198 protein-coding genes, 6 tRNA genes, 1 pseudogene and 1 CRISPR repeat array (2 of these 206 running past the window's edge) are annotated in these 230,686 nt (G+C 38.9%); of the genes and pseudogenes, 95 read left to right on the top strand and 110 right to left on the bottom strand.

The genetic code is table 11. The annotated features are described in order from the left end of the window. Together DS737_RS10560 and dnaQ are read right to left on the bottom strand one after the other, a co-directional pair. On the bottom strand, positions 1-1,493 hold the 5' portion of the coding sequence (locus tag DS737_RS10560; protein ID WP_113997486.1) for a chemotaxis protein. Its footprint begins 154 nt before the window's first position; the window shows 1,493 of its 1,647 coding nt (coding positions 1-1,493); the start codon lies at positions 1,491-1,493; its stop codon lies beyond the left edge, outside the window. 126 nt (positions 1,494-1,619) lie between these two features. Continuing rightward, positions 1,620-2,978 carry a DNA polymerase III subunit epsilon gene (gene dnaQ, locus DS737_RS10555; protein WP_113997485.1) on the bottom strand — a complete coding sequence of 453 codons (1,359 nt, stop codon included), beginning with the start codon at positions 2,976-2,978 and terminating at the stop codon, positions 1,620-1,622. Between the two features lie 267 nt (positions 2,979-3,245). On the opposite strand from dnaQ, the gene DS737_RS10550 reads away from it, so the two are divergent. The 6 genes from DS737_RS10550 to DS737_RS10525 all read left to right on the top strand — a co-directional run bounded on the left by DS737_RS10550 (position 3,246) and on the right by DS737_RS10525 (position 13,195). Next, a complete protein-coding gene (locus DS737_RS10550; protein ID WP_113997484.1) occupies positions 3,246-6,308 on the top strand; it encodes a lytic transglycosylase in 3,063 nt (1,020 codons plus the stop codon). Between the two features lie 8 nt (positions 6,309-6,316). Next, positions 6,317-8,161: an extracellular solute-binding protein gene (locus tag DS737_RS10545; RefSeq protein ID WP_113997483.1), complete on the top strand. Its 1,845-nt coding sequence runs from the start codon at positions 6,317-6,319 to the stop codon at positions 8,159-8,161. 27 nt (positions 8,162-8,188) lie between these two features. Further along, the gene (locus DS737_RS10540) at positions 8,189-9,256 is read left to right on the top strand and encodes a microcin C ABC transporter permease YejB (protein WP_004638439.1); all 1,068 of its coding nucleotides are present in this window, start codon (positions 8,189-8,191) and stop codon (positions 9,254-9,256) included. After that, positions 9,256-10,266: an ABC transporter permease gene (locus tag DS737_RS10535; RefSeq protein WP_113997482.1), complete on the top strand. Its 1,011-nt coding sequence runs from the start codon at positions 9,256-9,258 to the stop codon at positions 10,264-10,266. The genes DS737_RS10540 and DS737_RS10535 overlap by 1 nt, the downstream gene beginning before the upstream one ends. Next, entirely contained in the window at positions 10,244-11,836 is a 1,593-nt protein-coding gene (locus DS737_RS10530; protein WP_113997481.1) for an ABC transporter ATP-binding protein, read from the top strand. Before DS737_RS10535 ends, DS737_RS10530 begins: the two co-directional genes overlap by 23 nt. Before the next feature lie 114 nt (positions 11,837-11,950). Continuing rightward, positions 11,951-13,195 carry an NADH:flavin oxidoreductase/NADH oxidase family protein gene (locus DS737_RS10525; RefSeq protein ID WP_113997988.1) on the top strand — a complete coding sequence of 415 codons (1,245 nt, stop codon included), beginning with the start codon at positions 11,951-11,953 and terminating at the stop codon, positions 13,193-13,195. Between the two features lie 83 nt (positions 13,196-13,278). Here DS737_RS10525 and DS737_RS10520 read toward each other — a convergent pair. The 3 genes from DS737_RS10520 to pyrC form a co-directional block, all read right to left on the bottom strand. Beyond that, a tRNA-Glu gene (locus tag DS737_RS10520) sits at positions 13,279-13,354 on the bottom strand. A 19-nt stretch (positions 13,355-13,373) separates the two neighbouring features. Next, positions 13,374-14,036 (bottom strand): ribonuclease T, encoded by a 663-nt coding sequence (gene rnt, locus DS737_RS10515; protein WP_004638443.1) that lies wholly within the window; start codon positions 14,034-14,036, stop codon positions 13,374-13,376. Further along, the gene (gene pyrC / locus DS737_RS10510; RefSeq protein WP_004638444.1) at positions 14,021-15,055 is read right to left on the bottom strand and encodes a dihydroorotase; all 1,035 of its coding nucleotides are present in this window, start codon (positions 15,053-15,055) and stop codon (positions 14,021-14,023) included. The genes rnt and pyrC overlap by 16 nt, the downstream gene beginning before the upstream one ends. A 162-nt stretch (positions 15,056-15,217) precedes the next feature. On the opposite strand from pyrC, the gene DS737_RS10505 reads away from it, so the two are divergent. Continuing rightward, positions 15,218-16,495, top strand: coding sequence for a GGDEF domain-containing protein (locus DS737_RS10505; protein ID WP_005081993.1), 1,278 nt, complete (start codon positions 15,218-15,220; stop codon positions 16,493-16,495). 56 nt (positions 16,496-16,551) lie between these two features. Here DS737_RS10505 and DS737_RS10500 read toward each other — a convergent pair whose 3' ends face one another. After that, entirely contained in the window at positions 16,552-17,790 is a 1,239-nt protein-coding gene (locus tag DS737_RS10500; protein ID WP_113997480.1) for a L,D-transpeptidase family protein, read from the bottom strand. A 197-nt stretch (positions 17,791-17,987) separates the two neighbouring features. On the opposite strand from DS737_RS10500, the gene hemE reads away from it, so the two are divergent. From hemE to DS737_RS10480, 4 genes are all read left to right on the top strand, one after another. After that, positions 17,988-19,061, top strand: coding sequence for a uroporphyrinogen decarboxylase (gene hemE / locus DS737_RS10495; protein WP_004638447.1), 1,074 nt, complete (start codon positions 17,988-17,990; stop codon positions 19,059-19,061). An 85-nt stretch (positions 19,062-19,146) separates the two neighbouring features. After that, positions 19,147-19,911, top strand: a complete 765-nt coding sequence (locus DS737_RS10490) for a DUF817 family protein (protein ID WP_017394509.1) — start codon at positions 19,147-19,149, stop codon at positions 19,909-19,911. Between the two features lie 189 nt (positions 19,912-20,100). After that, positions 20,101-20,571, top strand: coding sequence for a DUF3015 family protein (locus tag DS737_RS10485; protein ID WP_004638449.1), 471 nt, complete (start codon positions 20,101-20,103; stop codon positions 20,569-20,571). A gap of 82 nt (positions 20,572-20,653) precedes the next feature. Then, complete coding sequence (locus DS737_RS10480; RefSeq protein WP_113997479.1) at positions 20,654-22,534, top strand: Lnb N-terminal periplasmic domain-containing protein; 1,881 nt, start codon at positions 20,654-20,656, stop codon at positions 22,532-22,534. 35 nt (positions 22,535-22,569) lie between these two features. Here DS737_RS10480 and DS737_RS10475 read toward each other — a convergent pair whose 3' ends face one another. The 6 genes from DS737_RS10475 to trpD form a co-directional block, all read right to left on the bottom strand. Further along, complete coding sequence (locus tag DS737_RS10475) at positions 22,570-22,932, bottom strand: cupin domain-containing protein (protein WP_004638451.1); 363 nt, start codon at positions 22,930-22,932, stop codon at positions 22,570-22,572. 14 nt (positions 22,933-22,946) lie between these two features. Continuing rightward, entirely contained in the window at positions 22,947-23,495 is a 549-nt protein-coding gene (folE, locus tag DS737_RS10470; RefSeq protein WP_017394508.1) for a GTP cyclohydrolase I FolE, read from the bottom strand. A 90-nt stretch (positions 23,496-23,585) separates the two neighbouring features. Further along, positions 23,586-24,275 carry a Smr/MutS family protein gene (locus tag DS737_RS10465; protein WP_026056331.1) on the bottom strand — a complete coding sequence of 230 codons (690 nt, stop codon included), beginning with the start codon at positions 24,273-24,275 and terminating at the stop codon, positions 23,586-23,588. Positions 24,276-24,435: 160 nt separating this feature from the next. Further along, complete coding sequence (locus DS737_RS10460; protein ID WP_005082003.1) at positions 24,436-24,909, bottom strand: GNAT family N-acetyltransferase; 474 nt, start codon at positions 24,907-24,909, stop codon at positions 24,436-24,438. 192 nt (positions 24,910-25,101) lie between these two features. Beyond that, the gene (trpC, locus tag DS737_RS10455; RefSeq protein WP_113997478.1) at positions 25,102-25,908 is read right to left on the bottom strand and encodes an indole-3-glycerol phosphate synthase TrpC; all 807 of its coding nucleotides are present in this window, start codon (positions 25,906-25,908) and stop codon (positions 25,102-25,104) included. 9 nt (positions 25,909-25,917) lie between these two features. Beyond that, complete coding sequence (trpD, locus tag DS737_RS10450) at positions 25,918-26,967, bottom strand: anthranilate phosphoribosyltransferase (protein ID WP_113997477.1); 1,050 nt, start codon at positions 26,965-26,967, stop codon at positions 25,918-25,920. 280 nt (positions 26,968-27,247) lie between these two features. Here trpD and DS737_RS10445 point away from each other — a divergent pair, with 280 nt between their 5' ends. Beyond that, the gene (locus DS737_RS10445; RefSeq protein ID WP_113997476.1) at positions 27,248-28,042 is read left to right on the top strand and encodes an MOSC domain-containing protein; all 795 of its coding nucleotides are present in this window, start codon (positions 27,248-27,250) and stop codon (positions 28,040-28,042) included. 92 nt (positions 28,043-28,134) lie between these two features. Here DS737_RS10445 and DS737_RS10440 read toward each other — a convergent pair whose 3' ends face one another. Both DS737_RS10440 and DS737_RS10435 read right to left on the bottom strand, forming a co-directional pair. Further along, positions 28,135-29,496 carry an L-cystine transporter gene (locus DS737_RS10440; RefSeq protein ID WP_113997475.1) on the bottom strand — a complete coding sequence of 454 codons (1,362 nt, stop codon included), beginning with the start codon at positions 29,494-29,496 and terminating at the stop codon, positions 28,135-28,137. 361 nt (positions 29,497-29,857) lie between these two features. After that, positions 29,858-30,442 carry an anthranilate synthase component II gene (locus tag DS737_RS10435; protein WP_075315868.1) on the bottom strand — a complete coding sequence of 195 codons (585 nt, stop codon included), beginning with the start codon at positions 30,440-30,442 and terminating at the stop codon, positions 29,858-29,860. Positions 30,443-31,064: 622 nt separating this feature from the next. Between DS737_RS10435 and glnA the strand changes: the two genes are divergently transcribed. The 12 genes from glnA (at position 31,065) to DS737_RS10375 (ending at position 45,038) form a co-directional block, all read left to right on the top strand. Next, positions 31,065-32,480, top strand: a complete 1,416-nt coding sequence (gene glnA / locus DS737_RS10430) for a type I glutamate--ammonia ligase (RefSeq protein WP_171055742.1) — start codon at positions 31,065-31,067, stop codon at positions 32,478-32,480. Between the two features lie 158 nt (positions 32,481-32,638). Continuing rightward, a complete protein-coding gene (locus DS737_RS10425) occupies positions 32,639-34,207 on the top strand; it encodes a type I restriction-modification system subunit M (protein WP_113997474.1) in 1,569 nt (522 codons plus the stop codon). Next, positions 34,207-35,466, top strand: coding sequence for a restriction endonuclease subunit S (locus DS737_RS10420; RefSeq protein WP_113997473.1), 1,260 nt, complete (start codon positions 34,207-34,209; stop codon positions 35,464-35,466). Before DS737_RS10425 ends, DS737_RS10420 begins: the two co-directional genes overlap by 1 nt. Before the next feature lie 72 nt (positions 35,467-35,538). Then, positions 35,539-35,997, top strand: a complete 459-nt coding sequence (locus DS737_RS10415; RefSeq protein ID WP_113997472.1) for a hypothetical protein — start codon at positions 35,539-35,541, stop codon at positions 35,995-35,997. Between the two features lie 125 nt (positions 35,998-36,122). Continuing rightward, positions 36,123-37,244, top strand: coding sequence for a PD-(D/E)XK nuclease family protein (locus tag DS737_RS10410; protein WP_113997471.1), 1,122 nt, complete (start codon positions 36,123-36,125; stop codon positions 37,242-37,244). A gap of 103 nt (positions 37,245-37,347) precedes the next feature. Continuing rightward, on the top strand, positions 37,348-38,256 hold the full coding sequence (locus DS737_RS10405) for a GIY-YIG nuclease family protein (protein WP_113997470.1): 909 nt from the start codon (positions 37,348-37,350) through the stop codon (positions 38,254-38,256). A gap of 35 nt (positions 38,257-38,291) precedes the next feature. Continuing rightward, positions 38,292-38,759: a GIY-YIG nuclease family protein gene (locus DS737_RS10400; protein WP_113997469.1), complete on the top strand. Its 468-nt coding sequence runs from the start codon at positions 38,292-38,294 to the stop codon at positions 38,757-38,759. A 26-nt stretch (positions 38,760-38,785) separates the two neighbouring features. After that, entirely contained in the window at positions 38,786-41,662 is a 2,877-nt protein-coding gene (locus DS737_RS10395; protein ID WP_113997468.1) for a type I restriction endonuclease subunit R, read from the top strand. An 86-nt stretch (positions 41,663-41,748) separates the two neighbouring features. Next, positions 41,749-42,240, top strand: coding sequence for a chorismate--pyruvate lyase family protein (locus tag DS737_RS10390; RefSeq protein ID WP_113997467.1), 492 nt, complete (start codon positions 41,749-41,751; stop codon positions 42,238-42,240). Between the two features lie 14 nt (positions 42,241-42,254). Then, positions 42,255-43,136 carry a 4-hydroxybenzoate octaprenyltransferase gene (ubiA, locus tag DS737_RS10385; RefSeq protein ID WP_113997466.1) on the top strand — a complete coding sequence of 294 codons (882 nt, stop codon included), beginning with the start codon at positions 42,255-42,257 and terminating at the stop codon, positions 43,134-43,136. 110 nt (positions 43,137-43,246) lie between these two features. Then, the gene (locus tag DS737_RS10380) at positions 43,247-44,722 is read left to right on the top strand and encodes an alpha/beta hydrolase (protein ID WP_113997465.1); all 1,476 of its coding nucleotides are present in this window, start codon (positions 43,247-43,249) and stop codon (positions 44,720-44,722) included. 103 nt (positions 44,723-44,825) lie between these two features. Next, the gene (locus DS737_RS10375; RefSeq protein WP_004638464.1) at positions 44,826-45,038 is read left to right on the top strand and encodes a hypothetical protein; all 213 of its coding nucleotides are present in this window, start codon (positions 44,826-44,828) and stop codon (positions 45,036-45,038) included. Between the two features lie 17 nt (positions 45,039-45,055). Here DS737_RS10375 and DS737_RS10370 read toward each other — a convergent pair whose 3' ends face one another. The 8 genes from DS737_RS10370 to DS737_RS10335 form a co-directional block, all read right to left on the bottom strand. After that, a complete protein-coding gene (locus DS737_RS10370; protein ID WP_005082012.1) occupies positions 45,056-45,496 on the bottom strand; it encodes a DUF2726 domain-containing protein in 441 nt (146 codons plus the stop codon). A 55-nt stretch (positions 45,497-45,551) separates the two neighbouring features. Then, positions 45,552-45,627: transfer RNA gene (locus tag DS737_RS10365), tRNA-Asn, on the bottom strand. Between the two features lie 59 nt (positions 45,628-45,686). Then, positions 45,687-45,762 (bottom strand) — tRNA-Asn (locus DS737_RS10360). Positions 45,763-45,821: 59 nt separating this feature from the next. Further along, a tRNA-Asn gene (locus DS737_RS10355) sits at positions 45,822-45,897 on the bottom strand. Positions 45,898-45,903: 6 nt separating this feature from the next. After that, positions 45,904-45,979, bottom strand: a tRNA-Asn gene (locus tag DS737_RS10350). Positions 45,980-46,126: 147 nt separating this feature from the next. After that, a complete protein-coding gene (locus DS737_RS10345; RefSeq protein ID WP_004638474.1) occupies positions 46,127-46,753 on the bottom strand; it encodes a superoxide dismutase in 627 nt (208 codons plus the stop codon). A 225-nt stretch (positions 46,754-46,978) separates the two neighbouring features. After that, positions 46,979-47,602, bottom strand: coding sequence for a superoxide dismutase (locus tag DS737_RS10340; protein WP_113997464.1), 624 nt, complete (start codon positions 47,600-47,602; stop codon positions 46,979-46,981). Positions 47,603-47,938: 336 nt separating this feature from the next. Continuing rightward, the gene (locus DS737_RS10335) at positions 47,939-48,697 is read right to left on the bottom strand and encodes a Nif3-like dinuclear metal center hexameric protein (RefSeq protein WP_113997463.1); all 759 of its coding nucleotides are present in this window, start codon (positions 48,695-48,697) and stop codon (positions 47,939-47,941) included. Between the two features lie 194 nt (positions 48,698-48,891). Between DS737_RS10335 and DS737_RS10330 the strand changes: the two genes are divergently transcribed. Continuing rightward, positions 48,892-50,073 carry a trypsin-like peptidase domain-containing protein gene (locus tag DS737_RS10330; RefSeq protein ID WP_113997462.1) on the top strand — a complete coding sequence of 394 codons (1,182 nt, stop codon included), beginning with the start codon at positions 48,892-48,894 and terminating at the stop codon, positions 50,071-50,073. Between the two features lie 195 nt (positions 50,074-50,268). On the opposite strand, the gene DS737_RS10325 is transcribed toward DS737_RS10330, so the two are convergent. The 4 genes from DS737_RS10325 to map form a co-directional block, all read right to left on the bottom strand. Next, entirely contained in the window at positions 50,269-51,483 is a 1,215-nt protein-coding gene (locus DS737_RS10325; RefSeq protein WP_113997461.1) for an alginate export family protein, read from the bottom strand. Positions 51,484-51,562: 79 nt separating this feature from the next. Beyond that, positions 51,563-52,909 carry an MFS transporter gene (locus DS737_RS10320; protein WP_113997460.1) on the bottom strand — a complete coding sequence of 449 codons (1,347 nt, stop codon included), beginning with the start codon at positions 52,907-52,909 and terminating at the stop codon, positions 51,563-51,565. Positions 52,910-53,299: 390 nt separating this feature from the next. Next, a complete protein-coding gene (locus DS737_RS10315) occupies positions 53,300-54,424 on the bottom strand; it encodes an OmpW/AlkL family protein (protein WP_113997459.1) in 1,125 nt (374 codons plus the stop codon). A gap of 192 nt (positions 54,425-54,616) precedes the next feature. After that, a complete protein-coding gene (gene map, locus DS737_RS10310) occupies positions 54,617-55,441 on the bottom strand; it encodes a type I methionyl aminopeptidase (protein ID WP_004638482.1) in 825 nt (274 codons plus the stop codon). A 236-nt stretch (positions 55,442-55,677) separates the two neighbouring features. Here map and rpsB point away from each other — a divergent pair, with 236 nt between their 5' ends. Both rpsB and tsf read left to right on the top strand, forming a co-directional pair. Next, positions 55,678-56,430, top strand: a complete 753-nt coding sequence (gene rpsB, locus DS737_RS10305) for a 30S ribosomal protein S2 (protein WP_005082020.1) — start codon at positions 55,678-55,680, stop codon at positions 56,428-56,430. Between the two features lie 139 nt (positions 56,431-56,569). Then, positions 56,570-57,445, top strand: a complete 876-nt coding sequence (gene tsf, locus DS737_RS10300) for a translation elongation factor Ts (RefSeq protein ID WP_005082022.1) — start codon at positions 56,570-56,572, stop codon at positions 57,443-57,445. 55 nt (positions 57,446-57,500) lie between these two features. Here tsf and DS737_RS10295 read toward each other — a convergent pair whose 3' ends face one another. The 8 genes from DS737_RS10295 to gloB form a co-directional block, all read right to left on the bottom strand. Continuing rightward, the gene (locus DS737_RS10295; RefSeq protein ID WP_113997458.1) at positions 57,501-58,730 is read right to left on the bottom strand and encodes a multifunctional CCA addition/repair protein; all 1,230 of its coding nucleotides are present in this window, start codon (positions 58,728-58,730) and stop codon (positions 57,501-57,503) included. A gap of 93 nt (positions 58,731-58,823) precedes the next feature. Further along, positions 58,824-61,094 (bottom strand): NADP-dependent malic enzyme, encoded by a 2,271-nt coding sequence (locus tag DS737_RS10290; protein ID WP_113997987.1) that lies wholly within the window; start codon positions 61,092-61,094, stop codon positions 58,824-58,826. 218 nt (positions 61,095-61,312) lie between these two features. Then, the gene (locus tag DS737_RS10285; protein ID WP_005082026.1) at positions 61,313-64,162 is read right to left on the bottom strand and encodes a bifunctional diguanylate cyclase/phosphodiesterase; all 2,850 of its coding nucleotides are present in this window, start codon (positions 64,160-64,162) and stop codon (positions 61,313-61,315) included. 112 nt (positions 64,163-64,274) lie between these two features. Next, the gene (locus DS737_RS10280; RefSeq protein ID WP_017396052.1) at positions 64,275-64,994 is read right to left on the bottom strand and encodes a 16S rRNA (uracil(1498)-N(3))-methyltransferase; all 720 of its coding nucleotides are present in this window, start codon (positions 64,992-64,994) and stop codon (positions 64,275-64,277) included. A 22-nt stretch (positions 64,995-65,016) separates the two neighbouring features. After that, entirely contained in the window at positions 65,017-65,853 is an 837-nt protein-coding gene (gene metF, locus DS737_RS10275) for a methylenetetrahydrofolate reductase [NAD(P)H] (protein WP_005082028.1), read from the bottom strand. Between the two features lie 75 nt (positions 65,854-65,928). Beyond that, positions 65,929-67,311, bottom strand: a complete 1,383-nt coding sequence (ahcY, locus tag DS737_RS10270) for an adenosylhomocysteinase (RefSeq protein WP_004638491.1) — start codon at positions 67,309-67,311, stop codon at positions 65,929-65,931. Positions 67,312-67,626: 315 nt separating this feature from the next. Further along, positions 67,627-67,833, bottom strand: coding sequence for a hypothetical protein (locus DS737_RS10265; protein WP_004638493.1), 207 nt, complete (start codon positions 67,831-67,833; stop codon positions 67,627-67,629). A gap of 298 nt (positions 67,834-68,131) precedes the next feature. Next, the gene (gene gloB / locus DS737_RS10260) at positions 68,132-68,863 is read right to left on the bottom strand and encodes a hydroxyacylglutathione hydrolase (RefSeq protein WP_113997457.1); all 732 of its coding nucleotides are present in this window, start codon (positions 68,861-68,863) and stop codon (positions 68,132-68,134) included. A 369-nt stretch (positions 68,864-69,232) separates the two neighbouring features. Here gloB and DS737_RS10255 point away from each other — a divergent pair, with 369 nt between their 5' ends. After that, positions 69,233-70,219, top strand: a complete 987-nt coding sequence (locus tag DS737_RS10255; RefSeq protein WP_113997456.1) for a hypothetical protein — start codon at positions 69,233-69,235, stop codon at positions 70,217-70,219. Then, on the top strand, positions 70,213-71,085 hold the full coding sequence (locus tag DS737_RS10250) for an arginase family protein (protein WP_113997455.1): 873 nt from the start codon (positions 70,213-70,215) through the stop codon (positions 71,083-71,085). Before DS737_RS10255 ends, DS737_RS10250 begins: the two co-directional genes overlap by 7 nt. Positions 71,086-71,133: 48 nt before the next feature. Here the strand turns inward: DS737_RS10250 and DS737_RS10245 are convergent, their stop codons facing one another. The 9 genes from DS737_RS10245 to DS737_RS10205 form a co-directional block, all read right to left on the bottom strand. Beyond that, positions 71,134-71,829: a methionine ABC transporter permease gene (locus DS737_RS10245; protein WP_004638497.1), complete on the bottom strand. Its 696-nt coding sequence runs from the start codon at positions 71,827-71,829 to the stop codon at positions 71,134-71,136. Then, positions 71,826-72,851, bottom strand: coding sequence for a methionine ABC transporter ATP-binding protein (locus tag DS737_RS10240; protein WP_004638498.1), 1,026 nt, complete (start codon positions 72,849-72,851; stop codon positions 71,826-71,828). The genes DS737_RS10245 and DS737_RS10240 overlap by 4 nt, the downstream gene beginning before the upstream one ends. A gap of 68 nt (positions 72,852-72,919) precedes the next feature. Continuing rightward, complete coding sequence (locus tag DS737_RS10235; protein ID WP_005082033.1) at positions 72,920-73,792, bottom strand: MetQ/NlpA family ABC transporter substrate-binding protein; 873 nt, start codon at positions 73,790-73,792, stop codon at positions 72,920-72,922. Positions 73,793-74,394: 602 nt separating this feature from the next. After that, positions 74,395-75,681, bottom strand: a complete 1,287-nt coding sequence (purD, locus tag DS737_RS10230; RefSeq protein ID WP_004638502.1) for a phosphoribosylamine--glycine ligase — start codon at positions 75,679-75,681, stop codon at positions 74,395-74,397. A gap of 105 nt (positions 75,682-75,786) precedes the next feature. Then, positions 75,787-77,361 (bottom strand): bifunctional phosphoribosylaminoimidazolecarboxamide formyltransferase/IMP cyclohydrolase, encoded by a 1,575-nt coding sequence (gene purH, locus DS737_RS10225; RefSeq protein WP_113997454.1) that lies wholly within the window; start codon positions 77,359-77,361, stop codon positions 75,787-75,789. A gap of 82 nt (positions 77,362-77,443) precedes the next feature. Continuing rightward, positions 77,444-77,713, bottom strand: coding sequence for a DNA-binding transcriptional regulator Fis (gene fis, locus DS737_RS10220; protein ID WP_001086304.1), 270 nt, complete (start codon positions 77,711-77,713; stop codon positions 77,444-77,446). Between the two features lie 375 nt (positions 77,714-78,088). After that, on the bottom strand, positions 78,089-78,955 hold the full coding sequence (locus DS737_RS10215) for a DUF3426 domain-containing protein (protein WP_113997453.1): 867 nt from the start codon (positions 78,953-78,955) through the stop codon (positions 78,089-78,091). 14 nt (positions 78,956-78,969) lie between these two features. Next, positions 78,970-79,875 carry a 50S ribosomal protein L11 methyltransferase gene (gene prmA / locus DS737_RS10210; RefSeq protein ID WP_113997452.1) on the bottom strand — a complete coding sequence of 302 codons (906 nt, stop codon included), beginning with the start codon at positions 79,873-79,875 and terminating at the stop codon, positions 78,970-78,972. A 198-nt stretch (positions 79,876-80,073) separates the two neighbouring features. After that, positions 80,074-80,481, bottom strand: coding sequence for a hypothetical protein (locus DS737_RS10205; protein ID WP_075315794.1), 408 nt, complete (start codon positions 80,479-80,481; stop codon positions 80,074-80,076). A 251-nt stretch (positions 80,482-80,732) separates the two neighbouring features. Between DS737_RS10205 and mnmG the strand changes: the two genes are divergently transcribed. Further along, complete coding sequence (mnmG, locus tag DS737_RS10200; protein WP_017394626.1) at positions 80,733-82,613, top strand: tRNA uridine-5-carboxymethylaminomethyl(34) synthesis enzyme MnmG; 1,881 nt, start codon at positions 80,733-80,735, stop codon at positions 82,611-82,613. 101 nt (positions 82,614-82,714) lie between these two features. Beyond that, positions 82,715-83,047, top strand: a complete 333-nt coding sequence (locus DS737_RS10195; RefSeq protein ID WP_113997451.1) for a DMT family transporter — start codon at positions 82,715-82,717, stop codon at positions 83,045-83,047. A 188-nt stretch (positions 83,048-83,235) separates the two neighbouring features. Here the strand turns inward: DS737_RS10195 and DS737_RS10190 are convergent, their stop codons facing one another. Next, complete coding sequence (locus DS737_RS10190; protein ID WP_113997450.1) at positions 83,236-84,120, bottom strand: DUF4198 domain-containing protein; 885 nt, start codon at positions 84,118-84,120, stop codon at positions 83,236-83,238. Between the two features lie 100 nt (positions 84,121-84,220). Here DS737_RS10190 and DS737_RS10185 point away from each other — a divergent pair, with 100 nt between their 5' ends. The 3 genes from DS737_RS10185 to DS737_RS10175 are packed head-to-tail and all read left to right on the top strand — an operon-like array spanning position 84,221 to position 87,899. Beyond that, complete coding sequence (locus tag DS737_RS10185; protein WP_113997449.1) at positions 84,221-85,795, top strand: DUF2271 domain-containing protein; 1,575 nt, start codon at positions 84,221-84,223, stop codon at positions 85,793-85,795. A 34-nt stretch (positions 85,796-85,829) separates the two neighbouring features. After that, positions 85,830-86,420 carry a PepSY-associated TM helix domain-containing protein gene (locus DS737_RS10180; RefSeq protein ID WP_113997448.1) on the top strand — a complete coding sequence of 197 codons (591 nt, stop codon included), beginning with the start codon at positions 85,830-85,832 and terminating at the stop codon, positions 86,418-86,420. Positions 86,421-86,429: 9 nt separating this feature from the next. After that, the gene (locus DS737_RS10175) at positions 86,430-87,899 is read left to right on the top strand and encodes a sulfite reductase subunit alpha (protein WP_113997447.1); all 1,470 of its coding nucleotides are present in this window, start codon (positions 86,430-86,432) and stop codon (positions 87,897-87,899) included. A 17-nt stretch (positions 87,900-87,916) separates the two neighbouring features. Here the strand turns inward: DS737_RS10175 and DS737_RS10170 are convergent, their stop codons facing one another. Both DS737_RS10170 and DS737_RS10165 read right to left on the bottom strand, forming a co-directional pair. Continuing rightward, positions 87,917-88,138, bottom strand: a complete 222-nt coding sequence (locus tag DS737_RS10170) for a DUF6500 family protein (RefSeq protein ID WP_113997446.1) — start codon at positions 88,136-88,138, stop codon at positions 87,917-87,919. A 206-nt stretch (positions 88,139-88,344) separates the two neighbouring features. Further along, the gene (locus tag DS737_RS10165) at positions 88,345-90,408 is read right to left on the bottom strand and encodes a TonB-dependent receptor plug domain-containing protein (protein ID WP_113997445.1); all 2,064 of its coding nucleotides are present in this window, start codon (positions 90,406-90,408) and stop codon (positions 88,345-88,347) included. A 277-nt stretch (positions 90,409-90,685) separates the two neighbouring features. Here DS737_RS10165 and DS737_RS10160 point away from each other — a divergent pair, with 277 nt between their 5' ends. From DS737_RS10160 to DS737_RS10145, 4 genes are all read left to right on the top strand, one after another. After that, the gene (locus tag DS737_RS10160) at positions 90,686-92,866 is read left to right on the top strand and encodes a TonB-dependent receptor (RefSeq protein ID WP_113997444.1); all 2,181 of its coding nucleotides are present in this window, start codon (positions 90,686-90,688) and stop codon (positions 92,864-92,866) included. A gap of 187 nt (positions 92,867-93,053) precedes the next feature. Further along, positions 93,054-93,239 carry a hypothetical protein gene (locus DS737_RS10155; RefSeq protein ID WP_004638515.1) on the top strand — a complete coding sequence of 62 codons (186 nt, stop codon included), beginning with the start codon at positions 93,054-93,056 and terminating at the stop codon, positions 93,237-93,239. Between the two features lie 325 nt (positions 93,240-93,564). Continuing rightward, complete coding sequence (locus DS737_RS10150) at positions 93,565-94,884, top strand: NCS2 family permease (RefSeq protein WP_004638516.1); 1,320 nt, start codon at positions 93,565-93,567, stop codon at positions 94,882-94,884. 78 nt (positions 94,885-94,962) lie between these two features. Beyond that, a complete protein-coding gene (locus DS737_RS10145; protein ID WP_113997443.1) occupies positions 94,963-95,961 on the top strand; it encodes an adenosine deaminase in 999 nt (332 codons plus the stop codon). Between the two features lie 42 nt (positions 95,962-96,003). On the opposite strand, the gene DS737_RS10140 is transcribed toward DS737_RS10145, so the two are convergent. Continuing rightward, positions 96,004-96,558 carry a cytochrome b gene (locus DS737_RS10140; protein ID WP_004638518.1) on the bottom strand — a complete coding sequence of 185 codons (555 nt, stop codon included), beginning with the start codon at positions 96,556-96,558 and terminating at the stop codon, positions 96,004-96,006. Between the two features lie 216 nt (positions 96,559-96,774). Here DS737_RS10140 and DS737_RS10135 point away from each other — a divergent pair, with 216 nt between their 5' ends. Together DS737_RS10135 and rnhB are read left to right on the top strand one after the other, a co-directional pair. Beyond that, positions 96,775-97,155, top strand: a complete 381-nt coding sequence (locus DS737_RS10135; RefSeq protein WP_004642122.1) for a hypothetical protein — start codon at positions 96,775-96,777, stop codon at positions 97,153-97,155. A gap of 39 nt (positions 97,156-97,194) precedes the next feature. Next, positions 97,195-97,761, top strand: coding sequence for a ribonuclease HII (rnhB, locus tag DS737_RS10130; protein WP_017396200.1), 567 nt, complete (start codon positions 97,195-97,197; stop codon positions 97,759-97,761). A 51-nt stretch (positions 97,762-97,812) separates the two neighbouring features. Here the strand turns inward: rnhB and csrA are convergent, their stop codons facing one another. The 3 genes from csrA to alaS form a co-directional block, all read right to left on the bottom strand. After that, positions 97,813-98,076 (bottom strand): carbon storage regulator CsrA, encoded by a 264-nt coding sequence (gene csrA / locus DS737_RS10125; RefSeq protein WP_005082058.1) that lies wholly within the window; start codon positions 98,074-98,076, stop codon positions 97,813-97,815. A 232-nt stretch (positions 98,077-98,308) separates the two neighbouring features. Next, positions 98,309-99,589 (bottom strand): aspartate kinase, encoded by a 1,281-nt coding sequence (locus DS737_RS10120; protein ID WP_004638520.1) that lies wholly within the window; start codon positions 99,587-99,589, stop codon positions 98,309-98,311. Between the two features lie 63 nt (positions 99,590-99,652). Next, positions 99,653-102,301: an alanine--tRNA ligase gene (gene alaS, locus DS737_RS10115; RefSeq protein ID WP_171287585.1), complete on the bottom strand. Its 2,649-nt coding sequence runs from the start codon at positions 102,299-102,301 to the stop codon at positions 99,653-99,655. 255 nt (positions 102,302-102,556) lie between these two features. Here alaS and DS737_RS10110 point away from each other — a divergent pair, with 255 nt between their 5' ends. The 4 genes from DS737_RS10110 (at position 102,557) to DS737_RS10095 (ending at position 106,964) form a co-directional block, all read left to right on the top strand. Beyond that, positions 102,557-103,582, top strand: coding sequence for a type I glyceraldehyde-3-phosphate dehydrogenase (locus tag DS737_RS10110; RefSeq protein ID WP_005082062.1), 1,026 nt, complete (start codon positions 102,557-102,559; stop codon positions 103,580-103,582). Positions 103,583-103,615: 33 nt separating this feature from the next. Further along, a complete protein-coding gene (locus DS737_RS10105) occupies positions 103,616-103,930 on the top strand; it encodes a hypothetical protein (RefSeq protein ID WP_113997441.1) in 315 nt (104 codons plus the stop codon). 487 nt (positions 103,931-104,417) lie between these two features. Beyond that, the gene (locus DS737_RS10100; protein WP_017396205.1) at positions 104,418-105,584 is read left to right on the top strand and encodes an ATP phosphoribosyltransferase regulatory subunit; all 1,167 of its coding nucleotides are present in this window, start codon (positions 104,418-104,420) and stop codon (positions 105,582-105,584) included. A gap of 60 nt (positions 105,585-105,644) precedes the next feature. Further along, positions 105,645-106,964 carry an adenylosuccinate synthase gene (locus DS737_RS10095; protein ID WP_005082071.1) on the top strand — a complete coding sequence of 440 codons (1,320 nt, stop codon included), beginning with the start codon at positions 105,645-105,647 and terminating at the stop codon, positions 106,962-106,964. A 372-nt stretch (positions 106,965-107,336) separates the two neighbouring features. Here DS737_RS10095 and DS737_RS16230 read toward each other — a convergent pair whose 3' ends face one another. Beyond that, complete coding sequence (locus DS737_RS16230) at positions 107,337-108,341, bottom strand: helix-turn-helix transcriptional regulator (RefSeq protein WP_113997440.1); 1,005 nt, start codon at positions 108,339-108,341, stop codon at positions 107,337-107,339. A gap of 210 nt (positions 108,342-108,551) precedes the next feature. Between DS737_RS16230 and DS737_RS10085 the strand changes: the two genes are divergently transcribed. The 5 genes from DS737_RS10085 to DS737_RS10065 all read left to right on the top strand — a co-directional run bounded on the left by DS737_RS10085 (position 108,552) and on the right by DS737_RS10065 (position 112,776). Beyond that, complete coding sequence (locus DS737_RS10085) at positions 108,552-110,102, top strand: circularly permuted type 2 ATP-grasp protein (protein ID WP_113997439.1); 1,551 nt, start codon at positions 108,552-108,554, stop codon at positions 110,100-110,102. Positions 110,103-110,174: 72 nt separating this feature from the next. Then, positions 110,175-110,777: an alpha-E domain-containing protein gene (locus DS737_RS10080; RefSeq protein ID WP_113997438.1), complete on the top strand. Its 603-nt coding sequence runs from the start codon at positions 110,175-110,177 to the stop codon at positions 110,775-110,777. After that, positions 110,774-111,553, top strand: coding sequence for a transglutaminase family protein (locus DS737_RS10075; RefSeq protein WP_113997437.1), 780 nt, complete (start codon positions 110,774-110,776; stop codon positions 111,551-111,553). The genes DS737_RS10080 and DS737_RS10075 overlap by 4 nt, the downstream gene beginning before the upstream one ends. Before the next feature lie 16 nt (positions 111,554-111,569). Beyond that, positions 111,570-112,304 carry a proteasome-type protease gene (locus tag DS737_RS10070; RefSeq protein ID WP_004638533.1) on the top strand — a complete coding sequence of 245 codons (735 nt, stop codon included), beginning with the start codon at positions 111,570-111,572 and terminating at the stop codon, positions 112,302-112,304. A gap of 46 nt (positions 112,305-112,350) precedes the next feature. Then, positions 112,351-112,776: a BLUF domain-containing protein gene (locus tag DS737_RS10065; protein ID WP_075315780.1), complete on the top strand. Its 426-nt coding sequence runs from the start codon at positions 112,351-112,353 to the stop codon at positions 112,774-112,776. A gap of 37 nt (positions 112,777-112,813) precedes the next feature. On the opposite strand, the gene alr is transcribed toward DS737_RS10065, so the two are convergent. The 3 genes from alr to DS737_RS10050 all read right to left on the bottom strand — a co-directional run bounded on the left by alr (position 112,814) and on the right by DS737_RS10050 (position 115,849). Further along, complete coding sequence (alr, locus tag DS737_RS10060) at positions 112,814-113,884, bottom strand: alanine racemase (RefSeq protein WP_113997436.1); 1,071 nt, start codon at positions 113,882-113,884, stop codon at positions 112,814-112,816. A 64-nt stretch (positions 113,885-113,948) separates the two neighbouring features. Further along, positions 113,949-115,394, bottom strand: coding sequence for a replicative DNA helicase (gene dnaB, locus DS737_RS10055; RefSeq protein WP_004638536.1), 1,446 nt, complete (start codon positions 115,392-115,394; stop codon positions 113,949-113,951). A gap of 119 nt (positions 115,395-115,513) precedes the next feature. Further along, complete coding sequence (locus tag DS737_RS10050) at positions 115,514-115,849, bottom strand: winged helix-turn-helix transcriptional regulator (protein ID WP_004682497.1); 336 nt, start codon at positions 115,847-115,849, stop codon at positions 115,514-115,516. A gap of 134 nt (positions 115,850-115,983) precedes the next feature. On the opposite strand from DS737_RS10050, the gene DS737_RS10045 reads away from it, so the two are divergent. Beyond that, positions 115,984-116,538 (top strand): NAD(P)H-dependent oxidoreductase, encoded by a 555-nt coding sequence (locus DS737_RS10045; protein ID WP_113997435.1) that lies wholly within the window; start codon positions 115,984-115,986, stop codon positions 116,536-116,538. 85 nt (positions 116,539-116,623) lie between these two features. On the opposite strand, the gene rplI is transcribed toward DS737_RS10045, so the two are convergent. From rplI to ppsA, 10 genes are all read right to left on the bottom strand, one after another. Beyond that, entirely contained in the window at positions 116,624-117,070 is a 447-nt protein-coding gene (gene rplI / locus DS737_RS10040; RefSeq protein ID WP_004638539.1) for a 50S ribosomal protein L9, read from the bottom strand. Between the two features lie 12 nt (positions 117,071-117,082). Next, positions 117,083-117,310 (bottom strand): 30S ribosomal protein S18, encoded by a 228-nt coding sequence (gene rpsR / locus DS737_RS10035; protein ID WP_000090661.1) that lies wholly within the window; start codon positions 117,308-117,310, stop codon positions 117,083-117,085. 11 nt (positions 117,311-117,321) lie between these two features. Then, positions 117,322-117,705, bottom strand: a complete 384-nt coding sequence (rpsF, locus tag DS737_RS10030) for a 30S ribosomal protein S6 (RefSeq protein WP_004638540.1) — start codon at positions 117,703-117,705, stop codon at positions 117,322-117,324. A gap of 189 nt (positions 117,706-117,894) precedes the next feature. Beyond that, positions 117,895-118,773, bottom strand: coding sequence for a heme o synthase (gene cyoE / locus DS737_RS10025; protein WP_075315778.1), 879 nt, complete (start codon positions 118,771-118,773; stop codon positions 117,895-117,897). 10 nt (positions 118,774-118,783) lie between these two features. After that, the gene (locus tag DS737_RS10020; RefSeq protein WP_004638542.1) at positions 118,784-119,113 is read right to left on the bottom strand and encodes a cytochrome o ubiquinol oxidase subunit IV; all 330 of its coding nucleotides are present in this window, start codon (positions 119,111-119,113) and stop codon (positions 118,784-118,786) included. Continuing rightward, complete coding sequence (gene cyoC / locus DS737_RS10015) at positions 119,113-119,733, bottom strand: cytochrome o ubiquinol oxidase subunit III (RefSeq protein WP_004638543.1); 621 nt, start codon at positions 119,731-119,733, stop codon at positions 119,113-119,115. Before cyoC ends, DS737_RS10020 begins: the two co-directional genes overlap by 1 nt. Positions 119,734-119,737: 4 nt before the next feature. Continuing rightward, entirely contained in the window at positions 119,738-121,720 is a 1,983-nt protein-coding gene (gene cyoB, locus DS737_RS10010) for a cytochrome o ubiquinol oxidase subunit I (RefSeq protein WP_004638544.1), read from the bottom strand. Between the two features lie 3 nt (positions 121,721-121,723). Then, complete coding sequence (gene cyoA, locus DS737_RS10005; protein ID WP_004638545.1) at positions 121,724-122,794, bottom strand: ubiquinol oxidase subunit II; 1,071 nt, start codon at positions 122,792-122,794, stop codon at positions 121,724-121,726. Positions 122,795-123,091: 297 nt separating this feature from the next. Next, the gene (locus DS737_RS10000) at positions 123,092-123,871 is read right to left on the bottom strand and encodes an RDD family protein (protein WP_005090970.1); all 780 of its coding nucleotides are present in this window, start codon (positions 123,869-123,871) and stop codon (positions 123,092-123,094) included. Positions 123,872-123,937: 66 nt separating this feature from the next. Then, positions 123,938-126,316 carry a phosphoenolpyruvate synthase gene (gene ppsA / locus DS737_RS09995; protein WP_004638548.1) on the bottom strand — a complete coding sequence of 793 codons (2,379 nt, stop codon included), beginning with the start codon at positions 126,314-126,316 and terminating at the stop codon, positions 123,938-123,940. 158 nt (positions 126,317-126,474) lie between these two features. On the opposite strand from ppsA, the gene ppsR reads away from it, so the two are divergent. Together ppsR and DS737_RS09985 are read left to right on the top strand one after the other, a co-directional pair. Continuing rightward, a complete protein-coding gene (gene ppsR, locus DS737_RS09990; RefSeq protein ID WP_004638549.1) occupies positions 126,475-127,311 on the top strand; it encodes a posphoenolpyruvate synthetase regulatory kinase/phosphorylase PpsR in 837 nt (278 codons plus the stop codon). A 298-nt stretch (positions 127,312-127,609) separates the two neighbouring features. Continuing rightward, complete coding sequence (locus DS737_RS09985) at positions 127,610-129,697, top strand: sensor domain-containing protein (RefSeq protein ID WP_430383836.1); 2,088 nt, start codon at positions 127,610-127,612, stop codon at positions 129,695-129,697. 143 nt (positions 129,698-129,840) lie between these two features. Here the strand turns inward: DS737_RS09985 and DS737_RS09980 are convergent, their stop codons facing one another. Both DS737_RS09980 and DS737_RS09975 read right to left on the bottom strand, forming a co-directional pair. Then, entirely contained in the window at positions 129,841-130,842 is a 1,002-nt protein-coding gene (locus DS737_RS09980; protein ID WP_113997434.1) for an LLM class flavin-dependent oxidoreductase, read from the bottom strand. A 139-nt stretch (positions 130,843-130,981) separates the two neighbouring features. Next, entirely contained in the window at positions 130,982-131,479 is a 498-nt protein-coding gene (locus DS737_RS09975) for a hypothetical protein (RefSeq protein ID WP_113997433.1), read from the bottom strand. Between the two features lie 237 nt (positions 131,480-131,716). Here DS737_RS09975 and DS737_RS09970 point away from each other — a divergent pair, with 237 nt between their 5' ends. After that, complete coding sequence (locus tag DS737_RS09970) at positions 131,717-132,433, top strand: pseudouridine synthase (protein WP_113997432.1); 717 nt, start codon at positions 131,717-131,719, stop codon at positions 132,431-132,433. A gap of 32 nt (positions 132,434-132,465) precedes the next feature. On the opposite strand, the gene DS737_RS09965 is transcribed toward DS737_RS09970, so the two are convergent. The 3 genes from DS737_RS09965 to DS737_RS09955 all read right to left on the bottom strand — a co-directional run bounded on the left by DS737_RS09965 (position 132,466) and on the right by DS737_RS09955 (position 134,334). Next, positions 132,466-132,909 (bottom strand): GNAT family N-acetyltransferase, encoded by a 444-nt coding sequence (locus DS737_RS09965; RefSeq protein ID WP_005082104.1) that lies wholly within the window; start codon positions 132,907-132,909, stop codon positions 132,466-132,468. Between the two features lie 98 nt (positions 132,910-133,007). After that, positions 133,008-133,316, bottom strand: a complete 309-nt coding sequence (locus tag DS737_RS09960) for a type II toxin-antitoxin system RelB/DinJ family antitoxin (RefSeq protein ID WP_004638556.1) — start codon at positions 133,314-133,316, stop codon at positions 133,008-133,010. 109 nt (positions 133,317-133,425) lie between these two features. Then, complete coding sequence (locus tag DS737_RS09955) at positions 133,426-134,334, bottom strand: pseudouridine synthase (protein ID WP_113997431.1); 909 nt, start codon at positions 134,332-134,334, stop codon at positions 133,426-133,428. Between the two features lie 117 nt (positions 134,335-134,451). Between DS737_RS09955 and tsaE the strand changes: the two genes are divergently transcribed. From tsaE to DS737_RS09920, 7 genes are all read left to right on the top strand, one after another. After that, complete coding sequence (tsaE, locus tag DS737_RS09950; RefSeq protein ID WP_100833542.1) at positions 134,452-134,928, top strand: tRNA (adenosine(37)-N6)-threonylcarbamoyltransferase complex ATPase subunit type 1 TsaE; 477 nt, start codon at positions 134,452-134,454, stop codon at positions 134,926-134,928. After that, positions 134,918-136,891 carry a DNA mismatch repair endonuclease MutL gene (mutL, locus tag DS737_RS09945; protein WP_113997430.1) on the top strand — a complete coding sequence of 658 codons (1,974 nt, stop codon included), beginning with the start codon at positions 134,918-134,920 and terminating at the stop codon, positions 136,889-136,891. Before tsaE ends, mutL begins: the two co-directional genes overlap by 11 nt. Before the next feature lie 6 nt (positions 136,892-136,897). Then, positions 136,898-137,842 carry a tRNA (adenosine(37)-N6)-dimethylallyltransferase MiaA gene (miaA, locus tag DS737_RS09940; protein ID WP_113997429.1) on the top strand — a complete coding sequence of 315 codons (945 nt, stop codon included), beginning with the start codon at positions 136,898-136,900 and terminating at the stop codon, positions 137,840-137,842. 90 nt (positions 137,843-137,932) lie between these two features. Continuing rightward, the gene (hfq, locus tag DS737_RS09935; RefSeq protein ID WP_005090961.1) at positions 137,933-138,445 is read left to right on the top strand and encodes an RNA chaperone Hfq; all 513 of its coding nucleotides are present in this window, start codon (positions 137,933-137,935) and stop codon (positions 138,443-138,445) included. A gap of 78 nt (positions 138,446-138,523) precedes the next feature. Further along, a complete protein-coding gene (locus tag DS737_RS09930; protein ID WP_005082115.1) occupies positions 138,524-139,381 on the top strand; it encodes a DMT family transporter in 858 nt (285 codons plus the stop codon). 34 nt (positions 139,382-139,415) lie between these two features. Then, on the top strand, positions 139,416-140,012 hold the full coding sequence (locus DS737_RS09925) for a TetR/AcrR family transcriptional regulator (RefSeq protein WP_113997428.1): 597 nt from the start codon (positions 139,416-139,418) through the stop codon (positions 140,010-140,012). Between the two features lie 68 nt (positions 140,013-140,080). Continuing rightward, the gene (locus DS737_RS09920; protein WP_113997427.1) at positions 140,081-140,704 is read left to right on the top strand and encodes an NAD(P)H-dependent oxidoreductase; all 624 of its coding nucleotides are present in this window, start codon (positions 140,081-140,083) and stop codon (positions 140,702-140,704) included. Positions 140,705-140,762: 58 nt separating this feature from the next. Here the strand turns inward: DS737_RS09920 and nfsB are convergent, their stop codons facing one another. The 3 genes from nfsB to DS737_RS09905 form a co-directional block, all read right to left on the bottom strand. Further along, positions 140,763-141,416, bottom strand: coding sequence for an oxygen-insensitive NAD(P)H nitroreductase (gene nfsB / locus DS737_RS09915; protein ID WP_005082121.1), 654 nt, complete (start codon positions 141,414-141,416; stop codon positions 140,763-140,765). Between the two features lie 206 nt (positions 141,417-141,622). Next, positions 141,623-142,339 carry a UDP-2,3-diacylglucosamine diphosphatase gene (locus DS737_RS09910; RefSeq protein WP_005082123.1) on the bottom strand — a complete coding sequence of 239 codons (717 nt, stop codon included), beginning with the start codon at positions 142,337-142,339 and terminating at the stop codon, positions 141,623-141,625. Positions 142,340-142,360: 21 nt separating this feature from the next. Then, complete coding sequence (locus tag DS737_RS09905; RefSeq protein ID WP_004638567.1) at positions 142,361-142,870, bottom strand: peptidylprolyl isomerase; 510 nt, start codon at positions 142,868-142,870, stop codon at positions 142,361-142,363. A 167-nt stretch (positions 142,871-143,037) separates the two neighbouring features. Here DS737_RS09905 and DS737_RS09900 point away from each other — a divergent pair, with 167 nt between their 5' ends. Beyond that, positions 143,038-144,765, top strand: coding sequence for a glutamine--tRNA ligase/YqeY domain fusion protein (locus DS737_RS09900; RefSeq protein ID WP_005082125.1), 1,728 nt, complete (start codon positions 143,038-143,040; stop codon positions 144,763-144,765). A 427-nt stretch (positions 144,766-145,192) separates the two neighbouring features. Here DS737_RS09900 and DS737_RS09895 read toward each other — a convergent pair whose 3' ends face one another. The 5 genes from DS737_RS09895 to DS737_RS09875 all read right to left on the bottom strand — a co-directional run bounded on the left by DS737_RS09895 (position 145,193) and on the right by DS737_RS09875 (position 150,981). After that, positions 145,193-145,909, bottom strand: coding sequence for a glutamine amidotransferase (locus DS737_RS09895; protein WP_004638569.1), 717 nt, complete (start codon positions 145,907-145,909; stop codon positions 145,193-145,195). A 167-nt stretch (positions 145,910-146,076) separates the two neighbouring features. Next, positions 146,077-146,889, bottom strand: coding sequence for an ethanolamine ammonia-lyase subunit EutC (gene eutC, locus DS737_RS09890; protein ID WP_113997426.1), 813 nt, complete (start codon positions 146,887-146,889; stop codon positions 146,077-146,079). A 10-nt stretch (positions 146,890-146,899) separates the two neighbouring features. Continuing rightward, entirely contained in the window at positions 146,900-148,285 is a 1,386-nt protein-coding gene (locus tag DS737_RS09885) for an ethanolamine ammonia-lyase subunit EutB (RefSeq protein WP_113997425.1), read from the bottom strand. 17 nt (positions 148,286-148,302) lie between these two features. Beyond that, positions 148,303-149,739 carry an ethanolamine permease gene (eat, locus tag DS737_RS09880; RefSeq protein ID WP_113997424.1) on the bottom strand — a complete coding sequence of 479 codons (1,437 nt, stop codon included), beginning with the start codon at positions 149,737-149,739 and terminating at the stop codon, positions 148,303-148,305. A 276-nt stretch (positions 149,740-150,015) separates the two neighbouring features. Next, on the bottom strand, positions 150,016-150,981 hold the full coding sequence (locus DS737_RS09875) for an alpha/beta hydrolase (RefSeq protein ID WP_005090955.1): 966 nt from the start codon (positions 150,979-150,981) through the stop codon (positions 150,016-150,018). A 228-nt stretch (positions 150,982-151,209) separates the two neighbouring features. On the opposite strand from DS737_RS09875, the gene DS737_RS09870 reads away from it, so the two are divergent. Next, complete coding sequence (locus tag DS737_RS09870; protein ID WP_005082137.1) at positions 151,210-152,925, top strand: AAA family ATPase; 1,716 nt, start codon at positions 151,210-151,212, stop codon at positions 152,923-152,925. Between the two features lie 11 nt (positions 152,926-152,936). Continuing rightward, a complete protein-coding gene (locus tag DS737_RS09865; RefSeq protein WP_113997423.1) occupies positions 152,937-153,299 on the top strand; it encodes a 5-carboxymethyl-2-hydroxymuconate Delta-isomerase in 363 nt (120 codons plus the stop codon). Between the two features lie 64 nt (positions 153,300-153,363). On the opposite strand, the gene DS737_RS09860 is transcribed toward DS737_RS09865, so the two are convergent. Continuing rightward, positions 153,364-153,723 carry a hypothetical protein gene (locus tag DS737_RS09860; protein WP_005090952.1) on the bottom strand — a complete coding sequence of 120 codons (360 nt, stop codon included), beginning with the start codon at positions 153,721-153,723 and terminating at the stop codon, positions 153,364-153,366. Positions 153,724-154,060: 337 nt separating this feature from the next. Further along, the gene (gene trmB / locus DS737_RS09855) at positions 154,061-154,777 is read right to left on the bottom strand and encodes a tRNA (guanosine(46)-N7)-methyltransferase TrmB (RefSeq protein ID WP_005082143.1); all 717 of its coding nucleotides are present in this window, start codon (positions 154,775-154,777) and stop codon (positions 154,061-154,063) included. 183 nt (positions 154,778-154,960) lie between these two features. On the opposite strand from trmB, the gene DS737_RS09850 reads away from it, so the two are divergent. Further along, complete coding sequence (locus DS737_RS09850) at positions 154,961-157,426, top strand: ExeM/NucH family extracellular endonuclease (RefSeq protein WP_113997985.1); 2,466 nt, start codon at positions 154,961-154,963, stop codon at positions 157,424-157,426. Between the two features lie 239 nt (positions 157,427-157,665). Next, positions 157,666-158,277 carry a glutathione binding-like protein gene (locus DS737_RS09845; protein WP_005082151.1) on the top strand — a complete coding sequence of 204 codons (612 nt, stop codon included), beginning with the start codon at positions 157,666-157,668 and terminating at the stop codon, positions 158,275-158,277. Between the two features lie 65 nt (positions 158,278-158,342). On the opposite strand, the gene DS737_RS09840 is transcribed toward DS737_RS09845, so the two are convergent. Beyond that, positions 158,343-158,654 (bottom strand): hypothetical protein, encoded by a 312-nt coding sequence (locus tag DS737_RS09840; protein ID WP_005082153.1) that lies wholly within the window; start codon positions 158,652-158,654, stop codon positions 158,343-158,345. A gap of 157 nt (positions 158,655-158,811) precedes the next feature. Next, positions 158,812-160,377, bottom strand: coding sequence for an alkyl hydroperoxide reductase subunit F (gene ahpF, locus DS737_RS09835; RefSeq protein ID WP_113997422.1), 1,566 nt, complete (start codon positions 160,375-160,377; stop codon positions 158,812-158,814). A 234-nt stretch (positions 160,378-160,611) separates the two neighbouring features. Here ahpF and DS737_RS09830 point away from each other — a divergent pair, with 234 nt between their 5' ends. Continuing rightward, positions 160,612-160,830: a DUF1653 domain-containing protein gene (locus DS737_RS09830; protein ID WP_113997421.1), complete on the top strand. Its 219-nt coding sequence runs from the start codon at positions 160,612-160,614 to the stop codon at positions 160,828-160,830. 45 nt (positions 160,831-160,875) lie between these two features. Further along, positions 160,876-161,463, top strand: coding sequence for an O-methyltransferase (locus DS737_RS09825; RefSeq protein ID WP_113997420.1), 588 nt, complete (start codon positions 160,876-160,878; stop codon positions 161,461-161,463). Between the two features lie 3 nt (positions 161,464-161,466). On the opposite strand, the gene DS737_RS09820 is transcribed toward DS737_RS09825, so the two are convergent. After that, on the bottom strand, positions 161,467-162,486 hold the full coding sequence (locus DS737_RS09820; RefSeq protein ID WP_004638588.1) for an AraC family transcriptional regulator: 1,020 nt from the start codon (positions 162,484-162,486) through the stop codon (positions 161,467-161,469). A gap of 119 nt (positions 162,487-162,605) precedes the next feature. Here DS737_RS09820 and DS737_RS09815 point away from each other — a divergent pair, with 119 nt between their 5' ends. Beyond that, on the top strand, positions 162,606-163,784 hold the full coding sequence (locus DS737_RS09815; protein ID WP_004638589.1) for an alkane 1-monooxygenase: 1,179 nt from the start codon (positions 162,606-162,608) through the stop codon (positions 163,782-163,784). A gap of 56 nt (positions 163,785-163,840) precedes the next feature. Here DS737_RS09815 and DS737_RS09810 read toward each other — a convergent pair whose 3' ends face one another. Both DS737_RS09810 and ahpC read right to left on the bottom strand, forming a co-directional pair. After that, on the bottom strand, positions 163,841-164,056 hold the full coding sequence (locus tag DS737_RS09810) for a KTSC domain-containing protein (RefSeq protein ID WP_005090936.1): 216 nt from the start codon (positions 164,054-164,056) through the stop codon (positions 163,841-163,843). Between the two features lie 220 nt (positions 164,057-164,276). Further along, positions 164,277-164,840 carry an alkyl hydroperoxide reductase subunit C gene (gene ahpC, locus DS737_RS09805; protein WP_005090931.1) on the bottom strand — a complete coding sequence of 188 codons (564 nt, stop codon included), beginning with the start codon at positions 164,838-164,840 and terminating at the stop codon, positions 164,277-164,279. A 521-nt stretch (positions 164,841-165,361) separates the two neighbouring features. Here ahpC and hrpA point away from each other — a divergent pair. Together hrpA and DS737_RS09795 are read left to right on the top strand one after the other, a co-directional pair. Then, positions 165,362-169,216 (top strand): ATP-dependent RNA helicase HrpA, encoded by a 3,855-nt coding sequence (gene hrpA / locus DS737_RS09800; protein WP_113997419.1) that lies wholly within the window; start codon positions 165,362-165,364, stop codon positions 169,214-169,216. A 46-nt stretch (positions 169,217-169,262) separates the two neighbouring features. After that, entirely contained in the window at positions 169,263-170,369 is a 1,107-nt protein-coding gene (locus DS737_RS09795; RefSeq protein ID WP_004638594.1) for a beta-ketoacyl-ACP synthase III, read from the top strand. 63 nt (positions 170,370-170,432) lie between these two features. On the opposite strand, the gene DS737_RS09790 is transcribed toward DS737_RS09795, so the two are convergent. Then, positions 170,433-172,139, bottom strand: a complete 1,707-nt coding sequence (locus DS737_RS09790; RefSeq protein ID WP_113997418.1) for a DUF4394 domain-containing protein — start codon at positions 172,137-172,139, stop codon at positions 170,433-170,435. Positions 172,140-172,501: 362 nt separating this feature from the next. Continuing rightward, positions 172,502-173,515 carry a lipoyl synthase gene (lipA, locus tag DS737_RS09785; protein ID WP_004638597.1) on the bottom strand — a complete coding sequence of 338 codons (1,014 nt, stop codon included), beginning with the start codon at positions 173,513-173,515 and terminating at the stop codon, positions 172,502-172,504. Between the two features lie 189 nt (positions 173,516-173,704). Here lipA and sthA point away from each other — a divergent pair, with 189 nt between their 5' ends. Together sthA and DS737_RS09775 are read left to right on the top strand one after the other, a co-directional pair. Next, complete coding sequence (sthA, locus tag DS737_RS09780; RefSeq protein ID WP_004638598.1) at positions 173,705-175,120, top strand: Si-specific NAD(P)(+) transhydrogenase; 1,416 nt, start codon at positions 173,705-173,707, stop codon at positions 175,118-175,120. An 81-nt stretch (positions 175,121-175,201) separates the two neighbouring features. Next, positions 175,202-175,672, top strand: coding sequence for a DUF3465 domain-containing protein (locus DS737_RS09775; protein ID WP_113997417.1), 471 nt, complete (start codon positions 175,202-175,204; stop codon positions 175,670-175,672). Between the two features lie 63 nt (positions 175,673-175,735). On the opposite strand, the gene DS737_RS09770 is transcribed toward DS737_RS09775, so the two are convergent. From DS737_RS09770 to DS737_RS09730, 9 genes are all read right to left on the bottom strand, one after another. Next, positions 175,736-176,188, bottom strand: coding sequence for an Mpo1 family 2-hydroxy fatty acid dioxygenase (locus DS737_RS09770; RefSeq protein ID WP_113997416.1), 453 nt, complete (start codon positions 176,186-176,188; stop codon positions 175,736-175,738). Between the two features lie 151 nt (positions 176,189-176,339). After that, entirely contained in the window at positions 176,340-176,951 is a 612-nt protein-coding gene (locus DS737_RS09765) for a septal ring lytic transglycosylase RlpA family protein (protein ID WP_109440275.1), read from the bottom strand. A gap of 333 nt (positions 176,952-177,284) precedes the next feature. Continuing rightward, complete coding sequence (mltB, locus tag DS737_RS09760) at positions 177,285-178,286, bottom strand: lytic murein transglycosylase B (RefSeq protein ID WP_004638602.1); 1,002 nt, start codon at positions 178,284-178,286, stop codon at positions 177,285-177,287. 19 nt (positions 178,287-178,305) lie between these two features. Then, a complete protein-coding gene (gene rodA, locus DS737_RS09755) occupies positions 178,306-179,448 on the bottom strand; it encodes a rod shape-determining protein RodA (RefSeq protein ID WP_113997415.1) in 1,143 nt (380 codons plus the stop codon). Between the two features lie 153 nt (positions 179,449-179,601). Next, positions 179,602-180,261 (bottom strand): hypothetical protein, encoded by a 660-nt coding sequence (locus DS737_RS09750; RefSeq protein ID WP_004638605.1) that lies wholly within the window; start codon positions 180,259-180,261, stop codon positions 179,602-179,604. Positions 180,262-180,294: 33 nt separating this feature from the next. Further along, complete coding sequence (gene queF / locus DS737_RS09745) at positions 180,295-181,110, bottom strand: NADPH-dependent 7-cyano-7-deazaguanine reductase QueF (RefSeq protein ID WP_113997414.1); 816 nt, start codon at positions 181,108-181,110, stop codon at positions 180,295-180,297. Continuing rightward, positions 181,107-181,880 (bottom strand): ABC transporter permease, encoded by a 774-nt coding sequence (locus DS737_RS09740; protein ID WP_004638607.1) that lies wholly within the window; start codon positions 181,878-181,880, stop codon positions 181,107-181,109. The genes queF and DS737_RS09740 overlap by 4 nt, the downstream gene beginning before the upstream one ends. Further along, positions 181,877-182,812 carry an ABC transporter ATP-binding protein gene (locus DS737_RS09735; protein ID WP_005081178.1) on the bottom strand — a complete coding sequence of 312 codons (936 nt, stop codon included), beginning with the start codon at positions 182,810-182,812 and terminating at the stop codon, positions 181,877-181,879. The genes DS737_RS09740 and DS737_RS09735 overlap by 4 nt, the downstream gene beginning before the upstream one ends. Before the next feature lie 137 nt (positions 182,813-182,949). Further along, on the bottom strand, positions 182,950-183,843 hold the full coding sequence (locus DS737_RS09730; protein ID WP_113997413.1) for a LysR family transcriptional regulator: 894 nt from the start codon (positions 183,841-183,843) through the stop codon (positions 182,950-182,952). Between the two features lie 179 nt (positions 183,844-184,022). Here DS737_RS09730 and DS737_RS09725 point away from each other — a divergent pair, with 179 nt between their 5' ends. The 7 genes from DS737_RS09725 to DS737_RS09695 all read left to right on the top strand — a co-directional run bounded on the left by DS737_RS09725 (position 184,023) and on the right by DS737_RS09695 (position 191,577). Next, positions 184,023-184,709, top strand: a complete 687-nt coding sequence (locus tag DS737_RS09725) for a hydrolase (RefSeq protein WP_005081173.1) — start codon at positions 184,023-184,025, stop codon at positions 184,707-184,709. A 66-nt stretch (positions 184,710-184,775) separates the two neighbouring features. Then, positions 184,776-186,644 carry an amidohydrolase gene (locus DS737_RS09720; protein ID WP_113997412.1) on the top strand — a complete coding sequence of 623 codons (1,869 nt, stop codon included), beginning with the start codon at positions 184,776-184,778 and terminating at the stop codon, positions 186,642-186,644. Positions 186,645-186,698: 54 nt separating this feature from the next. Continuing rightward, positions 186,699-186,866: a DUF1427 family protein gene (locus DS737_RS09715; RefSeq protein WP_017394405.1), complete on the top strand. Its 168-nt coding sequence runs from the start codon at positions 186,699-186,701 to the stop codon at positions 186,864-186,866. A 103-nt stretch (positions 186,867-186,969) separates the two neighbouring features. Beyond that, positions 186,970-188,319 carry a carbohydrate porin gene (locus tag DS737_RS09710; protein ID WP_113997411.1) on the top strand — a complete coding sequence of 450 codons (1,350 nt, stop codon included), beginning with the start codon at positions 186,970-186,972 and terminating at the stop codon, positions 188,317-188,319. Between the two features lie 25 nt (positions 188,320-188,344). Next, positions 188,345-189,052: a YoaK family protein gene (locus DS737_RS09705; RefSeq protein WP_005081163.1), complete on the top strand. Its 708-nt coding sequence runs from the start codon at positions 188,345-188,347 to the stop codon at positions 189,050-189,052. An 8-nt stretch (positions 189,053-189,060) separates the two neighbouring features. Continuing rightward, entirely contained in the window at positions 189,061-189,645 is a 585-nt protein-coding gene (locus tag DS737_RS09700; RefSeq protein WP_005081161.1) for a TMEM175 family protein, read from the top strand. A gap of 36 nt (positions 189,646-189,681) precedes the next feature. After that, positions 189,682-191,577 (top strand): lipase family alpha/beta hydrolase, encoded by a 1,896-nt coding sequence (locus tag DS737_RS09695; RefSeq protein WP_113997410.1) that lies wholly within the window; start codon positions 189,682-189,684, stop codon positions 191,575-191,577. A 41-nt stretch (positions 191,578-191,618) separates the two neighbouring features. Here the strand turns inward: DS737_RS09695 and DS737_RS09690 are convergent, their stop codons facing one another. The 4 genes from DS737_RS09690 to DS737_RS09675 form a co-directional block, all read right to left on the bottom strand. Continuing rightward, positions 191,619-193,187 carry an MFS transporter gene (locus DS737_RS09690; protein WP_080591906.1) on the bottom strand — a complete coding sequence of 523 codons (1,569 nt, stop codon included), beginning with the start codon at positions 193,185-193,187 and terminating at the stop codon, positions 191,619-191,621. 108 nt (positions 193,188-193,295) lie between these two features. Further along, positions 193,296-193,371, bottom strand: a tRNA-Arg gene (locus DS737_RS09685). A 122-nt stretch (positions 193,372-193,493) separates the two neighbouring features. Then, positions 193,494-194,051 carry a hypothetical protein gene (locus DS737_RS09680; protein WP_113997409.1) on the bottom strand — a complete coding sequence of 186 codons (558 nt, stop codon included), beginning with the start codon at positions 194,049-194,051 and terminating at the stop codon, positions 193,494-193,496. A 128-nt stretch (positions 194,052-194,179) separates the two neighbouring features. Continuing rightward, the gene (locus tag DS737_RS09675) at positions 194,180-194,872 is read right to left on the bottom strand and encodes a 3'-5' exonuclease (protein WP_113997408.1); all 693 of its coding nucleotides are present in this window, start codon (positions 194,870-194,872) and stop codon (positions 194,180-194,182) included. Positions 194,873-195,111: 239 nt separating this feature from the next. Between DS737_RS09675 and DS737_RS09670 the strand changes: the two genes are divergently transcribed. Continuing rightward, positions 195,112-196,347 carry an alpha/beta hydrolase gene (locus DS737_RS09670; protein ID WP_113997407.1) on the top strand — a complete coding sequence of 412 codons (1,236 nt, stop codon included), beginning with the start codon at positions 195,112-195,114 and terminating at the stop codon, positions 196,345-196,347. Positions 196,348-196,400: 53 nt separating this feature from the next. Here the strand turns inward: DS737_RS09670 and DS737_RS09665 are convergent. Further along, positions 196,401-197,227 (bottom strand): annotated as a pseudogene (locus DS737_RS09665) (DUF695 domain-containing protein). Between the two features lie 161 nt (positions 197,228-197,388). Between DS737_RS09665 and glyA the strand changes: the two are divergent. Beyond that, positions 197,389-198,642: a serine hydroxymethyltransferase gene (gene glyA / locus DS737_RS09660; RefSeq protein ID WP_113997406.1), complete on the top strand. Its 1,254-nt coding sequence runs from the start codon at positions 197,389-197,391 to the stop codon at positions 198,640-198,642. Positions 198,643-198,764: 122 nt separating this feature from the next. Here the strand turns inward: glyA and DS737_RS09655 are convergent, their stop codons facing one another. The 5 genes from DS737_RS09655 to DS737_RS09635 all read right to left on the bottom strand — a co-directional run bounded on the left by DS737_RS09655 (position 198,765) and on the right by DS737_RS09635 (position 206,070). Beyond that, positions 198,765-200,549 carry a dynamin family protein gene (locus tag DS737_RS09655; protein ID WP_113997405.1) on the bottom strand — a complete coding sequence of 595 codons (1,785 nt, stop codon included), beginning with the start codon at positions 200,547-200,549 and terminating at the stop codon, positions 198,765-198,767. Positions 200,550-200,561: 12 nt separating this feature from the next. Then, entirely contained in the window at positions 200,562-202,586 is a 2,025-nt protein-coding gene (locus DS737_RS09650; protein WP_113997404.1) for a dynamin family protein, read from the bottom strand. Beyond that, a complete protein-coding gene (locus DS737_RS09645) occupies positions 202,583-203,044 on the bottom strand; it encodes a hypothetical protein (RefSeq protein WP_113997403.1) in 462 nt (153 codons plus the stop codon). Before DS737_RS09645 ends, DS737_RS09650 begins: the two co-directional genes overlap by 4 nt. A gap of 98 nt (positions 203,045-203,142) precedes the next feature. After that, on the bottom strand, positions 203,143-205,296 hold the full coding sequence (locus tag DS737_RS09640; protein WP_113997402.1) for a hypothetical protein: 2,154 nt from the start codon (positions 205,294-205,296) through the stop codon (positions 203,143-203,145). A gap of 342 nt (positions 205,297-205,638) precedes the next feature. Next, complete coding sequence (locus tag DS737_RS09635; RefSeq protein WP_042874246.1) at positions 205,639-206,070, bottom strand: hypothetical protein; 432 nt, start codon at positions 206,068-206,070, stop codon at positions 205,639-205,641. Positions 206,071-206,450: 380 nt separating this feature from the next. Here DS737_RS09635 and prfA point away from each other — a divergent pair, with 380 nt between their 5' ends. Both prfA and prmC read left to right on the top strand, forming a co-directional pair. Continuing rightward, the gene (prfA, locus tag DS737_RS09630; RefSeq protein WP_109440294.1) at positions 206,451-207,539 is read left to right on the top strand and encodes a peptide chain release factor 1; all 1,089 of its coding nucleotides are present in this window, start codon (positions 206,451-206,453) and stop codon (positions 207,537-207,539) included. Further along, positions 207,539-208,360 carry a peptide chain release factor N(5)-glutamine methyltransferase gene (prmC, locus tag DS737_RS09625; RefSeq protein WP_113997401.1) on the top strand — a complete coding sequence of 274 codons (822 nt, stop codon included), beginning with the start codon at positions 207,539-207,541 and terminating at the stop codon, positions 208,358-208,360. The genes prfA and prmC overlap by 1 nt, the downstream gene beginning before the upstream one ends. On the opposite strand, the gene DS737_RS09620 is transcribed toward prmC, so the two are convergent. Then, on the bottom strand, positions 208,357-208,992 hold the full coding sequence (locus DS737_RS09620; protein WP_113997400.1) for an FMN-binding negative transcriptional regulator: 636 nt from the start codon (positions 208,990-208,992) through the stop codon (positions 208,357-208,359). The genes prmC and DS737_RS09620 overlap by 4 nt on opposite strands. Before the next feature lie 16 nt (positions 208,993-209,008). Further along, positions 209,009-210,067, bottom strand: coding sequence for an AraC family transcriptional regulator (locus DS737_RS09615; RefSeq protein WP_113997399.1), 1,059 nt, complete (start codon positions 210,065-210,067; stop codon positions 209,009-209,011). A 142-nt stretch (positions 210,068-210,209) separates the two neighbouring features. Between DS737_RS09615 and DS737_RS09610 the strand changes: the two genes are divergently transcribed. Both DS737_RS09610 and DS737_RS09605 read left to right on the top strand, forming a co-directional pair. Next, positions 210,210-210,980: a 3-hydroxyacyl-CoA dehydrogenase gene (locus tag DS737_RS09610; RefSeq protein ID WP_113997398.1), complete on the top strand. Its 771-nt coding sequence runs from the start codon at positions 210,210-210,212 to the stop codon at positions 210,978-210,980. A 134-nt stretch (positions 210,981-211,114) separates the two neighbouring features. After that, a complete protein-coding gene (locus DS737_RS09605) occupies positions 211,115-211,798 on the top strand; it encodes a superoxide dismutase (RefSeq protein WP_113997397.1) in 684 nt (227 codons plus the stop codon). Between the two features lie 68 nt (positions 211,799-211,866). Here the strand turns inward: DS737_RS09605 and DS737_RS09600 are convergent, their stop codons facing one another. After that, on the bottom strand, positions 211,867-212,886 hold the full coding sequence (locus DS737_RS09600; protein WP_113997396.1) for a helix-turn-helix transcriptional regulator: 1,020 nt from the start codon (positions 212,884-212,886) through the stop codon (positions 211,867-211,869). 277 nt (positions 212,887-213,163) lie between these two features. Between DS737_RS09600 and DS737_RS09595 the strand changes: the two genes are divergently transcribed. The 7 genes from DS737_RS09595 to DS737_RS09565 all read left to right on the top strand — a co-directional run bounded on the left by DS737_RS09595 (position 213,164) and on the right by DS737_RS09565 (position 221,090). Then, complete coding sequence (locus tag DS737_RS09595; protein WP_005081133.1) at positions 213,164-214,183, top strand: lipase family alpha/beta hydrolase; 1,020 nt, start codon at positions 213,164-213,166, stop codon at positions 214,181-214,183. Between the two features lie 79 nt (positions 214,184-214,262). Continuing rightward, positions 214,263-215,300, top strand: coding sequence for a lipase secretion chaperone (locus tag DS737_RS09590; RefSeq protein ID WP_113997395.1), 1,038 nt, complete (start codon positions 214,263-214,265; stop codon positions 215,298-215,300). Beyond that, positions 215,301-217,248: a CRISPR direct-repeat array (repeat unit 28 nt; unit sequence TTTCTAAGCTGCCTATGCGGCAGTGAAC). 290 nt (positions 217,249-217,538) lie between these two features. After that, entirely contained in the window at positions 217,539-218,279 is a 741-nt protein-coding gene (locus DS737_RS09585) for a HesA/MoeB/ThiF family protein (RefSeq protein WP_407641410.1), read from the top strand. Positions 218,280-218,324: 45 nt separating this feature from the next. Beyond that, complete coding sequence (locus DS737_RS09580) at positions 218,325-219,623, top strand: ABC1 kinase family protein (protein ID WP_005081125.1); 1,299 nt, start codon at positions 218,325-218,327, stop codon at positions 219,621-219,623. Between the two features lie 105 nt (positions 219,624-219,728). Next, a complete protein-coding gene (gene folB, locus DS737_RS09575; protein WP_004638638.1) occupies positions 219,729-220,109 on the top strand; it encodes a dihydroneopterin aldolase in 381 nt (126 codons plus the stop codon). Continuing rightward, positions 220,066-220,500 (top strand): 2-amino-4-hydroxy-6-hydroxymethyldihydropteridine diphosphokinase, encoded by a 435-nt coding sequence (locus DS737_RS09570; RefSeq protein ID WP_004638639.1) that lies wholly within the window; start codon positions 220,066-220,068, stop codon positions 220,498-220,500. The genes folB and DS737_RS09570 overlap by 44 nt, the downstream gene beginning before the upstream one ends. 38 nt (positions 220,501-220,538) lie before the next feature. Next, a complete protein-coding gene (locus DS737_RS09565) occupies positions 220,539-221,090 on the top strand; it encodes a DUF2799 domain-containing protein (RefSeq protein WP_113997394.1) in 552 nt (183 codons plus the stop codon). A 41-nt stretch (positions 221,091-221,131) separates the two neighbouring features. Here DS737_RS09565 and coq7 read toward each other — a convergent pair whose 3' ends face one another. After that, complete coding sequence (coq7, locus tag DS737_RS09560; protein WP_004638641.1) at positions 221,132-221,767, bottom strand: 2-polyprenyl-3-methyl-6-methoxy-1,4-benzoquinone monooxygenase; 636 nt, start codon at positions 221,765-221,767, stop codon at positions 221,132-221,134. A gap of 3 nt (positions 221,768-221,770) precedes the next feature. Next, positions 221,771-223,093, bottom strand: coding sequence for an MFS transporter (locus tag DS737_RS09555; protein WP_005081122.1), 1,323 nt, complete (start codon positions 223,091-223,093; stop codon positions 221,771-221,773). Between the two features lie 163 nt (positions 223,094-223,256). Here DS737_RS09555 and DS737_RS09550 point away from each other — a divergent pair, with 163 nt between their 5' ends. The 3 genes from DS737_RS09550 to DS737_RS09540 form a co-directional block, all read left to right on the top strand. Continuing rightward, positions 223,257-225,962, top strand: a complete 2,706-nt coding sequence (locus DS737_RS09550; protein WP_042874248.1) for an autotransporter assembly complex protein TamA — start codon at positions 223,257-223,259, stop codon at positions 225,960-225,962. Between the two features lie 46 nt (positions 225,963-226,008). Beyond that, positions 226,009-230,517, top strand: a complete 4,509-nt coding sequence (locus tag DS737_RS09545) for a translocation/assembly module TamB domain-containing protein (protein WP_113997393.1) — start codon at positions 226,009-226,011, stop codon at positions 230,515-230,517. A gap of 166 nt (positions 230,518-230,683) precedes the next feature. Next, positions 230,684-230,686, top strand: partial view of a hypothetical protein gene (locus DS737_RS09540; RefSeq protein WP_004638645.1) — the 5' end (the start) only. Its footprint extends 384 nt past the window's final position; 3 of the gene's 387 nt are visible here — the first part of the coding sequence; it begins with the start codon at positions 230,684-230,686; its stop codon lies off the right edge, out of view.

The following is a 230,686-nucleotide window of genomic DNA, read 5'->3' as shown; positions in this document are numbered from 1 at the left end:
TGGTTCTGAGCAAGACGGTGTTGAGCAAAATCTGCTGCACCTAATAATGCAGTTTGTTGTGCGGTACTACCTAAGAATTGGGCTGCACCTGACAGTTCTTTGAGATAGTCAGGCAAAGCTTCAATGCTATGTGAGGTCGGATCTTGGGCATATAAGCTGAGAGTCTGCGTAAGCGTCTCGATTAATGTTTTCGTTTCAGTCAATAAAGCTTTATGTGCTTCATCTAAACGATCAAGTGAGATTTGTAGATTATTCACACGAAGCTGTAGACGGCTAGAGGTATAATTGCGCTCTAAAATACCAATTGAATTCATTGAAGCTAAAATACCATTCATTAATTGTTGAACTGAACTAGCGTCGGTCAGGAAATCAGAATGGCTTAGTTTTTCAGCTTGTTGTGTGATCTCTTTTGCAGCTTCATTTAAATTGAGAACTTTGAAAACATTAGCAAGTTGATTGAGCTTTTGCTGAATCTCTTGAGTTTTCTCTGTGGACATGTTTTGGTAGTTGTACTCAATTTCATTACGAATTTGGGCCATTTCATCCGTCATCAATCGGCTAACGGTATGAATGGTTTCATAGTCTGGACCATAAAGATGACGACTCAATACTTGAAGCTGGGTGTCACTCAGTAACTCGTCACCAATATTGAGTTGATCACGAATGTGATGCGAAATATTGTTTTCTTGGCTGATACAAATCGATAATACATCCGCAAGATCACTGAGTTCAGCTGCATATGTAGACGGCTGGTTTAAAAACTTAGCAATATTGGTTTCGATTTGAATAAGCGTTCGTAACCGAGCTTCGGTAATAGAAAGCTCATCAATTAAACCTAAAGCAACGTTGACTAATTGCCAATATTGTTGACTTGGTAGCTCGGTAGATAATCCAGTTAGATAAACACCAACAAGTTTGATGCCTTGTAAATCAAGAGGAGTTTCTGTCTGTTTAATCAGTTTATGCAAACATAACTTATAAAGCTGATGAATGTATTGAGATTTCTCTAGTGTTGGGGCAAGTGGCAGATTAAAACGAGGACTAATCAGACTTAGTAGAGGCTGAATTGTTTGACCTTCTTTCGTTAATGGCTTGCCCAAAGCTAGCTCTAAACGATTCAAGGTATCGAGTAAGAACTGAGGAACTTTAACTTCGCGTAAACAAATAAACTCAATATAGCGTTTCAGCATCGTCGTACCTTCACTCAACGCAACCACATCACTGGTTTTAATTTGTTGAGGTTGGGCCATGATCTTACGCATAAGTTCACTTGAGTATTGGGTAATTTGCGATAAATGTGGCATATCAATCAGTGCAAGTACCTGAGTGCATTGCTCAAACTGATTGAGTGCATCATCAATTCCGAAGGGTAAAGCTTGTTCTTCGGCAAGGGTATTGACCGCTGTTTCTACCAATTTAATCGAATTGTCGATTTCATTTTTTATTATTAATAATGCCGTTGGGTCGAAATGAATCGAGGTTTGGTAAGACATATGACCTACACCTTTCCTGAGTTGTTATATCCATGGACCTCCTTTTGAGGAGGTCTAAATCACTTACAGTTAATATAACTTAACTTTGAAGGCTTGAAATATAAAAAGCGACATTGATTCAAAAATTTATTTTGCGAAAAGGCAAGGTTCTCCGTGTTTTTCTTCAAATTGTTTGACCCACGTCTCATGTTCATTTAACTCATGTTCAGATGGACGAATCACAGCTAAGTCAATTTGGACATGTTGACGTGTGGTTTTATTTTGATTTTGTTCATGTTGAGATAATGCATCGATGTCAAATGAAACCTGTCCACCTGTCATCGCAAGGTAAACATCGGCTAAAATTTCAGCATCGAGTAATGCGCCATGGAAGGTACGATCTCGTGCTGGGATCTCATAACGTCTAACCAATGCATCCAAAGAATTTTTTTGTCCAGGATGCTTATTCTTTGCGAGTGCTAAGGTATCTGTAACTTCACATACCTCTGAAAGTAAAGGTAAACCAACACGTTTAAACTCCATATCGAGGAAGTTCATATCGAATGTTGCGTTATGTGCAATGATTTCAGCACCTTTTAAATAAGCAAACAGGGCATCTGCAATTTCAGCATACTTTGGTTTGTCTTGTAGAAATTCATCAGTGATACCGTGCACATCAACCGAGTCGCCTACAGGTTTTTCTGGATTAATATAAATATGAATCGAACTACCTGTGAGTTTACGATTGATCATCTCAATCGCTCCGACCTCGATGATACGATCACCATCTTGATAATAGAAACCCGTGGTTTCAGTATCGAGGATTAGTTGACGTGGGCCTTGCAACTTTAATTTAGCTTCGGTCACAACAATGTGTGGATGTTGATTCGTTACCACTGATTCCATAGTTTGAACTGGATTTTGTGCTTCAGCTTCATCTAGCAGAGTCACTGACTCATTTTCAGTATCTAACTCATCATTCATTTCATCTGTATCGAGGTCTAAACCCAAAGGATCATTCAAAAGCCAATCGGCTTCAGACTTTTTTATATCAGCGTTAGCCTGTGTTGATGCTTTGAGTTGTTGAGCAGTTTGTTCAGCCCCTAAGTTTGCGAGTTGATCCGCCATTTCATTGCCGGCATGACCAGCATGACCTTTGATCCAATTCCATTCGATATCACGATTGGCACAAACAGCATCTAATTTTTTCCAAAGATCTGGGTTTTTTACATCCTTCCAGTTTTTCTTTTTCCACCCATGAATCCATTCGGTAATCCCTTGTTTTACATAATTAGAATCTGTCCAAATGATAAGGTGTGCATCGATTGGGCAAAAAGAAATACCTTCAATTGCAGCTTGTAGCTCCATACGGTTGTTGGTTGTTTCTGCTTCACCACCGAACAGTTTATGTTCTTCTTGTTCTGTAATGATATATGCACCCCAACCACCTAAGCCTGGATTGCCTTTACATGCGCCATCAACATAAAGAGTGATTGTTTGTGACATATTTGAACCTGAACAATATATGAGTAAAAAACTTGATCTATTTTGCAATAAAGTCTGCAAAAATAGCCGAAGAGAATAGTAGCACTCCCTCGAATATCATGCATTGTAAAGCTAAAATCAGATGTTGTGAGTTACAAAACTCATGTTTTTTAATTTCTTGTAACATTTCCATGCAAATCACGTTAAATTATTGCCTTGTCTATGTAGCAGGCTTTACTACAATGGCTATCAAAGTAATAAACTAGCGTAAGTTGACTGGAAGATTTTATGTCTAAATCGAGCACATTGGTGTCGCGTACATCTGCAACATCATTATTCAAAATCACTGTACTCACTTCTGCTTTAGCTGCGCTGGGAATTACAACGGGCTGTTCTTCGACACCTCATTCTGCAAAAACCTCATCTTCTAAGCAACTTGGATCGGGTTATTTAGATGCGAGTAGCTTAGACTCGCTTGAAGATCTGTTATCTGCCACAGATATGCGTGCAGTAGAAGGTGATCGTCTACTCGTGTTGAAACATGGTGATGTGTGGAAGCGCATGACTGTGGGTTTCAAAATGGATTTGAATCGTTGGGACTCGCGTATTGAAGCTCAGCGTGGTTGGTTTATTTCGCGACAACCGTATTTGGATCGATTGAGTGCACGTGCTAGTCGCTATTTGTACCATACTGTTAAAGAAGCTGAACGTCGTGGCATGCCAACTGAATTAGCTTTGTTACCTGTCATTGAAAGCTCTTATGATCCAGCGGCAACAAGTAGTGCGGCTGCGGCAGGTCTATGGCAGTTTATCCCGAGTACGGGACGTATTTATGGTTTACAGCAAACGAGTCTTTATGATGGCCGCCGTGATGTGGTGGAGTCTACACGCGCTGCCTACGAGTTCCTTGGGAGTTTATACAACCAGTTTGGTTCTTGGGAGTTAGCTTTAGCTGCTTATAACGCTGGTCCTGGTCGTGTACAACAAGCGATTAATCGAAATCGTGCTGCAGGTCTGCCGACTGATTATTGGTCATTAAAATTACCACAAGAAACCATGAACTATGTGCCACGTTTCTTGGCAGTTGCACAAATTATTAAAAATCCAAGTGCGTACGGGGTGTCATTGCCTCCAATTGCAAATCGTCCACACTTTCGTGAGGTGTCATTATCTGGACCTATGGCATTGAGTGAAATTTCTACAATCACGGGTCTAAGTCGTGCTGAGTTATATGCATTGAACCCTGCACATCGTGGTGAAGTGATGGACCCAACGAGCCCGATGCGTATTTTGATCCCAGCAGATTTAAGCCCATCTATTGATGCTCGACTTCGTTCAAATAAATCATCTGGTGGTTTCTGGGCGAGTAAAACGCCACCACCAGCGATGAATACTTCAACAAATACAAGTACAACAGTTCGTACAACGACAAGTACGACTGCACCATCAAGTAACACCACAGTAAAAACAACACCAACGATGACGGCGAGTAGTACCACTACTCGTCCAAGTTCAACGACGACGAATACTAGAATCTCTACACCAAGAGGGTCTGATGCATTGGCTTCTTTTGCAGCAGCGGCAGATGTTCCAAGCGCACCACGTATTCCAGTAGCGGTTACACCAGCAGCCAATGTAAAACCAGTAAGCACCGAGCCACCGATTTCGGGCAAAGAACGTGAGCAAATTCTTGCAGCCATGAAAGCCGAAGGCCAGCAGAAATCAGTTACTCAAGTTTTAGAGCCGCAAGCCACACAAGCTGAAAAAGATCAGGTCGTTGCTGAAATCAAGGCAATTGCACCAAAGGGTACGGAGATCGTCGATCCGTTTGATGGAAAAATTAAGTTAACAGCGATTCAGACTAGCCAATCTGTAGCAGATGAAAAAGGACAAGAAGTAAGCAAAGGCTTTGCTTATCCAAGAAATCTAGTTGAAGATAAAGTTACTGCCAATAGCGAAGATGCAAAACGTAACCAAGGCAAACCTTATATTAGTACAGATACAGAAGTAGTTGTCGTCGCACCAAAAGGTAAGCGCAGTACTTATGTGGTACAACCAGGTGACACGTTGGCTGTTATTGCCCAAAAAAATAGTGTGAACTGGCGTGATATCGCAAAGTGGAATCAAATTGATCCTGCTGGTACTTTATTTGTGGGTACGAGCTTATATTTATATGATGCAAAGCCACAAGCTGAGACTACAAAAGCGACAGAAACTAAACCAGAAAGTTATGTGGTACAGTCTGGTGATAGTCTCACTAGTTTAGCCAGTCGTTTTGATTTAACGATCAAACAGTTGGCGGACTATAATAATTTATCTATTACGGATGGATTGTTGGTCGGTCAACGATTAACTTTAAAAGAACCAAAGAATAATCCCCGTACATCACAGCAAACTGCTCGTGCAACTGAAGCAAAAGCTGCGACCTCACAAAAAGTTGCGACTAAATCATATACGGTTAAACGTGGTGAGTATTTGAAACTCATTGCAGATCGTTATGCGTTGTCAAATCAAGAACTGGCAGATTTGACTGAAGGATTGTCGGCAACAAGTAGCTTGATGGTTGGACAGCGAATCAATGTCCCATTACAAGAAGTGAGTCAAACCGAAGAAACAACCAATACCAAGAATACTGTAAAACATGAAAATGTTACGGCATCAACCAGTTACAAGACAGAAAATTATACGGTGCAGCGTGGTGATACCTTGTCGAGTATTGCTACTCGATCAAAGATCACACTGAATGAGTTGGCGGAGTTAAACAATTTAAAAGCCAATAGTGGTATTCGCCTTGGACAAAGTTTGAAGATTCCTGCTGGCTCAACGGTGCCAGATCAGTATGTGGTTCAGTCAGGAGATAGCTTGAATGCGATTGCCAGCCGATATAATTTACAGGTAAGTTACTTGGCTGACTTGAATGGTTTAAAACCGACTTCAGGTGTGCGTATTGGACAGCGTCTGAAATTAACAGGTGAAGTCGCAAGTGTTGAAGCGCCAGCACCTGCGGAGCCAACGAGAAATAATTCTGCTGCTACAAGCAGTCGCAATACAAATACTGAGCAATATACCGTGAAAGCAGGTGAGTCTTTAAATAGTATTGCGAACCGTTTGGGAATGACAGGCCGTGAACTTGCTGACTTAAACCAGCTGCGTGCCAATACAGGTTTACAGCGCGGTCAAACCATCTTGATCCCGAAAACAGTAACTGAATATCGTGTTAAACGTGGTGATACTTTAATTGGGTTGGCAAGTCGCTATGGGATGCAAACCACAGCATTGGCTGAAATGAATGACTTGGCTCCGAATACACAGTTACGTATTGGTGACGTGATTAAAGTTCCAAATCTATAAGGATATATATGCACTTGTCTCATGGAAGAGCACAAACTCTCATCCTTTTATTTGGTCTAGGGCTGGGTAGTCAATTTAGTTTGGCTGCTCAACAAACGACGCCTTTTTTGGCAGTACATGCAACGCCTCAGTACACCCATTTAAAAGTGATGCCTTATGCAAATGTTGATGCACCTAAAGGCGGAATCTTAAGCCAATCAAGTAATGGAACCTTTGATAACCTGAACAGTATGAATGGCAAAGGCAGTTCAACGGATGGAGTCAATTATCTGTTTGATACCTTGATGGATTCTTCGTTAGACGAACCGAATGTCATGTATCCATTGCTGGCAGAAAAGGCAACCTACGATCCACATAAGCCTAAATTTGTTATTTTCTATCTGAATCCTAAGGCTCGGTTTAGTAACGGTGATGTGCTGACTGCTGAAGATGTTAAATTTACTTTTGATACCTATCAGCAAAAAGCCAATCCTGGACTAAAGATGTATTTGTCTGATTTGGAAAAGACAGAAGTTTTATCTAAGCATCAAGTCAAATTTACCTTTCGATCTGATGATAATGCAGAAATGCCGCTCATCGTGGCAAGTTTACCGATTTACTCTAAAAAAGACTGGCAGAATAAAGATTTTACCCGTGTAACGATGCAACCAATTTTAGGGTCAGGTCCTTATTTGATTGATCGGATTGATGCTGGGCGGAGTATCACCTATAAACGAAATCCAAATTATTGGGGTAAAGACCTTCCTGTCAATCGTGGACGTTATAATTTTGATCGCCTTAGATATGTGTACTATCGTAATTTAGATATAACCTTTGAGGGGTTTAAATCTGGACAATTCACGCTGCATGAAGAGAATACGTCTCGTCGCTGGGTGACCGAATATAAATTTCCTGCTGTCCAAGCGGGACTTATCAAAAAATATAATGCAAATTTAGCCAAGCCTCTAGATTTTCAGAGCTTTGTATTTAATACAAGGCGAAAACCCTTAGATGATATCTATTTGCGTAAAGCTTTGAGTTATGCCTACGATTTTGAGTGGCAAAATAAGGCTTTGTTTTATGGACAATACCAACGTTTACAGAGTTATTTTGCAAATAGTGAATTAGCCGCAGTTGGGCGACCATCATCTGCTGAGCTTTCGGTCATTGATCCTTATTTATCAAAATTAAACCCATTGATGCAAAAGGGTTTTTTGGCTGATTGGAAATTTCCTGCATCAGATGCTAGTGGTTTCAACCGGAAGAATCTACTATCAGCTCGCCAAATCCTACAAGATGCGGGGTATTCGGTTCGCAATGGTCGTTTACTTGATCGTCAGGGTAAACCCATTGAAATAGAACTGCTAATTCATCAAGATGGTTTACAACGTACTTTGATGCCTTTTGTTCGCAATTTGAAGCGTTTAGGTATAACGGTAAATATTCGACATGTTGATGTGCCACAGTATATAGAAAGAATGCGCCGTGGTGATTTTGATATGACCACGATGCGTTTACCGCAAACCATTACACCAGGGAAAGAACAAGCTCAGTTTTGGGGAAGTAAAGCGGCTGATGAAGAAGGGAATTATAATTTTGCAGGTATTAAAAATCCTGCCATTGATCAAGTAATCCAAAAAATTATTGCTGCTGAAAGTCGTGAACAAGTGATACTGCATACACGGGTATTAGATCGTTTATTGCGGGCGGGTTATTATCATATTCCAACTTATGGAAAGCCTGAAATATGGTTGGCATATTGGGATATGTACCACCAACCGAAGCAAAAACCAAAATTATCTATTGGTTTGGATTACTGGTGGGTAGATGCTGAAAAAGCGAAGAAAGTAGATCAATATTTACGTAGGAAATAATCAGTCTGGATAATAGGGATAAGATTGATGAGAACATATATATTAAAACGGCTATTACTGATTATTCCAACTTTGTTTTTTATTTTGTTGATTAATTTTGCAGTGATCCAAATTGCACCCGGTGGACCTGTCGAACAAGCAATCCAACAGGCACAAAGTTTTCAGGGAGTGGGTTTATCTGGAGGGGAAACTGCACAAAGTTCTCAGACACAGTATCAAGGTGCGCGTGGCTTAAGTGCAGAAATGGTTGAGCAGATTAAAGCTCAGTATGGCTTTGATAAGTCTGCACCAGAACGCTTCTGGTTGATGCTTAAGGGCTATCTTTCTTTTGATTTTGGGACAAGTTTCTTTAAAGATAAACCTGTTACTCAATTGCTCTATGAAAAAATGCCTGTGACGATTTCGTTGGGTTTATGGAGTACGCTGTTAATTTATCTAGTGTCTATACCTCTTGGCATACGCAAGGCCAAACAGCATGGCTTAATCTTTGATAAATCGACCTCGTTGTTATTGGCAGTGGGGTATGCTGTTCCATCTTTTGTCTTTGCGGTATTGCTCATTGTATTCTTTGCGGGTGGGAGTTATTTTCAATGGTTCCCACTACAAGGGCTGGTATCTGAAAACTTCGCTCAACTGAGCATGCTCGATAAAATTAAAGATTACTTCTGGCACATGAGCTTGCCGCTATTGAGTATCGTATTAGGTGGATTCGCAGGTTTAACCTACCTTACAAAATATTCCTTTATGGAAGAATTAAATAAGCAATACGTACTGGCAGCACGTTCAAAAGGGTTAACTGAAAATCGTGTGTTATATGGGCATGTGTTCCGTAATGCCATGCTGATTGTAATTGCAGGATTGCCTGAAGCATTGGTTGGAATATTCTTCGTGGGTAATTTATTCATCGAGATTATTTTTAACTTGGATGGGCTTGGTCTATTGGGGTTTGAGGCTATTGTCCAGCGTGATTACCCTGTGATTTTTGGTACTTTATTTTTGTTTACCTTGCTTGGTTTAATTTTACGTTTGATTAGTGATGTGTTGTATCAAGTGATTGATCCTCGAATTAACTTTGATTCGCGAGGAGTAAAATAATGTCACCAGTGATGAAAACCCGTTTAACGCGTTTTAAAAAAAATAAATTGGGTTTCCGATGTTTTATTCTTTTTACCATTATTTTTATATTATCTCTGGCCGCAGAGTTTATTGCCAATGACAAGCCGTTATTGGTGAAATATCAAGATAGCTTTTATTTCCCTGTTTTCAAAGACTATCCAGAAACGACTTATGGTGGTGTGTTTGAGACTGCAACGGATTATCAAGACCCTGCTGTACGTGAGTTAATCTCTGCACATGGCTGGATGATTTCACCGATTGTTCCATTTTCATATCAGACCCCAAATTTGGAATTAACCGTTCCTGTGCCTTCTAAACCCACAGCACAAAACTGGTTGGGTACGGATGATCAAGGGCGCGATGTGTTGGCGCGAGTGCTGTATGGTTTGAGGGTGTCGTTGTTATTTGGTTTTGCCTTGACAATTTGTGCCGCAGTTTTAGGCATCATTGTGGGAGCGGTTCAGGGCTATTATGGTGGTTGGGTTGACTTGCTTGGACAGCGTATTCTTGAGGTATGGGGTGGATTGCCAATGTTATTTATGGTGATGATCCTCGTGAGTATGTTTACACCCAATGTATATTGGCTGTTTCTGATTATGCTGTTATTCGGCTGGACAGCTTTGGTTGGGTTAGTTCGTGCAGAGTTTTTACGCGCGCGAAATTTTGATTATGTGCGTGCTGCTCGAGCATTGGGCGTTAGGGATCGTACAATTATTTTTCGACATATTTTACCGAATGCCATGAGTTCAAGCCTGTCGCAATTACCATTTATGTTGACAGCGAATATTACAGCATTAACTGCACTGGATTTTTTAGGTTATGGTTTACCACCAGATGCAGCTTCACTTGGTGAGTTATTACTACAAGGGAAAAATAATTTAAATGCACCTTGGTTGGCATTGTCGGGTTTTTTTACACTCGCAATTGTGTTGTCATTATTGATTTATATTGGGGAGGCAACACGTGATGCATTCGATCCAAGACAATGATTTAAAAAAAGATCATGTACTCAGTGTTAAACAATTAACTGTTACGACAGAGACAGGCCAAGTTTTAGTGGATCAATTGAGTTTCGATTTAGCTGCGGGTGAAACAGTCGCAATCGTTGGTGAGAGTGGTTCAGGGAAATCAGTTAGCAGTTTGGCCTTGCTCGGATTGTTACCGAGCCATTTAAATATTCAGGGTCAAGCATATCTGAACGATCAGGACTTATTGGCTTTAGATTCAATCGCATTACGTCAAATTCGTGGGCAAAAAATTGCCATGATTTTCCAAGAACCAATGACTGCTTTAAATCCTTTACATCGTGTTGAGAAAATCATTGGTGAAACATTATTGTTACAGGGGTGGCCAAAAACAAAAGTAAGAGAAAAGGTCATTGCCTTATTAAATGATGTGGGCATACCCGAACCTGAACAAAAATTACGTCGTTATCCCCATGAGTTGTCTGGTGGGCAAAGACAGCGCGTGATGATTGCTATGGCATTGGCACTTGAGCCAGACATTCTGATCGCCGATGAGCCGACAACAGCACTGGATGTAACTTTACAAACACAGATTTTAAACTTGCTTAAACAGTTACAGCAACAACGTAATATGGCAATGATTCTGATCAGTCACGACTTGAATCTTGTTAAGCGCTATGCAGATCATGTCATTGTCATGAATAAGGGAAAAGTAGAAGAGCAGGGTGCGATCACGGAAATTTTTACCCGACCTCAAGCGAGTTATACACAACATTTATTGGATCATGATTTTGGCCAAGCCATCCCATATGTAGAGGGACAGGTTATTCTTCAATTAGAACAATTAGCCGTAAGATTTCCAATTAAACAAGGGCTGCTGAATCGCGTAAAAGATTATTTTACCGCAGTTGAGCCATTGAGTTTGAGCTTAGAGCAAGGAGAGTCTCTAGGCGTCGTAGGGGAAAGTGGATCAGGGAAATCGACTTTGGCCTTAGCAATTACCCGTTTGATTGAAAGTGATGGGAAGATTGTTTTCTTGGGGCAGGATTTGAATCAACTGAATGAAAAAAGATTGCGCCCTTTGCGAGCAGATTTTCAGATTGTGTTTCAAGATCCATTTAGCAGTTTGAACCCACGTATGACGATCGGGCAGATTATTGGTGAAGGATTGGCACTGAAAGTATTGGATCAAGCACTGGTAGATCAACAGATTGAAAAGACGTTGGAAAAAGTGGAATTGCCGATAGACTTTAAAAGTCGATATCCGCATGAGCTTTCTGGAGGGCAACGGCAACGCGTTGCTTTGGCACGCGCTCTAGTTTTACAGCCGAAATTGATGATCTTGGATGAGCCGACTTCAGCATTGGATCGCACGACACAGCGGGCGATTGTAAAGTTGTTGAGACGACTGCAACAACAAGAGCAAATTAGTTATATTTTTATCAGTCATGACTTACAAGTCATCAAAGCGATTTGCCAAAAGGTGATGGTGCTAAGACACGCAAAACTTTTGGAATATCAAACTACTGAGCTACTTTTTTCACAACCTCAAACTGAATATACCCGTCAGTTGATTGCCGCAAGTCAGTACTAGTCTTGTAATTAAATTGACATATGGTATTGTCAAATTATAGGAAGGTTATTTGACCACATGAATAATTAGATGAAGTTAGGGTATAAGCCCTAATTGGGATAGCAGAGGATGACCATGAGTCAGATTGCAGACAGTATTAAGATTCGTAATACGACATTTAAAAATCGCATCATCAAAGGGGCGATGAGTGAAGCATTAGCCAACCATGATGGACAGCCGAATGAGTTGCATATTGGTTTGTATGAGGCATGGGCAAAAGGTGGTTTGGGTTGTGCGATTACGGGCAATGTCATGGTCAACATTGCTGCAAAGAATGAACCTGGTGTTGTTGCTATTGAAACCGAACGCGATTTGGCTAAATTACAGCAATGGGCTGCGGTAGGTAAAAAATACGGTATGGTGCAATTGATCCAATTGTCACATCCAGGTCGTCAATGTCCTAAGGGATTAAACAAAGAAACTGTTGCGCCCTCAGCTGTTCCTTTTAGTCCAATGTTAGCCACAATGTTTGGTACGCCTCGTGAACTCAGACATGACGAAATCTTAGATATTATTCAACGCTTTGCAACAGCTGCTGCAATCTGTGAGAAAGCTGGTTTTGAAGGCGTGCAGTTACATGGTGCTCATGGCTATTTGATCAGTCAATTTTTATCACCACTGACCAACAAGCGTACTGACGAGTGGGGTGGTTCTATCGAGAATCGTATGCGTTTCTTGTTAGAGATTTATAAAGCTGTTCGTGCAGCGACATCTGATGATTTTATTATTTCTGTAAAACTCAACTCTGCCGATTTCCAGCGTGGAGGAATCACCGAAGAAGATGTGATCAATGTATTTAAGTCTATTGATGCTGCTGGCATTGATATCATTGAAATTTCAGGTGGTACTTATGAAGCACCAGCGATGGCAGGTGCGAAAGCAGAGAAACGTAAAGCAAGCACGATTGCTCGTGAAGCTTATTTCTTGGAGTTTGCTGAGAAAATACGTCAGCACGTGTCTTGTAAGTTGATGGTTACAGGTGGTTTCCGCACCGTGGAAGGGATGAACGCCGCGCTTGAAAGCGGTGCATGCGAATTTATTGGTATTGCTCGTCCATTGGCCGTTGAAACAGATTTAACAGATCGTTTGATCGCAGGGCGTGACGTGCGCTACGCCGTAAATCAAATTAAAACAGGTATTCCTTTTGTCGACAAAATGGCAATTATGGAAATCATTTGGTATGCAGCACAGTTCAAAGCGATCGGACAGGGCAAAAAACCAAATCCTAAATTATCACCATTGTTGGTATTTTTGAATTATGCAAAAGGAAATATTAAAGCGGTGGTCAAAGGACGCGTAAACTCTCGAAAATCAGCATAGTATTTGGGACTCTTCGGAGTCCTTTTTAATTTTTTATAAATAAAAAAGCCACTGTCGGTATGATGCAGTGGCTTTTTTGAATTTGGCGTCCCTACGGGGATTCGAACCCCGGTTACCGCCGTGAAAGGGCGATGTCCTAGGCCTCTAGACGATAGGGACTTCTTGAGGTGGGTGTATATTAGGGTTCTGTCACCAAACTGTCAAGAAGGTGAGGAGACAGTTTGTTCAAAATATAGCAAAACAGTTCAGCCGTCTTTTGAGTATCGTACAAAGCAGAGTGTGCTTCTTTACCATCAAACTCAATACCGGCTTGGATACATGCTCTTGCTAAAACTGTTTGACCAAACATGACCGCACTCAGTGTCACCGTATCAAAGACTGAAAAGCTATGAAATGGATTCTGATTTTTAGTGCCAGAACGCGCAATCGCGGCTTGTAGGAAACCAAGATCAAAGTGAGCATTATGACCAACCAATACCGCATGTGTGCAATGTTGCGCTTTTCGTATTTCATTGAGTGATTTGAAAATACGGCGTAATGCTGAACGTTCATCTTCAGCCATTGCAACGCGCATAGGGTTAAATGGGTCAATACCAATAAAGTCGAGTGAGCGACGGTCTAGATTAGCCCCTTCAAAAGGGTTGATATGCGCCTGAAATGAGGGACCCGGTACAAATTGTCCATGTTCATCATAGACAATTGGAATACAGGCGATTTCAAGTAGGGCATCAGTTTGGCAGTTGAAACCTGCTGTTTCTACATCAACAACAACAGGTAAAAAACCACGAAAACGCTGACCAATTACGGGAGCTTTGTTTTCTTCTGTCACACTTTTCTCCATTGCAGTGTTTTGCCTGCATGAAGTGGAATAATTTTTTGGTCTTCTAGGTAATCAAAAGACTCAGCGACGGTATGTTCTTCTTTGACCAAGGTAATGGTTGACGTATTACGTGGTAAACCGTAGAAGTCAGCACCGAATATGCTGGCGAAACCTTCTAAACGTTCTAACTTGCCTACTTGATCAAAAGCTTGAGCATATAGTTCAATCGCATTTGGTGCGCTATAGCAACCTGCACAGCCACATGCATTCTCTTTAGCATTTTGTGCATGTGGTGCACTATCTGTACCTAAGAAGAATTTCGGACTGCCGCTCGTTGCCACTTCCAATAAAGTTGTTTGGTGTGTTTGACGTTTTAAAATTGGTAAGCAATAAAAATGCGGTTTCACGCCTCCTACCAACATATCATTACGGTTAAACAATAGATGTTGGGGAGTAATCGTTGCGGCAACATTACGATCTTGTTCAAGAACAAAATTTGCTGCATCGCTGGTTGTGATATGTTCAAGTACGATTTTAAGTTTTGGAAATTGTTTAAGTAGTGGTGAGAGAATTTCGTCTAAAAATCTTTTTTCACGATCAAAGATATCAACATGGTTGTGAGTTACTTCACCATGTAATAACAATGGAACTTGATGTTCTTCAAGTTGTTCAATCACCGCATAAACTTTGCGAATGTCACTTACACCACTATCGGAGTTTGTTGTTGCCCCAGCAGGATAAAGTTTGATGGCATTGACATGATCAGATGCTTTGATTTTTCGAACTTCATCAGGAGAGGTGTGATCAGTAAAATACAGCACCATACGTGGATCAAAATGAAGGCCTTCTGGAACATGGGCAAGAATACGCTCACGATACGCTAAAGCTTCATCCACAGTTTTGACAGGTGGAACCAAATTTGGCATACAAATTACGCGGGCAAATTGTTTTGCTAAATCAGGAACTGTACGTTTTAAAGCTAAACCATCACGCAGGTGTGCGTGCCAATCATCGGGTTGTAAAAGAGTAAGTGTATTCAAGGTGCACTTCAAACTTAAAAATAATACAAATAATAATGCATAAAGTGTGAAAATGGTAACTACAATTACGGATAAGTGGTTAAGTAAAGTTCATGACAAAATGAGAATTTGTGTTATTTTTATGCGGCATAAGGATGCCGAATTATAAGAAGAGTAAAAAGGATGGAAAATCAATATGATCTTGAGCAGTTAAGGAGGTCCAAAGAAGCACTTGAACAGCTTGTTGCTCAGCATTTTAAATCAGGACGGACACATCATGCTTTACCTCCAAAATTAGAACATGATTTTTGGAAGTTTAATCTTGAGCGGACACGTATCAACGCCATTCAGTTTTTTGGTCAGGGCGTAATTACTTATACGATTTTTGTTCTGCTGATTTTACCGTCTAACTATATCGTCATCCAAGGCACTGAAGATTTTCTCTCAGACTTTGTATATAGCATACTCAGTTTGATTGTCGTTGGTTTGGCTTTATTTCTATTTTGGGCATTCGCTCGATTCAGAAAGTTTAGCCGCCTATTTTATCCAGCAGTCTGCACACTGGTTTTTTGTACAATTGTTTTTACATCTATTTTGATGATGAGTGTATCCAATGTCGTACTTCAAAATCAGGCAATGGTGTTGATTGCTTTTCTGTATATGCTTGGTTTTATTCTTAGCGGTATTAAACCATTACATATGCTGATCATAGGAACTTGTGCGGCAATCGTTATTCTATTTTTCCTCTATTTATTTGATGTTTCTTATGATTTATTGATGATTGGTCGAACCTTTATTGGCAGTATTTTGTTGGGGTTTTCGATTAGCGTGATGTTGACTTCGAAAGAGCGTCGGATTTTTATAAAATCAAAAATTTCTGAGATTGATGAGAAAATATTACGCTTGCAGGCTTCAGAACTTTTACATTTAAGCCAACATGACGATCTAACCAATGTTTCCAATCGCCGTACTTTTGAAGAGATGTGTACATATTATTATGACTTAGCATGCCAAGAACAAAAACCACTGGCTGTGTTATTTATTGATATTGATTATTTTAAAAACTATAACGATTTTTATGGACATCAAATGGGCGATCATGCGATCTCTGAGATTGCTAAGACAATCAAAGGTTCCATTCGACATATGGATTTTATTGCACGTTATGGTGGGGAGGAGTTTGTGGTACTTTTACCTGAAACACCTGCACAAGGTGCATATGCTGTAGCTACAAATATTTATCGTGCAATTGATCGGTTGATGATTCCACATGCAAAGTCCTTGGTATCTAATCATGTGACGATCAGTTTAGGTATCACCGTATTCAACGGTAATCGAGCGATTAGCCAAGAGCTGCTCATTGATACGGCAGATAAAGCACTCTATAGAGCAAAGCAATTGGGACGTAATCAGATTTATTATCAGCCTTTACCTAATCTTCAAGAGCATCTACAAAAATAAAAAACCGAATATCAGTGTTGATATTCGGTTTTTTTAATATTTTGGGATGATACAAATTATTCTAAGAAGCGAACTGTTACACCAGCACGTACTTTATTACCAAGATCATTTGCGTCCCAGTTGGTTAGACGAATACAACCATGTGAAGCATTTTTAGAGATCATTGATGGGTTTGGAGTACCGTGGATGCCGAATGATTTTTTGCTCAGACCAATCCAAATGTTACCTACAGGGCCATTTGGACCCGGTGGCAGTGACAATGGTTTAAGGTTTTTACCTTGGACAAAGTTAGATGGTGAGTAACTATACCATGGGTTTTTAGCAACACCAGTTACTTTGTAAGTACCTGTTGGAGAAGGCGTGCTTGTACTGCCAATTGTTGCAGGAAACGAAGCGATCATTTGATTGCGACTGTTAAATAAATACAGTTGTTTTGCACCTTTGTGTGCAACGATTAAATGAATATCTTCAGGTAAATCATTACGGACATTGGCTACAACAATTTTTTCACCCACCTTGTTAAAGTTTGCTCTAGGATTAAGCTGTCTTAGAAAACGCTCATCCATATGGAACTTTTCACCTAACATTTCAGTTACGCGGGTGTAATACAATCCTTTCATTTTTGCTTGTAAGGCATAGTCTGTTGGAATTGATTCAGCATAGGGACCTTTGAGGTCCGCTTCTGTAATTGTATATTCAATATAAGCAGGTTTAGTTTGTTTCGCTACTAAGGCATCCCACGTTTCTTTGGTGAGTTGTCCTGTAGGTGTTAAACCATTCATCTGTTGAAATGATGCAATTGCTTTTAACGTGTTTTGACCATTCGAACCATCGATTGCACCTGGTGAAGCATGTGCGTTATTCAACATAACATGAGCACGCGCATACACAGGTAACTGGCGTCTAGGCATGTCTTCATACCATTCAGCCGAATTAATTGCATCCATAGTCCAAGATGCAGGAACTTCAGGCGCTTGAGATGGTGTTTTAGTCGCTGTTGTCGCTGTGTCTAGCGTAGCTTCGCGTGCTGGTGCAGCTGTTACAGGTACTTCAGGCGTGTTTTCTATTGTTTGAGCAACATTGGCTGCTGGATTTGGGCTAAGCTGTGGCTCAGATGCAGCAGAAGAAACAGCACTACTGCTTGATGCGGTATAATCAATTGCCAAAGGATCAATCGGATCTTGGACTGCGGAAATTTTTTGCGGTTTTAATGGTTGCTCAGTTGTTGGCGCAGCAAAAGCAACATTAGCAAGAATACAACTTAAACTCATAGCGAGTAATGAGCGAACAAACATGTAATTCAACCTTAAGAATTATTCATATTGAGATATAAGACTTTGCAAGTATTACAGAAAATACTCAAGCTTGCAGTAGCAATTTTGTGACCAGACAATTTTTTCGTCATCAAAATGGATCAACGGTATACGTGGTTATATATCTTAGGTGATTTTTGTTATGATGCTTTCCACATGAAAGATTATAGAGATTGGTAATGACAACGTTGAAAAATGATCGTTTCTTACGAGCTTTGCTACGTGAACCTGTAGACACCACGCCAGTATGGATGATGCGTCAAGCAGGGCGTTATTTGCCAGAATATCGAGAAACTCGTGCAGAGGCAGGGGATTTTCTTTCTTTATGTAAAAATACGGATTTTGCTTGTGAAGTGACATTACAGCCTTTACGCCGTTATGCACTTGATGCTGCAATTTTATTTTCAGATATTTTAACTGTACCAGATGCTTTGGGTTTAGGCTTATATTTTGAAACAGGTGAAGGTCCGAAGTTTCATAAAACAGTGCGTACTGAACAAGATGTCGCGAATTTACCTAAATTAAATGCAAAGTCTGATCTTGCTTATGTAATGAATGCTGTTTCAACAATTCGATCTGCTTTAAATGGACAAGTGCCATTGATTGGTTTTTCTGGTAGTCCATGGACTTTGGCAACCTACATGATTGAAGGTGGATCGAGTAAAGAATTTCGTTTTACCAAGCAAATGATGTACGCACAACCTGAAGTGCTACATGCATTGCTTGATCACCTTGCAGATTCAGTCATTGATTATTTAAATGCACAAATTGATGCGGGTGCTCAGGCAATCCAAATTTTTGATAGTTGGGGTGGCGCACTTGCGCATCGTGAGTATGTTGAATTTTCATTGAATTATATGACCAAGATTATTGCTGGGCTTCAACGTGAAAAAGACGGAAAGCGTATCCCGATTATAGTTTTCACCAAAGGTGGTGGGCAGTGGTTAGAAACCATGTTGACGACGGGTGCGGATGCTTTTGGTCTTGATTGGACAACACCGTTATATACGGCACGTGATGTAGTTGCTGGTCGTGCTGCGCTACAAGGGAACTTAGATCCAGCTGTACTTTATGGTTCTGCTGCTTCTATTGAGAAATCTGTTAAAGCGATGCTTGATGATGCATATCAAAATGGTGAAAAGACAGGCTATATTGCAAATCTAGGTCATGGAATCACACAGTGGGTTGATCCTGCTCAACCCAAGATTTTTGTTGATACAGTGCATGAATACAGTGCGAAATATTTGGGTTAAATGATTAGAGGCTGAAATGCCATCAAATCCTAATCATTTTTGAAAGGTTTATTTTGTGCCGTTATTTTTAATCTCACTCGATTTCATGACTAAGGCAGCTTCTGCTGCCTTATTTGGTATATTGCTTTTAATTGCTTTCGCAGTCACAGCACCGATGGGAAGCCATGAATATTATGGCTTTTTTCGTTATGACTATTTGTTATTTTATGCATTGATTATCCAAGTTTGTTTGATCTATTTAAAGTTGGAATCATGGGCTGAAGCAAAAGTGATTGCTTTATTCCATATCCTTGCAATGGGGATGGAAATATTTCTTACGCACCCTGCAATTGCTTCTTGGCAGTATCCACAGCCTGCAGTATTTAAATTACTGACAGTCCCTTTATTTGCTGGCTTTATGTATTCAGCCGTGGGAAGTTTCTTTGCACGTTCTTTGCGACTTTATCAAGTTTCTTTTGAAAACCTGCCCACTTTTAGCAATATGTTGTTATTGGCAGTATTGTCTTATCTCAACTTTATGACAAAATTTTTCATTCCAGATATTCGTATAGGGCTGTTTATTTGGAGTGTGATGATTTTTTGGAAAACGAAAATATATTTCCAACTAAAGCAACACCGTTTCAATGTCCCGATGTTGCCAATTTTATTATTGCTCGCATTTATCATTTGGGTTGCTGAAAATATCAGTACCTTTTACAAAATTTGGCTATATCCAAGTCAAGTCGATGCTTGGCATATGGTTGGATGGGGTAAATTAGGCTCTTGGTATCTATTATTGTTATTGAGTTTAGTACTTGTACTTAAAATATTAGGTGTTCGTGATCGAAAAGGAGTTTGGAAATTACATTAATACATTTTTTCAGTTTGTATAATGGATAATATAGATATTCAAACGGTGATTTATTAATATTTCAGTAATATTAAAAATTTTATTTGCTAAAAAACCTGAACCTCGCTATTTTAATCTGTGTCTGTGAGATGTCACAGCACATTAGTAATAACAAATACTAAAGAATAATTGATACTGGAGACTTTTCCGATGTTAAAAAAAATTGCATTAGCTGCATTACTCGCTGCTGGTTCAACTGTCGCAATGGCTGATAATGATGTAGGTTGTGGTGTTGGTACACAAGTATGGGCAGGTAAAAAAGGTGTGGGTCCTAAAATTCTTGCTGCAACGACCAACGGTATTTTTACTAACCAATTACTCGGTATTACTTTTGGTACATTGGGCTGCCGTCAAGGTGGAACAGTGACTGCACAAGTGGTTCAGTTCACCAATGAAAACTCTGAATCTTTGGCGCGTGATATGGCAGTTGGTCAAGGCGAAAGCTTAAATGTCCTTGCTGAACTTATGCAAATTAAATCTGAAGACAAAGCACGTTTCTTTGCAGTTTCTAAAGCAAACTTTGCTGAGATTTATTCAAGCAAAAACCAAAACACACTCCAAGTTTTGGATTCTTTACAAAACGTAATGTCAAATGATGATGTATTAAAAGCTTACGTTTAATCTATCGCATTTAAAAACCCTGTCCCTGTGACAGGGTTTTCTTATACCTAATCTGAATTATATTTAAAATATTTGTTGCTGAATGAAATTTTTAACTTTTGCGATTACTGTTTTTTTATCTCATATTGCACATGCCGCGATTGAGCCAAATATCAATAATTACCAGCAACTTGCTGAACAGAAAAAATTAGACCAACATATTACGTGGCAGCGTTTAATGTATGCTGAGCAGGCCAAAAAAAGCGAAGTCACATATACAGGATATTTTTATGCCAATGATGGGCAGACAAATTTACTCAATGAATTAAAAGCAGATATTCAAGCCTTATTTATTGCATCTAATGATAATCAATCGATTCGTTGTAAATTTCCTGCACGAAGTCGTTGGTTGATGCAACAGTTAAACATCGACTTAAAACAGCTTCCAGCGGTGAATTGTCCTGAATTCGATGAATGGATCAATCAAATTAATCCTCATAAAGCAACCTTGATCTATGCAACTGATTTTATGGGGAATCCGAGCTCTATGTTTGGACACACCTTATTGCGTTTAGATCCCAAAGATCAACAACAATTAAACTTAGTCTCTTATGCAATTAATTATGCAGCAACGGTAAATAATCAAGACAATTGGTCTTATGCATGGAAGGGTCTAACTGGTCAATATCCCGGCGAATATTCTTTGATGCCATATTACCGTAAAGTAAAAGAATATGGTGATTTTGAAAGTCGTGATTTATGGGAATATGAGCTCAATTTGACTCCAGAAGAAACACGATTCTTAGTTGAGCATATTTGGGAAATGCAACATGTAAGTTTCCCTTACTATTTTGTGAGTGATAACTGTGCATATCGTTTACTCGGGTTAATTGATTTAGTTCGTCCAAATCTCAATCTAAAGGCTCAATTTAATTATGCAGCGATTCCAATTGAGACACTTAAAGCGGTCGATCAGCAGAAATTAGTAAAAGAAGTTGTTTATCGTCCAGCATTAGAAACACAGTTACTATCTCAAGCAAAACAACATGGAAACAGTTTGGCAAAAGTTGCTCACAAAGTTGCATTCACACCGATAGAGCAAGTGTCTGAAATTTTGCAACCTTATGAAATGCGCGATCAAGCCAAAATTCTTGAAATGGCTTATGATGATTTATATCTAAAATATATTAGTCATAAAGCCGATGCTGATTTTGCATCTATACATTTGCGCCAGTTACTCGCAAAGCGTAGTCAGATTCAGATAGATAAACAACGTCAAGAACCACAAAGACCTTCGATCCAGCCTGTTGAAGGACATCATGCTCGAAATATTTCTGTGAACGTTGGAGAGGTGCAGGGCAAAACCTTTATTGAGCTCGGTCATCGTCAAGCTTATCACGACTTAATTGATCCATCGGGTGGTTATCGTTTAGGAACTCAATTACTTTTTCTAAATGGTGCGCTGCAATATCGAGAGGATAAACTTAAACTTGAGCATTTAGATTTGCTCGCTGTTAATTCATATAATCCAATTCAACCCTTTAAAGCGCCTTTAACTTGGGGGTTTAACTTAGGTTGGAAACAAGAGGCGATTGAGCAAGGTGATTTTACAGATCAATCCCAACATGGTGTCATGAATTTAAATATGCAAGTGGGCTACAGTTTAGCGGATGATGATCGTAAACATTTGTGTTATGCACAAGTACAAGGACATTTACAAGGTGGCAGAGCACTTGAAAAAGGTTGGCGGATAGGGGCTGGCCCAACACTTGGGTGTATGAATCAGTGGACCAATCAAGTCAATAGCCTATTGCAAGTCGAGCTACCGTACTGGGAAGATCAAAATCAATGGGGACTGAGGGTAGGAACGCAAGTTCAGTACAGTTTAAATGCCAATAACGCCGTCCGCTTAAATTGGAAATATGAACAACAAGATCATAAAGACTGGAATAAATTGGGTTTGGCTTTTATTCGTTTCTTTTAAAAAGATAATTGTTGAAGTGTGATCCTTAGGGACGCTTACACTTCAACAATTACATAGTATTTTTTAACTGTTTCAACCACTTCAAATGTACCTACAAATGCAGGAGGAATAATGCCTGCATTTCCAGCGGTCACTTCAACAAATGAAGCTGTTTTGGCATCGTGGATTCGCACGACACCTTCAATGACTTGAAAGAACTCTTGTTTATTGTCCGCAAACTGGATATTCCAAGCTCCCACCTCACACTGCCAAATTCCACAGTCCATATGAGGATGTTCATATAGACTATAAGTCAGGCGTTTTGGATTTCCCGTGACCAGACGATCGGGACGTGGGTAATCAATACTCGCTTCAGGTTGAGATAATTCACCAAAACCTGCTAAGTGAAGAGATGACATGGTTAATGCTCAGTTTAATAACTTTCTGGAACGGCACTTAAAAATTCACGACGTGCATCTTTGTCTGTTTTAAAATCACCGACAAAAGAAACGGTACGTGTGGTTGACTCTTGTTTGCCAACACCACGCATCATCATGCACATATGCGCTGAGTCGATAACTACAGCTACACCACGTGCCTGTGTGACTTCTGCAACCGCTTCTGCGATTTGCTGAGTCAAATTCTCCTGAATCTGTAAACGACGTGCAAACATTTCAGTAATACGTGCAAATTTTGATAATCCGAGAACCTGACCTTCAGGCAAGTAGGCAATATGCACACGCCCATAAAATGGAAGCAGGTGATGCTCACAAAGTGAATAAAATTCGATATTTTTAACCAATACCATTTCATGGTTATCGGATGGAAAGACAGCACTATTTGTTACTTCAGCAAGCGTTTTGCTATAGCCAGAAGTTAAAAATGAGAAAGCTTTAGCCGCACGCATAGGTGTATCTTGTAGACCTGGGCGAGTAAGATCTTCACCAACGGCAGTTAAGATATTTGCGTACGATTGCTGCATAGACATAACAATGTTCACTTAGGTGGGTTGAACAAAACGGGAATTGTATCAGAAAACCGCTAGAAAAATTAACTTTGATCTAAGTACCGATTATTGTTTGTACTTTGGGTTCTTTTCTGCACGTTTTAATAGTACTAAAACTGCGCCAGTACCACCTTGGTTTTCAGGGGCGCTGACAAATGCCAGTACATCACGGTGTTGTCTGAGCCAACCGTTTACATAGGTTTTTAAAATCGCTTCCGGGCCTTTTCCATGTACGATTTTGATGACATTTTGATTTTCGTCTTTAGCCATCTGAATGATTTGCAAAACTGCTGCGCGTGCTTGTTCAACGGTACAACCGTGTAAATCCACCGCTTCAAACCAGCGAATTTTACCTGCTTTTAAATCTTCAAATACTTTGTGCTGTAGTGTCGCAATGCGATAACTAAGAGCAGCTTGGCTTGCCACAGGATTTAAAATCGCTTGAGTATCCGAAATCTCAGTAAGTTCTTGCTCAGCACCACCTTCTGCTGCTGCGCGCTTTGCCAAAATTTGGGCATCTACTTTCTTTGAAGGTTTAGTCCGAAGCTGTGCGATATTGCCATTATCAATCGGTTTTACACCCGACAGTGCTTTTTTAAAAAGCTCGGTATCTTCCAATTCTTCTTCAACCGCCTGAGCTTTTTTTGACTCAGCTTGTTGACTAAGTTTGCTGGATTGAGGATTTGAGATCTGCTTTTTAAAGGCTTTCAGTAAATTAAACTGATCTTTAGAAAGCGATGAATCATGTTTACTCATAATTTTATGGAAATATGCAAGATACGAGAGAGGTGTAAAATTATAGTCCGAATCTACTGGAATTTGAACTAAATACATTCATGGAGGTTAATATTACATTTGAGAGAAAATCAAAAATCTAAGTTAAAATATTGACTTAATTGTATATAGTCTACTTTATTCAGTTGGGCTTATATAATCTATATCGGATAAAAAGTTGATTATCTATTGTGACTTCACCATCAAATTTGAACCCTAATAAATAAATCGCTTTTAGTTTATTTCTTGAAGGTGGGAGCAAAATCGTGATGGAATTAAATTTATATTCATTAAAAGCTATATTAACAATTTGCTTGAAAATTTTCTTGCCTAGCCCCCAATATCGCGGATGCAGAACTAAAGCTAAATCTGGATCACCATTTTCAAACTGTAGTCCTCCCCAACCAACAAAATTATCGCCAAGCAAGAATGCCCAAATACCATAACCGTATTCATCCCAATGCTTTTCTTTAGCCTTCACCCAAGCAATGCATTGTTGGTGGTCGAAAACAATATCTTGTGCTAAAGGCATTTGTTCAAGCACACGTTCATTCGTATTTATTTCAATAATATCTTTAATGTCAATATGGCTTAAACGTTCAAAATGGATACTCAAAATTTTCTCCTATAGATATTAAATTTAAAAGATATTATGAGGTGTTAGAAATAAAAGATAGCTTATTATTTATTTGGATCATCACTTAATGTTAAATATTATTTATTATGAGTGTTTATCTTTACTGCTATTCATTGTGTTGTGTAATGTTTAAGGATCAGGGCAAGAATCTTTACCCTGAACCATTAAAACTTAAACTTGCTCAGGCTTACCAAACAATTCACCAAACGCCACATCAGGACGAGGCTGTTTCATAAAACTTTCACCAACAAGGAAAGTATAAATATCATTAGCTTGCATCATTTCAACATCAGCAGGCGTGGCAATTCCACTTTCAGTGACCAAAACACGAGAAGTAGGTAGTAATTTCTTCAAACGTAATGATGTATTTAAATCTACATCAAAAGTTTTTAAATTACGGTTATTCACACCCAAAATACATTGCTCAGAAAGCTTTAATGCACGTTCGAGTTCAGCTTCATCATGCACTTCAACCAATACATCTAGTTGATGTTCAAATGCAGTTTTTGACATTTCCTCAAGCTGTTGATCCGATAAACATGCCACGATTAATAAAATACAATCGGCATGTAAAGCTCTTGCTTCAACGACATTATAGGGATCAATCAAGAAATCTTTGCGTAATGCAGGCAGGGCACAGTGGTTGCGTGCAATCGCAATATTTTCATCTGCACCTTGGAAAAAATCCACATCCGTTAATACGGATAAGCAAGCAGCACCTGCCTGCTCGTACTGTTGGGCAATCTCAGCAGGATTGAAATCTGCACGAATGATGCCTTTAGATGGAGAGGCTTTTTTAATTTCAGCAATCACAGCAGGACGTTTATGCTGCAAAGCATTCGCAAAACCACGAACAGGTGTTGCTTCTTTTGCCCATTGTTCAACATCATGCAAGCTACGTTGTTTTAAGCGTGCAGCAAGTTCCTCATGTTTGCGGTCAACAATTTTACCGAGAATGGTATTTTGAATATCGATCATGAGAAATCCTTAGTCTGCCTGATATTGTTTCAATGTTTTGGTAAATTCAGCCAAAATACTCATTTTTTCTAGGGCTTGACCACCGTAAAGAATATCTTGAGCCAGTTCAACTGCTTGTTTATAGGTGTTGGTAAGACCAGCAACATATATGCCTGCGGCTGCATTCAGTGCGATCATATTTGCGGCTTTTTCACCGATTTCAGATTTATCACGACCCAAAGCATCTTTAATCAATTTTAAGCTTTCTTCAGAACTGTTGACCACTAAACCTGTCAGTGTTTGTGATGGAATGCCAACATCATCAGGGGTGAGTGTCCACTCTGTGATTTCGCCATCTTTTAATTCAGCTATGGCTGTAGGCGCAGCGAGACTGATTTCATCTAGGCCATCTCTTGAATGTACAACCAATACATGTACTGCACCGAGTTGTTTTAAAACTTCCGCAATAGGGCGACAAAGCTCATCTGAAAATACGCCAATCACAAATCGATTCACGCCTGCAGGGTTGGTTAACGGACCGAGTAAATTGAAAATGCTTCGAATCCCAAGCTCACGACGTGGTGCAACAGCATACTTCATGGCTTTATGGTGATTCGGTGCAAACAGAAAACCCACACCCATTTCACGGATGCAGCGTTCAGTTTGTTGCATGTCTAAATCAAGTTGAATGCCCATTTTTTCAAGTACATCTGATGATCCAGATTTACTTGAAACACCGCGATTACCATGCTTTGCAATCGTTGCGCCAGCGGCGGCAATCACAAAGCTTGAGGCTGTAGAAACATTAAATAAATTTTGTCCGTCTCCACCTGTTCCCACAATATCCACAAGATGGGGGATATCACTCACATCAATCTTGATTGCAAACTCTCGCATGATCCGTGCTGCTGCGGTGATCTCGTCAATGCTTTCACCTTTCATACGTAGGCCCATCATCAATGCGCCAATCTGAGCATCGGTTGCTTCGCCTTGCATGATACTTCGCATGACATCTTCCATTTGTGTTTGAGTCAAATGGATATTTTTTGTAATGTGATTAAGTGCCTGTTGAATATTCATAATTTGGATATAGCATTCATGCTCTAATGTTTTGAAGGAATGTGGTGAATGACGGTATTCATGACTACTGACTTACATACGTCAGGCGTTATGTTATCAGAAAATAGTTTAGATTTTACAGACTACGTTGATATTTCACTTACATGTTCGGACCTAAAACGGCATGGCTGCTAAACTTTAGTTTAGTTGTTATAATTTTGAATCATTATAAAAAGATATTTGTCATAACCCAGCTTCATTGTTTTTTAATTATTCTAACTGTTCTTAAAGGTATTTCATCGTGCATGTGAGTCAACTTTTTCATTATCCAGTCAAGTCATTACGTGGTAACGCACTAACTGAGATGGAAATCGATTCTTTCGGACCAAAATGGGATCGTAGGTGGATGCTAGTGGATCATGAAGGACGTTTTATAACTCAGCGTCAGTGCGCGATTATGGGACAGATCAGTGTCGAGGTATTTGCGGAGACAGTACGTTTTGAATTCCAAGGCGATGAGGTAACTTTAAGTCTTGAGGAAGCACAAGGACGGGTTGATGATCGTCTGATCACAGTATGGCAAGATCAATTGCAAGGCAACCGTATAGATCATCCTGTAAATCAATGGTTCAGTCAGATATTAGGACGGGAAGCGTGTTTGGTCTTTATGCCACAGAGAACCTTGCGACAAGTCGATTTGGAATATGCACAGCAAGGTGATCGCGTTGGTTTTGCTGATGGTTTTCCTTTTCTAATTATTGGTGAGGCTTCGGTAGAATTTCTTGCTGAAAAGGTTGGATTTCCATTAGGTGTGCAACGGTTTAGACCTAATATTGTGATTTCAGATTGTGAAGCATTTGCTGAGGATCACTGGAAACAGATTCAGATTGGTGAGATTAAATTTGATTTGGTTAAGCCATGTTCTCGTTGTGTTATTCCGACGATTGATTTAAAAACCAGCCAAAAACAACCTGAAGTTATGCAAGCCATGCTGGCGTATCGGAAGCAAGGTAATAAAGTCATGATGGGACAAAATGCATTGCATCGAGGGATCGGAGCGATTTCACTTGGACAAGAAATTCAAATTTTAAAATAACGATATCTTAAACCTATCTTTTATTGATCTTCAAAATGAAAAATGCCAATCGATGTCGATTGGCATTTTTACTAGAATTAGAGTTGATGACGTTATTGCTGATCGTCTACTGGTTCTCTCACGCCAAGCAGTTGACTGGTGGCGGTACCAGCAGTCATTGAACCGTTTACATTTAATGCAGTACGTCCCATATCAATCAGTGGTTCAATCGAAATGAGCAGGGCAACCAGTGTTACTGGAAGTCCCATAATCGGTAGAACAATCAATGCTGCAAATGTTGCACCACCACCCACACCAGCTACGCCAATAGAGCTGAGTGTCACAATAATCACCAATTGTGCAATCCATAAAGGGTCGAGTGGGTTAATACCGACAGTGGGAGCAACCATTACCGCCAACATGGCTGGATATAAGCCTGCACAACCATTTTGCCCAATGGTCGCACCAAACGAAGCTGAAAAACTGGCAATACCTTCAGGTACACCAAGTTGCTTTGTTTGTGTTTCTATATTTAAGGGAATACTTGCTGCACTAGAACGACTGATAAACGCAAAGCTTAAAACAGGGAATGCTTTTTTGAAAAAGTCGATTGGGTTAACGCGTACAAACAATAGAATCAGTGCATGTACCAGAAGCATGATGATCAGCCCCAAATAAGAAGCGATGACAAATTCACCGAGTTTGATGATGTCGGCGAGGTTTGCCGTTACCACCATTTTGGTCATCAATGCAAGTACACCATAAGGCGTGAATTGCATAACTAAGCGAACTAGACTGATAATTAATGCTTGTAATGCGTCGATCCCGTGTCGAATTCGCTCCCCATTAATTTTGTCTTTCTCCATGAGCTTTAAGGCTGCAACACCTAAGAACGCAGAAAAAATAACCACACTAATGATTGCGGTAGGGCGAACACCTGTTAAATCCGCAAATGGATTCTGCGGAAACAATGAAAGCAGCAGCTTCGGAATATCGAGATTGGCAACTTGTCCAATATACTGGCTTTCAATCGCCGCTAAACGTTCTGTTTCACGAACGCCTTGGACCAAACCTTCTGCTGTTAAACCAAAGAGATTGGTAACGCTGATTCCTACAAAGGCAGCGATCGCTGTGGTGAAGAGTAAAATACCAATCACTAAAATGCTGATTTTTCCCAATGAGGTGGTCTGATGTAATTTAACAACAGCACTTAAAATCGAGATGAAAATAAGTGGCATAACCACCATCTGTAACAGTTGTACATAACCATTACCAACGATGTTGAACCATGCCACCGATTGATCGAGTACAGTGCCTTCACCGTAAATGGTTTTGAGACCTAAACCGAAAATGATACCAATCAGCATTCCGATCAATACTTTTTTGGCTAGACTCCAGTCATGGCGATTGGTAAAAAATAATCCAGCCAAAAGCAAGATAAAAACAAGAATATTCAATAAAACGAGTGTGTTCACAAGAGGTGTCCTGATAGATGATTCAGGGAGCCAGAAGCTATAAATAATGATTTTAATTTTAGCATCGTGTTACCCTGAAAGCTTAATCATTCCTATGACTATAGTTAATCGAAAAAATTAAAAAGCACTTTTTAGACGCTTGGCGATGGCTTTAATTAATTTTCTTTTTTAATGTGAAAAATACATTAATTATTGAAATAGAATGATTTGTTCTAAGTTAATACAGGCAGTATGTTAATTTTAAAATATAAAAAATTATTGATAGAGAGTAGTTATTTATTGTTTTTAGATGTTTAAAATTAAAACAGCCTATTCAAGATGAATAGGCTGTCAGACTTATGCACGAAATTCTTTTACAGTTTTAAGCATAGATATCTAAGAAATTTTTGAAAATTTGATGCCCGTGTTGACTCAAGATAGATTCAGGATGGAACTGAACACCTTCAACAGGGAGGGTTTTGTGCTTAACACCCATAATCTCTTCAATCGTGCCATCGGCTTGATTGGTCCAACACGTCACTTCTAGACAATCAGGCAATGTTTCTTGCTCGATCACAAGAGAGTGATAACGTGTTGCTGCAAATGGAGAAGGAAGGTGGCTAAAAATTCCTTTATCACTATGGTACATATCAGACAAACGACCATGCATCACTGTTTTGGCACGTATGATGTTACCGCCAAATGCTTGACCAATCGCTTGATGACCTAAACATACACCGAGTAAAGGTATTTTTCCTGCAAAGTGGTTGATTGCAGGAATTGAAATTCCTGCTTCACTTGGTGAGCATGGACCAGGACCAATAACGAGGTATTTTGGCTGCCATCGCTCAATATCCTCTAATGTGACTTGATCATTACGAACAACTTTTACTTCTTGATTCAATTCACCAAAGTATTGAACGATGTTGTAAGTAAAGCTGTCATAGTTGTCAATCATTAGAAGCATGATTATAACCTTTTTGAAAATAAGCACTTTTGTGCGATTGAATTCTAAAAAATAATCTCGGTATCAATGTTCAGCCACCAACAATGTCTAAGTATGGAGGGTGATCAAGATAGTGGGAAATCATCATACCAAAAACCGATGGCCAATGCTGAATATTTCAGGCAGATAGGAAAATCAAAAAATTAATTAATTAATTAAAAAAAACTCTTAAAAAACCACAAGAATTATTTCAAATTGAATACTTTGTCAAAATAAGCAACAAGTGAATCAAAAGTCTAAATGAATTGATTGGATTGATGTTGAAAAGAATGATATAAAAAGTCAATTTTATGCAAACGATACGTGGCATAAATAGCACTACAATAGTTCTTTGTTACATGTATTGCACCATTTTGGTTCAATAAGCCTTTTTTAGGGACGGCTTAAAATATAAATGTGTGAATATGGTGCATTTGCGATTGCAGACATGCGAATAGACATAGGACATGGAGCTTAAAATATTTTTTCTACAAAGAATTTCAATGTTTTAAGTATGCTTTAAAATTGTTGGTATGGTAATTGCTTATTATAAACCAACAGCTAACACGCACTTAACAAGTGCATATAAATTTCATTGGAGCAAATGAGCATGGCGAACAAGGTCCTTCAACTCATCAAAGAAAGTGGCGCAAAATGGGTCGATTTTCGCTTTACTGATACTAAGGGTAAAGAGCAACATGTAACTTACCCAGCAGATACAATTGATGAAGATACATTTGAAGACGGTAAAATGTTTGATGGTTCTTCAATCTCTGGTTGGAAAGGCATTGAAGCTTCGGACATGATCTTACGTCCAGACGCTGAAACAGGTTTCCTTGACCCGTTCTTTGCTGAGCCTACAGTTGTTGTGACTTGTGACGTAATTGAGCCATCTACTGGCCAAGGTTACGAGCGTGACCCACGTTCGATTGCTCGTCGTGCAGAAGAATACTTAAAATCTACTGGTATCGGTGATACTGCATTCTTTGGTCCAGAACCAGAATTCTTTGTTTTTGACGAAGTGAAGTGGGACATCGACATGTCTGGCGCTCGTCATACGCTGATCGCTGAAGAAGCAGCTTGGTCTACTGGCAAAGATTTCGAAGCTGGTAACTCAGGTCACCGTCCTCGTGTTAAGGGTGGTTACTTCCCAGTTCCTCCAGTTGATTCTCATCAAGACATGCGTGCTGAAATGTGTGCACGTATCGAAGACATCATGGGACCTGGTCGTGTAGAAGTACATCACCACGAAGTTGCATCTTGCCAATTAGAAATTGGTGTGAGCTTCAATACAATGGTTCGTAAAGCAGACGAAGTTCAACAGTTCAAATATGCTGTTTGGAACGTTGCTCACCAATATGGCAAAACAGCAACTTTCATGCCTAAGCCAATGGTAGGTGATAACGGTTCTGGCATGCACGTTCACATGTCTATCTCTAAAGATGGCAAGAACTTGTTTGCTGGTGATGAATATGCTGGTTTATCTGAAATGGCATTGTTCTTCATTGGTGGTGTAATCAAGCACGCGCGTGCATTGAATGCGATTACCAACCCATCTACAAACTCTTATAAGCGTTTGGTTCCTCACTACGAAGCACCAATCATGCTTGCTTACTCAGCACGTAACCGTTCTGCATCTATCCGTATTCCATACGTTTCAAGCCCTAAAGGTAAGCGTATCGAAGCTCGTTTCCCTGATCCAATGATGAACCCATACTTAGGTTTTGCAGCATTGTTGATGGCTGGTCTTGATGGTATTCAAAACAAGATCCACCCAGGTGAAGCTGCTGATAAGAACTTATATGATCTTCCTCCTGAAGAAGAAGCAAAAATCCCAACAGTTGCTCATAGCTTAGATATGGCTCTTGAAGCGCTTAAAGCTGATCACGAGTTCTTGTTGAAAGGCGGTGTGTTCACTAAAGAAATGCTTGATGCATATATCGAACTTAAAACTGAAGATGTACGTCGTCTTAACACGACTACTCACCCAGTTGAATTTGATATGTACTACAGCTTGTAATACATCCCAAATAAAAAAAACTCGCTTCGGCGAGTTTTTTTATGCTGTTGATTTTTATAACGACACTTGTTGACGTATTCAGTAAAGAATCCAACTAAAAAGCTTCAAAATTTTGTACACTCACTTTATTAAGAGATATGCGAAGAAACAGGCTTACAATGACCCAAGTACAACTGCAACAACTACAAAAACAACTATGGAATATTGCCAATACCTTACGTGGCAAAATGGGTGCAGATGAGTTTCGTGACTATATTCTTGGGTTTATTTTCTTCAAATATTTATCTGAAAAAGCGGTTAATTTTGCCAATGAATTGTTGGATGGTGAAGACATTGGCTTTTTAGAGCTTGATGAAAACAATGCAGAACATTTGCCGTACATTGAAGAAATTAAAAAGAATGCCATTGAAGAAGTCGGCTATGCGCTGACACCAAAGCAACTATTCCATACGCTTGCTGAACGTGGTCGTAAAGGCGAATTTATTTTAGATGATTTGGCTGCAACGCTAAAAGCCATTGAACAAAGTACGCTGGGTTCAGACTCTGCCGATGACTTTGCCAATCTGTTTGAAGACCTTGATCTAAATTCGACCAAGCTCGGAAATACGGCGAGTGATCGTAATGAGCTTGTGGCAAAGGTTCTCAGTCATTTAGACGATATTGATTTTGATATTTCCAATACTGAATCGGATGTATTGGGTGATGCTTATGAATACCTGATTGGTGAGTTTGCATCAGGTGCAGGTAAAAAAGCAGGGGAATTCTATACGCCTCAAACGGTATCGACTTTACTGGCGAAGATCGTGACGCAAGGAAAAACCCGTTTACGTTCTGTTTATGACCCGACTTGTGGTTCTGGTTCGTTGTTGTTACGTGTAAAGCGTGAAGTGCAAGATGTCGATATGATTTACGGTCAGGAAATGAACCGTACTACCTACAACTTGGCTCGTATGAACATGATTTTGCATGATGTGCATTTTGCCAAATTCGATATTAAGCAAGAAGATACCTTGATTCGTCCCCAGCATTTGGACAAGCGTTTTGATGCGGTGGTTGCCAATCCGCCATTTTCAGCAAAATGGTCTGCTGATCCGTTATTTTTACAAGATGAACGTTTTGCGGCTTATGGCAAACTTGCGCCAAGCTCTAAAGCGGATATGGCATTTGTTCAGCACATGCTGCATCAACTGGATGAGCACGGCACGATGGCAGTTGTGCTGCCACACGGTGTTTTATTCCGTGGTTCGAGTGAGGGTGTAATTCGTCAATACTTGATTGAACAGCTCAATGTGATTGATACCATCATTGGTTTACCTGCCAATATTTTCTATGGTACGTCGATTCCGACTTGTATTTTGGTGTTGAAGAAAAACCGTGAGCATAAAGACAATATTTTGTTTATTGATGCCAGCAATGAGTTTGAGAAGCAGAAAAATCAAAACAAGTTATTGCCTGAGCATTTAGATAATATTATTGGCGCATTTGAAAACCGTCAGAATATTGAAAAGTATGCGCATGTGGCGACTTTAAAAGAAGTGAAAGAAAACGACTTTAACCTGAATATTCCGCGTTATGTCGATACCTTTGAAGCTGAGGATGAGATTGATCTTGATGCGATTGCTCAAGCGTTACAGGTTTTGGAAGTTGAAAGCCAAAAGACTGATGCCGTAATTAGCGAGTTTTGTAAAGAGCTTGGGATTGCTTCGCCGTTTGCGGAGGTGAAGTAATGTCTGTACCTAAGTTACGGTTTAAAGAGTTTGATGGGGATTGGAGTATTAAATCACTGTCAGAGTTAGCTAATCTCACTTCAAGTAAAAGAGTCCATTTAGCAGACTATGTTCCTGATGGAATTCCATTTTTTAGGGGTAAAGAAATTACAGAATTAAAATCTGGAGTTTTTCCTTCAGATATTTTGTATATTTCTCATAACCAATTTAATGAGTTTAAAGAAAAATATGGTGCCCCAAAAAATAATGAAATTTTAATAACGGCAGTAGGTACTTTAGCTAATACCTATCTAGTTAATACAAATTATGATTTTTACTTTAAAGATGGGAATCTAATTTGGTTGAAAGATATTAAAGCCGATCCTAAATTCATGATGATTCTTTTAGATTCAAAGAAAAATGATGTATTAGCTAGCGCAATTGGGTCAACACAAAAAGCATTAACCATTGCTAATCTAAATAAACTTATATTCAACTTTCCTTGTAATTTAGAACAAACCCAAATCGCCTTTTTCCTTTCAGCAGTCGATGAAAAAATTAACCAACTCACGCAAAAACATAAGCTACTCAGCCAATATAAACAAGGTATGATGCAGAAGTTGTTTAGTCAACAGATTCGGTTTGAAGCGGGTGATGGTAGTGAGTTTGGGGAGTGGGAACTTTTAACTATTCAAGATTTAGTTGATAGAGAAGTAATTGAAAAGCCTATGGATGGTAATCATGGGGAAATTCATCCTACTTCTAAAGATTATGTAAATGAAGGTATTCCATTTATTATGGCTACTGATGTTATAAATGGAAAAGTTCATCTTCAAAATTCGAAAAAGATTACAAAACAACAAGCAGATAGTTTGAGAAAAGGTTTTTCAATAGCAGGTGATATCCTACTTACGCATAAAGCTACAATTGGTAATATCGCTATTGTTCCTAGTTTGGAAGTGGAATACATCATGCTTACACCACAAGTAACTTATTATCGTGTAATTAACTCTAAAAAACTCAGTAATCAATTTTTAAAAGTTTATTTTGAAGCCCCTCAGTTTCAAAAAAGTTTATTGGATTTATGCACAGGAGCAACAAGATTATACATTGGTATTTCAGAGCAAAGAAAACTACCAATTTATCTTCCTAGCCTAGAAGAACAAACCAAAATTGCCAATTTCCTATCGAGCATTGACCAGAAAATTGAAGTTGTTGCACAGCAAATAGAACACGCCAAACAGTGGAAAAAAGGTTTGTTGCAGCAGATGTTTGTTTAATATTTTATATCAGCAAAGTGAAAAAGGTCACTTTGCTTTTTAATTCTTTATAAAACTTAAAATAGGATCATGATGAAAAAACTTATACTCGTTGCATTTATGGCATTGCCAATGTTGGCGCAGGCTCAGACTTTTAAATATCAAAAAGATATTTCTGGTTTTAAGCACTATAAAGGAAACGTGACCTTAACAGGAACTTACTCACGTACTTTAGACCCTGAATATTTAGAGTATATGGGCGATGGAATTTGCTTTGAACCAGATCAAAAATCCTCTGCTCTTGTTCCTCGCCCAAAAGGTGATGAGCGAACTGCATGGTTCTGCTTTAGCAATTTTGAACAAGCCAAAAAAACATTTAAATTGCCAGATAGTATTAAAAAAGACTTTTGCAAGTATGAGGGTAAGGCAACCATTACCATTAAAGATTACAACTTGTTTGTTGAAGAAACAGAAGGATCAGACTTAACCCAACTTGTTTCAGCAAAAAATATTACACCTGCGAAAGCAGTTAAATGTGAAACCAATAATTAAATTTCATTGCCTATATTGGCGAAAGCAAAACTAAATTTTAGGGGAATATTTTGAACTGATACTAAAATGATCAGTTCAAAATATATAAAAATCTGTGATAGCAGATAGGAACATAGAGCAAAAAAATGCAGGAAATAGAAGACCAACTGATTAAAAAATATGAGAATTTATTACTTAAAGCTCAGCAATATAAAAAACCTGAACGGGAAATGACGATTTTTGATACAGCATTAAACAATCACCATGAAAACCCAATTACTGAACTATTGGCTTTCTTTCTCAATCCAAATGGAAAGCATCAACTAGGGGATAGTTTTTATCAAGGTTTTATTACTGCTCTAAAACAGTATGAGCAATATCAAGACGTTGAGTTTGGCGAGTTTAAGCAACTGTCTACTCAGCAGGTAACTGATCAAGGTAAATTTATTGATCTATGGGTGGAAACTGATAAGGCTTTAATCATTGTAGAAGTGAAAGTGTATCATCATCAAAATAATCCTTTTAAAGAATACGAAGCTTGGGCAAATAAGAAAATTGAGTATCAAAATCGACAAGATCAGGAAAAACGTCTCATCAGCATTGTGTTATGCCCGAATGGTAAATGTACGATAGCGAATTGGTTAGGTTTGTCTTATACCCAACTGACGACATCGATTAAACCGCATGTATCACAATATGCATTTAATCAAACTTTAAACAAATGGGCTGTTTTTGCCCGCGATTTTTTATTACACCTAGATAGCTTTAATCATTTATTGGACATAGATATGAGTCGTTTAAATTTTATCGTCGATAATATGTATAAAATTCAAGAATTGATTGATTTAAAGCAAAGCGTTTTTCAAGATATTATTAGGCATATTAATACACAACTACAGATCACATTAGGTGAAAATTATCTACCTGAAGTCAATGAAAAAACTTGGAGAGGTGGTCCAGCTTTTTATTTTAGAGGGAAAAATTGGAAGGATGCTTCAAGTTCAATTTTATATTTACGCTTAAATGATAAGCCAATGAGTTGTTCTGTCCGTATGTACGTTCATAAACCGACGAGCGAATTACGAGAGCAGATTAAAGTATTGTTAGATGATTCTAAATACTTACTTGTTAGTGAATGGGATGAACAAAATGGAAAATGGTGGTGCCTGAAGTGGGATTTTTCAGAATTCGATTTGGATACAGTCACAAACCACATCATCTTTACACATAAAATTTTGAATCGGGTTGAGCTTGAGTGGAAACAGTAGATTTTCTAGGATGATATTTATTTCAAAAATTTAGTAAGTTTGACTTAGCAGAAATAGAAAAGCTTTTTCATTTATAGAATTTAAGAGTTGAGAAGGAAGAATAATGGCACACGGGAAAAGTATAAAAATGTTTTTGGCAGACGGGTCTCCAAATGGGATTCTTACAGCCGAAATCATTAATTGGACGGGTCATGTACTTTCAGCACCGCGTACAAAGCTGTCAGAACTCATTCAACGTGAAGAATGTTCACGGACAGGTGTATATTTCCTAGTAAGTTATGATCCTGAAAATCCACTTTATCCTAAAGTGTATATTGGTGAATCAGATGATGTCGCAAATCGATTGAAACAGCATAATCGTACTGAAGAAGCAGGTGGTAAAGATTTTTGGGAAAAAGTTTGTTTGGTTACAGGCAAAGATCAAAATATTACTAAGACGCATATAAAGTATTTGGAAAGTCGTTTAATTGAGATTGCACGCAGGAATGGTCAATGTCAGTTAATGAACGGAACATCTCATGATTACAGTAAATTACCTGAATCTGATACCGCTGATATGGAATATTTTCTTGAACAAATTCAAGTAATATTGCCAGTTTTAGGCTATGAGTTTTTAAAAGAAATTAAACGTCCAAGTTTTAATTCTTTAATTCCGAATATAATCCCTGTAGATGTAGGGGCTGATTTTTATCTAGCCATCAAAGATGTAAATGCAAAAGCAAAAATAGTTGATGGAGAGTTTTATGTTCTTCAAGGGTCTCAAGTGCGTCGAGAGGTAAGTCAACCGACCCATAACTATATGAAAAATCTAAGACCTCGACTTTTTGAAAATAATATAATTTCTTCAGATACCTACACATTTAATCAAGATCATTTGTTTTCAAGTCCTTCAGCGGCAGCAGCAGTGATACTTGGTCGCTCAAGTAATGGACGAAGACGTTGGAAGCAGTTAGGGACAGATTTAACTTATGAGGAATGGCAACAGAAACAAGTAGATGACATTCAAATTTAACTATTAATCATCACCATAATATCAAGGGGAACTTTATGAAAATTGAACTGAATTGGATGGAGCCAATCGAATTAGGTAGTTCTAGTACCTTACGAGAAAACATTAAAAATTTAGACCTAAAATGTATTCCAGATATTGCTGGAGTTTATATTTTTTATCGAGAATATGGTGGAAAACAATACGCACTGTATGTAGGTAAGTCTGAGAATATCCGTACTAGAATGAAATCTCATTTTAACAGCTTAAGTTTGATAGAAGGTTTAGAAAATACACCTCAAGGCGCAAAAAAGTTAATTTTTGCTGAAGTAAAAACACGTTCAGATTTAGGGCGTGCATTGAATCAAGCAGAAAAGGGATTAATTCAACATTATATTGAAAATGATCACCCCTTATTAAATCAGAAACTTATGGCAGATCATTTCGATGAAATTATGCCTAAAGGAGAGGTGATTGATTTGGTTAATGAAGAGATTTTGGTTTATTCAACTCAAAGTACACGCTAATAATTGATTCAAATATGAGAGAAAAAATGACAGTACAAAGCGAATATCAACTTGAAAATGAACTGATTGCACAACTGCAAGGACTGGGCTATGCAACCGTTACCATCAAGGATGAACGCCAACTACTGTCTAATCTCAAAACACAAATTGAACGTGCCAATGGACTTCCACCATTATCAGAAACTGAGTGGAAGCAGGTGATTAGCTTTCTTAATACAGGCACTGTATTTGAACGCGCTAAAAACTTACGTGACCAGTTTCCTGTTAAATTTGATGATGGTTCAAGCAAGCACATTTTCTTTTTATCGAATGACCCAAGCAAAAACGTATACCAAGTCACCAATCAAATCACGGTAGATCATCGTGATTTTAATGGTCGAACCAGCCGTTTTGATGTCACGCTCTTGGTCAATGGTTTGCCTTTAGTTCAAATTGAGTTGAAAAAACGAGGCATGGAAATTGCCGAAGCTTTCAATCAAACGCAACGCTATATTCGTGAAGCATATTGGGCAGGGCAAGGGCTGTTTGGTTTTATCCAGCTTTTTGTCATTAGTAACGGTGCAAATACTCGCTATTATTCTAATGGTACAACTGGGATTGAGTTTGCCTTTCCTTGGGCAGATGTTGCCAATAAACATATCAATGAAATTGTCGACTTTTCTGATGCATTTTTAAATCATCAGCATCTTACAGACATGCTGACTCAATACATGGTAATGCTGGAAACCAGTAAAAGTTTGATGGTGCTACGCCCATATCAAATCTACGCCGTGCAAAAGATTATTGCCCATGTACAAAATTCAGAACAAAATGGCTATATCTGGCATACCACAGGTTCAGGTAAAACACTGACATCATTTAAAGCCAGTCAGCTCATCATGAAGATGCCTGATGTAGAAAAGGTCTTGTTTGTGGTGGATCGTAATGACCTTGATACCCAGACTTCACGCGAGTTTAATGCTTTTAAAGCCGAGAGTGTGGACAGCACCGACAGCACGTATACTTTGGTAAAGCAACTCGATCAACGCCACGACAAGCTGATCGTGACCACCATTCAAAAGTTAAATCGTGCGATTAGTACAGACCGATATTTAGAACAGATCGATTATCTAAAAGACAAAAAAGTCGTATTCATTTTTGATGAATGTCATCGTAGCCAATTTGGTGATACCCATCAAAACATTAAAAAGTTTTTTAGTAATGCGCAGATGTTTGGATTCACGGGAACACCGATCTTTGAGGAAAATAGTCAATCTAAAGCAGGTTTGAAACTCACCACAGATTATTTATTCAATCAGTGTTTGCATCAATATGTCATTGTGGATGCGATTCGAGACCGCAATGTATTGCAGTTCCAAATAGATTATCGTGGCAAATATACTGCTAAAGGTATGCAGAATAACCTCGATGATGACGAAGATGTTGAGGGAATAGATACCAAAGAGCTTTATGACAATCCGCAGCGAATAGAAATGATTGCTCGTTATATCGTTGATACGCACGATACCAAAACCAAAAACCGTGAATTTACGGCGATGTTCTGTGTCAGTTCAGTGGATACCTTAACGCAGTATTATGAACTGTTTGAAAAGGTACAAGCTGAGAAGCAACAACAAGATGAAGCGGAAGGTCGATTATTTAAACCTCTCACCATTGCGACTATTTTCTCCTACGGTGCGAATGAAGCTGTTGAGAACAATGACCAAAATGGATTGATTCAAGAAGAATCAACGGATACTCCGCACCAAATAAATCAGTCTAGTCGTGATAAATTGGATCGCTATATTGCCAATTATAATGCTCAGTTCGGCACTAACTATAACTCTGGTGATGGATTCTATGCTTATTACCGTGATATTGCAGATCGGGTAAAGAAAAAGCAGATTGATATTTTACTGGTCGTAAATATGTTCCTTACAGGTTTTGACTCAAAGCCCTTGAATACATTATATGTCGATAAAAACCTTAAATATCATGGTCTAATTCAGGCTTTTTCACGTACAAACCGTGTCTACAATGATAAAAAACCATTTGGGAACATCATTAGCTTCCGTAACCTTAAACGTGCAACAGATGAAGCATTGGCATTATTCTCAAATAAAGAAGCCAGAAAAACGGTTCTTGTCCCAAGTTTTGATGAAATCAAACAAGATTATGAACAAGCGGTAGAAAAGCTGTTTGCCATTACTGCTGATTGTCAAGCCGTGGATGACTTGCTGACTGAGGATGAGCAACTAGAGTTCATCAAGGCATTCCGTGAAGTGATGCGTTACAACGCCCAGCTACAAACCTTCATTGAGTATGATCAAGACGACACTAAGCTTGATAAACAGCACTTTGCAAATTTTGCATCTAAATATGCTGATCTCTGTCGTGCGATTCGTAAAACGACCAAGAAAGAAAAAGTCTCTGTGTTGGATGATGTCGACTTCCAATTAGATTTATTGCACAGTGACCGTATCAATGTGGGGTATATCCTTACGCTTTTACAGATGGCAGTGAATGCTGAAACAGATGAGCAGCGTAAGAAATATGAAGCTCAAGTACAAGATCTGATCGGTAGTGATATTAGCTTGCATGATAAGCAAGACTTGATACAAAAATTTATTGAAGAAAACATGCCAAAAATGATTAATGGGCAAAGTGTACAAGTAGCTTTTGCTCAGTTTTGGGAGGCGGAAAAAGAGCAAGCTTATCAGCACTTTTGTGAACAAGAAAATCTAAAACCCGAAGTAATGAAACATGTTTTAGATAATTATGAATTCAATAAACGCTTACCAAGAAAAGAAGAAATGAAAGAGTTGCCCAACTATAAAGTAAAGCTATTTGATCGGGACAGTGTATTAACCAATTTGTTGGTGAAAACACGACAGTTGATTGAAAGGTTTTATATAGGTATGTAGGTTCGTGCTGAGTAAGTTGATTGGATTTGAAATATTTTTTTTAAAAATTCATGTAAACTAGTCGCGATGTTTTTAGTGAGTTAAGCATGCGAAATTTACAACCTAGTAGAATAAAAGGAAAAGATATTCCTACTGCATTAAAAAAATGGTTGTACGCATCAGGCTCCCTTACTCAGCAACTTACAGATCTCGGTGGTGGTGAGTTTCATGTTGAGCGTATTAGAGAGCATTATCAGCGTTTAGCATTTGATGATAGCAAATGGATGAATATGCCTGCACATCATATTGCATGGGTGAGAGAAACATATCTTTATGGCTCTGAGTCACAAGCTTGGGTGAAAGCAAAGAGTATTTTTCCGATTCTTAGCCTACAAAAAAAAGCCAGAATATTTAAATACATCCGAAATAAGCCAATTGGTTGGTTTCTATTTCAACGTACGAATCCTGCCTGTGAAAGACGAATTATTTATACCGAAGAAGGTTGGGCGCGGCAAAGTTGTTATACTTGGCATGGGTGTAAATTTATCGTACAGGAAACTTTCCTGCCTAGATTTGAACAGTTTATTGAACAGCATTGACTCTAAGGATTCGCATGGATACGGTGCAACAAACTACATGGCGACAGCGTTTAGAAGCCTATTATTATTTATGTCGTTTTGATAAACCCATTGGTACAGAATTAGTGTTTTGGCCAACGATGTGGGCCTTGTGGGTTGCATCCAAAGGAATTCCTGATTTAAAAATACTGCTCGTGATGTTGCTAGGGGTTTTGTTTATGCGGGCTGCAGGCTGTGCGATAAATGATTTTGCAGACCGTAAAGTGGATGCTCATGTTGAGCGTACAAAAACTCGACCGCTAGCGACCGGTGTGATTCGAGCGAGAGAGGCTGTATTTGTTTTTTTAGCTTTAGTTGCCGCTAGCGCCTGTTTGTTATTTTTCTTACCAATTGAAACGTTTTATTGGTCATTTGGAGCGTTATTTCTCGCTTTCATCTATCCTTTTATGAAACGCTATACTCACTTGCCTCAAGTGTTTTTAGGTGCTGCTTTCTCGTGGTCTATTCCCATGGCTTATACGGCTGTCGGACAAACACCGGATTTAATATGTTGGTTATTATATTTTGGTAATTTGGCATGGACGGTAGCCTATGACACGCAATATGCCATAACTGATCGTGAATATGATTTGAAAATTGGTGTGAAATCTACCGCAATTTTATTCGGTCGTTATGATATCCAAATCATTGGTTTACTTCAGGCCCTAAGCTTGGTTTTGATAGGCGCAGCGCTATATTTAGAAAACTTACTTATACCTTTTGGTCTGCTTGCATTGTTTGTTGTCGCAATAGATTTTGTGTATCAAGCATTAAAAACTAAAGATCGTGACCCTCAGATTTGCTTTTGGGCATTCCGTCACAATCGTTGGGTTGGAATGATAATTTTTATTGGAATTTTTTTAAGCTTCGTATTTTAAAATGACTTATTAGTTGAAAAGTGTCCTATGCAGGGCACTTTTTTTATGCCTTAATAGAACCGCATGTAGTTTCATGCACAAAAAAATGACAAAGACTAAAAGGATATTTTATGAAACGGTCAAATATTGCTTTGGCGGTAACGTTCTCTATTTCAGCATTATTTTTATCAGCATGTGGTGGAGATAGTAAAAATCAATTTGATACTTCTGTGCCAACTTACTTATCTGAAACTCCTTATGATGCAAATAAAACTCAGCTTCCAGTGGAAGCGGCTGAGAGTATTGGTGCAAAATCAATCAATGTAATGACTTATAATATGGTTGATGTGCAGGGGAAAATTGCAAAAGCCACAGCAATGGTGATGTTCCCAAAAGTTGCTCCGCCAACTGATGGTTATCGTACGGTTGTTTGGGCGCATGGAACGGTTGGTGTGGGTGATGGTTGTGCACCAAGTCAAAATGTATTGAATCCTCGCTTTTCTATCTTGGCACAAACCCTGTTAAAAGCAGGATATGTGATTATTGCACCTGATTATGAAGGATTAGGTACAAAAGGTATTCATCCTTATTTAAATTTAAAGAGTGAATCGGTGTCTGCAATTGCGGCAGTAAAAGCCTTGAAAGACCGTTATGGCTCTCAACTTCAAGGTAGTTGGATGTCAATAGGGCAATCACAGGGTGGGCATGCTTCATTGGGGATTGCTGAATTTGCAAATAAAGATAATAGTTATAAAGGGGCTGTTGCTGGTGCACCTGCATCTAGTTTAGGACAAATTATTCAAATTTATATTGATCCACAGTTCAATCTTGATGATGAGGGTAAACCTAAAGCTCATGGTTTGAATCGATTGGATGAAAACTTACAGCAAGTACGGTATGCGGTTGCAAATAAAATTTTGACTGAGGAACAGGGCCAAGAAAAAATAAATGAAATCGCTTATGGTTATGCAGAGTTATTAGCTTATGCAGCATTTGCTAGCGTTGGAGTCAAAGCAAAGCATACAAATTATGATTACAAGAATATTTTTACTGCTAATGCTGCTGAAATTGCGGAGTTAGCTTATGGTCGTACTGGTGATGATGGAGCATGTTTAAGTTATCCTGCTCCTAATAGCGAAAATGGTTTGCAAGAGAAATTTAGAGTTGGGATTGTGGATTATTTAAGTGATCCGACACACAAACTTGCAGACTATGGTATTGATTTGGAAAAATTCAAAAAAGATTCTGTTGTTCAAGCATTTTTAGTGGAAACTCAACCTGCAACGAATGCTACTGAATCACAAGTCATAAAAACACCAGTGTTTATTATTCAAGGGGAAAAAGATCAAGCAGTATTGCCAGTTGTTACGCAAGGTTTATTTGCAAACATGAAAAAGAATGCTTTGAAATTTTTCCCTCAAGCAGACTATGCTGATCGTTATAAATTAACAATTGTACCGAATGCGACGCATACGCAGGCTATTGTGTGTGAAAATGCGAACGCGGTAGATTTTATTCAGGAACATATGTCGGCTGCGACGGGTATTGTTTTGACTGATGCAGATAAGGATGCAAGTCAAAATTCTCATTGTACAGGCAAGAACTAATGTCTCGTTTGATTTGATTTTAATCGACAAAAGAGCCTCTTTATTGAGGCTCTTTTTTGTTATAGTGTCGCCTCGTTTGAAATATTACTTTTTGGAATCGGCTATGAGTCAAAATGCTGTTGAAAAAAGATCTGTACCATGGGTTTTGATGGGGTTGGGGTTGTTGATTCCAATTTTTATCGTTGGCATGGCTTTTCTAGCGGCGAAAAGTGATGCTAAAACTAAAAGAGAATATGAGCAGCAACGTGCTGAAATAGCAAAAAGATTTGAGCAACAAAAAAATGCAGAGCAAGAAGCTGCGACTTTGGAAAAATAATTCTCAATCAGTTTAGTTTAGCGAATATCCATCTGTAACTGCTTTATAGATGGAATTTGCGTATAACGTTGTACTAAATAACCTGCTTGTTGCAACATGTGATCACGCTTTTTGTCTTCTAATTCTTTACCTATATGGCTAGGATCATCTAACTCTATAATTGCAATCACTTGCATATCTTTGTCTAAAATTACAAAGTCTGTGACTTTACGATTAAAGCGGCTTCGAATTTTGTAATGATCACTGGTAATCAAGGCGCTAAAAGCAACCTGCGCCAAAATATGATGTTGTGGAAAAGCCTGCTGTAACCTTAAAAACATTTGTGATTCAAAGTTGGTGATGACAGGGCGAGCAAAAAACTGTTGTTTAAAAAAGTATGGGCGTAAGCAACTGACCAATAATAGTAGGGCACTAATACTTCCAATAATTAAAAATATGAGCTGACTGGATTCAAACATTTTAGATTAGGTGTCAATAAAAAACCCACTCGAAAGGAGTGGGTTTTTAGAATCTTGGCTCTCCCACCTGGGCTCGAACCAGGGACCTGCGGATTAACAGTCCGTCGCTCTACCGACTGAGCTATGGGAGAATCTGGATATGCATTTTATGCATGTCACTTTTAACGGTCAAGCTATTCACTTAAGAATTTGGCTCTCCCACCTGGGCTCGAACCAGGGACCTGCGGATTAACAGTCCGTCGCTCTACCGACTGAGCTATGGGAGAATCTGGATATGCATTTTATGCATGTCACTTTTAACGGTCAAGCTATTCACTTAAGAATTTGGCTCTCCCACCTGGGCTCGAACCAGGGACCTGCGGATTAACAGTCCGTCGCTCTACCGACTGAGCTATGGGAGATTAGCTTGGCTCTCCAACCTGGGCTCGAACCAGGGACCTGCGGATTAACAGTCCGTCGCTCTACCGACTGAGCTATTGGAGAATCTGATGCGCATTTTAGGCATGAAATATTCATGCGTCAACAAGAATAGTAAATAAAATGAATCGTTTGCTTGATAAATATTCTTTTCGGATTTTATTTATAAAAAAACTGCCCGAGGTGGGCAGTTTTTATGCAAGAAATAAAAGATTATTTCTCAACGCCTGCTGGTTGACCTGCAAGTTTTGCATTTGCATAGTCCCAGTTCACTAAGCTTTCTAAGAAAGTTGCGATGTATTTAGGACGTAAGTTACGGAAATCGATGTAGTAAGCATGTTCCCAAACATCAATCGTCAATACTGCAATTTGACCATGAGCAAGTGGTGTGTCTGCATTGGCAGTTTTAGTAATTGATAATTTACCATTTACTTCATCAGCTACTAACCAAGCCCAACCTGAACCAAATTGAGTTGTTGCAGCAGCAGTAAATTCTTCTGCAAATTTTTCGTAGCTACCAAAAGCTTCATCGATTTTAGCTGCAATCGCGCCAGTTGGTTTACCACCACCATTTGGCTTCATGCTGTTCCAGTAGAACGTGTGGTTCCATACTTGTGCAGCATTGTTGAAGATACCAGCTTTAGAAGCATCACCAGCAGACGCTTTGATGATTTCCTCTAAAGTTTTACCTTCAAGGTCAGTCCCTTTGATCAAGTTGTTCAAGTTAACAACATATGTATTATGATGCTTATCGTGATGATATTCTAAAGTTTCGCGAGTGATGTGTGGCGCTAAATCATCATAGCCATATGGAAGTGCAGGTAAAGTAATGGTTGTCATGTTTCATTCCTTGCAAATTTGCTGGGTTTTACATCAAGTGCCTTTATTGTAAATGATTCTATGGACAATAGGGCAGTCTTTTAATACACAAAATATGCAAAAAATTTCTTTATGAGACATATACGATACAACAATGATTAGAGTCTTTAGCTCGTTTAGTGAACGTTCTAAAAGGCTCTAACCCGTTTTTTAGAGGTGTAGATTTAAGTTAATTGACCAAGAAAATTACTGAGCTTTAGTTTGTAATGCATCATGATAACGACGATTCACTTCATCCCAATCTACAACATTGTAAAACGCAGCAATATATTCAGGACGGCGGTTTTGGTATTTTAAATAATATGCATGTTCCCATACATCTAAGCCCAGAATAGGCGTATTGCCATACATCAATGGTGAGTCTTGATTCGCGCTACTTTCTACAATCAGTTTATGCTCAGGGGTAACGCTGAGCCATGCCCAGCCACTACCAAAACGACTAATTGCAGCCTTGGTAAAAGCATCTTTAAAAGCATCAAAACCACCAAGTTGTTGATCAATTGCGTCTGCAACAGGCCCTGTGGGTTTGCCGCCACCTTGTGGACTCATGACTGTCCAAAATAGTGAGTGATTGGCATGGCCTCCTGCATTGTTGATTACCATGTTTTTAAGGTTGGCAGGGACGTCATTCACTTTTGCAACCAATTCTTCTACTGGGAGTTTTTCCCATTCTGTACCTTCAATTGCACCATTAATATTATTGATGTAGGTCTGATGATGTTTACTGTGGTGAATTTCCATTGTTTTGGTATCAATATTGGGTTCAAGTGCATCGTAAGCATAAGGTAGTGCTGGTAGAGAATAAGCCATGTGTTTGATTCCTTTTAATCAAAATGATTTTATTGGTATAAAGTGAAGCGCTTTCATTATTCATTTAAAAGTAAATGAGAATCAATATCTTTTAATTTGCTTTTATCTATAGATGAAGAGATAAAAAATAAATTTTATTTATGATTGGTTATATTGAGGATTAAGTTGGTGTAGCAAAGTGAAGACGTATTCGATTCTTAGCGTATATGAAAGAGCTAGAAGGGTTGTCAATAGAAGTCCTTATGACTTCAATAACTCAACATGAATAGATACAGTTATAAGAAGACGAGGGAAAGGAGTGAAAAGCATTTCACTCCACTCAGAAGATGGATTGGGTTAAATCGGATTGTTGAGTTCAAAATACTCAGTTTTAATCGAAAATTGATTTGCAATCGCTTGAGCTAAACGCTGTACACCGTAACGTTCTGTGGCATGGTGTCCACATGCAAAATAATGGACATCCAGTTCTTTAGCTTGATAAAAAGTGCGCTCACTTACTTCACCAGAGATATAAGCATCACAATCTTCCAACGCAGCTTTTTCGATAAAGTCTTGAGCCCCGCCTGTACAGAAACCTACTTTTTGGATAGCAGATTTACTACAAGGCAGATGAAGAATAGAAAAGTCAAAAATTGTTTGTAGCTTTTCTTTGAACTGTTCAGGACTTATCGCATGTTCTAAATAACCAATATTTCCGATTGGATGTCTTTCTGTTGGATCTAAAGCTTCTATGTTTTGTAAACCAATCAAATCGGCAATTGCTGCATTATTCCCTAAGGTCGGGTGAGCGTCTAAAGGTAGATGATAGGCTATCAGTGAAATATTGTTTTGAATGAGTTTTTTGATACGATTGCCACGCATTCCTGTGATTGGATAGGGCTCGCCTTTCCAAAAATAGCCATGATGAACCAATAAAGCATCGGCTTGTAGTGCAATTGCAGCATCAATAGCACTTTCAGATGCAGTCACAGCACATACAATTTTATTGACTTCGGGCTTGCCTTCGATTTGTAAGCCATTTGGTGCGTAGTCTTTAAATTCATTCGACTTTAAAGTTTGATTACACCATTGCACTATGTCATGCAAATTTGCCATAGAATTCCTCAAATGATTTACATTTTATAGCTGTCAATAAAAACATACTTTTTAATGTAACTAAAGCTAGACAAAACTTTTTTAACTTTTGCATTGTTTTTAAGTAATTTACATTACAATGATGGAAATTTCCTGTTCTTAAAACAGATTTAATAATTTGTTCATAACATAATTTCGCCTAGAGGATAATAAACGTGCGCCGTGCATTTACATGGTTACCTTGGGTATTACTCATTGTCGTTATATTCAGCTTTCTCGCTTGGCAAAAATCACATCAGCCGAAACCAACAATAGCGTCTGATGGTGTGAAAATGCCAGCAGAAAAGGTCGAGCCCTTAGTCGATACAAATCGCATGGGTGGGGTGGTTTCTTACAATGCCGCGGTTAAAGTGGCAGCACCTGCCGTGGTCAATATTTTTACCACTCAAAAAATCAAACAACCAAATCATCCGCTTTTAAATGATCCCGTATTCCGTGAATTTTTTGGTAATCAGATTCCGCAGCAACCTAAAAATGAAAACAGTTTAGGTTCAGGCGTAATCGTGCGTGCAGATGGTTATATTTTGACAAATAACCATGTGATTGCACAAGCAGAGCAAATTGTTGTCGCGTTATATGATGGCCGTCGCGCAGAAGCGAAAGTCATTGGTACAGATCCAGATACAGATTTAGCGGTGATCAAAATTGAGTTGGATAAACTTCCTGTATTACCGTTTAAACTTAGTGGTAATGAGGTTGGTGATGTTGTATTAGCGATTGGTAATCCATTTGGTGTAGGGCAAACTGTTACGCAAGGGATTATTTCTGCAACAGGACGATCAGACTTAGGTATCAACACCTATGAAGATTTTATTCAAACTGACGCAGCCATAAATCCAGGTAACTCGGGTGGGGCGTTGATTGATGTTGCAGGTAATTTAATTGGCGTAAATACTGCAATTTTCTCACAGTCAGGTGGTTCACTTGGAATTGGTTTTGCTATCCCTGCGAAGGTTTGCCAGCAAGTCTTAAACTCTATCCTAAAAGATGGGCGTGTTGTCCGTGGTTGGTTGGGAATTAGTTTAATTCCAAACAATTTAGATGAAAATGTACTGACTGCAAAACCGGTTGGTGTTCTAGTTGCAGATGTTTTACGTGGTGGTCCAGCTGATCAAGCCGGCGTCAAACGTGGTGATACCATTGTTCAAGTCAATGATGAGCAGATTTCGTCAGCTTCTCATTTAATTAATTATGTTGCATTGCAAGCACCTGAGAGCATGATTAATGTTGTTGTTGAACGCGACGGCAAGCAACAGAAGTTGGAAGTGAAGGTTGGGGAACGAAAAGTTCAACAAAATACTCAATCTCAATATATTCCGCTACCGAAAGGGCAGTAGCGCTTTAAATTAGGACTGGTTGATTAATTCATCCTTAAGAAAAAAGCCTGTTGATCTTATCGATCAGCAGGCTTTTTGCGCTTTTATAGGCTTTTTATTTTTTATTAAATCATCCAAATTTGATAATTTGATGACAACTGTCAAAGTTTTGATGTAATCCAATTCAATCCATTGAATCAGCAATAAAAATTTTTTTTAAAATTTATAATCTAACTGTAACCAAAGCTTTTCGGTATCGACAGCAAAATCTTCAGCCTGATAACTTGAAAATTTTGCTAATCCAGACAAGCCCATGATTGGTAATGCTTGACCATAGGAAAGAGAAAATTCTTGGCCATAGTTTAATCCTTTTATATCGCTTCGGTAATGATGTAGCTCGGTTGTTAATTTACCTTTACTGAATATATTAAAACTTGAGCTGATATAAAGATCACGTAGACCATTGGCTGGTGTATTTAAAAACAGGTCACTCCAACCATTGAAGCGATGTTTAGTTGCAAGTGGAGTTTGAAAAGCAATTTTACCGTTATCACTACCTAGAACTTCGTAACCAATTTCAACTTCACCAAGAGGTGCTTGTCCAGAAACTTGGTAGCCAAGTTCTAATGCATAATAATCCGTATCGTAAGTTAATGGCTGATCCGCATAGTCCTGTTGTTTTGCATATTCAGCACTATAACGAAAGTTTTTGTGCTTCCCTGTTAAACGAAGACCATAGCTTTGATTTGACCAAGCATTGAGGTCTTCAAAGTCAAGAAAATAGCCATAAACTACAGCATTAAGCTGAGGGCTATAACTGTATTTAATTTGCGCTAAATGGATTTGACTATCCTGTTTGCCGTCTTGCGCTTTTAATGCAACGGGTTTAGCTGTTTCACTACCAAAGATTGTGTTTACCTGTTCAATATAAGCATAGTAGAGCTGGAGTTTTGGATCAGCTTTAAAATTGAAGCTAATTGCATCGTAACTTTGTTCATTTTGACGCCAACCAACGGAGCCAATAAAACGTTGATTATCTAGATTGATAACTTGCCGACCTAATCGAGCATCAAACTTGGAACTGTTATAATTTAAATATAACTGATTAATATCTAAGTTTTTGGGATCAGGAACGGTGCTATAGGTGGTTTCGCTGTTTCGAGTACTATTAAAGCGATCATTGAGTTCGATGTTTGCTTCACCCTGTGCATATAGGCTCAAGCCTTGCCATGAGCCTGTTTGTAGTGCAGGGCGTATCCGCAAAGTAGCAGCTTCAGCTTTCTTTAATGGGTTGTCTTGATCAACCATTTCGAAACGTAAGCGGCTATCGAGTGAAAGCTTGGTGTTTGTCAAAAAATCGCTATTGGCAAGTAGATGTGTTGTAGAAAAACAGCCGAGTGCGATCAAAGAAATTGGAATGATTTTCATCATATTCCCCCTAGAGTTAAAATTAGATATAAGTGGTTAGGAGGGATGTGTGAATAAGCACATCCCTTAGAGCAGCGTTGAATTAAGCAGTTGAGTTACGTTCAAGCAAAGCTTGCTCAAACAGTTGTTGTTCTTTTTCTTTATGTTCGACTGAGAAGCGAATCAGAATGACACTGAATGCGGCAACAGTGACGAGGCAGCCTAAGATCATGAGACAAGTTTGGATGTCAAGTAAACCTTTGAGAAGGAATCCTGCGGCGACAGCACCAACATTACCGCCTGCACCAATAATGCCAGCCACACCTCCAAGCGCGTCACGATCAATAAATGGTACGAGTGCATAAGTCGCACCGCAGGCCATATGGGTAAACAGAGCAAAAATTGTCATTGCAAGTACGGCGAGCATGACAGTATTCATTTGGGAGAAAATGATGAGGAATAACCCTTCACCCAAGATCAGTAAGAATAATATCCGCGTACGTCCATCCAACCCTTTATTGGCAGCTACTTTATCAGAAACGATACCACCCAATGCGCGAGCAAATAGTGCGAGTAGGCCGAAAATTCCAGCAGTAAGTCCAGCTTCTTTCAAGCCCATATTAAAATGGTCCACATAGTACATTGCGGCAATATTATGAATGAAGATCTCGATGCCAAAACATGCTGCATAAGCGGTAAATAAAACCCAAACACGGTAATTACGAGCGGCCTGCATTAAAATAGCTGTACCACCTTTTTTAATATTACCAGCTTCTATACCTTGTTCTCTTAATTCTTTGAAGTTGCCTTGAGGACTATCTTGTGTCAGTTTCCAGTAAAGTATACCCACGATTACCATCATGATTCCTGGAACAAGTAGTGCGATACGCCAGCCCATTGCTTGTTCAACACCAAACATGATGATGGCACCTAGAATGAGTGGCATGATCGCTTGCGTTGCACCACCACCAGCATTTCCCCAACCTGCCGCAGCGGCATTAGCAGTACCAACAACATTTGGTGCGAACATGACGCTGGTATGGTATTGGGTAATTACGAAACTTGCCCCAATCGCCCCAATTAAAAGACGGAAAAATAAAAAGGATTCATAGGTATTGGCAGCAGCAACACCAAACACAGGAATACTGCCGAGAATCAATAGGGCGGTATAGGTCTTGCGTGGTCCATATTTGTCACAGAGCGGACCGACAATGAGGCGGATAACGATGGTGATTGCAACAGCTGCAATATTGATGTTTGCAATTTGGGCTTTGGTTAAATTAAATTCACCCGCAATTACAGGCATCAGCGGAGCGCAGGCAAACCATGCGAAAAAGCAAACAAAGAATGCCAACCATGTCATATGGAATGCACGCATTGCAGGTGTTGCGAAGCTAAATAAGTTTATTTCAGTTGCTTTCTTTGCATCTAGACTCATTTTTGAAGACATAGCCTTCCCCTGAACTGAACGAAATATTACTCTGTAAGCCAAACGTTTATGCTTACAAACCGAACAGAACGGACATCATTGGCCGCCAACAAATTTTTTTGAATCGACATTGATTCTGTATGTTATGAAGTATGCAAGGGATGTGCCAATAAAAATATTTAACCAAAAGAACAATTTAAAATTCTAATTTAAATCATGAAAATTAATTATTCTATTGTTAAAGATTCCGAGTGGGCAGTTTCTTAAATTTTAAAAACAGGAAATGTGATAGCAACTGTAAGGCAATATTGAATGAGTTGTTTTTAAATGGTGCATCATTTTTATACAGTTTGATTAAAAACATAGCGATCGAAAAAAAGCAGCCGAAGCTGCTTTGATAAAAAGAAAAGATTAGAAACGGTAGCCGATACCAACATAAGTGATGAGTGGATCAATGTCGATTTTAGTATTTGCACGAATCAACTCTTTACCTGTATTTCGGTCAGTCACATAAATTTTTGCCTCATTATTCATTTTTGAATAAGAAACGGAGCCAACAGCAAACCAATTCGGTTTGAAATCATAAGTTGCACCTAAAGTTACGATTGGTGCAAAAGTATCCGTCGCTTTCAGCTTAACAACGGGATCTGCCGATGATGTTTTGCGGTCTAATGCTGCACCAGCTTGATTATCATGGATATTTTGAATCATATGACCTGCTGCAATAAGATCTGATTCAATTGCAGGATTGATTTTTAATGAGTTAAAGTATGCGTACATCACACCAGCTCCGACATAAGGGCGGAATTTGTTGACACCAGTTTTACCAAATTGGTAGTGGAGTTCGACTGCGGGTAACCAAGCACGTGCTGTTGCAGCTTTGCCACCTTGTGAGAGATCGGTAATATGAATATCCTGTTTTAATGGGATATCAGCACCAATCTGTCCTATAAGACTACCTACTAGTTTGCCTAGTATTGAATCATCTTTTATAGGAACAGCATTTCCAGAGAGAGGTGCATTGACACTTCCTTTTCCATTGATATCTACTTTTGGAGGGATTCCTCCCTTAATTTCCAACGAAAGATTATCTGTGAAGTTGTAATTAAACATAAGTCCTATGGTATCAACATTAGCAGCTTCTAAACCTGAACCCTGTTGCTCCCATTGGGATAGACCATTGATTGTCGCTGTGCCAGAAAGAGCTCCTGGCAGCTCCTTTCCTCCAAGACTTTTATAAGTGTTAAAAAGGTTGTACCAGAGCTCTCCTTTGGGATTGTCACGATTAATTGCATTCATAACTGCATCGGTGGATACATCTCCAACTTTGGATTTAGTCCCTTCAGCAACACTGGTATTGATATTAATTGGATTTGCCGACCCTTGCGGCATAGCATGTAACCAACCTGCTGAAACAGAGAAGCGCTTAAATCCATCTCCATCTTTAAGGCTAAAATATGGTGAATCTGCAAAAGAAAGTGTAGGAAGGGCACATAAACCTGTCGCAATCATGCATGCAAATGATTTCTTCATCATCTTGGGACTCCATGTCCTAAAGTTTGTAAGGATTTTTCTAGCGCTCACCATAACGCTTTTTTATGCAGACTTTGTTTAGATAGAATTTATAATTGTTATAACTATGAAAAAAAATGTAGTAATTGAATTAAAATTGGGTGATTTTTAATCTAAAAAAGGGCGAGTACATAGGTACTCACCCTCAAAAACGAATTATTGAAAACGTGAAAGATCTTCTTCTGGACGGGCGGTTAATACCTCAATTCCTGTTTTTGTCACTAAGATCGTGTGTTCATATTGAGCTGACAACTTATGGTCTTTGGTGACAACTGTCCATTTGTCACCCAAAAGTTTAGTTTGCCATACACCTGCATTGACCATTGGTTCAATAGTAAAGGTCATTCCTGCTTCAAGACGCATTCCTGTGCCTTTTTGCCCATAGTGTAAAACTTGAGGCTCATCATGGAAAACATTACCAATTCCATGACCGCAGTATTCACGTACTACACTGAAGCGTTCAGACTCAACATATTGTTGAATGGCGTGTCCAACATCACCAAGATATGAACCATCTTTCACGGTCGCCATTCCACGATACATTGCTTCTTGTGCGACTGAGCACAGGCGATTTGCTAAAATAGAAGTCTCGCCACCAACGATGTACATCATATTGGTATCGCCGTGGTATCCATCTTTAATGACAGTGACATCAATATTTAGAATGTCGCCGTTTTTTAAAATTTTATTCTCAGATGGAATACCATGACAAACAACATGGTTAACAGAGGTACAAATCGAGTGTTGGAACGCAGGTCGACCTGGTGCTGCACCGTACCCAACACAAGCGGGAATAGCATCTTGTACATTTTCAATATGATTGCGACAGATTGTATCGAGTTCTAGTGTACTCACACCCGCTTTAATATGCGGTTTAATCATGTCTAAAACTTCAGCAGCCAATTTCCCTGCAACACGCATCTTTTCAATTTCTTCAGGTGTTTTAATTAATCGACGAGGAGCTGTATAAGTTGTATTCATGATCTCTAAAAACTTTTGGTAATTTGCAAGTGTCTATGGTATAAATAGCCGCCTATTTTATCAAATGCTTTTCGTGACAAATCTTCTTTATTTTTATTGGAGGCTTTTGCGGAATTGTTTGATAATAAATAGTCGTAAAAAATCCGCACATATATCGTCACATTACTCTGGGTGCCTAGCAATAGGTGGAGAATGCGGATATATGGAGGCCTAACCCAAACTTTAAGGTAAAGAAAATGGCAGATTACAACGTAAGCATGCGCGACCTTCTTCAAGCAGGCGCACACTTTGGTCACCAAACTCGTTTCTGGAACCCAAAAATGCGTCAATACATTTTTGGCGCGCGTAACAAAATTCACATCATCAACCTTGAGCACACTGTTCCTGCGTTAAATGATGCTTTGAACTTTGTTAACAACTTGGCGAGCAAAAAGAACAAAGTATTATTCGTTGGTACAAAACGAGCTGCTTCTAACATCATCCGTGAACAAGCTCAACGTGCTGGTCAACCATATGTAGATCACCGTTGGTTAGGTGGTATGTTGACGAACTGGAAAACACTTCGCCAATCTATCAACCGTTTAAAAGATCTTCAAACTCAATCTCAAGACGGTACTTTTGCTAAGCTTACTAAACGTGAAGCTTTAGAGCGTACTCGTGAGATGGAAAAACTTGAACGTGCTTTAGGCGGCGTTAAAAACATGGGTGGTTTACCTGACGCATTATTTGTAATCGACGTTGATCACGAAGCGATTGCAATTAAAGAAGCTAAAAACTTAGGTATTCCTGTAATCGGTATCGTTGATACTAACTCTAACCCAGATAACGTAGATTACGTTATTCCTGGTAACGACGATGCGATCCGTGCAGTTACTTTGTATGCTTCAGCTATGGCTGATGCGATTCTTGCTGGTAAAGAATACGCTCAATCACAAGCGAATGCACAAGCGAAAGGCGAAGAAGCTGCTAAAGAAGCTCCTGAGGCTTAATGCGTTTTGACGCAAGCTTGTCATTTTTGTGATTTAAAATGATGACAAATTGAGCGTCGAGAAAGCAAAACGGCCCAGAGAAACCTTTGGGCCGTTTTTGTTGAACAGATTTATATTCTACCGATTTTAGGAGATCAACATGACTGCAATTACTGCAAGCATGGTAAAAGAATTACGTGACCGTACTGGTCTTGCAATGATGGAATGCAAAAAAGCATTAACAGAAGCAGGCGGTGACATCGAACTTGCGATTGATAACCTTCGTAAATCAGGTCAAGCAAAAGCTGCTAAAAAAGCAGGCAACATTGCTGCTGATGGTGCGATCACGATCGTTCAAAACGGTAATAAAGCGATTCTTGTTGAAGTTAACTGTCAAACAGACTTCGTTGCTAAAGACGAAAACTTCAAAAACTTCTCTGATAAAGTAGCGACAGCTGCACTTGCTGCAAATGAAACTGATGCTGCGAAAATTGCTGAACTTAAACTTGAAGATGGTTCTACTGTTGAAGAAGCGCGTGTTGCACTTGTTCAAAAAATCGGTGAAAACATCCAAGTACGTCGTGCTCAAATCGTTGAAGGCGAAAACTTGGCTATTTACAAGCACGGTTTAAAAATCGGTGTTGTTGTTTCTTACACAGGTGATGCTGATACTGGTAAAGGTATTGCAATGCACGTTGCTGCGTTCAACCCAGTTGCAGTAAATGCTGAAGCTGTTCCAGCTGACTTGATCGCTAAAGAGAAAGAAATTGCTGAAGCAAAAGCTTTAGAATCTGGTAAGCCTGCAAACATCGTTGAGAAAATGGTTACTGGTTCAGTTGAGAAATACTTGAACGAAGTTGCGCTTGATCGTCAAATGTATGTTATCGACAACGATAAGAAAGTTGCTGATGTATTAAAAGCGACTGGTACAGTTGTTGCTCAATTCACTCGCTTTGAAGTAGGTGAAGGTATTGAGAAGAAAGCTGAAATGAGCTTTGCTGAAGAAGTTGCTGCTGCACAAGCTGCTGCGAAGTAATTCGTATCTTTTAAAAAACCCAGTCATTATGACTGGGTTTTTTTATAGCTTAAGTTTATTGTTTCTCAAGTTGTGCTTTGAAATCTGCTAAAGCTTCAATTCTATATTGAATTAACATTTCACCGATTTCAGGACCTTTAACGTGTTCTGGTAGGTCTTGAGCACGGATATTTCTCACTATATCCATGGCATTGAGTATAAATTGTGCTTGAGGATATGGGCGGTCTTCCATACCTAAACGGCCTCGTGCATCACATTCACACGCTTGCACAAATGCTCTAACTTTTTCAGGGCGACGTAATACATCTAAACGTTGTAGAAAACGCCAAAGCGTGCCTGGCTTTAAGATTTGTACTTGATGGCACTTTAAATGTTCTTTACATACGGTTAATGCTAGATTTTTGAGTTGTGTTGGCACTTTCAAGCGGTCACATAGGGTTGTGACAGGTTGTATACCGCGTTCCTCATGCATCACATGTCTAGGAAGTTCCTCAGGTGGTGTGAGTGCTTTACCTAAGTCATGTACAAGGACGGCAAATCGCACATCTAAAGCATACTCTGCTTTACAAGCTTGCTGAAGCGCCATTAATGTATGAATACCACAATCGATTTCTGGATGGTATTCAGGTCGTTGCGGAACGCCAAAAAGAGCATCAATTTCCGGAAATAAGATTTTTAAAGCGTTACAGTCTCTAAGAATCTGGAAGTATACATCTGCATGGTCTTCCATTAATGCTCGCGCTGTTTCTTTCCAGACACGTTCAGGCGTTAACTCATTTAACTCACCAGATTCTGCAATCTTACGCATTAACGCTAATGTTTCTTCTGCAACGACAAATCCATAAGATGCATAACGGGCAGCAAATCGGGCAACACGCAGTACACGTAAAGGATCTTCGGTAAATGCATCCGAAACATGGCGAAGAGTTTTTTGCTCTAAGTCTTTTTGACCACCATAGGGGTCATAGACTTGACCATCTGCATCCATCGCCATGGCATTAATTGTTAGGTCACGACGAATTAAATCTTCTTCTAGGCGAACGTTTGTATCAGTAAAAAATTGAAAGCCGTGATAGCCAACGCCTGATTTTCTTTCGGTGCGGGCAAGTGCATATTCTTCTTTTGTTTTAGGGTGTAGAAATACAGGGAAGTCTTTGCCAACGGGCTGATAACCCTCAGCGAGCAATTGATCGGGTGTTGCACCGACCACAACATAATCTTTTTCGTGATAGGGATGCCCAAGTAACTGATCTCGAACAGCACCGCCTACTAAATAAACTTGCATGAAAAAACCTCTATTCTTCACACAATCATGCTACAGAACAGAGGTTTTCTCAAGTCTCATGAGGAGCTTTTGTAGGCAAGCTCGTTCTAAACTTTAGTTTTGACTTTGTTGGATCTCTGCAACAGTTAATGCTGTCATATTGATCAAACGACGTGTTGTTGCCGTTGGTGTCAAAATATGAACTGGTTTAGCAGCACCTAACAAAATTGGCCCAATAGTTACATTATTGCCAGAAGTTGCTTTTAACAAATTAAATGAAATGTTTGCTGCATCTAGATTCGGCATAATTAACAAGTTTGCTGAGCCTTTGTAGCGCGAATTTGGGAATGCAAAATGACGGATATTTTCGTCAAGCGCTGCATCACCGTGCATTTCACCTTCAACTTCTAAATCAGGCGCTTGCTCTGTGAGTAAACGATAAACTTCACGCATTTTCTGAGCGCTTGCATCATGCTGGTCACTACCAAAACTTGAATGAGAAAGTAGAGCAACACGAGGTGTAATACCAAAACGGCGTACTTCTTCTGCAGCTAAAATTGTCATTTCAGCTAACTGTGCCGCTGTTGGATTGGTATTGACATATGTATCAGCAATAAACAAATTGCGATCTTCAAGCATCAATGCATTCAGGGTAAAGAATGTGCTGCGACCTTCTTTTAGACCAATCACATTACGCACAAAATCTAAATGAATATCATAGCTGCTGTAAGTACCGCAAAGCATACCGTCTGCTTTACCAAACTTCACAAGTAACGCTGCAATCAATGTTGAGCGACGACGAGTTTCACGTTGCGCATATTCAACCGTTACACCTTTACGTTGCATCGTTTGGTAGTAATCTTTCCAAAACTCTTCGTACAATGGATTTTGTTCTTGATCAACGATTTCAATATTTAAGCCATGCTGTAAGCGTAAGCCTAATTTTTTGATATTTGCCTCGATTACAGTTGTACGACCAACTAAAATTGGTTTTGCCAAGCCTTCATCTACTGCGATTTGAACTGCACGTAATACACGTTCATCTTCGCCTTCAGCATATGCAATACGTTTAGGATCAGTTTTTGCTTGAGCAAAAATTGGTTTCATCAAGAATGCTGAGTTATACACAAACTCAGAAAGTCGTTGACGGTATGCTGAGAAATCTTCGATCGGGCGAGTAGCAACACCAGAATCCATTGCCGCTTTTGCAACTGCTGGTGCAATTTCTAAAATTAAACGTTGATCAAGCGGGCGTGGGATTAAGTAATCACGACCAAATGAGGCTGACTTTTCACCATAGGTAGCCGCATCTGCTTCTACATGTGCCATACGCGCGATAGCATGTACACAGGCAATTTTCATTTCTTCGTTAATGGTGGTTGCACCCACATCTAACGCGCCACGGAAAATATATGGGAAGCAAAGTGCATTATTTACTTGGTTTGGATAATCTGAACGACCTGTTGCCATAATGACATCTGGACGTACTTCATGTGCATGTTCAGGTAGAATCTCAGGATCAGGGTTCGCAAGAGCAAAAATGATCGGATTCTCAGCCATTTCTTTAACCATTTCTTTGGTTAAAATGCCTGCCGCAGAAAGACCTAAGAACATGTCTGCGCCAGCAATTACTTCATTTAATTGCGTTGCTTTAATGTCTTGAACATAGCGCTTTTTCGAATCATCCAATCCATCACGTGAAGTGGTAAGGAGGCCGCGAGAGTCAGCAACAATGATATTTTCTTTGTTTACACCTAGAGCACACAACAAATCTAGGCATGACAGTGCAGCAGCACCTGCACCTGAAGCGACGATTTTGATTTCATCGATTTTCTTATTTACGATTTGGAGCGCGTTGAGTAATGCTGAACCTACGATAATACTTGTGCCATGTTGATCATCATGGAACACAGGAATTTTCATGCGTTCGCGTAGTTTTTTCTCGATATAGAAACATTCTGGTGCCTTAATATCTTCAAGGTTAATACCACCAAAAGTTGGTTCTAATGCAGCAACGATATCAACGATTTTATCTGGATCATTTTCCGCGATTTCAATATCAAAGACATCAACGCCTGCAAATTTTTTGAAAAGTACGCCTTTACCTTCCATAACAGGCTTGGATGCTAAAGGACCAATGTTCCCTAAACCAAGAACTGCTGTACCATTACTCACGACGGCAACCAAGTTACCACGCGCTGTATATTTCGCAGCGGCAGAAGGGTCACGTTCGATTTCTAAACATGGAGCTGCAACACCAGGGGAATATGCAAGCGCTAAATCTCGTTGGTTAACGAGCTGCTTGCTAGGTGTCACACTGATTTTTCCAGGAGTAGGAAATTCATGGTAATACAAAGCGGCTTGTTTTAAAGATTGATCGTCCATCTGAGTCTCGATTGTTCCGATAATAATCATGCATATATATGACTGATTATTATATTAAGATAAGTGCACAAGAATATAGCACTAGTTCATGCTTTCGCCCAGTCAAAATAGCTTATTTTCACTGAATGATACGACTTATTGACAAATTATTTTCAACTAAAAATGAAGGGTTAAAGTCGTAAATTATCGCTGTAAATGTAAGATCTTGCGGTTGACAGTTAGCTATGCTGCTGTAGAAATTTGGTTGCGTCTAAAGCGGTCAATGGCTTGGCAAATAGATAACCCTGCAAGATGTCACAATTTTGTTTTTGCAAGTAGTCTCTTTGCGCTTCAGTTTCCACACCTTCCGCTACAACTTTTAAGCCAATGGTTTTGCCCATGGCGATCATGGCATTTACGATCGCATCTTGTTTAGAGTTACCAATCTTAGAAATAAAAGCTCGGTCAATTTTTAAGGTATCTATAGGATATTCAGTTAAATAGGCGAGGGATGAATATCCAGTTCCAAAATCATCTAATGCGATTGAGATATGGCGATCTTTTAATGCTTCTAATACCGTTTTCACCGTTTCGGTATTCTCTAAGAAAGCAGACTCTGTGATTTCTAATTCTAGATTATGACCAGAGATTTTATATTGCGATAAAATCGTATCCACATCATGTAATAATTGCCCACGGAGAACTTGTTGTACAACGATGTTGACCGCAATATGGACTTGGGGATAACCCAGCTCAATCCATCTCTGTAATTGTTTTGCTGCCTGATGTAATACAAATTGTCCGATATCAGAAATTAAGCTGGTGCTTTCTGCCAATGGAATAAAGATATCAGGCATGATCAGCCCTTTACTTGGGTGCTCCCAGCGTATAAGTGCTTCGAAACCATTCACCAGATTATCGTGTGTAGTCATTTTGGGTTGATAGTAAACGACAAGCTCATTGTTTTGGATTGCTTTTCTTAAATCAAGTTCTAAATCAGAATACTGTGCCGCTAAGTTAGCTCTTTCATTTGAATAGTAACGAATAGTGTTGCCGCCTAAACGCTTAGCCTCATTCAATGCTTGTTCTGCATGAGTATTTAAATTATCGACTTGACGACCATGCTCAGGAAACATCGCTACACCGATGGAAACACTCACAAAGTACTCTTGGTCAGCAATATAAAATGGTTGGCTAAAGTTCTCGACAATATTGTTACACAATTGATGAATAGGTGGGTGTAAAGGGGACATTTCATAAATAATCGCAAAATCATCAGCACTTAAATGCGCAACCAATAATGCATCGATATTGCTAATACGTAATCGCTGCGCGACTTGTTTAAGCAATTCATTGCCAGCTTGATTACTGACCAGTTCATTGAGTGTCCGAAAGCGATCTATATTCAAACGAATGACAGCGAGATGTTGTATGGCTGCTTCATTCACTAGATATTGATGCAGTTGCTGCTGATAATAGAACCGATTTGGCAAGTCCGTTAGTGTGTCGTAGTTGGTAAGATAAGATAATCTTTGTTCCTGATGCTTTCGTTCAGTTTGATCAGAAACGATACCGATATAATTGATTACTCGATCTTGTTCATCTTTAACTGCATTAATATGCATCCACAAGAAACATGATTTTTCTGAATGATAGGTTTCTTGGAACTCTCCTTCATATTCGTGTTCATGAGCTAAAGTGTCTAAAATCGAAAGTTGGAAGTTTTGGTGGTGAAGCTTATTTTGTTTTGTAATTTCAAAAAGTTGCTTGCCTAAAATGACTTGTTTATCAAGTTCGGTAATTTGTTCATATTTAGGGTTCACCTCAATGTAATTAAAATTTTCATCGAGTATGAAAATTCCTTCAGAAGCTTGTTCAAATACGCTTGCAGAAAGTTTAAGTCGTTCTTGGTCTTTACGCTCTTGGTTAATATCTCGATGAATGCCAACCATTCGTAAAGGTGTTTGATCTTCAGGATGACGTTGGATCACTTGTCCTACATCGTGAATCCAAGACCATTCACCATTTGGACGTTTAATACGGTAAGTTTCTTCATAGCGTAAGGTTTCACCACATATATGATGGTATAAGGCATTTTTTACGCGTTCGATATCATCAGGATGAACAATCTTATGCAGTAGCGTGTAGTGATTTTCAGAATCTCTTTTGACTGCTTGGCTATGGGTATTGGTGACACCAACAGTTTGGTTTTCTAAGTTCCATTCCCAAGGGCGGATACCGGCTGTCTCATGTGCAAAAGCTAAGTTTTGACGATGTTCTTCTAAACTTTCATTCATTTGAGTGAGATCATAAGTACGATCACGTACTTTTTGTTCTAACAAATGGTTATTGAATTGTAGTTGAGCTTCGATGTCCTTGGATTTATTTACTTCATGTTGTAACTGTTGACACAGCTCCTCAGTCCATTGATTGTGCTGCTCTGCAACATCGACTAATTGCTTATTTTTCTCAAGCACTTGAGATAGATGCTTATGAATCTTGAAAGTGGCATGTGCGCATAATAAAGTTGCAAAAAAGGTGAAGTAATATGCGAGGTAAAACAAGGTGTGTTGATGATCCCGAGATAACAAATGTGAAATAATCAGGGGCAGAACGCTTGGAAGAAAAAACAGAAAGAAATAACGAATATGCTGAGTAAGAAATGTTAGCGCGATGATATGTGAGGTTGTTAGTAATAGCGCAGTTAATGTCAGAATATGTGATCCAGTTAGTTGTGGAACCTCATGTATCAGGTAATACGTAATAATGATGGAGTTGATACCGAGCAACAAACCAGTGCTAAAACAAACAATTTGGAATAAAACATGACTTCTTTTAATAAAGGCTGGAGATGAATAACACTTCAAGGAAAAACGGCACAAAAAAAAGAAAATTAGAAGAAAAACGGCAGTGATGCTAATCCAAGCGGTAAAGATATTTGGAGTAAAAGAATAGAAAAGACCAAATAATGCATAGTCTAAAACACATATACCCAATACGCTAAGAACAAAGGATCTGATATGACTAGAGTAATTAATTTGATCCGTATAGATAAATGGCGCTAAACCTTGTTTCTGAACCCCAGACATACAAGAATAATCCTTTTCTTTTATCAGTACCTACAGTCTTTATTCTTTGTAAACTATAGCGTTGAGTTTATTTAAATTAACGTTAAACCCATTGAAAAGCAATGTAAATGCATCATTTGCTTGAAAAGTGATAGTTTAAAATAGATAGAGCAACAACGGGGGCCGTTTCCGTTCTCAAAACGCGATCACCGATACACCAGTTTTTAAATTGGTATTGGTTTGCTGTTTCGATTTCTGTTTCACTAAGTCCACCTTCTGGACCAATTAATAATGCAATATCAGGCGTACTATTCAGTAGTATATTTGTTTGATCTTTATTAGGGGCAAGTACAAAACGAGATGTCGGTAATTCAGATTTAACCCAGTCATTAAGAGAAATAGGCGCTAGAATTTCAGGCACACGGTTCATTCCGCATTGTTCACAGGCAGCGATTGCAACAGATTGCCAATGATCCAGTTTTTTTTGGTCACGATCGTACTTTAATCGCATTTCACAGCGATCGCTGGTTAATAATTGAATTGTGGTCACGCCCAGTTCGGTGGCTTTTTGAATCGCATAATCCATACGATCACCTTTACTCATCACTTGACCCAAAACAACATTAAAAGGCGCAGTACGATCTAATTTATTAAATTGATCAATCGACACCAAAGCATTTTTTTTGTTGATTTCTGTCAGAGTGACAAGATACTCGCCACCTTTCCCATTGAAGAAGATGGCTTGTTCTTGTTCTTTTGCGCGAAGCACACGTACCCAATGATGAAACACTGATTCTGTTAGTTCGATGGTGTTGCCAGTATTTAATTCAGTTTCGATATAAAAACGATTCATGCTTGGGTAGAGCTCTTACAAATTAGTTGAGACCAAGATCGACAACGAGTTGTCGGGTTGGTTCGGTTTGGTTCATTGAATAGAAGTGAAGAGTTGGTGCGCCGCCAGCAATTAAACGCTCACAGAGTTTTAAAATCACTTCATGACCAAAAGCTTTAATGCTTGCACTGTCATCACCGTAAGCAGAAAGCTGTTTACGAATCCAGCGTGGGATTTCAGCGCCTGTACCATCAGCAAATCGAATTAAGTTGCTTGCATTGGTAATTGGCATGATTCCAGGTGCAATTGGGATATTTACCCCAGCTTTCTCAAGTCGTTCAATGAAATAGAAATAAGCATCTGGATTAAAGAAGAATTGAGTGATTCCTGCATTTGCACCAGCTTGAACTTTCTCTATAAAACGCTTGATATCAGCGTCGAAGCTGTCCGCTTGTGGATGCATTTCGGGATAAGCTGCAACTTCAATATGGAAGTGATCACCTGAATGTTCACGAATAAAGCGAACCAAGTCCTGTGCATAAGGCAACTCGCCTAAACCCACCTGACCTGAAGGTAAGTCACCACGTAGTGCTACGATGCGATCAATGCCCTGAGATTTGTATAAATCTAATAGCTCGGCAATACGCACTTTATCATCACCAATACACGAAAGGTGAGGTGCAACAGGCGTACCTTTACCATTGAAATCATCAATTGCAGCTAAAGTACGTTCACGGGTAGAACCACCAGCACCATAAGTGATGGAAAAGAACTCTGGATTCAGCAGTTGAAGTTCTTGGTGAACAACTTTTAACTTTTCTGCACCAGCATCAGTTTTTGGTGGGAAAAACTCAAAAGAAATAGGAACACGTTTCGTCATTTCAAATCCTTTTTAAAATCGCTTGGAAATTTTTAGAAAAAAAGGGCAGTCCGTATAACGTCTGCCCTAAGATTCTTAGTATTTGTAAGCGTCAGATTTGAATGGACCTTCAACAGGCACACCGAGGTAATCAGCTTGTACTTGAGTTAATTGTGTCAACACACCACCAAAGCCAACAACCATTGCCGCAGCAACTTCTTCGTCTAGTTTCTTAGGAAGTACTTCTACACGGATTGCAGCTTGCTTTTGATCAGCAGGAAGATCAGCAAATTTTTCAGCAAATAAATGCATTTGACCTAATACTTGGTTGGCGAAAGAACCATCCATAACACGTGATGGGTGACCAGTTGCATTACCAAGATTGACTAAACGACCTTCTGAAAGAAGAATTAAGTAATTGCTTTCATCTTCTGAACGATAAACTTGGTGTACTTGTGGCTTCACTTCAACCCATTTATAACCACGTAAATAAGCTGTGTCGATTTCAGTATCAAAGTGACCGATGTTACAAACTACTGCACCAGCTTTTAAGCTATCTAACATTGCAGCATCACATACATGGTAGTTACCAGTCGTTGTCACAACAAGATCAGTATTACCTAATAGATCATGGTTGATGTCTTCTTTCTTACCAGTTTGTACGCCATTTTTATATGGAGAAACAACTTCGTAACCATCCATACAAGCTTGCATTGCACAAATTGGATCAACTTCAGTTACACGAACGATCATGCCTTCTTGACGTAAAGATTGTGCAGAACCTTTACCGACATCACCGTAACCAATCACAAGTGCACGACGACCAGAAAGTAGCATGTCAGTTGCACGTTTGATTGCATCATTTAATGAGTGACGGCAACCGTATTTGTTATCATTCTTCGATTTGGTAATTGAATCGTTCACGTTAATTGCAGGAACTTTAAGTGAACCGTCTTTCCACATTTCTAATAGGCGTTGTACGCCTGTTGTGGTCTCTTCAGTAATGCCGTGAATACGTTCTAAAAGAGCAGGGTATTTGTCATGAACAAGTGCTGTTAAGTCACCACCATCGTCCAAAATCATGTTGGCATCCCAAGGCTTGCCATTTACATTGATTTGTTGTTCTAAGCACCATACGTATTCTTCTTCAGTTTCGCCTTTCCAAGCGAATACTGGAATACCACGAGCAGCAATTGCCGCTGCAGCATGATCTTGTGTAGAGAAAATATTGCATGAAGTCCAACGAACTTCAGCACCGAGTTCAATCAACGTCTCAATAAGAACAGCTGTTTGGATTGTCATGTGAATACAACCCAAAATTTTTGCGCCAGCAAGAGGTTTAGCTGCTGCATAACGCTTACGTAAACCCATCAAAGCTGGCATTTCTGCTTCAGCGAGTTTGATTTCTTTACGACCGTAGTCAGCAAGGGAAATATCAGCAACTTTATAATCTGTAAATGAAGCATTCACCGCGTTCATCAGGATCTCCTAGAAAAAAATAGTATGGATCGTTCTGTTCGCGGATGCCGTTGTTGGTTAAATCGAATGTTCAACCGATCGTCGAGCCTGGCAAGTTGATTTATAATACAAATCAAATGTCGCAGCATCCCTCGACTAGGACATTATAATACTTGGAAAATAGTTTTGTTCCAATGATATTTTTTAGGAGATGGCTAGAAAATGAAGCTTTGATCTTGGGTGTTATTGAAGTTGTAAATTATTTTTATATACATCAATCAAGGATTCCAAATCCCTTTGAAATCCTAAGATTGTTATAAAGCTGTAAATAAGTCATTATGCTTTTAGGTGGTCTTCAAATTCTTCACCGAGTTGCATTGCTAAAGCATTGCCAGATAGATCGCCAGTGACTAAGCCATATTCTTTTTTAAAGCTAAAGGTAAAACCACGATTATCTGTCAGATTTTTAACTGAATATCCTAATTTTTCTAACCAAATACGAAACGCCAATAAATTTTTTGCTTTAACAACTCTGTTTTTCATACGAGAACTCCTTGTGAACCTGTAATTATTAATAAGGGTAGGTTAAAAATTTTTAAAGGGGCATTAGATAGATTTATTTTTCCGCGTGTAAGTAATGTAAAAATAGAGTAATTTCCACCTGCAGGAATTTATCTATAATTTTTATAAGTTACTGTAAATTTAGAGAAAAATAAATATTTTTTTTGGATTTTTTGAATATTAAATTAATAAAAATTTTATCTTTAAATGTAAAAAAAGATTTCACTTTCCACTTTGGTTATATCGTAAAAAGTGAAATCTCTGTGATTTGGTGAGATCTTTAGAACTGGTCTTTTAGATGACGGATTCGTGCAAACTCTTCAGCGCTTTCTGTCCTCAAGAAGGGATTCGTTGCGAGTTCTAATTCTATGGTACTCGGGAGCGTAATTTGATTGGTTTCTCGTAATGCCCTAACTTGTTTCATCCTTTCTTGTAATGCGACGTTATGCGGTTCTATAGTGATCGCAAATTCAGCATTAGCAAGCGTGTATTCATGTGTACAGTATACTTTGGTTTGGATAGGCAGGGCTGATAACCTATTTAATGAATGGTACATTTGTTCAGCCGTACCTTCAAACAGACGTCCACATCCCATTGCAAACAATGTATCACCACAAAAAAGTGCATCAATGGCTTCAATGAAGTAAACGATATGCCCCAATGTATGGCCAGGCGTTGCAATGATTTCAACTTTTAAATCATTAAAATGAAAATGATCATCTTGTTGCAGTGGGTTGGAGATAAAAGAAATTTTGCTCAGCTCATCTCTAGGGCCGTACACTGCAATATTTTCATTAGCGGATAAATCCTCTACTCCACCCGTATGATCGGGGTGCCAATGCGTGAGCCAAATTTGTTGTAGCTGCAAATGATGTTGTTCACAAAAATCTTTGACTAAACTTGCTTCTGTTGGATCAATCGCCACAACTTGTTTTGTCGTTGTATCTTCCAATAACCATATATAGTTTTTTAAGGCATTTTGTACGTCAATCGCATGGATTTTATAATGCATAGCCAATTCCTAAATCATTGTTTCATGTGGTTATTGCCAGTAAGATGATAGAGCGTCATCAACTTTTGCTAGTGTAAGTGTAAATTTCTTATCATGCAAAGTGAGCATCAAAAAGCGTATGGATGATGACTGTTTTGGACACATAGTGACGACATGAATAAGTGAAAATCTTTATAATTGACAAGGGGACGGTTTTCGATAAATATGAAATAAAAGTTTTATAAGTTAATGATTTATATTCATCTTTAGATTTATATTTTATTTAAAAATGCTAAATGATTTTCGTGATTAGATTTAACAATATAAATACATAGGATTGATTAAAGGACGATGAGTTTATAAATCATAAAGAACAAGCGAGGGGGTGCTATGTCGGATTTAAAAGACCATGAAGTGGTCAGTATTTTTAAGCAATATTTATATCCGCTATCTGCCAAACTCACCGAAATGTTGAATGAACATTTTAGCCATCAAACTGAACGTCGAGGTTGTGGATATACGCAGGCAACACGGGTAATCGCTGAGTTTGTATCACAGCCGCGTGATGCGTTGGGGTTTCAGGATTTACGTATTTTTGATGATTACGATACGAAAGGATTAAGAAATATTTTAAGTCAAGCAGCCTCATACGGGCTTGAGTTAACAACATGGCGGAATCTTGATATTCATGTTGATGTTCAGCAAAGCCTAAAACGTTTAAATCCAGATGATGGCTATACGCAGAACTTACAGCAGGAAGTTGATTTTCAAGCCAAACTTAGAACACTTTATCAATATGCTGAGCGAGAAGAAAGTAGACTCATTTGTCAGTTACTTGCAGATATTATCCTTCCTCAAGATGTTCAACATATTGAAATAATTGAATGCCAAGCTTTAGAGGAAAAACCTAAGGTTGGCTCGTGTCCGATGGCAGAAAAATTCTTCTTGAGAATTGCACATCATCGTCTATTGAGACAAGGTGAAATTAATATTTTCGTCGATGAGCATGATCAGCCAGTCATGATGGAAAAGATGAATATGGGGGACAATCATTCCTGTATCAGTCTGGTTCCTTTACTTATGAATGGTGTGTGCTTACCAGCGGGGAGCCTTTTCTCTACAAACTATGAGATTGAGCCGCTAGAAAAGAATAAAAACAAACAATATAAAGGTTATGTGATCCCCATTTCTTCAATGAAAGGTTTTTGGTTTCTACGACTGACGACACTGGCGGTTTCTCCTGAAAATCGAGCGCGTGCATTCGGATATCATTTTAAACAACAAGTTGATAATGGATTATTTCGACCCGATACGACTGAATTGAGTCAATTGATGGAAATTGCTCAAGATCAAATCTATGTAGGAAATCCATGCTAAAAGCTTGCTACTCGCCACGCTATTATGCGCAAACGCATACCAATAGTATGGAGAAACTGACTGCAGTTGCTGAAGTGCTACAGCAGCAACAGTTGGTTGAATTGATAGATCCTGGACTTATAGACATTGAGATCTTGAAAAAACTACATAACCCGCAATATGTAGATGCCTTTTTTGCAGGTGATTCAAGTTTCGCGACTGTACAAGGATTTAAACCTTGGAATCCACAACTACGTGATGCCATTTTGTCGGTACAAGCTGGGCAATTGGTCGGTGCTGAGATCGCATTGAAAGAAGGAATCGCCGCCAATATTGCACAAGGTTTTCATCATGCGAGTTATGATTCTGGGGCCGCTTACTGTACCTTTAATGGTTTGGCATTAATAGCAAAACAATTTCCGGACAAACGAATTTTTATTTTAGATTGTGATCAACATGGTGGGGATGGTACTGCGATTTTCACCAATCGTATGCCGAATTTGATTAATTTTGGCATTTTTGGTATCCGCTTTGGTTGCAAGGCGGGGGAGCGTAGTTTGACTCGCTATATTCATCCAAAGCAAGGTAACTTTGATTTGTATCGAGAAGCGATTTTAGAAGCTTTCCAATATGCATCACGTTGGGACGCTGATCTTATCGTTTATCAAGCGGGCATGGATTGCCATCAACATGATAAATATGGATCAAAATGGTTTACAACAGCGCTCTTATTTGAACGTGATCGGATTGTGTTTGAGATGGCGAAGAAAATGAAAATTCCTTTGCTTTTCGTTCTGGCTGGTGGCTATCAACCTTTGGAGGATTTGGTCCCTTTGCATGTCAATACATTCAAAGCAGCGCATCAAATTTATTTTGCTGAGGTTTAGCCTAGCTATAAAAAAATGCTCTCGCGAGGAGAGCATTGAATTGGGCGTTTAGCGTAATTTTGCTAACCATTCTCCAAATGATTGTACAAACTGAACCAATAATAAAAGTACGATAACGGTCAGGATGACCACACTACTATCGAAACGCTGATAGCCATAGGAAATAGCAAGATCACCGATTCCACCTGCACCTACAGCACCTGCCATCGCTGTTGCACCAATCAATGAAATGGTACCTGTGGTGAGATTGAGAATAAGAGAGCTACGTGCTTCAGGCACGATAAATTTGAATACAATTTGCCAAGGACTCGCACCCATTGCTTGTGCAGACTCAATAATACCTTCATTTACTTCAAGTAAAGAAGTTTCGATGAGTCGACCAAGATAAGGACCGACATAAATGGTTAATGGTACGATAGCAGCCCATGTCCCGATTGATGTACCAACCAAAAACTTTGTAAATGGAATGACGGCGATTAATAAAATGATAAATGGGATTGAACGTAGGGCATTCACGATTGGATTGAGTGCATAGTAAATCGCACGGTTTTGTAAAATCCCACCGTTACGTGTGACTACCAAAGTAATACCTTGAATAAATCCCCAAATGCATCCAAATAGCAATGCAAAGAATACCATCTGTAAGGTTTCTTCCAGTGCCGTTACAAATTGATCAATGGATAAAGAACTTTGCCAAAATGGAGCTGTGATTTCAGTCAGCCATTGCACAATTAAATCTCTCATTGGCTTACTCCTGACTGTTCAACTTTGACACCCTGACTTTCTAAGAATTGAATCGCTTCCTGAATAATCGTTGGGTCGCCTAAAAGTTGGATAAACATTTGACCGATCACAGTGCCATTAATCTCAGTCATATTGGCAAATAAAATATTTAAACTAATATCAAATTGCTTAATTACGGATTGAATAACGGTTTCTTGGGCTGATGTTCCTAAGAATTGCAGGTTATAGATACTGTTATGATGTTTGTGTTCAAGATTATTCAAGATATTGATCGGCAATTGTTGCTGCAATACTGTTTGGATAAATGTCTTGGTTGTTGGGTGTTGTGGTTGACTGAATATATCTAAGGTGCGACCTGTCTCAATGACTTTGCCAGCTTCCATGACTGCGACATAGTCACAGATAGATTCAATCACATCCATTTCATGAGTAACCATCACAATGGTGATGTTCTGTTCTTGATTAATTTTCTTTAATAATGCTAAAACGGATTGTGTGGTTTGAGGGTCCAGTGCAGACGTTGCCTCATCACATAGCAAAATCTTAGGATGATTCGCAAGCGCACGCGCAATACCTACACGTTGCTTTTGACCGCCTGAAAGCTCATCTGGGTAAGCATCTTTTTTATGTTTTAGATCGATAAAATCCAGCAACTCTGCAAGGCGTTTTTCACGTTCGGCTTTGCTATGGCCTAACAGTTTAAGTGGCATTTCAATGTTTTCAGCCACTGTTTTGGTTTGCAATAAATTAAAGTGCTGAAAAATCATGCCAATATTTGCACGTTCTCGACGAAGTGTACGCGCATCCATTGCAGTAAAGTCTTTTTGATTAATCATCACTTGTCCGTGGGTCGGACGCTCCAGTAAATTAATCAAACGGATTAAGGTACTTTTACCTGCACCACTATAACCGATAATGCCAAAAATGCTGCCATCAGGGATCTCTAAGTTGATTTGATCCAGCGCAGTGATCGTTTGACCTTTGAGCTGATAGTGTTTGGAAATATTTTTAAATTGGATCATATCGTCAATACTAAGCAGAAAAGAAAAACAGGCAAAATCACTTTGCCTGTTTTGTTGAGAAAAGTATATTACGGATTCTCTTCAGTGAGATAGCTGATTGGTTTATTTACATCAACTTTTGTACCAGCAAAATGATCTTGTACATATTGTTTTACTGCATCAGTGTGATAAAGCGCACCGACTTTTTGTAAAACAGGATCATCTTTGCGAGATTCAGCCGTTGCTAGAACATTGACGTTTAACTTGGTACTTTGATCAATTGGTTCGTAGAAGATTGCATCTTTAAGAACGTTTAGACCACCTTCCATTGCAAGGGTATTACCCAATAAAATCGCATCAACCTCATCTTTAACACGTACAGCTGTTGCCATTTGAATTGGTTTGATCACAATGTTCTTTGGATTTTCAATCACATCAGCTGGCGTTCCTTTTACAGGATCAAAGTCAGCTTTTAATTTAATTAAACCCGCGCTTTGTAAAAGTAATAAAGCACGAGATTCATTTGCCCCATCGTTAGGGATTGCAATCGTTGCACCATTGGCAAACTCTTCAACTTTTTTTACCTTGCTTGAGTAGATTCCCATTGGTTCTAAATAAGTTGTAGAGACTGGCGCAATTTTGTCTTTATTTGCTGCATTGAATGCAACGAGATATGCATAGGATTGAAATGCATTCAAATCGACTTCTTTATTTGCAACAGCGGTGTTCATTGCAACATAGTCAGTAAAATTTTTAATTTGAAGTTTTAGTCCAGCAGCTTGGGTTTCAGGCAAGCTTGCAATGTGACGCCAAATATCAGCATCAGAACCTGTAGAAGCAATAACGACAGTTTGTAATGCACCTGCATCTTTGTTCTGTTCAGCAGTGTTATCTGGCTGTTTGCTGCATGCCGCAAGCAACAACACTGATACACTTAAAAAAAGGCTAATCAGCTTTTTCATGTGGAAATCCTAACCAAAATAATGCTGAGAAAGTAATGTTATTCTCGCATTGATGTAATCGCTTTGAGGATGCAAATTGGCTTTATACAAAAAATAATCACATGAATTATTTCTTGGGTATTTGCCATTATGATTCCATGATTTTAAGAAAAATAAGTGAATATTCATGTGCTTATTTGGAACCAATAAATAATGCAGACATCCATTCACATCTTTTCAAACCAAATATTGGTCTAGCTGTTGGTTTTCTGTTGATTGGATAAAATAGCTTAATCATTTGATAATCATGAAAAAGCATATTTTTTAACATAAAAACAACATCTAAAATTGTGCCAATCATAGCAATATTTTGGTAAGGGTTATAGTGGTCTGCATGATACTCAAGAGTATAAGCATCTGATTATCTAAAGGAATTATGTGCATAGTAAATGTAAATTAATGATAGTTTTATAGATTTTTGCAAATGTTTGATTGGTGATTTTGGTGAAATAAATAATATATATTTTTCTGAACTCTATATATGCAAATTGAATAAAGAATGTAAATTGATAGCGTTTCAGGAATAAAAAAGCCTTCCGAAGAAGGCCTTATTCACAATAAAATTATTCAGCTTTTTCGCGAGCAATTGCACGATAACCAATATCACTACGATATTGCATACCTGTGAATGTCACTTGGCCACATACTTCTAATGCATTGATCTGAGCTTCCAGTACAGTGTCACCTAAGGCTGTTACGCAAAGGACGCGGCCACCAGCAGTAACAATATGACCATCATCAGTCATAGCTGTGCCAGCATGAAAGATTTTGGTGTCTTCAGGCGATTGACCGATACCCGAAATGACATCACCTTTACGAACAGTTTCAGGATAGCCTTCGGCAGCAAGAACGATACCAATAGATTTGCGGTCATCCCATTCAGCTTCGCTTGGTAAGTTACCTTCAATACCAGCCTCAACCAGATCAACTAGAGATGATTTCAAACGCATCATAATAGGCTGTGTTTCTGGATCACCAAAACGACAGTTGAATTCGATCACACGTGGTTGACCTTGATCATCAATCATCAAACCAGCATATAAGAAGCCCGTGTAGACATGACCATCTGCTGCCATACCATCAACTGTCGGACGCATCACTTCATTCATGACACGTTCAAAAACTTCTGCTGTAACGACGGGAGCAGGAGAGTAAGCACCCATACCGCCAGTATTCGGTCCTTGGTCGCCCTCAAAGATGCGCTTGTGGTCTTGAGAAGTTGCCATTGGTAAAATATTTTTACCATCAATCATGCAAATAAAGCTTGCTTCTTCGCCAGCTAAGAATTGCTCAATCACAACACGTGACCCAGCATCACCGAACTTGTTGCCCGCCAACATGTCATCAATCGCATCAAAAGCTTCTTGGTTGGTCATCGCAACGATAACGCCTTTACCCGCTGCTAAGCCGTCAGCTTTAATTACAATCGGAGCGCCATTTTTCTCAACATAAGCTTTTGCAGCATCAACTTCAGTAAATACGTCATAGAAAGCTGTAGGAATGTTATGGCGTTTTAAGAAATGCTTAGCGAATGCTTTTGAACCTTCAAGTTGAGCCGCATATTGAGTTGGTCCCCAGATTTTTAGACCTGCTTCACGTGCAGCATCAACGACACCATTGACTAATGGTGCTTCTGGCCCAACGATAACAAGCGCAACATCATTTGCTTTTGCAAATGCAATAATTGCAGGGTTGTCTAAAATATCGAGGTCAATATTTTCACATTTGTCTTCAGTTGCTGTACCCGCATTGCCAGGTGCGACAAAGACTTTAGCAACTTTTTCATCTTGTGCGATTTTCCATGCAAGTGCATGTTCACGGCCACCGCTACCTAATACTAAAATATTCATTATTAAGTTATTTCCTTTTTAAGTATCTCTAGTACATCCACTAAAAATAGAAAATTCCCCCTTGAGATGCAACTAAAACATCGCAAGAGGGATTTTTAAAATCTATTAGTGACGGAAATGACGCATACCCGTGAAGACCATTGCAATACCAGCTTCATCCGCTGCTGCAATTGTTTCTTCGTCGCGCATAGAACCACCCGGTTGAATGATACATTTGATACCAGCTTTAGCAGCGTTATCAATACCATCACGGAATGGGAAGAACGCATCAGATGCCATCACTGCACCTTCAACAACTAAACCAGCATGTTCAGCTTTGATCGCCGCAATACGAGCAGAGTTCACACGACTCATCTGACCTGCGCCTACACCAATGGTTTGACGGTTTTTTGCATACACAATCGCATTTGATTTTACGTATTTTGCAACTTTCCAAGCAAAGATCATGTCATCAATTTCTTGTTCAGTTGGTGCACGCTTGGTCACAACCTTTAGGTCATCTTTAGTGATCATGCCCAAATCTTGATCTTGAACAAGTAGGCCGCCGTTAACGCGTTTATAGTCAAGTTGAGGCGCACGTGCATCAATTGCAGGTAATTCACCGCACACCATGACGCGTACATTTTTCTTTGCGCCTGTAACTTCAAGTACACCATCAGCAATGCTTGGTGCAATGATTACCTCAACGAATTGACGATCGACAATTGCTTGAGCAGTTTCTACATCTAACTCACGGTTAAATGCAATGATGCCGCCAAATGCAGACTCTGGATCAGTTGCATAAGCAAGATCATAAGCAGCTTTAATGCCATCTAAAGAAACGGCAACACCACAAGGATTCGCATGTTTAACGATAACGCATGCAGGTTTTGCAAATGATTTAACACACTCAAGTGCAGCATCAGTATCGGCGATGTTGTTATAAGAAAGCTCTTTACCTTGTAATTGTTTCGCAGTAGAAACTGACGCTTCTTTAGCATTTGCTTCTACATAAAATGCAGCATTTTGGTGTGGGTTTTCACCGTAACGTAAATCTTGTGCTTTATTTAACTGCGTATTGAATGTACGAGGGAATAAATCTGCTTCGCCTTCAGCTTTACCTACACGTGCACCTAAATAAGAAGCGATCATGCCATCATACTGAGCTGTGTGTTCAAATGCTTTTACTGCTAAATCGAAACGAGTCTCGTAAGAGAGTGAACCATTTTGCTTTAATTCAGCAACAACAGTGTCATAGTCAGATGCATTGACAATAATACCCACAGAAGCATGGTTTTTTGCTGCTGCACGAACCATGGTTGGGCCACCGATATCGATATTTTCAATCGCATCAGCAAGAGAGCAATTTGGCTTCGCTACAGTTTCAGCAAATGGATAAAGGTTCACAATCACCAGATCAATTGGATCAATATTGTGTTCTTGCATAACAGCTTCGTCCAGACCACGACGAGCTAAGATGCCACCATGAATTTTTGGATGAAGTGTTTTTACACGACCATCCATCATTTCAGGAAAACCTGTATGTTCAGAAACTTCTACAACAGCGATATTGTTGTCTTTAAGCAACTTATAAGTACCGCCTGTAGATAAAATTTCTACCCCGAGAGCTGCAAGATTTTGAGCAAATTCAACGATTCCAGTTTTGTCTGAAACAGAGATTAACGCACGTTTGATAGTCATGATTTAAGTCAACAGTTTGAAGTCTACAGATTAAAACAAATAGGCATAAAAAATGCCCACGAGAACGTGAGCATTTTATCAATTATTCACTCATTAAACCGTGAGCTTTTAACTTTTTACGTAAAGTTCCACGGTTAAGACCTAGAATCTCAGCAGCACGCGTTTGGTTGCCACGAGTATATTCTAAGACCACAGACAAAAGAGGTTTCTCCATTTCTGCTAGAACCATGTCATACACTTGAGATGGTTGCTCACCTTGCAATTGTGCAAAATAATGACGAACTGCGCGATCTACGTGGATGCGAAGAGCGACATCAGATTGAGCCGTAAAAATAGGAGATTTGCTATTCATGCGTGTTAATCCGAAAAATCAAATATCACTTGGGTAAAGTGATATATAAATGTGGTCTAAATTATTGAGTCCTGTTTTAGATCCTAAAACAGTGACTCTAAAACAAAGGGACTATTAGCTTGCCACAAATCCTCGAATTGTGTAAAAAATAAGCGTAACAATAGTTAAATATTTGTTACAGCCTACTTTCAAAAACAAAAAAACCAACTATGCGCTTATAGAGTAGAAGCACAGTTCGTTTAACGATTTTTTGTCTGTGAAATACGAGGAGTAAGTGGGTTAAAGCTTTCGTGGCGCGTATCATACCACTGTCTGCGAAAAAGTGAGCAAATTAACTGCACTTTTTTTTATTTTTTTTGTCATTTTTTTTAATTTTTAGGGTTGTACAATTTCTAAACTATAATTTGTAAAACTATTTCTGCTTTTTGGGACGGTAAAATCGAATTTAAAAGGACTGTTTGAAGGGATGCGTTGAATTGTTTTTAAGCTATCCACAAGATATTCGTCTGGTTTGAGTGTGGTATTCGAAATCACAACATCATTATTGTCTTTTAGTACAACTTGTATAGAGGGTAGTAAAATACTGTGCTTATTCTGATTGATTAGGATACCTGAGAAACGTGTGCTATTTTGTTCAGCACGTCTTAACGTTATTTTTTCAAAATTCAAATTTTTGTATTGCCTATCTCGCATTTTACATGTGACAACAGTACATGCAGTATTAAAGATCTTGTTTAAGACAGGGCTATCATGCATCAATTTTGGATTGAACCATAGAATTTGAAATGCAAAAACAAGAATTAGAACTATGTTCCCTATACCCCAAAGGGTGTAATAGAGCCAGCCATGTTGTTTATCTGCAGCCTCTTCATCAATGAGTAGAGCATCCTCTGATAGATTTAGATTGGGTAATGCTGTTACAGGCTCTGTATTAAAGTAATTTAGATTGTTGAGATAGGTGAGTAGATCAATATTTGAGTTTTCAATTTTTTGATCAAAAATACTTAAGATTTGCATTTGCTTTTCTGCAAATGTGCTGTCAGGTTGAATTGAAGAAAATAAAGAGCGATTCGTTGTTGCAGGAATCGTTTCATTTGATGGAGATTCTAATAAATTGGTGAGTGCATTAAAGTTAATGACACATTTGGGGCAACAAACCATGCCCTGTGCAACACTAAGTTGTGAAAGGGTCACTTTATACACGGTTGAACATTTTGGGCAGCGGGTTTGTTTTTCACTCATAAGTTATAGAAATCTCAAATTGTTGTTTTGCGTTTTCCTGAGATACGACACCAGTTTTCTTCACGCTTGTCGACTTCTAATATATCAAAAAATTCAGTGTAAACACTAGAAACATCAGCAACTTGCTCTTCAATCACACCTGCAAGTGCGAACTCTCCCTCATTTTTTATCAAAGTTGAGAATTCTTGCGCGAGTGCCATCAAGGGGGCTGCTAATATATTGGCGACCAATATATCTGCTTGTTGAGGTTTAAATTCTTGATCAAATTCTTCTGGCAAACCAACATAAAGACGATCAAGTACCCCATTCAATTCAGCATTTTGTTTGGTTGCTAATACAGCTTGTGGGTCAATATCAGTGGCATAGACTTTTTTTGCACCCAATAACAATGCAGCAACACCTAAAATGCCTGAACCACAACCATAATCAATCACAATTTTATCTTTTACGTCGGTTTTACCTAACCATTGTAAGCACAAAAAGGTACTAGCATGATTACCTGTGCCAAAAGCAAGACCAGGATCTAGTTTAATATTGGTTGCATCTGCTTCAGGCGGTTCCAACCATTCTGGAACGATCCAATATTTTTCACCAATTTGAATCGGTTCATAATAATCCATCCATGCACGTTCCCAAACTTGGTTTTCTAAAGTTTCATGGCGCATAGGTACATCAGGGAGTTGAGCCTTTAAAAAAGCTTCTAAGCGATCAACATCAATTGGATCATCTTCTTCTTGTTGGTAAATACCTGTAACGATAACTTTATTCCAAAGTGGTGTTTCACCAGGAAGTGGTTCGAGTAAGGCCTGATCTTCAGCATCATCTAAAGTTACGCTGACTGCACCCAGAGATAAAAGTAGGGTTTCACACAGTTCAACTTGATTTTGATCAACAGTAATATGAATTTGTAGCCAGTTCACAGGACAACCTAAGTAAATATATTTGTGCTTATTGTAAAGGATTCGTGTTGTATAAAGGGAGTCTATAATGAGTAGTTTACAATTTTAAGATGAATTATTTCGCGGTTTACTTTCAATATGCTGAAATAAATAAAGGATATAGTTCATAACTATATCCTTTATAGGTTATTTATAAGGAATTAAAAATACTTGGACAACTTAAGGTGCAGCTTGTTCATTTTGCATCATTGGTTGTTCAGTATTTTCAATTGGCGCCGCTAATTCATTAGGTGATTGAATTTGGGTTGGTGCAGATTCAACTGGAGCGCCACTAACTGGACGAGGTTCTGATTGAGTTTCAGAAATTCTGCTTTGAGTCTCTGGTGGTGTGTCAGATGTAGGCATTGGCGGTTGGAAAATGAGTTTATCATTTTCATCATTTTGACAAGCACCATTATAAACAACACCTTTATAGGCAAATGAAACTGCATCGCCTTGTTTTTTACCTTTACAGACCTGTTGATATTTCTGAGTGAGTTGATCTGCGGCAGTTTTTGCATTTGCTTGAGCTGTCACAGTAAAACATAATCCACAGATCAGTGATGATAATAAAAGCTTCGAGTTCATATCATTTTCCTAAGTATTTGTTATGCATGTATTAGGATAGGAAATTTTTTCAGAAAAACAGTGTTGTTCAAGTTAACGATTCTAGGGCACTTTGTTAAAAATACATGAAAAGTGCAACATAAAGTTTCTTTTTGTGTCATTTCTAATTGAATCAGTCTTTTGCTCAGTGTGAGATTTTGATTGGTTTTTTTCATACTATGGCAAAATTCCTGTATAATGCTCTGTCATTTTTTGAATACACATTTACCACTATGCACTATCCTAAAGTTTACGACGTTATCGTAATTGGTGGCGGTCACGCTGGTACGGAAGCGGCGCTTGCAGCTGCACGTATGGGAAGACAAACATTATTGTTGACGCATAATATTGAGACTTTGGGGCAGATGAGCTGTAACCCAGCGATTGGTGGTATTGGTAAATCACATTTAGTTCGTGAAATCGACGCACTAGGTGGTGCAATGGCACTTGCTGCGGATAAAGGCGGTATTCAATTCCGTATCCTCAATTCCCGTAAAGGCGCTGCTGTACGTGCAACGCGTGCGCAAGCTGATCGTGTGCGTTTTAAAGCCGCGATTCGTCATACCCTAGAAAACCAAGCAAACTTGGATATTTTCCAACAAGCTGCTGATGATTTAATTGTTGAAGGGGATACTGTAAAGGGTGTTGTTACCCAAATGGGTATTCGTTTTGATACTAAAACAGTGGTGTTGACGACAGGTACCTTTTTAGGTGGAGTTATCCATATTGGTTTACAAAATTCAAGCGGTGGTCGTGCCGGTGATCCTCCTTCAATTGCTTTAGCACATCGGTTACGCGAGTTAAAACTCCCTGTCGGACGTTTAAAAACAGGTACGCCACCGCGTATTGATGCGCGTACCGTTGATTTCTCTGTGATGACACCTCAGCCGGGTGATTTCCCATCTCCAGTGATGTCATTTATGGGCGATGCATCGATGCACCCTGAACAAGTGAACTGTTACATCACACATACTAGTGAAAAAACCCATGAGATTATTCGTGGTGGTTTAGATCGTTCACCAATGTATACCGGTGTGATTGAAGGGGTGGGACCTCGTTACTGTCCTTCGATTGAAGACAAAATTCATCGTTTTGCGGATAAAGATTCGCACCAAGTATTCCTTGAGCCTGAAGGCTTAGATACACATGAACTTTATCCAAATGGTATCTCAACCTCTTTGCCATTTGATGTTCAGTTCAATCTGGTTCGTTCGATTCGCGGTATGGAAAATGCGCATATTCTGCGTCCAGGTTACGCAATCGAATATGACTATTTTAATCCGCAAGCGTTGAAATTCACACTTGAAACCAAAGCGATTCAGAACTTGTATTTTGCTGGTCAGATTAATGGTACTACAGGTTATGAAGAAGCAGGTGCGCAAGGCTTACTTGCAGGCCTGAATGCTGCACGCCGTGCGTGGGAACAAGAAGAGTGGACACCAAAACGTGACCAAGCCTATATGGGCGTCTTGGTTGATGATCTCATTACATTAGGGACTAAAGAACCGTACCGTATGTTTACCTCGCGTGCAGAATACCGTTTGATGTTACGTGAAGACAATGCAGATCAGCGTTTGACAGAGATTGGTCGTGAACTTGGTTTGGTTGATGATGAACGTTGGGCTGCGTATAGCGAAAAAATGGAAGCTGTTGAACGTGAAACTTCTCGTTTGCAACATTTATGGGCTGCGCCGAATAACCCAATGGGCAAAAAGTTCGTTGAAATGACAGGTGCAGATCTAAGCAAAGAATGTAGTGCAATTGATTTGTTGAAACGTCCAAACATTAATTTTGCTCAAATTGCTGAATTAACAGGTTCAGAGGTTTCGCAACAAGTTGGTGAGCAAATCGAAATTGCAGTGAAATACGAAGGTTATATTAACCGTCAGCATGAAGACGTTGCTCAGTTAAAGCGCCTTGAAGAAACTAAGATTCCTGCCGATTTTGAGTTTGATGGTATTTCTGGTTTATCTCGTGAAATTACATTGAAGTTGAAAACAGTTCGACCAGAAACATTGGCTCAAGCCAGTCGTATTCCGGGAGTAACTCCAGCGGCGGTACAATTGCTTATGATTACGATTCGTAAAAGTCATATGGCAAAAAAATCAGCATAAGTCTGATTAAGAGAAAATGATAAAAACACTCTTTAAAAGGGTGTTTTTTTCTGTTTGTTTTGTATGTACTTTTGAATGCATTCGATAAGGTATAAAAATTAATGAAAAATTGGATGTTTTTATTCATAGCTATAGTTGCAGAAGTAATTGCTACCTCTGCCTTAAAAAGTAGTGAGGGTTTTACTAGGCCAATCGCTTCATTTGTGGTGGTTGTGGGTTATGTCATTGCATTTTATTTTTTGTCTTTAACCTTAAAAGCAATTCCTGTTGGGGTTGCTTATGCGATATGGTCTGGCGTTGGTATTGTTTTAATTACCACGGTTGCTTGGTTCATGTTTGGTCAAAAACTAGATCTGTGGGGAATTGTGGGAATTGCACTGATTATGAGTGGTGTATTGATTTTAAACTTATTGTCCAAAACGAGTGGGCATTAACTTAAGTATTGAAGCAAATAAACAGCTTTTATTGCTGGAAAGGCTATATTTTTTAGATATAAATTGCTGTTACAGTTACTGTTAATAATGACTGAATCATTATTCTTATTTCTAATAAAAATGGATTAAGTTTAAATCTTAGGTGGGCGAAGGTACCTATGCTGAGATAAGTACCTTATTGACCATGTTTATTCAGTCACTTCTACAGTCACGCTATAAGTATAGCTTTCCGCGATTGGTGGTTTGGTATGATCACTATTTGCTTCAGGATAAACACCAGTAATTAAATAAATGCCTGCATGTTCAAATTTAACGTCTAATTCGCCTTTTGTATTGGTTTTGACATGTGGAAGTTCACGTCTTTCATTTGCGGTGTAATTGCTCGCACCTTTGAAAATATCAAATTCAACATTCGGTACAGGTTTACCATTCATTAACACGACTGCTTTTAATGCTTCACCTGCATAAAGTTCATTTGGATGAGAAATAAATTTAAGCTCAAAGCCTTTGTTGCTTACAGTAGGAATAGGACTTGGTTTGCCCTTGGTCACGAAACTTTCAGCAATATAATGATTGATTGTTTGTGCTGTTTTAGCTTTTGCTGGAACTTTGTCTTCAGTAATGAAACGAGGTGGTTGTTGAGTCGCAGGCGCTGCTGTTTTTTGCTCATTAGTGGCAGTTGTTGGTGTTGGCATATTATTCATAGGGCGTGACGGACGTACACGTAACCAACGACCATCAACCAATGCATATTTGCTTGGAGTCCCTACGGCATCTAAGGTGCGGATACGATATGTACCCTCATCTTCAAGATTGAATTCTGCGATATTAAAGCTTTTTAATTCTGCTGCCGCATTCACTTGCTGAACTTTGCCGCTAGGTGTTGTGATTTGATAGCTTGTTTTAAAATTTCGACTAGGCACAAAGAATTTTTCGACAGTGATACCACTTTGGAAGCTGACCGTATTTGATTTGCTGTCAAATATTTCTGGTAATACAAATGGGCTAGCTGTATGCGCATGAGTTAAAACAGGTAACACAGATAATAGTGAAATGGTCAGCAAATGACGCATTATATACCTCAGCTTACAAAAGGATAAAAGATTTTAACAATCTACTTGATAACGAGTATCAGTTGCAATATTATTTTGCTAAATTTTTGGAGTTCACGCTATGTCATCAAGTGTTGTTTCACTTCGCCCAATCAATTTGGTTTTCCGTTTATCTCCACTGATGGCAGCGATGACATTGTTTATTACACCCGTATATGCAGCTAGTGAAACAATACTGAATGAACAGACTGTATCAACTGTTCTTAGAGCAGATGTTGATATACAACATTATCGTTTTCACCAAGACTATATATTAGGCACTTCACTGGATGTCGTAATCACGACACCTAATCGTCAGGACGCAGAAAAAGCATTACAAGCGATTCAGACCGAAATTGCTCGACTCGATCAGATTTTGTCAGTCTGGCGTGAGGATAGTGAGATTAGCCAGTTGAATCGTGAGCAAAGTATTTCGGCCTCGCCAGAACTATATGAGGTTATTGCTGCTTGTGAACAATGGCGTAGTGCGACTTGCGGTGGTTTTGATGCACGCTTAGGACAGTTGATTGAACTGTGGGAGCAAGGAAATGATGTTCAACGCCTTGACCTGAATACACAAGAGACTTTACTGCAACAATTAAAAAAGCAGAGCATTGAATTAAATTCACAAACCAAGCAAATCACAACAAGTTCAGCAATCAAAATCGTCCCAGATGCTTATGCCAAAGGTTATGTGATCGACCGTGCTTTAATTGAGGCGAAGAAAGCAGTGCCACATTTACAAGGTATCTTGATTGATATTGGTGGTGATATGCGCGTTTGGGGACAATCACCAAGTCAAACTGCATGGAAGGTGGGATTACAAGATCCTATGCAGCATTTTGATAATGCCGCACCAAGCCAAGTACTTAAGTTAAAAGACCAAGCGATAGCATTTAGTGGCCAAGGCTATCGTCAGCTAGCAGGGCAGTCACATTTATTAAATCCGAAAACGGGTTTGCCTGTACAACAGGTTGAGCAATGTGTGGTCGTTGGACAATGCGCTGCAGATGCAGATGCGTTAGCAACAGCTTTAACAGCCATGACACCTGATGAAGGCATGCAATTGATAGAACAACTTGTGGGGTATGAAGCACAATTAGTCACTCGTGATGGTCAACATTATCAAAGCTCAGGTTGGTCTTCACTTTTAGATGCTAACCAGCCTGCAATTATGCGCCACATCGCAGCCAATACCAGTGCGACTACTTGGCCTAAAGGTTATCAAGCACAATTGGAAGTGAATATCCCAAAACTTGCTGTAGAAAAATATCGAGCACCGTATGTATCGATTTGGGTAACGGATACAGATAAAAAATTGGTACGCACTCTTGCGGTTTGGGGTAATGACGAAAAATGGATTAATTCAAACTATGTATGGTGGCGTCGTTATGGGCGTCAGATGCAAAACTTAGATGCAGTCGCTAAACCTTCACGTCAACCGGGACAATATAAATTGGCTTGGGATGGGAAGGATGAGCAAGGAAAAATGGTAAATGCGGGACAATACGTGATTCATATTGAAACCTCACGTGAGCATGGGGATCGCTCTTATCAAACTTTTGAGCTTGAAGTCGCACCTAAAGCAGTCAACAAAACATTACCTGCTCAAGCTGAAATTGGGGTTTTGAAACTTAATTTCCAACGTGGTGTTTAGAACTTTTCACATTTAAATCAACGAGGCTTGTCTCTTGTATCAACGCCGTGATTTTTATCGCCATGCACGTTATGTGCATGGCTGGCTCTCTGCCTTCGCTTTCATTGCTTTATTATTTTTTTCCGTGACAGGATTATTACTAAATCATCCAGAATGGTTCAAACCATCACAACAGGAGCAAACTGATACCATCGTTTTGCCTGAGTCTTTGATGGAAACAATAGCAAAGCAAGAAAACCCAACCCAGACAATCTTAGAATATTTACGTCAGCAGCAGTCTTTGGTTGGACGTTTTCAAAGTAGTGAAATATTAGATGGTGAAGTGATGATTCGCCTAGATAGTCCAGCCGGGTCAACAGATGTTTGGGTATTACTCGATACGGCAGAAGTTGAAATTACCACTAAACCAGCAACCACGGTGTCACTGCTCAATGATTTACATCGTGGTAAAAATGTGAGTGCAGGATGGAGCTGGTTAATCGATATTGGTGCAGTGATTATCGTGATTTTGTCGTTGGCAGGCTATATTTTATTTTTGACTTTGAGAACACGATTATTGACACACCTCGGTTTAACGGCAGTGAGTTTGGCACTGATCATTCTTTTGATTTGGTCAGCAGTTTAAGGATAAGTAATGACTCAACCATTATTTTGGGTGATTTGCGCGTTATTTTTTTTACTGCTGTTGCATATCTTGGTGATTATTTATCTAGTCAGACGTCAGTACTTTACTCGTCATGTATTGTCTAGCCCATCAGTAGCATCTTATCTGGTGGTGTATGCCAGTCAAACTGGTCAAGCGGAAATGTGGGCGAAGCATACTGCTGAGCAACTACAAGTAGCAGGGAAGAATGTTTCATTGGTTGATATCCAACAACTGACAAAGCATCATTTACAGCAGTCTAATACGATATTGTGGGTTGTAAGTACCTATGGACAAGGTGATGCACCTGATACCGCACAAGACTTTGTTCATAAAATTCTGGTTGAGAATTTAGATTTATCACAATTATCCTTTGCTATTTTGGCTTTGGGAGATAAACGTTATCCTAATTTTTGCCAATTTGGACAAACAATTGAGCAATGGTTATTGCAGCAAAATGCACAATCATTATTTCCCACGATCAACGTTGATCAGCTCAATAGTCGGGATTTAGAACAATGGTTAAATGCATTAGAACAACTGACTTTAACTGAATTTACTCGGCTTAATAAACAGTGGATTGAATTAGAGCTTGCTTATCGCCAACAGATCAATGTAGGAAGTTGTGGTGAGGGGATCTATAAGATACAACTGGTTGGTAATGAGGATTTGAACTGGTCTTCTGGAGATATTTTAGAAATTCAATGCGAGAATAATCGAGTGGAAATCCAACAGTTTATTGAAACCCACTCACAGTATGACTTGTCTAATTATATTTCAAAGTTAGCAATACTTAATTTACGAAAACAGCCAATCAATAAAAATAACTCGTTTGCGGAATGGATAGATCAGTTTGAAGTATTACCAAAACGGGAGTACTCAATTGCAAGCCTGCCAGAAAATGGTTTGATTGAATTGGTCGTGCGGCAACAGCATACTGAAGCTGGTTTAGGTGTAGGTTCAGGTTGGTTAACTGTTGGGTTAGAGCAAGGTCAGATACTTAGTGCTGTGATTCGTGTTAATCCAAGTTTTCATCTATCTAAAGATCAGCGACCAATTATTTTTATTGGTAATGGTACGGGTATTGCTGGCTTGCTTGCACATCTGAGGCAAAGAGAACATTGGGGTTTTAAACGAAATTGGCTCATTTTCGGTGAGCGACAACGACAGTTTGATCACCTATACCAAGCTGAAATTGACTACTGGCAGCAACATGGTTACTTGGAGCATGTTGATTATGCTTTTTCGCGTGATCAGATGGAAAAGGTATATGTACAAGATTGTTTAAAAATACATGCTGATCGTTTAATCGCTTGGGTGGAACAAGATGCCGCAATTTATGTGTGCGGCAGTTTAAAGGGGATGGCAAGCGGTGTAGATCAAGTGCTTGAAGAGCTTCTGGGTATTGAGCAGTTGCAACAACTTAAACGGGAACAGCGTTATTTGCGTGATGTTTATTAAAGATTATCCTTTAGACTTTAAGGAGATTGCTCAGAGATCAGAGCTTTGATTTTTGTGGCTTTCTCAAAATGATCTAATTTATGTTCCATAATCCACCAATGCGCTGCTTCCATCAAGCGTTCAGGGTCATCATTTTTATTGGCGAAAAAAGCATAGAAAGATAGCCCAACATTACTGCCTTTTTTCTCAATTTTTTCATCACAAATTTGCAGGATCCTTGTTTTAAGTTCAGCTCTCATTTTTTCTCTTTGATCTATTAATGCATTAAATTTCTACTGTATTTGTACATGATAACAGTCATGTTGCAAACGATCATTGAGATCTTGTTTATTTTTCATAAGATAAACATAAATCTCAATATAAGTAGCAAGAAAAAAGCCAACGACGAAGGTCATTGGCTTTTTGTGAAACGGTGTTCGGTTTACATCAATAGATTTTATGAAGATTAAAACTTCTTTTCGAGTGTAAATTGAAAGTTAGGAATACTTTCATTGCTTCGTGCTTGATACAAACGACCATCAGATTGATAAGTCAGGCGCTCTTTATAATCGGTGCTGAGGATATTGTTTAAGTTCAAGCTTGCAGCCCAACCATCTGCAAAACGTTTGGTTGTACTTAAATTTAAACTAAAACGTTCATTGGTTGTACGGTCATAAGGTTGACCATCCAACGCACGTTTAAATTCTGGGGTATAGCTCATGTTTATGCTGTTGGAAAGCTGCCACGGCTTATAACTATAAGATAGACCTGTACTGATATTGTATGGTGCAACATCGCTGACAAGACGTTCATGTTGTTGCTGATTTTTAATGGTTGCACGCACAGTAGATATTTGTCCATTAAGCATAAAGGCATGACCTGCTTCAGTTTGTTTTAAAGCATAACGACCAGAAATTTCGACTCCATAAGTAGTTGCCTCATCTTGGTTTTGTGGACGTTCAACATAACGATTTCCTTCCAAACTGACGACTTTTTCGATGTAATCTTTAATTTCTCGATGATAGGCAGTCAAGCTGATACCTCCACTCGCTGAGTCATAAGCAAGCGTTGACTCAATTGCATGAATTTTTTCAGCTTTCAGATTTGGATTGCCACCACGATCTGGATTGTTTAATGAGCCAGCATCATTATCTGTTGAAACGGTGACGGTAGGAATTAAACGATCTGATTTAGGGCTACGAAAGGCTTGGCTTAAATTAGTTTGCAATGACCATTGATCGGTGAGGTTAAAACGGTAAGCAAGTACTGGACTGAGATGTTGATCTTGGTAGTCAACCAAGCCAGAACGATCGATCCACTCTTGACGTGCACCTAAGGTCATCGTTTGGCGATCGGTAAAACGCCAACTTCCTTCTCCGTACACTGCATAGCGTTGTTCATTTAGGCTTTTGCTAACATTACTATCGAGCTCATTAAAACGACTGTCTAGACCAAATTTAAGTTGACGATTTGAATCCAACTTTCTCGTTCCATCATAAGCCAAACCATATTCATTGATGGTTTCATCTGTGTAGATTCGTTGCTCTGGTGAGCGAGTTAGTTGGCTTTCAGTCTGTCGTTCAATTGAAAAACGAATTTTATCACTGAGATTTTTGTCTTTTCGTTCATAACGTGTGTTTAATCGGATACTGTCATTTTTATCATCTTGTATTTGATTGGCTGAGTGACCCTCCATTTTTATGTTGCGGTAAAACAACTCTGCAATGAGTTTTTGCTGATCATCCAGATCGTATTGTAGACGTGGAGAAAACATCTGCATGTTTCGATTTACAGTACGAACATTTTCACGTGTACCTGTTTCAGATTCGGTTTTTGAAATAGAGGTATTATCGATCCACATTTGATTGGCGGATAGACTATAAGACCATTGATTTTCACGACCATCTGCTTGGACATTGATCTGCTTTCTTTCCATTTCTTGTTGCCCGCTTTCACGTAAGCCATAACCTAACTTAACTGTGCCATTTATACGGGTGTTGATTGGTTCTTTTAAAATAATATTAATGACCGCTGATGAAGCAACTGAAGATTGTGCCACACTCGGTTGTTTAATGACTTCTATACGTTCAATCATTTCTGGAGTGATGGTGTCAATAATTGACATGCCACCACGCGGACCACCTTGTATTGGTTCACCATTAATCAAAAAAGTCGGCGCACCACCACCGCGAAAACGCATACCTGAAGCACCTCCGCCTCCGCGTGGTCCTTGACCAAAGCTAGGTAATTGAAAACCTGCTGCACGGCGTAAAGCATCCATTACAGATTGATCGCCATATTCAAGCATTTCTTCACGGCTAATAATCGTCTTGGGTACCGCGCTGATATCATCATCTTGTTGCTTTTGGGGTTCAGCGGATGCATTAAATGTCAATGTAGGAAGCACTTGAGTGGCAGTGTCTACTTGCGGGGAATAAGAACTATAATCTTCAGCAAAAACGAAGCTACTCATTGTGAATAGGGCAGAGCTTAGCAGACTCAACTTCCCATGGTAGAGCGATGGTTTCATTATAGTTACCCCAAAAAATATCAAATTATTTTGTGTGTAGCCTAATGTAAAATTGTGTAGAAAAGTGGAATTTGATCAGCAAAATCGCGGGAATTTTTATAAAAAATAGCATTTAGTATATTCGTTGAGGTTTGCTTGGATAGTATGCATAAGAAATAATCGAAAGCATGAAGAAAAAATATAAATATGATGAAAATGAGAATTATTTTTATTAAAATTGTAACGCATTTTATTATTTTATTTTTTGAAATTTAGTCTGAGTTTTTTTGGAATTTTTATGAAGTCTGCTGCGTTAGGGTTGTTCGAACAGCCCATTTTTAAATTTAGTGTATTGAGCTTGATGTTGTTGCAAGCTCAGCATGCAATCGCAAATGAACAAACCGCTGTCATGCCTACAATTAAAATTGAGGCGATGAGTGAGCTTGATCCGATCAAAAGTTATATTGATTATGATCAAGCGAGTGTGACGCGTAATGGATTAAAGAAAAAAGATATTCCGCAAACCATTGATACGATTGATGTGCAGAAATATAAAATTTATGGCTCAAATGATTTAAGTGTGATGTTGCAAGGTACGCCAGGCGTATCAACGAGTTATGATATGCGTGGTGATGGTATCAGCATACGGGGTTTTAATGCTGATACTGGTGATATTTATCGAGATGGTATTCGTGAAAGTGGTCAAATACGTCGGAGTACAGCAAATGTTGAACGTATCGAAATTTTAAAAGGTCCAGCATCTGTACTTTATGGTCGTAGTTCAGGTGGCGGTGTGATCAATATGGTGAGTAAATTTGCCAATTTTGACTCTAAAAGTTCGGTAGGGATTTATGGTGGATCATATGATAACTATGGAACAACGTTGGATTTCAACCAAGTTCTAAATGATAACTTTGCTGTCCGTTTGACAGGAGAATATGGCGAGTCGAACAGTTTCCGTTCAGGTATCGAAAACAAAATCGAGATGCTTTCCCCAAGTTTTACATATAAAAATGATGATGGCTTAACTTGGACAATGCAGTATACCTACGATAAATTACATCGTGTTCCAGATCGTGGCCCTTCATTTACTGCTCTACCTAAAGGTACATCAATCAAAACAGGTTTTGCACAAGAGGGTGACTATGTAAATGACATTTTACAAGTTGCACGATCTGACCTGAATTATGAGTTTGCACCAAATTGGAACTTTCATTGGGCTGTTAGCTATCGAGAAACTGAGCAGAATTTTGATCATTTTTACTTGGGTAGTCTTTGTTTAACAGATGTAGGAGCTTGTAATGGACATGTCGGTGATATTTCACAGCTCTACTATTGGCAGCAAACAAGTAACAAAACTACAAGTAATACCTTTGATATTCAGGGTGAGTTCAATACTGGAAGCATAAAACATAATTTATTGCTGGGTGCTGATTGGACCTATGAACAACGCGAACCTTTGCTTGCAAATCAAAATGAAAATGGTACGGCTATTTATGGTTATGTAAATCCGTTAACTGGGGAACGTAGTCATTCAAGAGGTACAGGTGCTCTAAAAATACGAACACATAACTATAACCAAGGGGAAGGCTATGGTGTATTCATTCAAGACCTGATTAGTTTTAATGACTATTTCAAAATGATGTTGGGTGGGCGCTATGATTACTTCCACTCGCAAACAACTAATCGTTTGAAGACAAGTGAAGAGAAGGATTACCAACGTAGTATTGATGGAGAAAGCTTTAGTCCAAACATCGGTTTTATTTGGCAGCCTGTAGAAAGTCAAAGTTTCTATGCTTCTTATAGTAAAAGTTTTGCTCCATTTGGTGGTCGAGTGGGAGTGAGTGTCGTATCTGCGGATACAAATGTTAATGCGTTTGATGCCGATCCTCAATACAACGAGCAATACGAAGTTGGTGTAAAAAGTGATTGGTTAAATGATCGTTTGAATACTCAATTTTCTGTTTTCGATATTCGTAAGAATAATATCCGCTATAAACCAGATCCTGAGAATAAACCAGAAGAATGGGCAGTTGGCGGACAGCATCGTTCTCGAGGAATGGAGTTTAGCTTTATTGGTCGTGCACTCGATAATGTTTTTGTACGAGGTGGATACAGCTATATAGATGCAGAAGTTACTAAAGATAAAGAAAAACCAAAAAATGTTGGAAAAGAACTGAATAATGTACCAAAACATATAGGTAATTTATTTGTTCGTTATCTACCTACAGATAAAATCTATGGAGAAATTGGTGCAACTTATGTAGGAGATGCGAAGGTATATCTAAATGGTAATTTAGATAGAGAACCGACCGATTTTAAGGGGTTTACACGTCTCGATGCTGCGATTGGTTATAGCGCTGCCCCTTGGAACCTGACGATTGCTGTCAATAACTTGACCAATAAAGAATATTGGCGTTCAGACTCGATGCCAGGCACACCACGTAATTTCTTGGTACGTTTAAACTATCAATTCTAATGGCTTGAACAAGTCACATATAAAAAAGCACTTTTGATCAACAAAAGTGCTTTTTTCTTTCTTATAAACGTAGGACGCCATACGCAAACTATAAAATGCTGTCAGAAAGGAATTAATTTAGAAAAATAACTACAAAGTCACAAAATTTGTTAGAATCAGAGAAAACACTAACAAAGAGATAATAATAATGAAGATCGCACTTGTACTCCTATTCTTATTTTCTATTCTCGTTTTGGGTTATACCAGTTATGAAGATGCACAGACGAAAAAACGTCAAGAACTTATGAAAGTTGTTCATGAAGCTGAGCATAGTTTGAATGAAATTCAACATAACCCACATACACATTTGAGCAGTCTAAAACAAACTAAATAGGTAACAAGATCTGCTATAAGATTTTGAGCTAATTTGATGCATTTGTCGCGATCAGTAAGTCATCTTTTTTTGATTGAAGGTACGCAAGTTCCTATTAGAATCTGCTAAAATATTTACCATTAAATAAAAAGCTGCATATTGTTATGCGGCTTTTTATATTTTGATAGCGGAATTAGATTTATACATGTTTTGATGTGACGCATATCGAGCTGGCATATAGATTGCTTTCAGCTTTGTATACCTTTTGGTGAAAAATTCAAAAAAGTTTGAAACACAAAGGTATAGATTTTATCTCCTACGATCTTAGATTTTGACAGGTGCTATTATGGCAACGCCTAATGCTTCGGCAGGTTTGTTAGAACGCTTATTTAAATTAAGCGATAACAAAACGAGTTTTAGAACAGAAGTTCTTGCAGGTGTAACTACATTTTTGACCATGTGTTACATCATTATTGTAAATCCATTGATTCTTTCAGAAACAGGAATGGATCATGGTGCTGTATTTGTAGCAACCTGCTTAGCTGCGGCGATTGGCTGTTTGGTGATGGGGTTAATTGCGAATTATCCAATTGCTTTAGCCCCAGGTATGGGCTTGAATGCTTACTTTACATACTCAGTATGCTTGGGTATGGGAGTGCCTTGGGAAACCGCTTTAGCAGCAGTATTTATTTCTGGTTTGGTTTTCCTTGCGATTAGCTTTATGAAGATTCGTGAAGCGATTGTCAATGCTATTCCGATGTCGTTGAAACTGGCGATTGGTGGTGGTATTGGATTATTTCTTGCTTTGATTGCATTAAAAAATGCTGGGATTATTGTTGATAATCCTGCAACTTTAGTCGGTTTAGGGGATATCAAACAACCAACAGTGTTACTCGCTTTATTTGGCTTTTTAATGATCGTGGTTTTGCATCAGTTCAAAATACGTGGTGCAATCATTATTAGTATTTTAGTGATTACCGCAATTGCAACAGCTTTAGGTTTAAATGAGTTTAAGGGTGTAGTTGGTCATATTCCATCAATTGCTCCAACATTTATGAAAATGGACTTTGAGGGTCTATTCACTGCCAGCATGATCGGCGTTATCTTCGTATTCTTCATTGTTGATTTATTTGACAGTACAGGAACCTTGGTTGGTGTTTCACACCGTGCGGGTTTGTTGAAAGATGGTAAATTACCGCGCCTGAAAAAGGCATTGTTTGCTGATTCATCAGCAATCGTTGCAGGTGCTGCATTAGGTACATCATCAACAACTCCGTACATTGAATCGGCTTCTGGGGTTGCTGCAGGTGGACGTACAGGTTTAACGGCGGTAGTAGTTGCTGTGTTATTTGTTGGCTGTTTATTTTTAGCACCACTTGCTCAATCTGTACCAGGTTTTGCTACAGCACCTGCATTGTTGTTTATTGGAGTATTGATGATTCAAGGAATCACCCATATTGATTGGGATGATATCACTGAAGCAGTACCTGCCTTTTTAACGATCGTATTCATGCCATTTACCTATTCGATTGCGGATGGTATCGCAATGGGCTTTATTAGCTATGCATTGGTTAAACTACTTACGGGCAAAGCAAAGACAGTACCTTATATGGTCTGGATCATTGCAGCACTGTGGGTATTTAAGTTTGTTGCATTTGGCGGTTAAGTCGCTTAAAAATTAGAAACCTTTTAAAGGGTGTACCTGATTAGGCAACACCCTTTTTTATTTAGACGCGGAGTTAATATGAATCAAGTCGAGCTGATTCGTGCTTTACCCAAAGCCGAGTTGCATGTGCATATTGAGGGTACTTTTGAACCAGAACTGATGTTTGCAATTGCACAGCGTAATCAGATTCAGATTCCTTACCAATCTGTCGAAGAAGTGAAGCAAGCGTATAACTTCCATAATCTTCAATCTTTTTTAGATATTTACTATGCAGGCGCAAATGTGCTGGTGTATGAACAAGATTTCTATGATCTGGCTTGGGCGTATTTTGAAAAATGCGCTGAAGATCGAGTCGTGCATACAGAAATGTTCTTTGATCCTCAAACACATACTGAGCGTGGTGTGGAGTTTGCTACCGTCATTGCTGGCTTAAAGCGTGCTTGTAACGATGCCAAAGAGAAGCTTGGAATTAGTTCACAGTTAATCATGTGTTTCTTGCGTCATTTAAGTGAAGAGAAAGCCTTTGAGACACTTGAGCAAGCATTGCCCTTTAAAGATGACATTATTGCAATTGGACTTGATTCAAGTGAAGTCGGGCATCCGCCAGCAAAATTTGAACGTGTTTTTGCCAAAGCGCGTGAAGCAGGTTTCTTAATCGTTGCACATGCAGGTGAAGAAGGCCCTCCAGCATATATTTGGGAAGCTCTGGACTTACTCAAAGTCAATCGTATTGATCATGGTGTTCGTTCAGAAGAAGATGAACAACTTATGGCGCGCTTGATTGCAGAAAAGATGCCATTAACTGTGTGTCCTTTAAGTAATCTAAAGTTATGTGTAGTAAATGATATGGCAGAGCATAATATCCGCCGTTTACTGCAAAAAGGTGTGCATGTCACAGTAAACTCTGATGATCCTTCATATTTCGGTGGTTATATGAATGATAACTTTGTTGCGATTCAGCAGGCCTTAGAGTTATCCAATGATGAGCTAAAACAACTTGCGATTAATTCATTTGAAGCGTCATTTATATCAGATGAAGAAAAGCAAAAGTGGATTGATGAAGTAAAGAAAATTTAAACGGAAAAAACCGCATGATGCGGTTTTTTTATATTCAAGGGTTTATTTAGGTTGTTTTAACATGCTTCGTAAGACATTATCTTTATCGATAAAATGATGTTTAACTGCCGCTAAAGCATGTCCAACGATCAGTAACCCTGCAAACCATGACAAATAAATATGAAGTGGTTTTACAATTGCTAGAAGCTCTGGATTATCTTGAACTAATCTTGGAATTTCGAAAAGATATAACACAGGCGCAGGATGACCAGCACTCCAACTAAATAAACAACCAGTGATTGGTAATGCCAAGAGCATTAAATAAAGTAGGAAATGTCCAACATGCGCCAAGGTTTTCATCATTGGTGACATTGTGTCGGGAAGTTTGGGAGCGGGATGGGTATAACGCCAAAATATTCGAATAAGGACCAAGAAAATAATCGTCGTTGCAATATTCTTATGTAAGGTAATGACACTGCCTTTGAAGCTACCATCAACTTCGTAGCTTAGAAAATTTCCACTATAAAAACCAATAAGCCATGCAACAATAAAAATCGCTGCCATGAGCCAATGCAATACTTGTGCTGTACGGGTGTAGTATTGTGCTGAGGTTGACATCGCAACATCCTAGCTGTGATATGAGTCATTTGATTCTAAATATGGAAATAAACGTCTCATACTATGTATATGTAACAGAGCGTTTTATCCTTAGGACGTTTAATTAGAATGCAATAATTCAAATTGTTATATTCTGTAAAATTGAATTTAGGTCATATCATAAATGCTCGCGTTTAGGCACAATACGCCTGCCAAAATTTAGGTAGGTAAAAAAATATGAAAAAATTAGTATTGACTGTTGCTCCATTGGTTTTAGCGGTTGCAGGATGTGCTGCGACAGATACAAATAACCCTACAGCAACCTCACAGCAATTGGGTATGGCTGCTTTAAAAGTTGCTGTAAATGCAAAGTGCTTAAATGAAATCAACAATATTCCAGCATGGAAAACTGCTACACGTCTTATGAGCACAGAGCAAAGAAACGAGATTCAAACCAATGTGTGTGGTTGTGTCAGTGATAAAGCACCTGAAAGTGTGACTGCCTTTGATCTTGCAACGGCAGCAGTTGATCCTGCTGCACGCGCTATGATTGTAAATAAGGTAGTTACGGAAACTGTAAATACCTGTGTGAATGAAGCGTTAAACAAAGCGAAGTAGTAAATGAGGCTGTATCAGCCTCTTGTTGAGAGATGTAATATGACGATTGCTGGTGTCGATGAGGCAGGGAGAGGGCCTTTAGTAGGTTCTGTGGTTGCTGCGGCAGTAATTTTGGACCCAAATAATCCAATTGAAGGTCTAAATGACTCAAAAAAGTTGACCGAAAAGAAACGTGAAAAATTATTTGCAGAGATTCAAGAAAAAGCACTCGCTTGGTCTATTGCTGAAGCAAGCCACGTGGAAATCGATGAATTTAATATATTACAAGCCACCTTCCTTGCGATGCGTCGAGCAGTAGAAGCATTAGCAACTCAACCAGCAAAAGTGATTGTGGATGGTAACCAAATCCCTAAAGGAATCAATATTCCTTGTGAAGCAATTGTTGGTGGTGATGCAACGCATGCTGAGATCAGTGCGGCCAGCATTCTGGCTAAAGTTACGCGAGATCGCCAAATGAAAGCTTTAGATTTGGAATATCCGAATTATGGTTTTGCTAAGCACAAAGGTTATCCTACTAAGGCTCATTTTGAGGCGATAGCAATACATGGGGTAATTGATGAGCATCGACGTAGTTATGGACCAGTCAAGAAAGCACTAGGCTTATAAGCAATTAAAGCGACTATTGTAGTCGCTTTAATTATTGAAGAATTCGGTATATTAACGATTAAAGTTATTATGTTGAGAGAAATCATTACTCTCTTCTTCATACGTATGTTGATAATCTTGATCAAGATGTTGTAAATGCTCATGCATGGCACGTTCATGTTGGATACGTTGGTAAATTTCCTCACGATGCACAGAAACTTCTTTTGGAGCATTTACACCAATACGCACCTGATTGCCTTTTACGCCAAGCACAGTAACACTGACTTGATCCCCAATCATTAATGTTTCTCCGACACGACGGGTCAGAATCAGCATGTTTATCTCCTTGCTAAACGCTTAAACTTGCGACAGGGAATTCATTGTTCGAAAGCACAGCCTAATATACAGAAAATTCTAACAAAATTATGTAAAAAATTTTTTTTCGTAAATTTTGTGAGAACTTTCTTAAAACCTCTGCGCTAATATAACAGAGCCACTATTAAAAAAACTATAGTGGCTCTGTTTTTTTTATTATTTACTTGAAAGTAAATATTTAACTAGCTACAAATTAAGCACGTGCGCTGCTTTCACCATGCTCGCGGTCTAGACCAAAAGCTGTGTGTAAACAACGAACTGCTAATTCTAAATAGTTTTCTTCGATTAACACAGAAATTTTAATTTCTGATGTAGAAATCATGAGAATATTAATGCTTTCTTCAGCTAAAGCTGTGAACATTTTACTAGCAACGCCAGCGTGTGAGCGCATGCCTACACCAACGATAGAGACTTTTACAATATCATCACGCGTAACAACTTCACATCCTTCAATGCTACTCGCTGTTTGCTCTAAAATTGCTTTTGCTTTAGCAAGATCAGTACGATTTACTGTAAAAGTGAAATCAGTTGTACCATCTTCTTCTACATTTTGGATAATCATATCCACTTCGATGTTGGCATTACTAATCGGCGACAAGATTTTTGATGCAATACCAGGCTCATCAGGCACGCCTAGAATCGTTAATTTTGCTTCGTCACGGTTAAATGCAATACCTGCGATGATTGGTTGTTCCATATCGTCTTCCGCCTCAGTGGTAATTAGTGTGCCTACATTTTGTTTAAATTCTTCGTCAAATGCGCCGTCATTGTCATTATCGAAACTAGATAATACGCGTAATGGGACTTGGTATTTACCAGCGAACTCAACAGAGCGAATTTGTAAAACTTTTGAACCCAAAGATGCCATTTCTAGCATCTCTTCGAAAGAAATACGATCAACTTTCTTTGCTTTGGGAGCAACACGAGGGTCAGTGGTGTAAACGCCATCAACATCAGTGTAAATCTGACATTCATCTGCTTTCAATGCAGCTGCGATGGCTACACCAGATGTATCAGAACCACCACGACCTAAAGTTGTTGTATTGCCATCAGCATCAAAGCCTTGGAAACCAGCAACCACGAGAACACGACCTGCATCTAAATCTTTGGTCATCACATCGGTATCAATAGACTCTATACGTGCTTTGGTAAAAGCACTGTCAGTTTTGATACCAACTTGACGACCAGTATATGATTTAGCTTCTACACCAATAGAATTAAGTGCCATAGCTAACATGGAAATCGTTACTTGTTCACCCGTTGACACCATTTGATCAAGTTCACGTGGGTCAGGGGTGCTGGTAATGGCTTTAGCAAGCGCAAGTAAGCGGTTGGTTTCACCACTCATAGCAGACACGACCACGACCACCTTGTGACCATGATCATGCCAACGCTTGACACGACGAGCAACATTTAAAATGCGCTCAGGAGTACCCATAGAGGTACCGCCATATTTTTGAACGATTAATGCCATAGTTGTTCCATATAAGCCATGACCCTGAGAGGCATCAGGGTCAGTTACACAAAAGTGAAGTTCTTATTGCTCAAGCCAAGCAGGCAATGCCGCAATGACTTGGTCGAACTTCTCGTTTAGTGGCGCGCCACCTTGTGCTAAGTCAGGTTTACCACCACCTTTACCACCAAGTTCTTGAGCTAAGTGTTTGATGATGTCACCTGCCTTTAGATTTGCAGTATATTGTTTAGCGACAGATGCGATTAAACTCACTTTATCGCCTTCAATGCCAGCTAAAATAATGACTGCATCTTCCAATTTTGATTTTACGCTGTCATGTAAATTGCGTAATGATTTGGCATCTAAACCTTTCACTGTTGTAATGAGTGTTTGACGTCCAGCAATGTCTTTCACCTGATCCAATAATTCAGCCGCTTGGAAGCTTGCTAATTTTTGATTCAGTTGTTCGATTTGCTTTTGTAAGCTTGAAGCTGTTTCAACAACTGCTTCAACTTTTTCTACAGTTTGGTCTTTCTGAGCTTTTAATAAGCTGTTAATGGTTTGAATGTCATGATCTACTTTTTGCACGACTTCAAGTGCTTGAGTACCAGTAACGGCTTCGATACGACGAACGCCAGCAGCGACACCGCCCTCAGATGTGATTTTGAACAGACCAATATCACCAGTACGCTTAACGTGAATACCACCACAGAGTTCGATAGAGAAGTTCTTCTCTTCAATCACGGAGCCCATAGATAACACACGAACTTCGTCACCGTACTTTTCACCGAACAACATCATTGCACCTTTGGCTTTGGCTGTTTCGATATCAAGTAATTCGGTTGTCACTGGGGTGTTTGCTATAATTTCTGCATTAACCAAACGTTCGATTAGTTGAAGCTGTTCAAATGTCACCGGTTGGTCGTTTGCAAAGTCAAAACGTAAAATGTCGCTAGCAACGAGAGAACCTTTTTGCTGAACATGATCACCTAAAATTTGACGTAAAGCTGCATGTAATAGGTGTGTTGCAGAGTGATTACGTGCAGTTGCTGCACGAATGTCTGCTTTGACGGTTGCTTCAACACTTTGAGTCGCTTTTAGGCTACCCACGGTTACGATACCTTGGTGAACAAAAGCGCCACCAGATTTCTTGGTATCTTGTACTTCAAAGATACCTGTATCGTTTTTGAAGATACCTGTGTCACCGATTTGACCACCGCTTTCTGCGTAGAAAGGTGTTTGATTCAACACAATTAGGGCTTCATCACCTTCATTGATCTCGTCAACCTGAATACCATCTTTATAGATCGCAACAATTTGACCTTGGCCATGAGTTGCTTCATAACCGTCGAATTGGGTTTCACCTTCAACTTTCACAATGCTGTTATAGTCTACTGCGAATTTTCCTGCATCACGTGCACGTTGACGCTGTGCCGCCATTTCGACCTCAAAACCAGCTTCATCGATTGTTAGATCACGTTCACGTGCAATATCTGCGGTTAAATCTGTTGGGAAACCATAAGTATCATAAAGTTTAAATACCGTTTCACCTGCAATCACATTACCTTTGAGTTGTGCGAGTTCACCCTCAAGTAATTTCAAACCTTGTTCAAGTGTTTTAGCAAACTGTTCTTCTTCACGGATTAACGTTGCTTCGATGACATCTTTGCGAGCAGCAAGTTCAGGATATGCTTCGCCCATAACCTCAATTAAAGGTTGCAACATTTTGTAGAAGAATGTACCAGTAGCCCCAAGCTTGTTACCATGGCGTACTGCACGACGAATAATACGACGTAATACATAACCACGACCTTCATTTGAAGGGTTTACGCCATCGGCAATTAAGAAGCAGCAAGAACGTGCATGATCAGCAACTACACGGAGTGATGGTTGACCTTCATCCTCTATACCAATGATGTTGGCTGCCGCTTTTAGTAAGTGTTGGAATAGGTCAATTTCATAGTTTGAGTTGACATGTTGAAGTACAGCAGAAATACGTTCTAAGCCCATCCCGGTATCAACAGAAGGTGCTGGAAGAGGGTGCATCACGCCATCCGCAGTACGGTTGAACTGCATGAAAACGTTATTCCAGATTTCAATGAAACGATCGCCATCTTCTTCTGGCGTACCCGGTAAACCACCCCAAATGTGGTCGCCATGATCGTAGAAAATTTCTGAGCAAGGACCACAAGGCCCTGTATCACCCATTGCCCAGAAGTTATCCGAAGCGTATTGACCACCTTTATTGTCGCCAATACGGATGATACGTTCAGCATCTACACCGATTTCTTTATTCCAGATATCAAATGCTTCGTCATCAGTATGATAAACCGTGACATATAAACGATCTTTCGGTAAGCCTAACCACTGTTCGCTAGTTAAAAATTCCCAAGCAAATTTCAAGGCATTTTGTTTGAAATAATCACCAAAAGAGAAGTTGCCCAACATTTCAAAGAAAGTGTGATGGCGTGCTGTATAACCTACGTTGTCGAGGTCGTTGTGCTTACCGCCAGCACGGACACATTTTTGTGATGAAACAGCACGGACATAGTCGCGCTTTTCTAAACCTAAGAAACAATCTTTAAACTGGTTCATACCAGCATTGGTAAACAGCAAAGTTGGGTCGTTGGCGGGAACGAGTGAGCTCGAAGCGACACGTGTATGCCCTTGCGATTCAAAGTAACGCAAAAATGCTTCACGAATTTCAGCTGATGTCATAAAACGAGTACTCACAACCAAGACACTCCATAATTTTGAATTTGGCTATATGCAATTAAGGTGATTGTTAAAGGTTCTACAATCGAGCCTATCGCATGGCATGGATTTTAAAAGTGCTAAATTATAACGGAAAATACCTATCCGACCAACGATTTTACAAGCAATATCATATAAAACTGTGTTTAAGCTAAAAATCTATATTCAACAGCGCGCTTCATGTTTTACCATATAGCACATAAATGATGATGTTTTGATGAACAAGGGCTCTGCATGCAACGTATCGCTATCAATGGATTTGGTCGAATTGGCCGGAATGTATTACGTGCATGGTTTGAAAATCCTAAACAGTTCCAATTTGAGATTGTTGCAATTAATGACGTCGCTGACGTACAAACATTGGTACATCTATTTAAATACGACACAACACATGGGCGCTTTGCTGGACAAGTTGAAATTCAGATTGAAAACCAACATATTTTTTTAAATATTCAGTCCCATCAGCGTCAGCTTAAACTGCAGGTATTTAAACAAGAGCAGCCTGAGTTGCTTCCTTGGAAAGATTTAGAGATCGATGTGGTGCTGGAGTGTACAGGGTTATTCCGTTCGCGAGCGGATGCAACTCGTCATATTGAGGCAGGGGCGAAACGCGTCATTATTGGTGCGGCGCCATTTGATAGTGTGGATGCTGCAATTGTTTATGGTGTAAACCATGCCGATGTAAAAGCAACTGATCAAATCATCTCTGGCGTTTCATGTACCACGCAAGCTTTAGTCCCTTTAGTGAAGATTATTGATGATGCTTTTGGTATTGATACAGCCTTAATGACTGAAATTCACGCAGTGACTGCTGATCAATCTGTTTTGGATCATGCGCATCGTGATTTACGCCGAGCACGGGCTTCAGGTCAGAATATTATTCCAACGACGTCAAGTGCTTTAGGCGCATTGAAACGCGTTATGCCGAAAATGGAAAATCGAATAGATGGTTATTCCATCCGAGTGCCAACGATTAATGTTGCAGCAATTGATTTAACCTTTGTATCGCATTCACCAATTACGGTGCATAAAGTAAATGAAATATTAGTCAAGGCTGCACAGTCTGATTATGCACAGATTATGCAAGTGACCGATGAAGATCTGGTCTCTAGCGATTTTAATCATTCGCCATATTCCTTAATTGTAGATTTGACTCAGACCATGGTTGTCGGTCATCAAGCCAAAGTTTTTGCGTGGTATGATAATGAATGGGGATACGCAAATCGTTTACTCGATTTGTGTGAGTCGTTTGACTCATAAATTTTATAACTAAAAAATAATTTGGAGATTTAAATGATATTTATGTTGATGTGGGGATTTATTGCTATTTTATTATTGGCGGTTGTATTTTTATTTTGGTTTCAATTTAAAACGAAGTCAGAAGCAACGTATGATGCTCAGGTGTTACAAGTTGAAGAAAAAGTTTTGCATTTGGAATTACATTTAAAAAAAGGCTTAGAAATTATGCAAGATATGGCCAAAAAAATGCATGTGCAACAAGAGGTTTTAGATAAAACCATTGCGAATGTTGCCGCTTTGGAAAAACAGAATGCTGAGTTAGTTAGTGTTTTAGAAATGATGATTAAAACTGGGAATAAGAATTCTTGATATTAATTTACTTATTAATCGAATAATTTGAATATAAAAGAGATTAAGTTATCACCAAAATGTCTTAAACCAAATTCGAGAAGGGTATGATGCTGCGGGCTATCTTGGTGGACCTAAATCTTTGATTAGGTAAGTTTATGAGCTGTTTTTCCAAAATAATCATTGGACGTATTTAAATATAAGTCTTATTTATTTTCTTTGGCTCGTCTTTTTGTCAATTGGTCGTACAGCTATTGGGCAGTTCTTTGGACAGCGAACTTGGGTTTTTGAACCTAATCAATAATGGTAATTTATTGAAATTAATGATTAATTAAATAAAAACTGTTTGTTTTTTATAGGGTGGAATAAGCAGTTTTTATGCAAATTCTCAGGTGCATCATGTAAATCTTCATGCTACACTACGCTGAATCGGGCATTCACCCGATTTTTTTATGTGGTTGCTTTTTATGTGGATGCCTCCACGTTGAACAGATTTTAGGTTTGGAACATGACCATTTCACAGACATGGTTGCTCCCTGACGGGGTAGCAGATGTATTGCCCGAACAAGCGCAAGTCGTTGAAACATTGCGCCGAGAAGCTTTAGATTTCCTCGCCGTTCGAGGTTATCAGTTGGTGTATACGCCATTTATTGAATACATCGAATCGTTGTCTTCACTTTCAGAATCCAATCAAGATTTAGATTTAGTTACTTTCAAAGTGATTGATCAACTATCTGGTCGTTTGCTTGGTGTTCGTGCGGATATGACACCACAAGTTGCACGTATTGATGCTCATGTTCGACCAATTGAAGGTGTGGCTCGTTATTGTTATGCGGGCACGGTATTACATACTAAACCTCAAAACTTTAATTCAACGCGTGCACCTTTACAGTTGGGTGCGGAGTTGTACGGTCATGACAGCATTGAAGCCGATGTTGAAATGATTGATGTGATGTTGGCCTTACTTAAACATACGCGTCGTTTAGAGGGTGTTCATCTAGATTTGGGACACGTTGGTTTATTCCGTAGTTTAGTAAAACGTGCTGGATTAAATAAAAATACTGAAAGTGAACTCTCTGATTTATATCAGCGTAAAGCATTACCTGAGCTTGAAGAATTTACTAAAGATTTAGCTATGGGCGCTGATTTTTATGCATTAGGTCGTTATGCAAGTGATCTAGATGCGTTAGAAAGTCACTTAAGCCAAGATATTCTAAAGGATGAAGATTTTAAAAATGCTTTTGATGCATTGAAATCAACATTCGCACAAATTCAATCACGCTGGCCGAATTTAAACATTGGCATTGATGTCATCGAATTACGTAGCTACCACTATCATACTGGTCTGATGTATGCCATTTATGCACCAAACCGTGCGGCACCACTTGCACAAGGTGGTCGATATGATGGTATCGGTGAACATTTTGGACGCGCGCGTCCAGCGACAGGATTTAGTTGTGATTTATATGCTTTAGGTGCAACACAGTTTGTAGATATTGAGACTGTTGTTGCTCCAAAAGGTAATGATCAAGATTTATTGAATGCAATTGTAGCTGCTCGTAGTCAAGGTTTACGTGTGGTGCAATTGTTAGGTAATGATGATTTAAGCTCTGTCCCATATGCGACCCATCAAATGGTGTCTCAAAATGAACAGTGGATTATTGAAAAAATTTAATCGCTAAGTTATTTGAAAACTTAGTTTCCAATTTTAACAGCATGATGTAATGAGGCTATTATGGGCAAAAATGTTGTGGTACTTGGTACCCAATGGGGCGACGAAGGAAAAGGTAAAATCGTCGACCTGCTCACAGATCAAGCGGCTGCGGTAGTTCGCTATCAAGGTGGACACAACGCAGGTCATACTCTTGTGGTCGGTGGTAAGAAGACTGTCTTACACCTCATTCCATCAGGTATTTTACGTGAAAACGTATTGTGCTTAATTGGCAATGGTGTAGTGCTTTCTCCTGAAGCATTAATCAAAGAAATGGCGATTTTGGAAGAGGAAGGCGTACCTGTTAAAGAACGTTTGCGTATTTCTCCAAACTGCCCATTGATTTTGCCAAACCATATTGCGCTTGACCAAGCACGTGAGAAAAAACGTGGTAATGCTAAAATTGGTACAACAGGTCGTGGTATTGGTCCAGCTTATGAGGATAAAGTTGCCCGTCGTGCGGTCCGCGTAGCTGATTTGATTCGTGGCGGCGCTTTGCTGGAAGAAAAACTTCAGGAAATGCTTGAGCTTCATAACTTCCAACTTTCTCAATTCTATGGCGTTGAAGAAGTGAAGTTTGAAGACGTTCTTGCGCTTTGTAATGAATGGCGTGAAGTGCTTGCACCACTCGTGATTGATGTAACTAAAGTGTTACATGATTACCGTAAAGAAGGTAAGGCAATCATGTTCGAAGGCGCACAAGGTTCATTACTTGACATCGATCACGGTACTTATCCTTACGTAACAAGTTCAAATACAACTGCTGGTGGCGTAAGCTCTGGTTCTGGTATGGGACCATTACATTTAGACTATGTACTCGGTATTACCAAAGCATATACGACACGCGTAGGCGCAGGCCCATTCCCAACAGAATTGCATTATGATGCTTCGACGGATACAGGTGATGCGATTGGTCGTCATTTAGGCACAGTAGGTCATGAATTTGGTGCTTCTACTGGTCGTCAACGTCGTTGTGGTTGGTTTGATGCTGAAATCTTACGTCGTTCAGTTGAAGTGAACTCTTTATCGGGTATTTGCTTAACTAAGCTCGATGTATTAGATGGTTTAGAAGAAATCAAAATCTGTGTAGGTTATGAAGATGTAGATTCAGGCTGTGCAGGTTCTTCTGACGCGATTTCATTTGAAAGCTTGAAGCCGATCTATGAAACAATGCCTGGTTGGAGCGAGTCAACAGTAGGTTTAACTCAAGTTGATCAACTTCCTGCGAATGCTTTGGCATATGTTAAACGTCTTGAGCAGTTGATTGAATGTCCAATTGATATTATTTCAACTGGTCCTGATCGTGCAGAAACAATTGTATTACGTCATCCATTTTCAGCATAAGCTGATGTGATGATTGAAAAGCTCCCATATGGGGGCTTTTTATTTTTATAGATTTATATATTTAAAATCTCTAGCTGATAATTAGATTTTTATTGCGATCTTTGTTATTTCACAGACTGAAAAATTCTCGTTATATTTGTTTTACGTTCAAACAAAGAGGGTTTAATCATGACGAAAAAAACGATTCGCTACAATGGATATGAGCTAGCATGCCGATGTTAATTCATTATCAGCTTTTCATCGTTGGTGGGACTTATTTTGATCTGGCGGGCATAAAAATAAGTCCTATACAGTATGTATAAAAATAAAAACCTTATCTTTAAATAAAAAATTCTAATAAGTCTAAGAGAACCAAATGGTTCTCTTTTTTCTTTAATTTTCTTCAACTTCCTTCACCGCATTATATACAGCAGCAGGTTCGATATTGAGCAGTTTCTTGCCAAAACTTCTGAGCCACCATACCAATTGTGAGGTGAAGGGAACTGTTGCAGATACTTCAACAATATTTTCTTCGATAGGGATAATTGTTTGGTCTTTACTTAATTGACTTTCATAGAAGCTTTGGGCCGTATTTTCAGTCATGGTAAGCTTCAACAAAATTTGTTCTGTTGGCTTACTATAATCAACTCTAAAACCAAGTGCACCAGAGTCAATATAACCATCGATATCGAAATTAACGGGGTGTAAAGCACGATTATCAAGTACCGTGGCTGCTTTAAAACGGTGCAAGGCAAAGGTTTGTACTTCAGTTTTGTCATTTCGAGTACAAATTAAATAAATTACAGCACCTTTTTGAACCAAAGCAAGCGGATTGAGGATATAGGTTTTATCTTCACCTTGATTGGTTCTAGCACGATAAACACATTCAATTTGTTTGTCTTGTAATAAGCCTTCATAAATGGCTTGTTGAGCTTGTTTATCGACAACAGGAGGGATGAGAGGTTGGTTAGCAGGTACAATCCGAACACGGTTAATCCACTGTCTTACATTATTCTGAGTTGAAAGATTTCGTTTAGCGAGGTCAAACCAAGGTGTCATTTCTTCTAGCAAGCTTGGTGGAAGTAAATGTCTTAGGTGTTCTTCAACCATCATAAAAGTGACTGCTTGGGAGCTAGTCATATGAGGCAAACTTTGAATCGGTGCATCTGAGCGCCAACGCCAGCCTTGGGGTACGGTTTTATTACTTTCAATCGGAAAGCGTTGCGCGATTTGATTTAAATCACGTTGAATGGTGCGTAGACTGATCTCAATACCTTCACGTTCTAATATTTCTTGTAATTCACGTGTACCCATCCATTTTCCAGTTGATAGGCGTGATAGGATTTGCCATTGGCGATATAAGCTGTTCGATGTTTCTTTTTCTTGTGTGGAAGACATAAGCGTAATACGTAATTAAGTGGTCTAAAGCAGACACAATAAAAAATCTATCTCTATTTATCAAGTCAATCACATTTAGATTACGCTTTTACGACTGAAAAGCATTGGGATTTGCTCGAATATCTTAAGTCTGATTAAAAAATAAACGAGTTATTAGTGGCACTGAAATTGCTTATTTGATTTATGTATAAATGATGAGACGAGGTTTCTATGTCAGAACAAGAACACAACCTAAATATCACTTCAGAATATTACACCGCAGATCAAACAGCGGCGGTTTCATTGCAGTCGTCTACATTTATCCAGCAGCTTCAAGCAAAGGTAAATCTATTTGAACAACTAAAATCCCAATTCTTTAATGAAATGTTAGATGATCATAGCTTTAATGGTGAGGCATCTAAGAAGATTGAACAATGGTTGAGTCTGCGTAGTTTGGATGAGCTGAACCGCTTAGAGTCTGAGGCAAAGCAGCATTTCTTGTATCAAGGCATTACTTTCAATGTGTATGGTGAGGAGGAAGGATTGGAGCGAACGATCCCTTTTGATTTGATTCCTCGAGTGATAGAAAAAAAGCAATGGGAAAAAATAGCTGCCGGTTGTACGCAACGAGTAAAAGCGCTCAATCATTTTTTAGATGATATTTATCACGGGCAACACATTCTAAAAGAAGGTTTGATTTCAGAGTATCAAGTCATGACACATGAAGCATTTCAGCCTCATATGTTAAAACACCATTTAAAAGGAAAAATTTATTCGCAGATTAGTGGTATCGATATCATACGAGATGGAAAGGGTGATTTTTATGTGCTGGAAGATAATTTGAGAACACCTTCTGGTGTTTCTTATATGCTTGAAAGTCGAAAGATTAGTCAAAAGTTAATGCCTGATTTATGTACGAGTAATAATTTACAAAGCATTGAACAGTATCCAACTTTACTTCGAGCGATTCTTGAGGAGAATGCGTATGTCGATAATCCATTGATTGTAGTGCTGACACCAGGTCGATTTAATAGTGCTTATTATGAGCATGCATTTTTAGCTAGAGAAATGGATGTTCCCCTTGTTACGAGTCGTGATCTTTTTGTAGATGATGATAAAGTTTTTGTCAAAACGATTCGTGGTCGTCAGCAAGTGGATGTGATTTACCGTCGTTTAGATGATGATTTCTTAGATCCTTTAATCTTTAGACCTGATAGTACATTGGGTGTTGCAGGACTAATGTCTGCTTATCTTCAAAACAATGTTGTAATTGCAAATGCGCCAGGAACTGGTGTGGCTGATGACAAGTCAATTTATCCTTATGTGGATCAGATGATTCAATTCTATTTGGGTGAAGCACCGATTTTAAATAATGTGCCAACCTATCAATGTAGAGATGTTGATCAATTAGATTATGTATTAAGTAATTTAGAAAAGTTAGTTGTTAAAGAGGCCCAAGGCTCTGGTGGCTATGGGATGTTAATAGGCCCGCAATCAGATCAACATCAAATTGAATGCTTTAGACAAAAGCTTATGGCAAACCCACATTCGTATATAGCACAACCCACTTTGGCATTATCAGTTGCACCAACACTTACAGATCAAGGTGTGGCTGAAAGACATATCGATTTGCGTCCATTTATATTAAGTTCACCATATCGTACAGAGATTGTTCCTGGTGGTTTGACTCGTGTTGCGATGCAAGCTGGATCTTTAGTTGTCAATTCATCTCAAGGCGGAGGGATCAAAGATACTTGGGTTGTAGAAACATTGCGTTCTTAAAATCATTCTTAAATCGTGAGGGATTTTTATAAAACTATTGTGATTTTAGAAATGAATTTAAGGAGAAATTGGATGATTTTACTTCGCTCTAGTGCACAACATGTATATTGGTTAGGTCGTTATTTATATAGAATACAATATGTTACTAATCAGTTGCCCTTTGCGGATGACCGGCAGGCTGCGGATTTTGCATACGCTCTTTGTTTGCAGATAGATAGCGCCGATAACTTAAATCAATTTATGTTAGACAAACAACAGCCATTTTCGCTGTTAAATCAATTAGAGATTGCTCGTGACAATATTCATGAACTAAGAGGATTATTGAGCGCACAGGCTTATGCTGAGCTGAATTTCTTGATCAAAAATGTGGAAGCAAATGCTTTAGATATTCAACGCATAGTGAATAGATGTTGTGAGCTTTTAACAGCAGAGCAAGAGGATATTTCTTTATTTTTTAGAATAGGTCAATGTATAGAGCAGATAGATACTTATTTTAGGTTTTATCAAAATATTCATAAGGTTATGAGTGTAACAGAATTAACGATTCATCAGTTGTTTGATTTAGGCTGGTATGAATTACAACCTAGTTGGGAGGTTTTTAAATCTGAACCTTATATTAACCAGTTTTATGCATTTACTTATCGGTTGGAGAATCAATTTGAGGTGTATGCATGAAACTTATGGTGAATCATCAAACACATTATCGTTATACGCAGACTGCACGTAATAGCGTGCAGTCGATAAAAATGATGCCTCAAAGTTCTCAACATCAAACCGTTGAAACTTGGCATATTAGTGTGCCAGGAGAGTCAAACTGTAAAAGAGATGCATTTAATAATCTTTGGATGACAGCAACACAAAGGCATGATTATCGCTATTTAACGATTATGGCGCAGGGAGTTATTGATTTACATGCGACTGAGTTAGGCCATTTTGAAAGTCATATTTCTCCGATGTTGTTTTTACAGCGCACGATGATGTCTTGTTATGATTCAACGATGCTAGACTTTGCGAAATCTATTGTTCTGCGTTTAAATCGTCAGCATTTGATTGATTTGTCAGAAGCAATCCTAGAACGTGTGCCTTATCAACCGCAAAGTACATCAGTGACAACGTCCGCCATAGATGCATTTTATGCGGGACAAGGAGTGTGTCAAGATCATGCACATGTCTTTGTTGCTATGTGCCGTGCTTTGCAGATACCTGCACGATATGTTTCTGGTTATTTGTATGATCAAAACCAACCGCACCTTGCCAGTCACGCATGGGCGGAAGCATTTGTAGAGAATCAGTGGTATTGTTTCGATATTAGTAATCAGATATTTGCTCCACAAAATCATATTTATGTTGCAATCGGACGTGATTATCTCGATGTCGCACCTGTTCGTGGTGTGCGCGAGCAAGGAGGAGTTGAAAGCATGATGTCTAGTGTTCAGGTTTTGGCGTGTTGAGTGTAAAGAGAAAAAGATGACCTATTGTTGTGCATTGAGATTAGAACAGGGTTTGGTGTTGATTAGTGATACGCGCACCAATGCAGGGGTCGATCATATTTCTGTATTTCGTAAATTGCATACTTTTGGTGTGGTTGGTGAACGCTTTATCGCAATTCAAACAGCAGGGAATTTGGCAACAACGCAAGCTGTGATTAGTCATTTGCAAAACGCGCTGAATTTTAATCACGAGCCAAACTTGTACAGTGCAAATAATATGTTTGAAGTGGCGGAACTAGTTGGCAAAACATTAAAAACTGTATTGGAAGATATTACTTCGAATACTCAAGAACAGATGAATTATTCTGGAAGTATTTTGGTGGCTGGTCAAATTAAAGGGGAGGAAATGCAATTATATAATGTTTATCCTCAAGGAAACTTTATTTCGGCCACTACAGATACTCCTTATTTTCAAATTGGTGAAAGTAAGTACGGTAAGCCCATTCTTGATCGTGCTTTACATTATGATATGCCTTTGGATGATGCTTTACGTTGTACATTAATTTCTTTTGATTCAACTTTACGCTCCAATGTTTCTGTTGGCTTACCTTTAGACGCTTTGGTTTATTATAAAGATAGTTTTATTATTCCTAAAGGAAAGAGAATCGGGGAAGAAGATCCTTATTTTACCCAAATAAGTAAACAATGGTCTGAAACGTTAAGGCGCGGGTTACAAGAATTACCGAAACCGACTGAAGATTATTGGGTTTAATCAAAAACTTGGGCATAATCAAGTTGAACCTATAAGAGTTATAAGAATGCTTTTTCAATTTTGTTATGCCAGTAAAGCTTTATCAGATCCACAGAGCCTATTGTCTGATTTGAGAGATATTTTAAATGAAGCACATCATTTTAATTATTTGAATCGTATTTACGGTGTGCTTTATTTCGCGGATGGTTATTTTTTCCAATGCTTGGAAGGGGATCAAACCACCATTATGCAATTATTTGAAAAAATTAAAAAAGATAAGCGGCATGAGCAAATTCACGCATTTCCCGCACGGAATGTAGAACAAGGGCTTTTTCAAGATTGGTCTATGAAGTTTGTACGGAAAAATAGCGCTATTTCGATTTTCTTTCAACAACTTGGACAGGAAAGTTTTAATCCTTATCTTTTAAATAAGGATTCAATTTGTGCATTTATTCCCTTGTTGGCTGAAATTGAAATGGATCAAGTAAGTTAACTAAGTTCAAAACAGCTTTGAACTTAGCATTATCTTTTTAGTTAAGTCTGCGTTGAGGTCGTTGGCTCAGCCTACAGAGTAGTTCATAGCCAATGGTTCCATTTGCCTCTGCAACGTCATCGACCAGTCGAGTATTACCCCAAAGCTCGACTTTAGTTCCGATTTCTGCATTTAAATTACTGATATCAATCGCAATCATATCCATGCTTACACGTCCTATGACGGGTATAAGTTGATCGTGAATTGCCACAAAGTTAGGTTTTATATATGCACGAGGATAGCCATCTCCATAGCCGATCGAAACGATAGCGATCGTCATATCTTGTGTAGCGACATAGGTTGAACCATAACCAACATATTCACCTTGCTGAATTTGATTTAGGGCAATGATTTCTGCGCTGAAGGTCATAACTGGCTTTAGATCAAGGGCTTCAACATTCTTGTCTGCAAATGGTGATGCGCCGTAGAGCATGATTCCTGGCCGTACAAAATCGAAATGCAATTCTGGATATCTATAAATGGCAGCAGAATTACAACATGAAGCAAGAATAGGTTCACATGCTTGTTTCACTTGTAAAAACTGCATTTTTTGTTGTTCATTTAGTGGATGATCCGTATCAGCATTGGCAAAATGCATTGTTAAAACGCAGTTAAAACCTTCTGCTTTTAAACGTTGGATCACAGTAATGATTTCAGAAACTTTGAAACCTAAACGATTCATCCCACTATTGAGTTTTACCCAAACTTTTAAATCCAAAGCTTGGTATTGATCTTTATGAGCAAGCAGCCATTCAACTTGTTGAGCATGATGAACGACACATTCTAGTTTCTGTTCAATAACATGAATCATCTCATCTGCTGAAAATACACCTTCAATTAGGGTGATTGACTGTAAATATCCAAGCCGCCTGATTTCTAGGGCTTCTTCTAAACAGGCGACACCAAAAGCATCCGTTGCCGCTAAGGCTGTTAAACAGTCTTTAATTCCATGTCCGTAGGCATTGGCTTTGACCATACTGACAATTTTTGAATTTGGTGCAAGTTGTTTAACACGGTTTAAATTATATTGCAGTGCTGTACTGTCAATATAAACTGTTGCTTGGCGCACCCTGATTTCTCCTTTGGGACGACTCGGATAATATAAAAAGCAATTTTAAGCAATAATATAGGAATTATTCTTCATCATCATATTGAGCGTAGAACTCAGGTGAGAGATTACTAAAACGAGTGTATTGACCTTCAAAGGCAAGGCGAACACTACCGATCGGACCATTACGCTGTTTACCAATAATGATTTCGGCTGTACCTGCTTCTTTTGATTCTTTGTTATAGACTTCATCACGATAAATGAACATGATTAAGTCAGCATCCTGTTCGATAGCACCGGATTCACGTAAGTCAGACATTACAGGACGTTTGTTTGGTCGGTTCTCCAAACTACGGTTAAGCTGTGAAAGTGCAATCACTGGACAGTTCATTTCTTTGGCTAAGGCTTTTAAGCTACGAGAGATTTCTGAAATCTCGCCAACACGGTTATCACCCATACCAGGGACTTTCATTAATTGTAAGTAATCGACCATAATACAACCGATTTTGCCATCATGCATTTTGGCAATTCGTCGTGCACGGGCACGAAGTTCTGTTGGAGGTAGAGCAGAAGAATCATCAATATATAGGTGCATCTCTTGAAGCTGCAAAATCGTACCTGTAACCTTGGTCCACTCATCGGCATCAAGATTACCTGAGCGCAAATGTCCCTGATGAACTTTACCCATCGCAGAAATCAAACGCATGGCGATAGAGTCTGCTGGCATTTCCATAGAAAACACTAACGCTGGTAATCTGTTGTATTGCAATACACTTTCAACCAAATTCATGGCAAAAGTGGTTTTCCCCATAGATGGACGAGCCGCAACAATAATCAAGTCACCGGCTTGCATCCCTGAGGTTTTATTATCAAGTTCCACAAACCCTGTAGTTAAACCTGTAATGTTTCCATCAAGTTTTGATAATTCATCTAATTTAGTGATGACATCCGCGGTAACTGAGCTAATCGATTTGGGGCCCGAATCTTTCTTATTATTATTGTGTTGTTCTGCTAACGAGAAAATTTGAGTTTCTGCTAAATCTAGAATTTCACTGACAGGTCGACCTTTGGTGTCATACGCATTTTGCAAAATATCACTACTGACTTTGATCATGGTGCGTAGTGTTGAGAACTCTTTGATTTTATTGGCGTAAGTTTCAAGATTATAGAAGCTTGAAGGTGAGTCAGCCATCAATTGCATCAAGTATTCTTCACCACCAATTGCATCTAACAGGTTTTGTTTGAGTAACCAGTCATTGACCAAAACGGCATCATACGGTGAGTTTTCCTGTGCCAGTTTTTCGATGGCGCGATAAATATATTTATGACGTGTCGCATAAAAATCATTTTCTTTGAGTAGATCACTCACTTGTTCAAAAGACTCAGCAACTGTCATCAGCGCAGCAAGAACTGCTTGTTCAATCGCAAGATTGTGGGGAGGGGTACGAAACTCCTTTAGCTGACCTGAGTCACTCACTTTACTCTCTGTGTTTGGAGAATTTTTTGTAAAATTGGCATTCGCCTGTGACATAACAAGACCTAATAAAAAAGATGAAACATAACCGAGTGACTATCTTAATCCAAATGGAGGTCAACGCGACAATTTAATTCATTGAAAATTGTGTAAGTGGTGAAAAAGTGTGGGTGAGTTCAGAGCCGATTGGCTGCCCCCCATTGGCACATCATATCTAATAGAGGAATCAATGATAGTCCTCGTTCTGATAAGCTATATTCAACTTTAGGGGGAATTTGTGGATATTCCTTACGAATAATCAGTTGATCTTTTTCCATTTCTTTTAAGGTTAAACTTAAGGTTTTGAATGAAATATTACCAATTGAGCGTTTTAACTCATTGAATCGCATAATAGATTTATGTTGATAAAGCCAATACATAATAATCATTTTGTACTTTCCATTGATTAAGGAAAGCGTATATCCAAAATCAGTTTGTCCTAAGTCAATATGTGGTGGTGCGCAGGTTTCCATCATTATCTTCTGACACTAACTTTTGGTTTAGTATATAACCATAATGACCGTACTTATATAATTTGTAGCATGCTTTTATAATTAATTTCATACTTGTTAGTTAAAGACTTAAATGTCTGTTGTGATGGTTTGAAATGAAGAAAACACTCGTGATTGTTGCTCATCCAGATATTGAAAACTCTGTCATAAATAAACGATGGATTGAGGAGTTGAGCCAATATTCAGATCAATTTACTGTGCATCACCTTTATCAACAGTATCCTGATGGGCATATTGATGTGGCAAAAGAACAAGCATTGGTTGAATCACACCAAAATTTGGTTCTTCAGTTTCCGATTTATTGGTTTAACTGTCCGCCATTATTGAAACAGTGGCTTGATGATGTACTGACTTATGGTTGGGCCTATGGTTCAGCAGGAAATCAGTTAAAAGATAAGAAAATAACGCTAGCAGTTTCTGCTGGCATTAAAGAAAAAGATTATACAGCAGATGGTCGCTATCACTTTTCTCTAAAAGAGTTGTGTTTACCTTTTGAATTAACTGCGCGATATGTAAAAGCCGATTATCAGCCCATGTATGTTTTTTATGGAATGGATACAAATCCTGAAGAAGGAGAGACTCAACCTATGAGGAATGAAATCAATCAGAGTGCGGTGGATTATGTGAAATATTTATTGCAGATAGGTTAGTTGTATGTTCAATAAATAGGATAATTTACAAATCAGCAGACATAAAAAAAGAGCATGTAAAACATGCTCTTTTTCTTTGCAGAAATTACTCAGATACGATAGTAACGAGAACTTCAGCAACAACATCATGATGCAATTGGATTGCGATGTTGAATTCACCAGTGTGACGAAGCGCACCATTTGGTAAACGAACTTCTGCACGGTCAACAACAAGACCAGCGTTCGTTAAAGCATCAGCAATATCACGAGTACCGATAGAACCGAACAGTTTACCTTCATCACCAGCTTTAGCTGTGATTACGATATTTACTTCGTTCAATTGTTCAGCACGTGCATTTGCAGCAGCTAAAATATCAGCTTCTTGTTTTTCAAGTTCAGCACGACGAGCTTCAAAAGCAGCAGTGTTTGCTTCAGTTGCAGCTACAGCTTTACCTTGAGGGATCAAGAAGTTACGACCGTAACCAGCTTTAACTGATACTTTGTCGCCTAATTTACCAAGGTTCTTAATGCGTTGTAATAAGATAACGTCCACAGCTCACCTCACTTACTTATGGTTGTCAGTGTACGGAATCAAAGACAAATAGCGAGCTTGTTTAATAGCTAACGCTAATTGACGTTGATAACGAGCTTTAGTACCTGTAATACGGCTAGGAACAATCTTGCCGTTTTCAGTGATGTACTGTTTTAAAGTGTCGATATCTTTGTAGTCGATGTACGCAACATTCTCAGCTGTAAAGCGGCAGAACTTGCGACGACGGTAAAAACGTGCCATTGATGTTCTCCTTATTCAGCTTCTTGTACTGCTTGTTGTGCTTCTTCACGTTGAGCTTTACGCGCACGTTTTTCTTCAGCACTCTTAGCAAGTAAAGATTCTTCAGTAATTGCGTGTTCACGACGGATGATGATGTTACGAATAATTGCATCGTTATAACGGAACAATTCTTCTAATTCATCAAGAGTCGTTTGACCACATTCAACATTCATAAGAATGTAGTGTGCTTTGTGAATCTTGTTAATCGGGTAAGCCAATTGGCGGCGGCCCCAATCTTCTAAACGGTGAATTTGACCTTCAGCTTCTTTGATCTGAGAGATATAGCGTTCAACCATACCTACAACTTGATCGCTTTGGTCTGGATGTACCAAAAGTACGATTTCGTAGTGACGCATTGTCAGCTCCTTACGGTTTAAACAGCCCCTAATGTATAAATTAGAAGCAAGGAGTCATAACTAAAAAGTTATGTCGCAAATTGCGAAGCGTGAATTTTAGGTGGTTTTCAATCAAATAACAAGGAAAACTTCGAAGAAATGCAAATGTTTGCAATAGAGGAAAAAAGATAGAGAGGCTCTCTATCTTTTTTAAAAAATTGGAAAGAGTGGTGCAGGGGTTTTAAAGGTAAAGCTAAAACTTAAACTAATTACTGTAATTAAAATCACAGAGAATAAGAAAAAGCGCTTTGCCCAAAGCTGATCATTTTCTGCTTTAAATCCTAAGATACCAATATAAAGCCAGTAAACACAAAGTACATTACAAATCACCAAAAACAAAATATCGGTGTATCCATAAATAAATAATGCGTTCATCGCCAATGTAAATAAAACCACATAGATCAGTGATTCAATTTTGGTTCGTATGATTGAACGAGCGACTGGTAAGATTGGAACTCCTGCATTTTTGTAATCATCAAAACGATAGATGGCAATTGCCCATGAATGTGGCATTTGCCATAAAGCGTATGCAACAAAGAGCAATAAAGCCGCCATATCAAATTGATGACTCACAGCCGTATAACCTATGACAGGTGGACTCGCTCCAGAAATACTACCAATAACGGTTTGATGGATTGTGGTGCGTTTTGTCCACAAACTATAAAAACCGACATAAACCACAAAACCAATTACAGCAAATAAAAAAGCATACGCGTTGATAAAGAACCAAAGGATGCTGAACCCCATTACACCTAACACAAGGGCATAACACATTGCGACAGTAGGGGAAATGGTTTTCTTGACAAGCGCACGATTCATAGTGCGTTGCATTTTTTGATCGATGTCTTGGTCAATTACGTTATTTACAACACATCCTGATGCAACGACGAGCGTTGTTCCAATAAGTGTAAGTAATAATAAGAGGTAGTCTATGGAGCCTTGGGCGGCTAAAAAGAAGCCGCCCAAGGTGGTAATAAAATTACCGAAGAGAATTCCTGGCTTAGTCAGGAATAAGTACTTTTTCCACATGACAATCAGTTTAGATCATCATGTTGTAGTGTAGGTAATTCATAATCCACACAGAGCCAACTAAAAGTACGGCAATACATAAAATCGTGTAGATAAATGCAATAAGATTCCAACGTTGATCAGATGATGTATTCATGTGTAGGAAGTACACAAGCTGTACAAGTACCTGAGCAACTGCAGTAATTGCAATGACAGTAACTAAAATGCCACGACTAAAACCACCTGCCATCACCATCCCGAAAGGGATGATGGTAAGAATGACAGAAAGAATAAAGCCTACTGTGTATTGTTTTACATTACCGTGCGATGCACCTGCAGCATTATGGTCATGACTACTCATTAGAGAACTCCCAGTAAGTAAACGACGCTGAATACACAGATCCAAACGATGTCAAGGAAGTGCCAGAACAAGCTTAAGCAAGCAAGACGACGTGTATTCGGTAGTGTCAAACCGTTCTGTTTGATTTGATACATCAAAACAGCCATCCACACTAGACCAGAAGTTACGTGGATACCGTGCGTACCAACCAAAGTAAAGAACGCAGATAAGAACGCACTCTTCGTTGGTCCATAACCTTCATGAACAAGGTGATGGAACTCATAGATTTCCATCCCAATGAACGTTGCACCAAAAATAAAAGTAACGATTAACCATAAAAGAACTTGGTTAACATTCTTTTTGTATGATGCAAGTACTGCAAAACCAAATGTCACAGAGGAAATTAGGAGTGCAAAGGTTTCAGCTAAAACGAATCCCAAAGAATCATGGAATAAGTCGTAAGCACTAGGTGTACCCGGTGGAATATGACTGCTTAATACAGCAAATGCGATGAAGAGTGATCCGAAAAGGATCAAGTCACTCATCAAATATGTCCAGAAACCAAAGACCGTTAAGTCTGTATCATCATGTTCGTGATGACCGTCGTGTCCGTGGTTATCGTGATGAAGTACTTCAGCCATATCCTTAGTCCTTCTTCAAGTGTTTTTCAAGTAACGCATAGCGTTCATTTTCAATACGTTCAACTTCAGCAGCTGGAACATAGTAGTCAACATTCTTAGTGAATGAGCTTACGATGAAGCTGATGATCGCAGCAACGAATGAAACCGCTACAAGCCACCAAATGTGCCAGATGAGCGCGAAACCAAGAATGGTAATGAACATCGCAATGACGAAACCAGCAGCACGATTTGTCGGCATGTGGATATCTTCATACTTTGTATTGCGAGCGTAGGCAACACCATTTTCTTTGTCAGTCCAGAAGCGATCAATACCATCAGCAGCAGGAACATGCGCAAAGTTATAGAACGGAGCAGGAGAAGAAGTTGCCCATTCAAGCGTACGGCCATCCCATGGGTCACCTGTGTAGTCCATATTGTCCTTACGTTGTAAGAAGCCAACGATGATTTGCATTAAGAAACATGCAATACCGATTGCAATAAGAACTGCACCAAATAACGCGATCGCTAAGTACGGATCCCATTCAGGGTTGTCATATGTATTCAAACGACGAGTCATACCCATGAAACCAAGGATATAAAGTGGCATGAATGCAAAATAGAAACCAATGAACCAGAACCAGAACGCAGCTTTACCCCATGCTTCATTGAGCTTCCAACCAAACATTTTCGGCCAGTAGAAAATGATGCCGGCAAACATACCAAACACCACACCACCGATAATTACGTTATGGAAGTGAGCAATCAAGAAGAGTGAGTTATGTACTAGGAAGTCCGCAGGTGGAACAGCCATAAGTACACCAGTCAAACCACCGATACCGAATGTTACAAGGAAGCCAAGCGTCCATAACATTGGAGTCGTATAGGTAATGCGACCTTTGTACATGGTGAACAACCAAGAGAAGATTTTTACACCAGTCGGAATCGCAATAACCATGGTCATGATACCGAAGAACGCATTTACGTTCGCACCAGCACCCATGGTAAAGAAGTGGTGAAGCCATACAACGAATGCAAGTACAGTAATTGCGATTGTTGCATACACCATTGATTTGTAACCGAACAACGTCTTGCGAGAGAAGGTTGAAACGATTTCTGAGTATAGACCAAATGCTGGTAATACCAAGATATATACTTCAGGGTGGCCCCATGTCCAAATCAAGTTCACATAAAGCATTGGACTACCGCCAAGCTCATTTGTGAAGAAATGGAAACCGAAATAACGGTCTAACGTTAACATCGCAAGTGTACCTGTTAAAACAGGGAACGATGCAATGATCAAGACAGCCGTACAAAGTGAAGTCCAAGTGAAGATTGGCATGTCCATAAGTTTCATGCCAGGCGCACGCATTTTGATGATGGTAACGAAGAAGTTAACACCCGTTAAAAGCGTACCTAGACCAGAAACCTGTAGTGCCCAAATATAGTAATCTACACCAACACCAGGAGAATATTCGATTCCTGACAGAGGAGGATATGCCATCCAACCTGTTGCAGCGAACTCACCTAGTGCGAGAGAAACCATCATGAGACCCGCAGCACCAGCAAATAACCAGAAGCTAAGAGAGTTCAATAATGGGAATGCAACGTCACGCGCACCAATTTGCAATGGTACTGAGATGTTCATCATACCTACGACTAGACCCATTGCCACGAAGAAGATCATGATTACACCGTGTGCGGTGAAAATCTGGTCGTAGTGTTCAGGGTGTAAATAGCCTTCGCCGCCACCTTTCGCAAGGAAAAGTTGCAAACGCATCATGATCGCATCTGCGAAACCACGCAAAAGCATGATGACAGAAACGATGATATACATGATACCGATTTTTTTATGGTCTACTGATGTGAACCATTCGTTCCACAGGTAGCCCCATTTTTTGAAATAAGTAATACCACCAACAAGAGCGATACCACCTAGAATCATCATTGCAACAGTAACCAACACGATTGGATCGTGCGGAATTGCATCAAGTCCTAACTTTCCAAACATGTCTTATTCCTCTGCAGAAGCTGTGGCATGTTCATCATTAGTATGAGTCGCTTCAGTTGCATGCTCAGTTGACGCTGAGTGGTCTGCACCATGATAGTTGCTCATGTAATGATTGATAACAGATTCGAACAATTTAGGCTCAACTGAAGAATAATAAGTCACAGCATGTGGCTCAGTTGGATAAGGCTTCATTTCTTCAGCCGCTTTCTTTTCTTCTGGAGTCTTTGCTCTTGCTACAAGTGCGTCGATCTGATGTTTAGAACGATTGCCATCTTTAAGCGTTGCTAATTCAGCTTGATCAAGCGTACCTTTTTGAATAGCTGTAGTGCCATTTTCGTCAACTACAACGGTATTACCTTGACCCGATTTAACAGCTTCTACCCATTGTGCAAATTCAGCATCAGTTACACTATGTGCTTTAAAGCGCATTTGAGAGAAACCGTAGCCTGAATAGTTTGCTGAGATACCACGGAATACACCAGGTTCATCTGCCAATAGATGGAGGTGAGTTTGCATACCTGCCATGGCATAGATTTGACCACCTAACTGTGGAATGAAGAATGAATTCATTGTGAAGTTAGATGTAATCTTAAAGCTTACAGGCGTTTGTTCTGGGAAGCGTACTTCATTTACCGTTGCAATGTTTTGCTCAGGATAGATAAAGATCCATTTAAACTGTTCAGCAATAACTTGAATCGTTAATGGAGCTTTATCAGACTCTAACGGACGGTAAGGGTCGTACTTGTGGGAACCCCACCAAGTTAACCAAGCTAAAATACCAATAATAATGACAGGAATACCCCAAACAACAATTTCAATTGCTGTAGAGTGTGCCCATGTAGGTTTATAGTCTGCATCTTTATTCGACGCGCGATATTTCCAACCAAACCACAATGCCATAACAATTGATGGAATAACCACCAATAGCATGAGATAGATCGCAGTCATCATTAGGCTACTTTGACCTTGACCAACTGGACCTTTATTGTTTAGAAGTACCATATCACCACCGCACCCGGTTAAGAGCACAGCAAGCGTTGATAAAGACAATACAGCTAAAATCGTTTGTCTCATTTTACAACCTCGGTGAAGAGTCCCATTCCCTAATTAAATTATGGGATAGCGATTAAAGTGTCGCATGAATGATAAGAATTTTTTGTGAAATGCTTAGCAATCATGCGACACCGCTACGTTGTTGGGCATTATGCCTCATATTGAAAAACTAAGCTACTGATAAAGTGGTCTGAAATGCTTGTTTTAAAACCCGATTTATTTTGTAAGGATTGTTATTTGGCTATATGCTTTTTCTATAAATATCAGCTTAATATAAAGAAAAGAGGAATAAATCCTCTTTTCTTTATCGATTTGTAATTATTGCTTAATCACTTTGGTTTTTGCGAACTTATCGTGCAAAGTTTGTCGGTTTGAGCTGATTGCAAAAGCATAATCAATGATGGTAATGATTGGAACTAGCAGCAAATTTAGGATAATAAAAACAACACTACGAAGCCAAAAAGCACGAATGAGGCTAACTTGATTATTATTTTCTACATCCACAATTTTGATACGAGTTAATTTTTTGCCGATACTCTGACCAGATTTAGCAATGAAATATGCTTGAACCATGAGCATAACGACAATGTAAATCATCATGCTTTGCCATGCTTCAGGAGGGATAAGCTGAAAGATTTGTTGTTGCAATTCAGCCGCTTTGGCAGAAGCAAATTCAGCCGCCTGCATTTGTTTTTGAATATCAGCAAGCTGTCCGTGCTGCTCTTCAGTAAAATAGAATGATGGAATCATTGCAATTGGAAGCCACAACATAAAGTCGATTGCTTTAGCAAAAGCTCGTGAGCCAATTGATGCAAGCTCGACAGTTTTTGTTTCCTCTGCTGAGGTTTTTGCTTGGTATTGTTGTGTAGCAGATACAGTCTCGGTAGGCTGTGGTGATGGAAATGGAGTTGATGTATGACCGATTGGTTCATACACAAGTTTTCCTTGGGTTAACTCACCGAGCGTTTTCCATTCACTCATACCTTCATGCCAAGCAAGATCAGTAAGTAGAACTTGTTGGCTTGCAAGCATTTGATTGACTTGTTCTAGTGTGTATGGACCAGCTTGTTGATTATTACGTGCCAAGTAAATTTGCATATGTTCTAAATCTCTATCACAAATGATGAAAAAAGACCCCACCTAGGGGGTCTTTTAAAATAATAGTTAAGCTTGCTTGATTTTTTCTTCAGCCAAGAAGAACCAAGTATCTAGAACTGAGTCAGGGTTAAGTGACACAGACTCAATACCTTGTTCCATGAGCCATTTTGCAAGATCAGGGTGATCAGAAGGGCCTTGACCACAGATACCTACATATTTTCCTGCTTTACGACAAGCATGAATTGCCATCGATAACAAAGCTTTCACAGCAGGATCACGTTCGTCAAATAAGTGAGAAACGATACCAGAATCGCGGTCTAGGCCAAGTGTAAGCTGTGTTAAATCGTTTGAACCAATTGAGAAGCCATCGAAGTGTTCAAGGAATTGTTCTGCCAATAACGCATTGGTTGGCAACTCACACATCATGATCACTTTTAAGCCGTTCTCACCACGTTTTAAACCGTTTTGAGCAAGGAGTTCGATAACACGTTTTGCTTCAGAAACGGTACGAACAAAAGGAATCATAATTTGAACGTTGGTTAAGCCCATTTCATCACGAACTTTTTTCAACGCACGGCATTCAAGTTCAAAACAGTCACGGAAATTGTCAGATACGTAACGGCTTGCACCACGGAAACCCAACATTGGGTTTTCTTCTTCTGGTTCGTATAATTTACCACCGATTAAATTGGCATATTCATTCGATTTGAAGTCAGACATACGAACAATCACAGGCTTTTCTGCAAATGCCGCAGCGAGAGTTGAAATACCTTCAACTAACTTTTCTACATAAAACTCGATAGGAGATGAATAGCCAGCAGTGCGTGTCATAACCGCTGCACGTGTTTCACGAGGAAGGCTCTCGATGTTTAACAATGCTTTCGGGTGTACACCAATCATACGGTTAATAATGAACTCAAGACGTGCAAGTCCGATCCCTTCATTTGGAATTTGAGCAAAGTCAAATGCACGGTCAGGGTTACCCACGTTCATCATAATTTTGAACGGTAATGATGGCATAGAGTGAATGGAGTTACGTTGAACTTCAAAGTCTAACGAACCTTCATAAATAAAACCTGTATCTCCTTCAGCACAAGATACAGTCACCTCTTGTCCGTCAGTGAGTACTTCTGTAGCGTTGCCACAACCGACAATCGCAGGCACACCAAGCTCACGTGCAATAATTGCTGCGTGGCATGTACGACCACCACGGTTAGTCACAATGGCTGCAGCACGTTTCATTACTGGTTCCCAATCTGGGTCAGTCATATCCGACACAAGTACGTCACCGTCTTGTACCTTATCCATTTCTTTGATTGAGGTTACAACACGTACTTTACCCGAACCAATACGTTGTCCAATTGAACGGCCTTCACAAACTACTGTACCACGTTGTTTTAATAGGTAGCGTTCCATTGTGCCCACATTCTGACGGCTTTTTACAGTCTCAGGACGTGCTTGAACGATATAGATTTGACCATCATCACCATCTTTTGCCCATTCGATGTCCATTGGAGCACCGTAATGTTGTTCGATGATTAAGGCTTGTTTTGCAAGCTCATGTAATTCATGATCATTTAATGCAAATTGTTGGCGCTCAGGTTTTTCAACATCGACAACAACAACTGATTTACCAGCAGAACCTTCTTCACCGTAAATCATTTTCTGGTGTTTTGAACCAAGATTACGGCGTAGAACAGAGTGTTTACCAGCATTTAAAAGCGGTTTTGATAAATAGAATTCGTCAGGGTTTACTGCACCTTGTACAACCATTTCACCCAAACCGTAAGATGCGGTAATGAATACCACATCACGGAAACCTGATTCTGTATCAAGTGTGAACATAACACCCGCAGCGCCAGTTTCAGAACGAACCATACGTTGGACGCCAGCAGAAAGGGCTACAACACTATGTTCAAAACCTTGGTGTACACGATAAGCGATTGCACGGTCATTGTATAAAGAAGCAAAAACCTCTTTAATTGCAATCAGAATATTATCAATACCGCGAATGTTTAAGAAAGTTTCTTGTTGGCCTGCAAAAGACGCGTCAGGTAAATCTTCTGCGGTTGCAGAAGAACGTACAGCAACAGCGATGTCTGGATTACCGTTTGAAAGTGCTGTAAATGCTTCACGAATTTCTTGTTCTAATGTTTCTGTAAGTGGTGTATCAACAATCCATTTGCGGATTTTTGCACCTGTTTCAGCAAGCGCGATAACATCATCAACATTAAGTTGTGCAAGTTCAGCCTGAATTCGAGCATTTAAGCCGCTTTGATCCAAGAACTCACGATAGGCAGCTGCAGTTGTAGCAAAACCACCAGGTACCGATACACCAGCATTGGATAAATGGCTGATCATTTCACCCAAAGATGAGTTTTTCCCACCTACGAGTTCGACATCGTGTTTTCCTAATTTTTCCAGACCGATTACGCGCGCTTCCAAAGTATTTACTCCACTTTTTTTGCAGTATGAATGACCATCATTGGTATGAAATTATACGAATGTGCTTAGATTTAGCGTTTTACTAAGCGACAGTCATGTTAGATGAGTTTACTATAAAGATTATAGAGCACTAAGACAAATGTTTAAGGAGAATTTTGATGCCCGAAAGTAAACAAATTAAACGGAGCGTATTTTTTATTTCAGATGGTACCGCGATTACTGCAGAAACCCTTGGACATTCACTACTTGCACAATTTCCAAATGTCGATTTTGATATTCATATTATGCCGTATATCACGACTGAAGAAGCTGCAATGAATGTTGCTGTGGAGATCAACGCTTGTCAAAGTCGTGATGGTTCATTACCACTGGTTTTTGATACTTTGGTTGATCCTCATGTTCGTGAAATTATTAATACTGCCAAAGCCGTAAATTTGGATGTTTTTGAAGGGCTAATTAGCAAGCTTGAACAGGAGTTAGGTACACCACCAACAACATTGGTTGGACAAACGCATGCGGTAACAGATTCAGAGTATTATAAAGCACGCATTGATGCAGTACATTTCGCATTAGACAATGATGATGGGGCGCGTACACGCCATTATGACAAAGCAGATATTATTTTAATTGGTGTTTCTCGTTCAGGAAAAACGCCAACATCAATTTATCTATCATTACAATTTGGGATACGAGTAGCAAACTATCCACTCACTGAAGAGGATTTGGATGACAACCGCTTACCAAAAATTCTAAGAGAACACAAGAATAAGTTGTTTGGACTGATGATTGATGCGGAGCGTTTAGTGGCCATCCGCAATGAACGGAAAGCGAATAGTCGCTATGCAAGTTTTAGCCAGTGTCAAATGGAGTTACGTGCGATAGAAGGGATTTATATTTCTGAAGGGATCAAATACTTAAATGTTACTGAGATGTCAATTGAAGAGATCTCTACACGAGTTTTACAGATGACAGGTCTGAAACGTCGTATTGGTTAGTTGATTATGGCTACTGACTGATCTAAAGGAAGTAGCCTTTTATATTTTTTTTGTTGTGATTTATGCAGTTAAATTTGAAATAGATAGCGAATTAAAATTAAATAATTGATGTTGAATAACAAAACCCAGTTAACATAAAATACGCTTCGCTATGTAAGTTTATGCACATTTGTGTTAAAATATTGTGATACAAATCTCACTTTTGCTATTGGTGGTATATGGTTTTTGTTGCAACTGAGCATCTTTAAGTAAAGAGTCCTGTTTAGATGCAAAACCAGTAAAGTTACTTAAGAAGCATGTGAATTCGGCTTTAACTTTTCAATCAAACCATCAAATGAACGAAGTCCAGCAAAACGTTTTTAATCATATACCGAGTCTAGTTTGGTTGCTCTCAGACCAAGGTGATGCTTATTTTTTTAATAAGGTCAGTCAAGAGTATATCGGGATAAATGAATTTCAAAAATTCCAAAATAATTGGATGGACTTGCTTCATTTTGAAGATATTGCTGTCTTTCAAAAAGAATGGCGACAGGCATTTGCTACTAAAGCGCCTTTTCAGGTTGAGTGTCGCTTGCGACATCAGTCTGGTGCTTATCGCTGGTTTTTATTATCAGCAAAATTTGTAGAGGCTGATCAGAGTGGGCAAGCGCATTGGTTCATCAATAGTGTCGATATTCATGAAACAAAACAATACCAACATAATTTAGTGCAGTGTATAAATGCACAGACCAATATGCTTGATAATAGTGTGGACTGTATCAAGTTATTAGATTTAGATGGCTATCTATTACATGTCAATAGAACGGGATGTATCGCGCTTAATATTCCTGAGAACAATCATCGCTTTGGTATGAAATGGACTGAGCTATTAGCACCTGAAATCCGCTCTAAAGCTAATTATGCTTTGAAAATGGTACTTAAAGGTAAAACAGCACGTTTTCGAGGTATGAGTGGTGAAGGGGAAAATAAGCAATACTGGGATAATTTACTTACGCCGATATTAAATGATAAAGGTCAAATCGTGCAGATCTTGTGTATGTCACGTGATGTGACAGCGCAAAGACAAACTGAAATTCAATTGCGTATCTCCAGTGAGCTTGATGAGTTAACAGGACTTTATAATCGTCGTTTCTTTAAGCTACAACTTAAACGCGCATTGCAAAGACATAAAAAGAGTGAAAAATTTCTGGGCTTGATCTTATTAGACTTAGATTATTTTAAGCATGTCAACGATACACTTGGACATGCGGCTGGGGATCATTTACTGCGTATTTTATCAAAGAGAATAGAAAACACTTTGCCAGAAAATACTTTTGTAGCGCGTTTAGGTGGTGATGAATTTGCAATTCTAGTGAATGGAATAGAGCATGAACAAGAGCTTGAAAAAATAGCAATAGATGTTAGTCGGCAACTCGATGCACCGATCACTTATGCTGGAAATTTAATTAATGGCAGTATGAGCATTGGTTGTGCGATATATCCGAGAGATGCAAAAGACTCCTCAAACTTAATGAAATGTGCGGATACTGCCTTGAATGATTTAAAAGCGACAGGAAGAGGCGGTTTCCGTATGTTTAATCAACAGATGGAGATTGCGGCGCAAAACATTGCAGTACAACTCAACCAAGCGCGTCATATCATTCGTGATGATTTGATGGTTCCATTCTATCAACCCAAGGTACGTTTATCAGACGGAAAAGTTGTCGGATTTGAAGCCCTATTGCGTTGGCAAACAGATGACAAGCACATCCATTCGCCTTGTCATATTGAACAAGCTTTTCAAGATTATGTATTAGCGACAAGAATTAGCGATGCAATCCAAAATAAAGTTTTTAAAAATATTGCTATGTGGCTTGAGCAAGGATTGGCGGTAGTTCCAATTTCGATTAATGCCGCACCTGTTGAATTTCTCAAGGATAATTATGCTGAACGTCTATTGCAACGTTTGAACCTCTACAAGATCCCGCATCATTTGGTTGAAATAGAAATCACAGAACATATTCTGGATGACCGTGGTTCAGACTATGTAATCAGGGCTTTAAACTTGCTCAAACAACAAGGTGTTAAGATTGCACTGGATGACTTTGGAACTGGGCACTCTTCACTAACGCGATTGAGAGACTATCCAGTTGATTGTTTAAAAATTGATTGTGAATTTATTCGTCAAATGAATGGGGATGAGGCGATTTTAGCTATTGTTCAAGCTATTATTGCGTTGGGACCAAAGTTAGCGTTGGATATCGTTGCAGAAGGTATTGAAAACTCAGAACAATTAGAATTACTAAAGCAGTTTGGGTGTTCAATAGGACAGGGTTATTTATTTAGTCGTGCTGTGAATGCGCAACAGGCAACCCATATGATGAAACGTGGGGTGCGTCTTTATTAAGGATTGCGATGAACTACATTTCCTTAAGCCATTTCTGTCTATAGGCAAGCCATGATTGAAATATTCATAGACCTTTGGTGCTCTTGGGCTTATGGATCATTAAGACTTATATAAAATAAGCCTTAATGGTTTTATCTTGAGTATTACTGATTTTTTAGATCCATCAATAAACTAAAATTATCTAAGCGTTTTTGTGTGTCGTAAATGTCACATGTAAAAATAAATTCATCTACGTCATATTGAGTGGCAATTTCATTGAGCCCAGCTTTGACAGTGTCTTGAGAACCAATTTGGGCCATTGCATAAAAGTTCTGAATTGCTAATTGCTCAGCACTACTCGCAAGGCCATCCGTAGATTCAACTGGAGCCTTAAGTTTAAGGCTGTGACCTCGAATTAGATTTAATATTCTTTGATATGAGCTGGTGGCTAAAAATTTTGCCTCATCATCTGTTGTCGCCACAACAGTTGGTATTCCCATAGACACATAAGGTCGATCCAAATATTCTGAAGCTTGGAAGTTTTCACGATAGATGTCGATTGCTTGAGCGAGCATTCTAGGTGCGAAATGTGAGGCAAAAGAATAGGGAAGACCGAGTTTTGCAGCAAGCTGTGCACTAAATAAGCTTGAACCCAATAACCACACAGGTACTTGTGTATTTTGTCCTGGGGTCGCAACAATTTTTTGATTGGGTGCAGGTTCTTTAAAATATTGTAGAATTTCAAGGACGTCTTGAGGGAACTGATCTTCAGTTTCTTGACGGCCGCGGCGCAATGCACGCATCGTAACAGGGTCGGTACCAGGAGCACGACCTAAGCCAAGTTCAAAGCGATTTGGGTAGAGTGTTGCTAAAGTGCCAAATTGTTCTGCGACGACTAGTGGGGCATGATTTGGGAGCATGATGCCACCTGATCCTAGTCGGATTTTCTGAGTGTGTGCTGCAATGAAACCCAATAAGACAGCAGTTGCGGAACTGGCAATGCCATCCATATTATGATGCTCAGCAAGCCAAAAACGTTCATAGCCCAGCTTTTCAGCATGCTGTGCCAATTCCAATGCATGACGTAAGGAAAATTCAATACTTTGATTATCTCGTACGGGAGCTAATTCTAAAATAGAGAATTTGATCTCTTTTAATGATTTCATTTTAGATACTCAATCTTATATATCGAAATAATACGATATATAGATGGGGTTTGTATATCGGATTTTATCGATTTATTTGTATCTATTGTTAAAATCAAAAAAAGCACCCGAAGGTGCTAAGGAGGTATCAAAAATAGATTTATCGATTTTTATACCAACCACGATGTAGTCCATTATCGTGACGATATTTTTTGTTCGATTTATAATGGCGACGATTATCATATGAACGGCGATTGTCGTAGCGGCGGTCATAGCGACGATCGGCATCTCGATCTTGAGCAACTTTATTACCTAACGCAGCACCACCTGCTGCGCCCAGCGCTGCACCAATATATCCACCGTTAGCACCACCCATGTTATTACCCACAGTGTAGCCGCCAACTCCGCCTAAGCCCCCACCGATGGCTGCCTCAGTCCGATTACGTTTATTGCTAGAAGCAGCAGCGCCACCAGCGCCACCGATTGCAGAGCCAATCATTGCACCTGTGTGACCACCAAGTTCTTTGCCGACTGCTGTACCGACAACGCTTCCTAGAGCAGATGTAGCAGCTACACGCGTTGTATTATCTGCATGCGCAACAGTCACCATAGATGTTGCTGCAAAAAAAATACTACATAACCAAGTATTTGATTTCATTCTGAAGCTCCTTGTCCTCATTGCATGGACAATATTCTTTTAACTTGAGACAAATTTAACAAGACACTTGTCAGAAAGTATGGAGCAGTTTCATTAGATTGATGGCGTTTGTTGAGGGTTTTGTATGCGTTGTTTTACAAATGGATCAATTATGAATAAATGTTGATGAACAGAAACTAAGCAACGGAAGGAAAAAGAATCAAGTACAATAACTACAAGTTTGATTTGGATTCTATTATGTTGCTGGAAAAAATTCTGCAATCACAAGGCTTTGGTTCGCGTAAGTATTGTCAGCAGCTGATAAAAAATGGGGCTGTTAGCATAGATAATCAGATTTGTGATCATCCTAAACAGAACTTTAGTACAGAGGATTTGAGTTTCCAAGTTTTTGGTGAACAATATCAATATCGAGAACATATTTATATCGTTCTTTATAAACCCCAAGGTTATGAATGTTCTCATCAGGCAACCCATCATAAAAGCGTATTTAGTTTACTCCCTGAGATTTTCATTCATCGTGGTGTGCAGTGTGTAGGGCGATTGGATCAGGATACGACGGGACTTCTACTTTTGACTGATGATGGTCAATATTTACAGGCATTGACTCATCCAAAGAAACACGTTCCGAAGGTCTATTATGTTTCCACGGCTGACCCAGTGACAACTGAACAAAAGCAACAATTAGAGCTGGGGGTAGAGTTACGTAATGAAAAGGGTATTTACGCAGCGACAGATATTAAGCTGATTTCAGAGCGCCAACTTGCAATGACGATTCATCAAGGTGTTTATCATCAAGTCAAGAGAATGATTGCAGCAGTAGGAAATAAAGTTGAACGTTTACATCGGCAACAGATTGGCTTGCTTGAGTTACCAAATTTAGAGGAAGGGCATTGGGATTATTTAACGCTTGAACAAAAGCAACTAAGTCAAAATATTCCGCTTGAGACAGAATAAATTTCGTATTAACGGTAACGTTTAGAGCATTTTTATTTCAGAAAACAATGGAAAGTCTTAAACTCATCATCATGAATAAAACCCATTTTTTCATAAAGCTGATGCGACTGGTAGTTATTACGTTGGGTTTCCAAACTAATACGTTGGGCATTTTCATGCCGTGCAAATAAAATTGCAGTGTCAATCAGTTGTTTGGCTGAGCCTTGTTTTCTAAAGCTTGGCGTGACGTAAACATCATCTAATATATAGTAGGTTTCGCAAGATACTGATGAGAAAGCTTGGTAAAGAAGAACAAATCCTGTAAAAATCTCATCTTTTACATGAATGAAAATAACGCTGTCTTTATTCTCAAAGCGATGATTTAAAAATTGATAAGATTGCGCAACATTTGATGAGGCACCGTAGAATTGGCGATATTCATCAAATAAAACTGCAAGTTGATGAAGATCTTCTTTCGCCGCTCTCTTTACGATCATTCCTATCCATCCTTGAGTTTATAGTTTTATTCGGAATGACAGAATAGCGAAAAAGAATCAGCTTAAAAAATAAAAACTTGTGTATAAATGCAACATTGTTAAGTTTTGTCACTTTCCCCTAAAAGCGCATTCAACTCTTCAAATAAATCCTCATGATCATCTTCAACATCTATGCTTGGTTGATTCTCATTTGAGGCTGCAGCCTTCGATTTACGCAATTTAAGTAGTTGTTCCATGTTTATATTTTGGTTTTCGATTGCAAAGGGAATCGATTTTGTAAGAACAACCTGTTTGAAAAAAAGACGCACTGCTTGGGCAGGGGATATGCCAAGTTGTTTAAAGACAGCAAAAGCTTGCTTCTTTTCCTGAGAATCAAGTCGAACCTGATAAACTTCTGTTTTTCGCATGAAGAATAAGACCAAATATTTTTAGTTATCGTCATGTATTTTAAACGATCACAATGTAATTTCAATATTTTTGAAGTGAAAATATAGAATTTTTGTCATTACGATGTATCTACAATGTCAATTCAAGCTTGGAGTTGAAGTGCATTTCTTGTTTTGAGACTGGATCATTGAAAAAGATTTCCTTTGCAAGTAGCTGTAAAGGGCTAGAGAAATCATCACTCGATTTGTGCGCGATATCAGGATAAAACTCATCATTTAGAATGGGAATACCTAAATAGTTCAGGTGGACTCGTAATTGATGTTGCTTACCTGTTTGAGGCTTAAGTAAGTATTTTGCGTGGGATTTATTGTGCTCTAACAGCTCAATCAAAGTTTCAGTATTACTTGGTTTTTCTAAATTGACTTGCATGGTGTAAAAAGGCAAGCCTTTTTCTAAATGTAGCTTTACCGTTTGTGGGAAATGTAATTCAGGGCAATAAGCTGCAATTGCATGGTAGATTTTTTGCACTTTTCTTTCAGCAAAAAGCTGCTGATAAATTCCTCTTGCACTTGCTTTTTTACAGAATAAAACCACACCTGCTGTTTCACGATCAAGTCGATGTATTGGTGTTAGTTCAGCATATCCCGTTTGTTTTTTTAGTCTTACCAATAATGTTTCTTGAACGTATTGACCTGTTGGAGACATCGTCAGGAAATGTGGTTTATCGACAACGAGTAAATCTTCATTTTCAAATAAGATTTCATGTTGAAATGGCACATGTACTTCGTGAGCAAGAAAGCGGTAGTAAAAAATATGTGTATTGGGGGTATAGGGGCTATCTGATTTTAATTTTTTACCATCGGCTGAATATATTAATCCATCATCAAAGCGTTGTTGCCATTCTTCAATTTTAATGTGCTCAAAATGTTGGCATAGATATTCGAAAATTGTGCTTATGGTGATACCGTGCGGTAAAAAGACTTTACTCGCACTGACACCGTCAATTAAAGGAGGAGTAAATTCAAACATGGACTTCATACAACAAAATTAACCTAATCTAAGCGGAGTAAAATAAGCCAGTTTCAATCTAGTTGATTAGGCTTTAATTCATGGCAATGTTATCATAGCCGTCATTCCAATTTTGTTTTGATTGCCATGTTGTATTCAGTGAAATTTACTTTAAATCATGAACAAGACACTCAACGTTTTGCACAGATACTTTCTCAGCTGGTGCATTCAGGCATTATTTATTTAATTGGTGATTTGGGAGCAGGTAAAACTACATTCACCCGTTATTTCTTACAAAGTCTTGGACACCAAGGCTCGGTAAAGAGTCCAACCTATACTTTGGTAGAGCCTTATACCATACAAGGCAAAGAAATTTTTCACTTTGATTTATATCGCTTAGATGATCCTTATGAACTAGAGTTAATGGGGATTCGTGACTATTTGGAAACACCAGATGCGTTATTTTTATTTGAATGGCCATCAAAAGGTGGCAATGAAATTCCTAAGCCGGATGTTGTGATTGATATCCAAAAATCAGATGATGAATTAACTCGTTTTGTGACATTAAATGTAAATTCACAGCAGCTAGCCGAAACTTTGCAGGAACAATTGCATGGTGCATGATTCAATACGTCGTATTCATACTCTTGATGCCGCACTAGCGAACCAAATTGCCGCAGGTGAGGTAATTGAACGTCCTTCATCTGTAGTAAAAGAATTATTAGAAAACTCAATTGATGCTGGTGCAACAGAGCTGATTATTCGTGTTTCGCAAGGTGGTGCCACATTGATTGAGATTATCGACAATGGGAATGGTATTCATCCTGAAGATTTACCTTTGGCGGTAATGCGTCATGCAACGAGTAAAATTCAAACCGCAGATGATTTGCATGCAATTGTCAGTTTGGGATTCCGTGGGGAAGCTCTCGCTTCTATTGCTGCCGTTTCTCGTCTGACTTTAACCAGTAGCCAAGATGAGCAAGGTGTTGGTTATCAAGTCGAGGTGAATGGAACCGCATTTGATCATCAACAAATTCAAGCTGTGGCCGCACAAAAAGGCACTCACATCCGTGTACAGGATTTATTTTTTAATGTACCCGCTCGACGTAAATTCTTAAAAAAGCCGAGTACTGAGTTTGGTCATATAGAAGAAATTGTACGCCGTTTGGCTTTGACTCATTTTGAGATTCGTTTCGTACTTGAGCATAACGACAACATTCGGTTAAATCTGCCAGTTGCTGATAGTGGTGAGTTACGTTATCAACGTGTTCAGCAGTTATTAGGCCAGCAGTTTATTCAAAATGCGTATTGGATTGATGCTGAAAGTGTCAATATGCGGTTGTCTGGATGGTTGGGTCATCCATCTGATGCACGTGCTCAAGCAGATTTGCAATATGTGTATGTCAATGGTCGTATTGTCAAAGATAAAACCATTTCACATGCATTGCGTATGGCCTATGAGGGTATCTTGCATGGACATCAACATTCTTCTTATTTGTTGTTTTTAGAAGTTGATCCTGAAAATATTGATGTGAATGTACATCCAACGAAGCACGAGATTCGTTTTTTGAATCAACGTGAAGTACATGAGTTCGTACGTCATTACGCCAAAGCGACGTTATCACAATTTCAAACGGCTAGTGCTGATTTAGCTCAAGCGATGAAAGTTGATGAAACTGATCATCAAGCGACACAATACCAACCGCAGCCGAAATACCAAGAACAATTTAATTTACACAAAGCTGTTCTAACCGAGCCGTTATCAGATCAACAAACAGATATATCAACTGAGCTGTTCACTGAATTTAATCAAAGTCGCCCTCAAGCGGTTCATTACAATTCAGGTCAATCACAGCAGCCTCGATATAATGGTTCAGGTCAACTCAATAACGCACTTAAAACTTATTTAGCGCCTTTAAGAGAGTCGGACGTTCCGATAACAGCTTTTGATAGTGGCAATGATACAGTTGATCGTGATGTAGCACAGTCACGAGTAGATGAGTTTCCGCTCGGTATTGCAATTGCACAATTACATGGCATTTATATCTTGGCGCAAAATACAGAAGGTTTGATTATTGTTGATATGCATGCCGCGCATGAAAGGATCTTATTGCAACAAATGAAAGCCGCATGGGATAAACCCGAATTTTGGGTGTCTCAGCAATTGCTGATTCCTAAAGTGGTATCAATTACTCGTATGCAAGCAACACGCATAGAAGAGTTACAGCCACAGTTACAACGTTTGGGGCTTGAAATAGATCAGTATGGCGATGAGCAAGTGATTGTACGAGGTGTTCCTGCGATTTTGCATAAAGCTGATTTTTCAAATTTGATTCCAGAATTGCTTAATGATTTGGATCCAAATGATGAAGCACGTGGCTTATTACAAAAACGGGATGAGCTCTTGGCAGGTATGGCATGTCATGGGGCGGTACGTGCTCATCGTCAATTAAGTTTGTCTGAAATGAATGCTCTATTACGTCAAATGGAGCAAACTGAATTTGCAAGTCAATGTAATCATGGCCGTCCGACTTGGCGCGCATTTCCACTTCACCAATTAGATAAATTATTTGCTCGAGGAGAGTAGTTTTACATGTCGAATCAATTGCCCGTCATCAATTTAATGGGGCCTACCGCAAGTGGTAAAACTGCATTGGCATGTGAACTCTATGAGCGTGGTCATTATGAACTTATTTCTGTTGACTCAGCTTTAGTTTATAAAGATATGGATATTGGTACTGCAAAGCCGACTCAAGAAGAACAAGCGCAATATCCTCATCATCTGATTGATATTATTACACCATTGGAGGTGTATTCAGCTGCTCAATTTGTTGAAGATGTTTGCCCCCTCATTGACGATATGCATGTCCGTGGTAAAACACCGATTTTAGTCGGTGGAACGATGCTGTATTTTAAAGCTTTGCTTGAGGGACTTGCTGATAATTTACCGAATGCGGATCAAGTGATCCGTGATGCAATTGTGGCAAAAGCAGAAACAGAAGGTTGGCAATCTGTTTATGACGAATTGGTTGAAGTGGATCCAGTTGCTGGTGAGAAATTTAAAGTTTCAGATAAACAGCGGATTATTCGTGCGCTTGAGGTTTATCGAATCACAGGTGAGCCAATAACAAAACTACAAGCTGAACAGCCTAAAAATCAACCGTATCGTTACACATTTCATAACTACGCACTGATGCCTGATCGGGTAGAATTACATCAACGCATTGAGCAAAGATTGAGCAAAATGTGGAGCATTGGTTTTTTAAATGAAGTTGAGGAATTGATTAAAAAATACGATTTAAATGATAGTTTACCCTCCATGCGTTCTGTGGGTTATCGCCAAGCTTTAGATTTTTTATTAAAAAGTGACTTAAGTCTCAAAAATAAAGTAGAAATGGAGAACAAAGCGTTATTTGCGACACGGCAACTTGCCAAACGTCAATACACTTGGTTACGTTCTTTGCAAGAAATACACGATTTTAAAACTTACGTGACGATAAAGCAGGCGAAAGAAGACTTGCGAAACTTCTTGGGATAAAGCAAAATTCGCAGGCTGTCTTTTTATAATTTTTAGTTGAAAAATAAAGATAGTTTTTTTGCGCTGATTTAAAAATTTTTGGAGTTAAAAATGTCTAAAGGTCAAACTTTACAAGATCCGTTCTTAAATTCTCTCCGTAAAGAACGTATTCCAGTTTCTATTTTCCTTGTGAACGGTATCAAGCTACAAGGTCATATTGAGTCTTTTGACCAATATGTTGTATTGCTTAAAAACACTGTAAGCCAAATGGTTTACAAACATGCTATTTCTACTGTCGTTCCTGCACGTAATCCACGTCCAGCTGGTGCTCAAGGTGCTGGTGGATTCCCAGCACAAGGCGCTACAGGTGGCTTCGGTGGTCAAGGTGCTGCTGGTGGCTTCGGTGGTCAAGGCGGCGGCTTCGGTGGTCAAGGTGGCTTCGGTGGTCAAGGCGGCGGCTTCGGTGGTCAAGGTGGCTTCGGTGGTCAAGGTGGCTTCGGTGGTCAAGGTGGCTTCGGTGGTCAACAAGGCGGTTTTGGTGGTCAAGGCGGTTTTGGCAGTCAAGGTGGTTTTGACAGCGAAACTAAATTTGAAGATGGTCAAGACGACGAAAACAATCGTTAATAGATTGATGATCTTTAAGATGCCAGTCTCTACGTAGACTGGCATTTTTTTGTTTATTGAAAAGCTAGAATAGATATTATGGAACTTATTGCTGCCGCAGCCTGTTGTAGTGTCATTGTTTCGATTTTATTGAAATATTTCAAAACTAAAGGATTTGATGTTTTTCAAATGATTGCATGGAACTATTTAAGTGCAAGCATTTTATGTTTCTATTGGTTTAAAACTGATATTACCCATGTATCACTCAGCCAGACACCTTGGTGGTTAATTTTTATTTTAGCTGTTCTATTGCCGAGTATCTTTTTGTGTTTGGCTAAATCATTGCAATATGCGGGAATTCTAAAAACAGAAATCGCACAACGGTTGGCTGTAATCCTATCTTTGTTAGCAGCTTATTTTATTTTTGGCGAACAATTTAGCCATTTGAAATTAATTGGTGTGGTTCTAGGTATCGTTGCAATTTTAGCAATCATATTTGGGCAAGCAACGGAACATTCTAATAAATCAATCAACTTAAAATCTGCTTTGTTCTTATTTAGTGTTTGGGCGGGTTATGCGATTATTGATGTATTACTTAAATATAGCAGTAGCCTAGGCTTACAGTTTGCAGTCACACTCAATTTAACTTTTATAGCTGCTTTTGTTTTATCAATTATCTATCTTGCAGTAACCCAACCACATTGGCAGCCTAAAAATATCTTTATGGGTCTGATTTTAGGTGGGCTTAACTTTGCCAACATTGCTTTGTATGTGAAAGCGCATATGGTATTTAAAGAAACACCTGCCATTGTCTTTGCTGGTATGAATATTCTAGTGGTTATTCTAGGTGTATTGAGTGGCGTGGTTTTATTCAAAGAACGTTTAAAAGGATATACATGGCTTGGATTGGTCTCTGGTATCGTGGCGGTTCTTTGTTTAGCCAGAGCAATGATGTAACTTCAGTATGAATTGTTCTTTAATGAGATGAAATATGGTTGAAAAAAGGCTGACCAAAGAGCAGCGTAGGCAGCAGTTGTTACAAGTCGCGCGTTTGATTATCCGTACAGAAGGCGTGGAAGCGCTTACACTCGGATATTTGGCGCAACAAGCGGGGATAACCAAACCAATCGCTTATCGGCATTTTATTGATAAAGAAGGTTTATTAATTGCGATTTATAAGGAGTTTAGTGACAAGCAGAAACATGATTTATCTGATGCATTAGCGCAACATGCAAAGAGTCTAGATCAGACCATTCATTTTTTTTGTAGCGCGTGTTTGAAATTTCATATTGCAACAGGTCCTGAAGTTGGTTTAGTGATTGCTGCTCTCTCTGGTACGGATATATTGCAAAACTATTTGGTGCAATGTCAGCAGGAGTTTATCGAAATTTTTAAGCAGGGTATTCTTCCTTTTGTTTTTCTTGAAGGTCAAGAAGGTGAAGCCATCATCATTGCGATAACAGGATTGATGGAAACAATTTGTGTTGCTGCAAGTAATGGCGTGATTGATGCAGAAATAGCCCAGCGTGTTATGAGAAAATCAACTTTACTAATATTAAATGATTATTTAAATACCAGACAAAAATGAGCAAGAGTATTGCTTACATAAGTTACTAGTGGTAACTTATAGGCTATAATAACGCTTGGAAAAATCTCATGCCAATTTCTAAACAATATAAAAATGCTTTGATTGTCATTACACATCCTGACTCTACATCTTTATCACATCAAATTGCGAACCATATTGCCAAACATTTAACCCATCAAGGAATGAGTGTTGAAGTTGCTGATTTACATAAAGAAGACTTTAAATCAGCGATTACCATTGCTGATCTTGGGACCTATCGTGGTCAGCAAGTCGTAGGTCCTGATATCGTGTCTGAACAGGCACGCTTTGATCGGGCAGATATCGTTTATTTTGTTTTTCCGATTTATTGGTGGTCAGTACCTGCGATGTTAAAAGGTTGGTTTGATCGTGTATTTACACTTGGTTGGGCATATAAAATAGATGATCAAGGCCGCTTAACAGGTGAATTGAAAAATATCCCAGTCAAACTGATAGCAACGGGAACAGGGGATAAGGCTGGCTACGATAAACATGGTTATACTCAAGCGATACAAACACAAATCGTAGAAGGTATATTTGGTTTTTGCGGGCTTCACGATGTGCAAACATCTATACTTTATGGAGCCGATTTTATACAAGCAGATGGTTTACAGGATTTTTTCAATCAATTAGATCAAGATATTTTAGATATAAAACAGCCCAGTTCGTGTTGATGGAATATGGCTATGATCTTCTAATATTTTGCTTAGATCACAGCCCTTGGTCTAAAATTTATAAACGCGTAAAGATAACCTCATCTGCCAAGCGTGATTTAGGAAGTTTTGCATTAAAGTCCGCTTCACTGCGATAACCTAGCGATACAATCACGGATGCTTTGAGTCCTTTTTCGGCCAACCCAAATTCTTGATTAATCGTATTACGGTCAAAGCCTTCCATTGGGGTCGCATCAATCCCCTCAAGCCCAGCTGCAAAAAGTAGCTGTCCTAATGCGAGATAGGTTTGATTTTCCATCCAAGCTGGAAGGTTTTTCAATTCATTGCGATAAAACTCAACATAGCCTTGGCGTGTGTCACGCTGACCTTGTTTTGCTGTTTCATCTTTAAAGCGACCACTCAACTCATCTTGTTGAAGGAGTTGTTCCAAATATTCAGTTGAAATATCAGTACGAGTGCAAAAGATGATGGTGTGAGAAGAGTTCAATACTTTTGCCGCGTTATAGATATAGTTACCTGTTAAACCTGCTGCAATTCTTTGTTTTGCAGCATCTGTTTCAGCGACAATAAAATGCCATGGTTGGATATTTACAGAAGAAGGACTAAAGCGTAATACTTCTAAAAGTTTTTCAAATTGTTGTTTTGGTATTTTCTTTTCAGCATCATAAGCTTTTGTTGCATATCGTGTTTTTGCTGTAACGAGTGTATCCATTCGCCATATCTACTCTATTAAAAATTTAATTTATTCTACTTGATATCTATTTTTCTGAAAGTAGCTAAATGTGAATTTTCATATAGATTAAAATCGTATGTCAGTGATTTGAAATAGCCAAGCTTATAACTTTTTATAAGAGTTTTTTTTAATCAAATGCCCTCACATTTTAATTTTGCAAGGTTGATATCACACATTGTAAAGGGTCAATATGACCATTTCTTAAAATCAATTTTATAATTTTTTTGTTCATTCAATTCAAGAATCCAAGCGGAATCAGTGCGCCAATCGCCCAATACAATTCTTTGTTTATTTTGTATTTGATGAATTTCAGGACGATGGGTATGACCATGAATTAAATAATCAACTTGTTCGATCGCAGATTGTACTGCTTGAGCATTCACATCCATGATGTCATAGCTTTTCAGTTGTTTGGTTTCACTACTTTTTTTACGGAAACCATTGGCCAGTTTTTGTCTAAAACTGAGTGGCGTTCTTTTTATTAAACCCAATAGCACAGGATTACGAATCACTTTGCGGAAACGTTGGTATGCAATATCGTCAGTACACAGGGCATCGCCATGTTCGAGACGAATTTTCATGTGGTTGATTTCGAGGTTATAGACATCAGGTAGCAAAATTCCGTCGAATTGATCTAAGAATTTTTGACCTAAAGCGAAATCACGATTGCCCACTTGGAAGTAAACTTGATTGCCAGCAGATGAAAATTTCTGTAATGCATTGATAATTTCATCTAACCATGGGGCGGTGTAATCATCACCAATCCAAGCATTAAACCAATCACCGAGGATATAGAGCTGGGTGTTTTTAGTTTGATATTCTTTGAGTAAAGCTAAAAACCCTCGAACAAGTCGAGGGTGATCAGGTGACAAATGTAAATCTGAAATAAACAGATAAGTCACAAAGAATCCTGTTGGATAAAATTATTCAGAGATAATTTTAGCAGATTCGATAACTACATTCTCTAAAGGAACATCAGCATGATAACCACGGTTACCAGTACGCACACCTTTAATCGCAGCTACAACGTCCATACCTTCAACCACTTTACCAAATACAGCATAACCCCAACCTTGTGCTGTTTTACCTGTGTGGTTTAAGAAAGAGTTGTTTTTTACATTGATGAAGAATTGAGCAGATGCAGAGTGCGGAGCTTGAGTACGCGCCATTGCAATTGTGCCTTCATCGTTGCTTAAGCCATTATCAGCTTCGTTTTCGATCGAGTCACGTGTTGCTTTTTCTTTGAAGTTTTCGTCCATGCCACCGCCTTGGATCATAAAACCATCAATCACACGGTGGAAAATTACGCCGTCATAGAAACCGTCACGTACATATTCTAAGAAATTTGCAACCGTTTTTGGTGCTTTTTCAGCGTTAAGCTCAAGAACAATACGACCTTTGTTGGTATTTAATTCGACTTGAGGAAAACTCATTACATTAATCTCCTAAACATGGGCAAATTGACCATGGGTTTTTGGTTGAGAGAAGCATAAGCAAACTGTAAACTACAAGGCAAGTAAAAAACGTTAAAATCTTTCAGAAAAAGTAAAGATTGCGTTTTTATTCCCTATTTTTAACTGTAAGAAGTGATTTACACCCTATGAAGCCAAATGATGTTGTTTCAGAACTGCCAAAGAACCCGACACCGAATACGCATGCCTCTGTCGATAACGCGCAGCAAGAACAACAGGCAGGCTTAGATTTTGTACGTCAGGTAATCACCGATGACCTAAAAGAAGGACGTACTCAAAAAGTTGTGACGCGTTTTCCCCCTGAGCCAAATGGTTATTTGCATATTGGTCATGTGAAAGCAATTTGTCTTAACTTTGGTGTCGCTGAAGAATTTGACGGTTTATGTAATCTACGTTTTGATGATACAAATCCCGATGCCGAAGAACAAGAATACGTTGATGGTATTGCCAATGATGTGAAATGGTTAGGTTTTAACTGGAATGGTGAACCTCGCTATGCTTCAGGATATTTTGATCAACTTTATGCATGGGCTGTTCAGTTGATTGAACAAGGTGATGCTTATGTAGATTTGCAATCTCCTGAAGAAATTAAGCTGAATCGTGGTAATTTTGTTGAGCCTGGAAAAAATTCGCCGTATCGTGATGCAACCGTTGAGGAGAACTTAGCGCGTTTTGAACAAATGCGTAATGGTGAAATCCAAGAGGGCGGTGCTGTATTGCGTGCCAAAATCGATATGGCAAGTCCAAATGTCCATATGCGTGATCCAATTTTGTATCGTGTATTGCATTCCGAACATCACCAAACAGGTGATAAGTGGAAAATATACCCAATGTATGACTATGCTCATCCATTGTCTGATGCAATTGAAGGAATTACCCATTCACTCTGTACTTTGGAGTTCCAAGATCATCGCCCATTTTATGACTGGATTGTTGAGAAGGTTCACTCAAAAGCCGTTCCACGTCAGTATGAATCTTCGCGTTTAAATATTGATTATACGATTACCTCTAAACGTAAATTACGTAAATTGGTCGAAGGCGGTTATGTAAATGGCTGGGATGACCCTCGTATGCCTACTGTTGTGGGTATGCGTCGCCGTGGTTTTACAGCAGAAGGTTTACGTGATTTCTGTAAGCGTGTTGGTGTTTCTAAAACTGATGGGATTGTCGATGTGGCAATGCTTGAATTCTGCATACGTCAGTCTCTAGAAAATACTGCTGCGCGTGGTATGGCGGTACTTGATCCATTGAAAGTGACGTTAACCAATTTGCCTGAAGAATTAGATTTAACACATAAACGTCATCCGAATGTCGATATGGGTGAGCGTGTGATTCCTTTAACTCGTGAGCTTTATATTGATCGTAAAGATTTTGAAGAAGTTCCACCAAAAGGATTTAAACGTTTGATTCCTGAGGGTGAGGTTCGTTTACGCCATGCTTATGTGATCAAATGTGATGAAGTCATCAAAGATGCAAATGGTGAAGTCATTGAACTGAAATGTTCAATTGATCCTGATACATTGGGTAAAAATCCTGAAGGTCGTAAAGTAAAAGGTGTGATCCATTGGGTATCTGCGACAAAAGGCGTTCCTGCTGAGGTTCGTATTTATGATCGTTTATTTACTGAAGCTGCGCCAGATGCAGACGATGACTTCTTGGCAAATCTAAATCCTGAATCATTGAAAGTGGTACAAGCGGTGATTGAACCAGCTTTGGCACAAGCGAAACCTGAAGATCGTTTCCAGTTTGAACGTGAGGGTTACTTTGTTGCAGATCAATATGATCATCAGGCTGAGAAGCCAGTCTTTAACCGTATTCTTGATTTAAAAGATAGTTTTAAAGTTGAGAAAAAATAAGCTTAAATTTATTTTGGAGCGAGACTTCGTTATCTAATAAAAAGCCCAATTTGTAATTGGGCTTTTTGCATTTTAGGGATTTAGATAAAAGTAGATCACAAGAAAAATAAGTAGCACTGTTGATGCGATTAAATACGTATTAATCGTATGAAAACTCTTGAGAAACTTCAGCATAACTCTCACCCACCTACGCAAATAAACAAAATGCAAAAACATATAATGTTTATATTCTATTGTTTATTATAAAATTTTTTCAAATTATCTTGTGGGTGCTTGATGTGTTTCATGTGTATGTTATGTAATCTAAGCTTAACAAATGTAATATTTTAAGGTTTTTTCCAACAGTATTAATTTTTATGATTGGTTTTATAGATTTTATTTAAAATTGAGCAAGTTCATCAAAGTTAACTTGCTCAAGCCGAGAATATTACATCACAGTGATCTGACTAAGAAATTTTTGAATGACGTGTTGTGCCTTATGTTCCAATTGCAAAGCGTAATTGAGATTTTCTGCTCTAAGTTTAGAAATAGATAAACCTGCTTGGCGAATTTCACAGGTATGGCCAATCAACCACTTTTCAAAACTTTCTTCTGTAATTTCTATATGAAACTGAAGTGCTAAAATATTATTTCCAACTGAAAAGGCTTGATTTGGATAGATAGCAGAACTGGCAAGCAGGGTGCTATTGTCAGGTAAATCAAAAGTATCGCCGTGCCAGTGTAAAACTTCAATCTTTTCAAGTGTAGCTAAGGGATTGTCTGCACTTGGTTTGATTTCTAACGGACTCCAACCAATTTCTTTTTGATGGCCTGCATAAACTTTTGCACCCAGCGCATGTGCAATCAGTTGTGCGCCTAAGCAGATACCGAGCGTTGGTTTGTTGGCTTTTAAGCGTTGTTTTAAACCTGCTATTTCATCAATAAGAAAAGGGTAGTCTTCAGTTTCATAAACCCCAATTGGTCCACCTAAAACAATGGTTAAACCTTCATAATTAAGTGCGGGTGTAAGATCATCAACACCCGCTTCAAAATAACGGACACGAAAACCGAGTCGGTAAAACAGATCTTCTAGTGAACCTAAATCTTCAAAAGCGAGATGTTGAATGGCATAAATAGTCTTAGGCAGTGTTTTATCAAAGCTCATGGATATTATTTCTTCGGATAGATAGGTTTTGGGGCTATTTTTCAAGGCAATCAGTCTGAGTTATCTTTCCAGTCAGACTGAAGTAAGTCATAGTGTAGCAAAACAAGAAATTGATTTGACCAAAAAACTACCTTTCAATAATAAATAGTGCGTTTGATTAAATGTTATTAAAAAAGAAGTCTAGTTGGACTCATTGTTTGAACTTCTGGTACTTGATGATCATCTTTTAAATCAACGCCTGATAAACCAAGTCGTTTTGATTCTTTCATTAAGTTCATCAGTCGTTGTGTGGCAACTGGAATACTCAAACCTGCTGGGCGAACATTCGAAATACAATTACGTTGTGAATCGAGGCATCCTGTATGAGCATGCCATGTGTAGTAAATCCCCATGCTATCAGGTGAACTAAGACCTGGACGTTCTCCAATTAGCATGACCAACATCGAAGCTTTAAAGATTTGAGCAACATCATCGCCCAAGGCAACTCGGCTACCTGTTGCTAGAATAATTGGCGCAAGTCGCCAATCTTGTTGCTGAATATATTTGTTTAGAGACAAAATAAAAGGGACCGCATTTGCTTCAATTGCACGTGCAGAAAGTCCATCACCTACAACGATGCATACATCATAAGGTTGTGCATCTTTGAATTGTGCCATGAGCTGTTGTTTGGAACGCTCACACAGTTGTCGACCGAGATCCGGTCGTTTTAGATAAATTTCTTTATTTTGAGCATTGCTACTTACATGAATGCTTTGAAGTGAGTTGTTTTGTAATTGTTCAGCTAAATAAGCTGTATCTAAGCTCTGATAGACTGCATCTTGTGCTTGAGCATGTGATAGCTGAAATTCCAGTAATGCTCGTGTCGGTATGCTACAACCTGCACGACCAAGTGCGATTCGCGCATCCGTAAATTGTTTAAGTTTTTCCCACTGATCTTGGTGTAAATGCGTAGGATAATGTACGTCACGATTAAGTTTCATCGATATTCTCCTAATGCATGAGTAAACGTGAAAATTTCTCTGGCATATGATCAGACCAGTGAATTTTTGCATGTTGTTGTTTAAAAATTCCTTGTTGTTCTAACCATGCAGCAAACTCAGGGGCAGGTTTTAAACCTAATAATTGCCTTAAATACAAAGCATCGTGAAATGAAGTAGTTTGATAATTCAGCATGACATCATCAGAGCCGGGGATCCCCATTATGAAATTAAGTCCTGCTGCTCCAAATAAAGTGAGTAATACATCCATATCATTTTGATCTGCATCAGCATGGTTGGTGTAGCAAATATCACAACCCATCGGTAAGCCGAGTAATTTTCCACAAAAATGATCTTCTAAGCCTGCTCGGATAATTTGTTTGCCGTTGTAGAGATATTCAGGACCAATAAAACCAACGACGGTATTTACAAGAAGGGGGTTATATTTTCGTGCAACGGCATAAGCACGTGTTTCGAGCGTTTGTTGATCAACACCATGATGAGCATTACTAGATAAAGCACTGCCTTGTCCTGTTTCAAAGTACATGACATTTTGTCCTAAAGTACCGCGATTTAGTGCTAACGTTGCTTCATAACCTTCTTGTAATAGTTCTAGTGAAATACCAAACCCTTCGTTGGCACGTTGTGTTCCTGCAATTGATTGAAACATCAAATCAATCGGCACATTTTTCTCAGCCAGTTGAATACCTGAGCTGATATGTGTGAGTACGCAGGATTGGGTTGGAATTTGATATTCTTGAATAACATGATCGATGAGTTTTAATAACTCTGCTAGATTATGCAAATTGTCTGTTGCAGGATTAATTCCAATTACTGCATCACCATTACCGTACATTAAACCATCTAGAATACTGGCTGAAATGCCCAGTACATCATCAGTGGGATGGTTGGGTTGTAAGCGGGTAGAGAGGTGTCCTTTGAGTCCAATGGTATTGCGGAACTGGGTGATGACTTCACATTTGCTGGCTACATAAATCAAATCTTGATTGCGCATGATTTTGCTTACAGCAGCCACCATTTCTGGTGTAAGTCCTGAAGAAAGATTGGATAATGTTTCAGCGGTCGCGTGTTCGCCAAGTAACCAATTTCTAAAGTCACCGACAGTGAAATGTGAAATTGGAGCAAAAGCATTCTGATTGTGTTCATCAATGATTAATCGTGTAATCTCGTCTATGTCGTAATCGACCACAGTTTCATTGAGAAATGTTTTGAGTGGTACATCAGCCAAAGCCATTTGTGCAGCAACGCGTTCAGTTGCATCCAGTGCGGCAATACCTGCTAACTCATCGCCCGAGCGTAAAGGTGTTGCTTTTGCCATGAGCGTCTTTAAATCAGCAAAGTGGTATTGCTGATTGGCAACCATAATTCGATAGCTCATTGTGATTCCTTATTCTATTAGGTTTGTTCTTCTGCTGCTTTGATATTGGCAAACTCTTCTTCTGGCGTACCTTTAATTAAATGATAACGGCTGTAGAATAAAAAGTAAGCAATAAAGCAGGCATAGATTGCCGCAGCGATAAACCAAATTTTAGGATTAACAACGAAACCCGCTACTACTGCACCAATTGCTAGGAGTAAGGCGATGCTTGAAGTAAAAATGCCACCAGGTGTTTTGTAGGGGCGCGGCATATGAGGTTTTGATAAACGTAATTTGATATGTGCCAAAAGAATCAGTACATAGGAGATGGTCGCACCAAACACCGCAATTAAAATGAGTGAGTCACCTTCACGGCTAAGTGAAAGAAAAAAACCAATAATGCCCGGAATAATAATAGCCAAATAAGGTGCTTTATTTTTATTCGTAAGTGATAGTGAGGTTGGCAAATACCCAGCTCGGGAGAGCGCAAAAATTTGACGCGAATAAGCATAGATAATCGAGAAAAAGCTTGCTATTAATCCCGCCAAGCCAACGAAGTTTACAAAAGTCGCAAGCCATGTTCCTGTTCCATATACTTTCGTTAGTGCATCAACTAAAGGTGCATCTGAGTTTTGTAATGTGCTTGCACCAGCAGCTCCAGCACCTAAGACTAAGATCAAGATTGCGAAGGTTGTTAAAATTAACATCGCGCCAATGAGTCCTCGAGGTAATGATTTTGCTGGATCTTTTGCTTCTTCTGCTGCGAGTGGAACCCCCTCAACAGCAAGAAAAAACCAAATTGCAAAAGGAACAGCTGCCCAAATACCTAAATAGCCGTGTGGGAGAAAAGCACTTGCACCTGTTGCCACGCCAGCTGGAATATCAAATAAATTTTGTGCTTTAAAGTGTGGTGCCATTGCAGCAACAAATACCACAAGGGCGATGACTGCTACTGAGGTAATGACAAACATGATTTTTAGCGCTTCACCTGCGCCTTTTAAGTGAATGCTCATAAAGATCAAATAACAGCTCAAATACACCATCCAACCATTCAGACCAAACAGTGACTCACAGTAACCACCAATAAAAACAGCAATCGCAGCTGGAGCAATCGAATATTCAATTAAAATAGCTGTACCTGTCAGATAACCACCGAATGGACCGAAAGCTGCTCGTGCAAAACTGTAACCTCCACCTGCAGTCGGCATCATGGTCGACATTTCCGACATAGATAGACATAAACATAGATACATGATTGCGACTAGAATTGTCGCAACAAATAGGCCACCCCAACCACCTTGGGCTATGCCAAAATTCCAGCCAGCGAAATCACCCGAAATAACATAGGCAACACCTAAACCAATGAGGAGAAGCCAACCAACTGTACCTTGTTTGAGTTGACGCTGAGAAAAATACTCAGTCGATGAAATATCTGCACTTGTTGATGTGGTTGATACAGTGTTTGCATGGTCCATACAATCTTACTCCTCAGAGTGAACATGTATCTAACAGTGCAAAAGTAATGCCTAAATTTAGAAATGCAGATTTTTTAAAATATTTTTATTCCAAATGGTAAAAACAGATGTTTTTGACTTTTTATAGCTGAGTTTATAATCGTTATGAATCGTGGAATTTGCTTAAAAATAGATACAACTAAATAAATTATATTTTATGTTGTTCTAAAATGGTGCGGAACAGCTGGAAAAAAGGAACTTCAAGACACATATGAAGTTCCTTGATGATTGATGGTATCAGTTGATCTTTTGATCCAACCATTGGAAGAGTTGTTGATAAACCTCTGTTCGGACTGTTGGTGCAGACAGTACCAAATCATGCAAACCATTTTGAATAGCGAGTGTTTGTACGTCGCCTTTCATTTTTTTTGCATTATGTGTCATATCTTTTATATCCAGAATGACATCACTTTGTTGCGCATCTACACCCCATTTTTTGGGGTATTTAGATTGGTGCGAGTGCATAATCAGAGTTGGAACGTTGAGGTGGATACCGTGGTGAATTTCTTTTTGTGCTTCATGAATCGCATGAACGAAGCATAATCGGACAAACGGAACAGATTTTGGTTTCCAGTTTAAATTAAAGTCCCATTCACCATAAAATGCTTTGTGGAGGCTCGGTGTATACCACTGATTTAGACCACTTGGGAACTTGGCATTGGGTAAGCGTTTTCCAACTTTACTGAGTAAAGGTATACCAACCTTTTTTTCAATAGTACTTTTATAAAAATCATAAAATGGACTGTTTGCCCAGACTGCTTTGATTAGACGATGATCAGGGTAGTGTGCTGCGTAGAGCGTTGTAATTAATCCGCCTGTCGAGTGACCTGCAAGTAGTACCTGATTGTGATTTTCTTGACCAATGATTTCGAGCGCTTTGCTGATTTCTGCATCATATTCACGCAGATCTAAAACGTAATACAGTTTTTGATGTGGAAGTTTTGAACGTCCGTATTTTCTTAGATCAAGCGCATAGAAGTCATAACCTTGTTGGTTAAACTGTTCAGCCATTTCAGTTTGAAAAAAATAATCGGCGAAACCATGAATATATAACACTGCTTTTTTTGTAGCTTGATTGGCTTTTTTGCGTACCAATGTTGCAACTACTTTTCCATCATAATCATCAGCAAAATTTAAAGTCAGTTGTTGGTAATCATCACCGAGTATATCTGGTTGATAAGTATGTAGATTTAAGCTATTCATTTTTATATTCAGCCCGAATTTATTTATAACCACCATAAATGAAAAGACCAATATGTCAATGAAAATATAAGATCCAAAGGGTTCATAGCCATCAGTTGACACTTAGATGACAGAAAGTGTTAGTCGATCAAAAATTTTAAAATACCCAAGCCAAGTTTTCTTGTTTGAGTTTTTATTTTTGGAAAAAAATCGTTAAGCTATGTGCTGTTGTTTTTGACTGATGAAATTATGAAACAAGAGACTGCACTGAAACTTTTAAAAGCTGGGGAAAATGTTTTTTTGACAGGTTCAGCAGGTGCAGGAAAAACCTATACGCTTAATCAATATATTCATTATCTAAAAGTGCGAAAAGTTCCCGTTGCAATTACGGCATCTACAGGGATTGCAGCAACTCATATGAATGGAATGACGATTCATACATGGGCGGGGATTGGAATTAAAGATAGTTTGAGTGATGATGATCTCAAGCGAATGAAAGAACGTAAATATTTAAAAGAGCATTTAGAAAATGCCCAAGTTCTGATTATTGATGAAATTTCCATGCTGCATGCCAAGCAGCTTAATCTGGTCAATCAAGTATTGAAATATTTCAAAGAAAGCGATGAGGCTTTTGGTGGAATTCAGGTTATTGTGGCTGGTGATTTCTTTCAGTTACCGCCTGTAGGGCGTAATGGTGAAGCCAACCGCGATAAGTTTTGTTTTATGTCTGATGCTTGGGTTGAGGCGAAATTTAGAGTTTGTTATCTCACTGAACAGCATCGTCAAGATGATGAAATACTGAATCAGATCTTAAATGCGATTCGCGCTCAAAATATTCAGGCTGACCATATTCAGGCTTTACAACAATCTCGTGATCAAGATATCGGCGATACCTTCACTCGGTTATATACCCATAATATGGATGTAGATAATATCAATTATCAACATTTAAATGAGATCGACACTGAAAGCCATCAATTCAATGCTGTGCTAGATGGCAATGAGAAGCTCATCGAAACCTTAAAATCCTCTGTGCGTGCCCCAGAAGAGCTGAGCTTGAAAAAAAACGCCAAAGTTATGTTTGTTAAAAATAATTTTGATATGGGATATATCAATGGCAGTTTAGGTGAAGTCATTGGTTTTGAGGAAGATGATCAACAGGGATTACTCCCTAAAGTCAAGTTAACTGATGGCACAACGTTGTTAGTGGAACCTGAAACGTGGTCTATAGAAAACGAAGCAGGTAAAGCGATCGCAAGCTTTCAACAAATTCCTTTGCGTTTGGCTTGGGCGATTACCATTCATAAGAGTCAGGGAATGACACTTGAAGCGGCTGAAATCAATTTAACGCATACTTTTGAGAAAGGTCAGGGCTATGTGGCACTGTCTCGATTAAAGTCACTAAGTGGACTTAGATTACTTGGGTTTAATCAGCAGGCGTTAGAGCTGGATAGTTTGGCGATAAAAGCAGACCGCCGTTTTCAGGAGTTATCCACGGAAGCAGAAGCAAATTTTGAAAATGTTGATTTAACCACGCAGCATAATGCATTTATTCGTCATTGTGGCGGTACATTAAATACAACCGAAATTGCACGCAATGAAAAGAAATTATCCAAAAGCGGTACGAAGCAAAATTATGCAACCGCGACTTTAGATGAAACGAGAGCTTTGTTTGAGGGTGGCTATGAGATCGAAGACATTGCACATGAGCGTGGATTAACGCCTGCGACGATTATTAATCATTTGGCACGTTTGCATAAAGAACAAGCTTTAGATATTTCTGTTGCACATCCCGGCGATGAAGTGGTGGAAGAAGTGCGCAAGATTTATAAACGTTTGCATAAACGTAAGAATCCCGAGCATTTTACCGATGATGGTGCGATTAAGTTACGCCCAATTGTAGAGGCTACGAGTCCTAGAATGTCTTATGACCAAGTTCGATTAGCTTTGTTATTTGTTGAGTAAGGGGAATACATATGCCACATATCACGGTAAATTACTCAGCACAACTGATTGATTTAGATCAACAGAAGTTGCTTCAAGAAATTAACACATCATTAATTGCAACAGCGCTATTTGATGCAAATGATATTAAATCTCGTATTTTCAAAGATGAAATGTTTTTGATTGGTCTGGGTGATGTACAAGATGCTTATATTCATCTGAAACTTTATCTGCTCAGTGGACGGTCTGCAGCACAAAAGCAAACTTTAGGGCAGGGTTTGCTAAAGGCGCTAGAGCAAAAAAAATATTTGAAATCCGAGTTTGAGTTTTCAATACAGCTTTGCATTGAAGTGATTGATATGCCAAAAGAAAACTACTTTAAGGCAATTGCTTAGCTGAGCAAAACAGGTTATAAAAAAATCTGGCTTAGATGCCAGATTTTTTGTTTTTCCTGTCATATTAATTTTTTAATTTAAAGCGGTAGTTACATTTTAAGCAGCGATAGTCCTGAAAAATATTTTTGTCGATTATGACACCTGCTTTTTTCCCAAAAATATTACCTACCACACCGCCAGTAATTCCCACACTAATTGCACCAACAAATGTTCCTACTGTACCGCCGACAATGATACCTAATGGTCCAGCTACAGTACCAATCGCCGCGCCTACAGACGCTCCAGTCGCTGCACCGCCAACAGTACCCGCTGTTGTACCAGCAGCAGTCATTAAAACACCGCCAGTGGTTTTCAATAATTTGTCATGATCACGTGTTTCAATTTCTGTAGAGCCACATTTGGGACATTGCAGTGTTTTTTCCATAAAAATTATCCTGTCTTTCATCATTAATTGACATGGCTGTGCTCATTCACTAGGGGATGGCAGCTAACAACACGTTAATTGATTAGTAAATGATACACCTTGTCAGCTTTAATTTTAGCTCAACATTGACACAGATATTTATAGATCATGTAAACACTTGTATTTTAATAACTCTCTCATCCACAAAAGTGTTGGTTTGTTATGAGATATCCATTCTGAGACTGAATAATTCAAGTATTTAACAGAATGACTTTAATATTATCAGACATAAAAATAGCATTAAATATTTGATATTTAATGCTATAAATTTGTAATAGGGCAGAAATGGCTTAGATTTTTAGTTTATTTTCTTGAAAATGAAATCATTGATTTTGTGACCAGATTCGATACCACGACGCTCGAATTTTGTCACAGGACGCCAGTCTGGGCGAGGGTAGCTATTGCCTTTACCTGCCAAGTTCTCCAAATTTGGGCGATTGTCTAAAACATCAAGCATCCACTCTGCATATGGTTCCCAATCGGTCGCAGCGTGGAATGTTCCACCTAACGCGAGTTTCTGTTCAACCAATTGCATGCGTTCATGGATCACAAAACGACGTTTAAAATGACGCTTCTTTTGCCATGGATCAGGGAAATATAGTTGTACACAGTCGATACTATTATCAGGCATCTCACGAAGTACTTGAATCGCATCAGCATCCAGTACACGTAAGTTTTTTAGCTCAGCCATGCCCGCTTCATAGACACACTGCGCGATACCAGGGACATGGACTTCGATCCCGACAAAGTTACGCTCAGGATTAGCTTTTGCCATCAAAACCAAAGAACGTCCCATACCAAAACCAATTTCGACGGTTAGAGGGCGTTCAGGATGTTCAAAATGCTGACGTAGATCGCCAACAGGATATTCCAAAATTAAATCACGATAATTTTCTAAAGCAGTGCGTTGTGAAGTGTTGAGCGGTGCTGAACGACGCATAAATGTCACAATTTCACGGTGCTCTGGCAAATTGTCGAGTTCGGTAATTTGCGTTTCTAACTGATCGGTTGACATGATTCTGGAGATATAAAGATAGAAAAGGCGTATTTTAAGTGTTCACGGGGTCAAGTCAAATCTTTAAATGATTTTATTTGCTCAATCATTTTTAAAATTACTGAAGACATGCAAGCAATTCTTCATCCAGATGTCACAAAGATTGAATAGGCTAATGGCGATTTGAACATAAAGTAAAATATGATGAAAACATTTAAATTGCGTACAGTCACTGTTTGCCTTGGTCTTCTTGGCGCTTGTTCAGCTTTTTCACAAGCATATGCTCAACTGATGTTTAGCCAATATGTGGATGGTAGTAGTAATAAAAAAGGCTTGGAAATCTACAATCCAGATGCGACAGTTGCAAATTTGGCTGAATATGAAATTCAGCAGTTTAATAATGGTGCATTGACAAAAACTGTGGCTTTCCAGCTACAAGGTACGTTGGCGAGTCAAGCCAAATTTCTAGTTGGTCGTACTGAATTACAAGCAGTACTAGGCTCTCAGGTCAATCAGGTTGCAGCATTATCATTCAATGGGGATGATGCGATTGTACTGGTACATAAGGGCAAAGTTGTTGATCGTTTTGGGCGAGTCGGTGAGCAGCCTGTGAATGGTTGGGGAAATACCGTGTTTAGCAAAGGCAATAGTTTTACCCGCCTGCAAAACACAAATCCTGCGACTGAGATTGATCCAACAACAAGTTTTGATTTAGACAGCGCATGGAAAGCTTGGACAGATCGAAATGATTTTTCCAATCTCACAGGATCTACAACACCGCCGCCTACCGATGAGACGATTAGTTGTTCACGTTCTTCAGACACTGCGATTGCTGATCTAAATCAGCAAGCAACACAAGGGCAGAATTATACGGTACGTGGTGTGATTACCGCAGATTATCGTTATAACAATGGCTTCTCAGGTTTTTATGTACAAACACCGGATAGCAAAGCCAAGGCGAATGTCAGCAACGCCATTTTCGTCTATATACCAGCTAGTAGTACGATTAAAGGTGGGAAAGTCGGTGATGAAGTGATCTTACGAGGGCGCTTAACCGCCTATCAAAATCAATTGCAAATCGATCAAATTCAGCAAGACATTGAAACTTGTAATTTGAATATGTTAGGCCTAATTCAACCAATCAGTTTGAATTTACCATTTAAAAGTTTGACAGAATTGACTGAAAACTCTCCACAACGTTATCAGGGCATGTTGGTTAAACTTCCACAAAGCTTAACCATCAGTGAAAACTATAATTATGGTCGTTTTGGCGAATTATCTTTGAGCTTAGGGCGCTTGTATATTCCAACTAACTTACATGCACCATTATCTAACGAAGCAAAAGAGTTAGCACAGAAAAATTTATTATCAAAAATTATTCTAGATGACGGTTATAACAATCAAAACAGAACGCCGTGGTTACCTCAGAATTTTAGTGCCACCAATACGCTCAGGGTTGGGCATCAACTACAAAATGTTGAAGGTATCTTAGAATACCGATTCAATGGTTGGCGTATTCAACCAATTCAAGGTGGTAATCTTCCGACGATTATTAAACCTACACCAGAACGGCCAACTGTAATTGCCAAAGAAGATAAATTAATTCGTGCGGCAGCATTCAATGTCCTGAATTACGATAATGGTAAAAATGGTTTTCCAACTGAGCGTGGCGCAACTTCACAAGCTGAGTTTGATAAACAACATCGTAAGATTGTCAGTGCGATGCGAGCAATTGATGCTGATATTTATGGTCTAATGGAGATTGCCAACAATGGTTTTGGCGAAGACAGTGCGATTGCTTATCTCACGCGTGCTTTAGGTGCGGATTGGCGTTATGTGGTACCAGAAAACTTAGATCGTTTGGGTACAGATGCGATTGCGGTCGCAATTATTTATAACAGTAAGCGTGTCAAACCTGTAAATAAACCTGTGGTTTTGGATTTGGGAGACAAAAACAGAACCACAATTGCGCAAACCTTCCAGCCTATTTCAGGAAAGCAAATGTTGACGGTGATACCGAATCACCTTAAATCTAAAAGCTGTTCTGGAGTAAATGCAGCATCACTAGATGCAGATCAGAAAGATGGGCAGGGATGTTGGAATCCAACACGTGTTAAGGCGGTGGAGCAATTAATTCAATGGGCAGCAAAAAATCCAACACAAGTTGAAACGCCAAATATTTTGTTATTAGGTGATCTGAATAGTTATGCCAAAGAAGACCCAATCTTGGCTCTAGAAAAAGCAAATTATAAAGTGCTATTGAATGACAAAACGATTGGGCAAGGTGAACAGGCCTATAGCTATGTGTTTGGTGTATCCAGTAATGCTGAAGGTTATGGTGGTGCTGGTAATTTAGACCATGCTATTGCGGATTCTAATCTTTACAGTAAAGTCAAAAAAGCTTTTGCTTGGCATATCAATGCGGACGAGCCAACAGTTTTGGATTATAACGAAGAATATAAAACCGATGAGCAAAAGGCCTTATTCTTCGCAGAAGACCCTTATCGCTCTTCCGATCATGACCCTGTAATTGTGGATATTGATTTACAAGATCCTGAGAATAAGCCATCTACCCAAAACAGTTCTTCAGGAAGTTTTGGATGGTTGTCGATATTAGGATTATTGGGGCTTACGGGTTATTCGTTACGTTCTCGAAAAGTGAAAGTTTAATTGGTTCAATACTAAGAAGAGTAGAAAATGATCTGCTCTTCTAAGCAATTAAGTTTATTTGAACAGGATGTATACGATCACTATAAAAAGTTGACATAAGACTACTTGCAAAATCGCATAAATTCGCCAATAGTCAGATGAACAGGCATTTTACGTTTATTGACAAATTTGTGAAAACATACTTTGCAAATTTCGATCAAGCGTTTTAGAACATAAGAGTTAGATAACAAGGATCAAACATGAAGTTGTATTATTCACCTGGTGCTTGCTCATTGGCAGCACATATTATTTTAAATGAAATAAATGTAGATTTTGATTTAGAACGCGTTGATTTAAAAACACATAAAACCGAAAAAGGTGTGGATTATTATGAAATCAACCCGAAAGGTTATGTACCTGCTTTAGAAATTAATCCGGGTTTAATGTTAACTGAAAATGTGGCAATTTTACCGTTTTTGGCTCAGCATGATCCTAAGCAAGATTTAATTCCTCCATCAGGTATGGGACGTGCGAAAGTCCTTGAGTGGCTAGGATATTTAAATTCAGAATTGCATGACGCTTATGCTGTTTTCTTTGGTGGTCAATTAACCAATGATGAAAAAACTAAAGCGTATGCAGAGGTTGATCGTCTACTCAAATATATTGATAATTATTTAGCTGAATCTGAGTATGATTATTTAGTTGACGATAACTTTGGCCCTGCAGATGCATATTTATTTGTATTAACAAATTGGTCAAATCATATTGAGCATGATCTAACACCTTATATCAATATCATCGCGCTACGTAACAAAGTTGCAGAGCGACAATCCGTTCAGATTGCAATGCGAGATGAAGGTTTATTGGGTTAATTATCCAATTGGCATTAAAAAAGCCTCTGATCAGTAAATGACAGAGGCTTTTTAGTCTCAACAGATTATTGCTGAGCTTTTTCTTTTACATCAGCAGCAGTAGATTCAACCGCACCTGCAACATTCGCAGCAGCATCACGTGCAGCAGCTTCAGTTTCTGCAGCAGCTTCAGCCGTTGCAGTTGCTGTGTGATCAGCAGCAGCATCGATTTGATCAGCAGCAGAATCGACAGCAGTTGCAACATCATGACCTGCTTGTTCAGCAGCATGCTCTAAGTGTTCACCAGTTGTTGCACCTGTTTCAGGCGCTTTTTCTTTACTACATCCAACAAGGGCAACAGTCGCAGCAAGACCTAAAGCAACAAGTAATTTATTCATTTTCATATTTCCTTTTCTTTGTGGCATCCAAAAAGTGGATAACAAAAATATAAACACAAAGTTTAGGAATAAGAAAGTTTAAAATTTGTTGATAACTTGTAAAAACACGCACTTACACTGGAAAATGTAAATGCGCGCACATGTTCTTTAAAGCAGTTTAAACGCCAGAACGAATCATATAATCAAAAGCAGAGAGCGAAGCTTTCGCGCCTTCACCTGTGGCAATGATAATTTGCTTATAAGGCACTGTAGTACAGTCACCCGCAGCAAATACACCTTTCACATTGGTTTCATTGCGATCATTCACCATGATCTCACCACGATTACTCAATTCAACAGCGCTGTCTTTTAAGAAATCTGTATTCGGTAATAAACCAATTTGAACAAAGATCCCTGCAAGCTCAACCACATGTTCTTGATCTGTAGCACGATCTTTATACTTCAAGCCTGTCACTTGTGAACCATCACCAAGCACTTCAGTACTCAATGCATTCATGATCACTGTTGTATTAGATAAGCTGTTTAACTTATCTTGTAACACTTGATCCGCTCGAAGTTTGGTGTCGAACTCAACCAAGGTTACATGTTCAACAATTCCAGCAAGATCAATCGCAGCTTCCACACCAGAGTTACCGCCACCAATCACAGCAACACGTTTACCTTTGAACAATGGACCATCACAGTGTGGGCAATAAGCGACACCACGGGTACGATATTCAGCTTCACCAGGTACATTCATCTCTCTCCAACGTGCACCAGTTGAAAGAATAATGGTTTTGGATTCTAGTTTGGCACCATTCTCCAGTTCAACCTCAACCAAGCCCGTTGCTGTTTGATCTGCACCAGTCACTTTGCTCACACGTTGGAGATTCATGATATCGACATCATACTCACGGACATGTGCTTCCATTTCAGCCGCAAACTTTGGACCTTGGGTCTTTTGCACTGAGGTAAAGTTTTCAATGTCCATGGTATCCATGACCTGACCACCAAAGCGCTCAGCGACGATACCTGTTTTAATTCCTTTACGTGCCGCATAGATTGCCGCAGTGGCACCCGCAGGACCACCACCAATTACCAAGACATCAAATGCATCTTTGGCATTGATCATCGCAGCATCTTTTTCCGCAGAGTTAGTATCTAACTTGGCAATGATTTCTTCCAAAGTCATGCGACCTTGACCGATATGTTGCTCATCTTGGAACACCATTGGCACGGCCAAGATTTTGCGTTGTTCCACTTCATCTTGGAAGAACGCACCATCAATCATGGTGGTCGTGGTATTTGGGTTATAGATTGCAATCAAGTTCAAGGCTTGAACTACATCTGGACAGTTATGGCAGCTCAATGAAATAAACACATCAAAGTTTGCTTTAAGATTTAAGCCTTTGATCTGATTTAAAACCTCATCAGAAACTTTAGGTGCATAGCCTGAAACTTGTAACAATGCCAAGATCAAAGAAGTAAACTCATGTCCCATTGGTAAACCCGCAAAGAACACACGCGGTTGTTCACCTGCTTTGGCAACACCAAAACTCGGACGGCGAGCGTTTGAACCGTCAAAACGCGCCGTAACTTGATCAGACAGTTCAGCAATTTCAGTCACGAGTTCTTTTACTTTCGCAGCTTTATCTGAATCATCTAAAGCAGCCACCAACTCGATTGGACTTTCTAAACGTTCTAAGTAAGCTTTTAATTGAGTTTTAATATTTTGATCTAACATGCAAATCTCCAAATTCTAAGCAGTTCAAGTCGGCTAAATTAATTTCATGGGGCTATAGTACGCAAAAGTTCAGCATAGGGGAAACAGTATGTTTTTATGAGTTCAATCGGTTTTTTGAATTTTAAGTTAAAATATGGTGTTTTTTAATCATTTAGCAAGTGATCAAATATGAATTGCACTTAAACTTGTTATATAACTGCAATCATTTCATGGCATAACTAGAAGGCAAGTCATATGACATTACAACGTGGTATCTATCAGCATTATAAGGGACAGCTTTATCAGGTCTTTCATGTGGCACGACATAGTGAAACTGAAGAAGAGCTAGTCGTTTATCAATGTTTATATGGCAATTATTCAATGTGGGTACGTCCATTGAGCATGTTCATAGAGACTGTTCAGCTTGAAGATGGTCAGGTCCTACCACGATTTAAGTTAATACAAAGTACTTAATTGCACTAAGCATTAAGTTTTCGGGCATCATGGGAGAGTCTAAATATGACCAGCACAGTATTTTTACAACGTATTGCTGATTTGTATGACGAATTTAAACAGCATGATGCTCGACAGTCTGATCGTTTAAAACGTTATCGCAATATTGAAGCAGAATCTGCAAAGTTGCTGGCCATGTTGGTGCGTTCACAACAATCAAAAAGAATTTTGGAAATTGGCACATCGACTGGATACTCAACACTATGGTTAGCTGAAGCAGCAAAGGCTGTCGGCGCTAAAGTTCAGACCTTAGAAATTAATGCATTTCGCAGTGCCCAAGCAAAAAGATATGCTGAGGAGTTTGGTCTAGAGCATTTTATTGATTTTTGGGTAGCGGATGCATCTGTTTATTTGGCGGAAGCGAATGAACCATTTGATTTCATCTTATTGGATGCTGAGCGCGGCAGTTATGTCAGTTATTGGGAAGATTTAAAACGTTTAATGCAGTCTTGTGGTAGTAGTTTAATCATCGATAACGTCATTTCTCATACTGCTGAAGTAAAGCCAATGTTGGAGTTAATTCGACAGGACGAAAACTTTATGAGTACCATCTTGCCTGTTGGTGCTGGTCTATGCTTAGTAGTTGCGCGTTAATTCTTATTTGTGATGATTTAAGCGATAGCTCTGAGGACTACAACCCATTACCTTATTAAACGCACGTGTAAAATTGGCTGGATTGGAATAGCCTAATTCATAAGCAATATGTGTGATGGTAAAGCTTGAGTTCTCAAGTAAATCTATTGCACGTTCAATACTGATCTCTTGTTTCAGACGGTGAAATTCAACACCTTGCTGCTGTAAATAACGCTGTAATGTTTTAGTCGAGATGTTTAATACTTTCGCACATTCTTTTAATGTCGGAATCTGATTGGCTTGACGTAGCATCATGCTTACCCATTCTACAATTTCACCTTGATGATAGATCTTTTGGATTTGTTCCTGGCAACGTTGTTCAACCACTTTCAAACTGTGTGCATCTGCTAGAGGTAATGGTAGCGCAAGTTGTTGTTGATCAATCACCACACGTAAACCTGCAACCCATGCATAGTTAAAGTGAAAGTTCGCTTTTATTAAATGTACATACTGTTCTTTATATTTTGGTTCGGCTACGCTAAGATAAACTTGATAGCGCTGCAATTGCTGTCCTGCTAATTCTAATAAGCTGTAGTAAAAAGCAACAGCAATTGCTTCGATATGGAAGGCAAGACATTGTTTATTCATTTGCAAGATCGGTTCAAACAATAATTCAACTTTTTGCTGATCTGTTAAATATTGAATAGATAACTTAAAGCTTGGCATGATCAGCCTAAAATATTGTGCAATCAGCCGTAAGGCATGTTCCAGATGAGGGCTGGTCATCAATGCATAGCCTACTAAGCTATGAGAGCTCAGTTTAATATTTTTGCCTAATTGAAATGCTAAATCTTCCGTATTGGGGAGGCTTAAACCAAGCTCGATGAACTGTTCAATTTGTTGGATAGACAAAAGATCAGATGCAGAAATTTGATCTCTAAATACGGTTAGTAATTGATTATTATATTGATTTGTTTGAATTAAGATATCAATTAGCCGTAAATAGTAACGAGATGGAATGACTGGAATTTGTTGTTGTTGCATTTTAATTGAGCACTAGAGTCTTAAAATGATAATAGCAAGTCTTAAAATGATAATAAAGGATCACTTTAAAAGAACACAATTCAAGCAAGAAAACCAATATTTGATGGAAGGAGTTTCTAATGAATATGCATACACAGCTAGATATAGAGCAAGCGACTATTAAATTTAGAGACAAAAAACGACATTGGTGGTTATTGGGGTTGGCTGTACCAGCAATTGCAATGAGTGGTCTGGCAGGCTATCAATTTGGTCCCAAAAAAACCAAACGCTTTTTTGCTTCATTTGGACCACTGTTTTTGCATGGTGTGATTCCTAGTCTAGATAAATTGATCGGAGAAGATACTGAAAATCCGCCAGTGGATGCGATTGCAGATCTAGAAGCTGATCCATATTATGCACGTATTGTGAAGCTTTATATTCCTTTGCAATACGCAACAAATATCTATGGTGCTTATCTCGCAAGTCGAAAAAATACGCCAATCGCTGATCAAATCCTATTGGGTACTTTGGTGGGGATGGTCAATGGTGTTGCGATCAATACCGCACATGAACTTAGTCATAAAAGCGGAAAATTAGAGCATTATTTGTCACATTTAGCGTTGGTACCATCAGGATATAATCATTTCCGTATTGAGCATCCTTATGGGCATCATCGTCGTGTTGCGACACCTGAAGATCCTGCATCTTCACAATTTGGTGAGAGCTTCTGGAAATTCTTGCCAAGAACAGTTATTGGTAGTTTTAAGTCTGCCATTGAAATAGAAAAAAATCGCTTAGAGCGAAAAAAACTACCATTCTTTAGCAAAGAAAATGAATTAATTCATGGTTGGGCAATGTCTGCAATTTATCATGCAGCAATGTTGAGCAAGTTTGGTGTGCGTTCAATAGCTTTTCAAGTTACTCAAGCTACATATGCGGTCACGCTATTTGAATCCGTTAATTACATTGAGCACTATGGTTTAAAACGTGAAAAGAAAGACAATGGTCAATACGAACGTACTTTGCCAGAGCATAGTTGGAATAATAATAATGTGGTGACGAATTTATTTTTGTATCAGTTGCAACGTCATTCTGACCACCATGCCAATCCTGCACGTAGTTTTCAAACCTTACGACATTTTGAAGATGCACCACAACTACCAGCAGGTTATGGCGCGATGATTTTACCTGCTTTTGTCCCCGCTTGGTGGTCAAAAATCATGGATGATCGAGTGGTGGCACATTACAAAGGTGATCTTAATCGGATCAATATCTATCCTGAAGCAAAAGAAAAAGTGTTCGCAAAATACGCTGAGTAGCTTGAAGAAAAATAAAATATCTTTATTTATGAGTCAGCCCATATTGGGCTGATTTGCTATGACGAAGCGGAAATACATAGTCGTTTAAAGTGAAGATCAAATTCGAGGTATTTATGCACAAATGCGGTTTTGTCTGTAGAGCGGAGTAAATTATTATAGATAAATTCAGGGACAGGATGATAAAGCTCGCCAGAGCCATTGTTATAAAAAATTTTCAAATACCGTGTAGAAACATCATATTTCCAAGAGGTTACAATAACAGTTCTTTCCATCTATTAGCCCCCATACAATTTTGATCATTTGTTACATATATAAAAAACCTTTTATTTCATAATTTGACACTACTCTAAGTCTCGCAACCTGACAATTGATAAATGAAGATTGCAATGAAGATATAAGTATAAGAATTGTTAATAAATTGATAATGTCATCGAGTAAAAAAAGAAACCACCCATAAGGGTGGTTCCAGACCGATTAGATGAATCTAATGAATTAGATTTTACCAACTAAGTCGATAGATGGAGCAAGAGTCGCTTCACCTTCTTTCCATTTAGCTGGGCAAACTTCACCTGGGTGAGAGTGAACGTATTGAGCAGCTTTTACTTTACGAAGTAATTCGTTTGCATCACGGCCGATACCACCAGCGTTGATTTCAACGATTTGGATTTTACCTTCTGGATCGATAACGAATGTACCGCGATCAGCAAGACCAGCAGACTCGATTAAAACGTCAAAGTTTTTAGAAAGAGTCCAAGTTGGATCGCCGATTAATGGGTATTGGATTTTCTTGATTGCTTCAGAAGTATCGTGCCATGCTTTGTGCGTGAAGTGAGTGTCAGTAGAAACACCGTAAATTTCAACACCTAGTTTTTGGAACTCTGCATAGTTGTCAGCTAAATCTTCTAATTCAGTTGGGCAAACAAAAGTAAAGTCAGCTGGATAGAAGAATACTACAGACCATTTACCTTTTAGATCTGCTTCTGTAACTTCAACAAATTGACCGTGATGGTATGCAGTCGCTTTAAATGGTTTAACTTCAGTATTAATTAAGCTCATCATTGTCTCCATGATTGAGGTTTATCTTTAAACTAGGAACTTGTTTACGAGATGTAGAATAAATAATTTTTCATTATTGGGGAAATAGTATTTTTACATGACTAAAATCGGAAAAACGAATGATTCGATTTAAGTCCATATTTTTCCCCAAATTTATCCTGATTTGACTCCAACAACATGACGTCAAGATGACAGGACAGTTAAAATTAATGTGTTAGACAACATGCAGTTTCTGATACCAAAATTCAAGGGTAGAATTGAAAAAAATATAAAATTGTTTAATTCCTAGCCTAAAATTTAGGCTTTGAGCCCAGTTACTGTGTATATAGCGATTTAATACTCAAATGAGTAATAGCAAAGTATGAACATTTAGGGCTTGATACGGGCTTCGGTACAATTAATCTTTTATCTGAACCATAATAACAACTGCATCGATTGCGTTGATTGATGCGGTTTCTTTGCATAGCAGGGCTTTAAAGCGTAAAATAGCCGACTATTTTGTTTTTCAGGAAAGCTGTTCAGTGCAGAGTTATTTAAATGTAGATCAATTGGTTATGGCACGTGACCGTCACCGTTTAAATCGACTGCGCAAAGATAAGAAAACAGAAACAGCAGAAATAGAAAAGTTCTTTGAACAGTCTAATCATAAAGTTAAACAACGTTTAGCTCGACTCCCGAAGATCAAGCTCAATCAAGATTTACCTGTTACCCAGTATGCAGACCGTTTAATTGAAGCAATTCAGAAGCATCAAGTGATCATTGTCGCGGGTGAAACGGGTTCAGGTAAAACCACACAACTTCCTCAAATCGCAATGCTAGCAGGTCGTGGGCTTACGGGCATGATTGGTCATACCCAACCGCGTCGTTTGGCTGCACGTAGTGTTTCTCAGCGTATTGCTGAAGAAGTGGGCGAAAAATTGGGTGAGTCGATTGGTTTTAAGATTCGCTTTAATGAGCAAGGTTCGCAAGACTCAATTGTTCGCTTGATGACAGATGGTATTCTGTTAGCAGAACTGACCAATGACCGATTTTTATCAAAATACGATACCATCATTATTGATGAAGCGCATGAACGCTCACTCAATATTGACTTTATCATGGGTTATCTCAAGCAGCTTTTACCAAAGCGCCCAGATTTAAAAGTAATCGTTACCTCAGCAACCTTGGATGTAAATCGTTTTAGTCAATACTTTAATGATGCACCAATTTTTGAGGTTGAAGGACGTAGCTTTCCAGTAGAAGTCCGTTATCGTCCGATCTCGGAACTCAGCATTATTGGTAGTGATGATGATGAGTTTGATGACTTTGAAGAGAATCTGCCTAGAGCCGTCGTTCAAGCAGTCGAAGAATGTTTTGCTGATGCCGAAGCAAAAGGTCATCCAGAACATGCGGATATCCTGATCTTTGCGAGTACCGAGCAAGAAATTCGTGAATTACAGGAAACCCTACAGAAGTTTGGTCCCCGTCATACCGAAGTTCTGCCTTTATATGCGCGTTTGGCCTTGGCAGAGCAGCAAAAGATTTTCAGTCCAAGTGGTAAAGGCAGACGTATTATTATTGCCACCAACGTTGCAGAAACAGCGTTGACTGTTCCAAATATTCGCTATGTGATTGATAGTGGTTTTGCCCGTATTTCACGTTATAACTATCGTTCGCGGGTACAACGTTTACCGATTGAAGCGATTTCACAAGCGGCAGCCAATCAGCGTAAAGGGCGTTGCGGTCGTATTGCTGCAGGTGTATGTATTCGCTTATACAGCGAGGAAGACTTTTTAAGCCGTCCAGAATTTACAGAACCTGAAATTAAACGGACCAATTTAGCTTCTGTAATTTTACAGATGCAAAGCCTCGGTTTGGGTAACTTAGAGGATTTTGACTTCATTGAACCGCCAGATTTCCGTTTGGTGAATGATGGTCGTAAGTTACTTATTGAGCTGGGGGCACTGAATGAACGGAAAAATGAACTGACTAAAGTCGGTCAAATGATGGCGCGTATGCCGATTGATCCGCGTTTAGCACGTATGATTATCGGTGGCGCGCACTTTGGTGTGCTCAAAGAAACCTTGATTATCGTCAGTGCATTAGCGATTCAAGATCCGCGTGAACGCCCTGCGGACAAACAAATGCAGGCGGATCAAAAACATGCATTATTCAAAGAAGCGGATTCAGACTTTTTATTTTATTTAAAACTGTGGAATACCTTACAAACCAGTCCTGATACTCAATCAGAGAACAAGCGTCGTCAATTTGCCCGTCAGCATTTCTTGAGCTGGTTACGTTTACGAGAATGGAAACAAACCCATCACCAATTGGTCGAGTTGGCTGAAGGCTTAAAACTTAGTTTTAATGAAAAAGGCGCGAATTATGAAAATTTACACCGCGCACTCTTAACGGGATTGCTTTCTTTTATTGCCAATAAAACGGATGAACGTAATACCTTTATGGCAGTGCGTCAGCAGAAAGCCAAAGTTTTTCCAGCCAGTACCTTACATAAAACCAATACCGCTTGGGTCATGGCCTTTGAAATGGTAGAAACTTCGCAAGTGTATTTGCGAACATTGGCAAAGATTGATCCAGAATGGATTTTGCTGGCGGCACGTGATCTATTGAAATATCACTATTTTGAGCCACATTGGTCGAAAAAGGCAGGCATAGTAAATGCCTATGCGCAAATTTCATTATTTGGTTTGATCATTGAACCAAAACGAATGGTGAATTTTGAGAAGGTGGATCAACCCGCGGCGCATGAAATCTTTTTACGTGATGCACTGACGACTGGGAACTTGGGTATTACACCGCCGTTTTTGAAACACAACTTGCTAAAGCTAGAAGAAGTTGAGCGTGTTGAGGATAAATTACGTCGTCGTGATTTGGTGGTGGATGAAGAAACCATTTATCAATTTTATGCCGAGAAAGTTCCTAAGGAAATTGCGAGCCGTCGTAGTTTTGAAGACTGGCGTGCAACAGTAGAGCCAGATCATCCGCGTTTCTTATTTGTTGATGATGACGCATTGTGGATGAATGATCGTCCAACCACGCAGCAATTTCCAGATTATTTACATAATGGTCAATTGCGTTTGGCTGCGAGCTATCGTTTTGATCCTAGCCATGATGAAGATGGTGCAACCATTAAAATCCCAGTACAGGCTTTAGCACAAGTGGATGAAAAGCAGTGGTCGTGGGGGATTCCTGGTTGGAGACAAAGTTTAATTGAAGCCTTGTTAAAAGCATTGCCGAAGGATAAACGCCGTAATTTAGTCCCTATACCTGATACTGCAAAAAAAATGTTACAGGGGATCGATGCTGTACATTTAAGAGAGCACTTATTTAGTTATTTGGCATTTGCTTTACGTGGTGAACAAATCACTGAAAAAGACTTTTCTTTTGAAAAAATTGATCAATATCTAGTGCCTTTTATCAAGGTGTTGGATGAAAAAGGTAAATTAATCGCGCAAGGTCGCGATTTAGAAGAGCTAAAAGCACGTTGTCGTATTGAAACCCATCGTCCAGTGAAGCAACAACAGGGCGAGTTCCAAAGTTTTCCTGAGAGTTTTGTATTTGAAGCATCACAAAAAGTGACTGGGGTTGTGGTACAGCAATATCAAGCTTTGGTTCCAACCAAAGTATTTGCTGAACTTGATGCTAAAGATGATTCTGGTGTTGTGGTTCAAACTTTTAATGATCAAAGTGAAGCAATTAAACAACATCGTGAGGGTGTGATTCGCCTCGTGCATTTGCAGTTAGGTGATTTAATTCGTCAATTGAAAAAGCAGATTTCCAAACCTTTGGCTTTGGCCTATTCACCTTTAGGTGACCGTGCAAAACTAGAGCAGATGCTGGTTTATGCCACGCTGCAAGTCTCGATTCAAGGGCTTCCTAAGCATGCGGATGAGTTTCAGCAACTTTTAATTGAAACCAAAAAGCATTTTTTGGCGAATGGTCAGAAAGTTTTAAATGATATGACTGAAATCTTTACCCAATGGCAGAGGATTCGCCGTGAGTTGTTAGTACTTGATCAAAGTATCTTTGGTCGAAGTCTAGATGATATAGAGGATCAACTTGATTTAATGTCTTTGGTGGACTTCGTCTATACTCGCCCTGTTGATCTTTGGCAGGAATATCCGCGTTATTTAAAAGCATTGCTATTGCGTTTAGACCGTTTGCCAAATAATCTACAACGTGACCTTGCGGCAATTGATGATGTCGATCCATGGATGGACAAAGTATTTAAATTCAAAAATGATCCTAAAATCAAAGAAATGTATTTGATGTTAGAGGAATTGAGAATTTCTTTGTTTTCTCAACCGATGAAAACAAAGATGCCAATTTCACCAACTAGATTACAAAAACTATGGGATCGATTAGCAATCGGTTAAACTGAGCGACAATGAAAGTTAGAACCATTCTTTACAGGAGTTTTACATGGGCATCCGTATAACAGGTACAGGTTTGTTCCACCCAACCGAATCTATTTCCAATGAAGAGTTGGTTGAAAGTTTAAATGCTTATGTAGAACAGTACAATCAAGACAATGCTGATAAAATTGCAGCAGGTGAGTTAGAAGAGCTACGCGGCTCTAGCCCTGAGTTTATTGAAAAAGCTTCAGGGATTAAGCGTCGTTATGTGGTTGAAAAATCGGGTATTCTTGATCCAAAACGTTTGCGTCCTCGTTTGCAAGAGCGTAGTAATGACGAGCTTTCACTTCAAGCGGAGTGGGGTGTAATTGCTGCAAAGCAAGCGATGGAAAATGCAGGTGTGACAGCTGAAGACATAGATGTCGTGATTTTGGCTTGTTCAAATATGCAACGCGCATATCCAGCCGTTGCCATTGAAATCCAGTCAGCATTAGGTATTAAAGGTTATGCCTATGACATGAATGTGGCTTGTTCAGCAGCGACATTTGGTTTAAAGCAGGCCTATGATGCAGTGAAATGTGGCGCTCGTCGTGTTTTACTACTCAATGTTGAGATTACATCAGGTCATTTAGATTATCGTACGCGTGACGCACACTTTATCTTTGGTGATGTTGCGACAGCTTCAATTATTGAAGAAACTGAAACAAAATCAGGTTACGAAATCTTAGATATCCATTTGTTTACTCAATTCTCAAATAATATTCGCAATAATTTTGGTTTCTTAAACCGTAGTGAAGATGCGGTTGTTGATGATAAGTTGTTCCGTCAAGATGGTCGTAAAGTATTCAAAGAAGTTTGCCCACTTGTTGCGAAAATCATTACCGCGCAATTGGAAAAACTTCAATTAACACCTGAGCAGGTCAAGCGTTTTTGGTTACACCAAGCCAATGCCAATATGAACGAGTTGATTTTAAAACTCGTCGTTGGTAAAGAGGCGGATTTAGAGCGTGCACCAATTATTTTAGACGAGTTTGCCAATACCTCTTCTGCTGGCGTAATTATTGCCATGCATCGTACAGGCGAGCAAGTGAATGATGGTGAATATGCTGTGATCTCTTCGTTCGGCGCTGGTTATTCTGTCGGTTCGATTATTGTGCAAAAACATATCGCATAAATTTTATAAGTTAAAAAAACACCGCATTTGAAAATGCGGTGTTTTTTATTTAAGCATGGGTATTTACTTCAACATAATCGCGAGATCTATCAGTTGAGGGGTCGTGCTGCTACCAATCGTTGAGGCAGCTAGATTTGGTGTGCCGTCTACATTAATAGCAAGTCTAGCCCTTGGTGTCGTAATCGTTGTATCACTATTTAAATCAATCCGATATAAAACAGATGGTCCTGTCATTCCTGAGACAGTTGCTAAGGCAAAACCGTTATCACCACCCGCAATATCAAAGCCATTATCTAACCCTAAGTTAATGCCTAAAGCACCAATTGAATTGAGTACGCCATCATTTGGTGGACTTTGTTTAACTAGCAGTTGGTTGCCTTGATCTAGGTTAAATAATTCTGTACCAATCATAGCGATCGGCGTTTGGAAGCTATTAGTGTAAGCGGCTGCGGTTACAACAGCATCTTCGATTCCATTGAGTTCACCATCGGTAATGGTGTCACCAGTGTCAACATTGATACGTAAGCTTTGTCCGGTATTGCTAATAACACGTAATCGGTCTGCTGCTGGGTTAAAGTCAACGGCAAAATTCGTACCTAGCAGTGTAGTGAATGGATTATCATCACCCATTGCAGCTTTCAATGAAGTTTGAAGTGTTGCCATACCTGTTTGCATATTGATAGTGTATAGATTTGATTGATCACTTAATCCATAAAGCATGCCTGATTTATCGGTCATCGTTTTGAATCTGAAATCTATACCGACAATTTTTTCTCCAACCTTCAAGCCTGTGATATTAGTTTGTTTGACTGTATTTGGACTATTTACCATAAAGTGCAGTAGTTGATTATTCGCACTCAGGCCAAATGCATGAGCGCCAGTATCTTTGGCACTTTCAAGTGCTAAACCGCGGATTCCTGCAGTTTGAAACAGATTTGGTAAGTTTTTACTTTCTACAACAGCGGCATTGTCAGAACCTACAGTTGCAAGATTTAAGTGATGAAGTTGATAGGTTCCAGCAGCTTTGAGGGCTGCATAGCCAACATTATTAATAGGATCAATATCAAAACCACCGCCACCAGAAATATTAACACCAGAAGCGAGCATTGCTGAGCTACCCAAAGTACCTGCATTGGCGTTTTGTAGATAGATACGATCGGTGTTTTGATCAATACTAAATAATCGTGTAGAACCCGTACCAGCCATTGCATTGGTATATGCGGCAGCGATAATCGAAACTGAGTCAGTTCCTGAGCTGATATTGCCATCGGTAATCGTTGCACCTGTATCTACATTGATTCGTAAATTTTGCCCATCATTGCCAATTACTCTTAGACGGTCTGCTGCTGGATTGAAATTCACAGTCATTAAATCAGGATTACCCGTTATTTTGCTGTAAGGTGCATTGCCATCTGTTGTATCACTTGGGTCTGCAACTAATTTACTTACCCATGTAACTCGACCCGTTTGAGGATTTAGTGTGTAAATATTGCCCATGGTGCCAACAGCATAAAGTTTGCCGTCTTTGGGGCGATGATCAATACCGATGAGTTGTTCATCTGCTTGTAAGCCTGTAATTTTAAGATTGGATACTAGTTTTTCAGGTTGATCACGGTTAATTGAGCTGATCATTCCATTGGCCGTTAAAATCAGTACATCGCCCGTATTGGTAGCTGAGGGCTTAGAATCATTATTAGAATCACTGTTGCACCCTAAAAGAAATACGCTACCTAGGATTGCTGTACTTAGTGATAAAGTTTTTCTATTCATTTTTTCATATCCTGATTAATACTTTTTTTGGTAAGAAGTTGTTGGTCTTATTCCGTATCATGTATAAAACGAGAACTTCTAATGATTTTGTGACGAGTTATAAATAAAGATTGAAACCTCTATTTTTTCATTGTGAGTTCAAATAGTTTTTATCAACCTTAATCAGGATATAAGTGTGAGTATTCAAAGTAAATTTATGTTTTTAAGTGATTTTTTTGTAGTAGAGTTTTGAGTTGTAATTCTTCACGCCGAATTCACGGTTGATCAGAAAGGCTTAAGTTGTGACATGGTTTGGTCGAAGCATATTGTAAAAAAAAGAGAGAATATAATATTCTCTCTTTAACTAAATTATTAAGTTAGGACTAGGCTTCTACAGTTTGTACTGCAATCTTTTTAGCAGGGTCTACTTTGCGGCGTACTGCTGGTACAGGCTCACCATGATATTGGCGATCAGCAAAGTAGCTTGAACGAACCATTGGTGCAGACCAGATATTTCTGAAACCGAGTTTACGACCATGTTCTGCATAACGCTCGAATTCTTCTGGTGTGACAAAGCGGTCGATTGGTGCATGTTGCTTAGATGGTTGTAGATATTGACCAATCGTTACGTAATCAACGTCGTGAGCACGAAGATCATCAAGCAATGCAATCACTTCTTCTTCTGTCTCACCAATACCAACCATCAAACCACATTTAGTCGGTACATCAGGGCAGTATTCTTTAAACATTTTCAAAAGATTTAAGGAATGTTGATAGTCTGAACCTGGACGCATTGCTTTATATAAACGCGGAACAGTTTCAATATTGTGATTGAAAACATCAGGTGGACATTCAGTCATGATACGTAAAGCGATATCCATACGACCACGGAAATCAGGAACTAGAATTTCCAATAAAGTTTTCGGACTCAAAGCGCGGGCTTCTTTGATACAATCAACAAAGTGTTGAGCACCACCATCTAGCAGATCATCACGATCCACCGATGTAATTACGGCATATTTTAAACCAAGATTGGAAATCGTCTCTGCCATATGGCGTGGTTCATCAGGATCAAGTGCATTTGGGCGACCATGTGCGACGTCACAGAATGGACAACGGCGAGTACAAATATCACCCATAATCATGAATGTCGCAGTACCGCCACCAAAACACTCTGGTAGATTAGGGCAGGCTGCTTCTTCGCAGACTGTATGAAGTTTTTGCGAACGTAGCGTTGTTTTGATGCGCTGAACTTCGTCTGGGGCTGTCATTTTGACGCGAATCCAGTCTGGCTTGCGAGGCACTTCAACCGTAGGGATAACTTTTACAGGAATTCTTGCGACTTTTTCTGCGCCACGAAGTTTTTGACCCTGTTCAGGTTTACGGTGTTCAGACATATCTTTTCTACAACCTTTGATTTCAAATCTCTTGTTATTATAGTCAAATTTGCTGCGGGATAGGACGAATTAGGTATTCATTTTAAAAATGTCTATATATAAAATATACGATTGAGAAATATATCAATTCAACGCATATTAGTTATCATATATTTAGAAATACGCAGCGAGAAATCAAAGGAGCTTTTAATGCCACGTAAGAAAGAGGTCGTTGGTGGGAATATTGTCAAATATGATGCAGTAATTCTCGGTTCTGGCCCAGCTGGTGAAGGCGCGGCAATGAAGCTAGCTAAAGCAGGTAGACGTGTAGCAATTGTTGATGTTCGTGATCAACTAGGTGGTAACTGTGCACATGTAGGTACGATTCCAAGTAAAGCATTACGACAAACTGTTTCGAGTATTATCCGTTATCAGCGTGATCCGATGTTTCAAAAAGTAGGTGAGTGGAAACAGTTCACGATGAAACAGGTATTACGAAATGCGCACAAAGTCATTCAACAACAAGTAGATACACATACCCGTTTTTACGATCGTAATAAAATTGAAGTTTTTCATGGTCGTGCATATATCCAAGATAAAAATACGGTTTTAATTTTTGGTCAGGATGGTATTAAAGATACCATCATTTGTAAGCAGATCGTGATTGCTACTGGTAGTCGTCCATACCAACCGCAAGGACTAGACTTCAATCATCCACGTGTCTTTGATTCAGATAAGATTTTAGATCTTGATTATACGATCCAAAAAATTATCATTTATGGTGCGGGTGTAATTGGTTGTGAGTATGCATCGATCTTTATTGGGTTAGACCATAAGGTTGATTTGATTAACACACAACAAAAGTTACTCAGTTACTTGGATGATGAGATCGCAGATGCATTGTCATATCACTTGCGTGAACAGGGTGTGTTGATTCGTCACAATGAGCAAATTGATCGTTTAGAAACCTTTGATGATCATGTGGTTCTACACTTGCTCAGTGGTAAGAAAATCAAAGCAGATGCAATCTTGTGGTGTAATGGGCGTTCAGGCAACACGGATGGTTTAGGTCTAGAAAATGTTGGTTTAGTACCGAATAGCCGTGGTCAATTAATGGTAAATGATCAATATCAAACTGAAGTGGAAAATATTTTTGCAGCAGGTGATGTAATCGGTTGGCCGTCACTCGCATCGGCAGCATATGACCAAGGGCGTTGTGCGGGTGCAAATATGGTTGGCGAGAAAAATGTCAAACCAATTAAAGATGTACCGACGGGCATTTACACCATTCCAGAAATTTCCTCGATTGGTAAAACTGAACAGGAACTGACTGAAGAAAGAATCCCATACGAAGTTGGACAAGCGTCTTTCCGTCATTTAGCTCGTGCACAAATTACAGGGGATACGGTGGGGGAATTAAAGATACTATTCCATCGTGATACCTTAGAAGTGTTAGGTATTCACTGTTTCGGGAACAATGCTGCTGAGATTATTCACATTGGTCAGGTGGTGATGCATAGTCCAAACAATACCTTGAAGTATTTTGTTGAAACAACTTTTAACTACCCAACGATGGCAGAAGCTTATCGTGTGGCCGCTTTAAACGGTATCAATCGTTTATTCTAAGCGAAGGATATTGTCTGATATTATAAAAATGCCAATCAAGTTGATTGGCATTTTTACATTGTGAACGAAAGAAAGGTAAGAATGAAAAGTCAAAAAAATAATTGGATCTTATTGATTGTCATTGCGTTACTGGTATTTGCTTATATTGGCTTGGATCTTAAGCAAAATAGTACACAACGTGGAGAAGCATCCTCATCAGTTGAGCAGCATGGTGTTGATGATCAAGCCAAGATCATGCAAGCCTTTCAGCAGCAACGAAGCAAACTTCAGGTGCGTTCACATGGAACTGTGAAGGCGGTTCTTCCCGATGATAACGATGGCTCTAGGCACCAACGAATGATCCTCCAACTGGAGAATGGTTTGACGCTATTGATTGCACATAATATTGACTTGGCACCTAGAGTAGAGCAATTGAAAAAAGGTGATGTTGTAGAGTTTTATGGCGTATATGAATATAACGATAAAGGTGGGGTGATTCACTGGACGCATCATGACCCAAGAAGAAAACATATCGATGGTTGGTTAAAGCATAATGGACGAATATATCAATAAATTCTTCTAAAATAACAAGGTCTGTCTATGTAACAGACCTTGTCTAGAAAGATATGCGCTAAATCAGCTTGTAACCGCCAATTTTTGACGAGATTTCCATTTAGGTAGGACTTTAGCTAAATAAGCATCCATACACCATACAGGGCCAATCAGAAGGAATTGTAAGTCTTTAAAGAATGACGGCTTCTTACCTTCAACTTTATGTCCGTAAAATTGACCGATCCACGCAATGACAAAGATTCCAATATAAAAGCCGACGCCGACTGGAAGGATGATGATTAACCATGCCATTACTGCGAGAAGTGCAGCCATCGCGACAGCAAGTACAATGTCCAAACGTGCATAAAACACTAAAGTGAGCACAAGCAATAGAGCAGTGAGTAAGGTGCTAAAGTGCGCCAGAATACCAATGATTGAAAACAAGATCGCTGGAACGCAAACCCAATGGATTTTCTTATTGGTTTGATTTTGATGACTATCGCTATATTCCTCAAACCACTCATCGATCGATTTCACAGTGCTCTCCTTGCAATAATATTTTTTTAATTTTTTCAATATACCGAAGAATAGTTTTAGCGTCAAAAGGATTGAGAGGGACGTTTGATTAGGATGGCAATAAAAAAAGCCACACTAGGTGGCTTTTTTGGATTGTATGACTGGTCTTAGCTTAAGAGTTAGGTCCGTCTACACGTTCGATACTAACTTTACCCAGACCTGCATTTGTAAGTCCGATTTGTTTCGCCGCACCATAAGATAAATCAAGTACACGGTTACCATGGAAAGGACCACGATCATTAACCTTTACCACAACACTTTTACCATTATCTCGATTGGTTACGCGAATATAGCAGTTTAGCGGAAGGCTACGGTGTGCAGCGGTCATTGCATTCATATCGAATGTTTCACCGCTTGCAGTTTTACGGCCGTGGAATTGACGACCATACCAAGAAGCAACACCAGTTTGACTAAACTTACGTACAGTGTTTGATGCAACTGTATTCAGTTTTTCAATCACTGAAGGCTCTTCTTCAGGGATGTCGATTTTAGCAGCGATCGTTTGACGACGTACTTGGTCACCTGAGCGCTCAGTGATTGAAAGACTATTTACGTTAGAAAGACGCGAATTAAAATTTTGAGAATCTTTGCTAAGAACGCGGGCTGCCAAATTAGAACCTTCAACATCGCTGTTTAACGATGAAGACTGAACCATTTCAGCATGTAACGGGCTTAAACTTAAGCCTGCCGTCAGCGCTAGAATATATTTTAGCGAAAACTGCATTGTATAAACTCCTAGAGAACATGCTTTTCTATTTCAACAAAAAAACCTGAAATATAGTGCACATGTCTAATTATTCACTTTTGCAATTTGCAATTTGGAGGGCAGTTTTAACCATTTTATGCGTTTTAACGGCCCGTTCACTTGGTGTGGATAATATTCATCGCTTGCGAAGTGTGTCTAGTCATTGGAGATAAATAGCAACAAAAAGTACAAAAACACACAAATATTGATCAATAAATAATCAATATTGTAACAAAATATGTTTTTTGCTGATTTAGTATACTTTTGCTCTATTTATTTTATTGACTTTTTGTAAAGTCCTAAAAAGCTAGTCTATCGACTAGCTACTTCAGTGCCCAATAACCATACAGCAGTCGCGTACATACGGCTTCTGTTATAGGTTGTAATGACTTGGAAATTCGGATAAGTAATGTAATAAATCGGACCAGAACGATCTTGCAGTTGGATGACATTCACTAGATCAAGATCGTCGATTTTTACCAGCGGATTAACAGGTGTAATCCCAAGTCGTTTTAACTCACCATACGGTGTAGGGAGTGTCAAATCTTTTGCAATGATACTTTCTGGGTCATTTCCAAGATAACGTGCTGGAAAGCCAATCGGGCGATCTCGTTCCCAACCATGCTTCGCTAAATAATTCGCAATTGATCCAATCGCATCGATAGCAGAGTTTCTTAAGTCAATATGACCATTGCCATCGTAATCGACGCCCAGTTTTTGAATATTGCTCGGCATAAACTGAGGGTATCCAATTGCACCTGCATATGAACCGACGATACTATTGGTTGGATAACCTTCTTTGTAAGTCCATGCGATAAGCGCTGATAGTTCATCACTGAAGTAGTCAGCCCGACGTGGGTAGCCAAAAGCCAGCGTTGCTAAAGCATCGCGTGTTACGAAAGAACCTTTATTTGCCCCGTATCCTGTTTCTACGCCTAAAACCCCAAGGATCACTGCTTTAGGTACGCCAAATTGCTGTTCTGCACGATTTAGAGCATCTTCGTACTGGTTTTTAAAGCGGATACCACGCTGAATGGTACCTTCAACCAAAAACATAGATCGATATTCGTACCAAGGTTTACTTTCACCAGGACGTGTCATGATATTTAAAATGTTGGGCAGATTACGCGCACCACTCATAGCGGTATCAACTTGCTCGCTACTTAAACCATAAGTAGACATCGTTTTTTGCTTAAACGCTGAATAATTAGGGTGGGAGTAAAATTCATTGGCATGAACCCAATTACAGCTTAAGAATAAACCTGCACTTAAGCTAAGAAATCGAACTGTTTTATTTAGAGTGTTATTCAACATATGTTTATAAAATTCCTCGTTATCGATGCGTATGAATAGACATAACCAGTCCAAAAGTCGCCATAAGTGTAATAATTGCAGTTCCACCGTAGCTCATAAAAGGCAACGGCACGCCCACTACAGGTAAAATACCACTGACCATGCCTGCATTTACAAATACATAAACAAAAAATGACAAACCAAATGCGCCAGCAACTAAACGACCATAGTTATGGAAACTTTGTAGACCAATTTGAAAGGTTCTAAAAATAATTGCGAAATATAATAGGATCAGCAGCGTCACACCAATTAAACCAAACTCTTCTGAATAAGCGGCAATAATGAAGTCGGTGTGACCTTCTGGTAAAAAATGTAGATGTGACTGGGTACCCTCTAAAAAACCTTTTCCAGAAAAGCCACCTGAGCCAATCGCTGTTTTCGACTGAATAATGTTCCAACCTGTGCCTAAAGCATCTGCTTCAGGGTTTAATAAAGTTAGTACACGTTGCCGTTGATAATTGTGTAGTAAAAAGTGCCATGCAATTGGGATCACGATCGCAACCGCACCCGCAGCTGCGGCAATTAATTTCCAAGATAAACCACTCAAGAAAAGCACAAAAATCCCACTTGCAATCACCAATAATGACGTGCCTAGATCGGGCTGTTCAGCAATCAGTACAAAAGGAATCAGAATCAGGATAAGTGATAGAAAAACCTGAGATAAACTAGGTGGAAGCGCTTTACGAGACAAAAACCATGCGATCATCATCGGCATGCCAATTTTCATAAATTCACTGGGTTGGACACTTCCAAAGCCGGGGATATCGATCCAACGCTGTGCCCCCATACGCACTTCACCAAAAATCATCACCGCAAGTAAAGATAGAACCCCAAAAGCATAAAAATAAGGGGAAAATGCCTGATAAACCTTGGGTGGAATTTGCGCTAAACTCAACATAACCACAAAGCCAATACAAAAACTGATGGCTTGTCGACTGACTAAGCCGACGTTTTGTGCTGACGCGCTATATAAGATGGTTAGCCCAAGAATGGCATTTAGAATCAAAAAAAGACAAAGCCATGGGTCGATATGCAGTTGTTGCCAACGGGAAGGCTGTGTCGCTGTGCTTAAGCCATCACGAGGTGCTTGACGTAAAAATTTGTATTGGGAGCTTGGAGACATGCGATTCTAGATCAGGGAAATCAAGGCTTCGGGAATGCTAACATAAACGCTGATTTAGACAATGAAAATTTAGAAATTGTGACACTTCTTGGTTTTAAATCGGCATAAAAAAAGCGACGATTTTACAATCATCGCTTTGATATGAATGCTAGCTTATTTTTGAATCAACAGCTGGTCAAAGTGTTTGGTAAATACTTCTAACTCAGCTTGACTTAAACTTGGAATAAGTTTTTTGATAACGATATGTACAGCAGTTTCAACACCACTGGTTGCAACACTTGCAACACCTCGTTTAACCATACCTAGACCAAGTGTTTTGTTGTACTCAGTCATAAAATGTTGGATAAGTGCATCAGCGAAAGATTTAAATTGTTGGGTTAAAGCGTCACGCTGAGCTTTACCATTACCCGCTTGAACTTCAGCAAAGCTTTTCTTCATCTCTGTGACTAAGCTATCCGGCAAAACGGTACCAATACGTTGCTTACCATCATTGTCAGTAAACAAACTCTTTTCCATAAAGGCTAAAGATTCTAAGACTTGTTCGTTAGATGTTTTGCCTAGAAGCTGTTTCATCAAGGTTTCGACAATGCTACGAATTTTAATCGCAAGTCCTTCAGTGGTATCACGTTTTTCACTTGGTGGAAATTGTTGAACCAAATGAACCAACATGGTGTCAATTAACTCATCAGTAAGCTGAAGAGAAATTTTGTCACGTAAAGGGTATTGTGGCTCTTTACTATCACGATTGGCTTGTGCAAGTTGAATATCCTGACTCAAACTTGCTGACGGAAGAATACCGAAATAACTGGTCATTGAAGAACGTCCTCTATATCAAATTTATTCGTTTTATTGTCGTGCCAAGCGAATTGGCTCAGGCATCCATGACAAATCAGATACTCGACATGGATTAATATCCAATCCACCACGGCGAGTATAAGTCGCATAGACCATCAGCTTTTGAGGTCCTAGCAATTTCCAAATGTCAGCGAAAATTTGCTCAACACATTGCTCATGAAAACCATTATGCTGACGGTAGGAGATAATATAGGCTAATAGGCTGCGATAACAAGGTTTTTTGCCTTGAAAACGAATAAAAATCGTACCCCAGTCAGGCTGACCAGTAACGGGACAATTACTTCTTAATAAATGTGAGTGCAACGTGATTTCGACATCGTCTTCAGCTGTTGTATCTAGTTGCAATAACGTTGAGTCAGGATGTTCAGATAAGCGCTCTGGGACCAAGTCATCGATACAGATTCCTTGTGGTTTCGAAATTTCTAGCTCATCAACCTGAAAAAGTTGCAGCTCAATTTTTGCACCTGCAGCAGAGGATAAATCACGCTCAACAGTTTCGATGAATGCTTCTTTTGAATCAAACTTTGTGAAATTCAAGCTATTGAAATAAAGTTTAAGCGACTTTGATTCAATTAAGTTCGGTGAGCTAGCAGGCAGTGTTAAGCGACCAATGGCAACCTGAGGTAGACCTAACTGATTGAGCCATGAAATCTCAAATACATGCCACCAGTCTTTACCTTGAGTGATTCCTTCAACATCTGTATATTGTTGACGAGATTCAGCACGAGAGATTGGAAATAAAACCTCCGGCTGATATTGAGTTGGGTATTGGGTTTCTTTACCCAATTGAGAATGTTCAACACTCATTCACGCATTCCTGAACCACGAGCCAATAAATGATAAGCGATTGCATATAAGACGACACAGCAAAGTGTCACAATGCCTAAAGAAAAGGAAACATTGACATCACTGTGTCCCAAAATGCCAAAGCGGAAAGCATTGACCATATATACAATCGGATTAATTAAGGATAAGTTTTGCCAAAATGGGCTTAGTGCACTAATCGCATAAAAAACACCGCCTAAATAGGTGAGGGGGGTTAGAACAAAGGTTGGGATAATCGAGATATCATCAAACGACTTTGCGTATACAGCATTAATAAAACCGCCAAGAGAGAACAATAATGAAGTAATAATGACGGTATATATTGTCACGAAGAAATTATAAATTTCTAGATGCGTAAAGAACAGACTCATCAAGGTTACAATCAAGCCAACCAAGACACCACGACAGACACCACCAATTACATAGCCCCAAAGGATTAGATGCAATGGCACTGGACTCATAATCAGTTCTTCAATGCTTTTTTGGAATTTTGCACTAAAGAAACTTGAAGAAACGTTGGCGTAACTGTTGGTAATGACTGCCATCATGATTAAGCCTGGTACAATGAATTGCATATAGCTAAAGCCACCCATTTCACCGATACGTGATCCCACTAGATTCCCGAAAATCACAAAATATAAACTCATCGTGATCGCAGGTGGAAGCAAGGTCTGTGGCCAGATTCGCATAAAGCGGCGTATTTCTTTAACAACTAAAGTCCACAGTGCGGTTTGTAACTGACTAAAGTTCATTGATCCGCTCCTGTAAGATTTTTTTCAACCATTTTGACGAACAATTCTTCCAGACGATTTGATTTATTGCGCATACTACTGACTTGAATATTTTGAGATTGCAATAACAAAAATAAGTCATTCATGTTATGTGCTTTATCCATGGTGACTTCTAAAGTAACTGAGTCGATCAAATTAAATTTGAAACCAATAATATTTAAATCCATGTGATTTATAGGTTCAGCCAAATCACAAATGAACGATTCTTCATTGAGTTGATTGAGGAAGCCTTTCATCGAAGTGTCTTCTTTAATCACACCGCGATCAATAATTGCGATGCGGCGGCATAGCATTTCTGCTTCTTCAAGATAGTGTGTGGTGAGAATGATGGATGTACCTTTTTCATTCATTTCCGTTAGAAATTCCCACATTGAACGACGTAATTCAATATCCACACCAGCTGTTGGTTCATCAAGAATCAATAGTTTAGGTTCATGCATCATGGCACGAGCAATCATGAGGCGGCGTTTCATGCCACCTGAAAGCATACGTGATTGAATATTGCGTTTTTCCCACAATCCGAGTTTCTCTAAATAGTACTCTGCACGTTGTTCAGCTAACTTTTTAGGAATGCCATAATAACCAGCCTGAGTTACCAAGATATCAAATGTTTTTTCAAATTGACCGAAGTTGAATTCTTGTGGTACGACACCTAAACATTGTTTTGCATGTGAAGGGTGAGTATCTAAATTGTGGCCAAAGATCTCAACTGAACCTGATGTTTTTTTGGTTAGTGAGCTGATGATGCCGATCGTGGTTGATTTACCTGCACCATTAGGTCCTAATAATGCATAAAACTCACCTTCAGGCACGGTCAGATTAATACCTTTTAACGCCTGAAAACCATTACGATAAGTTTTGGACAAATCGCTCAATACCAAAGCATCAGTCATAAAACGTCTCACGTTATTAAATAGAATGGGTATTCTGAGCGATATGGAACAAGAAACCAAGTGTAAAAGTGGTTTATCTTGTTCTATATATAGAACAGCGTGGTAAAGCGTATAACAAGTGATTTCCTCTAGTGAAATTAAGCGTTAATCGTTTTAAATTGCCTAATCAAGAAATCAATAAAAATCTGTAATTTCTTTGATATGTTTTGACCATTTGGATAGAGGGCGTAAAAGTTCATCATTGGACTATGGTAGTCCTCCAAACATCTTGAAATTTCTCCAGCATCAAAATATTTTTTTGCAATAAAATCAGGTAAAAAGACGATTCCGTGACCTTTGGTGCATAAATCTAGCAAGAGGTCTCCATTGTTACAGATAAATTTTGGATAACATTGGATCAACTCTGTTGTTTCATTTCTACTGAGGGTGATTTTATTGTGGCTGTTTTTTTGGCTATACAGCAAAATGTCATGCTTTTTTAGATCATCGATTGTATTTGGTATTCCTTTTTTATCAAGATATTCTTTTGATGCGTAAAAGCTTCGTTTATAAGTGCCAATCACCGTATTTTGGAAATTGTGATCTGCTACGTCATCAACTCTCAATGTTAGGTCAAATTGTTGCTCATAAATATCAACAAAACTGTCTGTTAGATATAAATCGATTTTAATGAAAGGAAATTGTTGAATAAAATCAGAAATAATATCGGTGAGAACGTCCCGGCTAAAGGACAGAGGAGCATTGATTTTTAGCTCACCTTCAGGATATTGCTGATCATAACTAATTTCATATTTTGCCCATTCTAATTCACTCATCATGACTTTCGCATGTTGATAAAATTTTTCTCCACAGGGCGTTAAATTCATTCGACGTGTTGTTCTGATAAAAAGCGAGACTTTTAAATCATTCTCAAGATATTGAATTCTTTTAGAAACTAAATCCCTTGAAATATTTAAATTTTTAGCTGAAGTACTAAAATTCCCATGTTCAACGACGCTTAAAAACGTATTGATGCAATCGATTCTGTCCATGGTTTATCCAATTGAAAGCTATTAAATTTATCTTTATGCATTTGAGCGAACTAAGCAAGTATGTTTCCAATTGTCTTTAAATTGCAGACAAACTGATTCAATTTTGCCATCTATTTTTTTACATTCCGTTTTGTTTTCATAGAACTACATTGTTTACAGTTACTATGTTGAGTTTGAAAATGAACAAATCACTTTTAGAACAATTATCACCAACAAATTGCCAAGTTATCTTCATTGATCATCAGCCACAAATGGCTTTTGGGGTACAGTCAATTGACCGCCAAGTCCTTAAAAATAATACGGTTGGTTTAGCTAAAGCGGCAAAAGTTTTTGGTATTCCAGTCACAATTACCACGGTTGAAACGGAGAGCTTCTCAGGTCACACCTATCCAGAATTGTTGGATGTTTTTCCAGACGCTCCTTTGCTTGAACGTACATCAATGAATTCTTGGGACGATCAAAAAGTTCGTGATGCTCTCGCCAAAAACAATCGTAAGAAAGTGATTGTTTCTGGTTTGTGGACAGAGGTTTGCAATAATACTTTTGCTTTTGGTGCAATGCTTGAAGGCGATTATGAGATTTATATGGTTGCAGATGCTTCTGGTGGTACATCTAAAGAAGCACATGACTACTCGATGCAACGTATGATTCAAGCAGGCGTAGTGCCTGTGACATGGCAACAAGTTTTACTGGAGTGGCAACGTGATTGGGCGCACCGTGAAACTTATGATGCAGTGATGAATATTGTCCGTGAGCATTCGGGTGCTTATGGTATGGGTGTCGACTATGCCTATACCATGGTACATAAAGCACCTGAACGTACAACAACGAATCACCAAGTTGTGCCACCTGTTCCTGCAAAATAATAGATCATGAAAGGCATGATTTCATGCCTTTCTTTTTGCTTATCATAAAAAATGGTGGGGTGAAAAATGTCTCAAATCGATTTAATTCTTAGAAATGCAAAAATTACGACTTTGAATCCACAGCAACCTGAAGCTCAAGCGATTGCTATTACAGCGGGTAAAGTCGTTGCCGTAGATGATAATGATAAAATTATGAAAATGGCATCAGCGACCACGAAAGTCGTTGATTTAAATGGTCGTCGCGTAATTCCTGGTTTAAATGACAGTCACTTACATTTAATTCGTGGTGGTCTGCATTATAACATGGAGTTGCGATGGGAAGGCGTTCCCTCAGTTGCTGATGCATTACGATTATTGAAAGCGCAGGCTGAAAATACACCAGCTCCTCAATGGGTACGTGTTGTTGGTGGTTGGAATGAATTTCAATTTGTTGAGCGTCGTCTACCGACATTGGATGAGATCAATAAAGCCGCACCAGATACACCTGTATTTATTCTACATTTATATGCAAAAGCAATGCTGAATCGAGCAGCTTTAGATGCACTTGGTTTTAATAAAGATACGCCTGACCCACCTGGTGGAACGATTCAACGCAATGAAAAAGGCGAACCGACTGGTCTGTTATTGGCAACACCTTCAGCGATGATTTTGTATTCAACATTGGGTAAAGCACCAATCCTTGAACGAGATGATCAAATCAATTCAACGCGTCATTTTATGCGTGAGCTAAATCGCTTAGGTATTACCTCATTAATTGATGCAGGTGGTGGTGGGCAAAATTATCCAGAAGATTATGATGTTATTCAACATCTGCACCAAAAAGAGCAGATGACGGTACGCGTTGCTTACAACTTATTTGCACAAAAAGCAGGGCAGGAATATCAGGACTATCAAAAGTGGACTGAGATGACCTTTCCTGGTGATGGTGATGCATTCTTACAAATGAATGGTGCTGGTGAAAACTTGACATGGTCTGCTGCCGATTTCGAGAACTTTCTCGAGCCACGCCCAGAACTGGTTAAGAGTATGGATGCAGAGTTAGAGCGCATCGTAGAGTTGCTTGCTGAGAAAAAATGGCCATTCCGTATTCATGCGACTTATGATGAAAGTATTGAGCGATTCCTCGATGTATTTGAACGTGTCAATGAGCGCAAACCTTTTGCTACTCGATTTATTATTGATCATGCAGAAACAGTGTCAGAAAAGAACATAGAGCGAATTGGTGCTTTGGGTGGTGGTATCGCAATTCAACACCGCATGGCTTTCCAAGGCGAATACTTTGTCGATCGTTATGGCGCGGCAGCTGCAAAAGCTACGCCACCAGTGAAAAAGATGCTTGAGTTAGGTGTGCCCGTTGGGGCAGGTACAGATGCGACGCGAGTCGCCTCATATAATCCATGGGTCTGCTTATATTGGTTAACCACTGGCAAAACCGTTGGCGGACTACCGCTGTACGATGAGAAGAACTTGTTAGATCGCCAGACAGCATTGAAACTTTGGACTAAAGGTTCGGCATGGTTCTCAGGGGAAGCTGGTGTGAAAGGTGCTTTGGTGCAAGGTGAGTTAGCCGATTTAGTCGTGCTATCCGATGATTATTTCTCAGTTGAGGCTGAAGAAATAAAGAATATTGAATCAGTAATGACCGTATTAGGTGGAAAAATCGTATATGCGGGTGCTGAATTTAAACAGGATGATTCACCATTACCTCCAGCCTCGCCAACATGGTCGCCTGTGAGAAAGTTTGGGGGGTACTGGCGAGCTACAGAAAATCGCAATGCGCCGTCTAATCAACCATTGCAAGCTAAGTCTGCCGCTTGTGCATGCACCAATAGTTGTGGCATGCATGGTCATAGTCATGCATGGGTTCTCGATGTTCCTGTGAAAGATAAAAAATCTTTCTGGGGAGCATTAGGCTGTTCTTGCTTCGCATTTTAATCCTTTCTTTTGCTGAGGTATGACTTGATTGGTCATACCTCTGAGATTTCCGTGATGAAAATGTACCTCTTATCTTTAGGAGTGGGGTTATTGGTCGGCGTGTTGTATTACGTTTTGAATGTACGTTCGCCAGCTCCACCAATTGTTGCTTTAGTTGGATTGTTGGGTATGGTTGTGGGTGAAAAACTCATACCTCTGATTAAAGACTTTTTCCCTTCATAGCCTATTACGCTAGGTGTGATTTAAAAGCATATAAATTATTCAGTATTGTAGATCTTTAAATCATACATCTAGCCTCTTTTTAATTTCTTTTGTAGGGGGAGTGATGAAATATCTTTCGATTCAAACAAGAACAATGGCACTTTGTGGTTTTTATCTTTGTAGTGTGACTGCATCGACTTATATCTATGCAGATGAATTTTATTCACAAAATCGTCAGTATTTATTAGGAGATTGGAACGAAAAGCGTAGCAATCTATCTGATCATGGTATTGATTTTAATCTCTCTTTCACCAATGAAACCGCGACCAATATAGATGGTGGCTTTAACGATGATTCAACTGTTCGTAATGCTAATCAATGGACTTTTGGAACGACTTTAGATCTGGAAAAATTGAGTGGTTGGCGGAATACTCAAGCAAAAATTAGTATCAGCAAACGAGATGGTCGATCATTATCTACGGACCGTATAGCTGATCCAAGAACTGGTCAATTTAGTAACGTGCAAGAGATTAGTGGACGTGGCCCTGTTTGGCGATTGAGTCAGGCTTCGATTCAAAAGGGTTTTGAGCAACAAGGAATCACTGTAAAGCTAGGTCGAATGAATATGGGGGAGGATTTCAATTCTGCACCCTGCGAGTTCCAAAACTTAACACTTTGTGGCTCTCAAGTCGGTAAAACTGTTTCTGAACTCTGGTATAACTGGCCCATTACGGTTTGGGCTGCAAATATTAAATATAATCTCAATTCCGCTTCAACTTTAGCTTTAGGCGTGTATGAATCCAATCCTGAAAATACAAAAAGGAGTAAAGGCTTTAATCTAAGTACGGATGGTTCAAAAGGTGTGTTAATCCCTGTGGAGTGGGTTTGGAGACCACAGCCAAATGGTTTAAATGGCATCTATCGCTTCGGTGCATTTTATAGTACGGCTGACGCGATTGATGTGTTAAGAGATGCGCAAGGCGAAGCCCAATTATTATCTCAACAACGACAAGTACATTCAGGCAAATACAATTCTTGGTTTGTGGCACAACAACAGTTGACACAACATTCTGATGACCCTAAACGCGGGCTAACACTTTTTCTCAATTTAAATATCAATGATAAAGCCACTTCAGAGCTTCTGGGTTCACAACAGATTGCTTTGCAATATAAAGGCTTATTTGATGCTCGACCAAATGATTCGATCGGATTGGGTGTGTCAAGAACGGAAGTAAATAAACAATTAAGGGCACGACAGAGATTAGAAAATGAAATCAATCAAATCACAGATTATCAAAATCCAGCGTATGTGCCTATTCAATATGATGAAACAAACGTTGAGCTGAATTACACGTTTAATTGGTCACCTAGTGTGATGTTGCGTCCCAATCTTCAGTTTGTACATCAGGCCGGTGGTCTCAAAGAAATTAAAGATGCTTGGGTATTTGGACTCACTACACGGTTAAATTTCTAATTCAACAATAAATAAGGTGAAAATGATGCAAACAGAATTTGAGAGAAAACATAGCGTTTGGAGAACATGCCGTGATCCTGTTTTATTAACGATTGTCGGTGGTGCAATCGATACTATTGGTTTTATCGCCTTATTCGGTTTTTTTACGGCACACGTAACAGGTAACTTGGTTTTAGCTGGTGCTGCTTGGGTTAAAGGTGGTGCAGGGTTATGGATCAAACTGGCTGCCATTCCGCTATTTATTCTAACCGTTGCAATCACTAAATATTTGATTGATAAAAGCAGTCAAAAAAGAAAAACTTTATCTGCTCTATTTCTAGCCGAAGCAATATTTCTAACAGCTTTTATGCTGGCAGGTATTTATTTTGAACCTTTTACTAACCCAGATAGCATTACGATTGCGGTGACTGGCGGATTAGGATTAATTGCTTTGGCGATACGTAATACCTCGAGTAAAACACTGATTAAGCATATCAGCCCAAGTACGATGATGACAGGAAACACGACTCAACTCGGCATTGATCTCTCAAACTATCTTCGAAATCGTTCCTTAGACAATCGGAGCAAGCTTGAACATAGTTTAAGTATTGTTTTAGGTTTCGTTATTGGGGCTTTTTTAGGTGCGTTACTTTATGTTTATTTAGATTTTTGGAGTGTTGCATTCTTTATTTTACCAGTCTTGTATCTATCATTTTTAGCTTCTCAAGACCGCTTTATTATGCCTGAAACCTAGAGGTTAAAATGGATAAAAGTAGATTGGAGGCAATTAGTGATGGCGTGATTGCAATTGTCATTACAGTGATGTTAATTGAGCTGAATATCCCTCAGGGTAATACCTTTGCTGCCTTACAGCATGAGTTGCATACGCTTCTCAGTTATGTGCTGAGCTTTATTTATCTTGGGATTTATTGGAGTAATCATCATCATTTGTTCCAATTAGTCAAAACGGTAAATGGAAAAATCATGTGGGTTAATTTACATCTGATTTTTTGGCTCACCATGATTCCTTTTACAACAGCGTGGTCTGCACAAAGTAATTATGCACCCATTCCTACAGCGGCTTTTGCTTTTATTTTGTTCATGTGCTCATTGGCTTATGATATCCTCGAACGATTGATTATGCGCGAACAGGGTGACAACTCAATAGCTCGAAAAGTCTTAGGCAAAGATAAGAAACTCGCAGTCTCTGTTATGTTGTACGCTAGTTCGATTTTTTTGAGTTTTATTGATACTCGTCTCACTCTATTTATTTTGATTTTGTTAGCAATGTTGTGGTTTTTTCCAAACAAGCACATTGAAGACTATTGTTCAGCAAAACAAGAGTAAGCGTTGTACTCATTGAGTGAGAGGAAAATTTTAAAAATGGGCTATTTTAATTTTTCTCTGTTGGTGGGCTGTCTGTTTTTAATCAGCGCATGTCAGGCAATTCATTTAAAAGAAGAAAAATTAAGCCACGCATTAAAAAGTAAAGTTGATAATTTTCTACTCACCAATAAATTTAGTTATCAAACGGAAAACTTACTTTATTTGACGAAAACTAATCAAGTGCAATGCCTGAATAACGTAGATGCTTGTGTTAATCAAATTAAAAAAATTAATGATAAAAAAGATGATTTCTATGCCGCGGTGAGTGAAATTTATTTAGCTAAAGCGATGAGCATGAATACTGACAGGTGCCATATGCTTGGTCAGATGAATAGTTGTCTAGATCAGAAATTGCATTTTTTAGATAAGAGCCTTCGCTATAGTTATGTTTATCTCTTTAAGTCAAATAGCTCAGCTCAAGAGCGTATTTTTGATTATCGTTTGAATCAAGTGCGGATTATTTATAATGTCTCGATTTCCCAAATGCTTACAAGCGCATTTAAACGTGATGGTCGACTGAGCGATATTTGCTTTGAATCACACTGTTATATTTTAGATTTTAAAAAATATCCAGCCTTAGAAGCACTCCCACTCAACTCATTTAAATCTAGTTATAACATGAACTTTTCTGGATTTAATATTGTAAATCGTCAGGATGGTTTAGGCGCTGAGTTTGTTGCGGAGCGTGAAGAAAAACCGATTCAGCCGAAATTTATTTTAAACCCACATGACTATTATAAAGGGCAGCCGAATCCTAATATCCACGCGCCTAAATTTTTTCCAATTACTGCGATAGCAGAGCCTAAAAAAGCCAGTTCAATCAATGAAATATTGGAAAATTCAAGCTTTAAAATACATTTGTTTGATCCTTTTCAAACAACATGGTTTGATGTTGAAGGATACCCTTATGTCATTACAGGAAATTATTCAGCGCCGTATGGTGCTTGGCTTGCTAAATACAATTTAGGTGCACTTGGTTATTGGACTTTAATTAATAAAGAACGCAATTTGATCATGCCGCATTTATATATGTTGGAGCCATACCATCCGCAGAAAAAAGTAGTGGTTTTAATTCATGGTTTGGCCAGCAGTCCAGAAGCTTGGGTTTCTTTGACTAATGATATTATTGGGGCTGAAGATCTGAGAGAAAACTATCAAGTTTGGAATGTTTTTTACTCAACAAATATGCCAATTTTCGAGAGCCGCTACCAAATTCATGCTTTGTTGCAACAAGCATTTAATCAACTTGATGCTTCAAGCCAAGCTGCCCATCAAGCTGTTTTGATCGGTCATAGTATGGGTGGGGTAATTAGTCGATTGCTTGTGAGTCAGGCTGATATTTCATCAGAAGCTGTAGAGAAAATGAATACAGCGCAGTTGGTACAATATCAACAACAAGCTGTGATCAAACAACGGTTTCAATTTGAGCCATTAACCAATTTCTCCCGAGCTATTTTTATTGCTGCGCCTCATCAAGGCACGCAATATGCGGACCGTTGGTTTACACAATTTGCCCGTAAAATTATAAAATTGCCACATGAGTTTTATACTGCGGTTGAGCAAGGTCAGCCGTTGAGCCGGTCAAATGAAAAAGGTTTGATTGAAAATGGTGCAGGTGATTTGAGTCATGGTTCTAAATTTATGCAGCTCAGCAAAGAGATTCAACCTAGCAAAGATGTTATTTATCATTCGATTGTTGGTAATTCAACTTCAGGACAATCGGTCGATAGAATGACTGATGGTATAGTGCCTTATCAAAGTTCTCATTTACCTAACGCTGCTTCAGAGTTGATTATTCGTGGTGGGCATTCTATCCAAGAAACACCAGAAGCTATTCTAGAAATACGACGTATATTGCGTTTACATTTAGCTCAAATAAAAGTTGAATCATAAAAGAAATCCCTAAGATATTCACTTAGGGATTGAGCTCAAATTTATGGAGCAATAAAGTGGCTTACCTTGGGTGGCGTATCGCCACTATGTAGTGCTTGTATCTCAGCTTGTAGTTTTTGATCCTCAAAAGTGACTCTTTCATGTTGACGTAAATGTTCTACCCATGAGCTTACCAAGAAATATTCAATAAACTTGCTGTCATTATTTGAATCTTGAAAAATCCCCCACGAGTAAGCACCATCTCTATATCGTTGATGTTTAAACATATCCATCAGTTGAATAAATTTATCTCGATTTTGTGCTGAAATCTGGTATTCAATAAAAATCATCACAGGTCCTCGATCTGGACGAATTTCATCTATGACCAGCGGGGCAGGCCAGTGTGAAGATGGTGCTAAGTTCAGCTCTTGTCCCTTAGCTAAATTAAAGAAGCGGCTAATCGGTAAAACCAAACATAAGCAGATTGAGGCTGTTAATAAGCTGGTTTGAATACTGGTAATGGAAGCAAGTTGTCCCCAAATCAAACTGCCAAGACTCATGGAGCCGAAGAAAAAAGTGACAAAGATTGCTAATCCTCGAGCACGAACCCATTCAGGTAATGACACTTGGGCAGATACATTGAGATTGGTGAGTACCGTAAGCCAAGAAAATCCAGCGATAAAACTAGCCATATAAGCCAAACCCAGATTCGGGATTAAAGCAAAAATAAACATGGCCAGTGCTGTGCCTAAACTACCAAAAACTACCAATTGATCGGTATTTAGCTTCTTTTTTAGCTTTGGCAAGGTAAATGCACCGACGACAGCACCGACACCGACCAATGCCAAAAGTGTTCCGTAGGTGGATGCACCACCTTGCAAGACCTCTTTTGCGATTAAAGGTAACATCGCCCAATAGGCGCTGGCGAATAGGAAAAAACTGATCGCACGAAATAAGGTGTTCTTTAACGCTTGACTATGAAAAGCGTAGCGTATACCGGTACGAATCGCGCCGAGTAGGTCTTCTTTGGGTAGCTGCCGTTGCATCGTTGGTGCTGGTTTCCACCAAAATAGCGCGGTGATTACGACTAAAAAAGTGAGTGCATTTAAGAAAAATGGGTAAGCTATACCTAAGGTTGTAATGATTAGACCTGCGATTGCAGGGCCAATTGCTCGACTGATATTAATCCCCACGCTGTTTACAGCAACTGCTTGTTGCAAAGCGGCTTTGGGAACAAGACTTGGAACGATTGCTTGCCAAACTGGCGCAGTAAATGCCGTACCAATTCCCATTAAAAAGGTAATGCCGATAATCGTGAGTGGTGTAACTGCATTAATATAGACTAAATATCCTAATAATAATGCGAACAGCGCTAAAAATGACTGAGTGACCAGTAAGATTTTTCGTCGATTAAAAATATCAGCGAAAGCACCTGCGGGTAACGCTAATAAAAATATCGGTAATGAAGTAGCAGTTTGAATGAGTGCGACCCAAATCGGTGAGTCGGTTAAACCTGCCATTAACCAGCCCGCACCGACATCATGCATCCATGTGCCAATATTGGAACAGACAGTCGCTATCCATAGAATTGTAAATGTTTTAGAGTGAAATGGATTTGTTGAATTAGACATTCGCCCCAAGCCCAAAGTAATTTTATATCTTTCTGTTATAGCTTGTTTTTCAGAGGGAATCAGTGGAATTTTTATTTTAATTTAATAGAAATTATTGAAAAGCAATTATGGTGCGCTCAGCGGGACTCGAACCCACGCCACAGGCTTCGGAGACCTGTACTCTATCCAGTTGAGCTATGAGCGCATGCGAGCCACATCATAGGGAAAAAAAACAAGCAGGTAAATATGTATGCCTGAACAAAGCTGTTTCTTGGCTATTAAAGCAGCAGTTTTAAGTTCCAATGGCCCGATTATGTACTAACGCTACTATATGTGCTCTACAGAATAATTAATTAATTTAAGTGTTTGATTCAGCTGGAGGGGAGGGATGCGCGACTCTTGTAATGAGGTGATCCATTGCATTTGACAAACTTTCAGTTCGGGTATCGTTTTGACTTGCTGAATTTGTTGAATCAAAGGACGTGCCATTAAGCCACAATAACTACTCAATGTTTGGATCATGAGTTGTTGAATTTCTACAAATGCAAGTTTTTCTAAGCGATCAATTTCTTCATTTGTGGGATTCGCTAATTCTGCAAACTGAGTCGGATTATTTAATTCGGGCGATTTGTCATCTTCCTCATTTAAATTTATTTTTATTTCATTGGTTAGGTTTGGAGATGTGGTTTGTTCAGCCAATAATCCCATTTCGATCAATTGTTGTATAAGCTCAGTTGGTGCGAGCTTATCTTTGTGGCTTTGATTTAGTTCATGAAAGTCATCATGATCAATTAAAAGTAATAAGCGACGTTGACGTGCGGTTAAAGCGATATTACGTTGTTTTAAAGCGGTTTGTCCCAGCTCAGTTTTAAAATAGTGTGACATCTTTTCGTCTTTCCCCAATCAAGACTTTGATAGGGGGCTAAGATAAAGTTGAAAAGTGACATTTATATTAACAATTTATTAAATATCATCATTTTGCTTTAAATAAACGCAATTATTTATCTCTAGGTCTATTTTACTAACTTAGTTTCTAATGCTTTGCGCAAATAGACGTCAAGGTCATCTTGACGAAGCAACCATTGCACATAATCTGTAGGCAAATCTTGAATCGCAGTGCCTTTGTGTTTCCCAAAAGTAATTGATTTCGGAATGCGAGCTTCTTCTGATGCAATATAAAGTTGTTCGATATTTTGAATATCTAGTTGGTGGATGATATGCATCAAAATATTAGCAGTTAAAATGATATCTGCATCTGCACGATGTGCGCCTTTTAGCATTTCTCTTGCTTTATCGCTGCCTTTAGAAATTAAGTAAATTAGTGCTGAAATGTTATGTGCTTCAGCATCAGGCCAGACATGACGTGCCAAGGCAAGTGTACAGATGGGTTTTAAGTGAGATGTCTCCACACCACAACGTGCGATTGCTGCGATGTCATAATCAACATTGTGACCAATAATATAAGTTGTTTCTGTTGGAAGTTGGAATTCATTATAAAAAGGTTGATTCACCAGATCAGATTCTAAAATATGATGGACAGCCATTGCTGCAAAGGATATCGGTTGACCGATTTGGTATAACTGATCAAAAATTTTTTTCTTATCTAAACTCAGTTTGCCACTTTCAATTTCGATAGGCGCATAGGCGATTTCAATCGGCAAACCATTTAGTGTATGTGTTTCAGTATCTAAAATGATGGTTTGCATAAAAGTTGACTCAATTGAAGTTGAATAGATGCACTTATCTTACAAGAAAATGAGTTTGAATATGCGTTAGAGGGATGAATTCTTTAAGTTCCAATGCTGTTATGAGTAAATATAAATCAGGATTAAAAAAAACTTGAAAAAAAACGTGATTAAGCGTAAATCTTGTGAAGATTACATGACTTTAGAATCATGATTTCTAAAGCGAATAATGATAATGAAAATAGTTAAGGGAAAATCAGATGAAAATGAAGTTATTGACGGTTGTAATACTAAGTTCTAGCTTGTTTTTTACTGCTTGTGGCGGTGGTGATGGAAATACTAGCTATATACCAAAACCAACAATACCTGAAAATAATATTCAAGAGCCAGTGGTAGGTATACCAGAGCTTTATACAAAAACAGATTTTAGTGCAGTTGCATCAGAAAGCTTGGTGATGACCTATAAAATGCTAGGGCAGAATGGTAAAGAGACTATGGCAACCAGCTTGCTATTTGTTCCGGGTGGACCAATGCCTGCAACTGGCTGGAAAATTGTTGCATGGGCACATGGTACAACTGGGGTCGCGGATCAATGTGCACCAAGTCGTCAAGCAACTCATCCTGCTATTCAAAGTATGATTAGCCAATTTCTGGCAGCAGGTTATGTGGTGGTTGCGCCTGATTATGAGGGGCTTGGTGAACCCAGTGCTCGGGAGCTACATCCATTTTTAAATCTAAAAAGTGAAGCCTATTCGATTACTGATGCTGTTGTTGCTGCGAGAGCTTATCTATCTAGTCGTGGAAAACTCACTTCACGACAATGGATGACAGTCGGGCATTCTCAGGGTGGACATGCAGCTTTAGGAGCGGCGCAATACGCAAGTCGAGCCAAGCTTGATTACAAAGGAACTATTGCCATTGCACCAGCGTCAAACCTTGAACTCATATTAAGAAGGGGGGAAGAGTTAGTTGAGAATGCACCTATTGGACAAAAAATTGGTATGTATGCGCAATTGGATACTTACACTGCCTTGATTACCGCTGGGCTACGTAATCTCCAGCCTACGTTTAGCTACATAAATATTTTTAAATCGCCAACAGATCAAATTGCGAGTAGGGCCGAATTAGATTGTGCAGATGTGCTAGGGGGAAGGTTTGGTGATGCTATGCAAACGCATTTGCAAAGTAATGTTGATTTAACAAACTATCCTCGAACGCAAATAAATTTCATGACGATTCCATTGGTTAAAACGTTTTTAGAAAAGGATTCTCAACCAGCACAAGTAAAACTAAATCAGCCTGTAATCATTTATCAAGGTGCGAAAGATACAACTGTTCCAAAATTAGCAACAGATGCATTGGTATTGAGTGCAAGGAATAAAGGTTCGAACATTCAGTATATTACAAATGCCGAATGGGATCACGGTACAGTGTATGGTAACAATATTTTGAATATTGTGAATGATGTTAAATTGGCAATGCCAGCTAATAATTAACGAAGAGTCTAGAGAAGCCCAATTTACCTATTTAGGACATTGGGCTTCTTTAATCAGTTTTTAATAATTTGCGTTTCCCAGCCGTCATACTCTCCACTATATTGTTGAGCCAATTTCCAGAGTTGTAGAGTGCAGGCATCGATAGACTGTAGGTCTACATGATCTATTCTGGAAATTTGTAATTGGAAAGGATAATGTTCTCGATCTGCAAGATTTGTTTGATTTACTATTTCAAAACCTAAAGACTTCACTATGTTTAAAAACTTTGTACAGTCATCCTCATTTTGAAAATAAATCCAATGATCTACAGGACGGGCAACCTCAAGACTATCTCCGTGACTAAGAAGATTCTCAATGACCGCTCTATTTGAAATGGTCTGCATGATTCCTTTATCTGGATACATATAATTGAAATAGGTTGACCAATCTAAATCACTTTTTTACCTAATTGATAGTTATAATCTGGATACATTTGCATGATTTGATGAATTGTATGATCGACATCTATCTCATCATGCCCGTAGAAATAAAATGTTCTCAAATGATTATGGGTTAAGCGACCTATATAAAGGATAGGATGTTGATTTGTGAGGGCTGGAATAATTTGATCTTCTATTTCGGCTAGATGATCGAACTCTTCGCTCGAAGATAATCCATCCTCCCTAGAATGGTTCATTTGTATTTCTATCCAAACTAAGGTTGATCTCTCAGTTATTGGTGCAATTTCTGCTAAAGCTAGATTTAAAAAATAACTTGCAGGTTGTTCATCTATTTGGCACATATAAAAATTCCAATTTTCTGGAACTTCTAATATTTGTCTCTCTGGGGATTTATTGAGTGTACGATTCTTCTTCGAAAAAAAATTGTCTATGAATCCCATTTGGATATCCTTTTTTATTTGATTAATATGATACCAAGCAAGATCAGTAAAATTCACGAATAATTTAATAAATATCAATCTGTGAAACGTTCAACTTCGTGCTACAATACGCACCAATCTTTAGCACGGCTTAAAAGCCCTAATTTATAGGACCCCCGCTAATGTTTGCCAATATTTCTATTGCTGAATTTGATCCAAAATTAGCTCAAGCGATTGCTTCTGAAGGCGAACGCCAAGAAGTTCATATTGAGTTAATTGCATCTGAAAACTATTGCTCTCCTGCTGTGATGGAAGCACAAGGATCAAAACTTACTAACAAATATGCAGAAGGCTATCCTGGCAAACGCTATTATGGCGGTTGTGAATATGTTGATGTAATCGAGCAACTTGCAATTGACCGTGCAAAAGAGTTGTTTGGTGCAGACTATGCAAACGTTCAGCCACACGCTGGTTCACAAGCAAACTCTGCTGTTTACTTAGCATTACTTAACCCAGGTGATACTGTTTTAGGTATGAGCTTAGCGCATGGTGGTCACTTAACTCATGGTGCGAAAGTAAGTTTCTCTGGTAAAACGTATAATGCGATCCAGTATGGCTTAAACCCAGAAACGGGTGAAATCGATTATGAAGAAGTAGAGCGTTTAGCTTTAGAACACAAGCCACGTATGATCGTTGCTGGTTTCTCTGCTTATAGCCAAGTTGTTGATTGGCAGCGTTTCCGTGATATCGCGGATAAAGTTGGTGCTTATCTTTTTGTTGATATGGCGCATGTTGCAGGTTTAGTTGCTGCTGGTGTTTATCCGAACCCAGTTCAAATTGCTGATGTAACAACGACTACAACGCATAAGACACTTCGTGGTCCACGTTCTGGTTTAATCCTTGCAAAAGCAAATGAAGAAATCGAGAAAAAACTTCAATCAGCAGTATTCCCAGGCAACCAAGGTGGTCCTTTGATGCATGCAATTGCTGCTAAAGCAATTTGTTTCAAAGAAGCAATGTCTGAAGAGTTCAAAACTTACCAACAACAAGTTGTTAAGAATGCTCAGGCAATGGCTGAAGTGTTAATGGCTCGTGGTTATGATGTTGTTTCTGGTGGTACAGAAAACCATTTATTCTTATTATCTTTGATCAAACAAGATGTAACGGGTAAAGATGCAGATGCATGGTTAGGTGCAGCGCATATCACTGTGAACAAAAATGCAGTTCCAAATGATCCACGTTCTCCATTCGTTACTTCTGGTATCCGTATTGGTACTCCAGCAGTCACAACGCGTGGTTTTGGTGAAGCTGAAGTTCGTGAGTTGGCTGGCTGGATCGCTGATATTATCGATAGCAAAGGCGATGAAAAAGTTATCGCTGAAGTAAAAGCTAAAGTTGAAGCTGTTTGTGCAAAATTCCCAGTATATGCAAATTAATTGTTTTATTAAATAACATTCTAAGAGCACCTCAATCTTCGGTTTGAGGTGTTTTTTATTTTGCTGATTTAAATTTGGTTAAAGGATTTAATGCTGAGACTGAATCCTTTAATCGTAAAAAATTAAATGAAAGCTAACTGAGCTAAATAGGCTTCAATACCAGTTTCATATTGCTTAATTTGATTTTTATCTAAATTGGAAAATAAAGCCTTTTGATTTTCTTTCTCAACTATACGAAAGTCTTCTTCTATCCGATTGGAATAACTATGAAGCAGTTGTTGTTTTATTCGATCAGCAATTTGATATTGCATTTGTTGTACCTGTTGTTCTAATTTTGTTTTATTCTCCTTTGATTTCATGATGCCATAAACCAAACCACCTGCTGCACCAATAATCGTTACAGGTAAAGCAATCGCAGCCAAGGCAGCTCCAAACGTTACCGTTGCAGCACTTGCTCCTAATGTGGCGGCATAGGCAGAAAAAGCGATGCCACCAGTTGCAGATACAGCAGCAGCAGTTTTTGCTGTTTCCATTGCATCAATTTCTTGATGAGACATTCCATAAGATTGTAATTGATGGCTAATATATAAATTTTCTTTTTGACTAAACTCCGCAAGACGGATTTGAGATTGTTGAGTTACTGTATTAATAATATCTGTATATCCTGTTCGATATTGGTGTTGTACTTTATCATTAAGTATATGTAGATGATATTGTGTAATCTCATCTAATGAAGTCATATTTGGTTGTGATGAACGCTCTTGAGATAATATTTTAGATAAAGTATTTGGAACATTGTTACCAACGGCTTTCATCATATTTGAGACAGGTGAAGTTGATTGCTTATTTATATTATTGCGTATTTGTAATTCTAATTCAGCATCATAACTTAATTCATTACAACTTTGCTCAATCAAAATATGTATATCATCAGATAGTCTATTTTTTTCATAACGTAAATTTTCTGAAAAATCTTGCTGTTCCTGTTGTAACTTCTCTAATTTCCGAAGAGCAGATTCATGGTAGGATTTTTCTTGTCCAATTAATGAATTTAGTGAAGAGTGCACACTATCATTTTTAACTTGAGGGGCTTTTTCATTGACTTGCTCTACCAAATAATTTTTAAACTCATCAAAATAATCAGTATATTTGGAATCCTGTTTTTGTTGAAAAGCATCAAAGGCAGACACAGCAAAGAAATTTTGGAAAAATTCTTCTGAATTTCGTCTTAAATAACGGATCAATTTTTCAGGCGAATCTTCTGTTTCATCAATTTTATTAATCACTGCAATGATTGGTTTCCCCAATTTTGCCAATTCTGCAACTTGCTGCATGACATCAGTCTGGCCCAAATGATTAGCATTAAATACCCATAAAGCTAAATCAACCTCTTGCATAATATTTTGTGTGATTTCAGCATTTTGATTAGTAACAGTTGCCAATCCAGGGGAATCAGTCAACAATAATTCTTTAAATTGATGTTGATGTGTTTTTACGACAATTTTAGTGACTTTTTCAGCAAATTCTAATTGCTCCTGACTTGTACCAAAAAATGACATAATATTATTATGTTCAATAATTTGTTCTTGACCATCTTTATAAACAATGGTGGTTGAAGATTGCTCTGCATAGCCAATTTCCCAAATTGCAGCCGTTGCTTCTAAAATATTGGTTGGGGAAATTTCTTGCCCGACAAGGGCATTGATTAAAGTTGATTTTCCTGCTTTGACTTCACCAATAAGAAATACTTTTAATGTCGTATTTAAATCAGCTTTAATTGTGGATAGACGTTTTGAAATATCTTGGATTTGAATATTTAAATCGACTAAGTCAGCAACCTGTTGATTTTGACGTAAAGGAGATTGCTTTAAGACATTTTCAATTTCACAGCACTGTTGTAAACTCATATTAAATTCCGTTTAGCTAAACAATAGATGGGCGAAAGTTTCTTTTTGAAATTCAGTATTCTTGACTTCATCCAAGCTTTCAAAAATCTTAAGGACTTGTTGTACTTTGTCAGACTCAAGATGCAATGTTGCAAAAGCATGTTCAGCATCTTGCTGTAATATTGGAATTGCTTTATCAAATAAAGTATTGATAAATTTTTGATTGATATTTATACAACTACTCTCTAAATTTATTAAATTTTCTCGCATACTGTCTTTTGCTTTATCTAGTTTACTTTTACCAAATAAAAAGCCAATCAATCCAGCGGCAATGCCGATAGGACCTAGTAAAGCCATACCAATGAAGGCAGCCCCACCACCGATGAATAAGCCACCCATATCAAGTTCTGACAAATTTAGATGTTGTATATCGGCTGTGTCGTCTAGTATGTTTTCAGAATTTATATCTGAAAATTGATAATTTTTAATATACTTATATTTAGTAAAATGTTCAGTGTCGTATTTTAGGTGCTTTTCCATCGATTCAGATAGTTTTTTTATACTATTGTTATGATATTGTGATTGATAGTTCTTTAATAAATCTAGTCGAAATATATAATTTTCTATATACGAAGTATGTTGTGATGATGGCATCTCAACTAATTTTCCAGCATGTATGTTAATATTATTTTCTACAAGCCTTCGATATTCTGAAAATTTAACTTTCCATTCATTCTCAAGTTGAGTTTTTAGATTTTCTAAATCTTTATTTGCTTTTGTTAATCTATGTTGTAATTTTTTATGATCTATACTTAAACGATCTAAATAAGGTTGAAAAAAATTACTTTGATGGGTAGATATTTCACCATTGAAACCTTGAGATTTAGATTGAATACGTAAATTTATGGCATTATAATAGAAGTACTGGTTGGTGATATCACATAAACGATTATAACCACTACGTTCTAATAAAATAGGATCATCATTTTTAATAGCATCCATTGCTTGTTTGGCAGAGTAGGGAATAATATCTAGGAATTTATTGCCGAAAATATTTTTTGCAGTTTGTACAACATTATTTAATGCTTCTTGCCCGCCTTGTTGAATGATTTTATCTGAAAAATTAAGTACAGCAATGATATTATGAATCCCTTGATGTTCTGCATGGGCTTTGGTTAAAGATTTTTCTAAATATTCTAGTGCTGCTTTGGGAGTGTTTGCTGCTAGTGTTGTTGCATCAAGTATCCATAGTACGCCATCGGCTTGATGATAAAAGTCGCCAATATCTTCACCTCTTACACCATCTTCACCGTGTGTTCCTGAATTTGCTTGTGACAATCCAGGAGTATCAATTAGGGAAAATTTATTCAAAACAGTTGAATCTCTTAAATCAGTTAATGCCCAACGTACTTCACGAATAGGTGAGCGATATAAAAGTTTATCTTGTAATTCTTGACGTAAACCTGATTTTTCTTCAATATTGGTAAAATTTTTAGCTAGTTTACGATATTCCTTATCAATTAAATCTTCACTATCTTCTCGTTTTTCTTCCTCTTGAATAATTAATTTTTTTGCTTTATCTATGTCATGGTATTGTTCAGGACGGTTATCCCGAAATAAAAATTTTACAGATTTGTTATTATTTTCTTTAGCTTTAAAGAATAGATCTGTTTTCCATGTTTTTGGTAATGTAGCAACATCTGCGACATAAGAACCAACAAGAGAATTGAGCACAGAGGATTTACCAGCATTTCCTACACCAATCATATAGAGCATATAGGGTAAAGTCATCGTTTCTTGCAAGCTATTTAATTTAATGACTAATTCTGAAAAATGATTGACTTGTTCACTTAATAATGAATTATTATGAATAGATATATCCTTAAATTCTTGATAGAGATATTCTACTTTTTTAGTTGATTGCCTCAGAAATTCAGTAAATTTTTTAAGATTTTTTTCATTTTGAGTTTGAATAAGATGATCGTCAAGTTGGTTGACAATTTTTTCAAAGTGTAAAAAAGCTTGTTGAATAGACGAATGTTCAATAATGGGATTCATATCATTCCCTTATGTATAGATGAAATAAGGTAAATCATGATAATGCTAAAGAAAGTTATAAGGCCCATAATAATAAAAAGGAATAAATTCTGTTTTGTTTGTAGTTCATTTATTCTAGTTTGTAACTGTAGATTATTTTTATTTAGTTCACTAAATTTAGTTTCAGTCATATTGATATTTTTATCTAAATTTTTCTTAATATCATTTTCTATTTTTGTAGAAAGGTGCTGAGATAAATTATCAATATTTTTTTCTATAACGAATGTTTTTTTTGAAATATCAGAAATCGTTTTATTCATTTGTTGAATATGATCAGATGATTCTTGCATTTTTTGTGTAACAGTGATTATTTTACCTGCAATAGGAACAATATTTTCTTTTACGATGGCAGTTGATATATTGTCCACTAATTGAACAAAGTCTTGATACAATTCATTTTTGGGATTGTTGATGTGCATAACATACTCCGATTTATAACTAAAATAAAGAATAGCGACATTAGTCGCTAAGACAAGGAAATCCAGGAAAATAGCAGAATGGCAATCAGTATATTTCCTTATGTTCGGACAGCTAGTTGTGCTAGTGAATGATTAGTCTGTTCAGGATGAACCAACGCTTGATATTGCTCTAATGCTTGATTCATTCGAGCAATACGATTTTTCATTTCTTTATGAAAAAACTTACTGGATTCACGCAAACTCACCCAACCGGCTTGAGCTTGGTAAAATTCACTGTCTTTGAGTTGATGATTCAACCAATCAGCTAAATCCTGTGTTCTTTGCAAACTTTCATTTTGAATTGCCATAAATTGAGCATAGATTGGCTGTTCCGAAAAATGCATTTCACGCTGTAACGGTGCAATAAATCGCTGTTTAAAATCCTGCATTTGTTGTTTTTCTTGTTGAATACGAGCTTTAACCACATTGGCATTAAACCAACGAGCAAAGGCAATAAGCTCTTTGACCACAACATCACGTTGCTGACAGATATCTTCACGTAATAAAGCATCTGCACCCGTACCACCTGCAACCCCACCCAGATACGCACCGACACCAGCTCCAACAATCGTTCCGACTGGGCCGACGATACTACCAATAGTGGCCCCGATTATTTTCCCTGTGCCTGCCCCTGCAGTACGTAATACCACTTCTTTTGTGATATTTTTACCGTATTGTTGAATATTTACCCGACCATACGAAAAATCGCCATAATTCCGATGAGCTGCAAAAGCAATTGCGAGTATGGGGATCGCAAGCAGACCCTCCATTGCTCCAAAATTATCTAAATGCTGTAACGATTGCTGGGTAGTATTTTGGACTTCGCTATAACTTAAATTTGGGTCGATCATCACTAAAGGATGGTTGCCTAATTGATCCGCCAGTTCGTTATTGGTAATCACAGGAATATCAGGATATTTTTCAAAATGTTGTAAGACATAATTGGCATCCATTGAACATTTCACCTGCATCGGCACACCATCAACCAACAAATCCCATCCGATTTGATTTGCCGTGTCAGGCATCGAAACCGAATGACCCTCACGCACCAAATTCATTGCAACTTGCTGTTCGGCGACATAACCTATCAATCGGGTGGTTGCTCCGACTGATTGCAAAGTCTGCTCGCCAATATTCTGTATATCTCCAAACGCATCAGGTGAACCACTGGATGCAAATGTAATCGCATCTAATATCGTTGGGTCGATTTGGCTATATGTCCATAATGACCCTGCGGTTAAACCCATTGCCGTAATAGCCGCTTCATGTTGCGGTAGTTTTGGTTTTAACAGTTGAGTAATTTCATGATTTAATTGACGATTAGTATTAAGACTTTTTTCAATCTCCAAGCCTGTTAATAATACAGGGGCAGAATCAATTACATCCTTGCTATAAGGTAACGTCGATTCACGCCCACCCAACTTTTTACCGAGATTCTCACCAAATAAACGAATTCCACGGCCCAAACTAGTTAAAGAACCTGTCGATTTTGATCGACCTTGTTTCAATGAATAAGTTAAAATCAATTCTTTTACTTGTTGAGTAAGTCGTTCAAATTCAGCATTCCAAATTTTATGCTCATTGATAGCAAGTAATACATTAAAGGCGTATTCCGCATCGGAAATATTTGGACTGTATTGTTTTTGGCGAGCCAATAAAGTGTGTAATAATCCTAATAATGCAGTTTGATAACATTCAAGATTCGGGCTGTGCGTATGTAGCAAATTTAGATAAGATGACAAAGCATCATCATATTTTTGTTGTTGAAAATAAAAATTTGATAACATTAAGATATTATCAAAACAAGGGGCAATATTGGCGATATGCTGTAATAAATGTAGATGATAAATAGACGTTGGACGTTGTGATATTTTTCTGGCAATTTCAATTAGTTGTTTTTGCTTTAAAGAGTGATGTTGTAGTTTATACATCATCCATTGTTCATACCAATGTTGTTGTTGTTCTAATTGATAAATATATAAATCTTGCTCCAAAGTGCTTATGAGCCAGTCAATCAGGATAAGATAAAATGTTGATTGTGACGCATCAAAGACCCAGCCTGAAAATTTACGTAAAGCTATTTTTTTTTGTGAATCAGTCCATTGTGAGTTAATTTGTTCAGTGGTTAGTAATAAGAAAGCGTCTAAGGTGCTTAATTTGGGGTATTGTTGTATAGCCTGAAAACGAGATTGTAATAAATCAAATTTCAACACAACAGTGACTCCATGTCAGAAAAAAATAATAAGTTTTTAATGTAAATTTTTAGAAAGAAGTCGTGAGTGCTGAACTTTACTGCATAATTTTATTAGAATTGCTTCTCATAGCTATGCCCACTCTTAGACCGATATTATAAATATAAATCATACGATTTATTATATCAATAACCATTGAAAAAATAAGGTGTTATCTATCTTAAGTTTATTTTTTAGTTATTTGTGTGAGCATTTGAACCTCTATAGTTCTTTTATAGTATAGGCGTGAGATATTCGATACATTGTAATTGTTGCACATAATACATGGACAAAAATAAAGCACCCGAAGGTGCTTTATTTGAATCAATGGCGACGATGTTTTTTCTTTTTCCACTTTTTCTTTTGGTTTTGGCGGCTATCATAATAGCGATCTTGTCCAACTTGACGGCCCAAGGCAGCACCGCCAGCGGCGCCAGCAGCAGCACCGATATAACCACCTGTGGTTCCACCGACATTTTTACCTACAGCATATCCACCAACACCACCTAAACCGCCACCAATTGCAGCTTCGGTACGAGTACGTTTGCTACTTGCCGCAGCAGCGCCACCAGCACCACCTACAGCAGAACCGATCAAAGCGCCATTATGACCGCCAATTTCTTTACCAATTGCAGTACCCACAACACTACCCAGCGCAGATGTAGCAGCAACACGTGTTGCATTATCAGCATAAGTTGTCGTTGCTACAGTTGAGCTCGCTAAGATCGCACCCAATAATAAAATATTTGCTTTCATCATGACTCCATGTCCATCATCAATTGGACATCATTTCTAATGGCTGCAAATGTAACAAGGTTTGAGTGATAAATTGTGAAGACTATCGACCGTATTATTACGGTTTGGTGAATGGGTTGTAATCTTATGTTACGCTCAGCTCAAAATTAAGCCTTACTTCATAACTTAACAATAAATCTGATCTGTTATTTCAGTAGACGGAATGATTTATCGTTATCTAAGCAGCATAATTTGTGATGAAATGGTGCTGTAATAGTAAGTTAGCCAGTTTCTCTATGTCTTTTGATTCTTAGAATCTGTAAACTATGCGCAATTTTTTGATTTTACTCGTGCTCTTTTTTTGATGTGCACAGAGTCTTTAGATTTGAGATATTCCACCCATGAAAGCATCACTCCGTTTAAGACTAGATCAACTGTGTGATCGTCACGAAGAGCTGACTGCATTGCTCGCTGATGTAGAAGTAATTTCGGACAATAAACGATTTCGTAAACTGTCCCGTGAACATAATGATTTAACTGAAATCACCGAAGTTTGGGGTAAATATCGTCAAGCAGAAGAAGATATTGAAACTGCTGAAATGATGAAATCAGATCCAGATTTCAAAGATATGGCAGAGGAAGAAATTAAAGAAAATAAAGCACTATTAGTTGAGCTTGAAGATCAATTGAATGTGTTGATGATTCCTAAAGATCCAAATGATGCAAATGCTGCTTATCTTGAGATTCGTGCAGGAACAGGTGGTGATGAAGCAGCAATTTTCTCTGGCGATTTATTCCGAATGTATAGTAAATATGCGGAGACACAAGGCTGGCGTATTGAAGTGCTTTCAGAAAATGAAGGTGAACATGGCGGTTATAAAGAAGTCATTTGCCGGATAGATGGTGAAGGCGTATATGGTCGCTTGAAATTTGAAAGTGGCGCACATCGTGTACAACGTGTGCCTGCGACAGAGTCTCAAGGTCGTGTACATACTTCAGCATGTACCGTTGCCATTCTTCCCGAAGTTGATGTGGATACAACCGTAGAAATTAATCCAGCAGATTTACGTATCGATACTTATCGTGCTTCAGGTGCAGGTGGTCAGCACATTAACAAAACAGATTCGGCAGTACGTATTACTCATATTCCATCAGGGGTCGTGGTGGAATGTCAGGAAGAACGTTCACAGCATAAAAACAAAGCCAAAGCGATGGCTCTGTTAGTGTCGAGATTAGAAAATGCCAAACGCGCAGCTGCTGATGCTGCAACTTCGGAAATGCGCCGTGATTTGGTTGGTTCTGGTGATCGTTCTGAGCGTATTCGTACTTATAACTATCCGCAGGGTCGTATGACTGATCATCGTATCAATCTGACTTTATATAAGTTAGATGCAATTATGGAAGGTGATTTAACGGAATTGCTGGATAGCTTACATCGTGAATATCAAGCCGATCAGTTAGCAATGCTTGCACAGGAAAATGGCGGCTAATGAATATCGCTCAGGCATTAGAAATCAAAGGTGAAATCGATAGCTATGAGCGTCAAGAAGCTGCATGGTTGCTTGAACACATTTTAGGTGTTAATTCTTTGGAGTTAAAACTAAGACTTGAGCAAGAGTTAACTGAGATCCAAGAGCAAGCTTATCTAGATGGGCTTGCACGCATTGAGCAAGGCGAACCACTGGCTTATGTCACGGGTTCACAGCCGTTTTGGACGCTCGATTTAAAAGTTACACACGATACTTTAGTGCCACGTCCAGATACAGAGATCCTCGTTGAAACGGTGTTAAAGCTATCACTAGATCCGCAGGCTAATATTGTTGATTTAGGCACAGGGACGGGTGCAATTGCTCTGGCATTGGCAAGTGAGCGTCCACAATGGTCTGTGACAGCAACTGATATTTACCAACCAACCTTGGAGGTTGCTCAGGAAAATGCGTTAAAGCATGGCTTATCTCAGGTGAAGTTTGCCTGTGGCGCTTGGTTTGAGGCTTTGGTGGAACAACAGCAATTCGATTTGATTGTGTCTAATCCGCCTTACATCGATCCTGATGATGTACATATGCAAAAGCTAAAATCTGAGCCTGAACGAGCTTTGATTGCAGCCAATCATGGTTTGGCGGATATTGAAATAATCATTGCACAAGGTAAAGCTTGGTTGAAAGCAAAAGGCTGGATTGCACTCGAACATGGTTATGACCAAGGACGAGCCGTACGTGAAATTTTTGAGCTGCACGGTTTTGAACAAATCCAGACCATCAAGGATTATGGTAGCAATGATCGTGTGAGTTTGGCACAAAAAGCAGGCTAATTATTACTTTGGGTAGAATGCTTTACAACTTGTGCCAATTCAGTATTACCTTGTTGTTCTAAGCCTTCTACTATTCCGATCGCATCGATCGGATCACGATTTTGGCTCATTTTAAACTGGCCGACCATCTCAGATACTTGAATTTCAACAGCCACAATGTGTCGTAACTCTTCCGCGATATATTCGCTTGGCGCATCTGACATTTTCCATGGTTTGTCCTGTTTGGCTTCATGTGTTCGAGTTAGGCGTGCCAAGATTCCACGTAATACTTTTTCATCCTGAGAGAAATAAATTTTTCCTTTGACGTGAACGACTTGATAATTCCAAGTTGGTACATGCTGATGATGTTGCTGTTTGGATGGATACCAATTGGGGCTGATATATCCTTGTTGGCCTTGGAAGATCACAAGAACTTCAGCACTATTGTCTATTTGTGTATGGAGTGGGTTGTTTTTGGCGATATGAGCAACTAAAGTCGCATTTTGTTCATCATTAACTAGCAACTCAATAGGTAAATGCATAGCATCTAGCCCTGCATTATTCTGAGTGATGAGAGTCGCAAAAGGATATTGGCGAATTAAATCATGTAAAACATCTTGACGCGTTTCTTTAAATATTTGAGGGATGTACATGAGTCAACTCCATTCACTAGCCTAAATGATGTAGGCGATTCTGTTTGTTCGGTGCAGATTTTCGATAACTTCCTGGACTCACGCCACTCCATTTTTTAAAAGCACGATGGAAAGCACTAGGATCATGGAAATTAAGATCATCACTAATACTTTGGATAGAGTCGTTGGTCTTGCTTAGTCTCTCAATCGCAATATCACAACGAATATCATTTTTAAGTTGTTGGTAACTTACACCTTCATGTTTCAATCGTCTTTGAATCGTCGCTGTAGACATATTTAATTGTTGTGCAATGTCTTTCAGTTCGGCCCATTCTGATGGTGGTTGCAACAGCAGTTGACGACGAATTTGAAGACTAAGCGAATTTTCATTTTTAAAACGTACAATTAAGTTATAGGGTGTATGTCTTAGAAAATCATTTAACGCTTGTTTGTCTTTTTTAATTTTATGCTTGAGATAATGGGCATCGAATTCAATACAGTTTTGCGTTGCATGAAACTGGATGTTTTCACAAAAACGAATCCGATAATCTTGTATTTCAACAGGTTGATGGCATTTGAAAGACATCTTTAGAAATGCAATTCGTTGGTCGCTTAACCAACACATTAAGCTATGTACTAACATCAAGAAAGTTGAATAGGTGAACATACGTTTCGGCTGATCACGGTCATGCAGAATTAAATAGGCTTTGCTACCATTTTGAACCAACTCACCATGAATATCATCAAGAATTAAACTTAGGAATTTTAGAATTTCTCGAATAGCTTGTTCTAGTGTATCTGCTTCAAATGCAAGTTTTGCCAATAGCTTGTAACTGCCACGACGCATCGGGTGGGAGTCCATGCCAAGAAACTCATCATTCATACTTTCAGCAAGCTCTACCCAAAGTTGAGCACATTGGGTAACGGGAATACGTGCTTTGGCAGAAGTTAATAGCTCAGCTGAAATACCGGCCCGATTCGCAATATTGACAATATTTAAACCACGACTTGCGGCAACACTCAATGCTTCACGTATTAAAGCATTTGAAATTGTATCTTTGGCAGAGTTAAGGTCAGGTGGGGGATTTTTGCTCATACACGCATGTAATACAGGAGAGTAAATAGTTGAATGCTCAAAAGTTGCATTAAATTTGCTACTTTTTGGAATTGTATCGAAAAAAAGTTGAGATTACTCTCAGTTATAAAAATTTATATCTTTAATTTGATAGGAAATGTAAATGAAAATTCAAGGAAAACATTTTGTTATTACAGGCGGTGGCTCTGGTTTAGGTGCAGCAACGGCTGAATATTTAGTTGAAAAAGGCGCTTCTGTGACTTTGGTGGATATGAATGCTGAAGTTGGCGAGCAACAAGCGAAAGCTATAGGTGACCAAGCAGAATTCGTAAAATTAGATGTAACGGATGAACAAGCAGCTGAGCAGTTCTTTAAAGATGTTGTTGAAAAGCATGGAAGTCTACATGGATTAATCAATTGTGCTGGGGTGGGACCGTCGGCAAAAGTAGTGGGTAAAGATGGAGTTCATGATTTGGCAATGTTCTCTAAAGTCTTGCATATCAACGTCACTGGAACATTTAACATGTTGCGTTATGCAGCAGATGCGATGAGTAAGAATAGTGTGGAAGAGGGTGACGAAGATCGTGGTGTGATTGTCAATACGGCTTCAGTTGCTGCTTTTGATGGACAAATTGGTCAAGCAGCTTATTCAGCATCAAAAGGTGCTGTTGTTGCGATGACTTTGCCGATTGCGCGTGAGTTAGCACGTCATAATATTCGTATCATGACAATTGCACCAGGTATCATGGAAACACCGATGCTGAAAGGTCTGCCACAAAATGTTCAAGATGCACTTGGGCAAATGGTTCCTTATCCTTCACGTTTAGGGCGTCCTGAGGAGTTCGCTCGCTTAGTGGCTCACATCGCTGAAAACGCATATCTCAATGGTGAGGTTATCCGTTTAGATGGTGCAATTCGTATGGCAGCGAAATAGATTGGGTTGTTTGAAAAGTACAGCCAATGCTGTACTTTTCACTTTTAATGTATCAGTTTGTAGTCTATTTTGACGCATCGTAGATTTGCTTATATATTGATAATGAAAATTATTATCAAGATTGGATTGAAATCATGCGATATCTGAACAAAGGTTTACTTACATTACTAGTATGTTCGAGTGTAAGTATTTCAGCTTTTGCAAACTTCACTCAAGCACCATTGCCATATAAAAGTGATGCTTTAGAGCCTGCTATCGATCAGCAAACGATGGAAATTCATTATGGTAAACACCATAAGGCCTATGTCGATAACTTAAATGCTCAGATCAAGACCTATCCAGAGTTGGATAAATTGAATATTGAGCAGATTCAGCAACAGATCTCTAAATACAATGTTGCAGTTCGTAATAATGGTGGTGGACATTTTAACCATGCATTTTTCTGGGAAAGCTTAGCCCCAACTGATAAAACGGGTAAGGTAAGCCCTAAATTGTTAAAGCAAATCAATCAAGATTTTGGTTCATTTAAAGCTTTTCAGGAACAATTTAACCAAGCAGCGACCAGTCGTTTCGGTTCAGGATGGGCATGGTTGATTGTAAATCCACAAGGTAAATTAGAAATTATCTCAACACCAAACCAAGATAACCCATTAATGGATATCGCAGAGAAGAAAGGTCAGCCTTTGCTAGGTTTGGACGTTTGGGAGCATGCATATTATTTGAAATATCAAAATCGTCGAGCCGATTACACCAATGCATTTTGGAGTGTGGTGAATTGGAATAAAGTAAATGATCGTTATCAAAAAGTAAGTAAATAGTTTTTGATAAGGTATCCGAGACAAATAAAAGTGATGGTTGAAACCATCACTTTTTTATTTGGATACGTTTATTGATTTTCCCAACGTTTATAAGCACGATTAAAACTAGAAAGTGATGAATAGCCTAAATTCCTTGCAATCTCATCTTTTGTTATAAAAGGATTCAGCAATAATTTTTGTGCTTTTGCTTTTCGTACTTGATCATAAAGAATCTGAAAACTTACATTTTGCTCTTGCAGCATCCGTTGCAAAGTACGTTTGGTTAGATTGAGTTTTTGAGCAACTTGATCAATATTGAGCAAGCCTTGATGCTGATCATCGATCAAATTTTTAACACGATGTAAAATATTTTGTGTCGCCACCAGCTCATCAAGCTCTTTCTGACATAATAATTTAAATTTTTCAGACGTTAGTGGGTCAGACATGCTTAATGGTTTCTCTAAAAACTTCGCTGAGCTTATTAAGCGTGTATGGGGTTGTTCATAATGTATTTCAGCAAAGCTAGATGCCAAAATATGTTTAAAACGAGAAAAATATTCAGGACACTTACATTGTAGATCTATACTTGGTTTAAAATCTGGAATAAAGAACCTTACCAAATGCACAAAGCCGGTTAAAAAGAAAACACAACTAAATTCATAAGCTTGCAAGTCACAAGGGTCGTTAAAATCCATTGCAGATTTATCATAAATAATATTGTAATAGGCCAATTCATTTTCAACGACAAAATGTAAATCAACAAAGGAACATTGCAGACTCACAAATTGATTGATGGTTTGAATAGCATCAAGTGGATTTTTGGCAATCGCAACAGTGAAACCAAGTAAACCATGAGAACTGATTTTTAATTGTGTACTTGCATAAAAACCGATGCCTTGTTCTTGGGTCAAATCAATTGTTCTTGCAATAACTTTTTTGAAAGAAGTTAGACTAATTTTATAATTAATATCATGCAATTTTTCTATTTCTACTCCTGTGCCCCAAAATAATTCTTCTGCTGAAATATTCCATCGAGCAACGACTTCGCTTAGTAAGTGGACATAAGAACTACTAATAAAATGTGGATGATGAAGGCGGGGAATACTCATGGTATTAGGGGAATTCCTTTTGTAGTTTTGCTGAAATTTAGTAGAAATTAAAACAGTAAAATTAATTTGGAAATGTTCATTCATCGGATTTTTTTCATTTCATACCCAAATTGGCGTGAATTGTTATGATTTTGGCATCGTTTGTTTTAGTCTAAAAATCACACAATATTTTGAAGGAGTATACTTTGCGAGTCTTGTGTACGTTAGGAATGGATCCTCGTATATAACTTAGGACTAAGTTGTTGTAATAAAAATCAAAAATGCTTGGAGCAGAAAAGTGAAGAAAAAATATCTCAATGCAATAGTTTTAACGACGGGCATGCTCATTAGTGGTGGATCAGTTGTACATGCTGGTTTATTTAGTTTTCTATCGCCAAAAGCATCATGGCAAAACTGTGATGTGAAATCTTGTTCGGTAGGTGGAAGTACAAATGTCACTTCTAGTTATGCAAAAACGAAATATCCGATTGTATTAGCTCATGGAATGTCAGGGTTCTCGGCTGTTGGCCCATTGCAGTATTGGCATGGAATTACTGAAGATTTGGTGAGCAATGGTGCGAATGTATTTGTTACACAACAAGCTGCATTTAACTCATCAGAAGTAAGAGGAGAACAACTACTCTTACAGACCAAACAAATTTTAGCCATAAGTGGTGCTGAGAAAGTGAACTTGGTCGGTCATAGTCATGGGACGCATTCCATTCGCTATGTAGCGGGTTTGATGCCCGATAAAGTAGCCTCCGTTACCGCTGTTGCTGGCCCAGGAAAAGGTTCGAATGTAGCGGATGTGGTCTATGACTTTACACAATCACCAGTTGGGCCAATAGCTGCACCTGTCATTTCTGCTGGGGTAAATGCATTTGGTGCGTTGATTGGAATAGGTTCAGGTAACTACTATGACCAAGATTCTTTGGCTGGACTTTGGTCGCTGACGACTGCTGGGGCAGCAGAGTTTAATCAACGTTTCCCTGCTGGAATACCGACGGCAGCATGTGGTTCAGGGCGAGAACTTGAAAGTAACGGTGTTCGTTATTACTCATGGACTGGAATAAGTCCGTTTACAAATGCACTCGATCCATTTGATTATGCCCTAACGGCGACTTCATTGCTGATTCCGGGTGATAGTGATGGATTAGTTCCGCGTTGCTCAAGTCATCTTGGTACGGTCATTCGCGATAACTATGCATTTAACCATCTAGATGAAGTGAATCAGGTTCTAGGATTGGTTGGTTTCTTACAAAACCCTGTAACACCATTCCGCTTACAAGCGAATCGTTTAAAAAATCTAAATTTATAAGCAATATAGGGTAAGGGAGTAATTGATTTACTCCCTTCGTTTGATCATGGAAAGCTGAGAAACAATAGAGTAATGGATTATGAGTGTTCAGAATTTTAATAATAAAAAAATCATTTTAATTGCGACTATATGCTTAATTATTTTCCTTGCTTTTATTTATTGGGTGTTTAAGCCATCAGTTCACGACCAAAGTCCTTTGAATAATTCACATTCACAGCGTGGCATAAATAGCGTAAGTGTTGAAAATAATTCTCAAGCACAGCTCTCAGGAAAGTTGCCTATTCTTGCCCCATCTTTACAAGGCACAGAAATTGATTGTCCTCTCCAAGTCGATGGAGACGGTAAATTGATTCTCACGATAGGTATTCGAAGCTGTTTTGATTATTTCTTTTCGAGTTTGGGAGAAAAAACAGAAACTGAATTAATTGGAGATATTCGTCAGTATCTACGTGCTACCTTGCCAGAAACAGCAGCAAATTATGGAATTTACTTACTTGATCAGTATGTTGCTTATACGCATGCATTAAAAAACTTGAAAACCAGCACGCATTTCAAAAAAGATGAAATTGATAAATTTCAAAATATTGTTGATCAAATGTCGAAGTTGCAACAGCAGTTTTTCAATGCGGCAGAAATTCAAGCATTTTTTGGAAATGAACGAAATTTTAATCAATTCAGTATTGATCAAATGCGTATACATGCCAATAAGACTTTAACAGCACAGCAAAAAGCAACTGAGTTAGCAAAGTTAATAGATCAATTGCCTCCTACTTTGGCTGATGGTGTCCGAGTGTCGATGCAATTTGCTGAATTACAGCAACTGACACAAGAAATTAAGGAAAAAGGTGGCTCTGCTCAAGAATTGCGGAATATGCGAGAAAGCTTGTTGGGTGTTGAGGCCGCTGATCGTTTGGAGAAAGTTGATCAAGAAGAAGCGGTTTGGCAGAATCAGGTAAACAGTTATTTGTCACAACGCGATCAGATTTTAAAGAGCGATGTTGATGATGCGAGCAAGCAACGTGCTTTAAACCAGCTTAGAAATAACTCATTTGCAACCAAAGAGGAGTTATTAAGAGCACAAACTTATGAAATGATGCATGATCGTAAGAAATCCTAATTGAAAAGCTGCCTATGCGGCAGTGAACTTACCCTTAATAAATGCCTGAGGACGCTTAACTTTCTAAGCTGCCTATACGGCAGTGAACAATGATGAAGATTCTTCTCAAAAAGAATCTGTTTTCTAAGCTGCCTATGCGGCAGTGAACTTTGTTTGTGAACAGTTCTTCGGAGTTCATGCTTTCTAAGCTGCCTATGCGGCAGTGAACCAATTAAAGCAGTTGAGCCACCATCTTCCAATTTTCTAAGCTGCCTATGCGGCAGTGAACGTATTCTGCCTAGTACGCTGCTACTATCTGTTTTTCTAAGCTGCCTATGCGGCAGTGAACTTTTTTCAAGAAAATCGTTTGCTTTCTCAATATTTCTAAGCTGCCTATGCGGCAGTGAACAGCTAGGTAAAATGCTTGGAAAGCCACGACAGTTTCTAAGCTGCCTATGCGGCAGTGAACTTTATGCCTTTTCAGATCCAACGAAAGCTGTTTTTCTAAGCTGCCTATGCGGCAGTGAACTATCTGGACGCACAAACAGGGCACGTGTGAATTTTCTAAGCTGCCTATGCGGCAGTGAACTGTAATCTCGACGATCAAAAATATCGCAATCATTTCTAAGCTGCCTATGCGGCAGTGAACTCATATTTGCCATCACATCAGATACAGAGCTATTTCTAAGCTGCCTATGCGGCAGTGAACAATAATGGTTAAATATTGAGCATTATTTATTTTTTCTAAGCTGCCTATGCGGCAGTGAACTCTTTTCGGCTGCTTGTTTAAGAAACTCAGTGTTTCTAAGCTGCCTATGCGGCAGTGAACCCTCACTTGCAACCGGCAACGGTAATCAAAGATTTCTAAGCTGCCTATGCGGCAGTGAACTTCGAGCAGCGTCTCTGCCCTTCAAGCGAACTTTTCTAAGCTGCCTATGCGGCAGTGAACTTGCGGATAACGCGTCTAAACGAAACCTTTTTTTTCTAAGCTGCCTATGCGGCAGTGAACAATAACAAGTTCTTACCCCGACTTGCAAAATATTTCTAAGCTGCCTATGCGGCAGTGAACGAGGTACGGCCACACGTATCGAAGCCCGGGGCTTTCTAAGCTGCCTATGCGGCAGTGAACACAACGGGTTCGCAAATGACAACGCTGCTCCGTTTCTAAGCTGCCTATGCGGCAGTGAACATCAGAGGTAGTACAAACACCGTTATTCTTGCTTTCTAAGCTGCCTATGCGGCAGTGAACTGCCCTCTATTTTCACTACCGTTCAAGTGGTTTTTCTAAGCTGCCTATGCGGCAGTGAACACTTTCCATCCTCTGTGCTTGAATCCAGTCAATTTCTAAGCTGCCTATGCGGCAGTGAACCAACCAGTTTCATCATACAGCCCTAAAAAACATTTCTAAGCTGCCTATGCGGCAGTGAACATATGAACAGCATAAAAGCCATATGAACTGAATTTCTAAGCTGCCTATGCGGCAGTGAACTGGATTGATTCCGCTAATTTTTGTTCCCTGTTTTTCTAAGCTGCCTATGCGGCAGTGAACCCGTATTTGGACCATTGGTAAACCAGTAAACTTTTCTAAGCTGCCTATGCGGCAGTGAACGTTCTAATTCAGTCATGACTACCCCTTGCAGCTTTCTAAGCTGCCTATGCGGCAGTGAACTGCTTGATGTAAAAGACTATCCCGAAGCAACATTTCTAAGCTGCCTATGCGGCAGTGAACTGCACCCAATAACGAGCTTGTATCACCCGAACTTTCTAAGCTGCCTATGCGGCAGTGAACATCGCATACAAGCCTTTAAAGCATCTTGTGGTTTTCTAAGCTGCCTATGCGGCAGTGAACCACAACAGCAAGCAACGTATAAATCACTTGTTTTTCTAAGCTGCCTATGCGGCAGTGAACGAGGATTTGAGTGTTTTGCAAGCACTTTGATATTTCTAAGCTGCCTATGCGGCAGTGAACAATAAAATAGCATAAATAAATTAAGAAAAAACATTAGCTTGGGTTGAAAAATACTTCAACACCCAAAGTTTTTATGCTGATTCATAAGGTATTGATTTTATTAAGCTGTTAAAGAGTAATAAAAATATTGGGGTAAATCCGTTGATTTGTCAAAATAAATGATGCAGCAAGCATTAAATGCTTTGCTAAATGAGATTAGCCACTTAAAATCAGCATTCGTTAAGCCGATTTTGAGATCATGGAACGTGTCTGATCATCTAGAACATACTTTTGAATTAACTGATGACGAAATGCATTTATATAGTCGTCAGATTTTATTAGATGGTTGGGATATTGAAGCACAAGAAAAATTAAAATTGGCAAATGTGCTGATTGTTGGTGCTGGAGGGATCGGCTGTACGAGTGCAGAGTTACTTGCTCGTGCAGGTGTAGGCAAAATAACGATCGTGGATGCAGATACAATTGAGATGAGTAATCTACAAAGACAAATCGCATTTACCTCAAATGATCTTGGGCAATACAAAGCAGAAACTTTGGCGAAACACCTACATGAGATTAACCCACATATACAAGTCAGCTATCAAAATACACGATTCGACGAAACGAATGCTGATGAATTGGTACAGCATCAAGATGTAGTGTTAGATGGTTGTGATAATTTTACGACGCGTTATCTCGTCAATGCTGTGTGTAAAACTCATCAAGTACCTTTGATTAGTGCTTCAGCAATCGGTTTCGAAGGCCAAATGTTTATGGTTGAATCTGATTCAGCATGTTATGAATGTTTGTTTCCTAAAGAAAATCAGACCAATGAAGGTCTACGTTGTGCTGAATCTGGGGTGCTTGCAACAACGCCTGTAATGATAGCGTCATTACAAGCACATCACACATTGTTGTTTTTGGGTTTAGGCTTAACGCCGCTCAAGCAAAAATTGTTGCTTTGGAATGGTCTGAATCTAACACAACGTATTTTGCAGTTTGAAAAAGATGTAAATTGTCCAGTTTGTCAGGCAAGTGCGTCGGTAAATTGAATAAATTTTGCTAAACTAATGCCATCTTCGAGGCAATGAAAGATTATGAAAAGAAATATTTTAGTTGATGGATTACGATCTGTTGCACGTATAGGTGAAACAGTGATTGTTGCAGCACAAGCAGGTGTTAAATATGCAACTGAGAAGCCTAGTAATGCAAAATTAATGCGAGAAACTTTTGAATCATTAGGTTCAACCTATATTAAATTAGGACAGTTTATTGCGAGTACGCCGTCTTTATTTCCACGTGAGTACGTTCAAGAGTTTCAAGGATGTTTAGATCAAACTCCAACTTTACCATTTAGCTATATTCAGCAGGTATTGGCTGAGGAGTTTGAGGGGAAAGATTTAAACTCGATTTTTAGTTTTATTGATGAGAACCCATTAGCTTCAGCTTCGATTGCCCAAGTTCATGCTGCCAAATTGGTTACAGGCGAAGATGTAGTTTTAAAAGTACAAAAACCAGGTGTTGAAACCATTTTATATACCGATTTAAATGTGGTGCACTGGGCAACCAAACTTCTAGAAAAAGCTGTACCAAAAATCAAATTTGCATCTTTATCTGAAATTGTGGATGAGATCAAAACACGTATGGTGCGTGAAGTTGATTTTATTGAAGAAGCACAAAATTTAGATGATTTTGTGCAATATCTGAATATTTCGGGCAATCAAGCTGCGACAGCACCAAAAGTTTATCACCAATTCTCTACACGCCGTGTTCTAACCATGCAGCGTTTATATGGTGTGCCATTGACAGATTTTGATGTGGTAAAACAGTATGCAAAAGACCCAACACAAGTATTAATCACTGCAATGAATACATGGTTTGGTAGTCTGATGTTGTGTAAAAGTTTCCATGCGGACTTACATGCAGGCAATTTGATGTTGCTTGAAGATGGTCGTGTTGGTTTTATTGATTTCGGTATTGTCGGTCAATTAAATCCAGAAGTGTGGACTGCTTGTATGGCGTTTATGGATGCCTTACAGCATACCAATTACATTGCCATGGCTGAAAACATGCTTAAAATGGGGATGACCAATCAGAAGATTGATACCCAAGTGCTTGCAGCAGATTTAGAGAGACTATTTAGTGGTGTTTTATTAGCTGATCCACAGGAAATTTTAAGCTCAAATCCAGCAGATTTGAATGATATTATGATGGATATGGTGGCTGTTGGTGAACGTCATGGCATCAAATTTCCTCGTGACTTCGCGTTATTATTCAAGCAAATGTTATATTTTGATCGTTTCATGCGTGTTCTTGCACCATATACCGATATTTATGCTGACCAGCGTTTGAAAATGGTTCACAATATCGAACCTGCTTCGTTGTTAAAGCACTAAAAATTTCAACGTAAAGTGATAATTGTTGTTTTATCCCCCTTTTTTATAAGGGGGATTTCATTTACTCAAAATTAGTAATGGTTTAAATAGATGAGATGTTAAGTGATGGATGCCATTATTATTGAAGGTTTAAAGGTTGATACTGTGATTGGTTGTTTCAACTGGGAACGCCAAATTATTCAACCGTTAATGCTTGATCTCACTATTCATAATGATCTGTCACAAGCAGCTCGATCAGATGAGTTAGAAGATACTCTTAACTATGCTCAGATTTGTGAGATTGCTGCGCAAGTGATTCAAGATGCAAAACCTAAACTGATTGAGCATGCTGCTCAGTTGGTACTAGAGGTCTTGTTTAATACGTTTCCTTCAATTGATTCTATTAGCATTACAATCCGTAAACCAGCCATCATTGCACAAGCAAATGCAGTAGGAATTCGCCTTGATCGCAACAGAAACGATTTTTGCGCTCGCGCTGGCGAGTAATGTTCAACAATTAGAAAATTTCAATTTTGCTTACGCTCAAATTATGAGTTTAGGAACAGTTGAGTTTTCTTCAATTTATGAAATCCCTTGTCGTGATGGGGTGGGTGCTGATTATTGGAATTCGGCATGTTTATTAAAAAGCCATTTAAGTGTTGATGAAATTGTTGATATATTAAAAAAATTGGAACAACAATCTGGGCGTGTCCGTCCATCGCATCATATTAGTTTGGATATCGATGTGATTGCGTGGGGCGAAAGTTTAGATCAGATGCAATTTAATCCTAAAAAACTACCGCTTGCTTTAGATGTAAAGATTCCTTTGTATGAGTTGTGGCCAAATCAGATATTACAATATGATCAAAACAGAAAATATCCGATTATAACGCTTTAATTTATTTAAAATTAAATGATAACAACAGGAATAACGTGATGAAAACTCTTGTTTCCATTTCTATTATGGCGGTTTTGCTATCTGGCTGTACGGCAATGAGTGTTGAGCAATGCAAAACAGCAAACTGGTTGAGTGTCGGTGAAAAAGATGGCTCAGCTGGATATGAATCTCGTTTAGATAAATATTATTCTTCTTGTCAGAAAGCCGATGTGGTTCCGAACCAAGCTTTATACGAAAAAGGCTATCAAAAAGGATTGGGATATTACTGTAGACCTGAATCCATTTTCAATGAAGCCTTAGAAGGGCGTGGTGATTATCGAGTTTGTTCGATAGAAAAGCGTGAGACATTACGTCCTTACTATCAAGTCGCACACGAATATTATCAAGCAAATTCGGAGTTTAATCGTTCACAGAGTGATGTGAGTCATTATTTGCGAGAGTTGGAACGTAAAGACCTATCTGCTAAAGATCGAGATGAATATAAGAAACGTTTATCTGATCTACGATCAAATCGTAATCGTGTACAGTTCCGTTATCAGGATGCGGTTCGAAATTTAGAGCGTTTTAAAGCAGAACACGGTTTGCCGTGATTGATAAGATGGCGTTATATCTTTATATAACGCCATTGTTTTTAGATGTAATAACTGGTTTTAGTCATTAGCTTAGAAATAGCTGTCATGGTAATGCGCACTGGTACAGGCAAATCCACACCACCTGCTTTTAATGCAGTATCCCGATGGTGTAGTTCATCTTCATTCATTTGCTCAAGGATCTTACGCGAGCGTTGATCTTGTTCAGGTAATTGTTGAAGATGCTCTTGCAAGTGTTGACTTACTTGGCGTTCAGTTTCAGCTACGAAGCCCAAACTATATTTATCACCTGCGATGCCTGCAATTGCACCCATACCATAAGATAAACCGTACCAAATTGGATTTAATACACTGGTATGGCTGTCTAATTCTTTCAAACGATCTTCACACCAAGCGAGATGGTCTTGTTCTTCAACGGCTGCTTGTTGCATTTCTTCACGGACATGCGGCAATTTAGCGGTGAGTGCTTGACCATGATAAAGCGCTTGTGCGCATACTTCACCACTATGATTGACACGCATTAAACCTGCAACATGGCGAGCATCACTGACACAAAGTTGTGAGGCTTCATCGTTTGCTGGATTGCTGCGCTGAGAAGTTGTTGCCCCTGGAACTAAACTGCGTAATGCTTGGTCAAATGAATTGATCAATTGATCCAGACCTGTGTAGTGACGCATAGATTAATCCTCTAATGTAGTAGGTGCATTTTTCAGTAATGGCTTCAGGCGTGTTAATAACCAAAATGAAAAAATGGCACTGAGAACAGCAGTAATGCTAAATAAGATTTTAATATCAATTTTCAAAATGCTTAAGATTAAAATTGAGAAAATTGCTGAAGAGACCATAAATACAGCATTTAATATATTATTAGCAGCGACAACGCGTGCGCGATGAGAGCGAGGTGAATAAGCCTGCATCATGGCATATAAAGGCACGATGTAAAATCCACCGCTAATACCTAATAGTGTAACAGCCAGCATAACATGATAATAAACAGCACCTTCAGAAAATACGTCACCTAAACTGAGCAGCTCACCAGTGCGTTCTGGTACAAAAGTTAAACTTGCTGCTAAGTAAAAAGCAAATACGGTTAAACCGATAGCACCATAAGGGACCATTTTAATATTAATTTCAGAGCCACCGATGCGTCGGCACAATAAAGACCCAATCCCGATTCCAACAGAGAAAAAGGTGAGTAATAAGCTCACTACATTTTCAGAGGCATGTAGATTTTGTTGTGTAAGCTGTGGGATTTGAGTGAGATAAGTTGCGCCATAGAACCAATACCAAGAATTTCCTAATAAAACGGTGAAAACAATAGGAATACTTTTGGCATATTTGATGGTTTGAAAACTAGTACGGAAAAAGTTCCAATCTATCTTTAAATCAGGGGCAGCAACTTTTTGCGGGAGAATAAAGCGACTTGCTAAATAGCCTAAGCATGCAATAATTAAAACTGTAATACTAATCCACAATAAGTTACCTGCGGAGGAAGCAATAACAGCTCCACCAAGGATCATACCAAACAAAATTGCAATCGATGTACCCGACTGAAAAAGCGCATTTCCAGACATGAGTTCTTGAGGTTTTAGAATTTCTGGTAAAATTGCATATTTAATTGGACCAAAACAAGTTGAGTGTGTCCCCATTAAAAATAAAGCAAATAATAATAGCCATAAATTACCCAATAGAAAGCCAGCTGTACCGATCATCATGATGACGATTTCAAGTAGCTTTAGAAAGCGGACGAGTTGGGATCTTTCATATTTATCAGCAACTTGACCTGCTGTGGCGGAGAAAAAGAAATAGGGCAAAATGAACAGTAACGCGGCTAAATTATTGAGTGTACTGACTGCTGCACTTTGTTGTTGAATCCAGCCATATGTAATCACCAAAAGGAGCGCTTGTTTATAAACATTATCGTTTAACGCACCAAAAAATTGAGTGAAAAACATTGGGGCAAACCGACGTGATGTCATTAACTGTTCATCTTGTTTCATCATGTGTTCACTTCATTATGATTTATAAAAAAATGTGACGATCTGTAAAAAGACTGAGAAATACATGTATGATACTTTTAATGTTTGATTGGATGAAAATCAACAATTTGAGGTTGTTTTCATCGATCAGAAACGATAAATCAAAAAAGTACGTTTAGAGACCTACATGCCATCTAAATCTAAGTTTAAACAGTCAACATTGGTTCATTCTATGCATTTAATATTTAAAATGCAGAGCTTTCCTAAACTTATTTGTAGTGGTTTTTTGATTAGCTATTGTATATCAGTAGCTTATGCCGACGAAGAAGCTGTTGTTGTGGCTGAAAATTCAACAATAGAACGAATGAAAGATCAAGTGAAGTCGATTCCTTCACCTGAAATTCCTTATGAAACATTTAATTTATCTTCAGAATATTACAATCCTGCGCAAGATAGTGTTGCTGCACTTAAACAACAAGAAGAAGCCCCAAGTCAAATTGATACGCTGAAACCAATACAATTAGATGAAAATTTAGAGCATCTTCCTGTGATCGCTGTAGATCAGAATATGGCGAACGAGATTTTTCAAATTGCTGAAGAAGCCAAAAATGATGCATTGGCTTATCGAGAGAATGTAGCTAAAAATCCTGAGCTTGTAGTAAATGAAGCAACACAATCTGAATTAACAGAGATCAGTAACCCACCAGTGAATATTGATCGATTAATGCAAGAGATCCAAGCGGATAGCCAGATTATTGTTGAGGCAAATGAATCAGGAAGAACTCTAGCTGAGCTACAACCAAAGACAGAGCAAGTAGAAGAAAAAGCTGGCTTTTTTAAACGTATAGTCAATCGCTTTAGACCTGAAAATTTACTCGGCGCGGAAAGAGTTCCTCGTATCAGTGCTGATGTATCAGGCGCTCCACCGGCGTTAGCGACCAATATCAAAGCAAAACTTTCAAGCTTTACCCAAGAAGCATTTGAAGATTTCAATGTTGCTTTACCACAGCTTCGTTCATTGACAAATCAGGCTGCACAAGCAGTTGGTTATTATGATGCACGCTTTAGCTTTGAAAAGCTGAGTGATAGTCGGGTGAAAGTGACGGTTGAACCAAATGAACCAGTCAAGATTGATAAACAGAATATTGAATTTACAGGTGAGGGTGAAAACGCACCTCAATTTCAAGTTATTCGTTTAATTCCAGAACAAGATGAAGGTGATATTTTTAATCACGGTAAATATGAGGCGACTAAAACCAAAATTACCAATGCAGCTTCAGACAATGGATATTTTGATGCTTATTGGCGATTACATGACGTTAAAATCAGTCAACCTGAAAAGACCGCAGAAATTAACTTAAAATACGACACAGGTGAGCGTTATAAGCTAAAAGCTGTTGAGTATAAAATGAGTGATCCAAGCAAGCCTTTACCGCTTACTCAAAAAGTGCTGGATAGTCTTGCTCCATGGAAAGATGGTGATGATTACGCATTCTGGCGTGTCAATGTATTGGCAAATAACTTAACCAATACGCGTTATTTTAACTACACACTTGTTGATACTATTAAGCCTGATGCAATTCAACCGCCTTTAGATTTACCACCTGATTTACAGGCTTTGGTTGATCAACAACGGGTTGAACAGTCTCAGTTATTTAGTGCTCAACAAAAAGCAGATATCGCGCGGCAGCAAGTTGTCTCTGCTGAAGAAGTGACCCAAGATGTAGTTGATGAGTCACAATTCTCTGGCAGTGAGCCAACACCTGCTTATTCCTTAGCGCGATCCATGCCAAATATTCAAAATGATGAGACAGAGCGTCAAGCGTTAGAAGAACAAGCTCGGCTTGAAAAGAAGATCCCTGTGGTTGTAACACTTAATGCGGATCGTCTCAATACGATTGAGACAGGGGTCGGTTATGGTACTGATACAGGCGCACGTATTCGTAGTCAGTATCGCCGTGCTTTTGTAAATAAACATGGGCATTCTTTTGATGCCAATATTGAAGTTTCTGAAATCCGTCAATCCATTGATGGTCGCTATAGCATCCCTTATAAGCATCCGCTTAATGATTATTTTAACCTTGTTGGTGGTTATGAGCGCGAAACCCGTGACAATATTGGACCAAATGTTGAATTATTAGTTGAGTCTGCGGTTGTTGGTGGTGAGCGGGTAATTAAAAATCCACTAGGGGATTGGCAACATACTTTTGGTCTACGTTATCGTTTAGATCGCCTCACAGGAAAAGGTGATGTTGATGTTTCAGAACTACCTGATGCTTTTAGGGCAGCGGGTACAAACTCTGAACAAGAGTCTTTATTACTCGGTTACGAGATTTCTAAAACCAATTCTAATACTCGTTTAAACCCAACTAAAGGCTTTAAACAGACCTATAAGGTGGAATTGGGAACTGAATCGATTCTTTCAGATGCCAATATGGCGATTTTGACTGCGGGCTGGCGATTTATTTATTCATTGGGCGAAAATGACAATCACCAATTTGTAGGGCGTGGGGACGCAAGTTATATCTTCACTGATGACTTTGATAAGGTTCCATATAATTTGCGCTTCTTTACAGGTGGTGACCAATCACTTCGTGGATTCGATTATAAGAGTTTATCACCAGAAGAAGATGGCTATAAGATCGGGGGGCAAGCACTGGGTGTTGGTTCTTTAGAGTATAACTATCAATTTAAAGATGGTTGGCGCGCTGCAGTTTTCTCTGATTTTGGTAATGCTTTTGATAAACAATTTAGTAACCCGACTGAATATAGTGTGGGGGTTGGTATCCGTTGGAGGTCACCAATTGGACCTATTCGTTTAGATGTGGCATCTGGAATCTCAAATGATAATCGTCCGATTCGATTGCATTTCTTTATCGGACCGCAACTTTAAAATTTTTTAATAGCCCTTTTACTGGGGAAATGATTTCGGGTTAATTATGACGGAAGAAGTAGAGCAGCAACAGACACCTTCAACAGGTCCAAAACGGGAACGGCGTATTCTTCGGAGTATTTTGCTGATGGTGTTGATCATCCTTCTGTTATTGGTCAGCTCTTTACTTGTGATGATGTCAACCGATAAAGGAAGTCGTTTCCTCTTAGATCGTGTTTTGCAAACCCAAAAAATCATTCATTATGAGTATGAAAGCGGTAATTTATTAAGAGGCATTATTCTCAAAAATGTTTTAGTGCAGTTAGAGGCAGTTGATGTTTCCTTAGATCGTGCCGATGTTTCTTTAGGTTGGAGAGCAATTTTAAAGAAAGAAATACATTTAAGTCATGCTGATGTAGCCAATCTCAAAATTATTAACAAGAAACCACCATCTGGTGAACCCTTTGGATTTGACCCGATTAAGCTGCCATTTATTTTGCGTATTGATGAGGCATCCTTAGATCATTTGGAAATTCTAACTGCGACTGCAAAAATCAATTTTGATGATATATATCTAAAAGATGCACTTTGGTCAGAGACTAAACTTAAATTTAAAGATTCCCGTATGGATATGGGGTATTTGGCAGTTAAAGATGCAACTGGTCAAATTGATTTTAGTGGCAAGTATCCATTAAATGCTAAAGCGGACCTGATAATTCCTGCACTAAATAGTATTGATATTGAAACAATTAAAGTGGTAGCGACAGGTAGCCTAGACACTTTGAGAGCTGGTGTAGCGACACTGACTCCAGATTTGCTCACTGGGTGGGCTGTGCTTCATCCGGTGCGGGATCAAGTGCCGATGCAAGGTGAATTGTTTTTTAGAAATTATCATTTGCCAATTTTAAAAGAACAGAAACTTTTTGCGAAAGATGGTATTGCAAGATTCAAAGGAAATATAGAAAAACTCGTTTTGAGTTTAGATACTGATTTGAAAGGCGAACAGATTCCTGAGGGTAAATATAATGCGCTGATGGAAACGGATTTGACGGATCAACTCAACATTCAGGACTTCAATGGTCAGTTGATGGGTGGTTCTGTCAGTTTGAAGGGTCTAGTCAATTGGAAAGATCATGTCTCATGGGACTTAAAAGGACGTTTAGATCGCTTAAATGCAAAAGATGAAACTTTGCCACAGATCGCGCAAGACTTTCTGCCACCAAGTTTGGATGCAAACATTAGTTCAACAGGTATGTTGAAAAATGGTATGTCAGTCAATGCGCAACTTGCCTTTGATAAATACGAAACATGGCAAGTAAAATTGAATCAAGCTGAGCAGAAAAATAATCAACCCGAACCGATGCTATTAGATGTTGCTTGGCAAGGTATAGATCGTGCAGTTCCTTATATCGGGTGGTTAAGTAGTGCTGAAGGGCATACCAATATCACTTTAAAAGATGATCAACAAGATATCTATGTAGCGACTACGGTACGTCCACATGAACAAGGGCTTTTACCCGCTGGTAAATACGATGCGCATATTGATTTAAAAGGTAGCCTACTCAATGTTGAAAACTTTAGTTATGTTGCTGAGAAAGGTCGTCTAGATGGTCAGGCAAAGGTTAAGCTTCCAACAGATAAACAGCAGTTGGCTTGGCAAGCTCAACTTAAAGCCAAAGATTTTAATCCACAAACGGTTGCTCTGGCTGCACCTGTCAATCTATTAAATGGTGAAATACTTGCTTCTGGTTTTGCCAAACCAAATCAGCAAATTATTCAATTTGAACGGATTGATTTGCAAGGGCAGTTGGCTCAAGCAAATCAAAAAGAAACAGTCGTATTGCAAGGCAAGGCAACTACCGCATTGATGTTTGATGATGTTCAAGCTGGCGGTGGTTTTAAGAGTTTCGCAGTTGATTACGATGGTTCTTTAAATGCTTTAAATCAAGGGAATGGTTTACTAAAAATTAATATCGCAGGTACACCAACTAATATAAAGATCAATGAATTAAAGCATGATGGTGTAGCTGGAAAGCTGTTTGCTACAGGCACGGTTGATTTACAAGATAAGATAGGCTGGAATATAGAGACATCTCTCGTTCGTTTTAAACCGCAGTACTTTGTTTCAAGTTTAAAAGGTGAAGTCTCGGGACATGTTAAAACTCAAGGTGTTTGGTCTGATAAAGTTAAACGTATTGATATTCGTCAGCTCAATGCGGCAGGTTTTTTAAACAATAGACCGGTACGTGGTCGTGGTAACTTGTCTTTATTACTGGATTCGAATCAAACAGGTTTCTTACCACAACAATTTGAAGCTAATGATTTATTTTTTGCTTATGGTCAGAATCAGTTGCAAGCGACGGGTAATGCGCAAAGCTTACGCTTTAAAGTGAATGCTCCTGCTTTATATGAATTATATCCAGGATTGCGCGGGCGTGCTTACGGCAGCTTAAATGTTCAGTCCCAACCACGTTTGAGCGCAACTGCAAATCTTGTAGTCGATGGTTTCGCTTTTAATGATTTGGCGAGCGTTAAATCTTTGCGTATTCAAGGTCAGTTGCCGACTTCTGAAACAACACCAACACAGTTAACCGCAACTATAGACCAGTTGCGAAGCGGTAAACGAGAGTTAGAAAATGCGACCCTGAATTTAACAGGCACACGCAGAGCGCATTTATTAAAACTTGAAACAAAAAATGCACGTACTAATTTCTATGTTCAGCTCGCGGGTGGCTTTAATCAGAATAATGATTGGCTTGGACAAATCCAAAAAGGTAAATTTAGTTCACGTCGTGTGAGTTTGGTACAAAATCAAAATACACCTGTGATATACACTACCGCACGGACAGAATTATATGTTGGGCAACATTGTTGGCAAAGTGCTGAGAGTCAATTATGTTTAGATCAACCTGCCAGAATTAGTCCAGAAAAAGGCAATTTTTCATTTATTACCAAGGATCTTGATTTAAAAGACTTTGCGGCATTTATGCCAGAAGGTATTGCAGTTACAGGTCAGTTGAATGGTTATGCAAAAGCATCATGGGCAAAAGGCACTCGACCTAAGTTAGATTCACGTTTAGTAACGCGCAAAGGTGAAATTGGGTTAGCAGCCGAAGACCCTCAAGATCCAGCAACGACAGTAACGTATGATGAGTTAAGCCTGATTGCTAAAAGTATCAGTGACGGTCTGTTATTCCGTGTGGATATGAAAACTCCTGATATTGGTACGGGCTATGCCAATGTAGTAATTGATCCATTCCAAACGGGTATGCCGATGCGTGGGGAGATTGCTTTTGATGATGTCCAGCTTAAAGTCTTTAAACCGTTTATCAAAGATGTACGTTCGATGGCTGGAACTTTAGCATTGGCTGGAAAAATCAACGGCACACTAACACAGCCTCAATTTACAGGTGAAATGCGTTTGAAGAATGGGGCGATTAGTATGATTTCGCTTCCTGTCAATCTCACCAATATGCAGCTTTATTCATCCATCCGACAAGATACTGCAAGTATTGATGGAGCATTTAATAGTGGTCAAGGTGTAGGGCGAATAAAAGGTCGCTTTGATTGGAAAGATAATCCTCATTTATCTTTAACCTTAAAAGGCGATAATTTGTTGGTTCGTCAAGCACCAATGATCACTGCGATTGTGCAACCTGACTTGAGCTTAGATGTTTACCCATTTGATCAGCGTTTGAGTTTAAGAGGAACGATTGATGTACCTCGTGCACGTATATCAATGCCTGAAAGCTCGGCGACTGTGGTCAATGTCTCTCCAGATGTGCGTGTGGTGCATCAAGGTCAAGATTTACTTGCGACCCTAAGAGCAGCAAAACCGTGGGATATTCGAGCGGACATGACAGTCACGTTGGGGAATCAAGTTATTTTCCAAGGTTTTGAAAGTAACATTCCTTTGGTGGGCCGATTACATTTGTCACAACGTGGTTTAGAAACGGCTATGCGTGCCAATGGTGCAATAGGTGTCAGTCAGAAAGTTAAAATTGAAGCCTATGGTCAAAGCCTAGATCTGAATCGCGCGATTGCACGTTTTAACGGACCACTTGCAAACCCGACACTTGATATCGATGCCAATAAGTCAGTGCAAGGCAGTATGGTGGGGGTGCGTGTCGCTGGTACAGCGACTGTACCAAACGTGCAAATTTATAATGATGCAGGTTTATCTGAACAAGAAGCACTCAATGCTTTATTAACGGGTCGCATTAATGAAGGTGGTAGTGGTTTAAGTAATACCGAAGGATTTAAATCTGATGTTAATAATACGATTGCTGCGGCAGGTATTAGTATGGGCTTGGGTGGTACACGTGCATTAACCAATCAGATTGGGCGAACTTTTGGATTAAGTGGTTTAGCACTTGATGCTCAAGGAACAGGTGATGATACACAGGTGAGTTTAACAGGCTACATCACACCTGATCTGTTTATTCGTTATGGTGTTGGTGTCTTCACACCTGTGAATAAATTGACATTACGTTACCAGATGAATCGCCGTTTATATTTGGAAGCGAGTCAATCATTAGAGCGAGCAATTGACGTTTTCTACAATTGGCGATTCTAACTTTAATAAAAACCTGTTTTAGTCAATAAAGCAGGTTTTTTATATTAGAGACTTTCACAAGCATTTGTGAAACGTAAATATGCCCTAGTAATTTGTATGTTTTTATTACCATGAGCGATATTTTAAATCGTTCATTTTGCAAAATAACTCGCTTTGAGTATGATGTGTG

This window comes from Acinetobacter haemolyticus, from assembly GCF_003323815.1.
In the GTDB taxonomy this organism is placed as follows: domain Bacteria; phylum Pseudomonadota; class Gammaproteobacteria; order Pseudomonadales; family Moraxellaceae; genus Acinetobacter; species Acinetobacter haemolyticus.
Note: the sequence above shows the minus strand (reverse complement) of the source record. Positions and strands in the feature narration are given on the sequence as shown.

Coding starts and splice junctions, on each gene's coding strand:
- dnaQ (WP_113997485.1), bottom strand. CDS start 2,978: ATGTCACAAACAATCACTCTTTATGTTGATGGCGCATGTAAAGGCAAT.
- DS737_RS10550 (WP_113997484.1), top strand. CDS start 3,246: ATGTCTAAATCGAGCACATTGGTGTCGCGTACATCTGCAACATCATTA.
- DS737_RS10545 (WP_113997483.1), top strand. CDS start 6,317: ATGCACTTGTCTCATGGAAGAGCACAAACTCTCATCCTTTTATTTGGT.
- DS737_RS10540 (WP_004638439.1), top strand. CDS start 8,189: ATGAGAACATATATATTAAAACGGCTATTACTGATTATTCCAACTTTG.
- DS737_RS10535 (WP_113997482.1), top strand. CDS start 9,256: ATGTCACCAGTGATGAAAACCCGTTTAACGCGTTTTAAAAAAAATAAA.
- DS737_RS10530 (WP_113997481.1), top strand. CDS start 10,244: ATGCATTCGATCCAAGACAATGATTTAAAAAAAGATCATGTACTCAGT.
- DS737_RS10525 (WP_113997988.1), top strand. CDS start 11,951: ATGAGTCAGATTGCAGACAGTATTAAGATTCGTAATACGACATTTAAA.
- rnt (WP_004638443.1), bottom strand. CDS start 14,036: ATGGAGAAAAGTGTGACAGAAGAAAACAAAGCTCCCGTAATTGGTCAG.
- DS737_RS10505 (WP_005081993.1), top strand. CDS start 15,218: ATGGAAAATCAATATGATCTTGAGCAGTTAAGGAGGTCCAAAGAAGCA.
- DS737_RS10500 (WP_113997480.1), bottom strand. CDS start 17,790: ATGTTTGTTCGCTCATTACTCGCTATGAGTTTAAGTTGTATTCTTGCT.
- hemE (WP_004638447.1), top strand. CDS start 17,988: ATGACAACGTTGAAAAATGATCGTTTCTTACGAGCTTTGCTACGTGAA.
- DS737_RS10490 (WP_017394509.1), top strand. CDS start 19,147: ATGACTAAGGCAGCTTCTGCTGCCTTATTTGGTATATTGCTTTTAATT.
- DS737_RS10485 (WP_004638449.1), top strand. CDS start 20,101: ATGTTAAAAAAAATTGCATTAGCTGCATTACTCGCTGCTGGTTCAACT.
- DS737_RS10480 (WP_113997479.1), top strand. CDS start 20,654: ATGAAATTTTTAACTTTTGCGATTACTGTTTTTTTATCTCATATTGCA.
- DS737_RS10475 (WP_004638451.1), bottom strand. CDS start 22,932: ATGTCATCTCTTCACTTAGCAGGTTTTGGTGAATTATCTCAACCTGAA.
- folE (WP_017394508.1), bottom strand. CDS start 23,495: ATGCAGCAATCGTACGCAAATATCTTAACTGCCGTTGGTGAAGATCTT.
- DS737_RS10465 (WP_026056331.1), bottom strand. CDS start 24,275: ATGAGTAAACATGATTCATCGCTTTCTAAAGATCAGTTTAATTTACTG.
- trpC (WP_113997478.1), bottom strand. CDS start 25,908: ATGATCGATATTCAAAATACCATTCTCGGTAAAATTGTTGACCGCAAA.
- trpD (WP_113997477.1), bottom strand. CDS start 26,967: ATGAATATTCAACAGGCACTTAATCACATTACAAAAAATATCCATTTG.
- DS737_RS10435 (WP_075315868.1), bottom strand. CDS start 30,442: ATGCTTCTAATGATTGACAACTATGACAGCTTTACTTACAACATCGTT.
- glnA (WP_171055742.1), top strand. CDS start 31,065: ATGAGCATGGCGAACAAGGTCCTTCAACTCATCAAAGAAAGTGGCGCA.
- DS737_RS10425 (WP_113997474.1), top strand. CDS start 32,639: ATGACCCAAGTACAACTGCAACAACTACAAAAACAACTATGGAATATT.
- DS737_RS10420 (WP_113997473.1), top strand. CDS start 34,207: ATGTCTGTACCTAAGTTACGGTTTAAAGAGTTTGATGGGGATTGGAGT.
- DS737_RS10415 (WP_113997472.1), top strand. CDS start 35,539: ATGAAAAAACTTATACTCGTTGCATTTATGGCATTGCCAATGTTGGCG.
- DS737_RS10410 (WP_113997471.1), top strand. CDS start 36,123: ATGCAGGAAATAGAAGACCAACTGATTAAAAAATATGAGAATTTATTA.
- DS737_RS10405 (WP_113997470.1), top strand. CDS start 37,348: ATGGCACACGGGAAAAGTATAAAAATGTTTTTGGCAGACGGGTCTCCA.
- DS737_RS10400 (WP_113997469.1), top strand. CDS start 38,292: ATGAAAATTGAACTGAATTGGATGGAGCCAATCGAATTAGGTAGTTCT.
- DS737_RS10395 (WP_113997468.1), top strand. CDS start 38,786: ATGACAGTACAAAGCGAATATCAACTTGAAAATGAACTGATTGCACAA.
- DS737_RS10390 (WP_113997467.1), top strand. CDS start 41,749: ATGCGAAATTTACAACCTAGTAGAATAAAAGGAAAAGATATTCCTACT.
- ubiA (WP_113997466.1), top strand. CDS start 42,255: ATGGATACGGTGCAACAAACTACATGGCGACAGCGTTTAGAAGCCTAT.
- DS737_RS10380 (WP_113997465.1), top strand. CDS start 43,247: ATGAAACGGTCAAATATTGCTTTGGCGGTAACGTTCTCTATTTCAGCA.
- DS737_RS10375 (WP_004638464.1), top strand. CDS start 44,826: ATGAGTCAAAATGCTGTTGAAAAAAGATCTGTACCATGGGTTTTGATG.
- DS737_RS10370 (WP_005082012.1), bottom strand. CDS start 45,496: ATGTTTGAATCCAGTCAGCTCATATTTTTAATTATTGGAAGTATTAGT.
- DS737_RS10345 (WP_004638474.1), bottom strand. CDS start 46,753: ATGACAACCATTACTTTACCTGCACTTCCATATGGCTATGATGATTTA.
- DS737_RS10340 (WP_113997464.1), bottom strand. CDS start 47,602: ATGGCTTATTCTCTACCAGCACTACCTTATGCTTACGATGCACTTGAA.
- DS737_RS10335 (WP_113997463.1), bottom strand. CDS start 48,697: ATGGCAAATTTGCATGACATAGTGCAATGGTGTAATCAAACTTTAAAG.
- DS737_RS10325 (WP_113997461.1), bottom strand. CDS start 51,483: ATGATGAAAATCATTCCAATTTCTTTGATCGCACTCGGCTGTTTTTCT.
- DS737_RS10320 (WP_113997460.1), bottom strand. CDS start 52,909: ATGTCTTCAAAAATGAGTCTAGATGCAAAGAAAGCAACTGAAATAAAC.
- DS737_RS10315 (WP_113997459.1), bottom strand. CDS start 54,424: ATGATGAAGAAATCATTTGCATGCATGATTGCGACAGGTTTATGTGCC.
- map (WP_004638482.1), bottom strand. CDS start 55,441: ATGAATACAACTTATACAGCTCCTCGTCGATTAATTAAAACACCTGAA.
- rpsB (WP_005082020.1), top strand. CDS start 55,678: ATGGCAGATTACAACGTAAGCATGCGCGACCTTCTTCAAGCAGGCGCA.
- tsf (WP_005082022.1), top strand. CDS start 56,570: ATGACTGCAATTACTGCAAGCATGGTAAAAGAATTACGTGACCGTACT.
- DS737_RS10295 (WP_113997458.1), bottom strand. CDS start 58,730: ATGCAAGTTTATTTAGTAGGCGGTGCTGTTCGAGATCAGTTACTTGGG.
- DS737_RS10290 (WP_113997987.1), bottom strand. CDS start 61,094: ATGGACGATCAATCTTTAAAACAAGCCGCTTTGTATTACCATGAATTT.
- DS737_RS10285 (WP_005082026.1), bottom strand. CDS start 64,162: ATGTCTGGGGTTCAGAAACAAGGTTTAGCGCCATTTATCTATACGGAT.
- DS737_RS10280 (WP_017396052.1), bottom strand. CDS start 64,994: ATGAATCGTTTTTATATCGAAACTGAATTAAATACTGGCAACACCATC.
- metF (WP_005082028.1), bottom strand. CDS start 65,853: ATGACGAAACGTGTTCCTATTTCTTTTGAGTTTTTCCCACCAAAAACT.
- ahcY (WP_004638491.1), bottom strand. CDS start 67,311: ATGAACGCGGTGAATGCTTCATTTACAGATTATAAAGTTGCTGATATT.
- DS737_RS10265 (WP_004638493.1), bottom strand. CDS start 67,833: ATGAAAAACAGAGTTGTTAAAGCAAAAAATTTATTGGCGTTTCGTATT.
- gloB (WP_113997457.1), bottom strand. CDS start 68,863: ATGCATTATAAAATCCATGCGATTGACGTACAAAATGCCTTAAAAAAC.
- DS737_RS10255 (WP_113997456.1), top strand. CDS start 69,233: ATGTCGGATTTAAAAGACCATGAAGTGGTCAGTATTTTTAAGCAATAT.
- DS737_RS10250 (WP_113997455.1), top strand. CDS start 70,213: ATGCTAAAAGCTTGCTACTCGCCACGCTATTATGCGCAAACGCATACC.
- DS737_RS10245 (WP_004638497.1), bottom strand. CDS start 71,829: ATGAGAGATTTAATTGTGCAATGGCTGACTGAAATCACAGCTCCATTT.
- DS737_RS10240 (WP_004638498.1), bottom strand. CDS start 72,851: ATGATCCAATTTAAAAATATTTCCAAACACTATCAGCTCAAAGGTCAA.
- DS737_RS10235 (WP_005082033.1), bottom strand. CDS start 73,792: ATGAAAAAGCTGATTAGCCTTTTTTTAAGTGTATCAGTGTTGTTGCTT.
- purD (WP_004638502.1), bottom strand. CDS start 75,681: ATGAATATTTTAGTATTAGGTAGCGGTGGCCGTGAACATGCACTTGCA.
- purH (WP_113997454.1), bottom strand. CDS start 77,361: ATGACTATCAAACGTGCGTTAATCTCTGTTTCAGACAAAACTGGAATC.
- fis (WP_001086304.1), bottom strand. CDS start 77,713: ATGAATAGCAAATCTCCTATTTTTACGGCTCAATCTGATGTCGCTCTT.
- DS737_RS10215 (WP_113997453.1), bottom strand. CDS start 78,955: ATGAGTGAAAAACAAACCCGCTGCCCAAAATGTTCAACCGTGTATAAA.
- DS737_RS10205 (WP_075315794.1), bottom strand. CDS start 80,481: ATGAACTCGAAGCTTTTATTATCATCACTGATCTGTGGATTATGTTTT.
- mnmG (WP_017394626.1), top strand. CDS start 80,733: ATGCACTATCCTAAAGTTTACGACGTTATCGTAATTGGTGGCGGTCAC.
- DS737_RS10195 (WP_113997451.1), top strand. CDS start 82,715: ATGAAAAATTGGATGTTTTTATTCATAGCTATAGTTGCAGAAGTAATT.
- DS737_RS10190 (WP_113997450.1), bottom strand. CDS start 84,120: ATGCGTCATTTGCTGACCATTTCACTATTATCTGTGTTACCTGTTTTA.
- DS737_RS10185 (WP_113997449.1), top strand. CDS start 84,221: ATGTCATCAAGTGTTGTTTCACTTCGCCCAATCAATTTGGTTTTCCGT.
- DS737_RS10175 (WP_113997447.1), top strand. CDS start 86,430: ATGACTCAACCATTATTTTGGGTGATTTGCGCGTTATTTTTTTTACTG.
- DS737_RS10170 (WP_113997446.1), bottom strand. CDS start 88,138: ATGAGAGCTGAACTTAAAACAAGGATCCTGCAAATTTGTGATGAAAAA.
- DS737_RS10165 (WP_113997445.1), bottom strand. CDS start 90,408: ATGAAACCATCGCTCTACCATGGGAAGTTGAGTCTGCTAAGCTCTGCC.
- DS737_RS10160 (WP_113997444.1), top strand. CDS start 90,686: ATGAAGTCTGCTGCGTTAGGGTTGTTCGAACAGCCCATTTTTAAATTT.
- DS737_RS10155 (WP_004638515.1), top strand. CDS start 93,054: ATGAAGATCGCACTTGTACTCCTATTCTTATTTTCTATTCTCGTTTTG.
- DS737_RS10150 (WP_004638516.1), top strand. CDS start 93,565: ATGGCAACGCCTAATGCTTCGGCAGGTTTGTTAGAACGCTTATTTAAA.
- DS737_RS10145 (WP_113997443.1), top strand. CDS start 94,963: ATGAATCAAGTCGAGCTGATTCGTGCTTTACCCAAAGCCGAGTTGCAT.
- DS737_RS10140 (WP_004638518.1), bottom strand. CDS start 96,558: ATGTCAACCTCAGCACAATACTACACCCGTACAGCACAAGTATTGCAT.
- DS737_RS10135 (WP_004642122.1), top strand. CDS start 96,775: ATGAAAAAATTAGTATTGACTGTTGCTCCATTGGTTTTAGCGGTTGCA.
- rnhB (WP_017396200.1), top strand. CDS start 97,195: ATGACGATTGCTGGTGTCGATGAGGCAGGGAGAGGGCCTTTAGTAGGT.
- csrA (WP_005082058.1), bottom strand. CDS start 98,076: ATGCTGATTCTGACCCGTCGTGTCGGAGAAACATTAATGATTGGGGAT.
- DS737_RS10120 (WP_004638520.1), bottom strand. CDS start 99,589: ATGGCATTAATCGTTCAAAAATATGGCGGTACCTCTATGGGTACTCCT.
- DS737_RS10110 (WP_005082062.1), top strand. CDS start 102,557: ATGCAACGTATCGCTATCAATGGATTTGGTCGAATTGGCCGGAATGTA.
- DS737_RS10105 (WP_113997441.1), top strand. CDS start 103,616: ATGATATTTATGTTGATGTGGGGATTTATTGCTATTTTATTATTGGCG.
- DS737_RS10100 (WP_017396205.1), top strand. CDS start 104,418: ATGACCATTTCACAGACATGGTTGCTCCCTGACGGGGTAGCAGATGTA.
- DS737_RS10095 (WP_005082071.1), top strand. CDS start 105,645: ATGGGCAAAAATGTTGTGGTACTTGGTACCCAATGGGGCGACGAAGGA.
- DS737_RS16230 (WP_113997440.1), bottom strand. CDS start 108,341: ATGTCTTCCACACAAGAAAAAGAAACATCGAACAGCTTATATCGCCAA.
- DS737_RS10085 (WP_113997439.1), top strand. CDS start 108,552: ATGTCAGAACAAGAACACAACCTAAATATCACTTCAGAATATTACACC.
- DS737_RS10080 (WP_113997438.1), top strand. CDS start 110,175: ATGATTTTACTTCGCTCTAGTGCACAACATGTATATTGGTTAGGTCGT.
- DS737_RS10075 (WP_113997437.1), top strand. CDS start 110,774: ATGAAACTTATGGTGAATCATCAAACACATTATCGTTATACGCAGACT.
- DS737_RS10070 (WP_004638533.1), top strand. CDS start 111,570: ATGACCTATTGTTGTGCATTGAGATTAGAACAGGGTTTGGTGTTGATT.
- DS737_RS10065 (WP_075315780.1), top strand. CDS start 112,351: ATGCTTTTTCAATTTTGTTATGCCAGTAAAGCTTTATCAGATCCACAG.
- dnaB (WP_004638536.1), bottom strand. CDS start 115,394: ATGTCACAGGCGAATGCCAATTTTACAAAAAATTCTCCAAACACAGAG.
- DS737_RS10050 (WP_004682497.1), bottom strand. CDS start 115,849: ATGGAAACCTGCGCACCACCACATATTGACTTAGGACAAACTGATTTT.
- DS737_RS10045 (WP_113997435.1), top strand. CDS start 115,984: ATGAAGAAAACACTCGTGATTGTTGCTCATCCAGATATTGAAAACTCT.
- rpsR (WP_000090661.1), bottom strand. CDS start 117,310: ATGGCACGTTTTTACCGTCGTCGCAAGTTCTGCCGCTTTACAGCTGAG.
- rpsF (WP_004638540.1), bottom strand. CDS start 117,705: ATGCGTCACTACGAAATCGTACTTTTGGTACATCCAGACCAAAGCGAT.
- cyoE (WP_075315778.1), bottom strand. CDS start 118,773: ATGTGGAAAAAGTACTTATTCCTGACTAAGCCAGGAATTCTCTTCGGT.
- DS737_RS10020 (WP_004638542.1), bottom strand. CDS start 119,113: ATGAGTAGTCATGACCATAATGCTGCAGGTGCATCGCACGGTAATGTA.
- cyoC (WP_004638543.1), bottom strand. CDS start 119,733: ATGGCTGAAGTACTTCATCACGATAACCACGGACACGACGGTCATCAC.
- cyoB (WP_004638544.1), bottom strand. CDS start 121,720: ATGTTTGGAAAGTTAGGACTTGATGCAATTCCGCACGATCCAATCGTG.
- cyoA (WP_004638545.1), bottom strand. CDS start 122,794: ATGAGACAAACGATTTTAGCTGTATTGTCTTTATCAACGCTTGCTGTG.
- DS737_RS10000 (WP_005090970.1), bottom strand. CDS start 123,871: ATGCAAATTTACTTGGCACGTAATAATCAACAAGCTGGTCCATACACA.
- ppsR (WP_004638549.1), top strand. CDS start 126,475: ATGCCCGAAAGTAAACAAATTAAACGGAGCGTATTTTTTATTTCAGAT.
- DS737_RS09980 (WP_113997434.1), bottom strand. CDS start 130,842: ATGAAATCATTAAAAGAGATCAAATTCTCTATTTTAGAATTAGCTCCC.
- DS737_RS09975 (WP_113997433.1), bottom strand. CDS start 131,479: ATGAAATCAAATACTTGGTTATGTAGTATTTTTTTTGCAGCAACATCT.
- DS737_RS09970 (WP_113997432.1), top strand. CDS start 131,717: ATGTTGCTGGAAAAAATTCTGCAATCACAAGGCTTTGGTTCGCGTAAG.
- DS737_RS09965 (WP_005082104.1), bottom strand. CDS start 132,909: ATGATCGTAAAGAGAGCGGCGAAAGAAGATCTTCATCAACTTGCAGTT.
- DS737_RS09960 (WP_004638556.1), bottom strand. CDS start 133,316: ATGCGAAAAACAGAAGTTTATCAGGTTCGACTTGATTCTCAGGAAAAG.
- DS737_RS09955 (WP_113997431.1), bottom strand. CDS start 134,334: ATGAAGTCCATGTTTGAATTTACTCCTCCTTTAATTGACGGTGTCAGT.
- tsaE (WP_100833542.1), top strand. CDS start 134,452: ATGTTGTATTCAGTGAAATTTACTTTAAATCATGAACAAGACACTCAA.
- mutL (WP_113997430.1), top strand. CDS start 134,918: ATGGTGCATGATTCAATACGTCGTATTCATACTCTTGATGCCGCACTA.
- miaA (WP_113997429.1), top strand. CDS start 136,898: ATGTCGAATCAATTGCCCGTCATCAATTTAATGGGGCCTACCGCAAGT.
- hfq (WP_005090961.1), top strand. CDS start 137,933: ATGTCTAAAGGTCAAACTTTACAAGATCCGTTCTTAAATTCTCTCCGT.
- DS737_RS09930 (WP_005082115.1), top strand. CDS start 138,524: ATGGAACTTATTGCTGCCGCAGCCTGTTGTAGTGTCATTGTTTCGATT.
- DS737_RS09925 (WP_113997428.1), top strand. CDS start 139,416: ATGGTTGAAAAAAGGCTGACCAAAGAGCAGCGTAGGCAGCAGTTGTTA.
- DS737_RS09920 (WP_113997427.1), top strand. CDS start 140,081: ATGCCAATTTCTAAACAATATAAAAATGCTTTGATTGTCATTACACAT.
- nfsB (WP_005082121.1), bottom strand. CDS start 141,416: ATGGATACACTCGTTACAGCAAAAACACGATATGCAACAAAAGCTTAT.
- DS737_RS09905 (WP_004638567.1), bottom strand. CDS start 142,870: ATGAGTTTTCCTCAAGTCGAATTAAATACCAACAAAGGTCGTATTGTT.
- DS737_RS09900 (WP_005082125.1), top strand. CDS start 143,038: ATGAAGCCAAATGATGTTGTTTCAGAACTGCCAAAGAACCCGACACCG.
- DS737_RS09895 (WP_004638569.1), bottom strand. CDS start 145,909: ATGAGCTTTGATAAAACACTGCCTAAGACTATTTATGCCATTCAACAT.
- eutC (WP_113997426.1), bottom strand. CDS start 146,889: ATGAAACTTAATCGTGACGTACATTATCCTACGCATTTACACCAAGAT.
- DS737_RS09885 (WP_113997425.1), bottom strand. CDS start 148,285: ATGAGCTATCGAATTATGGTTGCCAATCAGCAATACCACTTTGCTGAT.
- eat (WP_113997424.1), bottom strand. CDS start 149,739: ATGGACCATGCAAACACTGTATCAACCACATCAACAAGTGCAGATATT.
- DS737_RS09875 (WP_005090955.1), bottom strand. CDS start 150,981: ATGAATAGCTTAAATCTACATACTTATCAACCAGATATACTCGGTGAT.
- DS737_RS09870 (WP_005082137.1), top strand. CDS start 151,210: ATGAAACAAGAGACTGCACTGAAACTTTTAAAAGCTGGGGAAAATGTT.
- DS737_RS09865 (WP_113997423.1), top strand. CDS start 152,937: ATGCCACATATCACGGTAAATTACTCAGCACAACTGATTGATTTAGAT.
- DS737_RS09860 (WP_005090952.1), bottom strand. CDS start 153,723: ATGGAAAAAACACTGCAATGTCCCAAATGTGGCTCTACAGAAATTGAA.
- trmB (WP_005082143.1), bottom strand. CDS start 154,777: ATGTCAACCGATCAGTTAGAAACGCAAATTACCGAACTCGACAATTTG.
- DS737_RS09850 (WP_113997985.1), top strand. CDS start 154,961: ATGAAAACATTTAAATTGCGTACAGTCACTGTTTGCCTTGGTCTTCTT.
- DS737_RS09845 (WP_005082151.1), top strand. CDS start 157,666: ATGAAGTTGTATTATTCACCTGGTGCTTGCTCATTGGCAGCACATATT.
- DS737_RS09840 (WP_005082153.1), bottom strand. CDS start 158,654: ATGAATAAATTACTTGTTGCTTTAGGTCTTGCTGCGACTGTTGCCCTT.
- ahpF (WP_113997422.1), bottom strand. CDS start 160,377: ATGTTAGATCAAAATATTAAAACTCAATTAAAAGCTTACTTAGAACGT.
- DS737_RS09830 (WP_113997421.1), top strand. CDS start 160,612: ATGACATTACAACGTGGTATCTATCAGCATTATAAGGGACAGCTTTAT.
- DS737_RS09825 (WP_113997420.1), top strand. CDS start 160,876: ATGACCAGCACAGTATTTTTACAACGTATTGCTGATTTGTATGACGAA.
- DS737_RS09820 (WP_004638588.1), bottom strand. CDS start 162,486: ATGCAACAACAACAAATTCCAGTCATTCCATCTCGTTACTATTTACGG.
- DS737_RS09815 (WP_004638589.1), top strand. CDS start 162,606: ATGAATATGCATACACAGCTAGATATAGAGCAAGCGACTATTAAATTT.
- DS737_RS09810 (WP_005090936.1), bottom strand. CDS start 164,056: ATGGAAAGAACTGTTATTGTAACCTCTTGGAAATATGATGTTTCTACA.
- ahpC (WP_005090931.1), bottom strand. CDS start 164,840: ATGAGCTTAATTAATACTGAAGTTAAACCATTTAAAGCGACTGCATAC.
- DS737_RS09795 (WP_004638594.1), top strand. CDS start 169,263: ATGGGCATCCGTATAACAGGTACAGGTTTGTTCCACCCAACCGAATCT.
- DS737_RS09790 (WP_113997418.1), bottom strand. CDS start 172,139: ATGAATAGAAAAACTTTATCACTAAGTACAGCAATCCTAGGTAGCGTA.
- lipA (WP_004638597.1), bottom strand. CDS start 173,515: ATGTCTGAACACCGTAAACCTGAACAGGGTCAAAAACTTCGTGGCGCA.
- sthA (WP_004638598.1), top strand. CDS start 173,705: ATGCCACGTAAGAAAGAGGTCGTTGGTGGGAATATTGTCAAATATGAT.
- DS737_RS09775 (WP_113997417.1), top strand. CDS start 175,202: ATGAAAAGTCAAAAAAATAATTGGATCTTATTGATTGTCATTGCGTTA.
- DS737_RS09765 (WP_109440275.1), bottom strand. CDS start 176,951: ATGCAGTTTTCGCTAAAATATATTCTAGCGCTGACGGCAGGCTTAAGT.
- mltB (WP_004638602.1), bottom strand. CDS start 178,286: ATGTTGAATAACACTCTAAATAAAACAGTTCGATTTCTTAGCTTAAGT.
- rodA (WP_113997415.1), bottom strand. CDS start 179,448: ATGTCTCCAAGCTCCCAATACAAATTTTTACGTCAAGCACCTCGTGAT.
- DS737_RS09750 (WP_004638605.1), bottom strand. CDS start 180,261: ATGACCAGTTATTTCGGTATTCTTCCGTCAGCAAGTTTGAGTCAGGAT.
- queF (WP_113997414.1), bottom strand. CDS start 181,110: ATGAGTGTTGAACATTCTCAATTGGGTAAAGAAACCCAATACCCAACT.
- DS737_RS09740 (WP_004638607.1), bottom strand. CDS start 181,880: ATGAACTTTAGTCAGTTACAAACCGCACTGTGGACTTTAGTTGTTAAA.
- DS737_RS09735 (WP_005081178.1), bottom strand. CDS start 182,812: ATGACTGATGCTTTGGTATTGAGCGATTTGTCCAAAACTTATCGTAAT.
- DS737_RS09730 (WP_113997413.1), bottom strand. CDS start 183,843: ATGGACAGAATCGATTGCATCAATACGTTTTTAAGCGTCGTTGAACAT.
- DS737_RS09725 (WP_005081173.1), top strand. CDS start 184,023: ATGAACAAATCACTTTTAGAACAATTATCACCAACAAATTGCCAAGTT.
- DS737_RS09720 (WP_113997412.1), top strand. CDS start 184,776: ATGTCTCAAATCGATTTAATTCTTAGAAATGCAAAAATTACGACTTTG.
- DS737_RS09715 (WP_017394405.1), top strand. CDS start 186,699: ATGAAAATGTACCTCTTATCTTTAGGAGTGGGGTTATTGGTCGGCGTG.
- DS737_RS09710 (WP_113997411.1), top strand. CDS start 186,970: ATGAAATATCTTTCGATTCAAACAAGAACAATGGCACTTTGTGGTTTT.
- DS737_RS09705 (WP_005081163.1), top strand. CDS start 188,345: ATGCAAACAGAATTTGAGAGAAAACATAGCGTTTGGAGAACATGCCGT.
- DS737_RS09700 (WP_005081161.1), top strand. CDS start 189,061: ATGGATAAAAGTAGATTGGAGGCAATTAGTGATGGCGTGATTGCAATT.
- DS737_RS09695 (WP_113997410.1), top strand. CDS start 189,682: ATGGGCTATTTTAATTTTTCTCTGTTGGTGGGCTGTCTGTTTTTAATC.
- DS737_RS09690 (WP_080591906.1), bottom strand. CDS start 193,187: ATGTCTAATTCAACAAATCCATTTCACTCTAAAACATTTACAATTCTA.
- DS737_RS09680 (WP_113997409.1), bottom strand. CDS start 194,051: ATGTCACACTATTTTAAAACTGAGCTGGGACAAACCGCTTTAAAACAA.
- DS737_RS09675 (WP_113997408.1), bottom strand. CDS start 194,872: ATGCAAACCATCATTTTAGATACTGAAACACATACACTAAATGGTTTG.
- DS737_RS09670 (WP_113997407.1), top strand. CDS start 195,112: ATGAAAATGAAGTTATTGACGGTTGTAATACTAAGTTCTAGCTTGTTT.
- glyA (WP_113997406.1), top strand. CDS start 197,389: ATGTTTGCCAATATTTCTATTGCTGAATTTGATCCAAAATTAGCTCAA.
- DS737_RS09655 (WP_113997405.1), bottom strand. CDS start 200,549: ATGAGTTTACAACAGTGCTGTGAAATTGAAAATGTCTTAAAGCAATCT.
- DS737_RS09650 (WP_113997404.1), bottom strand. CDS start 202,586: ATGAATCCCATTATTGAACATTCGTCTATTCAACAAGCTTTTTTACAC.
- DS737_RS09645 (WP_113997403.1), bottom strand. CDS start 203,044: ATGCACATCAACAATCCCAAAAATGAATTGTATCAAGACTTTGTTCAA.
- DS737_RS09635 (WP_042874246.1), bottom strand. CDS start 206,070: ATGAAAGCAAATATTTTATTATTGGGTGCGATCTTAGCGAGCTCAACT.
- prfA (WP_109440294.1), top strand. CDS start 206,451: ATGAAAGCATCACTCCGTTTAAGACTAGATCAACTGTGTGATCGTCAC.
- prmC (WP_113997401.1), top strand. CDS start 207,539: ATGAATATCGCTCAGGCATTAGAAATCAAAGGTGAAATCGATAGCTAT.
- DS737_RS09620 (WP_113997400.1), bottom strand. CDS start 208,992: ATGTACATCCCTCAAATATTTAAAGAAACGCGTCAAGATGTTTTACAT.
- DS737_RS09615 (WP_113997399.1), bottom strand. CDS start 210,067: ATGAGCAAAAATCCCCCACCTGACCTTAACTCTGCCAAAGATACAATT.
- DS737_RS09610 (WP_113997398.1), top strand. CDS start 210,210: ATGAAAATTCAAGGAAAACATTTTGTTATTACAGGCGGTGGCTCTGGT.
- DS737_RS09605 (WP_113997397.1), top strand. CDS start 211,115: ATGCGATATCTGAACAAAGGTTTACTTACATTACTAGTATGTTCGAGT.
- DS737_RS09600 (WP_113997396.1), bottom strand. CDS start 212,886: ATGAGTATTCCCCGCCTTCATCATCCACATTTTATTAGTAGTTCTTAT.
- DS737_RS09590 (WP_113997395.1), top strand. CDS start 214,263: ATGAGTGTTCAGAATTTTAATAATAAAAAAATCATTTTAATTGCGACT.
- DS737_RS09585 (WP_407641410.1), top strand. CDS start 217,539: ATGCATTTATATAGTCGTCAGATTTTATTAGATGGTTGGGATATTGAA.
- DS737_RS09580 (WP_005081125.1), top strand. CDS start 218,325: ATGAAAAGAAATATTTTAGTTGATGGATTACGATCTGTTGCACGTATA.
- folB (WP_004638638.1), top strand. CDS start 219,729: ATGGATGCCATTATTATTGAAGGTTTAAAGGTTGATACTGTGATTGGT.
- DS737_RS09565 (WP_113997394.1), top strand. CDS start 220,539: ATGAAAACTCTTGTTTCCATTTCTATTATGGCGGTTTTGCTATCTGGC.
- coq7 (WP_004638641.1), bottom strand. CDS start 221,767: ATGCGTCACTACACAGGTCTGGATCAATTGATCAATTCATTTGACCAA.
- DS737_RS09555 (WP_005081122.1), bottom strand. CDS start 223,093: ATGATGAAACAAGATGAACAGTTAATGACATCACGTCGGTTTGCCCCA.
- DS737_RS09550 (WP_042874248.1), top strand. CDS start 223,257: ATGCCATCTAAATCTAAGTTTAAACAGTCAACATTGGTTCATTCTATG.
- DS737_RS09545 (WP_113997393.1), top strand. CDS start 226,009: ATGACGGAAGAAGTAGAGCAGCAACAGACACCTTCAACAGGTCCAAAA.